Origin of the sequence: Helicobacter pylori (assembly GCF_015904775.1) — a bacterium.
Lineage (GTDB): Bacteria > Campylobacterota > Campylobacteria > Campylobacterales > Helicobacteraceae > Helicobacter > Helicobacter pylori_DM.
Genome location: NZ_JADZNC010000002.1, coordinates 1 through 201,409 on the forward strand (window position 1 = coordinate 1; position 201,409 = coordinate 201,409).

Annotated in this window: 181 protein-coding genes, 2 tRNA genes and 10 pseudogenes; 124 read left to right on the forward strand and 69 right to left on the reverse strand. The window is 39.5% G+C overall.

Translation table 11 applies throughout. The features are described 5' to 3' along the window. Together I6852_RS01455 and ppsA are read right to left on the reverse strand one after the other, a co-directional pair. A partial coding sequence (locus I6852_RS01455) for a DUF874 family protein (RefSeq protein WP_197291515.1) occupies positions 1–782 on the reverse strand: 782 nt, incomplete at its 3' end. A 98-nt stretch (positions 783–880) separates the two neighbouring features. Further along, on the reverse strand, positions 881–3,313 hold the full coding sequence (ppsA, locus tag I6852_RS01460; protein WP_097692544.1) for a pyruvate, water dikinase: 2,433 nt from the start codon (positions 3,311–3,313) through the stop codon (positions 881–883). 361 nt (positions 3,314–3,674) lie between these two features. On the opposite strand from ppsA, the gene thrS reads away from it, so the two are divergent. The 6 genes from thrS to I6852_RS01490 all read left to right on the forward strand — a co-directional run bounded on the left by thrS (position 3,675) and on the right by I6852_RS01490 (position 8,571). Beyond that, entirely contained in the window at positions 3,675–5,513 is a 1,839-nt protein-coding gene (thrS, locus tag I6852_RS01465) for a threonine--tRNA ligase (RefSeq protein WP_197291514.1), read from the forward strand. Then, positions 5,510–6,121 carry a translation initiation factor IF-3 gene (gene infC, locus I6852_RS01470; protein ID WP_079357311.1) on the forward strand — a complete coding sequence of 204 codons (612 nt, stop codon included), beginning with the start codon at positions 5,510–5,512 and terminating at the stop codon, positions 6,119–6,121. The genes thrS and infC overlap by 4 nt, the downstream gene beginning before the upstream one ends. Beyond that, on the forward strand, positions 6,102–6,296 hold the full coding sequence (rpmI, locus tag I6852_RS01475) for a 50S ribosomal protein L35 (protein WP_001125542.1): 195 nt from the start codon (positions 6,102–6,104) through the stop codon (positions 6,294–6,296). Before infC ends, rpmI begins: the two co-directional genes overlap by 20 nt. A 94-nt stretch (positions 6,297–6,390) precedes the next feature. Further along, positions 6,391–6,741, forward strand: coding sequence for a 50S ribosomal protein L20 (gene rplT, locus I6852_RS01480; protein WP_001264175.1), 351 nt, complete (start codon positions 6,391–6,393; stop codon positions 6,739–6,741). A 197-nt stretch (positions 6,742–6,938) separates the two neighbouring features. Beyond that, positions 6,939–7,799 (forward strand): outer membrane protein, encoded by an 861-nt coding sequence (locus I6852_RS01485; protein WP_197291513.1) that lies wholly within the window; start codon positions 6,939–6,941, stop codon positions 7,797–7,799. 346 nt (positions 7,800–8,145) lie between these two features. Next, complete coding sequence (locus tag I6852_RS01490; RefSeq protein WP_197291512.1) at positions 8,146–8,571, forward strand: DUF1104 domain-containing protein; 426 nt, start codon at positions 8,146–8,148, stop codon at positions 8,569–8,571. A gap of 292 nt (positions 8,572–8,863) precedes the next feature. Here I6852_RS01490 and I6852_RS08260 read toward each other — a convergent pair. Beyond that, positions 8,864–9,058: pseudogene (locus I6852_RS08260) on the reverse strand (hypothetical protein). On the opposite strand from I6852_RS08260, the gene I6852_RS01495 reads away from it, so the two are divergent. After that, positions 8,982–9,842 (forward strand): hypothetical protein, encoded by an 861-nt coding sequence (locus I6852_RS01495; RefSeq protein ID WP_197291511.1) that lies wholly within the window; start codon positions 8,982–8,984, stop codon positions 9,840–9,842. The pseudogene I6852_RS08260 and the gene I6852_RS01495 overlap by 77 nt on opposite strands. Positions 9,843–10,481: 639 nt before the next feature. On the opposite strand, the gene I6852_RS01500 is transcribed toward I6852_RS01495, so the two are convergent. Together I6852_RS01500 and I6852_RS01505 are read right to left on the reverse strand one after the other, a co-directional pair. Then, positions 10,482–11,849, reverse strand: coding sequence for an L-serine ammonia-lyase (locus tag I6852_RS01500; protein WP_197291510.1), 1,368 nt, complete (start codon positions 11,847–11,849; stop codon positions 10,482–10,484). Beyond that, positions 11,849–13,090 carry a serine/threonine transporter gene (locus tag I6852_RS01505; protein WP_197291509.1) on the reverse strand — a complete coding sequence of 414 codons (1,242 nt, stop codon included), beginning with the start codon at positions 13,088–13,090 and terminating at the stop codon, positions 11,849–11,851. Before I6852_RS01505 ends, I6852_RS01500 begins: the two co-directional genes overlap by 1 nt. A 181-nt stretch (positions 13,091–13,271) precedes the next feature. Here I6852_RS01505 and I6852_RS01510 point away from each other — a divergent pair, with 181 nt between their 5' ends. Then, positions 13,272–14,621, forward strand: a complete 1,350-nt coding sequence (locus I6852_RS01510) for a class II 3-deoxy-7-phosphoheptulonate synthase (RefSeq protein WP_197291508.1) — start codon at positions 13,272–13,274, stop codon at positions 14,619–14,621. A gap of 289 nt (positions 14,622–14,910) precedes the next feature. Beyond that, positions 14,911–15,045, forward strand: coding sequence for an HP0135 family lipoprotein (locus I6852_RS08090; RefSeq protein WP_001222899.1), 135 nt, complete (start codon positions 14,911–14,913; stop codon positions 15,043–15,045). 230 nt (positions 15,046–15,275) lie between these two features. Here I6852_RS08090 and I6852_RS01515 read toward each other — a convergent pair whose 3' ends face one another. Genes I6852_RS01515 through I6852_RS01530 form a run of 4 tightly spaced genes read right to left on the reverse strand, consistent with a single transcriptional unit; the run spans position 15,276 to position 18,574 of the window. Continuing rightward, the gene (locus tag I6852_RS01515; RefSeq protein WP_197291507.1) at positions 15,276–15,734 is read right to left on the reverse strand and encodes a peroxiredoxin; all 459 of its coding nucleotides are present in this window, start codon (positions 15,732–15,734) and stop codon (positions 15,276–15,278) included. Positions 15,735–15,743: 9 nt separating this feature from the next. Beyond that, positions 15,744–16,379 (reverse strand): LutC/YkgG family protein, encoded by a 636-nt coding sequence (locus tag I6852_RS01520; protein ID WP_197291506.1) that lies wholly within the window; start codon positions 16,377–16,379, stop codon positions 15,744–15,746. Continuing rightward, positions 16,372–17,817 (reverse strand): LutB/LldF family L-lactate oxidation iron-sulfur protein, encoded by a 1,446-nt coding sequence (locus tag I6852_RS01525; protein ID WP_078291507.1) that lies wholly within the window; start codon positions 17,815–17,817, stop codon positions 16,372–16,374. Before I6852_RS01525 ends, I6852_RS01520 begins: the two co-directional genes overlap by 8 nt. Before the next feature lie 28 nt (positions 17,818–17,845). Beyond that, complete coding sequence (locus tag I6852_RS01530; RefSeq protein ID WP_000867258.1) at positions 17,846–18,574, reverse strand: (Fe-S)-binding protein; 729 nt, start codon at positions 18,572–18,574, stop codon at positions 17,846–17,848. 219 nt (positions 18,575–18,793) lie between these two features. Between I6852_RS01530 and I6852_RS01535 the strand changes: the two genes are divergently transcribed. Together I6852_RS01535 and I6852_RS01540 are read left to right on the forward strand one after the other, a co-directional pair. Further along, the gene (locus tag I6852_RS01535; RefSeq protein WP_197291505.1) at positions 18,794–20,443 is read left to right on the forward strand and encodes an L-lactate permease; all 1,650 of its coding nucleotides are present in this window, start codon (positions 18,794–18,796) and stop codon (positions 20,441–20,443) included. A gap of 48 nt (positions 20,444–20,491) precedes the next feature. Beyond that, a complete protein-coding gene (locus I6852_RS01540) occupies positions 20,492–22,147 on the forward strand; it encodes an L-lactate permease (RefSeq protein ID WP_197291504.1) in 1,656 nt (551 codons plus the stop codon). A gap of 23 nt (positions 22,148–22,170) precedes the next feature. On the opposite strand, the gene I6852_RS01545 is transcribed toward I6852_RS01540, so the two are convergent. Both I6852_RS01545 and I6852_RS01550 read right to left on the reverse strand, forming a co-directional pair. After that, positions 22,171–23,157, reverse strand: a complete 987-nt coding sequence (locus tag I6852_RS01545) for an adenine-specific DNA glycosylase (protein ID WP_079363516.1) — start codon at positions 23,155–23,157, stop codon at positions 22,171–22,173. Beyond that, positions 23,158–24,606 carry a DASS family sodium-coupled anion symporter gene (locus tag I6852_RS01550; protein WP_197291503.1) on the reverse strand — a complete coding sequence of 483 codons (1,449 nt, stop codon included), beginning with the start codon at positions 24,604–24,606 and terminating at the stop codon, positions 23,158–23,160. It lies immediately after the preceding gene. 169 nt (positions 24,607–24,775) lie between these two features. On the opposite strand from I6852_RS01550, the gene ccoN reads away from it, so the two are divergent. From ccoN to I6852_RS01590, 8 genes are all read left to right on the forward strand, one after another. Further along, complete coding sequence (ccoN, locus tag I6852_RS01555) at positions 24,776–26,242, forward strand: cytochrome-c oxidase, cbb3-type subunit I (RefSeq protein ID WP_197291502.1); 1,467 nt, start codon at positions 24,776–24,778, stop codon at positions 26,240–26,242. 12 nt (positions 26,243–26,254) lie between these two features. Beyond that, positions 26,255–26,953, forward strand: a complete 699-nt coding sequence (gene ccoO / locus I6852_RS01560; protein ID WP_000490782.1) for a cytochrome-c oxidase, cbb3-type subunit II — start codon at positions 26,255–26,257, stop codon at positions 26,951–26,953. 10 nt (positions 26,954–26,963) lie between these two features. Beyond that, a complete protein-coding gene (locus I6852_RS01565; RefSeq protein ID WP_001879413.1) occupies positions 26,964–27,182 on the forward strand; it encodes a cytochrome c oxidase, cbb3-type, CcoQ subunit in 219 nt (72 codons plus the stop codon). A 1-nt stretch (position 27,183) separates the two neighbouring features. Continuing rightward, positions 27,184–28,062: a cytochrome-c oxidase, cbb3-type subunit III gene (ccoP, locus tag I6852_RS01570; RefSeq protein ID WP_197291501.1), complete on the forward strand. Its 879-nt coding sequence runs from the start codon at positions 27,184–27,186 to the stop codon at positions 28,060–28,062. Positions 28,063–28,072: 10 nt separating this feature from the next. Continuing rightward, a complete protein-coding gene (locus tag I6852_RS01575) occupies positions 28,073–28,279 on the forward strand; it encodes a DUF4006 family protein (protein ID WP_000670500.1) in 207 nt (68 codons plus the stop codon). Positions 28,280–28,379: 100 nt separating this feature from the next. After that, positions 28,380–28,967 (forward strand): hypothetical protein, encoded by a 588-nt coding sequence (locus I6852_RS01580; protein WP_197291500.1) that lies wholly within the window; start codon positions 28,380–28,382, stop codon positions 28,965–28,967. Between the two features lie 12 nt (positions 28,968–28,979). Beyond that, the gene (locus tag I6852_RS01585; protein ID WP_197291499.1) at positions 28,980–29,570 is read left to right on the forward strand and encodes a hypothetical protein; all 591 of its coding nucleotides are present in this window, start codon (positions 28,980–28,982) and stop codon (positions 29,568–29,570) included. A 79-nt stretch (positions 29,571–29,649) separates the two neighbouring features. Further along, positions 29,650–30,417: a hypothetical protein gene (locus I6852_RS01590; protein ID WP_197291498.1), complete on the forward strand. Its 768-nt coding sequence runs from the start codon at positions 29,650–29,652 to the stop codon at positions 30,415–30,417. Here the strand turns inward: I6852_RS01590 and I6852_RS01595 are convergent. After that, positions 30,414–31,277: a menaquinone biosynthesis family protein gene (locus tag I6852_RS01595; protein ID WP_197291497.1), complete on the reverse strand. Its 864-nt coding sequence runs from the start codon at positions 31,275–31,277 to the stop codon at positions 30,414–30,416. The two genes, I6852_RS01590 and I6852_RS01595, sit on opposite strands and share 4 nt — an antisense overlap. Positions 31,278–31,376: 99 nt before the next feature. Here I6852_RS01595 and recA point away from each other — a divergent pair, with 99 nt between their 5' ends. The 6 genes from recA to I6852_RS01625 are packed head-to-tail and all read left to right on the forward strand — an operon-like array spanning position 31,377 to position 36,065. Continuing rightward, entirely contained in the window at positions 31,377–32,420 is a 1,044-nt protein-coding gene (gene recA, locus I6852_RS01600) for a recombinase RecA (RefSeq protein ID WP_000952109.1), read from the forward strand. An 11-nt stretch (positions 32,421–32,431) separates the two neighbouring features. After that, positions 32,432–33,712 carry a phosphopyruvate hydratase gene (gene eno / locus I6852_RS01605; protein WP_197291496.1) on the forward strand — a complete coding sequence of 427 codons (1,281 nt, stop codon included), beginning with the start codon at positions 32,432–32,434 and terminating at the stop codon, positions 33,710–33,712. After that, on the forward strand, positions 33,705–33,980 hold the full coding sequence (locus I6852_RS01610) for a hypothetical protein (protein ID WP_187842192.1): 276 nt from the start codon (positions 33,705–33,707) through the stop codon (positions 33,978–33,980). Before eno ends, I6852_RS01610 begins: the two co-directional genes overlap by 8 nt. Before the next feature lie 17 nt (positions 33,981–33,997). After that, complete coding sequence (locus I6852_RS01615; RefSeq protein WP_181371395.1) at positions 33,998–34,594, forward strand: AMIN domain-containing protein; 597 nt, start codon at positions 33,998–34,000, stop codon at positions 34,592–34,594. 4 nt (positions 34,595–34,598) lie between these two features. Further along, the gene (locus I6852_RS01620) at positions 34,599–35,087 is read left to right on the forward strand and encodes a shikimate kinase (protein ID WP_001164298.1); all 489 of its coding nucleotides are present in this window, start codon (positions 34,599–34,601) and stop codon (positions 35,085–35,087) included. A 21-nt stretch (positions 35,088–35,108) separates the two neighbouring features. Next, positions 35,109–36,065, forward strand: a complete 957-nt coding sequence (locus I6852_RS01625; protein ID WP_000952271.1) for a PDC sensor domain-containing protein — start codon at positions 35,109–35,111, stop codon at positions 36,063–36,065. Here the strand turns inward: I6852_RS01625 and rfaJ are convergent. Further along, a complete protein-coding gene (rfaJ, locus tag I6852_RS01630; RefSeq protein WP_197291495.1) occupies positions 36,062–37,168 on the reverse strand; it encodes an HP0159 family lipopolysaccharide 1,6-glucosyltransferase in 1,107 nt (368 codons plus the stop codon). The two genes, I6852_RS01625 and rfaJ, sit on opposite strands and share 4 nt — an antisense overlap. A gap of 151 nt (positions 37,169–37,319) precedes the next feature. On the opposite strand from rfaJ, the gene I6852_RS01635 reads away from it, so the two are divergent. Together I6852_RS01635 and I6852_RS08160 are read left to right on the forward strand one after the other, a co-directional pair. Continuing rightward, complete coding sequence (locus tag I6852_RS01635) at positions 37,320–38,237, forward strand: tetratricopeptide repeat protein (RefSeq protein WP_197291494.1); 918 nt, start codon at positions 37,320–37,322, stop codon at positions 38,235–38,237. 95 nt (positions 38,238–38,332) lie between these two features. Next, a pseudogene (locus I6852_RS08160) lies at positions 38,333–38,513 on the forward strand (hypothetical protein). A 248-nt stretch (positions 38,514–38,761) separates the two neighbouring features. On the opposite strand, the gene I6852_RS01640 reads toward I6852_RS08160, so the two are convergent. The 13 genes and pseudogenes from I6852_RS01640 to I6852_RS07935 all read right to left on the reverse strand — a co-directional run bounded on the left by I6852_RS01640 (position 38,762) and on the right by I6852_RS07935 (position 49,737). Further along, a complete protein-coding gene (locus I6852_RS01640; protein ID WP_000532128.1) occupies positions 38,762–39,484 on the reverse strand; it encodes a YebC/PmpR family DNA-binding transcriptional regulator in 723 nt (240 codons plus the stop codon). Then, positions 39,485–40,456, reverse strand: a complete 972-nt coding sequence (gene hemB / locus I6852_RS01645; RefSeq protein WP_197291493.1) for a porphobilinogen synthase — start codon at positions 40,454–40,456, stop codon at positions 39,485–39,487. Positions 40,457–40,465: 9 nt separating this feature from the next. Further along, positions 40,466–41,803 (reverse strand): acid-sensing histidine kinase ArsS, encoded by a 1,338-nt coding sequence (gene arsS, locus I6852_RS01650; protein ID WP_231626090.1) that lies wholly within the window; start codon positions 41,801–41,803, stop codon positions 40,466–40,468. 25 nt (positions 41,804–41,828) lie between these two features. Next, entirely contained in the window at positions 41,829–42,506 is a 678-nt protein-coding gene (gene arsR / locus I6852_RS01655) for an acid response regulator transcription factor ArsR (RefSeq protein WP_000573732.1), read from the reverse strand. A gap of 234 nt (positions 42,507–42,740) precedes the next feature. Beyond that, positions 42,741–43,217, reverse strand: a complete 477-nt coding sequence (locus tag I6852_RS01660) for a CiaD-like domain-containing protein (RefSeq protein WP_197291519.1) — start codon at positions 43,215–43,217, stop codon at positions 42,741–42,743. Next, positions 43,208–43,471, reverse strand: coding sequence for a tetratricopeptide repeat protein (locus I6852_RS01665; protein ID WP_024117500.1), 264 nt, complete (start codon positions 43,469–43,471; stop codon positions 43,208–43,210). The genes I6852_RS01660 and I6852_RS01665 overlap by 10 nt, the downstream gene beginning before the upstream one ends. Before the next feature lie 43 nt (positions 43,472–43,514). Continuing rightward, positions 43,515–44,795, reverse strand: a complete 1,281-nt coding sequence (locus I6852_RS01670) for a peptidase U32 family protein (RefSeq protein WP_197291492.1) — start codon at positions 44,793–44,795, stop codon at positions 43,515–43,517. 2 nt (positions 44,796–44,797) lie between these two features. Further along, positions 44,798–45,529 carry a protein phosphatase CheZ gene (gene cheZ / locus I6852_RS01675; RefSeq protein WP_197291491.1) on the reverse strand — a complete coding sequence of 244 codons (732 nt, stop codon included), beginning with the start codon at positions 45,527–45,529 and terminating at the stop codon, positions 44,798–44,800. 69 nt (positions 45,530–45,598) lie between these two features. Next, complete coding sequence (gene prfB / locus I6852_RS01680) at positions 45,599–46,690, reverse strand: peptide chain release factor 2 (protein WP_000371103.1); 1,092 nt, start codon at positions 46,688–46,690, stop codon at positions 45,599–45,601. 60 nt (positions 46,691–46,750) lie between these two features. Then, positions 46,751–47,926 carry a molybdopterin molybdotransferase MoeA gene (locus I6852_RS01685; protein ID WP_197291490.1) on the reverse strand — a complete coding sequence of 392 codons (1,176 nt, stop codon included), beginning with the start codon at positions 47,924–47,926 and terminating at the stop codon, positions 46,751–46,753. A 9-nt stretch (positions 47,927–47,935) separates the two neighbouring features. After that, positions 47,936–48,703, reverse strand: coding sequence for a flagellar biosynthetic protein FliR (gene fliR, locus I6852_RS01690; protein WP_197291489.1), 768 nt, complete (start codon positions 48,701–48,703; stop codon positions 47,936–47,938). Then, a complete protein-coding gene (locus I6852_RS01695; protein ID WP_197291488.1) occupies positions 48,697–49,425 on the reverse strand; it encodes an EI24 domain-containing protein in 729 nt (242 codons plus the stop codon). The genes fliR and I6852_RS01695 overlap by 7 nt, the downstream gene beginning before the upstream one ends. A 113-nt stretch (positions 49,426–49,538) precedes the next feature. Continuing rightward, positions 49,539–49,737, reverse strand: a pseudogene (locus I6852_RS07935) (hypothetical protein). Positions 49,738–49,899: 162 nt separating this feature from the next. Here I6852_RS07935 and cbf2 point away from each other — a divergent pair. From cbf2 to efp, 3 genes are read left to right on the forward strand one after another with little or no spacing between them, the layout of a single operon-like run. Next, a complete protein-coding gene (gene cbf2, locus I6852_RS01700) occupies positions 49,900–50,799 on the forward strand; it encodes a peptidylprolyl isomerase CBF2 (RefSeq protein ID WP_097568568.1) in 900 nt (299 codons plus the stop codon). A gap of 13 nt (positions 50,800–50,812) precedes the next feature. Next, entirely contained in the window at positions 50,813–51,736 is a 924-nt protein-coding gene (locus I6852_RS01705) for a class II fructose-bisphosphate aldolase (protein ID WP_197291487.1), read from the forward strand. A gap of 21 nt (positions 51,737–51,757) precedes the next feature. Continuing rightward, a complete protein-coding gene (gene efp, locus I6852_RS01710; protein WP_000974267.1) occupies positions 51,758–52,321 on the forward strand; it encodes an elongation factor P in 564 nt (187 codons plus the stop codon). Between the two features lie 518 nt (positions 52,322–52,839). On the opposite strand, the gene pseI is transcribed toward efp, so the two are convergent. The 3 genes from pseI to I6852_RS01725 are packed head-to-tail and all read right to left on the reverse strand — an operon-like array spanning position 52,840 to position 55,780. Then, a complete protein-coding gene (gene pseI / locus I6852_RS01715) occupies positions 52,840–53,862 on the reverse strand; it encodes a pseudaminic acid synthase (RefSeq protein WP_197291486.1) in 1,023 nt (340 codons plus the stop codon). 2 nt (positions 53,863–53,864) lie between these two features. After that, a complete protein-coding gene (locus I6852_RS01720) occupies positions 53,865–54,506 on the reverse strand; it encodes an ABC transporter ATP-binding protein (RefSeq protein WP_197291485.1) in 642 nt (213 codons plus the stop codon). After that, positions 54,503–55,780: an apolipoprotein N-acyltransferase gene (locus I6852_RS01725; protein WP_197291484.1), complete on the reverse strand. Its 1,278-nt coding sequence runs from the start codon at positions 55,778–55,780 to the stop codon at positions 54,503–54,505. The genes I6852_RS01720 and I6852_RS01725 overlap by 4 nt, the downstream gene beginning before the upstream one ends. Positions 55,781–56,003: 223 nt before the next feature. Between I6852_RS01725 and I6852_RS01730 the strand changes: the two genes are divergently transcribed. From I6852_RS01730 to I6852_RS01750, 5 genes are read left to right on the forward strand one after another with little or no spacing between them, the layout of a single operon-like run. After that, positions 56,004–56,705: a CvpA family protein gene (locus I6852_RS01730; RefSeq protein ID WP_197291483.1), complete on the forward strand. Its 702-nt coding sequence runs from the start codon at positions 56,004–56,006 to the stop codon at positions 56,703–56,705. Between the two features lie 9 nt (positions 56,706–56,714). Continuing rightward, positions 56,715–58,220, forward strand: a complete 1,506-nt coding sequence (gene lysS / locus I6852_RS01735) for a lysine--tRNA ligase (protein WP_197291482.1) — start codon at positions 56,715–56,717, stop codon at positions 58,218–58,220. Then, entirely contained in the window at positions 58,220–59,470 is a 1,251-nt protein-coding gene (locus I6852_RS01740) for a serine hydroxymethyltransferase (protein WP_197291481.1), read from the forward strand. The genes lysS and I6852_RS01740 overlap by 1 nt, the downstream gene beginning before the upstream one ends. Positions 59,471–59,480: 10 nt before the next feature. Continuing rightward, the gene (locus tag I6852_RS01745; RefSeq protein ID WP_000138093.1) at positions 59,481–60,023 is read left to right on the forward strand and encodes a DUF1882 domain-containing protein; all 543 of its coding nucleotides are present in this window, start codon (positions 59,481–59,483) and stop codon (positions 60,021–60,023) included. A 21-nt stretch (positions 60,024–60,044) separates the two neighbouring features. Continuing rightward, positions 60,045–60,857: an SPOR domain-containing protein gene (locus tag I6852_RS01750; protein ID WP_197291480.1), complete on the forward strand. Its 813-nt coding sequence runs from the start codon at positions 60,045–60,047 to the stop codon at positions 60,855–60,857. Between the two features lie 395 nt (positions 60,858–61,252). Here I6852_RS01750 and I6852_RS01755 read toward each other — a convergent pair. After that, positions 61,253–62,947: pseudogene (locus tag I6852_RS01755) on the reverse strand (DUF262 domain-containing protein). Between the two features lie 158 nt (positions 62,948–63,105). On the opposite strand from I6852_RS01755, the gene I6852_RS01765 reads away from it, so the two are divergent. Continuing rightward, positions 63,106–63,639: a TIGR00645 family protein gene (locus tag I6852_RS01765; protein WP_000890444.1), complete on the forward strand. Its 534-nt coding sequence runs from the start codon at positions 63,106–63,108 to the stop codon at positions 63,637–63,639. Positions 63,640–63,644: 5 nt separating this feature from the next. Here the strand turns inward: I6852_RS01765 and clsC are convergent, their stop codons facing one another. Genes clsC through I6852_RS01785 form a run of 4 tightly spaced genes read right to left on the reverse strand, consistent with a single transcriptional unit; the run spans position 63,645 to position 68,826 of the window. Then, entirely contained in the window at positions 63,645–65,153 is a 1,509-nt protein-coding gene (gene clsC, locus I6852_RS01770) for a cardiolipin synthase ClsC (protein ID WP_197291479.1), read from the reverse strand. A 21-nt stretch (positions 65,154–65,174) separates the two neighbouring features. Further along, on the reverse strand, positions 65,175–65,912 hold the full coding sequence (locus I6852_RS01775; RefSeq protein WP_001282399.1) for a fumarate reductase iron-sulfur subunit: 738 nt from the start codon (positions 65,910–65,912) through the stop codon (positions 65,175–65,177). Beyond that, on the reverse strand, positions 65,905–68,049 hold the full coding sequence (locus tag I6852_RS01780; RefSeq protein ID WP_197291478.1) for a fumarate reductase flavoprotein subunit: 2,145 nt from the start codon (positions 68,047–68,049) through the stop codon (positions 65,905–65,907). The genes I6852_RS01775 and I6852_RS01780 overlap by 8 nt, the downstream gene beginning before the upstream one ends. A 9-nt stretch (positions 68,050–68,058) precedes the next feature. Beyond that, positions 68,059–68,826 (reverse strand): fumarate reductase cytochrome b subunit, encoded by a 768-nt coding sequence (locus I6852_RS01785; protein ID WP_002208167.1) that lies wholly within the window; start codon positions 68,824–68,826, stop codon positions 68,059–68,061. 218 nt (positions 68,827–69,044) lie between these two features. Between I6852_RS01785 and I6852_RS01790 the strand changes: the two genes are divergently transcribed. From I6852_RS01790 to I6852_RS01835, 10 genes are all read left to right on the forward strand, one after another. Next, on the forward strand, positions 69,045–69,749 hold the full coding sequence (locus I6852_RS01790; protein ID WP_197291477.1) for a triose-phosphate isomerase: 705 nt from the start codon (positions 69,045–69,047) through the stop codon (positions 69,747–69,749). A gap of 9 nt (positions 69,750–69,758) precedes the next feature. Continuing rightward, complete coding sequence (gene fabI, locus I6852_RS01795; protein ID WP_197291476.1) at positions 69,759–70,586, forward strand: enoyl-ACP reductase FabI; 828 nt, start codon at positions 69,759–69,761, stop codon at positions 70,584–70,586. 9 nt (positions 70,587–70,595) lie between these two features. Beyond that, complete coding sequence (lpxD, locus tag I6852_RS01800) at positions 70,596–71,606, forward strand: UDP-3-O-(3-hydroxymyristoyl)glucosamine N-acyltransferase (protein ID WP_197291475.1); 1,011 nt, start codon at positions 70,596–70,598, stop codon at positions 71,604–71,606. 64 nt (positions 71,607–71,670) lie between these two features. Beyond that, a complete protein-coding gene (gene metK, locus I6852_RS01805; RefSeq protein WP_197291474.1) occupies positions 71,671–72,828 on the forward strand; it encodes a methionine adenosyltransferase in 1,158 nt (385 codons plus the stop codon). Positions 72,829–72,894: 66 nt separating this feature from the next. After that, entirely contained in the window at positions 72,895–73,308 is a 414-nt protein-coding gene (gene ndk, locus I6852_RS01810) for a nucleoside-diphosphate kinase (protein WP_079356933.1), read from the forward strand. Positions 73,309–73,332: 24 nt separating this feature from the next. After that, on the forward strand, positions 73,333–73,689 hold the full coding sequence (locus tag I6852_RS01815) for a hypothetical protein (RefSeq protein ID WP_001159178.1): 357 nt from the start codon (positions 73,333–73,335) through the stop codon (positions 73,687–73,689). Between the two features lie 15 nt (positions 73,690–73,704). Then, positions 73,705–73,851 carry a 50S ribosomal protein L32 gene (rpmF, locus tag I6852_RS01820; RefSeq protein ID WP_000290431.1) on the forward strand — a complete coding sequence of 49 codons (147 nt, stop codon included), beginning with the start codon at positions 73,705–73,707 and terminating at the stop codon, positions 73,849–73,851. Between the two features lie 67 nt (positions 73,852–73,918). Then, on the forward strand, positions 73,919–74,938 hold the full coding sequence (plsX, locus tag I6852_RS01825; RefSeq protein ID WP_001958687.1) for a phosphate acyltransferase PlsX: 1,020 nt from the start codon (positions 73,919–73,921) through the stop codon (positions 74,936–74,938). A 23-nt stretch (positions 74,939–74,961) separates the two neighbouring features. Next, the gene (gene fabH / locus I6852_RS01830) at positions 74,962–75,957 is read left to right on the forward strand and encodes a ketoacyl-ACP synthase III (protein WP_079295048.1); all 996 of its coding nucleotides are present in this window, start codon (positions 74,962–74,964) and stop codon (positions 75,955–75,957) included. Between the two features lie 21 nt (positions 75,958–75,978). Next, a complete protein-coding gene (locus I6852_RS01835; protein ID WP_079295046.1) occupies positions 75,979–76,281 on the forward strand; it encodes a hypothetical protein in 303 nt (100 codons plus the stop codon). Positions 76,282–76,994: 713 nt separating this feature from the next. Here the strand turns inward: I6852_RS01835 and I6852_RS01840 are convergent. Both I6852_RS01840 and I6852_RS01845 read right to left on the reverse strand, forming a co-directional pair. After that, on the reverse strand, positions 76,995–77,378 hold the full coding sequence (locus I6852_RS01840; protein WP_197291473.1) for a hypothetical protein: 384 nt from the start codon (positions 77,376–77,378) through the stop codon (positions 76,995–76,997). Between the two features lie 10 nt (positions 77,379–77,388). Beyond that, positions 77,389–80,572 (reverse strand): annotated as a pseudogene (locus tag I6852_RS01845) (AAA family ATPase). Here I6852_RS01845 and I6852_RS01850 point away from each other — a divergent pair. Beyond that, positions 80,561–81,775 (forward strand): Mrp/NBP35 family ATP-binding protein, encoded by a 1,215-nt coding sequence (locus I6852_RS01850; RefSeq protein ID WP_197291472.1) that lies wholly within the window; start codon positions 80,561–80,563, stop codon positions 81,773–81,775. The pseudogene I6852_RS01845 and the gene I6852_RS01850 overlap by 12 nt on opposite strands. 14 nt (positions 81,776–81,789) lie before the next feature. Here the strand turns inward: I6852_RS01850 and I6852_RS01855 are convergent, their stop codons facing one another. Both I6852_RS01855 and I6852_RS07940 read right to left on the reverse strand, forming a co-directional pair. Next, entirely contained in the window at positions 81,790–82,818 is a 1,029-nt protein-coding gene (locus tag I6852_RS01855) for a glycosyltransferase family 8 protein (RefSeq protein WP_331458747.1), read from the reverse strand. Positions 82,819–82,831: 13 nt separating this feature from the next. Further along, positions 82,832–82,954 carry a glycosyltransferase family 8 protein gene (locus tag I6852_RS07940; RefSeq protein WP_231626092.1) on the reverse strand — a complete coding sequence of 41 codons (123 nt, stop codon included), beginning with the start codon at positions 82,952–82,954 and terminating at the stop codon, positions 82,832–82,834. A 149-nt stretch (positions 82,955–83,103) separates the two neighbouring features. Here I6852_RS07940 and hofA point away from each other — a divergent pair, with 149 nt between their 5' ends. Next, complete coding sequence (gene hofA / locus I6852_RS01860) at positions 83,104–84,456, forward strand: outer membrane beta-barrel protein HofA (protein WP_197291518.1); 1,353 nt, start codon at positions 83,104–83,106, stop codon at positions 84,454–84,456. Between the two features lie 102 nt (positions 84,457–84,558). Next, positions 84,559–86,424, forward strand: a complete 1,866-nt coding sequence (htpG, locus tag I6852_RS01865) for a molecular chaperone HtpG (RefSeq protein WP_197291471.1) — start codon at positions 84,559–84,561, stop codon at positions 86,422–86,424. A 193-nt stretch (positions 86,425–86,617) separates the two neighbouring features. Here htpG and hcpA read toward each other — a convergent pair whose 3' ends face one another. The 3 genes from hcpA to mnmG all read right to left on the reverse strand — a co-directional run bounded on the left by hcpA (position 86,618) and on the right by mnmG (position 90,869). Beyond that, positions 86,618–87,370 (reverse strand): Sel1-like repeat protein HcpA, encoded by a 753-nt coding sequence (gene hcpA / locus I6852_RS01870; protein WP_197291470.1) that lies wholly within the window; start codon positions 87,368–87,370, stop codon positions 86,618–86,620. A 456-nt stretch (positions 87,371–87,826) separates the two neighbouring features. Beyond that, complete coding sequence (gene dapE / locus I6852_RS01875) at positions 87,827–88,993, reverse strand: succinyl-diaminopimelate desuccinylase (RefSeq protein WP_197291469.1); 1,167 nt, start codon at positions 88,991–88,993, stop codon at positions 87,827–87,829. A gap of 10 nt (positions 88,994–89,003) precedes the next feature. Next, positions 89,004–90,869, reverse strand: coding sequence for a tRNA uridine-5-carboxymethylaminomethyl(34) synthesis enzyme MnmG (mnmG, locus tag I6852_RS01880; RefSeq protein WP_197291468.1), 1,866 nt, complete (start codon positions 90,867–90,869; stop codon positions 89,004–89,006). Positions 90,870–90,964: 95 nt separating this feature from the next. On the opposite strand from mnmG, the gene I6852_RS01885 reads away from it, so the two are divergent. From I6852_RS01885 to dxr, 3 genes are read left to right on the forward strand one after another with little or no spacing between them, the layout of a single operon-like run. After that, the gene (locus I6852_RS01885; protein ID WP_197291467.1) at positions 90,965–92,611 is read left to right on the forward strand and encodes an SLC13 family permease; all 1,647 of its coding nucleotides are present in this window, start codon (positions 90,965–90,967) and stop codon (positions 92,609–92,611) included. A 12-nt stretch (positions 92,612–92,623) separates the two neighbouring features. Next, complete coding sequence (locus tag I6852_RS01890; protein WP_197291466.1) at positions 92,624–93,424, forward strand: phosphatidate cytidylyltransferase; 801 nt, start codon at positions 92,624–92,626, stop codon at positions 93,422–93,424. Next, positions 93,425–94,525: a 1-deoxy-D-xylulose-5-phosphate reductoisomerase gene (gene dxr / locus I6852_RS01895; RefSeq protein WP_197291465.1), complete on the forward strand. Its 1,101-nt coding sequence runs from the start codon at positions 93,425–93,427 to the stop codon at positions 94,523–94,525. 181 nt (positions 94,526–94,706) lie between these two features. Here dxr and I6852_RS01900 read toward each other — a convergent pair whose 3' ends face one another. Next, positions 94,707–95,258: a YbhB/YbcL family Raf kinase inhibitor-like protein gene (locus I6852_RS01900; RefSeq protein ID WP_000846505.1), complete on the reverse strand. Its 552-nt coding sequence runs from the start codon at positions 95,256–95,258 to the stop codon at positions 94,707–94,709. Between the two features lie 145 nt (positions 95,259–95,403). Between I6852_RS01900 and I6852_RS01905 the strand changes: the two genes are divergently transcribed. From I6852_RS01905 to msrB, 6 genes are all read left to right on the forward strand, one after another. Next, positions 95,404–95,865: a helix-turn-helix domain-containing protein gene (locus tag I6852_RS01905; protein ID WP_079334446.1), complete on the forward strand. Its 462-nt coding sequence runs from the start codon at positions 95,404–95,406 to the stop codon at positions 95,863–95,865. 170 nt (positions 95,866–96,035) lie between these two features. Next, positions 96,036–97,199 (forward strand): NifS family cysteine desulfurase, encoded by a 1,164-nt coding sequence (locus I6852_RS01910; RefSeq protein WP_078248365.1) that lies wholly within the window; start codon positions 96,036–96,038, stop codon positions 97,197–97,199. A 21-nt stretch (positions 97,200–97,220) separates the two neighbouring features. Then, positions 97,221–98,201: an iron-sulfur cluster assembly scaffold protein NifU gene (locus I6852_RS01915; RefSeq protein ID WP_001052012.1), complete on the forward strand. Its 981-nt coding sequence runs from the start codon at positions 97,221–97,223 to the stop codon at positions 98,199–98,201. Positions 98,202–98,354: 153 nt separating this feature from the next. Continuing rightward, entirely contained in the window at positions 98,355–98,588 is a 234-nt protein-coding gene (locus tag I6852_RS01920; protein WP_000858680.1) for a ribbon-helix-helix domain-containing protein, read from the forward strand. Between the two features lie 111 nt (positions 98,589–98,699). After that, positions 98,700–100,046, forward strand: coding sequence for a DNA repair protein RadA (gene radA, locus I6852_RS01925; RefSeq protein WP_197291464.1), 1,347 nt, complete (start codon positions 98,700–98,702; stop codon positions 100,044–100,046). A 123-nt stretch (positions 100,047–100,169) separates the two neighbouring features. Then, positions 100,170–101,249 carry a peptide-methionine (R)-S-oxide reductase MsrB gene (gene msrB / locus I6852_RS01930; RefSeq protein WP_197291463.1) on the forward strand — a complete coding sequence of 360 codons (1,080 nt, stop codon included), beginning with the start codon at positions 100,170–100,172 and terminating at the stop codon, positions 101,247–101,249. A 303-nt stretch (positions 101,250–101,552) separates the two neighbouring features. Here msrB and I6852_RS01935 read toward each other — a convergent pair whose 3' ends face one another. Together I6852_RS01935 and sabA are read right to left on the reverse strand one after the other, a co-directional pair. Then, complete coding sequence (locus tag I6852_RS01935; protein WP_033763776.1) at positions 101,553–102,386, reverse strand: sulfite exporter TauE/SafE family protein; 834 nt, start codon at positions 102,384–102,386, stop codon at positions 101,553–101,555. Between the two features lie 213 nt (positions 102,387–102,599). Further along, the gene (gene sabA / locus I6852_RS01940; RefSeq protein ID WP_231626093.1) at positions 102,600–104,696 is read right to left on the reverse strand and encodes a Hop family adhesin SabA/HopD; all 2,097 of its coding nucleotides are present in this window, start codon (positions 104,694–104,696) and stop codon (positions 102,600–102,602) included. A gap of 256 nt (positions 104,697–104,952) precedes the next feature. On the opposite strand from sabA, the gene I6852_RS01945 reads away from it, so the two are divergent. Continuing rightward, positions 104,953–106,110 carry a SulP family inorganic anion transporter gene (locus tag I6852_RS01945; RefSeq protein WP_197291462.1) on the forward strand — a complete coding sequence of 386 codons (1,158 nt, stop codon included), beginning with the start codon at positions 104,953–104,955 and terminating at the stop codon, positions 106,108–106,110. Positions 106,111–106,142: 32 nt separating this feature from the next. Here the strand turns inward: I6852_RS01945 and I6852_RS01950 are convergent. The 3 genes from I6852_RS01950 to kdsB all read right to left on the reverse strand — a co-directional run bounded on the left by I6852_RS01950 (position 106,143) and on the right by kdsB (position 108,736). Further along, positions 106,143–106,217: transfer RNA gene (locus tag I6852_RS01950), tRNA-Asn, on the reverse strand. A gap of 143 nt (positions 106,218–106,360) precedes the next feature. Further along, on the reverse strand, positions 106,361–107,812 hold the full coding sequence (gene hopA, locus I6852_RS01955) for a porin HopA (RefSeq protein ID WP_197291461.1): 1,452 nt from the start codon (positions 107,810–107,812) through the stop codon (positions 106,361–106,363). 192 nt (positions 107,813–108,004) lie between these two features. After that, a complete protein-coding gene (gene kdsB / locus I6852_RS01960) occupies positions 108,005–108,736 on the reverse strand; it encodes a 3-deoxy-manno-octulosonate cytidylyltransferase (RefSeq protein WP_197291460.1) in 732 nt (243 codons plus the stop codon). A gap of 112 nt (positions 108,737–108,848) precedes the next feature. Between kdsB and dsbK the strand changes: the two genes are divergently transcribed. Genes dsbK through I6852_RS01980 form a run of 4 tightly spaced genes read left to right on the forward strand, consistent with a single transcriptional unit; the run spans position 108,849 to position 112,035 of the window. Further along, a complete protein-coding gene (gene dsbK, locus I6852_RS01965; protein WP_197291459.1) occupies positions 108,849–109,646 on the forward strand; it encodes a protein disulfide-isomerase DsbK in 798 nt (265 codons plus the stop codon). 15 nt (positions 109,647–109,661) lie between these two features. Further along, complete coding sequence (locus I6852_RS01970) at positions 109,662–110,309, forward strand: UPF0323 family lipoprotein (RefSeq protein ID WP_050834060.1); 648 nt, start codon at positions 109,662–109,664, stop codon at positions 110,307–110,309. Between the two features lie 23 nt (positions 110,310–110,332). Then, entirely contained in the window at positions 110,333–111,505 is a 1,173-nt protein-coding gene (locus tag I6852_RS01975) for a glutathionylspermidine synthase family protein (RefSeq protein WP_197291458.1), read from the forward strand. After that, the gene (locus tag I6852_RS01980; protein ID WP_197291457.1) at positions 111,505–112,035 is read left to right on the forward strand and encodes a hypothetical protein; all 531 of its coding nucleotides are present in this window, start codon (positions 111,505–111,507) and stop codon (positions 112,033–112,035) included. The genes I6852_RS01975 and I6852_RS01980 overlap by 1 nt, the downstream gene beginning before the upstream one ends. A 759-nt stretch (positions 112,036–112,794) precedes the next feature. Here I6852_RS01980 and hcpE read toward each other — a convergent pair. The 12 genes from hcpE to I6852_RS02040 form a co-directional block, all read right to left on the reverse strand. Then, the gene (gene hcpE, locus I6852_RS01985) at positions 112,795–113,856 is read right to left on the reverse strand and encodes a Sel1-like repeat protein HcpE (protein ID WP_197291456.1); all 1,062 of its coding nucleotides are present in this window, start codon (positions 113,854–113,856) and stop codon (positions 112,795–112,797) included. 94 nt (positions 113,857–113,950) lie between these two features. Next, the gene (locus tag I6852_RS01990; protein ID WP_197291455.1) at positions 113,951–114,322 is read right to left on the reverse strand and encodes a c-type cytochrome; all 372 of its coding nucleotides are present in this window, start codon (positions 114,320–114,322) and stop codon (positions 113,951–113,953) included. Continuing rightward, a complete protein-coding gene (hemC, locus tag I6852_RS01995; protein WP_197291454.1) occupies positions 114,322–115,242 on the reverse strand; it encodes a hydroxymethylbilane synthase in 921 nt (306 codons plus the stop codon). The genes I6852_RS01990 and hemC overlap by 1 nt, the downstream gene beginning before the upstream one ends. A gap of 10 nt (positions 115,243–115,252) precedes the next feature. Further along, positions 115,253–116,986, reverse strand: coding sequence for a proline--tRNA ligase (gene proS / locus I6852_RS02000; RefSeq protein ID WP_197291453.1), 1,734 nt, complete (start codon positions 116,984–116,986; stop codon positions 115,253–115,255). A 3-nt stretch (positions 116,987–116,989) separates the two neighbouring features. Further along, a complete protein-coding gene (hemA, locus tag I6852_RS02005) occupies positions 116,990–118,339 on the reverse strand; it encodes a glutamyl-tRNA reductase (protein ID WP_197291452.1) in 1,350 nt (449 codons plus the stop codon). Further along, positions 118,339–119,262 carry a polyprenyl synthetase family protein gene (locus I6852_RS02010; RefSeq protein ID WP_197291451.1) on the reverse strand — a complete coding sequence of 308 codons (924 nt, stop codon included), beginning with the start codon at positions 119,260–119,262 and terminating at the stop codon, positions 118,339–118,341. The genes hemA and I6852_RS02010 overlap by 1 nt, the downstream gene beginning before the upstream one ends. 9 nt (positions 119,263–119,271) lie before the next feature. Further along, complete coding sequence (locus I6852_RS02015; RefSeq protein WP_197291450.1) at positions 119,272–119,667, reverse strand: hypothetical protein; 396 nt, start codon at positions 119,665–119,667, stop codon at positions 119,272–119,274. Then, positions 119,660–119,944, reverse strand: a complete 285-nt coding sequence (locus tag I6852_RS02020) for a DUF2018 family protein (RefSeq protein WP_127971825.1) — start codon at positions 119,942–119,944, stop codon at positions 119,660–119,662. Before I6852_RS02020 ends, I6852_RS02015 begins: the two co-directional genes overlap by 8 nt. Before the next feature lie 20 nt (positions 119,945–119,964). Continuing rightward, positions 119,965–120,399 (reverse strand): DNA starvation/stationary phase protection protein, encoded by a 435-nt coding sequence (gene dps / locus I6852_RS02025; protein WP_000846455.1) that lies wholly within the window; start codon positions 120,397–120,399, stop codon positions 119,965–119,967. 210 nt (positions 120,400–120,609) lie between these two features. Then, the gene (flgS, locus tag I6852_RS02030; RefSeq protein WP_197291449.1) at positions 120,610–121,755 is read right to left on the reverse strand and encodes an acid survival sensor histidine kinase; all 1,146 of its coding nucleotides are present in this window, start codon (positions 121,753–121,755) and stop codon (positions 120,610–120,612) included. Then, a complete protein-coding gene (locus I6852_RS02035; RefSeq protein ID WP_000609410.1) occupies positions 121,752–122,069 on the reverse strand; it encodes a hypothetical protein in 318 nt (105 codons plus the stop codon). Before I6852_RS02035 ends, flgS begins: the two co-directional genes overlap by 4 nt. Then, a complete protein-coding gene (locus tag I6852_RS02040; RefSeq protein ID WP_078264082.1) occupies positions 122,066–123,094 on the reverse strand; it encodes a flagellar basal body P-ring protein FlgI in 1,029 nt (342 codons plus the stop codon). The genes I6852_RS02035 and I6852_RS02040 overlap by 4 nt, the downstream gene beginning before the upstream one ends. Before the next feature lie 184 nt (positions 123,095–123,278). Between I6852_RS02040 and I6852_RS02045 the strand changes: the two genes are divergently transcribed. From I6852_RS02045 to I6852_RS02055, 3 genes are read left to right on the forward strand one after another with little or no spacing between them, the layout of a single operon-like run. Beyond that, the gene (locus I6852_RS02045) at positions 123,279–124,757 is read left to right on the forward strand and encodes a DEAD/DEAH box helicase (RefSeq protein ID WP_197291516.1); all 1,479 of its coding nucleotides are present in this window, start codon (positions 123,279–123,281) and stop codon (positions 124,755–124,757) included. 20 nt (positions 124,758–124,777) lie between these two features. Next, positions 124,778–125,866, forward strand: a complete 1,089-nt coding sequence (locus I6852_RS02050; RefSeq protein ID WP_001121052.1) for a prohibitin family protein — start codon at positions 124,778–124,780, stop codon at positions 125,864–125,866. A gap of 6 nt (positions 125,867–125,872) precedes the next feature. Further along, on the forward strand, positions 125,873–126,412 hold the full coding sequence (locus tag I6852_RS02055) for a DUF2393 domain-containing protein (RefSeq protein ID WP_197291448.1): 540 nt from the start codon (positions 125,873–125,875) through the stop codon (positions 126,410–126,412). An 83-nt stretch (positions 126,413–126,495) separates the two neighbouring features. Here the strand turns inward: I6852_RS02055 and nikE are convergent, their stop codons facing one another. The 3 genes from nikE to I6852_RS02070 form a co-directional block, all read right to left on the reverse strand. After that, positions 126,496–128,046 carry a nickel ABC transporter ATP-binding protein NikE gene (gene nikE / locus I6852_RS02060; RefSeq protein WP_197291447.1) on the reverse strand — a complete coding sequence of 517 codons (1,551 nt, stop codon included), beginning with the start codon at positions 128,044–128,046 and terminating at the stop codon, positions 126,496–126,498. Between the two features lie 9 nt (positions 128,047–128,055). Beyond that, the gene (locus I6852_RS02065; protein WP_197291446.1) at positions 128,056–129,078 is read right to left on the reverse strand and encodes an ABC transporter permease; all 1,023 of its coding nucleotides are present in this window, start codon (positions 129,076–129,078) and stop codon (positions 128,056–128,058) included. A gap of 145 nt (positions 129,079–129,223) precedes the next feature. Then, positions 129,224–129,299: transfer RNA gene (locus I6852_RS02070), tRNA-Ala, on the reverse strand. 158 nt (positions 129,300–129,457) lie between these two features. On the opposite strand from I6852_RS02070, the gene hopF reads away from it, so the two are divergent. The 7 genes from hopF (at position 129,458) to xseA (ending at position 137,091) form a co-directional block, all read left to right on the forward strand. Next, a complete protein-coding gene (gene hopF, locus I6852_RS02075; RefSeq protein ID WP_197291445.1) occupies positions 129,458–130,915 on the forward strand; it encodes a Hop family outer membrane protein HopF in 1,458 nt (485 codons plus the stop codon). Between the two features lie 12 nt (positions 130,916–130,927). After that, complete coding sequence (gene hopG, locus I6852_RS02080) at positions 130,928–132,340, forward strand: Hop family outer membrane protein HopG (protein WP_197292968.1); 1,413 nt, start codon at positions 130,928–130,930, stop codon at positions 132,338–132,340. Between the two features lie 99 nt (positions 132,341–132,439). Continuing rightward, positions 132,440–133,675 carry an adenylosuccinate synthase gene (purA, locus tag I6852_RS02085; RefSeq protein WP_197291704.1) on the forward strand — a complete coding sequence of 412 codons (1,236 nt, stop codon included), beginning with the start codon at positions 132,440–132,442 and terminating at the stop codon, positions 133,673–133,675. Beyond that, positions 133,672–134,100: a flagellar export protein FliJ gene (locus tag I6852_RS02090; RefSeq protein WP_000712827.1), complete on the forward strand. Its 429-nt coding sequence runs from the start codon at positions 133,672–133,674 to the stop codon at positions 134,098–134,100. Before purA ends, I6852_RS02090 begins: the two co-directional genes overlap by 4 nt. After that, positions 134,093–134,764, forward strand: coding sequence for a MotE family protein (locus tag I6852_RS02095; RefSeq protein WP_197291703.1), 672 nt, complete (start codon positions 134,093–134,095; stop codon positions 134,762–134,764). The genes I6852_RS02090 and I6852_RS02095 overlap by 8 nt, the downstream gene beginning before the upstream one ends. Then, entirely contained in the window at positions 134,761–135,816 is a 1,056-nt protein-coding gene (rseP, locus tag I6852_RS02100) for an RIP metalloprotease RseP (protein WP_197291702.1), read from the forward strand. Before I6852_RS02095 ends, rseP begins: the two co-directional genes overlap by 4 nt. A gap of 12 nt (positions 135,817–135,828) precedes the next feature. Further along, positions 135,829–137,091 (forward strand): exodeoxyribonuclease VII large subunit, encoded by a 1,263-nt coding sequence (gene xseA / locus I6852_RS02105; RefSeq protein ID WP_197291701.1) that lies wholly within the window; start codon positions 135,829–135,831, stop codon positions 137,089–137,091. Between the two features lie 18 nt (positions 137,092–137,109). Here the strand turns inward: xseA and I6852_RS02110 are convergent. Beyond that, a pseudogene (locus I6852_RS02110) lies at positions 137,110–138,263 on the reverse strand (DNA methyltransferase). A 10-nt stretch (positions 138,264–138,273) separates the two neighbouring features. Next, positions 138,274–138,889 (reverse strand): annotated as a pseudogene (locus tag I6852_RS02115) (hypothetical protein). A gap of 189 nt (positions 138,890–139,078) precedes the next feature. Here I6852_RS02115 and I6852_RS02120 point away from each other — a divergent pair. The 19 genes and pseudogenes from I6852_RS02120 (at position 139,079) to I6852_RS02210 (ending at position 156,726) form a co-directional block, all read left to right on the forward strand. Beyond that, a pseudogene (locus I6852_RS02120) lies at positions 139,079–139,768 on the forward strand (BsaWI family type II restriction enzyme). Beyond that, a complete protein-coding gene (locus I6852_RS02125; protein ID WP_197291700.1) occupies positions 139,765–140,523 on the forward strand; it encodes a DNA-methyltransferase in 759 nt (252 codons plus the stop codon). The pseudogene I6852_RS02120 and the gene I6852_RS02125 overlap by 4 nt, the downstream one beginning before the upstream one ends. Positions 140,524–140,595: 72 nt before the next feature. After that, entirely contained in the window at positions 140,596–143,166 is a 2,571-nt protein-coding gene (locus tag I6852_RS02130) for an ATP-dependent Clp protease ATP-binding subunit (RefSeq protein ID WP_197291699.1), read from the forward strand. A gap of 56 nt (positions 143,167–143,222) precedes the next feature. Next, positions 143,223–143,942, forward strand: a complete 720-nt coding sequence (locus I6852_RS02135) for a cytochrome c biogenesis protein CcdA (protein WP_197291698.1) — start codon at positions 143,223–143,225, stop codon at positions 143,940–143,942. A 9-nt stretch (positions 143,943–143,951) separates the two neighbouring features. Further along, positions 143,952–145,085, forward strand: coding sequence for an amidohydrolase family protein (locus I6852_RS02140; protein WP_197291697.1), 1,134 nt, complete (start codon positions 143,952–143,954; stop codon positions 145,083–145,085). Continuing rightward, positions 145,073–146,299: an aminofutalosine deaminase family hydrolase gene (gene mqnF / locus I6852_RS02145; protein ID WP_197291696.1), complete on the forward strand. Its 1,227-nt coding sequence runs from the start codon at positions 145,073–145,075 to the stop codon at positions 146,297–146,299. The genes I6852_RS02140 and mqnF overlap by 13 nt, the downstream gene beginning before the upstream one ends. A 59-nt stretch (positions 146,300–146,358) precedes the next feature. Next, on the forward strand, positions 146,359–146,601 hold the full coding sequence (locus I6852_RS02150) for a nuclease (protein WP_000780044.1): 243 nt from the start codon (positions 146,359–146,361) through the stop codon (positions 146,599–146,601). Between the two features lie 9 nt (positions 146,602–146,610). Continuing rightward, positions 146,611–147,924 carry a tRNA (N6-isopentenyl adenosine(37)-C2)-methylthiotransferase MiaB gene (miaB, locus tag I6852_RS02155; protein WP_197291695.1) on the forward strand — a complete coding sequence of 438 codons (1,314 nt, stop codon included), beginning with the start codon at positions 146,611–146,613 and terminating at the stop codon, positions 147,922–147,924. A 38-nt stretch (positions 147,925–147,962) separates the two neighbouring features. After that, on the forward strand, positions 147,963–148,616 hold the full coding sequence (locus I6852_RS02160) for a lysophospholipid acyltransferase family protein (RefSeq protein ID WP_042629948.1): 654 nt from the start codon (positions 147,963–147,965) through the stop codon (positions 148,614–148,616). Then, a complete protein-coding gene (locus I6852_RS02165; RefSeq protein WP_197291694.1) occupies positions 148,609–149,589 on the forward strand; it encodes a hypothetical protein in 981 nt (326 codons plus the stop codon). The genes I6852_RS02160 and I6852_RS02165 overlap by 8 nt, the downstream gene beginning before the upstream one ends. Then, positions 149,579–150,112 carry a hypothetical protein gene (locus I6852_RS02170; RefSeq protein WP_001212809.1) on the forward strand — a complete coding sequence of 178 codons (534 nt, stop codon included), beginning with the start codon at positions 149,579–149,581 and terminating at the stop codon, positions 150,110–150,112. The genes I6852_RS02165 and I6852_RS02170 overlap by 11 nt, the downstream gene beginning before the upstream one ends. Then, a complete protein-coding gene (locus I6852_RS02175; protein ID WP_197291693.1) occupies positions 150,109–150,648 on the forward strand; it encodes a hypothetical protein in 540 nt (179 codons plus the stop codon). The genes I6852_RS02170 and I6852_RS02175 overlap by 4 nt, the downstream gene beginning before the upstream one ends. Before the next feature lie 15 nt (positions 150,649–150,663). Beyond that, complete coding sequence (locus tag I6852_RS02180; protein WP_001150531.1) at positions 150,664–151,062, forward strand: YkgJ family cysteine cluster protein; 399 nt, start codon at positions 150,664–150,666, stop codon at positions 151,060–151,062. Between the two features lie 35 nt (positions 151,063–151,097). Continuing rightward, on the forward strand, positions 151,098–152,402 hold the full coding sequence (locus I6852_RS02185) for a tetratricopeptide repeat protein (RefSeq protein WP_197291692.1): 1,305 nt from the start codon (positions 151,098–151,100) through the stop codon (positions 152,400–152,402). Beyond that, positions 152,390–152,949 (forward strand): annotated as a pseudogene (locus I6852_RS02190) (beta/alpha barrel domain-containing protein). The gene I6852_RS02185 and the pseudogene I6852_RS02190 overlap by 13 nt, the downstream one beginning before the upstream one ends. A 56-nt stretch (positions 152,950–153,005) precedes the next feature. After that, a complete protein-coding gene (locus I6852_RS02195) occupies positions 153,006–153,260 on the forward strand; it encodes a YfhL family 4Fe-4S dicluster ferredoxin (RefSeq protein WP_000055466.1) in 255 nt (84 codons plus the stop codon). Positions 153,261–153,269: 9 nt separating this feature from the next. Then, the gene (locus tag I6852_RS02200; protein WP_197291690.1) at positions 153,270–154,724 is read left to right on the forward strand and encodes a Ppx/GppA family phosphatase; all 1,455 of its coding nucleotides are present in this window, start codon (positions 153,270–153,272) and stop codon (positions 154,722–154,724) included. Next, on the forward strand, positions 154,721–155,743 hold the full coding sequence (gene waaC, locus I6852_RS02205; RefSeq protein ID WP_197291689.1) for a lipopolysaccharide heptosyltransferase I: 1,023 nt from the start codon (positions 154,721–154,723) through the stop codon (positions 155,741–155,743). Before I6852_RS02200 ends, waaC begins: the two co-directional genes overlap by 4 nt. Continuing rightward, positions 155,740–156,726, forward strand: a complete 987-nt coding sequence (locus tag I6852_RS02210) for a lipid A biosynthesis lauroyl acyltransferase (protein WP_197291688.1) — start codon at positions 155,740–155,742, stop codon at positions 156,724–156,726. Before waaC ends, I6852_RS02210 begins: the two co-directional genes overlap by 4 nt. 331 nt (positions 156,727–157,057) lie before the next feature. Here I6852_RS02210 and tgt read toward each other — a convergent pair whose 3' ends face one another. Beyond that, entirely contained in the window at positions 157,058–158,173 is a 1,116-nt protein-coding gene (tgt, locus tag I6852_RS02215; RefSeq protein WP_197291687.1) for a tRNA guanosine(34) transglycosylase Tgt, read from the reverse strand. Between the two features lie 56 nt (positions 158,174–158,229). Between tgt and I6852_RS02220 the strand changes: the two genes are divergently transcribed. From I6852_RS02220 to I6852_RS02280, 13 genes are all read left to right on the forward strand, one after another. Continuing rightward, positions 158,230–159,666, forward strand: coding sequence for a COG3400 family protein (locus I6852_RS02220; protein ID WP_197291686.1), 1,437 nt, complete (start codon positions 158,230–158,232; stop codon positions 159,664–159,666). A gap of 4 nt (positions 159,667–159,670) precedes the next feature. Further along, positions 159,671–160,702 carry a 3-dehydroquinate synthase gene (aroB, locus tag I6852_RS02225; protein WP_197291685.1) on the forward strand — a complete coding sequence of 344 codons (1,032 nt, stop codon included), beginning with the start codon at positions 159,671–159,673 and terminating at the stop codon, positions 160,700–160,702. After that, complete coding sequence (locus I6852_RS02230) at positions 160,693–162,264, forward strand: mechanosensitive ion channel family protein (protein ID WP_197291684.1); 1,572 nt, start codon at positions 160,693–160,695, stop codon at positions 162,262–162,264. The genes aroB and I6852_RS02230 overlap by 10 nt, the downstream gene beginning before the upstream one ends. Then, on the forward strand, positions 162,261–163,517 hold the full coding sequence (gene mtaB, locus I6852_RS02235) for a tRNA (N(6)-L-threonylcarbamoyladenosine(37)-C(2))-methylthiotransferase MtaB (RefSeq protein WP_197291683.1): 1,257 nt from the start codon (positions 162,261–162,263) through the stop codon (positions 163,515–163,517). The genes I6852_RS02230 and mtaB overlap by 4 nt, the downstream gene beginning before the upstream one ends. Beyond that, positions 163,504–165,156 carry an AAA family ATPase gene (locus tag I6852_RS02240; RefSeq protein ID WP_197291682.1) on the forward strand — a complete coding sequence of 551 codons (1,653 nt, stop codon included), beginning with the start codon at positions 163,504–163,506 and terminating at the stop codon, positions 165,154–165,156. Before mtaB ends, I6852_RS02240 begins: the two co-directional genes overlap by 14 nt. A 2-nt stretch (positions 165,157–165,158) precedes the next feature. Next, positions 165,159–165,677 (forward strand): pimelyl-ACP methyl ester esterase BioV, encoded by a 519-nt coding sequence (gene bioV, locus I6852_RS02245; RefSeq protein WP_197291681.1) that lies wholly within the window; start codon positions 165,159–165,161, stop codon positions 165,675–165,677. A gap of 12 nt (positions 165,678–165,689) precedes the next feature. Beyond that, the gene (locus tag I6852_RS02250; protein ID WP_197291680.1) at positions 165,690–166,163 is read left to right on the forward strand and encodes a DUF4149 domain-containing protein; all 474 of its coding nucleotides are present in this window, start codon (positions 165,690–165,692) and stop codon (positions 166,161–166,163) included. Positions 166,164–166,230: 67 nt separating this feature from the next. After that, the gene (gene imaA / locus I6852_RS02255; protein WP_197291679.1) at positions 166,231–174,936 is read left to right on the forward strand and encodes an immunomodulatory autotransporter protein ImaA; all 8,706 of its coding nucleotides are present in this window, start codon (positions 166,231–166,233) and stop codon (positions 174,934–174,936) included. 47 nt (positions 174,937–174,983) lie between these two features. Then, entirely contained in the window at positions 174,984–176,201 is a 1,218-nt protein-coding gene (gene lysA, locus I6852_RS02260) for a diaminopimelate decarboxylase (protein ID WP_197291678.1), read from the forward strand. Positions 176,202–176,205: 4 nt separating this feature from the next. Then, positions 176,206–176,496 (forward strand): chorismate mutase, encoded by a 291-nt coding sequence (locus I6852_RS02265; RefSeq protein ID WP_001171375.1) that lies wholly within the window; start codon positions 176,206–176,208, stop codon positions 176,494–176,496. A gap of 12 nt (positions 176,497–176,508) precedes the next feature. Next, positions 176,509–177,381, forward strand: a complete 873-nt coding sequence (locus tag I6852_RS02270; protein ID WP_197291677.1) for a DUF2156 domain-containing protein — start codon at positions 176,509–176,511, stop codon at positions 177,379–177,381. Next, positions 177,382–179,061, forward strand: a complete 1,680-nt coding sequence (locus I6852_RS02275; protein ID WP_197291676.1) for a bifunctional chorismate-binding protein/class IV aminotransferase — start codon at positions 177,382–177,384, stop codon at positions 179,059–179,061. Between the two features lie 194 nt (positions 179,062–179,255). After that, the gene (locus tag I6852_RS02280; RefSeq protein ID WP_001215701.1) at positions 179,256–180,275 is read left to right on the forward strand and encodes an aliphatic amidase; all 1,020 of its coding nucleotides are present in this window, start codon (positions 179,256–179,258) and stop codon (positions 180,273–180,275) included. Positions 180,276–180,351: 76 nt separating this feature from the next. On the opposite strand, the gene flgL is transcribed toward I6852_RS02280, so the two are convergent. Continuing rightward, positions 180,352–182,838: a flagellar hook-associated protein FlgL gene (gene flgL, locus I6852_RS02285; RefSeq protein WP_197291675.1), complete on the reverse strand. Its 2,487-nt coding sequence runs from the start codon at positions 182,836–182,838 to the stop codon at positions 180,352–180,354. A 242-nt stretch (positions 182,839–183,080) separates the two neighbouring features. On the opposite strand from flgL, the gene rplU reads away from it, so the two are divergent. The 17 genes from rplU to I6852_RS02370 all read left to right on the forward strand — a co-directional run bounded on the left by rplU (position 183,081) and on the right by I6852_RS02370 (position 197,159). Continuing rightward, positions 183,081–183,395, forward strand: coding sequence for a 50S ribosomal protein L21 (gene rplU / locus I6852_RS02290; RefSeq protein WP_000119333.1), 315 nt, complete (start codon positions 183,081–183,083; stop codon positions 183,393–183,395). 14 nt (positions 183,396–183,409) lie between these two features. Beyond that, complete coding sequence (gene rpmA / locus I6852_RS02295) at positions 183,410–183,676, forward strand: 50S ribosomal protein L27 (protein ID WP_079306329.1); 267 nt, start codon at positions 183,410–183,412, stop codon at positions 183,674–183,676. A gap of 116 nt (positions 183,677–183,792) precedes the next feature. After that, on the forward strand, positions 183,793–185,442 hold the full coding sequence (locus I6852_RS02300; RefSeq protein WP_197291674.1) for an ABC transporter substrate-binding protein: 1,650 nt from the start codon (positions 183,793–183,795) through the stop codon (positions 185,440–185,442). Between the two features lie 10 nt (positions 185,443–185,452). Further along, on the forward strand, positions 185,453–186,457 hold the full coding sequence (locus I6852_RS02305; RefSeq protein ID WP_000947978.1) for an ABC transporter permease: 1,005 nt from the start codon (positions 185,453–185,455) through the stop codon (positions 186,455–186,457). Continuing rightward, positions 186,457–187,314, forward strand: coding sequence for an ABC transporter permease (locus tag I6852_RS02310; RefSeq protein WP_197291673.1), 858 nt, complete (start codon positions 186,457–186,459; stop codon positions 187,312–187,314). Before I6852_RS02305 ends, I6852_RS02310 begins: the two co-directional genes overlap by 1 nt. Before the next feature lie 11 nt (positions 187,315–187,325). Beyond that, positions 187,326–188,189 carry an ABC transporter ATP-binding protein gene (locus I6852_RS02315; protein ID WP_121079216.1) on the forward strand — a complete coding sequence of 288 codons (864 nt, stop codon included), beginning with the start codon at positions 187,326–187,328 and terminating at the stop codon, positions 188,187–188,189. Next, the gene (locus I6852_RS02320) at positions 188,186–188,992 is read left to right on the forward strand and encodes an ABC transporter ATP-binding protein (protein WP_000770472.1); all 807 of its coding nucleotides are present in this window, start codon (positions 188,186–188,188) and stop codon (positions 188,990–188,992) included. Before I6852_RS02315 ends, I6852_RS02320 begins: the two co-directional genes overlap by 4 nt. Positions 188,993–189,011: 19 nt before the next feature. Then, a complete protein-coding gene (gene obgE / locus I6852_RS02325) occupies positions 189,012–190,094 on the forward strand; it encodes a GTPase ObgE (protein WP_197291672.1) in 1,083 nt (360 codons plus the stop codon). Positions 190,095–190,130: 36 nt separating this feature from the next. Further along, positions 190,131–191,126 carry an alginate lyase family protein gene (locus I6852_RS02330; RefSeq protein WP_197291671.1) on the forward strand — a complete coding sequence of 332 codons (996 nt, stop codon included), beginning with the start codon at positions 190,131–190,133 and terminating at the stop codon, positions 191,124–191,126. A 244-nt stretch (positions 191,127–191,370) separates the two neighbouring features. After that, positions 191,371–191,925, forward strand: coding sequence for a YceI family protein (locus tag I6852_RS02335; RefSeq protein ID WP_197291670.1), 555 nt, complete (start codon positions 191,371–191,373; stop codon positions 191,923–191,925). A gap of 9 nt (positions 191,926–191,934) precedes the next feature. Then, a complete protein-coding gene (gene hemL, locus I6852_RS02340; protein ID WP_197291669.1) occupies positions 191,935–193,227 on the forward strand; it encodes a glutamate-1-semialdehyde 2,1-aminomutase in 1,293 nt (430 codons plus the stop codon). 4 nt (positions 193,228–193,231) lie between these two features. Then, on the forward strand, positions 193,232–193,495 hold the full coding sequence (locus I6852_RS02345; RefSeq protein WP_000743087.1) for an AtpZ/AtpI family protein: 264 nt from the start codon (positions 193,232–193,234) through the stop codon (positions 193,493–193,495). A 15-nt stretch (positions 193,496–193,510) separates the two neighbouring features. Then, positions 193,511–193,912, forward strand: a complete 402-nt coding sequence (locus I6852_RS02350) for a hypothetical protein (protein WP_039092974.1) — start codon at positions 193,511–193,513, stop codon at positions 193,910–193,912. 83 nt (positions 193,913–193,995) lie between these two features. Continuing rightward, entirely contained in the window at positions 193,996–194,880 is an 885-nt protein-coding gene (locus tag I6852_RS02355; protein WP_197291668.1) for a carbon-nitrogen hydrolase family protein, read from the forward strand. A gap of 12 nt (positions 194,881–194,892) precedes the next feature. Then, positions 194,893–195,774, forward strand: a complete 882-nt coding sequence (locus tag I6852_RS02360) for a polysaccharide deacetylase family protein (protein ID WP_197291667.1) — start codon at positions 194,893–194,895, stop codon at positions 195,772–195,774. A 45-nt stretch (positions 195,775–195,819) separates the two neighbouring features. After that, positions 195,820–196,197 carry a hypothetical protein gene (locus tag I6852_RS02365; protein WP_197291666.1) on the forward strand — a complete coding sequence of 126 codons (378 nt, stop codon included), beginning with the start codon at positions 195,820–195,822 and terminating at the stop codon, positions 196,195–196,197. Beyond that, entirely contained in the window at positions 196,197–197,159 is a 963-nt protein-coding gene (locus tag I6852_RS02370) for a CobW family GTP-binding protein (protein ID WP_197291665.1), read from the forward strand. Before I6852_RS02365 ends, I6852_RS02370 begins: the two co-directional genes overlap by 1 nt. Before the next feature lie 5 nt (positions 197,160–197,164). Here I6852_RS02370 and I6852_RS02375 read toward each other — a convergent pair whose 3' ends face one another. After that, positions 197,165–198,310, reverse strand: coding sequence for a YbfB/YjiJ family MFS transporter (locus I6852_RS02375; protein ID WP_097558762.1), 1,146 nt, complete (start codon positions 198,308–198,310; stop codon positions 197,165–197,167). Positions 198,311–198,635: 325 nt separating this feature from the next. On the opposite strand from I6852_RS02375, the pseudogene I6852_RS02380 reads away from it, so the two are divergent. Beyond that, positions 198,636–198,962: pseudogene (locus tag I6852_RS02380) on the forward strand (IS607 family transposase); the annotation flags it as partial. Next, positions 198,959–200,077: a transposase gene (locus tag I6852_RS02385; RefSeq protein WP_231626095.1), complete on the forward strand. Its 1,119-nt coding sequence runs from the start codon at positions 198,959–198,961 to the stop codon at positions 200,075–200,077. The pseudogene I6852_RS02380 and the gene I6852_RS02385, both read left to right, overlap by 4 nt. Positions 200,078–200,420: 343 nt before the next feature. Here the strand turns inward: I6852_RS02385 and I6852_RS02390 are convergent, their stop codons facing one another. Then, on the reverse strand, positions 200,421–200,732 hold the full coding sequence (locus I6852_RS02390; RefSeq protein WP_197291664.1) for a type II toxin-antitoxin system RelE/ParE family toxin: 312 nt from the start codon (positions 200,730–200,732) through the stop codon (positions 200,421–200,423). Continuing rightward, on the reverse strand, positions 200,713–201,087 hold the full coding sequence (locus I6852_RS02395; protein ID WP_197291663.1) for a type II toxin-antitoxin system HP0895 family antitoxin: 375 nt from the start codon (positions 201,085–201,087) through the stop codon (positions 200,713–200,715). The genes I6852_RS02390 and I6852_RS02395 overlap by 20 nt, the downstream gene beginning before the upstream one ends. Positions 201,088–201,409 lie beyond the last annotated feature (322 nt).

Sequence of the window (201,409 nt, forward strand, 5' to 3'; positions counted from 1 at the left end):
GGGGTTTTGCATTCAGCTTCTACTTCTATAGCAATACCACCCTTAATTCCCACTTTTTTAATAAAGAATTGATTATGATTTTCTTGGCAATTTTGTTCTGCTTTTGTAACCAAATCTTTTTGCGTATTATTTGTCTTTTGTTTTTCTTGTTCTGTCTTTTGTTGTTCTTGTTCTACTTTTATTTGATTGTTAGTCTCTATATTGCTTGTCTTTTGTTTTTCTTGTTCTACTTTTATTTGACTATTAGCGAGTTCTATCTCACTCTTATTTGTATTCTGTCTTTCTTGTTCTGTTTTCTGTCTTTCTTGTTCTAACTCTATCCCACTCCTATTTGCTTTTTGTCTTTCTTGTTCTGTTTTCTGTTGTTCTTGTTCTGTCTTTTGCTTTTCTTGTTCCAACTCTATTTGTTTATCAGTATCACCAACGCTACAAGCGGCTAATAATAAACTTGTCGCTATTGTTAATCCTGAATATTTCCACCAATTGATTTGATTCTCTTTTTCAGCTTGTTTGGATTTATCCTGGACTTTATCGTCTAATTCTTTCGCTTTCTTGCATGCAACATGGGTCAATACTACTAATGCTGCATTGCTTTTCTTGGGGTGTTTTTTTACAAGTTCTCTAACTTTCTTTGCGATTTTTGTAAAAAACCCACTAATTGATCTGAGTGTATTTGTAATGGCGCTCGCTTGTTTGAAATGAGTCTCTTTATTTGCCTTTGTGTTAGCTGTCTCTGCGTTTTTGCCAACTTTATTTGTTTTTCCTGTTTTTACTGATTCCATTACCAACCTTTTTTTCAAAAAACAATCTTACCCATCAAAACTAAATCAATGGAAACTAATACGAAAAACCCACTCAAGTTAGATCAACCCATTTATTATCAAGTTAAGCCATGCTCTTTCAATTCTTTTTCTAACTTGGCTACAGCGTTCCAAGTGGGGATCACGCTATCAGGGTTTAAAGAAATGGAAGTGATGCCCTCTTTGACTAAAAACTCTGTTACTTCAGGGTAATCGCTTGGGGCTTGCCCGCAAATCCCGCAATATTTGTTGTGCCTTTTACAAGCTTCAATCGCTTTTTTAAACATTTTTAGCATCGCTTCATTCCTTTCATCAAAGACATGGCTGACTAATTCGCTGTCTCTATCCACGCCTAAAGTGAGCTGGGTTAAATCATTAGAGCCAATAGAAAAGCCATCAAACAAGCTTAAGAAATCATCAGCCAAAATGACATTCACCGGTAATTCGCACATGATATAAATTTCAAGCCCGTTTTTACCGGACTCTAAATTGTTTTTTCTTAAGATTTCTAGGACTTTTTTACCCTCCTCAATGGTTCGCAAAAAGGGGATCATCACTTTCATGTTCGTTAAGCCCATTTCTTCCCTCACTAACGCTAAGGCTTCACACTCCCACGAAAACGCTTCATTATAGCTCTCTGAATAATACCGACTAGCCCCCCTATAGCCAAGCATGGGGTTTTCTTCATTAGGCTCATAGCTAGAGCCGCCAAGCATGCGCATGTATTCATTGGATTTGAAATCGCTAGTCCTTACAATGACAGGTTTAGGGTAAAACGCTGCGCTGATCATGCCAATGCCTTCAGCGATTTTTTTCACAAAAAAATCTTTAGGGTTAGCATAGCCTGCCATAAGGTTTTCAATTTCATTTTTTTCTTTCACGCTTTTTTTGTGGTGCAAATCCACTAAAGCTAAGGGGTGGGCTTTGATTTGATTTAAAATAATCATTTCCATTCTGGCTAACCCTACGCCGTGATTAGGGAGCTGAGAAAAGCTGAAAGCTTTTTCAGGGTTTCCAATATTGATGTAAATTTTTGTTTGAGTTTCTTGCATGTTAGAAAGCTCCACCCTTTCAATTTCATGTTCATAAATGCCCGCATACACATAGCCCTCTTCGCCCTCAGCGCAAGAAACCGTGATTTCCATGCCGGTATAAAGGCTATCAGTCGCCCCACTCACCCCAACAATAGCTGGCACGCCAATTTCTCTAGCCACAATAGCGGCATGGCAAGTGCGCCCCCCACGATTGGTGATAACCGCGCTCGCTTTTTTCATGCAAGGCTCCCAGTCTGGGTCGGTGTTATCGGTAACTAAAATTTCGCCCTCTTTAAAAGAATTCATATGCTCCAAATCATTGATGATGCGCACTTTCCCTGATCCGATTTTACTCCCAATCGCTCTGCCTTGCAAGATAATCTCTTTTTTTTCGTTAGGGTTTTTGAATTTGAATTTTTCAAAAACTTGATTTTCTTCTTTACTTTTTTGGCTTTGAACGGTTTCAGGGCGCGCTTGAACGATAAAGATTTCCCCGCTATCGCCATCTTTGGCCCATTCTATATCCATAGGGCGGTATTGTTTGGCTTCTTTAGAGTAATGTTTTTCAATTTCAATGGCGTATTTGGCTAAAATCAGCACGTCTTCATCGCTCAATGAAAAGGATTGCCATTCTTTTTTGGTGGTTTTAATGTTTCTGGTAGGGTGTTCGCTGCCTCTTGGGGCATAGACCATTTTTTGCGTTTTATTGCCGAGCTGCCGTTTGATAATGGGGCGTTTGTTTTGCTCTAAAGTGGGCTTAAACACATAAAATTCATCAGGGTTTATCGTGCCGCCCACCACATTTTCGCCTAACCCCCACGCTGAAGTGATAAACACCGCGTCTTTAAAACCGGTTTCAGTGTCAATAGAAAACATCACGCCCGCGCTGCCTTTATCCGCTCGCACCATTTTTTGCACCCCCACGCTCAGCGCAACTTTTAGATGATCAAACCCACGACTCGCTCTATAGCTAATCGCTCTATCGGTAAAAAGCGACGCTAAACAGGATTTGATATAGTGGATCAATTCTGTTTTACCCTTAATGTTTAAATAAGTGTCTTGCTGCCCGGCAAAAGAAGCGTCCGGCAAATCTTCTGCGGTAGCGGAGCTCCTTACAGCCACATCGGCTTCTTTCATGTGGTATTGCTGGCTTAAAATTTCATAAGCTTGAAAAATCTCATCTCTTAAATCGCTAGGAAAAGGCGTGCCAAAAATAAGCTCTCTGATTTGTTTGGAGCGGATTTTTAACACATCAATTTCCGTGGCATCAACATTTTCTAAAAGCTCTATGATTTTTTGTTTAGCCCCCCCTTGCTCTAAAAGATACCAATACGCTTCGCTTGTGATCGCAAAGCCATCAGGCACTTTAATGCCAATAGGCACTAATTCTTGAAACATTTCACCAATGCTAGCGTTCTTGCCCCCAACCAGATTTACGTTCTTATTGTTCAACTCTTTGAAAAACTTGATATATCGCACAAAACTCCCTTAAAATTATCATTAAGTCTCTTAAAACAAAAATATAATAATGATAGCATGATAGAGCTTTAGTTTAAGCTAGTTTGTATTACTAAGCTTTTTAATTAAGAGGGTGTATTCTTTTTGGTTTATGATTTTATTGTATAATGGGCGGTTAGTTAGGTATTTTTGAATATAGGAAGGGTGGTTTTGTATAGGCGGTTATTGTTGAATTTGCTTTGTATGGTGTTTTTACAAGCGTGTTTAAAGCCTATGAGCGACCCTAAAGCTGAGAAAGTGGATTCGCAAGTGCAATGCGGGTTTGGCTCAAAAGATTGCTAAATTTTAAGGTTTATAAGAAAGGAAACATAAGTTTTAAAGAATGAGTGCGGAACTGATTGCTGTTTATAAAGACGAGCAAATAATAGATTTAGAGAGTGCGAAAGTCTTAGGACTGAGCGATGGGATTGAAGCGTTAAAAGGGAGCGAGCCGGTATTTTTTGATGATTCGCCTTTGGCTTTAGAAGTGATCAGGCATTCATGCGCGCATTTGCTCGCGCAAAGCTTGAAAGCCCTTTATCCGGACGCGAAATTTTTTGTAGGCCCTGTGGTAGAAGAGGGGTTTTATTACGATTTTAAGACTTCTTCAAAAATCAGCGAAGAGGATTTGCCTAAAATTGAAGCGAAAATGAAAGAATTTGCGAAATTAAAGCTCGCTATCACTAAAGAAGTTTTAACCAGAGAGCAAGCCTTGGAGCGTTTTAAGGGCGATGAATTAAAGCATGCGGTGATGAGTAAAATCAGTGGCGATGCATTTGGCGTGTACCAACAAGGCGAGTTTGAAGATTTGTGTAAGGGGCCGCATCTCCCAAACACTCGTTTTTTAAACCATTTCAAGCTCACTAAATTGGCTGGGGCTTATTTGGGCGGCGATGAAAACAATGAAATGCTCATTAGAATCTATGGCATCGCTTTTGCCACCAAAGAGGGCTTAAAAGACTATCTTTTCCAAATAGAAGAAGCGAAAAAACGAGATCACAGAAAGCTAGGCGTGGAGCTAGGGCTTTTTAGTTTTGATGATGAGATAGGGGCGGGCTTACCCTTATGGTTGCCTAAAGGGGCAAGACTCAGAAAACGCATTGAAGATTTATTGAGTAAGGCGTTACTTTTAAGAGGCTATGAGCCGGTTAAAGGCCCTGAGATTTTAAAGAGCGATGTGTGGAAAATCAGTGGGCATTATGACAATTATAAAGAAAACATGTATTTCACCACGATTGATGAGCAAGAATACGGCATAAAGCCTATGAATTGCGTGGGGCATATTAAAGTCTATCAAAGCGCTTTACACAGCTACAGAGATTTGCCTTTAAGGTTTTATGAATACGGCGTGGTGCATCGGCACGAAAAAAGCGGCGTGTTGCATGGGCTTTTAAGGGTTAGGGAATTTACCCAAGATGATGCGCATATTTTTTGCTCTTTTGAACAGATCCAAAGCGAAGTGAGTGCGATTTTAGATTTCACGCATAAAATCATGAAAGCGTTTGGTTTTAGCTATGAAATGGAATTATCCACTAGACCAACTAAATCCATAGGCGATGATGAAGTTTGGGAAAAGGCCACTGACGCTTTAAAAGAAGCCCTAAAAGAGCACCGCATTGATTATAAGATTGATGAAGGGGGAGGGGCTTTCTATGGGCCTAAGATTGACATTAAAATCACTGACGCTTTAAGGCGTAAATGGCAGTGCGGCACGATTCAAGTGGATATGAATCTGCCTGAACGCTTCAAGCTCGCTTTCACGAATGAGCGTAATCACGCTGAACAGCCGGTGATGATCCACAGGGCGATTTTAGGCTCGTTTGAAAGGTTTATTGCGATTTTGAGCGAACATTTTGGGGGGAATTTCCCTTTCTTTGTTGCGCCCACTCAAATCGCTCTCATTCCTATTAATGAAGAGCATCATGTTTTTGCTTTGAAATTAAAAGAGGAATTAAAAAAGCGCGATATTTTTGTAGAAGTGTTGGATAAAAACGACAGCTTGAATAAAAAAGTGCGCTTAGCCGAAAAGCAAAAAATCCCTATGATTTTAGTTTTAGGGAATGAGGAAATGGAGACCGAAATTCTATCCATTAGAGACAGAGAAAAACAAGCTCAATATAAAATGCCCTTAAAGGAGTTTTTAAACATGGTTGAATCTAAGATGCAAGAGGTTAGTTTTTGAGTAGGAACGAAGTGTTGTTAAACGAAGACATTAATTTTAAAGAAGTGCGTTGCGTGGGCGATGATGGCGAAGTGTATGGGATCATTTCTTCCAAAGAAGCACTAAAAATCGCTCAAAATTTAGGTTTGGATTTGGTTTTGATTTCAGCGAGCGCGAAACCCCCTGTGTGTAAGGTGATGGATTATAATAAATTCCGCTATCAAAATGAAAAGAAAATCAAGGAAGCCAAGAAAAAGCAAAAGCAAATTGAAATTAAAGAGATCAAGCTTTCCACTCAAATCGCACAAAACGATATTAACTACAAAGTCAAGCATGCGAGAGAATTTATTGAAGCCAATAAGCATGTCAAATTCAAAGTGGTTTTAAAGGGTAGGGAGAGTCAAAACTCAAAAGCTGGGCTTGATGTGCTTTTAAGAATCCAAACAATGATGGAGGATTTAGCTAACCCTGAAAAGGAGCCAAAAACTGAGGGGCGTTTTGTTTCATGGATGTTTGTGCCTAAGGCTAAAGAAGCCCCCAAAAACGAAAAGAAAACCAAAGAAAATAACCCGCCTTTTAATCGTATTAACCTTATGAAAGGAGAAAATCATGCCAAAAATGAAGACTAATCGCGGCGCGTCTAAGCGTTTTAAAGTCAAAAAAAACTTGATTAAGCGTGGCAGCGCTTTTAAAAGCCATATTTTGACTAAAAAAAGCCCTAAGCGTAAAGCCAATCTAAACGCGCCAAAACATGTGCATCACACTAACGCGCATTCTGTCATGTCGCTGCTTTGCAGGGCTTAGGAATGCTCATTAGAAAGTGGAGTTAATCCCCTTATTTAAGGGAAAGTCGTTTGAAAAACGCACCTAAAAATATTTTAAAAAGAAAGGTAAAGAAATGAGAGTTAAAACAGGCGTTGTGCGCAGAAGACGCCATAAAAAAGTCTTAAAACTCGCTAGAGGGTTTTATAGTGGCAGAAGAAAGCATTTTAGAAAGGCTAAAGAACAGCTTGAAAGGAGCATGTATTACGCCTTTAGGGATCGCAAACAAAAGAAAAGAGAGTTCAGGAGTTTGTGGGTGGTAAGGATTAATGCAGCTTGCAGAATGCACAATACAAGCTATTCGCGCTTCATGCATGCCCTAAAAGTGGCTAACATTGAATTAGACCGCAAGGTTTTAGCAGACATGGCGATGAATGACATGCAAGCCTTTAAGAGCGTATTAGAGAGCGTGAAAGAGCATCTTTAATCTCTATTGGCTGTTAGGTTTTAGTTTTAGCCTAAAAAGGTGAGAGGATTTAGGAATTTTTACTAAAAAGTTCCTAAAATTGATTTTTATTTCAATTTATTCTCATTCAATCCTATATTTAATCAAAAAGAAAGCAATTTTATAGTAGAATGTAGCATTTAGAACTCAAATAGAGAAAATGTAGAAGGAAGGAATACATGAAGAAATCTGTTATAGTAGGTGCTATCTCTCTAGCAATGACAAGCTTGTTGTCAGCAGAGACCCCTAAGCAAGAAAAAGCTATTAAGACTAGCCCTACCAAAAAAGGTGAAAGAAATGCTGCTTTTATAGGGATTGATTACCAGTTGGGTATGCTTAGCACTACCGCTCAAAATTGTTCCAATGGCAATTGTAATGGTAATCAAAGTGGGGCTTATGGCTCTAACACGCCCAACATGCCCACAGCGTCAAACCCCACAGGAGGGCTTACCCATGGTGCTCTAGGGACTCGTGGGTATAAGGGCTTGAGCAACCAACAATACGCTATCAATGGTTTTGGGTTTGTTGTAGGGTATAAGCATTTTTTTAAGAAATCCCCGCAATTTGGAATGCGTTATTACGGATTCTTTGATTTTGCAAGCTCTTATTATAAGTATTACACTTATAATGATTATGGCATGAGAGACGCTCGCAAGGGTTCTCAAAGTTTCATGTTTGGCTATGGGGCTGGCACGGATGTGTTGTTTAACCCGGCTATTTTCAATCGTGAGAACTTGCATTTTGGGTTTTTCTTGGGCGTTGCGATTGGTGGCACCTCTTGGGGTCCAACAAACTATTATTTTAAGGACTTGGCTGATGAATACCAAGGGAGTTTCCACCCATCAAATTTCCAGGTCTTAGTGAATGGCGGGATCCGCTTAGGCACTAAACACCAAGGTTTTGAAATTGGCTTGAAAATCCAAACCATCCGCAACAATTACTATACCGCTAGTGCGGATAATGTGCCTGAAGGGACTACTTATAGATTCACCTTTCACCGCCCCTATGCCTTTTATTGGCGTTACATTGTAAGCTTTTAAGGTGTTTTAGGGCTAATCTTATGGGGGCATAGAAAAGGGCTTTTGCTCTTTATAGCCTTTTATGATTTTCTTGTATCAAAGGCTTTAAAAAATCAATACGGCACAAAAATTAAAGCACAATCCTTACAAGCAATTGAACTTACCAACAACAGCACACAAACAATTCTTTGAAAAATCAAAAATGGATTAATTGTTTTTGAAATAATAATAGGGAATATAGGTTAGCTGTTTTAATGGAGCGCTGATCATAAAATCTAAAAATCAATTGGCTATTAAAGCGCTGTAAGTTATCTTTAATCAATCAGATGATAGAATTTGTCTTTTATTTTTGAATTGGGAGCATTTGATGAAAAAATTGGCGTTTTCTTTATTATTTACAGGGACTTTTTTTGGGCTTTTTTTGAATGCGAGTGATTTTAAGAGCATGGATGATAAGCAACTATTAGAGCAAGCAGGGAAAGTTGCTCCTAGCGAAGTTCCGGAGTTTCGCGCGGAAGTCAATAAGCGATTAGCAGTGATGAAAGAAGAAGATCGTAAAAGTTATAAAGCGGATTTTAAGAAAGCGATGGATAAGAATTTAGCTTCTTTAAGCCAAGAAGATCGCAACAAGCGTAAAAAAGAAATTCTTGAAGTGATTGCCAACAAAAAGAAAACAATGACCATGAAAGAGTATCGTGAAGAAGGGTTGGATTTGCATGATTGCGCATGCGAAGGCCCTTTTCATGATCATGAGAGAAAAAAAGGGAAAAAACCAAGCCATCATAAGCATTAACGCTTAAGGTGTGCTAACTTTTTTGATTTTTGTGAAACCACGCCGTAAGCCCCTAGCTTTTGGCTATGGGGGTATAAGGCGTTTTTTTTGTTATAATTCTGTCATAGCGTTTGGGCACTTAAAATAGGGGCTACTTGCTTGGTGGGTGGGCTTTGCTACTCTTAAAACCCTTTAGCTGTGAAAGGCATGCCAATTTTTAGAGTTAAAGTTTTTGGAGTGTTTGTATTTTTTGGATATTTATAGTATCATACCCAATAGTAAAGACCCTTTGAAAGTCTGTATTTTAAGACGGCTAAAACAGCTTGAATTCTAGGTGGTTTTTTTATCAATAGAAGAATATTTCAAAAGAGAGCTTTTATGAAGAACAGTATCTATTTTTGTTGCGGTTATATATTAATTAGGAGTTTGGTGTGAAACGGATTTTATTTTTTTTAGCGGCTACGACTTTTTTGTTGAGAGCAGAAACGGATTCTGCCACTATTAACACTACAGTTGATCCCAATGTTATGTTTTCTGAAAGCTCCACAGGGAATGTGAAAAAAGACCGCAAGAGAGTTTTAAAGAGCATGGTTGATTTAGAAAAAGAGCGCGTGAAGAATTTTAACCAGTATTCTGAAACCAAGATGAGTAAGGGCGACTTATCTGCTTTTGGAGCTTTCTTTAAGGGGAGTTTGGAAAGTTGTGTGGATCAAAAGATTTGTTATTATGAGCATAGGAATGGTAAGGTTTCTTTTGTGGTGAATGACAGAGAAAAGTTTTATAAGCATGTGCTTAAAGACTTAGGGACAGAGCTTTCACTCCCTTTGTTCAACTGGCTTTACAAAGGCTCGGATTTTGGGGCTTTGCATGAGCAGTTTGGGGATATGTATGATGGGTATATCAAATACTTGATCAGCATGGTTAGGGTGAGCCAAAAAGAAAAGGCTAGAAAAGTGGATGCAATCGTTCTTAAAAAAATGGAAGAACAAGCTGAGAAAGACACCAAAGCAGCGTTTCAAAAGAGGGGCAGTGGGGAGCTTCAAAACCATACTGATAGCCCTGAATTTATAAGTTCTTCTAAGAGGACACAGAACGCTTCTAATTCGGATCTAGATTCTACGACCAATGCTAACGCACTCAAAGAAACAGCTTCAAAAGAGCCAGAGGCTTCTTCAAAAAAGGAAAAAAAGCCCAAGAAAAAACGCCACCTTTCAAAGAAAGAAAGGCAACAACAGGCCTTGCAACAAGAGTTTGAAAAACAAATTAGCGACTCTAGTAAGTCTGAAAAATAGCAAAATAGTTAGCCTACTTTTTTAGGGGGCTTTCAACAAATCTCTTAAGCACTCCTTTTTAGGCTTTATGGCTCTCTATCGCTAAGCTCTGTGTCCTACTGGTTAGGACTATCTCTTTTAAAAACCACTGCTTTTTTAAAGTTTTTAAACTTTTCAGCTCTTTTTACGCTTAATGATTAGCTCTTTTGTTACGCAAAAATCTTTGAAACATAATGACGGATAGAGCCATGATAAAATAACTTTAAGACATTCCAACGCATTTCATATAAAAGCATGTGAAAATTTTTGGTTTTATTTTAGTGGGGTATTGGTAATCAAATTGATTTCTTTGAGTATTTTTCACATTTAAAAAAAGCTTGCGAAAAGCGAGTGATAGTTCCTCATAACGCGCTCTTAGGGGGTTAGGAGGGATTTTTAAAAGGGGGGTTAGGGGAATGATTTCAAAAGGCCTCCTATCCCCTTATGAGCTTGAATAAACTTTTTACTACAAAATGGAATCCAAAACGATGTAATAACGCTTTAAAACCCTATGTTTAAAAATTTTTGAAGAATATTAAAGTTGGACAAGGCTATTGGTATTTGATAAAAAACAAAGCCTTTTATTTTGAACTTAAAACCCCTAAAGGTTTATTTTAACCCTTAGCATTTTAAGGTTTTGGCTAACCCCCCTAACGAAGTTTCTTTGTATTTTTCATTCATGTCTTTTCCGGTTGCATACATCGTAGCGATCACTTCATCTAGGCTCACTTTAGGCTTGTATTCATCTTCTAAAGCCAGTTTAGAAGCGCTAATCGCTTTGATCGCCCCTAAAACATTGCGTTCAATGCAAGGGATTTGCACCAAGCCCCCCACCGGATCGCATGTCAATCCTAAATGGTGCTCCATAGCGATTTCGCTAGCGATTAAAACCTGTTGCGTGGTCGCTTGGCACAAATGGGCTAACCCCCCCGCAGCCATAGAGCTTGCCACACCAATTTCAGCCTGACACCCCGCTTCTGCGCCGCTCAAGGAAGCGTTTTTCTTGTAAAGATAGCCAATCGCCGCGCTGGTGAGTAAAAAATCATTGATAGCCTTTTGCGATAAATTTTCAAACAAATGGTTTTTAGCGTATAAAAGCACGCTTGGCACCACCGCGCACGCTCCATTAGTAGGGGCGGTTACCACCTTGCCTCCGCTGGCGTTTTCTTCAGCAATGGCGCGAGCGTAAAGCGAAATGTAATCAATCAACGCTAAGGGATCTTTCCCGCTTGTGGGGTGTTTTTCTAAACGCGTTTTAATGCTTGGGGCTAATCGTGTTACTTTCAAAGAACCAGGCAGATACCTTTCTTTAGAATTAGCCCCATTATGATAACACTCAAGCATCGCATGATAGATTTTAGTCATCGTTGCATCAGGGTGGTTTTTGAGGGCGTTTTCTCTCAAACGCACGATTTCAGCGATGCTTTTTTGGTGTTTTTGGCATAATTCTAGCAACTCTTTAGCGCTTGAAAAATCATAGGCAATGCTTTCATTTTCACCCTCTTTAGATAAGTTGTCTAATTCTTTTTCAGTATAAACAAACCCTCCGCCAACAGAATAATAAGTCTCTTCTTTTAAAACCTCATTTTTAGCGTTAAAAGCTTTTAGAATGAGAGCGTTTTGGTGCCTGGCTAAAGGTTTGTTGTCAAAAATCAAATCTTTAGAATAATCAAATTGAATGTTGCGTTGGTTAGCGAGTTTTAAAACTTTGTTCTCAAGCGCTTCATGCAATAAGGCTTTTTTGGTTGTTACCTCCAATTCGTTAGCATAAATGCCATGCAAGCCAATTAAAACCGCCTCATCGCTCAAATGCCCTTTACCGGTTAAAGCTAATGAGCCATGCAAGGTGATTTGAACGCGTTCAACCTGCTCTAAAACGCCTTTTAACAACCCGCAAAATCTCGCTCCAGCTTCCATAGGCCCTATAGTGTGTGAAGAGCTAGGGCCCACGCCGATTTTAAAAATGGATAAAATAGAAAAACTAGCCATTAAAATAGTCCTAAAAACACGCTCAAAGCCGTCAAGCTCCCAAAAACAAACACAAAAATATCCACTTTAAAGTTTCTAAAACGCTTCAAACTAGAAATGCTATAAAAAGCTATCATAGGCATCACAAACAGAATGAGCGCAATAATGGGGCCACCTAAATTTTCAATAAAATCCAAGATATTAGGGTTAATATAAGCCACCAGCGTGATAGTCAGCCATAAAAAAATCGTTACGCTAACGCTCAAGGTTTTAGAAGCTTTTTTCAATTTTAAACTTTGAATAATAATGCCTTCTAAACCCTCCTTAGCCCCATAATAATGCCCAAAAAAAGATGAAAAAATCGCTAGAAAAGCCACCACAGGCCCCGCATAGTTGATTAAAGGGTTGTTTAAAGTGTTAGCAAAATAGCTTAAAATGGGGATATTTTGCTCCCTTGCTTTCACAAAATCATCAGTATTCAAGCACATGACGCACGAAAACACAAAAAACATCACAAACCCTAAAAGCATCAGCGATGTCCCTAATTCAATTTGATTGAGTTTATACTCTTTGAAAGCGCCGTATTCTTTTCCCACGTTTTGGGTGAAGGTTGAAATAATGGGGCTATGGTTGAACGAAAACACAAGCACCGGTAAGGTTAGCCAAATCGCTAGCACAAATTCTTTAAAACTCGGCACCACAAAAAGGTTAGCGCCTTGCCAATAAGGGATAAGATACAAAGAAAAAAGCAATAAAATCAAGCATAAAGGATACACCAAAGCGTTGCAAATGCGCGTCACAATCGTAGCGTTAAAAACCATCACTAACATCATTAAAGAGACTAACGCTACAGCCAGTAAGCCCCGATGAAAAGACGCTAAATGCAACTGGTTAGTGAAAAAATGATCAAACACATTAGTGATACCCACCCCATAAGCCAAGCAAATAGGATAAATCGCAAAGAAATAAAGCAAAGTGATAAGAAAACCCCATTGAGCGCCAAAATGAGAGCGAACGACCATGGTAATGTCTTCTTGATCTTTAGATCCTATGAAATAAGCTAAAGCTCTATGCCCTAGATAAGTTAAAGGGAAGATGATCGCGCTCATCACCACAATAGCCCATACCCCATGCCCACCGGCTCTAATAGGCAAAAATAAAATCCCAGCCCCAACCGCCGTGCCAAATAAAGACGCTATCCAACGCAAATCAAACGCGTTGAGTTTTTTAGGATCTCTTATAACCGCTTTTTCTTGTGTCATGCTATTAAACCGCCCTTTTAATCGTGTTAAAGAGTTTTCATTGTAGCATAAAGCTTTTTATGATTGGGGTTTTTTGAGATTAAGGGGTGGTTTTGGGCGCGCATTTATTTTCTAAAATCCACGATTTAACCCGCACAAGCTATAATAACGCTTAAAAAAAGATTAATAAAGGATTATAGAAATGTCAAACACAAATTGGTCGCCCACTTCATGGCATTCTTTTAAGATAGAGCAACACCCCACTTATAAAGATAAGCAAGAATTAGAAAGGGTCAAAAAAGAATTGCACTCCTACCCTCCCTTAGTGTTTGCTGGCGAAGCGAGGAATTTGCAAGAGCGATTAGCCCAAGTCATTGACAATAAAGCGTTTTTGTTGCAAGGGGGCGATTGCGCGGAGTCGTTTTCTCAATTTAGCGCTAACCGAATTAGGGACATGTTTAAAGTGATGATGCAAATGGCGATCGTTCTCACTTTTGCTGGCTCTATACCGATCGTGAAAGTGGGGCGCATTGCCGGGCAATTTGCCAAGCCTCGCTCCAATGCGACTGAAATACTGGATGATGAAGAAGTGCTAAGCTATAGGGGGGATATTATCAATGGGATTTCCAAAAAAGAAAGAGAGCCAAAGCCTGAAAGGATGCTTAAAGCTTACCATCAAAGCGTAGCGACTTTAAACCTTATCAGAGCTTTTGCTCAAGGCGGGTTAGCGGATTTGGAACAAGTGCATCGTTTCAATTTGGATTTTGTCAAAAATAACGATTTCGCACAGAAATACCAGCAAATCGCTGATCGGATCACGCAAGCTTTAGGGTTCATGCGAGCATGCGGGGTGGAGATAGAGCGAACGCCTATCCTTAGGGAAGTGGAATTTTACACCAGCCACGAAGCGTTACTGCTCCATTATGAAGAGCCGTTGGTGCGTAAGGATAGTTTGACTAACCAGTTTTATGATTGCTCCGCGCACATGCTATGGATTGGCGAAAGGACAAGAGACCCTAAAGGCGCGCATGTGGAGTTTTTAAGGGGGGTTTGTAACCCTATTGGCGTGAAAATCGGGCCTAATGCGAGCGTGAGCGAAGTGTTAGAATTGTGCGATGTTTTAAACCCGCATAACATTAAGGGGCGTTTGAATTTGATCGTGCGCATGGGTTCTAAAATGATTAAAGAGCGTTTGCCTAAGCTTTTACAAGGGGTGTTGAAAGAAAAACGCCATATTTTATGGAGCATTGATCCCATGCATGGCAACACGGTTAAAACCAGTTTGGGGGTTAAAACAAGGGCTTTTGATAGCGTATTAGATGAAGTGAAAAGCTTTTTTGAAATCCATAGGGCTGAAGGGAGTTTAGCTTCAGGGGTTCATTTGGAAATGACAGGAGAAAATGTTACAGAATGTATCGGTGGCTCGCAAGCGATCACCGAAGAGGGTTTGAGCTGCCATTACTATACGCAATGCGATCCAAGACTAAACGCCACCCAAGCCCTAGAGCTCGCTTTCTTAATCGCTGACATGCTCAAAAAACAACGCGCTTGATTGAAATCAAAATAATAAGAGGCTTTAGTCAAGCGATCGTTTCTTCTAATGCGTTTTATAGGGGGATTTAGTTGGGGGTTGTAGGGGGAGAGTTATTTCAAAATACCCCAGTTATCCCCTTAAGAGAATGAGTTTTACATAAAATAAAGTTTTAAAAATTAAAGAATAATAAGGTTAAATAAGGTTTTGAGTGCCGACATTTGATGAAAACAGAGCTAAATATTAATCTATCTTTAACTCTTTTTCTTTATAATTATCGTAAGCATTTTAATATTCAAAGGAGCTTAGAATGAGAATTTCTCTTTTAGCTGTAATTTTAGCGTTATTGTTTGTGGCTTGCCATGAAACTAAAAAACAAATTTTGCAAAACGAAGCCGATAGCACCCCCTCAGAAAAGACCATTTGGCAACCTGAACAAAAATAAAAATTTAAAAAAGCTAAAAAGCGTTTTTTACCATCAAATTAAAAGGGCTTGATTTTATTAAATAGTGTTTTAAAAAGCGTTTTTGTGGGGTTATTGTCGCAAAATAACCCTATTTTTTATGAGTTTTAGCGTAAACATAAAAAATAAAAGTTTTTGTTAAATAAGACTCAACCAATGTTTGAAAAGAGTAGAGCCTTAGAGTTTGAGGATTAAAAGGCTTGAGAGCGAAATTACAAACTCTCTAAAACCTTTTGAGCATGCCCTTTCGCTTTGACATTGTAGAAGCATTTTTCTAAAACGCCTTGCGTGTTGATAATGAAAGTGGAGCGGATAATCCCCAAATGCTCCTTCCCATAAAGCATGCGTTTGCCATAAGCTTTGTAAAAATTGGCCACTTTTTTATCTTCATCGCAGAGCAAGATCACATTCAAAGAGCATTGGCTGATAAATTTTTGATGCGATTGAGAATTATCAGGGCTTACGCCCACGACAACAGCGTTTTTCTTTTCAAATTCGCTAAACAGAGCGCTAAAGTCTTTGGCTTCTAAGGTGCATCCGGGGGTGTTGTCTTTAGGGTAGAAATACAACACCACTTTTTTATGGAGCAAATCTTTTAAAGAAATCTCTACGCCATCGCTGTTTTTCAATCTAAAATCAGGGGCTAATTGCCCCACTTCTAATTTTTCCATTCTTATCCTTTAATAGAGAATGACAGCGACTTTTTGAGGCCCATGCACCCCAAAAACGGTTTTCAATTCAATGTCGGCTGTCCGGCTAGGCCCGCCAATAAGGAGCATGTTTGTGGGTAATGCGCCGTTTTGGCTTTGATTTTTTAAAGCTTGCACGCCTTCACTCAAGTTGCGCACAATGGATTCTTTCTTCAATAAAATAATGCAATTAAGGGTGATGAGCGAAAGCAATCGCGGGCTTGCATGCGAAGAAACCGCCCCAATCATGCCCAAGCTTGAAATCCCACAAACCCCATGCAATAAAGCCGTATCAATCTCAAACAATTCTTCACGCATCGCTTCAATTTCTTTGTCATAGGGCTGTAAAGTGAAATCCTTAAACGCTTCAAAATTCAAATTTAAATCCGTAGAGTGTAAGACTTTTTTGCTTTGAAAATTTTCTAAAGCCTTTAAAATGGCTTGCTCTAAATTCTCTTTAGTGCTTTCAATGACTTCGGCTTTATTCAATATTTGAAAATGCTTGTATTCTTCCACCAAGTCTTCAAACTCCACTTTAATGATATTTCTATAAATAGGGTTTGCTCCCTTAATGGCATGCTTGGCTTTGGCTTCTTTAATGCGCTTTAAAATAAGCTCTTTACTCATAAATCACCCCTTCTAAGTGCTGGACTTTGGCATGCAAACTCGTGTCCATATTGGGTAAGGTTCTCACGCTCGCCCACTCTTTGACTAAAGGCAGTATGGGGGCTAAAAGCTTGCCTAAAGGCGAGAAAAATTGAGCCATTTTCAATTGGAAACGCCACTTGGCCCCATCGCTTGCCATTTTGGCAAACATTTTCATAGAGAATTTTTCCATCCCGCTGTGTTGGGTGCTTTTAGCCCCCTTGACCACGCCCCTGCCCTCGCCCACTTTATCCGATCGTAAATCTCTGATGAGTTCCGCTAAAGGGATTTCTACAGGGCATACTTCAGTGCAACGCCCACAAAGGCTGCACAAATTAGGGATATGCCCGTAATTATTCAAGCCAAAGAGTTGGGGGGATACCACCACGCCTATAGGGCCAGGATAAGTAGAAAGATAGGCATGCCCACCGATTTTATCATACACAGGGCAGTGGTTCAAACAAGTCCCGCAACGGATGCATGAAAGAGCGCGGTAATACTTTTCATCAGCCAAAATATTAGAGCGGTTGTTGTCTAATAAAATGATGTGGGCTTCTTTAGGGCCGTCTAAATCGCCCTCTTTTCTGGGGCCTGTGATGATGTTTTGATAGCAAGTGATAGGCACACCCACCGCGCTTGGGGCGAGTAAATTGTTTAAAATCGCCGCATCATCAAAGCTTTCTACTAATTTTTCAATCCCACAAATTGCGACATGCACATCGCATGCGGTGGTGCTCATTCTGCCATTGCCTTCATTTTCCACTAACCAGATCGCTCCCTCATTAGCGATAGCGAAATTAACCCCACTAATCCCCATTTTAAAGCTTTCAAATTCTTTGCGCATGTGCTTTCTGGCGATCGCATTAAGCTTTTCAGGCTCTTCTTCATAAGCGGCGTTGAGTTTTTCTTCAAAAATCTTACCGATTTGCTTGCGGTTTTTATGGATAGCTGGCACGACAATATGCACAGGGTGTTCATTGATGAGTTGGATAATCAATTCGCCCAAATCCGTTTCTTGCGCTTGAATGCCCTTTTCTTTCAAGTAATGGTTCAAGCCAATTTCTTCGCTCGCCATGGATTTTTGCTTCAAAATGCGCTTGATATTTTTTTCTTTAGCGAGGTTGTAAATGATTTCATTAGCTTCATCGCCGTCTTTAGCGTAATGGATTTTAAAGCCGTTTTGAGTGGCGTTTTTTTCAAACAATTCCAAATACTCATCAAGCCTGGATAAAATCTTAAGCTTGACTTCTTTGCCTAATTCCCTTAAATTTTCCCATTCGCTGTAACGATTTTTAAGGAGATTCTTACGATTAGCCCGTAAGGTATCCATGGCAGAACGCAAATTTTCTCTTAATTGCATATCGCCTAATTGGTCGGTGATGATTTCTTCGTATTCTTGGTCGCTATGATATTTTTCCATGATTATTCCTTAAAACAATTCTTTAATGTTAAAGCCCAAGCCTTGAGGCTAAAAAGTCATAAAAATGCATGGGTTTTGTCAAAGAGCCCATTTTTTGCATAGCGGTGCTGATATTCATCAAACACCCCGCATCCGCTGAAACGATCACATCCACCTGACGGCTTTCTATGTCTTTAATCTTTTCTTTAACCATAACCGCTGAAATTTCAGGCTCTTTAACTGAAAAAGTCCCCCCAAACCCGCAGCATTCTTCTTCTTTTTCCAATTCAATGAGTTCCACGTTTTTAAGCTGTCTGATGAGGTTTTTCGCCGAGTCAATCACTTTAGCCACCCTTAAGGCATGGCAATTAGAATGCCATGTGATTTTAAGGGGTTCGCCCTTATCTTCATATTTGACTTGCAATTTTTTATCCAAAAACTCGCTCAATTCATACACCCTAGAGCAAAAATCTTTAACCATGTTAAATTCCGCATGCCCTTCAAACAATTCCAAATAATCATGCCGCATCATTCCTGTGCATGAACCACTAGGCAAAATAATAGGGTAGTCGTTATTGGAATAAAGTTTGATATTGTATAAAACGACTTTTTTTGTCTCTTCATAGTATCCTGAGTTGTAGCTTGGCTGGCCGCAACATGTCTGGTCTTTTTTAAAAACCACTTCCAAATTTTCCTTACGGAGTAATTTGATAGCGTTAAGCGATGCGTTGCTGTATATGGCTGCTCCTAGACAAGTAGCAAAGAAATTGACTTTCAAAGAAGGCTCCTTAAATTCCAAATTAAGAGTTTCAAACACAATATAATACTCAAAATTAGTAAGATTGTAACCACAAGTTGATAAACCCACTCGCTCAAACATTGTTACTAAAATAAACCACAAACCCATTAAATTTGACTTAATATTAAATGCTACTTAAAATTAGTTTTTTCTTTTAAGTAAGATAGAAAAATACTTTTAATTATTCAAGGAAAATTGATGGAATTTTATCAAGTCTATGACCCATTAGGCCATATTTGGCTGAGCGCTTTAGTCGCACTTTCGCCTATTGCGCTCTTTTTTATCTCTCTTATTGTCTTTAAACTTAAAGGGTATAGCGCTGGGTTTTTAAGCTTAGCGCTTTCAATCCTTATTGCGTTATTTGTGTATAAAATGCCTGTTCAAATGGTGAGCGCGAGTTTTTTCTACGGCTTTCTTTATGGCTTGTGGCCGATCGCATGGATTGTGATCGCTGCGATTTTTCTTTACAACCTTTCAGTGAAATCCGGGTATTTTGAAATTTTAAAAGAAAGCATTTTAAGCTTGACGCCAGATCACCGGATTTTAGTGATTTTGATTGGCTTTTGTTTTGGCTCGTTTTTAGAAGGAGCGATCGGTTTTGGAGGCCCGGTAGCGATCACAGCGGCGATTTTAGTCGGCCTTGGGCTAAACCCCTTATACGCTGCCGGATTATGCCTGATCGCTAACACCGCTCCTGTAGCTTTTGGCGCGGTGGGCATTCCTATTACGGCAATGGCTAGCGTGGTGGGTATCCCTGAATTGGAGATTTCTCAAATGGTGGGTAGGGTGTTACCCATTTTTTCCATTGGTATTCCTTTTTTCATCGTGTTTTTAATGGATGGTTTTAGAGGGATTAGAGAGACTTTTCCTGCAGTGGCCGTTACGGGCTTTAGCTTCGCTATCGCGCAATTTTTAAGCTCTAATTATTTGGGGCCACAGCTTCCGGATATTATTTCAGCTTTAGTGTCATTGATTGCTACCACTTTATTTTTAAAATTCTGGCAGCCCAAACGCATTTTTACCAGCAACGGCAAAGAACCCACGATGAACACAGAAAAACACCATATTTGTAAGGTGGTTGTGGCGTGGATGCCTTTTGTGTTGCTCACGATTACGATTATTATATGGACGCAACCCTGGTTTAAAGCGCTCTTTAAAGAAGGTGGGGCTTTGGCGTTTTCTAGCTTTGCGTTTGAATTCAATTCTATCAGTCAAAAGATTTTTAAAACCGCTCCCATTGTCACTGAAGCGAAAAGCTTTCCTGTCGTGTTTAAATTCCCTTTGATTCTAACGACAGGCACTTCCATTTTTTTAGCCGCCCTTTTAAGCGTGTTTTTGTTGCGCGTGAAAATCAGCGATGCGATAGGGGTGTTTGGGGCCACTTTAAAAGAAATGCGTTTGCCGATTTTAACCATTGGCGTGGTTTTAGCGTTCGCGTATGTGGCTAATTATAGCGGCATGAGCGCTACGCTCGCTTTAGCGTTAGCGGATACCGGGCATGTTTTCACTTTCTTTTCGCCTGTGGTAGGCTGGCTTGGGGTGTTTTTAACCGGAAGCGATACGAGTTCTAATCTTTTATTTGGATCTTTACAAATGCTCATCGCTACACAGCTTGGCTTGCCTGAAGTGCTTTTTTTAGCGGCCAACACTTCAGGGGGCGTTGTGGGCAAAATGATAAGCCCTCAAAGTATCGCTATCGCTTGCGCAGCGGTGGGGTTAGTGGGGAAAGAGAGCGAATTGTTCAGATTTACAGTAAAATACTCTATCGCTTTGGCAATCATTATGGGGATTGTCTTCACTCTTATTGCTTATGTCTTCCCCTTTATTATTCCAGTTACTCCTACTTAATGGAGGGGGTTTAGGGGAGTAAGAGAATATTTTTTAAGGGGATTTTTAGTGTCAGAATTTCATCAAGTTTATGACCCTTTAGGTAATATTTGGCTGAGCGCTCTTGTGGCCTTATTGCCGATTTTATTATTTTTCTTATCTTTAATGGTTTTTAAACTCAAAGGTTATGCGGCGGCCTTTTTGAGCGTGGCTCTGTCAGCCGTTATTGCGGTTTTAGTGTATAAAATGCCTGTTAGCATGGTGGGTTCAAGCTTTCTTTATGGCTTTCTCTATGGCTTATGGCCGATCGCTTGGATCATTATTGCGGCGATTTTTTTATACAAACTCAGCGTTAAATCCGGCTATTTTGAAATTTTAAAAGAAAGCGTCCAGTCCATCACTTTAGATCATAGGATTTTAGTGATTTTGATTGGCTTTTGCTTTGGCTCGTTTTTAGAAGGAGCGATCGGGTTTGGAGGGCCTATTGCTATAACAGCAGCGATTTTAGTGGGGTTAGGGTTAAGCCCTTTATACGCTGCTGGGTTATGCCTAATCGCTAACACCGCTCCTGTGGCTTTTGGCGCGGTGGGTATCCCTATAAGCGCTATGGCGAGCGCGGTAGGGGTGCCAGCGATCTTAATTTCAGCCATGACGGGTAAAATCCTCTTTTTTGTGAGCTTGTTAGTGCCGTTTTTCATTGTGTTTTTAATGGATGGCTTTAAGGGGATTAAAGAGACTTTTCCGGCCGTTTTTATCGCGGCTTTTTCTTTCGCTGGCGCGCAATTTTTAAGCTCTAATTATTTAGGGCCAGAATTGCCTGGTATTATTTCAGCCCTTGTTTCACTGGTTGTAACGGCGCTCTTTTTGAAATTTTGGCAGCCTAAAGTCATTTTTAGAAGCGACGGCAAAGCGGCTTCATTCACTAAGAGTAACCATCATATTTGTAAGGTTTATGTCGCTTGGTCTCCTTTTGTGATTTTGGTTTTAGTGATTGTGCTATGGATACAGCCTTTTTTTAAAGCTTTATTTGAAAAAGACGGCTTGTTAGCTTTTTCTAATTTTTATTTTGAGTTCAATAACATCAGTAACCACATCTTTAAAAGCCCGCCTTTTGTAGAAGCCAATCAAAGCGTGAGTTTTCCGGTGGTGTTTAAACTCCTCTTAATCAACACGGTTGGCACTTCCATTTTTTTAGCCGCTCTTATTAGCATGCTCGTTTTAAGGGTGCGAGTGAGCGATGCGCTGAGCGTCTTTGGCGAGACTTTGAAAGAAATGCGCTACCCCATTCTCACCATTGGTTTAGTCTTAAGCTTTGCTTATGTGTCTAATTACAGCGGGATTTCTTCCACTCTAGCCTTAGCGCTCACGCATACGGGTTTGGCTTTTACTTTTTTCTCGCCTTTGATCGGGTGGGTGGGCGTGTTTTTAACCGGGAGCGATACGAGTTCTAATCTTTTATTTGGCTCTTTACAGCAACTCACCGCCCAACGATTGCACCTCCCTGAGGTTTTAACCCTAACGGCTAATACCGTGGGTGGCACTTTGGGCAAGATGATAAGCCCTCAAAGCATCGCTATCGCTTGTGCGGCAGTGGGATTAGCCGGGAAAGAGAGCGATTTATTCAAATTCACGGTTAAATACTCCCTTATTTTTGTAGCGATCATGGGAGTCGTGATTAGCGCGATTGCGTATTTGATCCCTGAAGTGGTGCCTGCGATAAAGTAGAGCCATTTTAGATTTGGTAGGGTTTAACCCCCAAATAAATTTTTTTGTTTTAAAAAATGCAAGATTTTAAGCGTCATAGAGCTTATGGGTAAGGTTTCTAAGTCTTTAAGGCTATAAAAACGAACGGGGTTTTTTAGATCCTTTATTGCAGCTGAATAGAGGTTTAAATTGAGCTTGAATTTAGTGTGGCTGTGCTTGATGGTGCCTAAAAAGGGGAGTTTGCATTCTAAATTTTCTTTGAGATTAGGGAAATGGTGCATGCCAAAATAGAGTTTTTGCTCTATTTTTTCTAAAGCGATTTGGTTATTTTGGATCACAACGCCCAAGTAACGCTCTTCTTGAATGATCTCTTGTTTTTTCTTAAGCGTGTGTTTTTCTAGGTGGTTTTTACCTAAACAATAAGGATTGAAAGGGCAAATCGCGCATTTGGGTTTAGGGGAGCAGATTAAAGCCCCTAGATCAATTAGGGCTTGGTTATGATTAAAGCTTTCATTAAGATTGAGAAAGTCATTCGCTTTAATTTGTAAGTCTTTAGCGTGGATATTAGGATCCAAACCAAAAAGCCTTAAAAGCACGCGTTTGATATTAGCGTCCACGCATGCTCTCTTTTCTCTAAAGCCAAAACACAAGATCGCATTAGCCGTGTATGTGCCAATCCCAGGGAGTTTTAACAGGCTTTGATAGTCATTGGGTAATTGTGAGTTATGTTCTTTCACGCAAATTTCAGCGCTTTTTTTTAAATTTTTAGCCCTTGAATAATAACCAAGCCCTCGCCACAACAATAAAACCTCTTCTAATTGAGCGTTCGCCAAGTCTTTTAAAGTGGGGAAAGCTTCTAAAAAAGGGGAATAAAAACGCTCAACCACCGTGCTGATTTGGGTTTGTTGGCTCATCACTTCACTGATATAGACTTCATAAGGGGCGTTAATGCCCTTTAAATTCCTAAAGGGTAAATCCTTTCGCCCAAATTCTTCATACCATTTTAAAAGGGCGTTGTGTAAAGTTTCCAGCTACAACCACCTGTAAGCGATGAATTTGACCCAAGGTGTGCACACGCTTAAAAACACGATTAAATACAAAAAGCCAAAAATAAACCCCCATTTCCAAAAATCCTTGCTTGGAATATACCCGCTCCCGTAATAAATGGTGGATGGGCCTGTGCCATAGGGGGTTAAAATCCCCATAATCCCTAAAGAAAGCATTAAAAACAAGCTCAATTCTTGCAAATTGACCCCTTGAAGGTGCGAACCAATCCCTACAAAAAGCGCGAATAACGCGCTCACATGGGCGGTGATGCTAGCGAAAAAATAGTGCGACAGATAGAATAAGGCTACAATAAACAATACTGCTATTAACGGATTCAAGTTAGCATGCTCTAAAAAATTTTGAGCCGCATTGCCGATAAAATTTAAAAACCCTACATTTTTAAGCCCACCAGCCATCGTGAGCAGCGATCCAAGCAATAAAAAAATGTTAAACGCGCTCTTGTTTTTAATGATGTCTTCATAGCTTACAATCTTACAAAACACCATTAAAACCATGACAATCAAAGCCGTCGCGCTCGCATGCAAGCCTAAGGGTTTGCCAAAAATCCAACCCAATAAAGCCAATAAAGTGAGGCTGAGCATTAAAATTTCTTTTAAAGAAAACCTCCCCATGCTCTCCAATTCTTTTTTAGCCCACAAACTCACTTCCTTTGAACCTTTTAAGGTGGGTTTGCAGGTTTTATACGCTAATAAAGGCACAAGCAAGATCAAAACCACCCCACAAGGCAAGAACGCTAAAAACCACGAAAACCATGAGATTTCATTCACCCCCATTTTGGCAGCGATTTCCATTGCTAGGGGGTTAGGAGCGAGCGCGGTTAAAAACATGGACGAAGTGATGCAAGTTGAAGCCAAAGCGACCCACATCAAATACGCACCGATTTTGTCAGGGTTATTATTGGGAGTCGAACCCATTAAAGGCGGGATAGATGAAACGATGGGATAGAGTATGCCCCCACTTCTAGCGGAATTGCTAGGGATAAAGGGGGCTAAACACAATTCGCTCAAACTGATCGCATAGCCCAAACCTAAAGGGGTTTGACCTAAAAACCTAATCAATAAAAGAGCGATCCGTTTCCCTAACAAGCTTTTTTCATACCCTAAACCCAAAATAAAAGCGACAAACACAAGCCACACCGTTTTATTCGCATACCCGCTCAAACCCCACGAAATGGCCTTATTAGCGCTCGCTACTCCACTGCTCGCTCCAATTTTTAACGCTATACACAGCACTAACGCGCTCAACGCTATCAAACCTGATGGCACCGGCTCTAAAACTAGCCCTATAATCATGCCCATGAAAATACAAAAATAAAGCCATGCGTTAGGGCTTAACCCATCCGGTGCGCCTAAAAAATACAATAGCGTTGCGATAAAGAAAGGGGCAAGAATGGTGAGGGTTTGTTTAATCATGTTTAACCTTTAGCCAAAGATAGTAATAATTTGGCTTAAAAATGTCATTCAAATGGGATTGAGTTATTACAATGTTACAGAAAAAGATTAAAAATTAAGCTTTTTGAAAAAGATAAAACTTTATAATTACATTTATCTTTGTTGAATTTACTACAAATAGGAGTATTGCATGCAAGAAAATGTGCCTTTGAGTTATGATTATTCCATTAGCAAACTATTTCTTTATGCGATGGTTGCCTTTGGGATAATAGGCATGTTGATAGGGATCGTGTTAGCCTTTGAGTTATCTTTCCCTAGTTTGAACTACATTGTAGGGGAGTATGGCGTTTTTGGCCGCTTACGCCCCTTACACACGAATGCGGTGATCTATGGTTTCACTCTTGGGGGGATTTGGGCGAGTTGGTATTATATCGGTCAGAGGGTGCTTAAAATCACTTATTACCAACACCCCTTTTTGAAAATTGTAGGGCTATTGCATTTTTGGCTTTGGATTATTCTTTTAATTCTAGGGGTTATTAGCCTGTTTGCTGGTCTTACTCAATCTAAAGAATACGCTGAATTGATGTGGCCTTTAGATATTATCGTGGTTGTGGCATGGGTGCTATGGGGGGTTAATATGTTTGGGAGCATGAGCGTTAGGAGGGAAAATACCATTTATGTGTCTTTATGGTATTACATCGCTACTTATGTGGGTATAGCGGTGATGTATATCTTCAATAACCTTTCTATCCCCACCTATTTTGTCGCTGATATGGGGAGTGTTTGGCATTCTATTTCTATGTATTCAGGCAGTAATGATGCGCTCATTCAATGGTGGTGGGGGCATAATGCGGTCGCTTTTGTCTTTACGAGTGGGGTGATTGGCACGATTTATTATTTCTTGCCTAAAGAGAGCGGTCAGCCTATCTTTTCTTACAAACTCACTTTGTTTTCTTTTTGGAGCTTGATGTTTGTTTATATTTGGGCGGGCGGGCACCACTTGATTTATTCCACCGTGCCTGATTGGGTGCAAACCCTTTCTAGCGTGTTTTCAGTGGTGTTGATCTTGCCTTCGTGGGGGACAGCCATTAACATGCTTTTAACGATGAGGGGGCAATGGCACCAGCTCAAAGAAAGCCCTTTGATTAAATTCTTAGTTTTAGCTTCAACTTTCTACATGCTTTCCACTTTAGAAGGATCCATTCAAGCCATTAAGAGCGTGAACGCCTTAGCGCATTTTACCGATTGGATCATAGGGCATGTGCATGACGGCGTGCTTGGGTGGGTAGGCTTCACTTTGATTGCGAGCATGTATCACATGACGCCTAGGCTTTTCAAAAGAGAGATTTATTCAGGCAGGCTTGTGGATTTCCAATTTTGGATCATGACTTTAGGGATTGTGCTTTACTTTTCGTCCATGTGGATTGCAGGGATCACGCAAGGGATGATGTGGAGGGATGTGGATCAGTATGGGAATCTCACTTACCAGTTCATTGACACGGTTAAGGTGCTAATCCCTTATTACAATATTAGAGGCGTTGGGGGTCTTATGTATTTTATTGGATTTATTATTTTTGCTTACAATATTTTTATGACCATCACGGCAGGCAAAAAATTAGAGCGTGAGCCCAATTACGCCACGCCTATGTCTAGATAGGGGAGGTTGGAAATGTTTAGTTTTTTAGAGAAGAATCCGTTCTTTTTCACTCTTGCGTTTATTTTTGTGTTTGCGATCGCAGGCTTGGTGGAGATTTTGCCCAATTTCTTTAAATCCGCTCGCCCGATTGAAGGCTTACGGCCTTATACGGTTTTAGAGACAGCAGGGAGGCAAATTTATATCCAAGAAGGTTGCTATCATTGCCATTCCCAGCTTATTCGCCCTTTCCAAGCTGAGGTGGATCGATATGGCGCATATAGTTTGAGTGGGGAATATGCGTATGACAGGCCATTTTTGTGGGGTTCTAAAAGGATTGGCCCTGATTTGCACAGGGTGGGGGATTATCGCACAACCGATTGGCATGAAAAGCACATGTTTGATCCTAAAAGCGTTGTGCCGCACAGCATCATGCCTGCCTATAAGCATTTATTCATAAAAAAGAGCGATTTTGACACCGCTTATGCGGAAGCTTTGACGCAAAAAAAGGTTTTTGGCGTGCCTTATGACACCGAAAACGGCGTGAAATTAGGGAGCGTAGAAGAAGCGAAAAAAGCCTATTTAGAAGAAGCGAAAAAAATCACAGCCGACATGAAAGACAAGAGAGTGCTAGAAGCGATTGAGAGAGGTGAAGTGTTAGAAATCGTGGCTTTGATCGCTTATTTGAATAGCTTGGGTAATTCCAGGATCAACGCTAATCAAAACGCTAAATAAGGGGTGAATGATGGATTTAGAAAGTTTGAGAGGTTTTGCGTATGCGTTTTTTACCATTCTTTTTACGCTCTTTTTGTATGCTTATATTTTTAGCATGTATAGAAAGCAAAAAAAGGGCGTCGTGGATTATGAGCGATACGGGTATTTAGCGTTAAATGACGCTTTAGAAGATGAGTTGATTGAACCACGCCATAAAAAAGTTCATGATAAGGGCATAAAGGAAAGTTGAAATGGATTTTTTAAACGACCATATAAATGTTTTTGGCTTGATTGCAGCGCTTGTGATCTTAGTTTTAACCATCTATGAATCCAGCTCGCTCATTAAAGAAATGCGCGACAGCAAATCTCAAGGTGAGCTCCTGGAAAATGGGCATTTGATTGATGGGATAGGGGAGTTTGCCAATAATGTGCCAGTAGGCTGGATCGCAAGCTTTATGTGCACGATTGTGTGGGCTTTTTGGTATTTCTTCTTTGGGTATCCGCTGAATAGCTTTTCTCAAATCGGGCAATACAATGAAGAAGTTAAAGCGCACAACCAAAAATTTGAAGCCAAGTGGAAGCATTTGGGTCAAAAGGAATTGGTGGATATGGGTCAAGGCATCTTTTTAGTCCATTGTTCGCAATGCCATGGCATCACCGCTGAGGGCTTGCATGGGAGCGCTCAAAATCTGGTGCGTTGGGGTAAAGAAGAGGGCATTATGGACACCATTAAGCATGGCTCTAAAGGCATGGATTATCTCGCTGGGGAAATGCCCGCTATGGAATTGGACGAAAAAGACGCTAAAGCGATCGCAAGCTATGTGATGGCAGAACTTTCTAGCGTTAAAAAGACGAAAAACCCTCAACTCATTGATAAGGGCAAGGAATTGTTTGAAAGCATGGGCTGCACAGGTTGTCATGGCAATGATGGTAAGGGCTTGCAAGAAAATCAAGTGTTTGCGGCCGATTTGACCGCTTACGGCACAGAGAATTTTTTAAGAAATATCTTAACGCATGGCAAAAAGGGCAACATAGGGCATATGCCATCATTCAAGTATAAAAACTTTAGCGATTTGCAAGTTAAAGCGTTAGCTGAATTTATCCAATCGCTAAAACCCTTAGAAGATTAAAGGAAAAGAGATGAAATTTTTAAACGGATTAGCAGGGAATTTACTGATTGTGGTTATTTTATTGTGTGTGGCCGTTTTTTTTACATTCAAAGCGATCCATATCCAAAAAGAGCAAGCCACCAATTATTACCGCTATAAGGATATTAACGCTTTAGAGACAAAAAGCACCCAAAACCACGCTAATTATGAATTAGTCAATCAAGGGAGTAAAAAATGAAATTCACCACTTTAGAAAAAATCTTAGCCTTAATGGTAGTAGCGACCATTTTAATGACGATTGTTATTTCTTTTGTGCCTAACTTGTTTTTGTTTAGCACATGAAAGGCTTATGGCTTGTAATAGCCTTTGTTTGTTGTTTAGGGGCTGATGAGTCCTATGTTTTTAATAACGCTAAAGGGCGTTTGGTAGAAAAAAGCGTTGTGTTTGTGGAGGGCGTTTCTAAAGAGCTTTATCTTAAAACAGGCGTGCGTTTTGTGATTGATATGACGGATTTTGAAAAAAATCCTATCGCTTTGGCGGATAAAAAGGAACGCCAAAAGTATCAAGAGGGCTTTTTAAAGCAGCTCAACCCCCCTTTTGTGGTATTCTTTTTTTACCATGACGCTCAAAAAATAGAATTAGTGGCTAACCCTAGAGATTTGTTAGACACTGATAAAATCTTTTTTGAAAAAATCGCTCCCTTACTCCCCACAAACGCTAAAGAATACACGCCCCAAAGGATTTCAGCCATGCTTATTAATGGCTATTCGGTCGCAGTAGACGCTTTAGCGGAAAAATATCATGTGAATATCACGCAAAATTTTAACGCTCCTAAGGGAGTAACTTTTGTAAAGGTGGTTATTTATATTTTATTATTGACGCTTTTAGGCGCGTTTTTAGGGCTTTATTTTTTTAAAAAATCTTAAGAGGGAAAATCAATGAAAGAAAAAAACTTTTGGCCTTTAGGGATCATGAGCGTGCTTATTTTTGGGCTTGGGATCGTGGTGTTTTTAGTGGTGTTTGCCCTAAAAAATTCGCCTAAAAACGATTTAGTGTATTTCAAGGGTCATAACGAAGTGGATTTAAACTTTAACGCCATGCTTAAAACCTATGAAAACTTTAAATCCAATTATCGTTTTTTAGTGGGTTTAAAACCCCTTACTAAAAGCCCTAAAACCCCCATTTTGCCCTATTTTTCTAAAGGCACGCATGGGGATAAAAAACTCCAAGAAACCCTTTTAAACAACGCTTTGATTTTGGAAAAATCCAACACGCTTTATGCACAATTGCAACCGCTCAAACCCGCTTTAGATTCGCCAAATATTCAAGTGTATTTAGCGTTTTACCCCAGCCCATCACAGCCCAGATTATTAGGGACGCTTGATTGTAGAAGCGCATGCGAACCTTTAAAATTTGATTTGTTAGAGAGCGATAAAATGGGGCGCTATAAGATCCTTTTTAAATTTGTTTTTAAAAATAAAGAAGAATTGATTTTAGAGCAACTGGCTTTTTTCAAGCAGCACGTTTAAAAAATGCCTTTAGCGTTTTTTATTAACACTCAATCATTAAAAAGCCTGAATTTTCTATCCAAATGGGTATAATAATCGCATGGGTTTTTTAAAAGTTTTGAAACATGACGCTTTAGGGCAAGTAGGGAATATTGTTATAGGGAATTTCTTAATAACGCTCACTGTTTTAGCGGTTTGTTTTTCCTCTCAAAGCGCTGAAGAAACGACCATGCTCACCCTAAGCTACACGCTCTTTTTTGTCTTGGGGGCGTTTTTACTGATTGCAATCAGTGTGGGAGCGATCAAAAGTCTCAACGCGCTTTTTTCTAAAAGAGGGGTTTTAAGCTTTTCCTTACCCATTAGTTTGGAATCTTTATTGCTCCCTAAAATCTTGCTCCCCATGGTGTTTTTTATCTTCAGTTTGTTCTGGTTTGTGGTGAGCGTTCGTTTGGGTTATTACCTTTTTAACGCGCAATCCAGCGTGCTGTTTATCTTGCACACCGCTTTAAAAACCTTTGTGTTAAAACCCACTAAAACCCTAGGTATCGCGCTGTTTTTAGGGCTTGTTTTAATGAAATTTTTATTTGTTTTGAGCGTTTTAAACGCTGCTAGGATCAAAAAAGCGCGTTTTTTACTCGGGGGGTTGTTGTTCATTCTGGTGGGGGTTGTTTTGGAATTAGCGTTTAATTCGCTACTACCCTTAATGAGCTCTAGTTTAAGCATCAATGAGGGGTTTTATTATTTCTTGCAACAACAAGAATTGCAAGAAAACAAATACTACCTTTTATGGGGGGTGGATTTTTTAAAAATCCTTTTATTGTATGGGATGATCCGTTACTTGCTTATGCATAAATTAGAATTGGATTAAGAAAAGCGGTATTGCAAATATTCATCAGTGAGCAAGCAGTCTTTAGTCTTTAACAAACTAGCATAAAACCCATGCTGATAGCCTAATTCAAAAAGCTTGTCTATGGCGAGAATTTGAATCTCACTTAAGCACGTTGAAGTTTCATTCGCATACAAGCTTAAATAAGTTCGTAAGCGCTCTTTATTGACACGAATGAGCGAACGCTCTAACAGCATTTCAGAGAGCAAATTTTGGTGTTTTAGCGCGGCTTCAACCGCTTTAATCAAAGCCTTTTTAATCAAAATCGCGCGATACAAGGGGATAGAGCGCCTAATCGCCATGCCCCCTAAAGGCAAAGGTAAATCCATTTCAATGAGTTCTTTCCAAACATCCCACAATTCTTTTTCCACTTCTAATTCGTTATGAAAATCCAAGATATTTTCATGGATGAGCACACCCGCATGCACTTTTTCTTCCAAAACCGCTTTTTCAATGTCTAAAAAATTCATGTAAGTGATGCGCGCATGTTTGTAATAGATCTTAAACAAGAGGGCGTTGGTGGTATGCTCCCCACTGAGTGCGACTCTAAAATCTTTTTTCAATTTCACGCCCTTTTTTTTCACTAATTTAGGCCCATAGCCATTCCCAAAGCTTGTCGCTGTAGGGAGCAAGGCGTAATCGTTTGCAATTTTAGGGTATAGCCCAAAGCTTATCGCGCTCACATCATAAGTGTTTTTTAGGGCTTCTTGGTTTAGGGTTTCAATATCAAGGGCAATGTTTTTGAATGTTTTGTTTTTAATGGGGCAATCTATCCAGCCAAACTTAATCGCATAATACATGAAAATATCATCAGCATCAGGGCTATGAGCGACACTAATCAAAGTAAAATCCTTTTGTAAATAGGGTAAGTCCTTTTATTATAATAGATTTTAGGCTAGGATTTGATAGAATAAACAAATCAAATTCAATAAGGTAATTTAATGGCAATAGATGAAGACAAACAAAAAGCGATTTCTTTAGCGATCAAACAAATTGATAAGGTTTTTGGTAAGGGGGCGTTGGTGCGCCTTGGGGATAAGCAAGTAGAAAAGATTGACGCTATTTCTACAGGCTCGTTAGGATTGGATCTGGCTTTAGGGATTGGGGGCGTTCCAAAGGGTAGGATCATTGAAATTTATGGGCCAGAGTCAAGTGGGAAGACCACTTTAAGCTTGCATATTATTGCAGAATGCCAAAAAAATGGCGGCGTGTGCGCGTTCATTGACGCTGAGCATGCCCTAGATGTGTATTATGCTAAGAGGCTGGGCGTGGATACGGAAAATTTACTCGTTTCCCAACCAAGCACAGGCGAAGAAGCTTTAGAGATTTTAGAAACGATCACCAGAAGCGGAGGGATTGATTTAGTGGTGGTGGATTCGGTGGCGGCTCTTACGCCTAAAGCGGAGATTGATGGGGATATGGGCGATCAGCATGTGGGCTTGCAAGCAAGGCTTATGAGCCATGCGTTAAGGAAAATCACCGGTGTTTTGCACAAGATGAACACTACTCTCATTTTTATCAATCAAATCAGGATGAAGATTGGCATGATGGGTTATGGGAGTCCAGAGACCACAACCGGAGGTAACGCTTTAAAATTCTATGCGAGCGTTAGGATTGATATTAGAAGAATCGCCGCTTTAAAACAAAACGAACAGCATATCGGTAACAGGGCTAAAGCTAAAGTGGTTAAAAATAAAGTCGCTCCGCCCTTTAGAGAAGCGGAATTTGACATCATGTTTGGGGAAGGGATTTCTAAAGAGGGCGAAATCATTGATTATGGCGTGAAATTAGACATTGTGGATAAGAGCGGGGCATGGCTTAGCTACCAGGATAAAAAGCTAGGGCAAGGTCGAGAAAACGCTAAAGCCCTACTGAAAGAAGATAAAGCCCTAGCGAATGAAATCACTCTTAAGATTAAAGAGAGCATCGGCTCTAATGAAGAGATCATGCCCTTACCCGATGAGCCTTTAGAAGAAATGGAATAAAAAGGATTTTGATGCTAACTATTAAAGATATTCATGCTTTAGAAGTGATGGATAGTAGGGGCAATCCTACCATTCAAGCCAGCGTGATTTTGAGCGATAACACTAAGGCGAGCGCGATTGTGCCTAGCGGGGCGAGCACCGGTAAAAGAGAAGCGTTAGAATTAAGGGATAATGACAAAACCCGTTTTTTGGGTAAAGGGGTCTTAAGGACATGCGAAAATGTCAATAGCGCGATCAAACACCATTTAATAGGGCTTGAAGCGATCAATCAAGCCTTTGTGGATGAGAGATTAAGGGCTTTAGACGGCACGCCTAATTACGCTAATTTAGGGGCGAACGCTGTTTTGGGCGTTTCTATGGCGTTAGCAAGGGCTAGCGCGAAGGCTTTAAATCTGCCATTATACCGCTATTTAGGGGGGGCTAACGCTCTGACTTTGCCGGTGCCGATGCTCAATATCATCAACGGCGGAACGCATGCGAATAATTCCATAGACTTTCAAGAATACATGATCATGCCTTTAGGGTTTGAGAGTTTTAAAGAAGCCTTAAGAGCGAGTGCGGAAGTCTATCACACGCTTAAAAAACTTTTAGATGGAAAGAATCAGCTCACAAGCGTGGGCGATGAGGGGGGTTTTGCGCCTAATTTTAACAACAATGTAGAACCCCTTGAAGCCATTTCTCAAGCCATTGAAAAAGCCGGCTATAAATTAGGCGAAGAAATAGCGCTCGCTTTAGATGTAGCGAGCAGTGAGTTAGTGGATGAACATTTCAATTACCATTTAAAGGGTGAAAATAAGATTCTAGATTCGCATGAATTAGTGGCTTATTATAAAGAGTTGGTGGCAAAATACCCGATCGTGTCCATTGAAGATGGTTTGAGCGAAGACGATTGGGAGGGTTGGGCGTTTTTGAGCAAGGAATTAGGGCGTCAAATCCAGTTAGTGGGCGATGATTTGTTTGTAACGAACGCAAGCATTTTGCAAAAAGGCATTGAAAAAAACATTGCGAACGCCATTTTGATCAAACCCAATCAAATCGGCACCATTAGTGAGACTTTGGAGACCATAAGATTAGCCAAACACCATGCCTATCAATGCGTGATGAGCCATAGAAGCGGGGAGAGTGAGGACAGCTTTATCGCTGATTTTGCGGTCGCATTGAATACGGGAGAGATTAAAACCGGATCCACCGCAAGGAGTGAAAGGATCGCTAAATACAACCGCCTTTTAGAGATTGAGCATGAATTAAAAGGGGGGATTTATATCGGTAAAGAGTTGTTTAAGCATGGCTAGTGGCCTTTTTGAAAACGATGAAATCAAAGACAATAGAGCACGAGATTTTTTCTATAGCCATAGCTCCCTTATTGTCTTTTTCCTTTTGCTGCTTGGGTTTGGGTATTATTTAGGGAAGTTGCTTTTTGGGGGTTCTTCTTTAGAGGTTTATTTGGATTTAAGAGACAAGCATGAACGATTGCAACAAGAAATCACCGAATTGCAAAGCAAGAATGTGCGTTTGCAAAAGCGTTTGTTTGAGTTGAAGGAATTACGGCCTAGAGGTTAGATTTAAGGAAAATGGTAGTGTTAAAAAAGATGATAGGTTTGGTGGTGGTTTTAAGCGTTTTATTGGCTAGAGACAACCCTTTTGAGTCTGAAATCAATTCCAAGAATTTGCAAGGGGGCTTTAATGGGATCTATGATAGTTATTTTAAAGAAATCCATGTGGATTTGCCCACGAGTGCTAGGATTTTAAAACAGATCACGCTCACTTACCAGGATATTGATGGCTCTATCCATTCTAAAGTCGTGGGCATTGATAAAAGCATTGATTGGCACTACCCCTTAAAACTTTCCCAACACACCCTTAATCAAACCCCCTTTGAAAAACGCTATCAGATCCAAGATTTTGATTTTTTAATGGCAAACAACACGATGATTTTGCGTTCCCCTTATAAAATTTTACGCTCCTTTGTGCTAGTCAATCCTTATAGAATCGTATTAGACACGCAAAAAGGCCCTTTGGATATTTATCAAAACATGGATTTAAACCAGAAGTTTTTTTCTCACATTAAAGTCGGCACGCACAAAGATTATTACCGCATCACGCTCATTTTAGATGGGAAATACCGCTATCTTTTGGAAGAAAAAAACGGGGCGTATGAATTAAAATTGAAATAAAAGCATGCAGCATTTAGTTTTAATCGGTTTTATGGGGAGCGGTAAAAGCTCTTTAGCGCAAGAATTGGGGTTGGCTTTGAAATTAGAAGTGCTGGATACGGATATGATCATTAGCGAGAGGGTGGGCTTGAGTGTGAGAGGGATTTTTGAAGAGCTTGGCGAAGACAATTTCAGGATGTTTGAAAAAAATTTGATTGATGAATTAAAAACGCTCAAAACCCCCCATATCATTTCTACCGGTGGGGGCATTGTGATGCATGAAAATCTTAAGGGTTTAGGCACAACTTTTTATCTCAAGATTGATTTTGAGACCTTGATTAAGCGTTTGAACCAAAAAGAAAGGGAAAAACGCCCCCTTTTGAATGATCTCACTCAAGCCAAAGAACTTTTTGAAAAACGCCAAGCCCTCTATGAAAAAAACGCCTCCTTTATCATTGATGCAAGGGGTGGTTTAAATAATTCTTTAAAACAAGTGCTACAATTCATCGCATAAATTTTTTTTAAAGGCCTTTTGATGTTAAGTAGAGACATTGTCCAATATTCCAAGATCCGCACCGAGTTATACGCTTATCTTACCTATTTGTTTTCGCACAATATCCGCAACCATCTCCCTGAAATCACTTTGGATTATTTAAACAAACAGATCAGAAAAATGCACGCTGAAATCAAAATGGCAAAAAGTTTTTTTGTGTTAGACGCTAAGGGCATGCTAATTCTTAAGCCAAGCCAACTTAAAGAGGAAGGGCATAAGGAAGGGATATTAGAGCATGATTTAACAGAAGGGATTGAACTAGAATCGCATGCCAGTTTTAGCGATAAATATTATTTTTATCAAGCCGTGAGTGAAAAGCGTTGCATTTTAACCGACCCCTATCCTTCTAAAAAAGGAAACCATTTGGTAGTGAGCGCATCTTACCCGGTGTATGATCAGAATAACGATCTAGCGTTTGTGGTGTGCTTGCAAATCCCTTTGAGGGTGGCGATTGAAATCAGCTCGCCTTCAAAGTATTTCAGGACCTTTAGCGAAGGGAGCATGGTCATGTATTTTATGATTTCTATTATGCTCACTTTAGTGTCGTTGCTCTTATTTGTGAAATGCATTTCTAGCTTTTGGACAGCGATTGTCAATTTTAGCAGTTTTGACATTAAAGAAGTGTTCCACCCCATTGTGCTTTTAACCCTAGCCTTAGCCACCTTTGATCTAGTCAAGGCGATTTTTGAAGAAGAAGTTTTGGGTAAAAATAGCGGGGATAACCACCATGCAATTCATCGCACGATGATTAGGTTTTTAGGCTCTATCATTATCGCATTAGCCATTGAAGCGTTAATGTTAGTGTTTAAATTCAGCGTGAGCGAACCGGATAAGATCACTTATGCGGTGTATTTGGCTGTTGGTGTGGCAGTGCTTTTGATCAGTTTAGCGATTTATGTTAAATTCGCTTATAGCGTGTTGCCCAAACGAGAACGCTAAGAGTTTAAAAGTTTTTCTTTTAAGCGTTTGAAAATCCTCTTCAATCTAAAAAAAACATATTCTAAAAGGGTTTTTTTATTGAGTAGGGGGGCAAGAAATTCAAAGGTTTTTTGTTTGTCTTTAAGGCTTAAACATTCTGTCATTTGTTTAAGGAATTTCACGGAATATTCAGCGTAAAAAGGGGTTTTTAAAAGAATCTCATGCCATTCTTTAGAATATAAAGCAGTGGGTGAAATCCAAGGTTTTCCTACAAAATAAAAATGCAGCATGACGATTTCTTGTTGGCTAGGAATGAAGCGTTTTTGATTGACCATGAAAGGGTGGGCGTTGTAAATATAAGGTAAGATTAAAACTTTTTGATAGCATGCGAGCGTTAAAAGATCCTGTTCAGGGCAAAACACGCACTGGCCTTTTTGATGGGTTAGATTGAGTAGGCGTTCTTCTAAATGATCAGCACGCCACAGCTTTAAATTCACGATTAAAAACCCAACATTATAGTGGTTTTCACAAATGATTTTCATGTCTTTTTCTTTAAGGTAATGCTCATAGAGAGAAAATTTTTGGCGAGGCTCTCTCTCCCTTTCTGTTTGAAAGCGTTTAAGGTTTTTAGGAGAAGAAAAATCTTTAGCCGCTCCAAAATAATAGCCATCTAGCGGGATAAAAAAACTTTCGCTCACATCGTTTAAAAATAAAGTGTCCGCATCAAACATGATGATTTTGTCGTATTGTGGGAATAAAGAAGCCAAAAACAAGCGGCACATGACCATTTTAGAAAAGCGCGTTTTAGCGTAAATGTTGAGCTGTGAAAAAGCTTCATGGATTTTATCAATGACAGAAGGTTCTGCTAGGGTAGTAGTAGGGTTATTAGGATCTGAAATGTCTAAAAAATCCACGCTCGCAAAAGCGCTAAAGGGGGCTAGAGTTTCTTTTAATTTTTGTTGGTTTTCAAGGCTTAAATTATCCACTAGGCAGTGGATTTTATAAAAAAGTTTTTTATCATGGTGTTCTGTTTTAGCGCAAGCTAGCATGGAATACAAGCTCACGCCAGCCGGCATGGCATAATGATTATCAAAAGCGATGGCAATTGGAATAATAATACTCATTTTAAGTGGTTTCTCTAAAATAGGTTTTTAATCAATTTAATCCAAAAGTTGAATTTATTTTTTGACAATATTATACTATAATAACCAATTAGATTGGGGTTTTACTGATTTTTCTTTGTGTGAGCTTTGGCTTAGTTTTGTAAGGAATGAGATGATAAAGAGTTGGAACAAAAAATGGGTTTTGATTTTATTTTTAATGGCAAGCTGTTTTGGTCATTTGGTGGCTACAACCGGTGAGAAATATTTTAAGATGGCTAATCAAGCCCTTAAGAGAGGGGATTACCATAGAGCGGTGGCTTTTTATAAGAGGAGCTGTAATTTAAGGGTGGGGGTTGGTTGCACGAGTCTAGGCTCTATGTATGAAGATGGCGATGGCGTGGATCAGAATATTCCAAAAGCCGTTTTTTATTACAGAAGAGGGTGCAATTTAAGGAATCATTTGGCTTGCACGAGTTTGGGCTCTATGTATGAAGATGGCGATAGCGTTCAAAAAAACCTTCCAAAGGCTATCTATTATTATAGGAGAGGGTGCCACTTAAAGGGTGGGGTGAGTTGCGGGAGTTTAGGTTTTATGTATTTTAATGGCACGGGCGTTAAGCAAAATTATGCCAAAGCCTTTTCTCTTTCTAAATACGCTTGCAGTTTGAATTATGGCATTAGTTGTAACTTTGTAGGGTATATGTATAGGAACGCCAAAGGCGTACAGAAGGATTTGAAAAAAGCCTTTACGAATTTTAAAAGAGGGTGTCATTTAAAAGACGGAGCGAGCTGTGTGAGTTTAGGCTATATGTATGAAGCCGGTCTTTATGTCAGACAAAATGAAGAGCAGGCCTTGAATCTTTATAAAAAGAGTTGTTCTTTAAAAGAAGGGAGCGGTTGTCATAATGTGGCGGTGATGTATTACATGGGTAAGGGCGCTCCAAAGGATTTTGATAAAGCCACTTCATATTATAAGAAAGGTTGCACTTTAGACTTTAGTGGTAGTTGTAAAGTATTAGAAGTGGTTGGCAAGAATTCTGATAATTTGCAAGATGATGCGCAAAACGACACGCAAGATGATACGCAATAAGCCAGAGTTTAGGGGCTATGATTAAAACTCATCTTGTAGAAATCTTTCCGCTTTCGCGCTATCAAATGGGGATTGAGCACCTCTATTGATGAGTATTGAGATTAAAAATCCACAAATCTAGGGTTTGGATTCGCTCTTATATTGATAATAAAAACACTCAAAGGCGTTTTAAAATAAATGTAAAAGAGCTTACAACACAAGCGATAATTTTTTAAAGCGCTCGGATTTAATGGGGTTAAAGGGGGCGTTATTCTAAAATCCCCCTATCCGCTTTAAAAAATAACTTCACCACAAAATAAAATTTAACTATAAGAAAGCTTAAAAACAAGTTTTTTAAAAAAGAATATTGAATAAAGCTTTCATGTTTGAACAAATTTGAACAAAACAAAAACCTTTATTCAATCAAAATAAAATTAAAAATCCAATCAAAAAGGAGTTTTATAACTCTTTATAGGATTTTACAAGCTTATAACAACAAAACTTTTTGTTGGTTTTGTTAAAAATCCTTTGAGCCTTTTTGCATTTCACTCAATATTGGTATAAAGCGCGACCACATCATCATCGTCTTCAATCCTGTCCAGTAATTTTTCGGTAAGCTCCATTTGTTCGTCATTCAATTCAATGGGCGTTGTGGCGATGCGTTGCAAACTCGCTTTTAAAATGGGCAATCTCAAGCTTTCAAACCCCTCATTTAAAAGCTTAAAGCTGTTATAATCCCCCCTAATAATGATCTTGTCTCCCACTTCTTCTAATTCTTCCAAACCATAATCAATGAGAGCGAACTCTAAATCTTCTAGGCTGAGTTTTAAATTTTCCACTTCATTTTTCAAGCATTCAAACACGCTTTTTCTATTAAACATAAACTCTAAAGAGCCATTAGGCACGATGCTTGCCCCTTGCGTTTTATTGAAATAGCTTTTAAGGTTAGCAATGGTTCTAGTGGGGTTATCAGTCATGCATTCTATAATGATTAGCACGCCAAAATTCGCCTTACCCTCATAAGTGATTTCACTCAAATTCCCCTCTTTACTGCTCGCTCTTTTAATCGCTGCGTCAATATTGTCTTTAGGCATGTTTTGCGCTTTAGCGTTTAAAATCGCCGTTCGTAGTTTGGCGTTCGTGTCCGGCTCGCTCCCGCCCTCTTTTGCCGCTAGAGTGATCGCTTTAGCGAGCTTGGGGAAAACCTTACTCATCTTATCCCATCGTTTTTCTTTAGCCGCTCTTCTGTATTCAAACGCTCGTCCCATTCAATTCCTTTGTAATAAGTTAGCCACTTCTTTAGCATGATAGCTAATAATCATATCCGCTCCCGCTCTTTTAAAACAAGTCATCGTTTCTAATAAAACGCTTTCATAGTTGATCAGGTTGTGCTTTTGAGCGAGTTTGAGCATGGCGTATTCCCCGCTCACGTTATAGAGCGCTAAAGGGAGCAAAGTGTGATCTCTGATTTCTTTAACAATATCCAAATACGCCAAAGCCGGTTTCACCATTAAAATATCCGCGCCCTGTTTTTCATCTTCTAAGCTTTCTAAAAGCGCTTCTTTTTTATTAGCGTAATCCATTTGATAGCTTTTGCGATCGCCAAAACTCGGTGCAGAGTTTGCCACATCTCTAAAAGGCCCATAGTAACTGCTCGCAAATTTAGTGGAATAGCTCATGATGGGCGTGTGAAAATACCCGGCGTTATTTAGCGTTTTTCTCAAGCTCAAAACATTCCCATCCATCATGTTGCTTGGGGCTAGAATATCCACACCGCTTTCAGCCAAAATAAGCCCTTGAAGGTTTAAAATCTCTAGCGTTTTATCGTTAGACACAGAATCGTTTTCTAAAATCCCGCAATGCCCATGGTCGGTGTATTCACAAAAACACAAATCCGCTATAACGATTAAATCCTTGAATCGTTTTTTAACCTCTCTAGCGGCTTTTGCGACAATGTGATCCTTATTTAACGCATGGCTTCCTGTAGTGTCCTTATGTTTAGGAATGCCAAACAATAAAACGGCTTTGATGCCTAAACCCACTAATTCTTCGCATTCTTTTAAAAGAGGCTCTACACTCATTTGATAAACGCCAGGCATGGAGCTGATTTCATTTTTAATATAACTATCGCTTTCTATGACAAATAAGGGAGCGATGAAATCATCAATATTCAGGCGCGTTTCTCTTATCATCGCTCTTAAGTTTTCGCTGCTTCGTAATCTTCTCAATCGTTTGAACATGTTCTCTCTTTATTGTTTTTCTTTAACCCCACAATTGGCTTTTTCTACTCCCTTCATTCCGCTCACCTCTTTCAAATTTTCGGGGGGTAGCTCTTCATCATCTTCTTCTAAATCGTAAAAACTATTAAAAACGCAATCATGGATAGTGAAACAAATTCTTCCATTGCTGTAATGATAGCTCAAATTCAATCCCATAGCCTCTAAAGCGTTTTTAATGATATACATGCCTAACCCAAAACCATGGGCTTGGCTGGGGTTAGAAGATTTGAAGTAGGGTTGCAAATATTTTTCAAAATCTTCTTTTAAAGGTTTGCTTTTATTGGACACCACTAAATCATTCCCTATGAAATCCAAAAACACCTGTTTGTCATCGCTGTATTTGATCGCATTATCTACCATGTTTTTTAACGCTATAGAAAACAATTCAAAATCCGCTTCAATGATGTAATTTGAAGAGGATACATGGATAGGGCTTTTTTTATCCTCATCAATTAAAAGCATTTTTTCAACCTTGTCTATCAAATCGCTCATTAAAAATTTTTCTTTATTGCTCCCGTAATTTTTGGAAGCGAGCTGCTCAATGCGGGCAAATTGCTCAATCAACATGTTCAAGTGATCAAATATAGATGAAAAGCGTTTGTAAGACAATTCTTCTTTGAGCATAGAACTTAGTATCTTGCCCTTAGTGATAGGGGTGCGTAATTCATGCATGATAGAGCGCAAAAATAAAACCCGAGATTCATTCATCGCATTGATTTTTTGGATGCAATTGTCAAATTCGTTAGCCAGATCCCCTATTTCATCTTTTTGCTTGCTTTTACAGCTCACGCTTTTATCCCCTTGAGCGAATCGTTTCACTTGAGATCTTAACTCTCTTAAGGGCAATAAACTCTGCAAAACAAATAAAAAGAGGAATAAAATCAATAATAAACCCACCGTAATAGCTAAGAAATAATTCCTGTAAGAAACCGAATGCAAATCTTTATAAAGCACAAAATGCTCATCCTTTTTTATAAGGATAAAAACCATGTCGCTGAATTTAAACACTTCAGCATACCCAATATTCCTATGGTGCAACTGGTGGCGTCTTTTGGCTAAAACCTTTTCTAAATTTTCTATCGTGGTTTCTCTAAAACCGATTTTATAGAGGTAATCTTCTATGGCTCTATAATCGGAGTAGTTGTTTAAAATTTCATTGATAGTGGTAACAAACTGATAATGGCGCATTTCGTTTTGATAGTTTTCGTGACTGATTTGAGAAGACACGAAATAGTAAGCGAACGCTCCAAAACTAAAGAGCGTTATCATAAACAAAGCGACAACCTTAAAAAAGATAGAGAAACGCAAAACCCCTTAACTCCTTATTAGAATATCAGTATTCTAATTTATAACCAATCCCTCTAACAGAGATGATATATTGCGGTTGTTTAGGATTTTTTTCAATCTTAGATCGCAAACGGCCAATGATCACATCAATGCTTTTATTAGAGCTTTCAGGGTTGATGCTCTCGCTCTCAATCGCAATGCTTTCACGGCTAAACACATAACCTTTTTTGCTAATGAGAAGCGAAAGGATTTCATATTCAGCCCTAGTTAAGTCTAGCTTTTTTTCATGCATATACACTTCTCGGCTATCCTTATCCACCCTAAAGATATTCGCATCGCCTGGCTCACTCACTTCTTCTTTTTTATGAGAACGCCTGAGTAAGGATTGGATGCGAGCTAACAATTCCTTAGGATCATAGGGTTTAGGGAGATAATCATCAGCCCCGTAATCTAGCGCTTTAATCTTATCTTCCACATCGCTTCTTGCTGAAGAAATAATAATAGGGATATGTTTTTGTTTGGAGATGCGCCTACACACTTCAAGCCCGTCTAAATTAGGCAAAGTCAAATCCAACAACAACAAATCATAATTTTGTGTGTTAGCCGCACTAAGACCGGTATATGGCTCATCGTAATTGGTTACATGAATGCCATGTTGGAGCAAAAACTCGCTCAAAAACTCGGCTAATTCTATATCATCTTCTATCATTAAAACTTCTATCATACTTCAATTAACTCCTTCAATGATTTCTGCAACTTTAAAAACATTAACTCTGTTAATGTTTTAAGGGCTTGATTTTAGCATTTTATTACTAAAGATACCTTAAAGATGTCTTAAAAATAAAAATTCAAAACATTATCATAGTTATTAATGGAAATTTAAGACTTTGTTTTCATGGAATATTGAAAATGAAAGTCTTATTTTTTAATGTTTTTAAAAAATTCCTTTGCTCATTTTTCACTCTGTGTTTTCTCGCTCCAAAGATTCTAATCGTTTTTCAAGCGCGCTCAATTGGTATTGCAAGAAACGCGCCACTAAATCCAAACGCTTCAGCGCTTCTTTTTCTTCTAAAGCTTGCATGCCTTTAAATAACACTAAGGTTCTCTCTAATAAGCCTTTTAAAAAAACCCTCTCGTTTGGAATTAACGCTTGCGTGGGGTTTTCTTGTGCGATTTCTTCTGTAATGATTTCTGGTGCCTCTTCTTCTTTTTCTTCTGTATTTTCTTCTGTGATTTTTTCTTGCGTTTCTATTTTAGCAGCGTTTTTTGACTCTAAAGGGGTGTTAGCATTTTTAGGGTTTGGGGTGTTTTGCAAATGAGAGGGCGTTTTGAAAAAAGAGAGCGTTTTTTGCGCTGTATTAAAACCATCATCAATGGTTTTAGCCATTTTTTCAATTTCATTAAGGGTTTCTGAAATAATGTTTTTCAATTCCATTCTACCAGCCATTGTTCTAAATTTTCAACGCTCAAACGATCCCCTTTGATAAAATTCAAATAGTGCCGCTCTAGTATTGCATCGTGTTTGAAAGGAGCGCCATTTTTTTGGATTTTTTCCAAACGCTTCATTTGCTTTAACGCCTCTGCATGGTCAGGGGTTTTTTTTAAAATATTAATATAAATTTGCAACGCTTCTTCAAAAAACCCTTGTTCTTCGTAAATATGAGCGAGCGTGATAGTTTCTAAGGGCATGCGTTTCTCTTAATTGTTTTTAATAATACATCTTTAGCACTAATCAAACGCCATTTTTAGACTCTACTTGGGTGCGTAAAAAACTAAAAGCCGGTAAAGGTGCGGGCAGCCGCACTAAATTCACATTCCCGCTATGGATAGTTTCTAACTCGGTGTTATTTTCTAAAAGGATTTTATACAGCACTAAATAAGAGCGTTTTTCAAAGGTGTAAATCTTGCCAATTTCATTGACTATGGTCGTGATAGCCGCATTTTTGGGAGCGATAATTTCATAAGCTATGTTAGTGGTAGTGGTGAATTTGCATGCAAAAAAACGCCCGTCTTCAGTTATTTCGCCATTGACTTGAAAATCCCCTTCGCTAATGGCTGTTTGGTGGTTTTGAGTGTCCAACCTTTCAAAAGGTCTTCGCATCAAATAGCCGTCCGTAAAACCCCTGTTTTTAAGCGTGTTCAATTCGCTAGCATAAAAACTCGGTTTTAAGGTGTTATGGTAAAAATCATCAACCGCCAAACGATAGATGCGCGTGGTTTGCGCGGCGTAGTAACTGGACTTGGTACGCCCTTCAATCTTGAGTGCGCTAATGGCGTTGGAGCTTAAAATTTCAGCGATATGACTAGAGAGGTTCAAATCTTTAGCGTTAAAAATATGCGTGCCTACGCCCTCTTCTTCAACTAATCTCATCATCACGCCGTTATCAGGGTTTTTCACATAATATTCATAATCAAACCGGCAATCATTCGCGCAACTCCCTCTATTAGGCACGCGCCCCTTTTGTAAAGCCGAAATCAAGCAACGCCCTGAAAAGGCAAAGCACATGCTCCCATGCACAAAGATTTCTAATTCCAAATCGGGTAAGGCTTTTTTAATTTCAATCGCATCATTCAGGCTCAATTCCCTAGCACACACAATGCGTTTGACTCCTAAATCATAAAACACTTGTGCATCGAGCAAATTTAAGACATTCGCTTGCGTGGACAAATGGATGGGAATATGCGGGGCGATTTTTAAAGCGAGTTTCACCACACCAGGTGCAGCGATAATGAAAGCGTCTGGTTTTAGCTCTGCCATTTTATAAATATGCTCTTCTAAAAGTTTGAGCTGTGAATTGAAAGGGAAACCATTGATCGTGGCATAGACTTTTTTATTCAAGGCATGGGCGTAGTCAATCCCTTCTTTAAAGGTCTCTAAAGTGAATTCCTTACTCGCACGATTGCGTAAAGAAAAATGGCTCACTCCCCCATAAACCGCATCAGCCCCATAGTTGAGAGCGATTTTAAGTTTTTTTAAATTACCGGCTGGAGAGAGTAATTCAACTTGGTTCAAAACTACTTGGCTCCAAAAGAAGCGATCAAGGCTTCAATATCATCAGCGCTGGCTAAATCTTTATCGTCATCGCCGGTGATAAAAGTCGCTGAACTCACGCGCTTAGAATCATCAATTTTGCCTTCAAAAAGCGAATTCATGTATTGGCTGAGCGCTCGCATGACATTGACCACTCGTTCAATTTTTTGGCGGTGAATATCTTGAAACTGCATAATATCCATCGCTTGCATGGAGCTATCAGAGCAATTGGTGGCTTCTTCTTCAATGCTTTTAAGGGTGTTTAGGATTTCTTGTTGCTCATTGAGCGCGGTTTTAAAAGATTCAACATGGGGGAAATGGCCATGCAAATTGTCAAAAATTTCTTGGTGTTTTTTTAGGGGTTCTTGGATTTTTTTAACCATTTTAGCGATCTTTTCAGCGCTAGATCCGATCAAATCCAATTGATCAAAAATTTGCGTGGCTTTCACTTCAGAATCTCTTGTAACATCGTCTAATTGATGCACGACTTTATGCTCTTCAGTGGGGGGAGGGGGAGGCCATTCATTAGGGCTAATCTTGCCGTATTTTTCAGCGTCTTCTTTTTTGACGGTCATTTTTTGGCTAGAGCTTTCTTTGGATTCTTTAACCTCTTCTTTCTCTTTAGTTGGCTCTTTAGCCTCTTCTTTAGCCTCTAGGGCTTCCAAGTTTTCTAAATCGCCACCATTCATCAAAGCGTCTAATTCTTCTTGTGTCATTGTTGTTCCTTGCCAATTGGTTTTAAAAAGCGTTTTTAACCATAATTCCTAGCTGTCATTTTAGCGCACTTAAGCTTTAGCAATCAAAACGCCCTCTAAAATCGCATCAATATCGCCGTCTAATATCGCTTCCACATTGCTATAAGCAATATTGGAGCGCGCGTCTTTGACTTGCTGGTAGGGGGCTAGGACATAGCTTCTTATTTGATGCCCCCAACCAATTTCGCTTTTTTCTTCATTTTTGGCGCTGCTTTGCTGCTTTTCTAATTCCAATTCATAGAGCTTGGATTTAAGCATTTTTAACGCGCTCGCTTTGTTTTTATGCTGGCTCCTATCGTTTTGGCATTGCACCACAATACCGGTAGGGAAATGCGTGATCCTAACCGCGCTTTCTGTTTTATTGACATGCTGACCGCCTGCCCCACTGGCTCTATAATAATCATAACGGACATCTTTTTCATCAATTTCTATATCAATATCATCGTCTAATTCAGGGCTAATTTGCACGCTCGCAAAACTCGTGTGCCGTTTGGCGTTCGCATCAAAGGGCGAAATCCTTACAAGCCTATGCACCCCGTTTTCATTTTTCAAATAGCCATAAGCGTTTTCACCCTTAATGATAAAGGCGACTCCTTTAATGCCCGCTTCTTCGCCATCTTGATAGTCTAAAATCTCGCTTTTAAAGCCTCTTCTTTCCGCCCACCTCAAATACATGCGATACAAAATACTCGCCCAATCTTGGCTTTCAGTCCCCCCCGCTCCAGGCTGAATGGTAATAATAGCGTTTGAAGCGTCGTTTTCACCGCTTAGCATGATTTCAATTTCCACTTTTTGGACGCTGTGTTCTAAAGTAGGAGCCTCTTCATAGAGCAAGGATAAAGTAATCTCATCGTTATCGTTTTGAGCGAGTTCAAACAATTCTACGCTTTCATCTAAAGAATTTTTCGTTTTTTGATAGGTTTCTAGCAAGCGGTTCAGGCGCACTTTTTCTTTATTGGTGTCTCTGGCTTTTAAGACATCTTGCCAAAAATTAGGGTCTTCTTGCTCTTTTTCAATGCGTTCTAATTCTTGTTTGATCTTTTCAGGCTTGATGATTAAAGCGATATTATCGCATTTGTTTTGCAAGCTTTTTAACAATTCGCTATAGGTGTAGTTATCCACAAACAGAACCTTTATGAGTGGGGTTTTAAACTCACCATTATAGCATTGTTAAAAGCTAATTTAATTTTCAAACCTTAAAATTTCAATTTCGCCCTGAACCAATCCCACTCCTTCATCAATTAAAGCGATAGAATCCACTTGCGCAAGGGCTTCTATCGCTCCTGATTCATAGCGGTTGTTGTTGTAAGGAATGAATTGGTGGTTTGAATAGTTGCCTAAAATTAAATGCGCGCGTTCGCCTTTAAGCTTTAAAGGGGCATTGATTTGAGCCTTAAAGGGTTTTAGTTTAAAATCTTTATTTAAAGATAAGCGCTCCAATAAGGGTAGAATCAAAACTCGTAAAACCAATAAGCAACTTAAAGGATTACCCGGTAAGCCTATAATGATACTTTGATTGAGTCGGGCTAAAGTTACCGGTTTTCCCGGTTTGAGATTGACTTTTTCATAATAAAAAAGGGCGTTTTTTTCTTTCAAAGCGTCTTTAAAAAAGTCTTTATCCCCTACGCTCACCCCCGCGCTTGAAAGGATGACATCATAGTCTTGCAATTCAAGTATTTTAAGCTGTAAATTTTTATCATCTTTTAAAACCCCTAGAAAATGCGTGTTGTAGTTTTTAAGCATGTTGAAAATACCCACTGAATTCACATCATAAACTTGGCATTCTGGGGCGTTCTGCCCTAAAGGCACTAATTCATCGCCGCTGCTAAAGAGAGCGATTTTTAATTTTCTAAACGCTTTGATTTCTTTTAACCCTTGAGAGGCAATGAGCGCGATATGCCCATAATTCAAACGGGTATTTTTAGGGACTAAAACGCTGTTTAAAGAAGCGTTCTCGCCCTTTTGACGGATATTGGCGTGAATTTTAAAATCTTTAGGAGCTAGGGCGGAATTTTTATGGCTTTCTAGCATGCATTCTATGGGAACGATCGTTTCTATTCCCTTTGGCACCATCGCTCCAGTCATGATTTTAACGCATTCATTTTCTTTGACTTCTAAAGCGCTCACATCATCCCCGGCAAAGATGTGTTGGATAACTTGAGTTTTTTGGCCCAAATCTTGCATTTTAAACCCATAGCCATCCATTGTGCTTTGATTGAATTTAGGCAAGGCGTGAGCGCAAATAATATCCTCTGCTAAAATGCGCCCTGTGCTTTCAAACAAAGAGACAACCTCTACTTCTAAGGGTTTTAAGGGAATGTTAGAATGGATTTTTAGAGCTTCTTTAAAACTAATCATGTTTATCCTTTAAAAGATTTTACTAATAACGCTAAAGGCCAGGCTGATTTCATCTTTAAAACGCCCCATGATAGCCGAAGCGATTAAAATAATGCCCACAAACCCGATCGCAATTTTAACCGGAAACCCGATAGCGAGCAGGTTGAATTGAGGATGGGTTTTCATGATCATGCCAAAAATAATATCGCTCAATAACACCAAGCATAAAATAGGGAACGCCATAGAAAACCCTATGACAAACAAGTGTGAAAAGGCTTTGACAATGTTTTTAGCTAATTCTGGCTCAAAGACAAATTGCCCTAAAGGGACGGCTCTTAAGCTGTGATCCACAAACAAAATGATTTGATGGTGGAACGATAAATCCAATAAAATTAAAATCGCTAACAATAAAAGGGCTTGCCCCACAATGGGTTTTTGCGATCCTGAAATGGGATCATAAGCGCTCGCCATGGTAAGCCCCATAGAAAAGCTGATGCTGTCAGTGGCAAACACCAAGCTTGCAAAGACGATTTGTAAAAAAACAGACGCGCACACCCCTAAAAACAGCTCGCATAAACAAGCAATGATAAAACCCTCTGGCGTGTAAATAGCGTTTGAAAACTCTAAAGTGGGGTAAAAAATCGCGCTCACATACAAGCTCAAAGCCCCACGCACCGACAAAGGCACTAAATGGTTTTCAAAAAAAGGGAAAAAAGACAGCACACCGCTAACCCTTAAAAACAACAAGAAAAAATCCCTAACATGGGGGGTGCTAAGCTCTTGAATAAAATCTAGCATTCTTTTTCTTTAAGGATAAAAAAGTAGTGCACTAGCATTAGGGTTTGCAACAAGGTGGCAAAAAAATTAAAAAAAGGGATTAAGGAAAAAAGATAGCAAAAAAACGAGAAACGATAATGCTTTAACCGGTGCTGTTTGAGTAAATTTTGATAGCTTTGATGATTAAAAATCATGCTGGCTATATCCCAACTCATGGTGTTTTTGAAAAAAAGGAAATGCGGGACTATAGAAAAAAAGACCCCAAAGACCCCTATAAAGGGAATGAAATAAAGGGGCGTTAAAACCGCTAAGAATAAAAGCATAAAAGCGAGCGATTTTAAAAAATATTTAATAGAAAAAAGGATAGAGCCAAATTCTTCTAAAACGACATGGGGATAATATTTTTGGTGCAAATAAGAGACCACTAAAGGGGTGTAAAAAATAGACGCAAAAATATTGATGACTAAACTCAAAAGAATCACGATCCAAAAAACAAGAAAATACACTAACGCTTTAAAAACCCATGCGAACATGCCAGCAAAAAAGCCTTGAGAATGGGAATAGCCATTCAAAGATTGCGGTAATAAGGTTTGGCAATAACCCACAATATTTGCACCATTGTAGTAAAAAACAGCTCCAAAAAACGCCAAACTCAAAAGGATAGGGCCAAGATTGATTAAAAGTATTCTAGCGCTTAAAAAATCATTAAAGCTTTTTTTAAGGATAGATAAAGACAAAACCATAACTTGAAATCCTTCTTCACTCACTTTGCTAGGGTAATTTAAGCGCAAAGTCCCTTAATCTTACATAGCAAGCTTATTAAATATGAGATTGACTAAAAGAATATAGAAGTTATTTAATATGGAATAACATATAGTAGTAAATACATTATGGGGTAAAACAATACCATCAGTATCCAAGGACACAAAATGATTGCAGCAACAAATATAACATTCATCATTGTCTTATAAAATTTTGAATCTTCTTTAACACCCTTTTTCTTCCCAAAAAGAACATAACTAACACCAATAAATACAAATAAATATTATTAGAATATCTGCGGCGAACCTTTTTACCCACTTTGAACGGAATGAATAACTTTAAGCATTTCTTACCCCTTAATGTGAGTTTTCTATAATTATGATAGCTGATTTTGTTTTAAATTTGCTATAATGTAAATTTAATGATGAAAATTAGTTTAGAGTGGAGAACACACAATGAAAAAAAATATCTTAAATTTAGCGTTAGTGGGCGCGTTGAGCGCGTCGTTTTTGGTGGCTAAGCCGGCCCATAACGCGAATAACGCTGCACATAACACGAAAAAAACGACTGATTCTTCAGCAGGCGTGTTAGCGACAGTGGATGGCAGGCCTATCACCAAAAGCGATTTTGACATGATTAAGCAACGAAATCCTAATTTTGATTTTGACAAGCTTAAAGAGAAAGAAAAAGAAGCCTTGATTGAGCAAGCTATTCGCACCGCGCTTGTAGAAAATGAGGCTAAGGCAGAAAAGCTTAATCAGACTCCAGAATTTAAAGCGATGATGGAAGCGGTTAAAAAACAGGCTTTAGTGGAATTTTGGGCTAAAAAACAGGCTGAAGAAGTGAAAAAGATCCAAATCCCAGAAAAAGAAATGCAAGATTTTTACAACGCTAATAAAGATCAGCTTTTTGTCAAGCAAGAAGCCCATGCTAGGCATATTTTAGTGAAAACCGAAGATGAGGCTAAACGGATTATTTCTGAGATTGACAAACAGCCAAAGGCTAAAAAAGAAGCCAAATTCATTGAGTTAGCCAATCGCGATACGATTGATCCTAACAGCAAGAACGCGCAAAATGGTGGCGATTTAGGGAAATTCCAAAAAAACCAAATGGCTCCGGATTTTTCTAAAGCCGCTTTCGCTTTAACTCCTGGGGATTACACTAAAACCCCTGTTAAAACAGAGTTTGGTTATCATATTATCTATTTGATTTCTAAAGATAGCCCTGTAACTTATACTTATGAGCAAGCCAAACCCACCATTAAGGGGATGTTACAAGAAAAGCTTTTCCAAGAACGCATGAATCAACGAATCGAGGAACTAAGGAAGCACGCTAAAATTGTTATCAACAAGTAGATGAGGTGTTATCATGTTAGTTAAAGGCAATGAAATCTTATTGAAAGCCCATAAAGAAGGTTATGGGGTAGGGGCATTTAATTTCGTGAATTTTGAAATGCTAAACGCTATTTTTGAAGCAGGAAACGAGGAAAATTCCCCGCTTTTCATTCAAGCGAGTGAAGGAGCGATCAAATACATGGGGATTGATATGGCGGTGGGCATGGTGAAAATCATGTGCGAACGCTACCCGCACATTCCTGTAGCCTTACACCTAGATCATGGAACGACTTTTGAAAGCTGTGAAAAAGCCGTGAGAGCGGGTTTCACTTCTGTGATGATTGATGCGTCTCATCATGCTTTTGAAGAAAATTTGGAATTGACTTCTAAAGTGGTCAAAATGGCGCATAACGCTGGAGTGAGCGTGGAAGCGGAGTTGGGGCGTTTAATGGGGATTGAAGACAATATTTCAGTAGATGAAAAGGACGCGGTGTTAGTGAATCCTAAAGAAGCGGAGCGGTTTGTCAAAGAATCTCAAGTGGATTACTTAGCCCCAGCCATTGGGACAAGCCATGGAGCGTTTAAGTTTAAGGGCGAGCCCAAATTGGATTTTGAACGCTTGCAAGAAGTCAAAAGGCTCACTAATATCCCTTTAGTTTTGCATGGAGCGAGTGCGATACCAGATGATGTGAGGAAATCTTATTTGGACGCTGGAGGCGATTTGAAAGGCTCTAAGGGCGTGCCTTTTGAATTTTTACAAGAATCTATAAAAGGGGGGATCAATAAGGTCAATACCGATACGGATTTAAGGATCGCTTTCATCGCAGAAGTGCGCAAGGTGGCTAATGAAGATAAGAGTCAATTTGATTTGAGGAAGTTTTTTTCTCCGGCTCAATTAGCGCTTAAAAATGTGGTCAAAGAGCGCATGAAACTTTTGGGCAGCGCTAATAAAATTTAATCAACAAGGAAAGAGTGTAACATGGCAATTGGGATGAGTGAGCTCAAAAAGGGTTTAAAAATTGAATTGGGCGGTGTGCCTTATAGGATTGTAGAATACCAGCATGTCAAGCCTGGCAAGGGTGCGGCTTTCGTGCGCGCGAAAATCAAGTCGTTTTTAGATGGCAAGGTGATTGAAAAGACTTTCCATGCGGGGGATAAGTGCGAAGAGCCTAATTTGGTTGAAAAAACGATGCAATACCTTTATCATGATGGCGATACATACCAATTCATGGACATAGAGAGCTATGAGCAAATCGCTTTGAACGACTCTCAAGTGGGTGAGGCTTCTAAATGGATGCTAGACGGCATGCAAGTGCAGGTTTTATTGCATAATGACAAGGCGATTTCAGTGGATGTGCCGCAAGTTGTGGCTTTAAAGATTGTAGAAACGGCTCCTAATTTTAAGGGCGATACTTCAAGCGCGAGCAAAAAACCAGCGACTTTAGAAACCGGTGCGGTCGTGCAAGTGCCTTTCCATGTTTTAGAGGGTGAAGTGATTAAAGTCAATACGGAAACAGAAGAGTATCTTGAAAAGGTGAAATGAGATTATCTTTTTTTATTGAGCTAGTGCTTTAGACACAGCCTTTTTGTCATAAGGGGTGTTTCAGCCCCTTTTTGGGCTTTGTTTAATGAGCTTTATTTAGAGCGTGTGTGGAATCTATGATTAAAAATTATTTAAAATGGATTGACTTTTTTATTGAGTGCCAATAAAAATATTCAAAGGCATTTTTTAAGATTAAATAAGAGATTGATTTAATCAAACGGATAATCTCTTAAAAAACATTCTTAGGGGATTAGGGGGATTTGATTGGAGGTTAGGGATTAAACGCAAAATATTCCCTTAAAAAATGGGTTTTATGATAAAGTTTAAAACGATAGCAACAAAGTAATCCTGTTTTTATTAAAAATTAAAGTTAATTGAGATTCAAATAAGGCTCTAGGCAACATTTGATGAGAGCGATGCCCCTATTCCCTTAAGATTTAAAATAGAAAATGAGTTTAAAATCAAATCTAAAACCATAAAATAAAATTTAAAAATCCCATTATTCACTCAAAACAAACCTACAATGAGCGTTCTATATCATCAGCGCTTAAAGGGGTGTTGGCTTTTAAAAATTTTGATGCCTTTTGGCCTAAAATTTCTTTATAAAATTTAGGGTGTAAGCCAAGGTTGGGGCGTAAGGCTTTGATATTGCCGCTAGTCAATGCTTCGCCTTTTTGAATATCCTTAATGACAAATAAAGAGCGCACGAAGAATCTTCGCTTTTCTAAAGTCTTTGGATTGATTCTTGGCTCTTCTTCGCCTAAGGCTAAAACGCTTTGCTTGATGGCTTCAACCATGCTTTTAAATTCGTTAAAATCCATGCTAAAAGCACTGTCTGGGGTTTGTAAGGATTTGTTTAAAATGAAATGCTTTTCTATCATGCTCGCTCCTAAAGTGGTGGCTAAAATGGGGCAAAGAGAGCCAATCGTGTGATCGCTCAAGCCAAATTTAACACCAAAGGTTTCGCCTAATTTAACCATGCTCAACAAGTTAGCGTCTTCTATTTTACTGGGATAAGCGCTCACGCATTTTAAAAGGGTGATGTCAAAATTATTCACGCCTTTGCACAATGAGATAGCGTCTTGCAATTCGGTGTGTGTAGCGATACCGCTAGAAAGGATAATGGGCTTTTGTGTGCAAGCGGCCTTTTCAATTAAATCCAAATCAACGATTTCAAAACTAGCGATTTTATACATGGGGCAATTCAAGCTCTCTAAAAGCTCTAAAGCTTGTGAGCTAAAGGGCGAGCTAAAAATGCCTAAATCAAGCTTTCTAGCCAACTCAAACAATTCAGCATGCCACTCTAGGGGGGTAGAAGCCTTTTGATACAATTCATACAGATTTTCTTTATCCCATAAAGTGCCTTGAATGATGAAAGGATCTTCTTTGGAGTTTAAAGTCATGCAGCTTGGCGTGTAGGTTTGGAGTTTGACAAAATCCGCCCCGCTTTCCTTAATGGCATGAAGGCTTTCTTTGGCTAGGTTTAGATCCTGGTTATGGTTAGCGCTCAATTCAGCGACAATTTTAGGGCGTTGTAACATTTTTATTTTTCCTTAATCAAAATTTCTTTTTCTAGGCGATAGACTTGAGAGCAAGTGAAGGCTAAATGCTCATCATGCGTGGCTAAAACTAACGCCCCTTCGTTTTCTGTAATGTAATTTTGCAACATGCTGATGACTTGATTAGCGCTAATGGTGTCTAAATTCCCGGTGGGTTCATCAGCGATAATGATTTGGGGTTTTTTAGAAAGCACTCTGGCGATGCTTAAGCGTTGTTGCTGGCCGCCGCTCAATTCACCCACGCCTTGTTTTAGGGTGTGGGCTATGCCTAATTGTTCTAAAAGGGAATGATTTATTTCTTGCTTGGCTAGGATTGAAGCGACTTGCAAGTTTTCTAAAGCGCTAAAACCCTTAAAAAGGTAATGCGATTGAAAGATTATGCCCACTTTTAAGCGCCGCAATTCCAAAAGCTTTTTGGAGTTTAAGGCATAAATATCCTGGTGTTCTAACAAACTGACTGTTCCGCTATCCGGTTTTAGCATGGTGGCTAGATGGCTTAAAAGCGTGCTTTTACCGCTCCCGCTCACGCCTAAAATCGCTAGGCTTTCTTTGGGTTTAATGTGCAAATTCACGCCATTATAAAGAGGTTTTTCAAAAGCATGAGAAATACCAGTCGCTTTAATCATGATCGTTTCCTAAAAAGAATATCGCCCAATAAGCTAGGGCTTAAAATGTAAGAAGTTGAAAAATTCGCGCTGTGCAAGATGATCTTATCATAACGCCTTGCGTAGTATTTTAAAAGCGTTCTTTGTAAGGTGGGTTCAATGCTTGGGCTAAACCATGCGTTATTGCTCATTACGATAAAAATTTTTGAAGGGCTGTTTGAATAAGCGGCTTTGGAAGTGCCTTCATAGCAAATCAGAGGGCGGAAAGTAAAATCGTCTAATGTAAAATCGCTGAAACTAGAAGCGTTGCGGTATAAATAAGCGCTCTCGCCAAAAAAGAGCTTTTCAAGGGGTTTTTGAAGAAACTTGGGTAAAGGCATGGTCTCGCCAAAGGGGGCTAGGATCACTTTATCAGCGATCTGAACGCCCTCTTTAGAAAATAAAAACGAGCTGTTATAAAGGCTATAGCCTTGGGTGCGTAATGTCCCTATTAAAATAGCAATATTATCGCTCAAATCTTCTAGCTTAGCTTTAAAAGGGGAGTTTTCTAAAGCGATGGGGTAGGCGGTTTCTGGAAAAACAATCAAGGTTTTTTGCTTGCTTTGAGCGAGCTTGATTTCTTTAAGGATGTTGTTTTCAATATTATTAAGGTAATTTGAGTCAAATTTCAAATCTTGGGGCGTTTTTGTAGAGACTAATTCAATATTTCCAACCTTTTTTAAATCGCTTGTTTTAAAACCATTAAAATCCAACGCGCCAAGCAACAATAAAACCCCTATGATCCTATATTTTTTAAAGGGTTTAGCACTCAAAAAAATGCAAGCCAAAAAAACAAGCCCTAGCGATAATTTATCCACTCTAAACACGCTATAAGAAAAAAAGCTATCTGGGACTAACCAATCAAATCCAAAAGGGTGGATAAAACTAGAGCCTAAAAAACTCAAAAGTCTGAAATAGGGGTTTTCAAAATAGAGCAACAAATAAAATAAAACCCCATAAACTAACGCTATTAAAACAATAATTAAGGGCAATAAATAAGTGAAATCCGAGTAGCGAAAGCTTAAAGCGCACCAGTAAAACAATAACGCTCCCACAAAAAACCCCAAAGCAAAAGCGCTGTTTCTAGGGGTTTTTAAAAACGCCAGCATGCTTAAAGGGGCTAATAGGCTTGTGAGTGTGATAGGAATATAGGGGTTTTCAATTGCATAAGCGTCTAAAACAGCGTTCACATACACGCTTGAAACAAACATGCACGCTAATAAAAAAGCGTTTTGATTGAACAGAATAAGACGCATGGCTAAATTTTGAAACCTTGAGATTGTTTTAGTGTATTATAGCTATATTTTAATTTAAGAATTTTAGATTGATTTTTTAAGGGTAGTTTTTTTTAAGTTGTGTTATTATTTTCAAATTTCAAGTCTAAAGAGTGTGAATTGGCATGATTTAAGAGTAATGGGCGTTTTTGAGCACTCACTATCTTTATGTGAGATATATGAGAGAAAGGTTTGGGTTTAGGGTTTGAACTATATTGATTTGGCGTTACTTGTGGTAGTGGTAGCCTTTGGGATTAGAGGATTTTATCATGGCTTCGTGAGTGAAGTGGCGGGGACTTTAGGGATTGTGCTTGGCGTGTATTTGGCGTCTCGCTATTCTGTGGCTGTTGGGAATTTATTTTCAGAGCATTTGTATGATTTAAGAAATGAAACCATGACGAATCTCATCGGTTTTTTATTGGTGTTAGCGTCTATTTGGGTGTTTTTTTTAGCTTTTGGAGTGTTGCTAGGCAAGGTGTTAGTCTTTAGCGGGTTAGGCATTATAGACAAAGCGTTAGGGTTTATTTTTTCATGTTTGAAGACTTTTTTAGTGCTTTCTTTCATCCTTTATGCGCTCTCTAAAATGGAAGTGATGAAAGACGCTAACGCCTATTTGCAAGAAAAGAGCGCTATTTTCCCCACCATGAAAAGCATCGCCAGTAAGATCATGCGCCTTGATGGCGTCAAACATGTGGAGAAAAACCTTAAAGACAACCTTGAAGAAATGAGCGATGAAGTCAAAAATAAAGAATCTTTTAACAACAATAAAGAATCTTTTAATAAAGCGATGGATAAGGGCGTGGAATCTTTAAAAGAAAAGGCTAAAGATTTGCCTAAAAACATGTTAGATCCAAAAGCTAACCAAACCCCACCAAACCCCACCCCATCTAATAAAGAACCCCTATAAAGGCATCACATGTTTTCTAACCAATACATCCAACAACGCATCCATAAAGCCAATAGCTTGAGAGAAGAAGGGAAAAACCCTTATCAAAATGGCTTGAAACGAAGCCTCACAAACGCCGCTTTTTTAGAAAAATACGCTTATGTTAAGGATTTAGAAGAGCCTAAAGACAAAGAAAAATGCGAGAGTATTGTAGGGAGGGTCAAGCTTTTGCGTTTAATGGGTAAGGCATGTTTTATTAAAATTGAAGATGAAAGCGCGATTTTGCAAGCTTATGTTTCACAAAATGAATTGAACGATGAGTTTAAAAGCCTGAAAAAACATTTGGAAGTGGGCGATATTGTGTTGGTGAAAGGTTTCCCTTTTGCTACCAAAACCGGTGAATTAAGCATTCATGCCCTAGAATTTCATATTTTAAGCAAAACCATTGTGCCTTTACCTGAAAAGTTTCATGGACTGAGCGATATAGAATTGCGTTACCGCCAGCGCTACTTGGATTTGATCGTCAATCCTAGCGTTAAAGATGTGTTTAAAAAACGCAGTTTGATTGTTTCTAGCGTGCGGAAATTTTTTGAAATGGAAGGGTTTTTAGAAGTGGAAACCCCTATGATGCACCCCATTCCTGGCGGGGCGAACGCAAGGCCTTTTACCACTTATCATAACGCTTTAGAAGTTGAAAGGTATTTGAGAATCGCTCCAGAATTATACCTCAAACGCTTGATTGTGGGGGGGTTTGAAGCGGTGTTTGAAATCAATCGTAATTTCAGAAATGAGGGCATGGATCACAGCCATAACCCCGAATTTACGATGATTGAATTTTATTGGGCGTATCACACTTATGAAGATTTGATTGAACTCAGTAAGAGGCTATTTGACTACTTGCTAAAGACTTTGAACTTACCTTCAAAAATTATCTATAACGATATGGAAGTGGATTTCAACCAAACGAGCGTGATTTCCTATTTGGACGCTTTAGAAATGATAGGGGGCATTAGCAAGGGTATTTTAGAAAAAGAAGACAGGCTTTTGGCTTATTTGTTAGAGCAGGGCATTAAAGTAGAGCCCAATCTCACTCATGGCAAGTTGCTCGCTGAAGCGTTTGATCATTTTGTAGAGCATAAGCTCATTAACCCCACTTTTGTAACCGAATATCCCATTGAAATTAGCCCTTTAGCCAGACGCAACGATAGTAACCCTAATATTGCTGACAGGTTTGAATTGTTCATTGCAGGAAAAGAAATCGCTAACGGCTTTAGCGAGCTGAATGATCCTTTAGATCAATTAGAACGCTTTAAAAATCAAGTGGCTGAGAAAGAAAAAGGCGATGAAGAAGCCCAATACATGGATGAAGATTACGTGTGGGCCCTAGCCCATGGAATGCCCCCAACCGCAGGGCAAGGCATAGGCATTGACCGATTAGTGATGCTACTCACTGGAGCTAAAAGCATTAAAGATGTGATTTTATTCCCAGCGATGCGTCCTGTTAAAAACGATTTTAATATTGAGAGTGGAGAATAATGGCGTATTTTTTAGAACAAACGGATAGTGAAATTTTTGAATTGATCTTTGAAGAATATAAGCGGCAAAATGAGCATTTAGAAATGATAGCGAGCGAGAATTACACTTTCCCTAGTGTTATGGAAGCTATGGGGAGTATTTTAACGAATAAATACGCTGAGGGCTATCCTAACAAGCGCTATTATGGAGGCTGTGAAGTGGTGGATAAAATAGAAAGCCTAGCTATAGAAAGGGCTAAAAAGCTTTTTAATTGCCAGTTCGCTAACGTGCAAGCGCATTCAGGCTCACAAGCCAATAACGCTGTCTATCACGCCCTTTTAAAGCCTTATGATAAGATTTTAGGCATGGATTTAAGCTGTGGAGGGCATTTAACGCATGGTGCTAAGGTGAGTTTAACCGGCAAGCATTATCAGAGCTTTTCTTATGGCGTGAATTTGGATGGCTATATTGATTATGAAGAAGCGCTAAAAATCGCTCAGAGCGTTAAGCCAGAAATCATTGTGTGCGGGTTTTCAGCCTATCCAAGGGAAATTGATTTTAAGAAATTTAGAGAAATCGCTGATGAAGTGGGGGCGTTACTACTAGGCGATATAGCCCATGTGGCAGGGCTTGTGGTCGCTGATGAGCATGCCCATCCTTTCCCGCATTGCCATGTGGTTTCAAGCACCACTCATAAGACCTTAAGAGGGCCTAGAGGGGGGCTTATTTTAACTAATGACGAAGAGATAGCGGCTAAGATTGACAAAGCGATTTTTCCAGGGACTCAAGGCGGGCCTTTGATGCATGTAATTGCTGCTAAAGCGGTGGGGTTTAAAGAGAATCTAAAACCAGAATTTAAAGCTTATGTAAAATTAGTGAAATCTAACATGCAAGTTCTCGCTAAAACATTAAAAGAAAAAAACCATAAGTTAGTGAGCGGTGGCACTTCTAACCATTTGCTTTTAATGGATTTCTTAGATAAGCCTTATAGCGGGAAAGACGCTGATATTGCATTAGGGAATGCTGGAATCACTGTGAATAAAAACACCATTCCTGGCGAAACGCGCAGCCCTTTTGTAACGAGCGGGATAAGGATTGGCTCAGCGGCATTGAGCGCAAGGGGCATGGGAGCTAAAGAATTTGAAATCATAGGGAATAAAATATCAGATATTTTGAATGATATTAATAATGTTAGTTTGCAATTGCATGTGAAAGAAGAATTGAAGGCGATGGCTAATCAATTCCCTGTGTACCACCAACCCATTTTTTAAGGGAGTCAAGATGACAGAAATGGAATTAAAGCTCATTAAGATAGACACAAGCCATTATTTTGAAAAAAAACCAGGATTGGGGGAGAGGGTGGATTATGCGGGGCGTTGCTACTATAATAAATTCCAGAGAGTGAATGCCATGCTCACAAGCTCGCTCATTCAAAAGCATTTGAAAAAAGAAATAGAAATCGCGCACAACCTCATCTTGCGTAACGATAAGGTGGAAAACATTGTGTTTGATTATAACGGGAGGAACCCAGAGCGTTTTTACCATAAGGCGCAGTTATTGCTTCGTGAGGAAGGTTTTATGAATTTTACCGCTTATAACACCAAAACGCCAGGGCATTTGCATTTGTATGTGCATAAGGGGCATACGGAATTAGGCGAGGGTGAAAGGTTGGTTAAAACTTTGTCCATGAAATTAGCGCAAGGGTTGCCTAAAGAATGGAAGGTCTTCCCTAGCAATGAATGGCCTAAGGAATTTAATATTTTAGCTTTACCTTATGAAGTGTTTGCAAAAGAGCGCGGGAGCTCTTGGGCGAAGCATTTATAACCATTTTTGAAAGGATTTTTGATGTCAGAAAAAGAAAGACTGAATGAAGTGATTTTAGAAGAAGAGAATAATGGGGGCGGCACTAAAAAGGTGTTTTTGATCGTGGCTATAGCCATTATCATTTTAGCGGTGCTTTTAATGGTGTTTTGGAAAAGCACGAGAGTCGCTCCTAAAGAGACTTTTTTACAGACCGATAGCGGGATGCAAAAAATAGGCAACACTAAAGATGAGAAAAAAGACGATGAGTTTGAAAGCTTGAACATGGATTCTCCCAAACAAGAAGACAAGCTAGACAAAGTGGCGGATAATGTTAAAAAACAAGAAAATGATGCGTTTAACATGCCCGTTCAAACCGATCAAACTCAAACGGAGATGAAAACGCCTGAAGAGGTTAAAAAAGGATTGGGTTTTGTTGAACACGCTCCCATGAACGCTCAAAAAGAATCTCAGGCTGTAGCTAAAAAAGAAACCCCCCATAAAAAGCCTAAAGTAGCACCAAAAGATAAAGCTAATAGGGATAAAGCGAATAAAGACAAAGCTAGGCATGCGGCCAAAGAGCCAAAAACTAAAAAAGAAGCTCATAAAGAAGTTCCTAAAAAAGCCAATTCTAAAACCACTCTTACTAAAGGGCATTATTTGCAAGTGGGGGTTTTTGCACACACGCCCAATAAAGCCTTTTTGCAAGCGTTTAACCAATTCCCCCATAAGATTGAAGATAGGGGAGCGACGAAGCGTTACCTCATAGGCCCTTATAAGAGCAAGCAAGAAGCCTTAATGCATGCTGATGAAGTCAGCAAAAAAATGACTAAACCGGTTGTCATAGAAGCGCGGTAGGGGTTTTGAGCTAAAAATTCTTATTTTTTTCTTGGGCGTTTTTAGTGGATCGCCCAAGCTCTAAAACGATGGGGTAGTTTACTCCATCGGCTCGGATAATTTTAACAGAGAATGAAGATAATCAGATTTTTTTGATCAATATACCTATTTGGTCTTTGAGGAATTCAGATAATTCTTGCGTTTGAATTCAGCCTTAAAGAGCATTCATTCGTTAAAAGTATTTGTTTGTTGTTTGAAAACTACGGAGCGTTTAAATCTTATGAAATTATTGTTTGTTGTTTGATAACCCCTAACCCTCCAAAGAAGAGAGCGGTTTGGAACTAGTTTTATGGGTGCGATGGTGGGGCTAGAAGCAAGAGAGCGAGCGCGATCACTCTTTTTTAACCTCACTCTCTTTAGTGGGTGGCGAAATCCTTAAAAAAGGTGTCGATCAGCCATTCTCGCATTTCATCATTCCTTTTTATTAAGACCTTTTTGTTGAAACCTTTTACATTAAAGCGCCTGTTGAAAGGGATTCTGCTCTCCTTATAGATTTCATCTTTTCCATACAGATCCTTATCGCTTGCCTTACGATTGAGCGAACTTTCTAAGGAGATGAGGTTGCCGTATATGTAAATATAAGCTTCAAGATCTTTCTTGTCTTCAAAACCAAGTTTTTGGATCTCAATTTCATTATCCAATTCTAATAAATTGATGGGGATGATGTGCTCTTTTTCTTGGGAGAATTGCTTCTCAGGGATCAATTTTTTGAGATCGGCAAGACCCATCTCCTGGCAGTTCTTTTCAAAGAAGACATAGTGGAAGCATGATGGGTTGGGTGCGTTGTTTACAAGCTTCAAAGAAGCCATCCCTATATCATTTCTGCATTGATCGATCATCTTGCTCTTCAATCCCTCTTTGCCCTTTTCAAGATACTCATCAATCAGGTTGTGGGCCGTTGTTTGCATCTTTTTACCAGATTTGAAAAACACAATATCGGTTTTGGCAAAGAGTTTCAGCGTTTCATCGTCTAGTTCGTTATTGATTTTTAGGCGGATGATCGAATTGAAAAAAGCGGGTTGATTCTGTTGATGAGCATGACCTTAAGGGTGGTTGGGTTGGTGTCAATCTCGCTCAATAGATCAAGGAAAGCCTGATAGAAATTTTTCAAATCGCTGACATAGGATTGGATGAAACTTTCCAATTTGCTTTTTTTGATTTCTTTTAGTTCAGCTTTGAGTTTCTCGTAGGTGTTGTCCGTGCTTGTTCTGTAGTGCCCTAAAAACTCGATTCCATCAAATCTTTGGCTCCCTGCGTGGTAGCGGAAGATATCGCCTTCATCAAAGCCTCCAACGCTGGAGATATGGTCGCTCTTTTTGATCTTGGCAAAGATCTTAAAGATCTCCCCAAAATGATCGTTGATGAATTGGTCTAGCCCCCTTTTCCCATCGCAAAAAGTGTTGGAGTAATAAATTAAAAGGGATTTTAGTTTGTCCAGCAAGAGGAGAGGCACGCCTCTGTCATTCACGCTTTGAAAGGTTCTGATGGCTCTTCCAGGATCGGGCTCTTCAAGCCGCATCAAAACCATTTTCAACAGCGCCTCCAAACGCTCATTCGCTTCTTCTTCACTCAACTTGCTGACCTTATCCAAGATGGCCTTCAAAACCTCAAAGAGGTTTTGTTTGCCCTCGGTGTCTGCATCTTTTTCGCAATGGCTAATACTCCCTTTTTCTGCCGCTTCCAAGAGCGTTTTGAAGAAGCTTTGGTTTTGAGGGGCGACTTCATTTTAATTCCCCCTTTTGGTATAGATATTTTCTTGTCTCTTGCTTGTCTTCCTCATTTTGTTTGTTCGCCAAGACATGCAAAAGCATGAAGATGGTAGTCGTTCGTTGCTGACCGTCAATGATGTCATACAAATTTTTGTTGTCTTCATTTTTAGAAACAACCATGGTGCCTATAAAATGCCTATGACCCTTTTTGTTGTATTCTATCGCTTCTTCTAGATCTTCCCACAGATCCCTAAAATTCTTGTCCTTCCAAGCGTAATCCCTTTGACAATTAGGGATGCTGTATCCTTCCTCTTGAAAGATCTCTTTTATAGTGGTTTTCACTCAGTTCTCCTTTGTTGCATGCAGTAGTCAAATTTATACCATAAATATCATAAGAATGGTTTGAGATTCCACTCCATCAAGGCGTTCTGTTAGCCACTCGGGGCGTTTTATTAGCTATAATCAAGGGTTTAAAAATAATCCTAAAAAAGAGTTTGAACATGCTAGAAAAGTTGATTGAAAGAGTGTTGTTTGCCACTCGTTGGTTGCTAGCCCCTTTATGCATTGCCATGTCGTTAGTGTTGGTGGTTTTAGGCTATGTGTTCATGAAAGAGTTGTGGCACATGCTCAGCCATTTAGACACCATTAGTGAAACGGATTTAGTCTTATCGGCATTAGGCTTGGTGGATTTGTTGTTTATGGCCGGGCTTGTTTTAATGGTGCTGCTCGCCAGTTATGAAAGCTTTGTTTCTAAATTAGACAAGGTGGATGCTAGTGAAATCACTTGGCTAAAACACACGGATTTTAATGCTTTAAAATTAAAGGTTTCGCTCTCCATTGTAGCCATTTCGGCGATTTTCTTGCTCAAACGCTACATGAGTTTAGAAGATGTGTTATCCAGTATTCCTAAGGACACGCCCCTATCGCATAACCCCATTTTTTGGCAAGTGGTGATCCATTTGGTGTTTGTGTGTTCAGCGCTTTTAGCCGCCGTTACCAATAACATCGCTTTTTCGCAAAATAAAGCACATTAAAAGTTTTAAAGCTCTCTTTCAGGAAGGACTTTAGACCATTCTTTAATCAAGCGTAAAAAGAAGGAAGTGTTAGGCGAAGTTTTTTCATGGATTAAAATGCCTTCTTCCACCGCTTCCCAAATCACTCTATGCCGATACACCACCAAATGCCATGATTGTTGGGCATGATCTTTAAGCGACAAACGCACCCTTTTAGCAAAAGACGGGTTGTCAAACAAAACCGTGCTTTCAGTGTTGATGTATGCAGAGCGCGGATCAATATTAAAACTCCCTAGAAGCGTTAAATTGTCATCAAAAACAATCGTTTTGCCATGTAAGGAATGTTTGGTGCTAAAGCGCCCTTTAATCTGGCGGTTGAAAAAATCGTTTCGTATTTCATAGACATTCGCGCCCATTCGCACTAATTGGTTGCGATACCTTTCCCACGCCCCATAGACCACTATCGCATCAGTAGATGAAAGGGAATTGGTAAGGATATTCAATTCAATCCCCTTAGAAATTTGTTTTTTAAAGATTTTCATCATCTTTTTGCCTGGAATAAAATACGATGAAGCGATAAAAACGGAGTCCTTAGCGTTTTTAAGGGCTTTCTCAAAAGCGATTTTGATAGGTGAATACAAGGGCGTGTCAATTTTTTGGGGTGAATCAGCTAAAAAAACTGCATTCCCATAATAAATAGGGTATTGGTATTTTTGGAAACGATCTATAAAATCATTGACTTTTTTTTCAAACTGGTTTTTGTCTTCAGCGCTGATAGGGATTTTTTCATGGAGTTTAGCGATTTCTTTAGCGTTGTTTTTGAGTCTTTTATGGGTTCTCAGTAATGAAACAGGGATAGAGCGGTGGAACCTCCAATAGCGTTCAAAGCTCTCTTTGGCTTTTGAAGCAACCCCCCCAAAAAACAAAGCGTCTAAATCTAAAAAATTCGTGTCTAAATCGTTATCAAAATAATTGTCCCCAATGTTGCGCCCCCCTATAATGACAGCGAAATTATCCACGATGAAAAGCTTGTTGTGCATGCGTTTTTTAATGCGCTCATAATCCGCAAGCATTTCAAAATAACGCAAGCCTTTATTGCGGATATAGTAGGGGTTAAAAATTTTCACTTCAATGTTTTTATGGAAATTTAAGAGCATGATATCTGAAAAATCTGAATCCAACCCGTTATCGTCTAAAAGGATGCGCACTTTCACCCCACGATTGGCCGCATTTAAAAGTTCTTTAGCGATCACTTGAGAGGAAAGATCGTTCTTATAAATATAAGTTTGCATGTCAATGCTTTTTTGGCTCATTCTAATAAGTCCCACTCTATGCAACAAGGCGTCAAAGCCGTCTTCTAAAAGAATGGTCGCGCTATGGTTAGGGTTTTCTTTTAATTTTTCAGCATACAAGCTCCCAATGGTGGTAGTGTAGGGATCATAAGAGATAGGGGGGCTTGAAATGGGAGTCTTATAGACTAACCCAAAGCACCCATTAAAAAAAAAGACGCTTAAAAGGACTAAAAAGATTTTCAAAAACGACCCACTAAAAAGAAATTAGCGGCTTTTACCCACTTTCAACATCCTATTACGCAAAGTGGCGATACTGCTTTGCAAGGGTAATTCTTTAGGGCAAGTGTCATGGCAAGCGATCAAGCTCATGCACCCAAAAACGCCATCATCATCGCCGACTAATTCATAAAAATCGTCATCGCTTCTTTCATCGTGGCTGTCAATCATGAAACGCATGGCTCTGTTCATGCCAGCAGCTCCAATGAAATTAGGGCGCATGAGTTTAGTCCCGCAAGAAGCGATACAGCACCCGCATTCAATACACCTGTCTAGTTCAAAGACTTCTTGGGCTTCATCAGGCTCAATCCTTTTTTCCGGCTTAGTAATATCCACTTCTTCTTTAGAATGCACCCAACTCTCCACCCTTTTAGTCATATCGCCAAACCAATCGCCTGTATTCACGCTCAAATCTTTAATGAGCGTAAAACTGGGCATGGGCATGAGCGTGATCACCCCGCTTTCAAAGCTAGAAGTTAGGGTTTTACAAGCCAATCTCGGTCTCCCATTAACCATCATCGCGCAAGAGCCGCAAATCCCAGCGCGGCACACAAAATCAAAGCTCAAATCCGGATCTTGATGCTCTCTAATAAGGTTTAAAGCGATAAAGAGCGTCATGGATGGGGTTTCTTTCAGTTGATACTCTTTAAAATGCGGCTTACTCACCGCGCTTTGAGGGTCAAATTTTAGCACTCTGATTACAATCGTTCGTTCATTATCACTCATGGTGTTCTCCTTTTAGGTTAGCGTTGTGTTTGTCTAATAAATCATGGACATTGAAAGAATACAAATGTTCCCCCCTAGCTCTCACTTCTTCGTCTTCTAAACGCATGTTCCTAGCCTTGTATTTTTCTTGCAATTCAAAAGGCATGAGCGCGTGTTGGACTTCTACCCTATCTTTCCCAAGCTTTTCTAATTCTAGAATCGTTTTCAAAATCTCAGCGTCGCGCTCTTCTTTTTTGGGGTGGGGAATGAAATTGCCCTTTTTGCCATAGCCCCTAAAATCAGGGCTGATTTCCATTTTCATCACATCTAATTCTTCGTATTCAATCGTGGGCATGTCTTGTTCAGCGCTAGGCCAGCTCGCTAAAGTCCGATTAAGCCATTTTTCATCGTCTCTTTTAGGGTAGTCAATCCTTGTGTGAGCCCCTCTGCTTTCAGTGCGCAGTAACGCTCCTTGAGTGATGCAAAGCGCGAGTTTGAGCATTTTTTTGGTGCGGTAAGCGTCTTCTAATTCAGGGTTATTGTGCAAAACCTTGTTTTTCACGCAAATGTTTTTGGAGCGTGCATAAAGCTCTTGCAATTCCTTAAGGGCTTCTTCTAGCCTTTTACCTTCTCTAAAAACGCCCACTTTTTCATCCATGACTTCTTTCATGCGTTCTCTAATTTCATACACATCTTCCTTGCCTTCATTATGCAATAAAAAATGCATATAATCTTGGCTTTCTTTAATGAAAGCTTCAACTTTTTGTGTGTTGATTTCAATTTGCGCTTCTAAACAATGCGAAGCGAAATAATCCCCTATAATCATGCCAGCGACCACCGCTTCACTCACAGAATTTCCCCCCAAGCGGTTAAACCCATGCAAATCCCAGCATGCCGCTTCACCCGCGCAAAACAAGCCTTTTAAATGGGTTTCGCCTTTAGGGTTTGTCCTAACCCCACCCATAGAATAGTGTTGCATGGGTTTTATGGGGATCCAGCCTTTTTGCTTAGCCATCGCTTGCCCGTATTCAGGCTCATTTGCGGGCATTCCTTGCATGTTGTCTTTGGTTTGTTCCTCGCTATCAGCCGGATCAATGCCCGCAAAAGTCATGGCAATATCGCGCACATCCCTTAAATTTTTTTCCACATGGTTACGCCCTAAAATAGCAATATCCAACCACACATGATCCCCATAAGGCGATTTGGCTCCATAGCCTTTTTGGATATGCTCTAAAATCCGCCTTGAGACCACATCCCTACTCGCAAGCTCTTTTTTCTCCGGCTCATAAGCGGGCATGAAGCGTCTGCCAAACTTGTCTCTTAAAACGCCGCCATCGCCCCTACAACCTTCGGTCATTAAAATCCCGCTTGGCACTAAAGCGGTAGGGTGGAATTGCACCGCTTCCATGTTGCCTAATTTAGCCACGCCGGTTTCTAAAGCGCTCGCCGCCCCGGCTCCGTCGCAAATCACGGCGTTAGTGGTGTGTTTATACACGCGCCCATAACCTCCGGTAGCTAAAAGCGTGCCTTTAGAAACATACGCTGAAATTTCGCCGGTGATTAAATCCCTTACCACTGCCCCGTAGCATTGATTATCATGATGAATGAAAGCGAGCATGTCCTTTCTGTCTTGAATATCCACCTTGTGGTGTAAGGCTTCATTAGCGACCGCATAGAGCATGGTATGCCCTGTAGCATCAGCCGTAAAACATGTGCGCCATTTTTTAGTGCCGCCAAAATCACGGCTTAGAATGTAACCATGCCTGTCGTCTCTTTCGGTAATCGTAACATGCTCACCATTGACGACCGCAGGCCTATCGCCCTTTTTAATCCTAGTCCAAGGCACCCCCCAACTGGCCAATTCCCTAATAGCTTTAGGGGCAGTGGTTACAAACATTCTAGCCACTTGCTGATCACACCCCCAATCGCTCCCCTTAACCGTGTCTAAAAAGTGCAAATCTTCATTATCGCCCTCGCTTTTTTTAGCGTTCGCAAGGCTCGCTTGCATGCCCCCTTGAGCGGCTGCAGAGTGCGAACGCCTGACAGGCACTAGGCTTAAAACGATGGTGTTTAAACCCTTTTGTTTGCATGCGATACTAGCCCTTAACCCGGCCAATCCGCCTCCAATAATTAGCGCATCACAATATGTTATTTTCATTTTCTACCCTTATTCTTTGTGGAATTTCCCATCAGCTTCTATGGCTTCTTGCATGGTTTTAATGCCATTGTCCTTATTTTCTAAACCTTTTTTAATGTAAGCCCCATAGGTGCAAAGCCCTAAAACAATGAAAAACACGCTCATCGCCCACTTGACTTTCCTCAAACCTTGAATGCTCATGTTCTTAAACCACCCCCATTTGATCGCTAAGCGATACAACCCGATAGAGCCATGCAATTCTACGGCAAACAATAAGAAAATATACAAAAGCCAAAAGTTTTGCGTTACAAAACGATAGCTTGAACCATGAGGCCCGATGCTTTCAGGCTCTGTGAGCATGACAAACAGGTGGATACTCGCTAAGAAAAACATCGCAAACCCGGTTAAGGCTTGGATAAACCACAAACTCGTATCGCCATGCTTCATCAAATGCTTATGGGTTTTAAAAACCTTGTATTGCCTATAATTGATAGGGAATTTTCTCAAGGCTAAAAAAGCATGCGCGACCAAAATAAGAATAACCCCTGCTGCAACCACGCTCACAATAGCCGGCTCGCCCGCTTTTAAAAACAAGCTCCCTTCAAAAAATTTCGCCACTTTATACATGGCTTCATCGCTAATTAAGATACTAGAGACCAAAAACATGTGCGCTATCATAAAGAGCGCTAAAATCAAGCCCGTAGCACTCTGTAAAAAGTCTAGCTTAGCGTAAATACCGCTCTTTTTAAGCCCCTTACTAGCGCCATAATAACCCTCTATAATCTCTTCTTGTTGCATAAAAACTGCTCCTAAAAACTCAAATTTAACCTGAATCGCTTGACGCAAAAACACTGCCTTAATTTTACTACATTTGAAATAATTTTTCTTAATAAACCGATCTTAAATTGGGAAAAAAATTCAATTCAAGGGGGCTATTGTTTAAAATTTACATTTTTTAAACGCTATATTAGGTATAATAAGGGATAGTTACCACCTAATAAAATAAGGATCATTCAATGACAAAAATTGCCATGGCTAATTTCAAATCCGCTATGCCTGTTTTTAAAAGCCATGCGTATTTAAAAGAATTGGAAAAAACTTTAAAGCCGCAGCATTTTGATAGGGTGTTTGTATTCCCTGATTTTTTGGGGTTATTGCCTAATTCGTTTTTGCATTTCACTTTAGGAGCGCAAAACGCTTACCCTAAGGATTTGGGGGCTTTTACCGGTGAAATCACTTCAAAGCATTTAGAAGAACTCAAAATCCACACGCTTTTAATAGGGCATAGCGAGAGGAGAGCACTTTTAAAGGAAAGCCCTAGCTTTTTGAAAGAAAAGTTTGATTTTTTTAAAGATAAAAATTTTAAAATTGTCTATTGTATTGGCGAAGATTTAAAAACCAGAGAAAAGGGTTTTAAGGCTGTAAAGGAATTTTTAAGCGAGCAATTAGAAACTATCGATCTCAATTATTCCAATTTGATTGTGGCGTATGAGCCTATTTGGGCGATTGGCACCAAAAAAAGCGCTTCTTTAGAAGATATTTACCTCACGCATGGTTTTTTAAAGCAAATCTTAAATCAAAAAACGCCCTTATTGTATGGGGGGAGCGTGAATATACAAAACGCTAAAGAAATTTTAGGGATTGATAGCGTGGATGGCTTATTGATTGGGAGCACGTCTTGGGAATTAGAAAATTTTAAAACAATCATTTCATTTTTATAAAGGAAAATCATGGGATTTTTAAAAGGTAAAAAAGGGCTTATTGTAGGGGTGGCAAACAATAAATCCATCGCTTATGGGATCGCTCAATCTTGCTTCAATCAAGGGGCTACTCTGGCTTTCACTTATTTGAATGAGAGCTTAGAAAAGCGTGTGAGGCCTATCGCTCAGGAATTGAATAGCCCCTATGTGTATGAATTGGATGTGAGCAAAGAAGAGCATTTCAAGTCGCTATACAATAGCGTTAAAAAGGATTTAGGCTCATTGGATTTTATCGTTCATAGCGTGGCCTTTGCCCCAAAAGAGGCTTTAGAAGGGAGCTTGTTAGAAACTTCTAAAAGCGCGTTTAACACCGCTATGGAAATTTCTGTTTATTCTTTAATAGAGCTGACAAACACTCTAAAACCTTTATTAAATAACGGGGCGTCTGTTTTGACTTTAAGCTATTTAGGCAGCACCAAATACATGGCGCATTACAATGTGATGGGGTTGGCTAAAGCGGCCCTAGAGAGTGCGGTGCGTTATTTAGCGGTGGATTTAGGCAAACATAATATTAGAGTGAATGCCCTATCAGCTGGGCCTATTAGGACGCTCGCTTCTAGTGGGATCGCTGATTTTAGGATGATTTTAAAATGGAATGAAATCAACGCCCCTTTAAGAAAAAATGTGAGTTTAGAGGAAGTGGGCAATGCCGGGATGTATTTGCTTTCTAGCTTGTCTAATGGGGTGAGTGGGGAAGTGCATTTTGTGGATGCTGGCTATCATGTCATGGGCATGGGGGCTGTGGAAGAAAAAGATAATAAAGCTACGCTATTGTGGGATTTGCATAAAGAACCATAAGGGGTATTGATGAGATTAAGCGAATTGTTAAACGCCTATTCTATTGAAACGGAATTTTCAAACGATTTTGAAGTGCATGCTTTAGCGGAATTAGACAAGGCTACGCCTAATGATATTAGCTATATTGACCAAGCGCGTTACCTTAAACTTTTAAAAGATTCCAAAGCCGGGGCGGTATTTATCCGTAAAAAAGAATCTTCTAAAGTGCCAAAACACATGCAAGCTTTAATCGTGGATAACCCGCATCTAGCCTTTGCCAAAGCTTCGCATGCCTTTAAAATCCCTTTTTTTAAAAACCCAGAAAGCGTTAGCGAGCCTAAACATTTTGAAAAAGTAACGATCATGCCTAATGTGATGATTGGAGAGGGCGTAGAAATTGGCGAAAATTCTTTGATTTATCCGGGCGTGGTGATCGCTGATGGGGTCAAAATCGGTAAAAATTGCGTTTTGTATCCTCGTGTCATTTTGTATCAAAACACGATTTTAGAAGACAATATTACTATCCATGCAGGCAGTGTGATCGGAGGCGATGGCTTTGGTTATGCACACACCGCTTTAGGAGAGCATGTCAAAATTGAGCATGTGGGGATTGTTAGGATCCAAAAAAATGTAGAAATTGGCGCTAACACGGCGATTGATAGGGCGGTGTTTGGCGAGACTTTGATTAAAGAGGGCGTTAAGATTGATAACCTGGTTCAAATTGGGCATAATTGCGTTTTAGGCGAACACAGCATCGTTGTCTCTCAAGTGGGCTTGAGCGGCTCTACAACCACTGGCCGTAATGTGGTTTTTGGCGGTCAAGTGGGCATTGGGGGGCATTTGCATGTGGGCGAATTCACTCAAATTGGGGGTAAAAGCGCGGTGGGTAAAGACTTGCCCCCTAACACTAATTTTGCCGGAGCGATCCCTGCTATGGAAATCCATGAATGGCACCATTTCCTGGCTCATTTACGAACGAATTTTAGAAAACAGCAAAAAACGAGTTTGTTGCAAAAAGCTAAAGGGTTTTTTAAGTCTTAAAGAATGAAATAAGCTATAATAAGCCCATTTTGAATACGAATGATTATTTTAATAAGGACAATCAATGAAAGATAGTTTTCTTTTCACTTCTGAATCAGTAACCGAGGGGCATCCTGACAAAATGGCTGATCAAATCAGCGATGCGGTTTTAGATTACATTATTGAGCGCGATCAAAAAGCCAAAGTCGCATGCGAGACTTTAGTTTCTAACGGGTTTTGCATGATCACTGGCGAGTTAAAAACTTCTGTTTATGCCCCTATGCAAGAGATTGCAAGAGAAGTGGTTAAAAAGATTGGCTATACAGACGCTCTTTATGGCTTTGATTACAGGAGCGCGGCGGTTTTGAATGGCGTTGGCGAGCAAAGCCCTGATATTAATCAAGGCGTGGATAGAGAAGATGGCGAGATTGGGGCAGGGGATCAAGGGCTTATGTTTGGTTATGCGTGCAAAGAGACTGAGACGCTCATGCCCTTACCCATTCATTTAGCGCACCATCTCACTTTCGCTCTGGCTCAAAAAAGAAAAGACAACACTCTGCCTTTTTTAAGGCCTGATGGCAAGTCTCAAGTGAGCGTGCGTTATGAAAACAACAAGCCTGTAAGCATTGATACGATTGTCATTTCCACCCAACATTCCCCAGAAGTTTCGCAAAAACATTTAAAAGAGGCCGTGATTGAAGAGATCGTGTATAAGGTTTTACCCAAAGAATATTTGCATGACAATATCAAGTTTTTTGTCAATCCTACAGGAAAATTCGTTATCGGTGGGCCGCAAGGCGATGCGGGCTTAACGGGCAGAAAAATCATCGTGGATACTTATGGGGGGAGTTGCCCGCATGGCGGGGGAGCGTTTAGCGGGAAAGACCCCAGTAAAGTGGATAGGAGTGCGGCTTATGCGGCCCGCTATGTGGCTAAGAATTTGGTAGCGAGTGGAGTTTGCGATAAAGCGACCGTGCAGCTTGCTTATGCGATTGGGGTGATAGAGCCGGTGTCTATTTATGTGAACACGCATAACACGAGCAAGTATTCAAGCACGGAGTTGGAAAAATGCGTGAAAGCGGTTTTCAAACTCACGCCAAAAGGCATTATTGAAAGCTTGGATTTATTAAGACCCATTTATTCGCTCACTTCAGCTTATGGGCATTTTGGGCGCGAATTAGAGGAATTCACTTGGGAAAAAACCAACAAAGCTGAGGAGATTAAAGCGTTCTTTAAGCGTTAAAAAAATATTTTAAGGGTAATATTTTAAAAAATTTTTGTATAATCAACAATTCACAAGGAGTTTAAATTGAAACAAAGAACGCTGTCTATTATTAAACCGGATGCACTTAAGAAAAAAGTGGTAGGCAAAATCATTGATCGCTTTGAGAGTAACGGCTTGGAAGTGATTGCTATGAAACGCTTGCATTTAAGCGTTAAAGACGCTGAAAACTTTTATGCGATCCACAGAGAGAGACCCTTTTTTAAAGATTTAATAGAATTTATGGTCAGTGGTCCGGTGGTGGTTATGGTTTTAGAGGGCGAAGATGCGGTGGCTAAAAACAGAGATCTTATGGGAGCGACTGATCCCAAACTCGCCCAAAAAGGCACTATCAGAGCGGATTTTGCTGAAAGCATTGACGCTAATGCGGTGCATGGGAGCGATAGCTTGGAAAACGCACACAATGAAATCGCTTTCTTTTTTGCTGCTAGAGAACTTTAAGATTTAAGGGCGTTTTAAGTAAGCATGCAATTTGAAATGCGTAAAATCGCTTTTAATGCGCCTAAAGCGTTTTCTTTAGAGCATGAGGGAGTAGTTTTAGAGGGCGAAGTTGTGCGGGTGGGGGCGAAATTGTTTCGTTTGGAAGCGTGCCTTAAGGGTGAATTGATGCTTATTTGTGATACAAGCGGTAAAGAGTTTAAAAAAAGCCTTGATGAGTCGTTGGTTTTGCATATTTCAGACGGGTTGTGGGATACGCAAAGCCAAAGTTTGGATTTTGATAATTTAGATGTTATTGAATCTTTCAATGGTTTTATTGATTTGAGCGAAATTTTACGCTCTGAAGTGGAATCTATTAAATTAGACTACCATTATGCAGATTGATATTAAGGAGAATTTATGGCAGTACCTGATAGAAGAGTGAGTAAAACAAGAGCGGCAAAAAGACGCACGCATTATAGCGTTAAGTTGGCTAAACCTGTGAAAGCCAAAGATGGCACTTGGAAGCTCCCCCATCATATTAACAAATTTACTAAAGAATACTAAGATAAAAGCTATCTTTAGTGATAGAAAGTATTTTAAAGGATTGCAACAAGCCTTTTAAGGACGCATGATGAAAATTGTAATAGACTTAATGGGGGCTGATCATGGGGTTTTACCCATTATTGAGGGAGTCTCAAGGGCTTTAGAGAATAAGAGTTTTAGCGTGGTTTTAGTGGGGGATAAAGACAAAGCGACCCCTTTTATTTCTAAAGAGTTAGCCAGCAAAGTGGAAATGATCCACACGCAAGATTACATTAAAATGGAAGAAGCCGCCACTGAGGCGATTAAGCGTAAGGAATCTTCCATTTACTTGGGCATGGATATTTTAAAAAATGGGGCTGACGCTTTGATTTCAGCGGGGCATAGTGGGGCGACTATGGGTTTAGCGACCTTGCGTTTAGGGCGTATTAAGGGGGTTGAAAGGCCTGCTATTTGCACTTTAATGCCTAGCGTTGGCAAACGCCCTAGCGTGCTGTTAGACGCAGGAGCGAATACGGATTGCAAGCCTGAATATTTGATTGATTTTGCTCTCATGGGGTATGAATACGCTAAAAGCGTGTTGCATTATGATAGCCCTAAAGTGGGTCTTTTGAGTAATGGCGAAGAAGATATTAAAGGGAATACGCTCGTTAAAGAAACGCATAAAATGTTGAAAGCTTATGACTTCTTTTATGGCAATGTGGAGGGGAGCGATATTTTCAAAGGGGTTGTGGATGTAGTGGTTTGCGATGGCTTTATGGGGAATGTGGTCTTAAAGACAACTGAAGGGGTCGCTAGCGCGATAGGCTCTATTTTTAAAGATGAAATTAAAAGCTCTTTTAAATCTAAAATGGGGGCTTTGATGCTTAAGAACGCGTTTGGTATTTTAAAACAAAAAACCGATTACGCTGAATATGGAGGAGCGCCGCTTTTGGGCGTGAATAAAAGCGTGATCATCAGCCATGGCAAGAGCAACGCTAGAGCGATTGAATGCGCGATTTATCAAGCTATTAGCGCTGTTGAAAGTCAGGTTTGTTTGAGGATCACTAATGCGTTTGAGAGCTTGAAATCTCAATCTTTTGAGAGCCAAAGCGATCAGCAAGACTCTTAAAAATAACTATGTAAAGGGATTGAATGGAATTTTACGCCTCTCTTAAATCCATTGCGATGCATGTTCCAAGCGAGCGTGTGAAAAATGCAGAGTTCCAACAATTTTTGGATACCAGCGATGAATGGATAGAAAAAAGGACCGGTATCAAAGAGCGCCGTTTCGCTAACAATGAAGAAAAAAGCAGCGATTTAGGGGTAATAGCGGCTAAGCAGGCCATAGAGAGAGCGCGTTTGACTCCAAAAGACATTGATTTGGTGGTTGTGGCCACTTTAAGCCCTGATTTTTTAGCCATGCCTTCAACCGCTTGCGTGCTGAGCGCGAAATTAGGCATTGAAAACAAGCCGGCTTTTGATATTTCAGCCGCTTGTACGGGTTTTATTTACCTCTTATCGGTGGCTAAGGCGTATATTGAGAGCGGGATGTATGAAAATGTGCTGATTGTGGGGGCAGAAAAAACGAGTAGCGTGTTGGATTTTAAGGATAGGGGGACTTGTATTTTATTTGGCGATGGGGCTGGAGCGTGCGTGATAGGCAGGACCAAGCGTTTAAAAGAAAGCGTTTTAGATGTGCAGATTTCAGCGAATGGGAATTTTTCTAATTATCTCTATACGCCAAGGACTCTAAAACCCACGCCCTTTAACGCTAAAGAAGAAGCTTTAGAGCCTTTTTTGTGCATGAAAGGCAATGAAGTGTTCAAACTAGCGGTAAAAACGCTTTTAAAAGATGTGGAAACGATCTTAGAAAAAAACGCTCTCAAACCTGAAGATGTGCGTTTGTTCATCCCGCATCAAGCTAATTTTAGGATCATTCAAGCGGTGCGAGAGCATTTGGATTTTAAAGATGAGCAAGTGGTTTTAACCGTGCATAAATACGGCAACACTTCAGCAGCCAGTATCCCTATGGCCATGTGTGAAGCTTATGAAGAGGGGCGTTTGAAAAAGGGCGATTTAATGCTTTTAGACGCTTTTGGTGGGGGATTGACTTGGGGTTCAGCGTTGGTGTATTTTGGAGGGAGTTAAGAAAAGATTGAAGGAGTATTGATGAAAAAGATATTTTTTTTATTTTTAGTGGTGTTGGGGGGGTTGAAGGCGCAAAGTGATTATTGTAGCGATCATTGTGAAGGCACGCCAGATAGCCGTATCCCTCCTATGGGGTTTCATTTCAGTTTTGTGCATTCAGTGAAATATTATTTGCAAGACCCACAAGAGCGCGATCACAAGCTTAAAAAATGCCACAAAGCCTTTGATTCGACGCTTAAGGTTAATTTTATCACGAAGTCTTTTAAAAAGGATTGTAAGCATGCACAAATGGCTTTAGATCAAGCTCAAAAAGAAACTCCATAAAAGGGGTTTCTTTAGGGATTTTATTTCTTATAGCAGAAATTATTTTTAAAGTAAAAGACGAATAATGTTTAAAGGCATTCTAGTCTTTTTAATACCTATTGTTCTTATTGGGTTAGTATTAACAGCTATTAGAGCTACTATAATGGCATTTAGAGGCGATACTGATGGTTTTTTAGTAGAATATGGGATAAATTTGTTGAATATTTCGGCTATATTCTAGTTACTATAATAATGTTTTTTCCTTATATAATTGGACCAGTTATCGCTTTAATATTTATCTTATCTGAGCTAGGTTATATAACTTTCTTTAATTTTATAAGATAAATAACTGACTATTATAATAGTCGGTTATACTCATCCTTTTGTTATTTTTTATATTTTTTTTAAACACAATTCTTCCAATGACTAGTAGCGTCTCAACCAAAAATTCAACCAACAACCAATTGAGAACCCAATATAGAAATTAATATTCTTTAGTCTGTTTTTTTAAAAAAGGGGGCTTTGGTTGCTTTATTTTATGGCAAACTCTTAAGGGGATAGGGGGATATTTTGCACTTTAATATCCCTTTAACCCCCCAACTAAATCCCCCCTAACCCCATAATACCGCATTACAAGAAATTACCGTTTGCTAAACAAACTTTTTGATATTAAAAAAGTTTTTAGCGTTTTTAAATTTTATCACCAACACCCCATTAGAACAAAAACCAAATTTTTATTGGGAAAACTTGTGGTAATACTCGCCCTTGTCCGTGATGATTTTAACTTCTAACAATTGGTTAGGCTTGCAATCTAGGCGGTAAAATATCTGTTGCGAGTATTTTAATTCATGATCAAAGAGCTTTTCTTTTTTAAACTTATCGCCCAATTTGGGTTCTACTTTTTTAGTCGCTTCGCATGAATTTCCCCTATTGACAATAAGATTTTTAATCACTACCGGTTCATCGTTCATAGAAGTGATGCTTAAAAGACTAGAGTCCGTCATTTTCCCCATGAATTTCCCCCCAGTCGCGCGATAATCCAGCTTGAAATCCAAATCTTTTGCCCCCACACAAACACCGCTTATAACTAGCAAGCTCAAACACATTTTTTTAAACATCAAAATCCTTTCAATAATAATTTTGTGGGGTATTATAATCAAATTTGATATACCCTTTTTTAATTGTTAGGTTATTGCACTCTTTTTTTATCCACTCAAACAATTTTAGAAAATTCTTTTTTGTTTCTTCGCTCACCGCATCGTCTTTTTCGCCATACAAAAGCCTTGTTTTGAACGCCATGCTCAATTCCATTCGCTTATTTCCAGCGTATTTGTTTCTATCGTTTGCGCTGAAACAATCTTCAATTTGTTTGAAATGCCTGTCGCAGTCTGAGAGTTGTAAGATGGTGATAGGATTACCCAAATACTTATTAGCTTTTTTTAAATCGTTCGCTCGTTGCTTGTTGGTTAAAAACGCATTTTCTGTCATCGTCTGTCAAAACAATGGGGTTATTGTCTAACTCGCAAAGTTTTTTAATGGTTTCTTTCATCTTGTTTGGATTGTTTTTAAGCCCTGAAATGGGTAAGAAAGTGAAAGGAATGGGGTTGTCTTTGAATTGTGGATTATGCTTATTGAAATACAATTTGAAAGCGCTCAAATAACAATAATCGGTGATGCCTTCTACAAAGATGATTCGGTGTTTTTGGGGGTTGTGGAAAACATGCTGACCCACCCCTAAAGAGCGTTTGATTTTATCCAAAGCGTCAGAGTCTTTGATCGCATTATTTAGGGGATAGTTAAAGCGATTCTTAATCATAGAGCCTTCTTTTTCTACAATTTCTACAATCCTTATTTCATCTAAATGATCCGTATCCACTAAAAAGGGGTCATGGGTGGCTAAAACAAAGCTAACATGATTTTTATGAGCGTATTCTTTTAAAAATCTCCTGAATTCCTTTCTGGTTGGCACGCTCAAGTGAGTGGCTGGATCGTCCATGACATAGATAATATTCTTGTTAAGGCTAAAATGTGATCCCCAATTATAGAGAAAACCAAACATGAAATTAAACGCCCATTGAAAGCCGGTGCTTTGCTGGCTTAAGATGATTGGCTCATTTTGATTATCAGATTTTCTGCAATCATAAACTTCAAGTTTTATTTCATATGCCGTAGATTCCTTTGAATAATCATAAAATTTATTGTTGTGTCGGACACGAATTTTCAATTGGTAACTATCTTGAGAACTATCTTCAGCGATCGCTAAAAGCTCATTAAATTCTTTTGCGATTGAAGAATCTATTTTTGATTGCATGTTGTGTTCTAAAATTTCTACAAGACTTACTTCAACCATCAAAGGAGATGCATCATCTTTAGAAAATGTGAGTTGCACCATATCGTTATCGCTATGATACTCACACTTTGGAAAAGGATAATCTGATCGCCTGATCTCTTTTAACAATTCCTGGTTGATTTCTTGCAAGTATTTTTTAGGGATAATAAACGATTTATCAAAACCAAAATAAACTTCTAGATCATTATTTTTATCAAATTTTATTTGTAATGCTCGCTTAGTTTCTAAACTATGCCAAATTATAGTGGGATTAAAATCTATTTTATTAAATAATGATTGAAAGAAGCAATGTGCAAAAAATTGAGAATGAAAATCCTCAAGTGGTTTGATCTTAAGATCACTATCTGTGATTTTTAACTCTTTGTATTCTCTCATGTTTGGCACAAATTCATCCAATGAATGATCCTTCAAGGGGAAATTAACTCTGTTTCTTAAACCCTGAAACGCTGTATAGGGATTACACTCTCTGCAATGCCTTATGATCTCTGAAACGCTCTCACTTTGTTTGAATTTTCCCTTGTTGTCCTCAAATTTTTCTTTGATTCCTTTAGGATTTTTGGGGAACAAACGAGTGCCACTCTCATTGTCTAAAATTTTTATACTCTCCCACAGAGATATTCTTGCTGATTTCAAAAGATCATCGTATTGGTATTGCCTAATTTTTGAATTTGATAACAATTCCATTTTTTCCAAATAAAACTGACACATCATGTATTTCATATCTTTAGACGCATCATTAACAACATGACTTGCTATATATTTTTTGCATATTTGTTGGATATTTTTGAGTAGATCATTAATCTTATACTCCGGCTCTTCTTCGCTATTGCATTCATTTTTGCAGTGATTTTCAATTTCTCGGATCAGCGACTCTTTGTTTCGCTCAAAATCCTCTCTTGTTTTTTCAAGGTTTTTTAAAGAATTTTTAATTTTCTTTTTAAGGTTGCCTATATTTAATCGGAATGTTCTAAATTGCTGTTTAAATTTTTCATTGATGGGGTATTTTTCGTCTATTTTTTCAATCATCTCTTTGACAAACTCTGATAATTTTTCTTGAGATTGTTCATTTAATAGAGCTTCAGTTTTTGGTGTGAATTTTGTATTAGAGTCAGTAGTCTTAAAAATTTCATCTAAAGCTTCTAGCTTTTTTAAGATATATTCCACATCTTTTGGTTTGATTTCTTTTTCACTAAGTTTTTTAAAACAAGAATAAATTTTTTCTAATTGGTTTTGTTTGTGTTTCCCCATGATAAAAAATTCATCTGAGTTGTGTTTTTTATTAGGCGTATTGCACTTTTTGATTTCTTTGATGCACTGACAAAAAGTTTTAATCCCTTCGCTATTACCGCTTACATATTTGATTAATTCTTTGAAAAGCAGATTGTTGGTTGAATCGGCATATTTGGTTACAAGCTCGCTCAATTTTAATTTTTCTTTGTAAAAATGTAAAAATAATCCTAATGAATTGTAAGAAGTTATAAGATTTATAAAATTACTCACAAGAGTGCAAATATTTGAATAGTCGTTATTGTTAGTGGGAATATAAACGCTGTTGCTACATTGTTCCCCTAAAGCTTCTACATGTTTTTCAAAAGGGTAGCTGATTAGCGTTTTTGATAATTCCTTTAATCCTTTATTAACTTCCTTAGATTGAATTTTTAAATCCACGCAAGAAAAACCTGTGATTTTGTGATCAAGGATTGTTTCTTCTTCTAAACTTAAAAGGGTGTCTTTTTCATGGGTTTTGAAATAATCTTCTTCACTACAAAGTTTGACATCCACATCATTAAAGATTTTTAAAGCTTCTAAAACATTGCTTTTACCGACATTATTTTCCCCCACTAAAACCACCAACCCCCCATGTTTTTCATCAAAACTTGAATTTAAAAGCAATTCTGTGGGCGAGTTTCTACCCAAATTCCTAAAATGGTGTAATTTCAAAACATGCTTATGAAGTTTCATGTCTTACCCTTTCAAAACGCAAATTTAATTGATGATGCAAAATTAAACAAAACATGCTATAAAGAAAATTCAAATACTATCATTTTAAGGATTAAAATGCTCACCCAAGAAGACATCTTGAACGCGTTAAAAACGATCATCTACCCTAATTTTGAAAAGGATATTGTCAGCTTTGGTTTTGTTAAAAACATCACCTTGCATGACAACCAATTAGGGCTTTTAATAGAAATCCCCTCAAGCTCTGAAGAAACGAGCACGATTTTAAGGGAAAATATCTCCAAAGCGATGCAAGAAAAAGGCGTGAAGGCTTTGAATTTGGATATTAAAACCCCGCCTAAACCGCAAGCCCCAAAGCCCGCCACTAAAAATCTGGCTAAAAACATCAAGCATGTGGTCATGATAAGCTCAGGCAAGGGCGGTGTGGGTAAAAGCACCACTAGCGTGAATTTAAGCATCGCTTTAGCGAATTTAAACCAAAAAGTGGGGTTACTAGACGCTGATGTGTATGGCCCTAATATCCCCAGAATGATGGGTTTGCAAAACGCTGATGTGATCATGGATCCTAGCGGTAAAAAACTCATTCCTTTAAAGGCTTTTGGCGTTTCTGTGATGAGCATGGGGCTTTTGTATGATGAAGGGCAGAGTCTCATTTGGAGAGGACCCATGCTTATGCGAGCGATTGAGCAGATGCTAAGCGATATTATTTGGGGGGATTTAGACGTGTTGGTGGTGGATATGCCCCCAGGAACAGGCGATGCGCAGCTCACGCTAGCCCAAGCCGTGCCACTCAGCGCAGGAATCACCGTTACTACGCCTCAAATCGTGAGTTTGGATGACGCTAAACGGAGTTTGGACATGTTTAAGAAACTACACATTCCTATTGCCGGCATTGTAGAAAATATGGGGAGTTTTGTGTGCGAGCATTGCAAGAAAGAAAGCGAGATTTTTGGCTCAAATTCCATGAATGAGTTGCTAGAAGCTTACCACACGCAGATTTTAGCCAAGCTCCCTTTAGAGCCTAAAGTGCGTTTAGGGGGGGATAGGGGCGAACCGATTGTGATTTCTCACCCTAATAGCGTGAGCGCTAAGATTTTTGAAAAAATGGCGCAAGATTTGAGCGCTTTTTTAGAGAGAGTAAAAAAGGAAAAACTAGCCGATAATAAGGACATCCAGCCCACACAAACCCATGCTTGCTCGCATTAATTTTGAAAGGGGGTTTAAAAAACCCTTTTAACCAACCGCTTCACTTTTTGTTTGATCTTAAAAAGCAAAAATTCTATAAGGAATTTAGAAGAAAGCCTGGGCAGAAGAAATTCAAAAGAATACCGCTTGTCTGAAAAGGATAAGGCTTTATTGAAAGCGTGGATTTCTTGGGTTTCTTTATCCCTATTTTGAAGGGATTCAAAGAGGCGATCTAAAAAGGGAGCGTTAAAATAGGCGTCTTTAAAAGGCGTTTGAATCAACGCTTCATGCCATTTTTTCGCGCCAATGACGCTTAAGAGTTTCCAGGGTTTATCGCCCCAAAAATGCAGCATGCGCGCTTCTTTGATGCTAGGGAATGATGGCATATCAAGGAAACTGGGGTGGGCGTTGTAGGAATAAGGCAGTTCTAAAATCCTACCACGGCACACAAAACACAAAGCGTCTTGATCGCTAAATAAAAGTTTTTCGTTTTTCACAATGAAAAAGGTAATCAATTGGTTTTCTAGATTTTCTTCACGCCACAATTTTAAATTTAAGGCTAAAAACCCGGCGTTAAAGTAGTTGTCAAAAAGGATTTGAGCTTCTTTTAAATCAGGGAAAGCGTCAGCAACGCCGATAGATTTTGCGTGCATTTGGCGTAATTCGTATAAATCCTTAGCCGAATTCCTGTCCATAGCGATCAAATCTTTTTCCCTCACAGCCCCAAAATAATGCGTTTCAAGGGGGATAAAAAAGCTCTCGCTAATATCACCCACAAACAAAGTGTCCACATCAAATGCGATCATCTTGTCGTATTGGGGGAAAAGGGAGGCAAAAAAGAAACGGCACATGATCATTTTAGAAAAGCGTTTTTGCGAAAAAGCATTGAGTTTTAAATACAATTTTTTAATTTCACTCGCTATTAAAGCATCAAGTTTGCGGTAATTATGGCGTGGTTCTAATTCTTCATTAGAAATATCCAAAAACTCTATACTGGAAAAAGCGCTAAAAGGAGCGATCGTTTCTTCTAATTTGGCTATATTTTCTAGGCTTAAACTCTCCACCAAACAATGGATTTTATAAAAGAGTTTTACTCTCTCTCTCTCGTTTGGCGTTTGCTAGCATGGAATACAAACTCACGCCAGCAGGGATACAATAATTATTGTCAAAAGCCACCACAACAGGGATAATCTCTTGCATGCATAGTCCTTAAATCTTTAAATTGGGCCTGCTAAAAAGGGGGTGATTTGTAATCTTATCGTTTTTTTTTTTTTTTTTCAAAACCAAAATGGCGAGTTTGTTTTATGGCATAATATCAGACTTCAATAAAAAAGGTGTTTGATAAAAGGGTGCTTAATCAAAAAGTTTGGCTAGGGTTTTTGGCTTTGCATGGGGTTTTTCTCAGCGCTTTTGAGTATCAAATCAGCGCGAGAGTGGGATCGTTTTCGCGCATCGCTTTCAATCAGTCGGTTATCAACTCCAAAAAAGGGATTTACCCTACAGGGAGTTATGTAACCACTACCGGGGCCTTACAAATTGATGTTAGTTTGCTCCCTAAAGGGATTGAAAACCACAAATTGGGTTTTGGGGTGGGGGGCGAAATAGGAGCGTTAGCTTATGATTCCACGAAGTTTTTGATTGATGAAGCCAACCCTAAGGCAGGGTTTCAGCCGGCGAACTGGTATTACATGGGGCGATGGGAGGGCTATTTGATGCAATACAGCCAAAATTGGACCAGAGAGCAAAAGGCTCAAAACGCCAGGCCTTATGTGTTATACAATTTGTATTTAGATTATCAATATAAGGACATTTTTGGGATTAAATTAGGGCGTTACCCTTCTAAGGCTTTGTTTTTGAGCGGGTTTAATCAAGGGTTTGAGCTTTTTTACCGGTGGAAAAAGTTTAAGATAGTGTGGTTTAGCACCTTTGGAAGGGCTTTAGCCAATGAACAATACATTAGAGATTTTTACGCTCCTGTCAATTACAAGCAAAAAATCAACTACGGCATGCACAATTTCAATCTCATTTATGAAAATAAATACATTAGGGTCGCGCCTTTTATTTGGTTTTACCCTAAGAATTTTAACGCTCCTGGATTTGAAATCACCCATGACACAAAGTCTTATTGGAAATCTCTTTGGCGCATCCAAACGACTTTTTACGCATGGTTTCCTCTTTATAGCGATTATTTGTCTAAAGATTATTACAGAGCCGCTTTAGTGGGTAAAAAAAGCGCGAGTTTGTTTGTGTTTCAAAGGATCAATTTTCGCTCTTATCGTTTTGGCTGGAGCGTGTATAAGAATTTTTGGAACGCGAGCGTTCAATTAGGCTGGAATGGTTCACCCATTGATCCTTTTTATGACACGAAAGATGACACCCCTTATGAAGACGCTTATTCCAATTTTTACAACGCTAATTCCATGACCATTAACGCTTTTGTAGGGAAGAGTATTAAGAATCTTTTGGTGCAATTGTATGGGAAATTGACCTATTCCCCAAGGGCTGATTCGCAAAGCTTAGGGGTTACTTTTAAATATAACCTTAAAAAACATATCTATTTAATGCTAATGTTTAATGGCTATCAAATCACGATGCATAAGGGTTATAAGGTAGGGTTTTTCACAAGCGGTTACAACCCTGATTTCGCTCAAACCATTCAAAATAGAAGCTATTTGATGAGCTATATGAGTTATCATTTTTAAGAAATTAAACGTTCTTTCATGTGATTTTTAAGCCATAGCATGCCCCTTTTAAGCGCGCTTTTATTGTATAATCTTAAAAATTTTATTAAAGGAAAAAGTTCAATGTCTAACCAAGAATACACCTTCCAAACTGAAATCAACCAGCTTTTGGATTTGATGATCCACTCTTTGTATTCTAATAAAGAGATTTTTTTAAGGGAGTTGATTTCTAACGCGAGCGACGCTTTGGATAAGCTGAATTATTTGATGCTAACCGATGAGAAATTAAAAGGGCTCAATACCACGCCTAGCATTCATTTGAGTTTTGATAGCCAGAAAAAGACCTTAACGATTAAAGACAATGGTATAGGCATGGATAAAAGCGATCTCATCGAGCATTTAGGCACGATCGCTAAATCAGGCACGAAGAGTTTTTTAAGCGCTTTGAGTGGGGATAAGAAAAAAGATAGCGCTTTAATTGGCCAGTTTGGCGTGGGCTTTTATTCGGCGTTCATGGTAGCGAGTAAGATTGTCGTTCAAACCAAAAAAGTTACTAGCGAGCAAGCTTATGCATGGGTGAGCGATGGTAAGGGCAAGTTTGAAATCAGCGAATGCGTTAAAGAGGAGCAAGGCACAGAAATCACCCTCTTTTTAAAAGAAGAAGATTCTCATTTTGCGAGCCGTTGGGAGATTGATGGCGTTGTTAAAAAGTATTCTGAGCATATCCCTTTCCCTATTTTTTTAACTTACACCGATACGAAATTTGAGGGCGAAGGGGATAATAAAAAAGAAGTTAAAGAAGAAAAATGCGAGCAAATCAATCAAGCGAGCGCTTTATGGAAAATGAATAAGAGCGAGTTAAAAGACAAGGATTACAAAGATTTCTACCAATCGTTTGCGCATGACAACAGCGAGCCTTTGAGCTATATCCATAATAAAGTGGAAGGCTCTTTAGAATACACAACGCTTTTTTACATCCCTAGCAAGGCACCCTTTGATTTGTTTAGGGTGGATTATAAAAGCGGGGTCAAACTTTATGTTAAAAGGGTGTTTATCACTGATGATGACAAAGAATTGTTGCCGTCTTATTTGAGGTTTGTTAAAGGCGTGATTGACAGCGAAGATTTACCCTTGAACGTGAGCCGTGAAATCTTACAGCAAAACAAGATTTTAGCCAATATCCGTTCGGCTTCAGTGAAAAAGATTTTAAGCGAAATTGAGCGCTTGAGCAAGGATGAAAAAAATTACCATAAATTCTATGAGCCTTTCGGGAAAGTGTTAAAAGAAGGCTTGTATGGGGATTTTGAAAACAAAGAAAAACTTTTAGAATTGTTAAGATTCTATTCTAAAGACAAAGGAGAATTGATTTCTTTAAAAGAATACAAAGAAAATTTAAAAGAAAATCAAAAGAGCATTTATTACCTTTTAGGCGAAAATTTAGACTTACTAAAAGCGTCCCCCATTTTGGAAAAATACGCTCAAAAAGGCTATGATGTTTTGTTATTGAGCGATGAAATTGATGCGTTTGTGATGCCAGGCGTGAATGAATACGATAAAACGCCCTTTAAAGACGCTAGTCATAGCGAGAGTTTGAAAGAGCTTGGTTTGGAAGAAATCCATGATGAGGTAAAAGATCAGTTTAAAGATTTGATGAAAGCGTTTGAAGAAAATCTTAAAGATGAGATTAAAGGCGTAGAGCTTTCTAATCATCTCACTTCAGCGGTGGCTTTAATAGGCGATGAACAAAATGCGATGATGGCTAATTTTATGCGTCAAATGGGGCAAAGCGTGCCTGAAAGCAAGAAAACTTTAGAATTAAACCCTAACCATGCGATTTTACAAAAACTCTTAAAATGCGAAGATAAAGAGCAGTTGAGCGCTTTTATCTGGTTGCTTTATGATGGGGCGAAGCTTTTAGAAAAAGGGGCTCTAAAAGACGCTAAAAGCTTTAATGAGCGCCTAAATAGCGTGTTATTAAAGGCGTTGTAGGGGGTAAAACCTTTTTTAAGGGTTTGAAAACTGCTTTAAACCCTTCAAACACCAATCTAAAAACGGCAATGAATGGGTGCGATAAAAGCCTTATTATGATTAAAAGATTAGTTTGTAGGGTTTATGCTTCCATTAAAACATTAAAAAGCGTAAAAGCCAGCTAAACACGGCGTTTAGCTTAACTTTATTGAAACTAAAGTTCTATTTTCAGTTCCTTGAGAGCGTCGCATGCTTCTTTAACGCCTGATTTGCAACCTTTTTTAAAGTTTTCTACCGCTTGCTTTTCGTCCTTTGCTGTGCCTTGAGCGTTGTATTGCATAACCCCTAAATTATAACACCCCCTACCATCATTCAACTCGCATGCTTTAGAATAACGAACGATAGCCTCCTTAAAATTCTTTGTTACACTATATATGTATCCTGCATTAATACACCCTGGGCTGTCTTTTAAATCGCAAGCTTTTTCATACAAATCAAGAGCCTTTCTTAAATCCTTAGGCGTGCCTACGCCATAATGGTGTAAGCTTCCTAATACCATACACCCTTCAGCATGGTTTAAGTCGCAAGCTTTAGAGTAGTATTGTGAGGCTTTTTTAGAGTCTTTAGACACGCCTTGTCCGTTATAGTATAAATTTCCTAGCAGGTTGCACCCATAACCATCATTTAATTCACAACCTTTAGTGTAAAATTGGATGGCTTTTTTCAAGTCTTTTCCCACTCCTTTCCCTTCTTCATAGAACGCCCCTAAAAAAACACACCCAAAGCCATTTTTTAACTCACAAGCTTTTTCAAAATGCGTTTTAGCTTGAGCGAAATCTTGCTTCTTCGCGCTCTCTATGCCTAAATTCACAAGCTCTTTAGCGTCTGGCTCTGCCATTAACCCTCTCAAACACAATGCGCCAAAACACAAGACCCTAAAAAGGGTTTTTTGAACACTTCCTGGCATGATATATCTCCTATTATAAAAAATGTGATCCCTTATAATTGTAACCAAATATTGATGACTAAAGCCTTATTGAACCTTTATTGATGAGATGAAGAAAAAAATTATTTTTCTTTTAACTGCGTGTTGTTTGAGCCTAATTGCTATGCTAAAAGGGATACTTCTAAAGATAGGGCTTAAAAGAGTTTGTTTTAAAAAGTTGATTGAGCCACCCCTTTAAGAGTGGCTTGGTAAAAGCCCTTAAGAATTTAATTTTTGGAAAGGTTTCTTTATTACAAATGGAACAAAAAGGGGCAAAAAGACTATAGCAAGCTTTGATTACTTTGTCAAGCATGACCCCACTCTTATAGGCTATGATAAATGGATATTGGCATGTAAAGCTTGAGTTGGTTTGGTGGTTTTTGCCAGCGAAAAAGGCGTTGGTATTAAAAATAAAACCCTTACACCAAAACTCCCCATTCATTTCTCGCTCAAATCCTCTAAAACCCCCAAAAACACTTTTTCTAAAAGCTCTAATTCCTTCAAGCTCACCCTTTCATCAATGGCATGGATCCTGTCATTAATAACGCCAAACTCCACCACTTCTATGCCGTGAGCGCTAAAAAATCGCGCATCGCTCGTGCCGCCTTTGGTGTTTAAAAGGGGGGTGGTGCGGCATGTTTTTAAAATATTTTCTTTTAAAACGCTGGTGAGTTTTGAATGAGAAGCCGTGATGAAAGGCGAACTGCTTGATTCTAATTCTAAAGTATAAGGCAAATCTTTTAAAACCTTTTCTAAATATTCTTTCAAACTCTCTTTAGTGGTTTTTAAAGAATGGCGCGCATTAAAGGTAATTTCTACGCTTGCTGGAGTCACATTATTAGCCCCTAACCCTGCGTGCAAGTTGGTGATGACTAATTTTGAAGGGTCAAAACACTCATCGCCATTGTCTAAATCAACTCCTGAAATCAAAGGCAAAACCGAAGCGAGCGCATCAATAGGGTTTTGGCATTTTTGCGGGTAAGCCACATGCCCTTGAACGCCTTTTAAAATGAGTTTGCCATTAATAGAGCCTCTTCGGCCAATTTTGATGCTATCGCCTAAGACTTTTTCGCAAGTGGGTTCAGCCACAATCGCCATATGGGGCAGCAAATCTTTTTCTTTGAGCTTTTCTAACATGAGTTTTGTGCCAAAAAACCCTGGCCCTTCTTCATCGCTCGTGAGTAAAATAGAAAGCAAAAAAGGGGTTTTAGGGTTAAAATTTAAACTCGCGCTCAAAAACGCCCCCACGCCCCCCTTCATGTCTTGCGCCCCACGGCCGTATAAAAACCCCTCTTTAATAATGGGTTTAAAGGGATCGCTTTGCCAATTGTTTCCAGGAGGCACGACATCAATATGCCCTGCAAAGCAAAAATGCAAGGGCTTAACATTTTCTTTTGCATGCTTTTCTTCTGCATGCTTTTCTTCTGCATGCTCTTTGGGGGGGTTAAAAATGCGGTATAAAAAAAGGTTTTTCACGCCATTTTCTCCACACTCTAGGGTTTTAAAAGCAGGAAAAAGCGATTTAATGTATTCAAAAATACCGCATTCTTTGGGCGTAATGGTGGGGTAGCTGATGAGCTTTTGGGTGATTTCTAAAGCGTTCATTAAAAATCCTTTAAGAGTTTTTTCGCAAATGGATATACAAATGCAAAACGTCTAAATTCGCCGGGGTGATCCCGCTGATTTCTGAAGCTTCAAAAAGGCTTTTGGGGCGGAATTTTTCTAACTTTTCTACCGCTTCTAGGCTTAAGCCTGGAATGCCTTTAAACACAAAACCTTTAGGGATAGAAACTTTGAGCATGCTATCCATTTTAGCGATATTTTCGTGTTGCTTTTCAATATAAATATTATACTTACATTCAATTTTGATTTGCTCTAAAACCCGCTCATTCAAGGGCGTTAAAAAGCTGAAAAAGGAGCGCATTTTTTCTAAATTAAAACTATCGCGCGCTAAAAGACTGACGCCATCCATTTTGTCATTGATAGGGTTTTCATCCAATTCGTTTAGGCGTTTTAATACTTCTTTACTAGGGGTAAGCACGCATTCTTTAAGGCGTTTGAGATTGTCTTGTATTGCTTGTTGGTCTTTTTTTAATTCCTTATAAAAATCCTCTTCCATAAGCCCTAAACGATAGGCATGCTCGCCTAACCTGAAAAGCGTGTTGTCTTCTCTTAAAAGCAAGCGGTATTCGGCCCGGCTAGTAAACATTCTGTAAGGCTCATTCGTGCCTTTAGTAACCAAATCATCAATCAAAACGCCGATATAAGCTTCATTGCGCTTTAAAATAAAGGGGGCTTGATTCTTTAAGGCCAATACCGCATTAATCCCAGCCATAAGCCCTTGAGCCGCCGCTTCTTCATAGCCGGTAGTCCCATTGATTTGCCCGGCCAAATAAAGCCCTTTGATTTTTTTGGTTTCTAAAGTGTGGGTCAATTCTGTAGGCTGGATAAAATCATACTCTATCGCATAGCCATAACGCGTGATGAGGGCGTTTTCTAAGCCTTTGATAGAATGAATGACCTTTTCTTGCACATCTAGGGGTAAAGAGGTGCTTAAGCCGTTGATATAATATTCGCTTTTATGGATGGTTTGAGGCTCTAAAAACAGCTGGTGGCGTTCTTTCTCGCTAAAGCGGTTGATTTTATCTTCAATGCTAGGGCAATACCTTGGGCCTATGCCTTCAATTTGACCGCTAAATAGGGGGGCTCGGTGGAAATTATCCCTAATGATTTGGTGGGTAATGGGGTTAGTGTAAGTGATAAAACATGAGAGTTGGGTGGGGTTAAAATCTTTGGTTTTATAGCTGAAATAGGGAGGGTTTGCATCCCCAAAATGCTCTTCTAAGCCTTCAAAATCAATGCTATTACCGGCCACTCTTGGGCAAGTGCCGGTTTTTAACCTTTCCACCTTAAAGCCAAGCTCCCTTAAATTCAAGGCTAAAGAATTGGAAGCGTTTTCCCCAAAGCGCCCGTTTTGGTTTTGGTGTTCGCCAATATGCACCACCCCTTTTAAAAAAGTGCCTGTGGTGATGATCACTTTTTTAGCTCTGTAAGTGTTATTAATGTTCGTGGTTACGCCCACTACCTCATCGTTTTCAAGGATTAAACTTTCGGTCATTTCTTGAGAGACGCTCAAATTAGGGGTGTTTAAAACAAGATTTCTTGCAAAAATGCGGTAAGTATCCATATCAATTTGCGCCCTAGTCCCCCTAACCGCCGGCCCTTTAGAAGCGTTTAACACACGATATTGCAAACCGCTATGATCCGTAATAATCCCCATAGCCCCTCCTAAAACATCCACTTCTTTAGTCAAATGCCCTTTACCCAAGCCCCCAATCGCCGGGTTACAGCTCGCCAAACCGATCGTGTCTATGAGCATGGTGATTAAATGCACTCTAACCCCCATTTTGGCTGCAATCAAGCTCGCTTCAATGCCTGCATGCCCCCCACCAATCACTAAAATATCACTTTCTTTTACCACTCTTTTTCCTATTTTGATTTTATTTTTCTAAAACCCTAGTTTTAAAAAAGTTTTATTGTAGCATGGAGGTTAGTAATTTTAAAGGGTAAAACACCATGGAAAATCATTCGCATGCCGATACGAACACTGATGACAAAAGCACCAAGATCGTGCGCTTGTTGGGGTTAATAGGAGGGGCGTTAATCGCGCTCATTATCTATTACGCTTTAGACGCTCAAATGCCTCACATTGTAGAAGAAATCCCCAAGCTTAGTTCCTTAAATTATAAGGCGATGCCTGTTGTGGCTGGGGTGGCTGTTTTAATGGGGATATGGTGGATGACTGAAGCCATTGACCTGCCTGCAACCGCGCTTTTACCTTTGGTGCTTTTTAGCGTCTTTAGCGTGGATCAATTCGCTAGCGTCAGCTCTTCTTACGCATCGCCGATCATCTTTCTTTTTATGGGAGGGTTTATTTTGGCTTTAAGCATGCAAAAATGGAACTTGCACACGCGCATCGCTTTAAGCATTATTTTATTGGTAGGCACAAGCCCTAGGAGGTTGATTTTAGGTTTCATGATAGCTACAGGCTTTCTGTCTATGTGGGTGAGCAATACCGCAACGGCGGTGATGATGTTTCCTGTTGGCATGAGCGTTTTGCAATTAGTCGCTAAACTGGTGGGTAAAGAAAACGCCTCTCATTCATGGTATCAAAAAGAAGAAATCACCAAAGTGCATGGGGGTATTATGGGCAATATCGTGCATAAGGGTAAGGACATCGCTCAAGTGATTCAAGAAAAGACGACTATCTATCGCACGAATTTCAGTATTTGCTTGATGCTTGGCATCGCTTATGCGGCTTCTATTGGCTCTTTAGGCACTCTGATTGGCACGCCGCCTAACGCTTTATTGGCCGGCTATATGAAAACCGCTTTCAATATTGAAATTGGTTTCGCTCAGTGGATGGTGTTTGGGACGCCGTTAGCCTTTATCATGCTCATTTTAGCGTGGCTCTTGCTCACTTATGTGATTTTCCCTTTAAAGATTAAAGAAATCCCAGGGGGTAAGGAAGTCGTTAGATTAGAGTTAAACAAACTAGGCCGTTTGAGTCAGGCGGAAATCTCGGTGGGGATTCTTTTTATTCTGGCGTCTTTAGGGTGGATTTTTTTAGACACGATTTTAAAATCTTGGGGCATTAAGATAGATAAAATTGATTCCGTGATCGCTATGGGGGTTTCTGCGCTTTTATTCATTTTGCCCGCTAACAATCAGGGCGATAGGCTCATTGATTGGGGTGTTGCCAAAAAACTCCCTTGGGATGTGTTGCTTTTATTTGGCGGCGGGTTAGCCTTGAGCGCGCAATTTTCTAAAACCGGGTTGAGTTTGTGGATTGGGCATTTAGTCTCTGGCTTTTCGCATTTACCGATTTTATTCATCATTGTCATGGTCACTTTAATGGTCATTTTCTTAACCGAAATCACTTCTAACACCGCCACCGCTGCCGCATTTTTACCGGTGATTGGAGGGGTTGCGATGGGCATGGGTTATGAAAACCATCAGAGCTTGTTATTGACCATTCCTGTAGCCTTGAGCGCGACTTGCGCGTTCATGCTCCCTGTAGCCACCCCACCCAATGCGATAGCTTATGGCTCTGGGTATGTTAAAATAACGGACATGATTAAAGCCGGTTTGTGGCTTAATTTAGTGGGAGTCGTTTTGATTAGCGCGTTTAGCTATTTTTTGGTTTCGCTGATATTTAATTGATTAAGGAAAAAAGTGAAAGAAGAGTTATTTAAAGAAAAGTCTCGTTACATTACAGGGGTTGTTTTAATCATTGTAGCAGGCTTGATTTTGTATGCGGACAATTTGTTGTTGTTTTGGGCTGTTTTAGGGGGGATTTATGCGGTAGGGTTTTTTGAAGCGTTAAGGTTGTTCCAGGTCAAAGCGGGCTTTAGCTTGTATCTCATTCTAGTGTTGTCATGGGTGGCGGCGTATTTTAACGGGCATCCTGTAGAATGCGCTCTTATCAGCGCGATGGTCATGGCTAGCGTCATCGCTTATCAAAAAGCGCACCACAGCGAAGCCATTTTACCCTTTTTGTATCCGGGCGTTGGGTTTTTTGCGCTTTTTGGGGTTTATAAGGATTTTGGCGCAGTGGCGATCATTTGGCTTTTAGTGGTGGTGGTCGCAAGCGATGTGGGGGCGTTTTTTGGAGGCAAGCTTTTAGGCAAAACCCCTTTCACAGCCACTTCACCGAATAAAACCTTAGAGGGTGCATTGATTGGTGTTGTTTTGGCGAGCGTTTTGGGATCGTTTGTGGGCATGGGGAAATTGAGCGGAGGCTTTCTTATGGCGCTTCTATTTAGTTTTTTAATCGCTTTTGCAGCGGTGTTTGGGGATTTGTATGAAAGCTATTTGAAAAGAAAGGCTGGGATCAAAGATAGCGGTAAGATTTTACCCGGGCATGGGGGCGTTTTAGACCGATTGGATTCCATGCTTTTTGGGGCTTTAGGCTTGCATGCGTTGTTGTATTTTTTAGAAGTTTGGAAAGAGACGGCGGTGTTTTTAGGGGACTGAATGGTTGTTTTAGGAAGCACCGGCTCTATCGGGAAAAACGCCCTTAAAATCGCAAAAAAATTCAAGGTAGAAATAGAAGCCTTAAGCTGTGGGAAAAATATCGCTTTAATCAATGAGCAAATCCAAATTTTCAAACCCAAAAAAGTAGCGATTTTAGATCCTAACGATTTGAATAATTTAGAGCCTTTGGGAGCGAAAGTGTTTGTAGGGTTAGAGGGCATTGATGCGATGATAGAGGAGTGCGTTTCAAATTTAGTTCTTAACGCCATTGTGGGCGTAGCCGGATTGAAAGCGAGCTTTAAAAGCTTACAAACTAATAAAAAACTGGCCCTAGCGAATAAAGAAAGTTTGGTGAGCGCGGGGCATTTATTAGACATTTCACAAATCACGCCCGTTGATAGCGAGCATTTTGGTTTGTGGGCGTTGTTGCAAAACAAGACTTTAAAGCCTAAATCTTTAATCATTAGCGCGAGTGGGGGGGCTTTTAGGGACACGCCTTTAGAATTTATTCCTATTCAAAACGCGCAAAATGCGCTCAAGCACCCTAATTGGAGCATGGGATCTAAAATCACCATTGATTCAGCGAGCATGGTCAATAAGCTTTTTGAAATTTTAGAAACCTATTGGCTTTTTGGCGCGTCTTTAAAGATTGATGCGCTCATTGAAAGGAGTTCTATCGTGCATGCTTTGGTGGAGTTTGAAGACAACTCTGTCATCGCACATTTAGCGAGCGCGGACATGAAATTACCCATAAGCTACGCCATTAACCCTAAATTAGCTTCTTTGAGTGCTTCCATCAAGCCCTTAGACTTATACGCTTTAAGCACGATTAAATTCGAACCCATTAGCGTGGAGCGCTACACTTTGTGGCGTTATAAAGATTTGTTGTTGGAAAATCCCAAGCTTGGCGTGGTGTTGAATGCGAGCAATGAAGTGGCGATGGAGAAGTTTTTAAATCAAGAAATCGCTTTTGGAGGCTTTATCCAAATCATCTCTCAAGCCTTAGAATCATACGCTAAAATGCCTTTCAAGCTCTCTAGTTTAGATGAAGTGCTAGAATTAGACAGAGAAGTTAGGGAGCGTTTTAAAAATTATAGGTAGTGTTGAATGAATGGTTTGATAAGGAGTTGATGCGTGTTTAAATCAGCTTTTGGTGCTTTTAGCTCTAATTTCTAGCGTTATAATCCATCTCGTTAGGGTTGCGTAAAACCCCACTTTTTAAAAAAATGAAAGAATATTAAGGTTAAACAAGCTCATTGAACTAAACCTACAAGCTTATAGCCTATTTCCTCACAAACTGCTTGTATAAAAATTCCTTTCTCCCTATGGCGATGATATGGTTGCGCATTTTGTCATGCAAATCGCCTAAGAAAAAAGGGGCTTTTAAGGCGAGTTTAGGAATGTCTAGGGCATACACTTGAATTAAGTAATGGTGATCGCCATTAGGGGGCATGGGGCCGATATAGACGCTGTTATTGAGATTGGAGCGTTGTTTTTCGCTTTCATTGAGCGGTGAACGGATAAAGCCTTGAGTGAGCGAATTGACCCCTTGAGTAATCCTTTTATCCATCATGGAAGCGTTTTCTTCTAAAACATTATAAGAAATATTGCCCACGACCCAATGGACAAACGGCATGCCGCACACTTTTTGCGCGTCATGATCTATTAATTCTAAAGCGTAGCTTTTAGCGCCTTCCACTTTTTGCCATGAGATTTTAGGCGAATAAGTGGGTAAGCCGTTTGGGTTAAGAAACCCTCTAGGGGCGTTACCGCCAAATTTAGCGTCCAAATACCCTTCTGAATCGGTTTGAATCATCACTTCAAAAGTTTTCATTTTAAGCCCTTTTTCTTTGAAATCGTTTTGTGTTTTCTTATTGTAGCATGATCATAAAAATACATCTTAATTTGGAGCATGGTATTAGAATAATCATTTTTAATGATTAAATAGTTATTTATTTTTACTAGTTACCATTGAACGCATGGAAAGTAAAATAAATCGTTTGAGTGCCAAAATAGACGCACTATTGGAACAGCAAAAAAGAGTGATTTCTTTACTAGAAACTTATTTGAGCGTTTATCCCGCCCAAGAGGCTTCAAATAAGTTTTTTAAAGGCGTTAGTCAAGGGATGGAGTTAGCCCCAGAAATCGTGCAAGAAGATGAAGAAAAACGCCTTTACGTGTTGCAATATTTAAGCCATGTGGATATTACTAAAAACAAGCAAGACTCCCAGCTCAAAAAAGATTGTTTGGAATTTATCCAAAGGTTTAATGTCCCAAAGCCCATTATCATTACCGCTCTTTATAACCTTAGGGGCATTAAACCCACTAAAAAAGAAGTCGCAAAACAATTGCAAAAACTCTATGTGTGGGAGAAGCGTTACCAACAAGGGGGGATAGACGCTTTAAAAGACAGGCGTGGGAGACCCCTTAAAAAACCTTAAGCGGGTTGGTAGCGGCTATGTTGGTTTTTAATGGGGGTATTCGCATTTCTCAAAATGTTTTCAAAAATTCATCTTATTTTAAGTTAAAATTAAGAAAATATCTTGTATTTAATCATAATTTAGACTTAGATAAGAAAATCTATGTAAAATTTTTGAGGAGAATATTAACCTTGTTACAACGAATTTATTTAGACAATAACGCTACAACTAGGATTGACCCTAAAGTCAAAGAGATCATGGATCCTTTTTTAAGGGATCATTACGGGAACCCTAGCTCGTTGCACCAATTTGGCACAGAAACCCACCCAGCCATTGCAGAAGCGCTAGATAAGCTTTATAAAGGCATTAACGCTAGGGATATAGATGATGTGATCATCACTTCTTGCGCGACAGAAAGCAATAATTGGGTTTTAAAGGGCGTGTATTTTGATGAATGCTTGAAAAAGGGCAAAAACCATATTGTAACCACGGTTGCAGAGCATCCGGCGGTGCGATCCACTTGTAATTTTTTAGAAAGCTTGGGGGTGGAGGTTACTTACTTGCCCATTAATGAGCATGGGAGCATCACCGCAGAGCAAGTTAAAGAAGCGATCACAGAAAAAACCGCTCTAGTGAGCGTGATGTGGGCGAATAATGAAACCGGTCTCATTTTCCCTATTGAAGAAATTGGGGCTATCTGTAAAGAAAAGGGCGTGTTGTTCCATACCGATGCGGTGCAAGCGATTGGTAAAATCCCTGTAGATGTGTTGAAAGCGAATGCGGATTTCCTTTCTTTTAGCGCACACAAGTTTCATGGGCCTAAAGGCATTGGGGGGTTGTATATTAGAAGTGGGGTGGGATTGACCCCTCTTTTTCATGGCGGGGAGCATATGAATGGTAGGCGCAGCGGGACTTTGAATGTGCCTTATATTGTGGGCATGGGCGAAGCGATGAGATTAGCCGTAGAGCATTTAGATTATGAAAAAGAAGTGGTAGGGAAATTGCGCGACAAATTAGAAGAAGCGCTTTTGAAAATCCCTGATGTGATGGTGGTAGGGGATCGAGTCCATCGTGTGCCTAACACGACTTTAATCAGCGTGAGAGGGATTGAAGGAGAGGCCATGCTGTGGGATTTGAATCGCTCTAATATCGCCGCTTCCACAGGGAGCGCGTGCGCGAGTGAGGATTTAGAGGCTAATCCTGTCATGGTAGCGATTGGAGCGAGCAAGGAATTGGCTCATACCGCTATCAGGCTTTCATTGAGCCGTTTTAACACGGAAGCTGAAATTGATAAAACGATTGAAGTTTTCTCTCAAGCGGCTATAAGATTGAGAAACATTTCAAGCTCTTATTAAAAAGAATATAAAGGAATCAAAATGGCAAAACATGATTTAGTGGGTTCGGTTCTCTGGGACGCGTATTCTAAAGAAGTTCAAAGGCGCATGGATAACCCTACGCATTTAGGGGTCATCACCGAAGAGCAGGCTAAAGCCAAAAACGCTAAGCTCATTGTGGCGGATTATGGCGCAGAAGCATGCGGTGATGCGGTGAGGTTGTATTGGCTTGTAGATGAAAGCACGGATACGATTGTTGACGCGAAGTTTAAAAGCTTTGGTTGCGGGACAGCGATCGCAAGCTCAGACATGATGGTAGAGTTGTGTTTGAATAAAAGAGTCCAAGATGCGGTAAAAATCACGAATTTAGACGTGGAAAGAGGCTTGAGAGACGATCCGGACACACCGGCGGTGCCTGGGCAAAAAATGCACTGCTCGGTGATGGCGTATGATGTGATCAAAAAAGCTGCCGGCATGTATTTGGGGAAAAACGCTGAAGATTTTGAAGAAGAAATCATCGTGTGCGAGTGCGCTAGGGTGAGTTTAGGCACGATTAAGGAAGTGATTAGGCTCAATGATTTAAAAAGCGTTGAAGAAATCACTAACTACACCAAAGCCGGCGCGTTTTGTAAAAGCTGCGTGAGACCGGGAGGGCATGAAAAAAGGGATTATTACCTGGTGGATATTCTTAAAGAAGTGCGCGAAGAAATGGAAGCTGAAAAGCTTAAAGCGACCGCTAATAAATCCCAAAATGGGGAATTAGCTTTCAGGGAAATGACTATGGTTCAAAAGATTAAAGCGGTGGATAAAGTCATTGATGAGAATATCCGCGCTATGCTTATGATGGACGGAGGGGATTTAGAGATTTTAGACATTAAAGAAAGCGATGATTACATTGATGTGTATATCCGCTACATGGGGGCATGCGATGGGTGCATGAGCGCGACTACCGGGACTTTATTTGCCATTGAAAACGCCTTACAGGAATTATTGGATCGCAGTATTAGGGTGTTACCGATTTGATTTGTTCTTTTTAGGGGGTGAAGCCTTTTTCAAGCGAGTGCTAATAAACTTAAAATGAGGAATGATTAGCGCTTGCGACATTATTCATTATACGCTACTTTTATGCTAACATGCTATTTTGAAGCGATTTGCGATGATGATTGAAGGAACTTGATGAAAACGACAGAAAACACAGATGAAACTCACTTAAGGGGAACTAAAAATAAACTAGGACGCAAACCAAAAGCAGACGCTAATAAAAAAACTCGTGCGGTAAGTTTGTATTTTTCTGATGAGCAATACCAAAAACTAGAGAAAATGGCTAACGAAGAAGAAGAAAGCGTGGGATCTTATATCAAACGCTATATTTTGAAGGCTTTAAGAAAAATAGAGCAAAATGGCGCTTGATAATTTTTTAACTTGTTTTGAGTTTAGTTCTACGAGTTTTGCTATAAAACAAAACCAAAACCCCATTTTTATCTAGTATTTAGCTGTGTGGTTTTAAAAAAGAGAAATATTTTGGCTAAAAAAACTTCTTTATTTGAGTGTCAGCATTGCGGTTTTACAAGCCCTAAGTGGCTGGGCAAGTGCGTTCAATGCAACGCATGGGAAAGTTTTATAGAATTGAACCAAACCCAAAAGGAGGTTTTAAACACGCTTAAAAACCCGATCCCAAAAGCGCAAAAAAGCGTTTCTATCGCTGAAATTGAGCATGAAGAAGTGATCAAGTTTTCTTCCACTCAAAGCGAATTGGATATTGTCTTAGGTGGGGGGATTGCTAAAGGGGGATTGTATTTGGTGGGGGGGAGTCCTGGGGTGGGGAAATCCACTCTGCTTTTAAAAGTGGCTTCTGGCTTAGCCAAAAACCAGCAAAAGGTTTTGTATGTGAGTGGGGAAGAGAGCTTGAGTCAGATTAAAATGCGCGCCACTAGATTGGATTGCATAGAAAAAGAATTGTATCTGCTCAATGAAATCAATTGGCCTGTGATTAAGGCGAATATTGAAAGCGAAAATTATTTTGCTTGCGTGATTGATTCCATTCAAACGCTTTATTCGCCAGAGATTTCTTCAGCGCCCGGCTCTATTTCGCAAGTGCGAGAGATCACTTTTGAGCTCATGCGTTTAGCCAAAACAAGAAATATTGCTGTTTTTATCATCGGTCATATCACTAAAGAAGGGAGCATTGCAGGGCCTAGAGTGCTAGAGCATATGGTGGATAGCGTGCTGTATTTTGAAGGCGATCCTAGTAGGGAATTAAGGATTTTAAGGAGTTTTAAAAACCGCTTTGGCCCTACGAGTGAAATCGGCTTGTTTGAAATGAAAGAGCAGGGTTTGGTGAGCGCTAAAGAAGCTTCAAGCTTGTTTTTTTCCAAAGAAGAGCCTATGGAGGGGAGTGCCATTACCATTACTTTAGAAGGCTCAAGAGCGTTGATTTTAGAGATTCAGGCGTTGGTGAGCGAGTGCAGTTTTGGAGTGCCCAAACGATTAGCGAACGGGTTTGACACCAACCGCCTTAACATGCTCATCGCTTTGTTAGAAAAAAAGCTAGAAATCCCCTTAAACCGCCATGATGTGTTTATTAATGTGAGCGGAGGCATTAAGATTAGCGAGCCGGCTTGCGATTTAGCGGTCATTGCCAGTATCCTTTCAAGCTTTAAAAACAGAAAAATTGACAATAAAACGGCGTTTTTGGGCGAAGTGAGTTTGAATGGCAGGATTTTAGAAGCCCCTAATTTGAACGCTAGATTGAAAGAAATGGAAAATTACGGCTTTTTAAAAGCCATTTTGCCTAAAAAACCCAGTCAAAAAACCTCTATCAAATGCTATGAAGCCAATGCGGTGGGTAAGATTGTTGAATGGATGTGATTTTAACTTTTGTTACCTAATAGAACAGAGTCTTATTAAAATTTAAACTCAATTTAAAGAACAATTACCATCTTTTTTAGTTATAATGGCGGACACCATTAAAATTAAAACAAAGGTTATTCAATGAAGGTATTATCTTATTTGAAAATTTTTTATCTTTTTTTACTAATAGGAGCGATCATGCAAGCGAATGAAAACATGGGGGCTAAACACCCTAAAACCGATGAAAGAGTGATTTACTTGGCTGGGGGGTGCTTTTGGGGGTTAGAGGCGTATATGGAGAGGATTTATGGCGTCATAGACGCAAGCTCTGGTTACGCTAACGGCAAGACTTCAAGCACGAATTATGAAAAATTGCATGAGAGCGATCATGCTGAAAGCGTGAAGGTGGTTTATGATCCTAAAAAGATCAGTTTGGACAAGTTGCTACGCTATTATTTTAAGGTGATTGATCCGGTGAGCGTGAACAAGCAGGGTAATGATGTGGGCAGGCAGTATCGCACAGGGATTTATTATACCAATAGCGCGGATAAAGAAGTGATAGATCACGCCTTAAAAGCGTTGCAAAAAGAAGTGAAAGGCAAAATCGCCATTGAGGTAGAGCCTTTAAAAAATTATGTGAGGGCTGAAGAATACCACCAGGATTATTTGAAAAAACACCCCGGTGGTTATTGCCATATTGATTTGAAAAAGGCGGATGAAGTGATTGTGGATGACGATAAATACACCAAACCCAGCGATGAAGTTTTAAAGAAAAAACTCACCAAACTCCAGTATGAAGTAACGCAAAACAAACACACTGAGAGACCCTTTGAAAACGAGTATTACAACAAAGAAGAAGAGGGCATTTATGTGGATATTACCACAGGCGAGCCGTTATTTTCTTCAGCGGATAAATACGACTCCGGTTGTGGGTGGCCAAGCTTTTCTAAGCCCATCAATAAAGATGTGGTGAAATACGAAGACGATGAGAGCCTTAACAGGAAACGCATTGAAGTATTGAGCCGTATTGGTAAGGCGCATTTAGGGCATGTGTTTAACGATGGGCCCAAAGAATTAGGGGGCTTAAGGTATTGTATCAACAGCGCGGCTTTAAGGTTTATCCCCTTAAAAGACATGGAAAAAGAGGGCTATGGCGAGTTTATCCCTTATATCAAAAGGGGTGAATTGAAAAAATACATCCAGGATAAAAAAACGCACTAAGGGGTAATGACTAAGCTCTCTTAAGGGGGGGTTTAAAATAGAGGGTTCAAGCGTTTGGGTTATCTTATGGGTTATTTTAAAAACGCTAAAAATCACCTTAACTGATTGTTTTTTAACTATTCTTATTCAAAAAAAAACAACCCCTATAAAATATTTTATTTCTTAAAAGAAGTCATTTAAAAAATGTATTTTTTTGTTTTCATTAAATAGGGATAATTAAAACTTTTTTAAAAAGCTATCCTTTATTAAAATCAAGCTCTTTTGCTGTTTGATCTTTAAAAATGCCCTTGAGCGTTTTTAGATTTAACCCATAATGAGCTTGTGTAAGGTCGCTAAAATGCTTAAGGCATAAATGAGGAGCAATAAGATTTTATGCACCTTTTCATTAGCCAAAGCAATGAGCTTGATGCCAATGCCCACCCCTAAAAACGCTCCAATGCCGGTAATCACCCCCGCTTGAACGCTTATATTATCAAGAACCTTCCCGTTATAAAGAGAGATGACCCCAGATAAAGAAGCGAACACCACAAAAAATAGCCCCAAAGGCACGATTTTTTTAGAATCGTATTTCAAAAAATAGCCCAAAAACGGCACCATTAAAATCCCCCCACCCATGCCTAGCGGGATAGAAAAGATGCCGGTAACAAAACCAGCGAGCATCAAAACCCCATGCGTTCTATCCATAGACACAAAGGGGATTGCGCGCTTTTTTTCTGGCGTTTTGTTATTCGCATGCAAATCAAAATGCATTTCTTCAAAATGCTCTGGCTTCTTGTTGCTAGAAAAAGCGTATTTGATAAAGGTGTAGCACACCACCACCACAAACACGCTCATTAAAATTTTATCGTTAATGATCTTTAAGATAAAGCTCCCTAAAATCGCCCCCATTAGCCCTCCAAGCGCGGCAAATGAGCCTTCTCTCAAATCCAATAAGCCCTTTTTGTAATTGATGATAGAGCCGACCACTGAAGAAAAAAGCATTTGCATGAGCGAAATACCCACCGCATGGCTATAACTAAAATGGGCAAAAATCGCGCTAGGGACGACAATTTCCCCCCCACCAATACCAAAAAACCCAGCGGTAATGCCGGTGAATAGCCCCACAAGAGCCAAAATGAACGCTGTTGATTCTTCCATGAAAAACTCCCTAAATTCTAAATTATTACTTTATCAAAAAAGAGTGATAATCTTTAAAAATTTTTCTTTAATGATTGCAAAAATAGGGTTTTGATTGCTTTAATTTTATCGCTTGAGAGCGGTTGTAAGAGATTATCCAAGCTCTCTTTACTTGATTAATTTTAAAAAGGCCTTCAAGCGTTTTTAAACAAGCCCCCCTTTTTAAAGAGAGTTTTAGTAAGCAAACACATAATTGAGATACACGCTATAGAGCCTTCTGTATTTGAGTTCAGCCCCCATGAAAGAATAATAATCCGTGTTAATGGTGGGGATTTTCACGCCCAATTCCATGCCATGCTGAGCGGCATGATCGCTGTCTTTGTTCTTAGGCCTAGCGAGATTCATCCTCAAGCCTAGATTGAATAAAAATTGGAAATTAGCCACATTCATCTTAGCGCTATAGATATTACCCACCATGTTCAAATTCACAAATTCAGAATTAAGCCACGAAGTCCCGGCTAACGCAAAGCCACCAAAAAGCCCCACAGAGAGTTTGTTGTTTTTGCCTAAGAAATTGGTGTTTTTATCATTGATGAAGTTATAGAGAGCGTCCATACCCACCCCATAAGTCCAAACATCAGAAGCCGAGTTGAAAAAGTTGGATTTAATGAACGCATGGTTATAGTCAAAAAAGCCGTAATACCTTAACCCCCAATTCCTTTTTTTACCAAAGAATTGCTTATAGCCCACTTGCACGCCGATCCCATTCATCGCGCCGTTATTGGTTTGAGAACTGATCATGCCAAAGCGCCTGAAAGGGTTTTTGCCTAGTTCTTGCGTGGTGGTTTGGAGCTGGCTGTATTTGTTGGTATCCAAAGAATAAGTGAGCAAACCTTCTGGGGAATTAGGGTTTTGAGTGGAATGCGTCATGTTTTGAAGAGATTTAGCGTTAGGCAAGCTAGAGATAGCGCTATTGATCGCTGTTGAGTCTTTGTTTAGAGTGTTAAGGGCTTCTTTAAAATTCAAAATGGTTTGAGCCAAAGCTTTTTCTTGATTGACCTGGTTGCCATAATAAGCGGTGTGTTGCACCAAAGAGTTTAAAGTTTCCTTCACAAACGCACAGCCTGAACCATAAGTGTTGTCGTTAATCACACCAGCCGATCCTGCGGTGCATTCTTTTAGATCTTGTTGGATAGGCCCTTGAATGCTGTGGAAATTATTCGCAACTTGTTGGGCTAAGCTTAAAATCTCTGCTTGAGCGTTAGCTCTATTGAGCATTTCTTTTGCGAACCCTTTGCCTTCAGAAGTGTAGGGGTTGAAATTGTCTGGTTGCGTGATTTGGGTGTTTTCATTAGCGTTAAGCTGTTGAGTTTTTGCTAGGGCTGTTTGAGCGTTTTTAATCATCTCGTTAATAGCGTTAAAGCTATCGCCAAAAATATCCATCACAGTCCCGGTCTTGCCGCTAAACCCCCATGCCCCACCGCCACCATTCACATGCGGGTTTTGAGTGGTAAGGACATTGATGATAGTAGCGGCTTGTTGCAAAAGGTTTTCAGCGTCATTGACGCTGCTAATCCTTAGCTGGATTGACACTGGAGATCCGCCTGAATAATAATTGCCATTCCCATTGTGGTAAGTGTATTCTGTGGTAGGGTTTCTTGTGAAAGTTTGATTGATATTGACTACCATATTTTTAGAGCTATTCAAGGCAGGCATTCCGCCTCCTTGGTTTTGGTTTAAAGCGGTTTGGATAGTTTGATAAGCGGTATTGAGAACCTGGTATTCACTACTAGACAGAATGCCATTTGGCCCTACATTACTAGCTCCATTACAAGTGGTGGTGGTCGTTCCGCTACCGGTGTTGTAGCTGTAGTTTGGCGTGTTGTCAAACGATCGAACGCCCCCATTTTCTAAATGTTCTTGGCCAAGATTGGGGCCAGGGCCGCAGCTGATGCCAAAGGCTATGACTTGCCACATGCCCACAGCGGCATTGAGCGCTAAAGCCACAGCTTGATAGGCCGGAGAAGTGGTGGTAGCGCTAGTGAGGTTGATCGCGCTTGAGCTTAAATTGTCAATCGCGCTGGTGATCGCGCTGGGCGTGCTGGCTAGATTGACTAAAGAGTTAAGGTAGTTGTATTGGTTTAAAAGGTTGCTCAAGTTATCGTATCGGTCCGCAAGATTTTGCAATGCTCCAGTGTTTTTCACTTGTTGGACCGCTTCACCGATCTGATAGCCCACGCTCATGTAAAATCCATCGTCTTCAGCGTTTAAGAGTGGTGCAGTAAGAGCGAGAGAGAGGGTTAAAAGGGTTTTTTTCACTTTCTTTTTCATGTTTTCCTTCCTTTTCTTTGCCTTTTGTTGATTTCACATTCCCATGATAGTCATGTTTATGAGATTTCGCCATTTTACCATAAAATGCTTATTCTTAACTTAAAATTTATATTTTGAAAAAAAAAAAAAACAATTTTAAGTATTTTTTACAATAAAATATCATAGAGCTTGATTTAAGAAAAGGGATTTTATCCGGTTTGAAATTGGTTTTTAAATCTTTGGTTACAATCAAGCCATTCTAATGAGAAAGAAAGGCATGTTGGAAAAGATACAAAAAGAATGGTTGAGCAACATTCAAAAAGATTTGCTGTCTGGTTTTGTGGTGGGGCTTTCTGTGATCCCAGAGACCGCTGGCTTTGCGATCATGGTGGGTTTAGATGTGGGCGTGGCGTTTTATACGACCTTTTACATGGCTTTTGTGTTGTCTCTTTTTGGGGCTAGAAAGGCGATGATTAGCGCAGCGGCCGGTTCAGTAGCACTCATTTTGGTGGGCGTGGTTAAAAACTATGGGCTTGAATACGCGGGCGTGGCGACTCTTATGGCAGGAATGTTGCAAATTCTTTTAGGCTATTTGAAAATAGGGAATCTTTTGAGGTTTATCCCCCAATCGGTGATGTATGGCTTTGTGAACGCGCTAGGCATTTTGCTTTTAACAGAGCAATTCAAATTCCTTCAAAACCAAAATTTAGGGGTGTTTGTCTTGCTCGCTATTGGGATACTCATCATTTACCTCTTCCCCTTAATCACTAAAAAAATCCCCTCTAATCTGATTTGTATCCTTGCAGTGAGCGCGATCGCTTTAATTTTTGATACGCATGCGCCGAATTTGGGGAGCATTGAGCAAGGGGTTTCAGGCTTTCATTTCATCATTATCCCCAAAAATTTGGATTTTAAAATGGTGGTAGGATTGTTGCCTTACGCTCTTTCTTTAGCGCTAGTGGGAACGATAGAAAGCTTATTGACCGCTAAAACTTTAGACATGATTTTAAAAGACGGCGTGAGCGATAAAAATAAAGAAACTAAAGCGCAAGGCTTGGGGAATATCATCTCAGGGCTTTTAGGGGGAATGACAGGGTGCGCTTTAGTGGGGCAGTCTATCATTAACGCAAAATCCGGGGCTAAAACAAGGCTTTCTACTTTTTTTACCGGCTTTTCTTTAATGGTGCTGATATTAGTGTTTAATGAATATGTGGTTAAGATCCCCATTGTGGCGGTTGTGGCGGTGATGGTGATGATTTCTTTCACCACTTTTAATTTCCAATCCATTATTAACGTTAAAAAAATCAAGCTCTATGACACGCTGAACATGCTCTTAGTCGTGGCGGTGGTTTTATACACGCATAATTTAGCGATAGGGGTTGTGGTGGGGGTTTTAGTCAATGCGTTATGGATTAAATCTAAAGGGATTGCGTGAAATTTTGCTATAAAAAAGATGAGTTAAAAATATGGCTCCAGATGTAGGATTCGAACCTACGACCAAGCGGTTAACAGCCGCCTACTCTACCGCTGAGCTAATCTGGAATTTCGCTCACAAAATAAAGAGAAATTTTAGTGTGTTTTTTGTAAAAAGTCAAGTAAAATGATGCCATTATGCATTGAGAGCCAAAAATTGGAGAGCCAAAAAGTTGGCTTTGTCCTCATTGATAATGAGAACAAATTCAATATCAATAAGCCAAAACATAATTGAAATACACGCTATAAAGCCTGCGGTATGCTAATTTAGCGCCCATGAAAGAATAGTAATTCGTGTTGATGGTGGGGATTTTCACGCCTAATTCCACGCCATGGTGAATCCCTTGAAGCCTTAAACCGGTATTGAACAAGAATTGGAAATTGGTGTTGTTGATCTTAGCGCTGTAGGCGCTATTGGTGATTTTTAAATTCGCAGATTGGTTATTAAGCCATGTCGTTCCAGCTAGAGCGATGCCTCCAAAAATACCAAAAGAGATTTTGCGGTTTTGATTGGATCCGCCATTGATGAAATTCAATAAAAGATCGCTGCCGGCGCCATAAGTGAAAACATTAGAAGCGGAGTTGAAAAAGTTGGATTTGATATACGCATAGTTGTAATCAAAAAAGCCATAATATCGGATCCCAAAAAATTTATTTTTCCCAAAAAATTGCTTATAGCCTAGCTGCACGCCCACGCCATTCATCGCCCCGTTATCGCTTTGAGAGTTGATTAAACCCACGCTTCTAAAAGGGTTATGGCCAAACTCTTTGGTGGTGGTTTGGAATTGAGAATATTGGGTTTCGTTGAGAGAATAACTATAGCTAGATCGGCTCACCAAACTTTGAAACCCTTTAGAATCGGGCGTTTTTTGAAGGGTGTTATAGATGGTTGCTAAATTGTCCCCTTTGAGGTAAGAGATAGTGTCATTAATAACGCCTGAGACTTGATTGAGGTTTTTATTGAAATCAGCGTTGTTAAACGCGTTTTGTTGGTTTGGACCTTCTGGAGCAGTTCTTCGGGCGTCTGCGGCGGCTTTTTTAGCGCTACCAATCATGCTATTAATGGCGTTAAAGGTATTGCCAAAAATAGCGCATGCGTTCCCGCTTGCATTAATGCCCCATGGTTTGCCATTGCCCCCGTCTATTCCTGGGCATTGGCTTTGAAGGGTGCTAATAATGGTGCTAGCTTGCCCTAAAAGATGTTCATAGTCATTTTCAATGGTGAGATTATTGTTTTTATTTTCTAGGGTATTTTGGAGCAATTGAGAAGTTGCTTTGAGTTTTTCGTATTCACTAGCTGATAGCGTGCCATTGGCTAAATTAGAGGCTATCACTTGCCACATGGCTACCGCAGAGCTGAGCGCTGAGGACACGGCTTGATTGGCGGTATTAGGGGTTGTTTTCAATCTACTAGCGCTCTCTTTTAGATTGTCAATCGCTTGAGCGGTGCTTGAATCGGTGTTAGAGGCCGTTTGTTTGAGCTCGTTATAGCGGGTTAAAAGATTGTTTAAATTTTCGTAAGCGTTGGAGACTTTTTGGATTTCGCCGGTGTTTTTCACTTGTTGAACCGCCTCGCCGATTTGATAGCCCACGCTCATAAAAACGCCGTCATCTTCAGCAAGGAGCGATGACGCCATGAGAGAAAGTAAAATCGTTTTTTTCATAAAATGTTCCTTAAAGTAATGTTTTATTTGTAAAATCGTATCAAATTGAAACTTTATTTACAATTAGTTTAAAGTATGCCATAAATTTATTGAATTTTTAATAAAATTGAGCAAAAATTAAGAAATTTTGCTTTGTTTTGGATTTAAAAAAAGGTTTTTGATAGTGAAAAATGTTTTGAGTATTTTTAAATTTCACCGCTTAAGGAGATTGGGGCTAAAAATTTTCAAAGCGTTTTGCAAATCTTCTTTGGTGTCAATGCCCACGCTTTGGCTTTGAACGATTTTCACTGCAATCTTTTTTTGGTAATACAAAGCCCTTAATTGCTCTAATTTTTCTATTTCCTCTAAAACGCATGGTTTTAAAGCGCATAATTCTTCTAAGATTTCTTTATTGTGGAAGCCATAAATACCGATATGCCCTAAAAGGGGGGTTTGGCGTTTCGCATCAAAATCTCGTAAAAAAGGGATAAGGGAGCGCGAAAAATACAAGGCGTTATTTTGATTGTCTAAAACCACCTTGACTAAATTAGGGCTCTTGGCTTGTTCTTCATCAATGATTTTGGCGCAAGTCGCCATGAAAGGGGCGTTTTGGGTGGCTTCTAGTAACGCTAAAATGACTTCTTTTTCTAAAAAAGGCTCATCGCCTTGCAAGTTTAAAACCCTTTCATCGCTTTTTAACCCTAAAATTCGCGCCGCTTCCAAACAGCGTTCCGTGCCGCTATTGTGGTGTTTGGAGGTTAGCACCGCTTTAATGCGGAATTTTTGGCACGCTTTCATGATGCTTTCATCATCGCAAGCGACTACGCATTCATCTACTAGATTCGCATTTTTAGCGCAACGCACTACCATAGGCAAGCCAAAAATGTCTTCTAGCACTTTATTTTCAAAACGACTGGATTTTAATCTAGCAGGAATGATAATCATCTTTAAACCTTTTTAAGCCAAAATAGGGGATTTTTATGGTATTATACCCATTTGAAACGCTTATTTCTTTTATTGTTGTAAGGATTTAGGCTATTGAACTTTAGGAGTTTTAATGATATTAAGAGCGAGTGTGTTGAGCGCATTACTTCTTGTAGGCTTAGGGGCAGCCCCTAAACATTCAGTTTCAGCTAATGACAAACGGATGCAGGATAATTTAGTGAGCGTGATTGAAAAACAAACCAATAAAAAGGTGCGTATTTTAGAAGTCAAACCTTTAAAATCCAGCCAGGATTTAAAAATGGTTGTTATTGAAGATCCGGACACTAAATACAATATCCCGCTTGTAGTGAGTAAGGATGGTAATTTAGTCATAGGGCTTGGCGGTATCTTTTTTAGCAATAATAGTGAAGATGTGAAGTTGCTTACAGAGACCAATCAAAAAATCCTAGCCCTTAATACCACCCAACAAAATAGCGCGAAATTGAACGCTATTTTTAATGAAATACCGGCTGATTATGCGATAGAGTTGCCCTCTACTAACGCTGAAAATAAGGATAAAATCCTTTATATTGTTTCTGATCCCATGTGCCCTCATTGCCAAAAAGAGCTCACTAAGCTCAGGGATCACTTGAAAGAAAACACCGTGAGAATGGTTGTAGTGGGGTGGCTTGGGGTCAATTCAGCTAAAAAAGCGGCTTTGATCCAAGAAGAAATGGCGAAAGCTAGGGCTAGGGGAGCGAGCGTGGAAGATAAAATCTCTATTCTTGAAAAGATTTATTCCACCCAATACGATATTAACGCTCAAAAAGAGCCTGAAGATTTACGCACTAAAGTGGAAAATACCACTAAGAAGATTTTTGAATCTGGCGTGATTAAGGGCGTGCCTTTCTTATACCATTATAAGGCATGATATAAGGCTACTCTCATGAAAAAACCCTACAGAAAGATTTCTGATTATGCGATCGTGGGTGGTTTGAGCGCGTTGGTGATGGTGAGCATTGTGGGGTGTAAGAGCAATGCTGATGACAAACCCAAAGAGCAAAGCTCTTTAAGTCAAAGCGTTCAAAAAGGCGCGTTCGTGATTTTAGAAGAGCAAAAGGATAAATCTTACAAGGTTGTTGAAGAATACCCCAGTTCAAGAACCCATATTATAGTGCGCGATTTGCAAGGCAATGAACGGGTGCTCAGCAATGAAGAGATTCAAAAGCTCATCAAAGAAGAAGAAGCCAAAATTGATAACGGCACGAGCAAGCTTATCCAGCCTAATAATGGAGGGAGTAATGAAAGCTCAGGCTTTGGATTGGGGAGTGCGATTTTAGGGAGCGCGGCGGGGGCGATTTTGGGGAGTTATATTGGCAATAAGCTTTTCAATAACCCTAATTACCAGCAAAACGCCCAACGGACCTACAAATCCCCGCAAGCTTACCAACGCTCTCAAAATTCCTTTTCTAAAAGCGCACCTAGTGCTTCAAGCATGGGCGGTGCGAGTAAGGGACAGAGCGGGTTTTTTGGCTCTAGTAGGCCTACTAGCTCGCCGGCGGTAAGCTCTGGGACAAGGGGCTTTAACTCATAATTTAATTGATTCAAGGCTAAAAAATGCAAGTGATTCCTTTAAAACCTTTAGACAATAAGACCTTAGAAGAAATCGGCTTAGATTGGCACACGAATGACGACATGTCATCTTATATCGCTGATGAAATGGTGGTTGTTTCTCAAAAAGAAGCGGACGCTTATTATGACGCTTGTAATGAGCTTTATGACATGTTTGTAGAGACAGCTGAAGAGGCCATTAAAAACGATCGCTTTTTTGAATTGGATATTCCTAACGCGCTCATTCCTATGATCAAACAGAGTTTTGAAGAAGAAGTGCATTGGCATATTTACGGGCGTTTTGATTTAGCCGGGGGGCTTGATGGCAAACCCATTAAATTACTGGAATTTAACGCTGATACCCCTACCATGCTCTATGAAACCGCAGTGATCCAATGGGCGTTACTCAAAGCGAATGGCTATGATGAAAACAAGCAATTCAATAACCTTTATGAAGCACTTGGCGAGAATTTTAAACGCCTGGTTACTTTGGGTGAAGACACGAGCCGTTTTGAGGAAATGTATGAGGGGTGGAAAATCCTTTTTTCAAGCGTTAGGGGGAATATTGAAGAAGAGCGCACCATGCGTTTTTTGCAAGACGTTGCTCAAAGCGTGGGGTTTGAAACGGATTTTTCTTACATTGATGAGGTGGAATTCAATATAGAAGAGGGCGTGTTTAAAAACGGCTTGAATTATGAGTTTTTATTCAAACTAATCCCATGGGAAAACATCGCTATTGATGAGCCAGAATTAGCCCTTTTGATGCAAGGCATGATGGAAAATAAAAACACGATTTTTTTAAACCCGGCTTATACGATCCTTTTCCAATCCAAGCGTTTTTTAAAACTTTTATGGGACAGATACCCCAACCACCCTTTATTGTTAGAAACGAGCTATGAGCCTTTAACCCATAAAAAGCAAATCAAAAAAGTGGCTTTTGGTAGGGAAGGGGCGAATAGTGAAATCTTTGAAGCTTCCATGCAATCGCTTTTGAAAACGGACGGCGTTTATTCTAACCACAAACCCGTTTATCAGGAGTTTTACGAGCTTAATTCGCATAACGGGTTGTATTATCAGCCTAATGTGTTTTTTGCTTATGAATCTTGCGCGCTAGGGTTTAGAAAAGGGGGGTTAATTTTGGATAATTTTTCTAAATTCGTGAGCCATAGGTTGCAGTAATGACTGCAATGATGCGTTATTTCCACATCTATGCGACCACTTTTTTCTTCCCTTTGGCGCTTCTTTTTGCGGTTAGCGGGCTTTCATTGCTCTTTGGGGTGCGCCAAGACACTGGTGCTACTATCAAAGAGTGGGTTTTAGAAAAATCCTTAAAAAAAGAAGAACGATTGGATTTTTTAAAAGACTTCATAAAAGAAAACCATATCGCTATGCCTAAAAAGATAGAGCCTAGAGAGCATAGGGGAGCGTTAATCATTGGCACGCCTTTGTATGAAATCAACCTTGAAACTAAAGGCGACCAAACCAAAATCAAAACCATTGAAAGGGGCTTTTTAGGCGCACTCATCATGCTGCATAAGGCTAAAGTGGGCGTTGTGTTTAAGGCACTTTTGGGGATTTTTTGCGTGTTTTTATTGTTGTTTTATTTGAGCGCGTTTTTAATGGTGGCTTTTAAGGACACTAAACGCATGTTTATAAGCGTTTTGATAGGGAGTGTGGTGTTCTTTGGAGCGATCTATTGGTCTTTGTAGGGTTTAAAATATCAGCTTTGTTTTGGATATTGGTTATGAAATCTAAAAAATGCCTTTTGGGTGTTTTGACAACCAAAATAAAAAAGCTTGCGTAAGCGATAATTTCTCATAATGCGCTCTTAGGGGTTAGGGAGATTTTAAAAAAGGGGGTTGTAGGGGAATGATTTCAAAAAACCCCTTATCCCCTTATGAGCTTTTTAAAAGTCCTATTTTTTTAAAAAATTAAAGAATAACTAAACCAACAAACCCCTAAAACTCTATCTTTAAACTAAAAGCGTTTTTATCTGCCTCATCTAACAACAATTTTTAAAAGAACGCTTGAAATTTAACTATTTTTCATTATTTTTATCAAGTCTTTTTATAGCGTGTGCAATATCGCTCTGTTATCGTGTGATTCGCATTTATAGCGTGCTTATAATAATAACACGCAAAGCCATAAATTAAAACCATTGAAAAACACAACCAAACGCATATCTATCCATAGCGTAAAAACACGCTAAAACATTTTTATAGGACTTTTAAACCTAAAACCCACTTCAAGCTAACCTAACAAAAATTTACACCATAAAAACACGCTAACAAACACAACCAAACAACCGCAAAAAACATTCAAAAAGTTTTCTTTTTGAAAATAGACAAATCCCTAAAAACACTAAAGACTAAAAAATCAATAGGGGGATTTCTGCTTTAGCTCTTAAAACAGAGCCAAATCTTTGAAAAGTTTTAAGTTAAACATAATTTAGGGGATTGGTTAAATTTTCAATACCCCCTGAGTTTAGTGAGGTTTTCGCATGCCTGTTTCATGCCCAATTTACAGCCCTTGTCATAAATCATTATGGCGTTTTCTTTATCTTTCATGTTGTAATACATGCCCGCTAGAGCGAAACAACCCACTTCATCGCCCATATCGCAACCCCTTTCATAATTATCAAGGGCTTTCCTCAAATCTTTTGGAACAGCGTCCCCTTGGGAATACATAAAGCCCATCCTAGAGCAACTCACCGCGCTCCCCATATCGCATGCTTGTTTGAAATAATCAAAAGCCTTTTGGGGATCTTTTTTGACATACCTGCCTAACATATACATAGAGCCTAAACTCGCACAACCACCAGAATTGTTTAAAGCACAAGCTTTTTGCAAATAATCAAACGCCACTTCAAAATCTTCATCAAGCCCTGCATCGCCATTTTCAAACAAACTCCCTAACGCGCGACAAGCCTGCCCATCGTATAATCGGCACGCTTTCAAATAATAAATCACGGCTTTATGGTTGCTTTGTTTGACTTCTAAAAAGCCTTTTTCATAAGCCACGCCCAAAACATAACACCCCTTAGCCATATCAAAATTGCAACTTTTTTGATAGTAGGTAACCGCTTGAGCGGCATTGCCTTTGATTTTTCGGTCATAAATAATGCCTAAATTGTAGCAACTCTCAGGGTGTTTTAAAACGCACGCCTTAGCATAAGCGTCAATGGCCTCTTGATAATTTTGAGTCGTGCCTAACCCCTCATCATAAAGCCCCCCTAAACCAAAACACCCTTCCCTATCATCAGCCTGGCATGCGGTTTTATAATATTCTAGGGCTTTTTTATAATCTATTCTAGTGCCTTGCCCGTTTTCATAAATGATTCCTAATTGCGTGCAACCTTCACTCACCCCATCGTTGCATGCTTTTTTAAAATAAGATGTGGCTTTAGAATAATTCCCGCTTTTATAGGCTCTTTCAGCAACCCCTAAAAAGCTATTGTCTTTTTTCCCCCATAAATGGGCATTCAAGCACCAAAAAAATAACCCACAAACTAATATTTTTAAAATTTTCATTCTTACCTTCTTTATAAATTCTGATTTTTAGAACCCTCTTCAATCAAAACAAAAAAATGCAACACTCCATTTTAACATAAATCAAGCGCTTTGATTAAGGCTTGGAAGAATCCTTACGCTCTTCTTTATGCTCTAAAGAGGTGATGTAAAGGTAAATCGCTTGGATTTCTTCTAAATTGAGATTGTATTTAGGCATCATGCCTTTGCCTAAACTCAAGGCGTCTTTAAAGGTTTTAAAATCTAAATGGTTGATTTTAGGGGCGTAGAGGATTTTTTTCTCGCCTTTTTCATAATAAAAAGTGATTTCTTGTTTTTCGCCTTTAATGCCATGGCATTTCGCGCACGCAACACCCCTAGGGTTTTTATAAAGAGCCATCCCGTATTCTAAATCAGAGATGAAATCCGCTTCTTTAGCGTTCAAACTTAACCACCACCAAAACAAAACTAGCGCGATAAACAAACGCATTAAAACAACTGCGCCTTTTCTAAAATCTCTTTCGCCCCGCTTTGCAAAAATTCTTCTAAAAGCTCTTGCACTAAATCAAACGCCCTAGTTTTATCCCCTCGCTTTTCTTTAGTGATGACTTCTTTCCCATTAGGCAAGCCCAAAACCGCCTGGATTTTAACCCTATCGCCCATTAAACTCGCATGCACGCCTATAGGAATCTGACACCCCCCATTAAGCCCTTTGATAAACTCCCTTTCTAAACGGCAGCAAAACGCGCTTTCTTCATCGTTGAGTTTTTGAAGCGTAATAAAATGCTTGTGTTTTTTGAGCATTTCTACCCCTAAAGCCCCCTGACCCATGCTAGGAATCATTTCTTCTACGCTAAAAGCCTTGCGGTATTTCGCCCCTTGAATGTTTAAGCGTTGCAGTCCGGCTTCAGCTAAAATGATAGCGTCAAATTCTCCGCATTCAAGCTTTTTCAAACGGGTTTGGACATTTCCCCTTAAGCTTTCTGTATCTAAATCCTGGCGTTTCAGTTTGAGCTGCATGGAGCGTCTTAAAGAAGTCGTGCCAACCTTGGCTCCTTTAGGCAAGCTCATCAAATCAGGGAATTTCACGCTCAAAAAAGTGTCTCTCACATCAGCCCTTTTAATGATGCATGCCAAGTCTAACCCCTTTTCAAACACGACCGGCACATCTTTTAAAGAATGCACCGCCAAATCAATTGCACCTTTTAAAAGCAATTCTTCTAGTTCTTTAGTGAATAGCCCCTTACCGCCGATCTTATTTAAAGGGGTGTCTAAGATTTTATCGCCTTTAGTCTTAACGATTTGAATCTCGCTTTCTATAAAGCATTCTTTTTTCAGGCGTTCTTTAATGTGATTCGCTTGCCATAAGGCCAATTCGCTCCCCCTAGAGCCAATCACTAATTTTTCCATTCCCTCCCCCTTATTCGCTTTCTAGCATTTCTAAAATTTTTTCTTCTAATTCGGTGTCTTTGATCGTTTGTTTTTCTAAATTAGCGCGTTTGATGCATTCAAATTCTTTACTTTCTAAAGTTTGCTTCCCAACAATCAAGGCTAATCGTTCCCCAATCAATTCAAAATCCCTCATCTTCGCCCCAAAACGAGCGTCTCTGTCATCTAACAGCGCATCAACGCCCTTTTGGAGCAGCCTTTCATACACTTCAAAAGCGAGTTTTTTTTGCGCTTCATCTTTCCAATTAGAAACCACGATCACCACATCAAAGGGAGCGGTATTTTTCGTCCACACACAGCCTAGATCATCGCTTTTTTGCTCTAAAATCGCGCTGAGCAATCGGCTAATGCCTATCCCATAGCACCCCATTTCAAAAAATTGCTCCTTACCATTCTTATCCAAGAAACTCGCCTTCAAGCTTTTAGCATAGCCTTGGTTGAGTTTGAAAATATGCCCCACTTCCAAACTCTTATGGTATTTCAACGCTCCTTGACAATTAGGGCAACAATCGCTCTCTTTAACCTGGACAATATCCGCATAAACAAGGTTTTCAAACCCTTTTAAATCCACGCCCACCGCATGAAAATCCTTTTCATTAGCCCCAACGATCAAACAATCGCCCTCTTTTAAATCTTCATCAAAAATGATATAAGAAACATGCTTTTTCAAGCCATAAGGCCCTATAAAGCCCGCTATTAACCCTGCGTGGTTTAAATCTTCTTTGCTGGCCTCTCTTAATTCTAAAGCGTTCGCTCCTATAATGTTCAAAGCGTTTAGGGCTTTAGTCTCTTCTAAATTGTCATCGCCTCTAACAAAAAAGCACGCTAGGGTTTCTTTATCTTTATGGATCACTTTTCTAACAAGCGCTTTTAAGACAAAATAAGGCTCTGTTTTAAAAAACTCCGCCACGCTTTGCGCGCTAGTGGTATTAGGGGTAGGGAATTTCGCTAACTGCGCTTTGGGGACATTCAAAGGCTCAGGCCTTTTAGAGCGTTTAGCGATTTCAATATTGGCGGCATAATCGCAATTTTGACACACCACGATCGTGTCTTCCCCGCATTCTGTTAAAACGACAAATTCCCTGCTTTTACTCCCTCCAATCGCCCCGCTATCCGCTTCCACAATGCGAAAATCCAAACCCAAATCGCTTAAAATCTCTTTATAAGCGTTTTGCGTGTTTAAAAATTCCTTATCCAAGCTCTCAGCATCTTCATGAAAGCTATAACCATCTTTCATGATAAATTCCCTCGCTCTCACTAACCCGAATCGTGGGCGGATTTCATCACGGAATTTCGTGTGGATTTGATAGAGATGGACGGGTAATTGCTTGTAGCTTTTAATGAAATTAGCGGCAATTTCGGTGATATTTTCTTCTAAAGTGGGGCTTAAAACAAAATCATTGTCTTTTCGGTCTTTAAAAACCAATAATTCCTTGCCGTATTTATCCAAACGGCCTGATTTTTCCCACAAACTTGCCAAAACCACAAAACTCATTAAAATATTTTGCGCCCCATGCTCTTGCATGCGTTTGTGCGTGATGTTTTCTATTTTGTCTAGCACTTTTTTAGCTAAGGGCAGGAAATTATAAATCCCGCTGCCTACTTGATAAATGTATCCTGCTTGAGCTAAGTGTTTATGGCTTTTTAACACGGCATCTTTAGGGGGTTCTTTGAGGGTGGGGGCAAAGAGTTTTGAAAATAGCATGCATTATTCCTCGTAATATTCGCATTTATAGAGATTCAAATTCTGGGCATGATTAGCGTTAGATTTGTCTAAATTAAACAAGTTTTTAATCGCACCCACAAGCACATCGGATTCTTCTTTTTGAGCGTTCTTTTTTAAAGCGATGGTGGGGTGGTGCAAAAAGGTGTTGAAAGCGTTGTGCAAGATCTTTTCAATATTGCTTTCGTATTCTTTAGGCACATAGCGTTTTTTGAGCGCTTTTTGCAATTCCTTTTGGGCTGAAATCCTAGCCAATTCCCTTAAATCCTTAATCACAGGCTCTACTTCTAAACTCTGGATCCATTGGTAAAATTCCATTGTGGCAAGCCCTACAATCTCATAAGCTTTTGTTCTGCTTTCTTGCCTGTTTCCCACATTTTCCTTAACCATAGGCTCTAAATCATCCACGCTGTATAAGAAAATATGATTTAGCGTCGGCTTTTCAATATTCCGTGGCACGGCTAAATCAAACCAAAAACGCCTGAAAATCGTTTCTTTTAACATGGAATTTTGCACGATAAAATGCGGCGAAGAAGTGGCGCAAAAAAGCAATTCGTATTCATTGATATAAGCGTTTAAATTTTCTATATTTTGAAAGCTTACTTTTTTAGGCTCTTCTAATTCCTTGACAAAATCTTCAAATTTAGCCGCATTACGCCCTAAAATAAGCACTTCAAATTGCTTGTTTAAAAGGTGTTTGATGACCAATTGAGCCATCTCGCCAAGCCCTATCACAAGGGCTTTTTTATCCTTAATTCTTTCTTTTTCAAAAATATTAAGCGCTTCTTTGACCGCCACTGAAGAGATGGAGACCCCTTGCTTGGAAATGCCGGTTAGATTGCGCACTTTAGCGGCGCATTTGAAAGCAAAATGGAGCAATCGGGTTAAATCTTTAGAGCAAAATTTCTCTTCAAAAGCGAATTTATAGGCGTTTTTCATCTGCCCTGTGATTTGAGTTTCCCCCACCACTAGGCTATCCAAACTGCTGCACACGCTAAAGACATGATGGACTGCGCTTTCATCAGTGCTCATTAAAACGCATTTTTCTAAATCAGACACGCTCATTTTTTTATTTTGAGCCAAGATTTTTAATAACGCGCTTTTTTGTTCATTAGCATGAGCACCATGCTTTAGGCTCGCATAGATTTCAAAGCGATTGCATGTGGATAACACCATGCACTCTTTGATGTTAGGGCAGTGGGTTTTAATGGTTTGTAAAAATTCTTTAAGCGTTGCGTTCGAATTAATAGCGAGTTTTTCGCGCATTTCTAAGCTCATGCTTTTATGCGTAAAGGCTAGGGTGAAATATTTTGACAAATGAGTTTCTAACTCCATTAAAAAGTCCTATAAATGACATCTTGCGCTAGTTTTTCTAAAATCAAATTGTTTTCCCCTTTAATGGCTTCAAGGGCCTTTTTAGAATAAACTTGAGCGATCTTAAGGGTTTCTTCTATGATACCATGTTGCTTGAATTTTTCCTTAGTCCATTCTATGATTTCATGACTATCTTGTTTAAAATAAGAAATTAAAAGCCCTTGTTCATGCTGATTCAATTTTTCATATAAAAGCAAGTAGGGTAAAGTGGTTTTGCCCTCTTTAAAATCGCTAAAATTGGGCTTACCTAGAGTTTTGGTGTCTTGAGTGATGTCTAATAAATCGTCAATGATTTGAAACGCCATGCCAAAATGCAATCCAAAATCCGCATACATTTTTGCGTTTTTATCCAAAAGAATCGCCATGCTCTTTAAACTCGCTTCTATGAAATGAGCGGTCTTGTCTTCTAAAATGCGCCAGTATTTTTGTTTGTCGCTATTAAAACTTCCCCCCACAAACACGTCTTCAATCTCGCCTCTAGAGAGCCTTAAAACCGCATTAGAGAGGATTTGAGCGATTGCTTCGCCCATTTTAGACAATTCAAAAAAGGCTTTAGAATAAAACACATCCCCAAGCATCACGGCGTTAAAATTCCCAAAAAGAGCGTTAATGCTGGGGAGTTTTCGGCGCATGGTCGCTTTGTCAATCACATCATCATGCAATAAAGAAGCGGTCTGTATCATTTCCACAATCGCGCACAAATTGAAGGCTTTATCCAATAAAATAGCGTCTGTTTTTTCGTCTAACAAAGCGAGCATGAGTTTGGAGCGCAGCATTTTTGAAGGGCCAATCTTAGAAAACAATTCATCGATAAAGCCGCTTTCAATTTCTTTGATCCAAGAAGCGATTTTATTTTGAATAGCTTGAAGTTGTTTTTCTTGCATGCAAATTCCTTAAGGCTCTTTAGGAGAAAAAACAAGGGGCATAAGGGCTAAAAGCTTTAAAGTAGCCTTATCTTCTTTAAAATCTTTAAACACAAGCGACAGAGTGCTGTTAGAAGAAAAGTTTTTTTCAAAAACTTTAAGGTTATAGGTGTTTCTCGCATGATCGGTGTATAAAATAAACTGGTAAGGGAAATGGTTAAAACGCATGTTGATGACTAAACCTTTATTTGCATATAGCGTCCAATAGAGCGTGATTTCTTTGGTTTGTTCATTTGAAGTGTCTTTGATGATCGCTTTAAAGACTTCATCTTTTTTTAATTCTAGCGTTTTATCTATCCCATAATCAAGCCCAAACGCTTCTAAAAAAAAGAGGAATATCAAGCCATAGCGGATAAGCTCATTCATTCCCGCTAAGAATATTCGCCATGGATTGGATCACAATGTCTGTTTTTCTACTCTCTATTTTTTGCTGCAACTCTTCATCCATTCTTAAAGTTTTAGCGAAAGATTCAAACTTTTCTTCCAAGTCTTCTTTTTCTATAAAAGTTTCCAAAAGAGCCAAAAGCTCTAAAAGCCTTTCTAGCTCTTTTTTAGAAAGCTTTTTACTCGCATGAAAAATAATGTCATTCCACTTGTCTAAGGGGTTTCCCTCAAAAATTTCAAGCTCGCTGTAATCCCTCATGCTGGCTTCTTTTTGGTAGCTTAAGCCAAATGGGCTTCTAGCATCCAAATGGATTTTTGCAACTTGGCTAATTGATCGTCCGCATAAGTTACGGTTACTTTATCGCCTTCTTTTTCAGCGGTGTTAGAAAGCTCTTTAAATTCTTTTTCTAGGTGTTTGTAATCGCCTAGAATTTCTTTAAAGATGTCTTTAGAGTGGAAGCTTGTTTTAGTTTCTTCTTTAACGCGAGTGAGTTTGAGCGCTTCGGATAAAGTGACTAAGGGGTGGTGTCCTAATTGAGCGATCCTTTCAGCGAGATCATCAAACATGTCCGCAAATTCTTCATAAATTTCTTCAGTGGCTTTATGCACATTGAAAAAATCGGTGCCTTTCACATTCCAATGGAAGTTATGCACTTTCATAAATAACACGATCGCATCCGCTTGCAAATGTTTTAAAATTTCAAATGTTTTCATCAAAAGTCCTTTTTTTTTAAAATTGTTTTTAGGCTTTTATTTTCATAAAAACCTTGATCGCTATCCTACACCAAAAGAGTTAATGAAAAATTTTTTTGATCTTATTTTTGTCAAATATTGATAAACTCTATTCAATTTAATATTCTTTAATCTTTTTAAAATTTTGTTTTATCGTAAAACTCATTTTTTAAGGGGGGATAATTATCCAAATTAAGAAGCGTTAAGAATTTTAATTTCAAAGGTTTTTTCTTGATTTTCTAATAGTGCAATGCTCCCTTCATGGGCTTTAACCACTTGTAAAGACAGGGCTAACCCTAGGCCGTTACCCTTTAATTTGGTGGTTTCAAAAGGCTCAAATAAAGCGCTTTTGTTTTCCACTTCCTTGCCATTATCAATAATGGTGAAGACAATAAATTCATTTTGAATGAACGCTTCAATCTTCACCTGCCCCTGTTCGCTCTCTTCTAAGGCTTCAATCGCATCAATAGCGTTATACAAGAAATTTTGCAACACAATCCCCATTAAATCAAAGTCAAAAAACCCTTCTTCGTCGCTAAAATTAAAAAGAAAATCAATGTCTTTAGAGTAAGTGTAGCAATTTAGGGCTTCTTTGAGATCGCTCTCTAGCGTTTTCAAACTTTGCTTGGTGCGGTTGGCTTGAATGCCTTTAGAAAAAAGCAAGGTGGCTTTAATGATTCTTTCTACGCGCCATAAAGCTTTTTGCAATTCTACAACAATGGGTTTAGTCTTTTCGTTCGCATGCTTTAATAACACTGAAGCTAAAAGAGAGATAGAGCCTATAGGGTTTCTGATCTCATGGGCTAAATGCGCTGAGATTTTCCCCATAGAAGCGAGCCGCTCTTGGCGTTTTTGAGCGCTAATATCGGTTGCGGTGATGATTTGCTTGCCTTGAATGCTGTTTTGCTGGACTAAATAGCTTTTATTTTCATGTTCAATTTCAGTGTTAAAATTTTCTAATTTAGCCTTATTGAACACCTCATGGCTTTGATTGGCTAAAGAATTTTTATAAAAAAAGCTCCCGTTTTCATTCATTACCCAAATGGCTTGCGGTAAAATCTCTATGACCCATTCATAAAGGGCTTTATAATCCTTAAACTCCTTTTCTACTTTGTAGCTTTGTAAAATGAATTGGTTTAAAAGCTCTAATAACTCTTGCATGTCTTTTTTATTGGAAAAATTTTCTAATAGATCTTCGCTCTCTTTGGGTTTAAAATTCTCTAATGAAATCACATTGTTTTCGTTTTCCAACAACCCCTTGAAAGAAGAAGCCTTATAAGAGCGTTTCAAGGGGGAGTTTTTTAAATAAGGGCGTTTTAAACGCTTGGATTTTTTCATGGTTTTTGTTTTTCTTGCTCTTTTAAGAAATTAAACAGCATTTCGCTATAACCAAAATTCCCGCTCAATTCTTTAGAAAGCGTGTCCTTATACATGGACGCATAAATTTCATCGCCCGGGGCTTTAGGATACAAGGGGTTATCCATTTTCATAGCAGTATCTAGCATGAATTTTAAAAGCAGTGCTTCAAAAGAATCGGTTTGTTCTTTGAGGAGCTTGTCGTTTTTATTTTGAGCTAGCGCTTTTAATTTCTCTTCGCTCGCTAATTTAGAAACATTGTATTGCTCTAACATGGCTTTATTGTTGTTTATCATAATATCTCCATTTCAGCGCTAATCGCACCGCTTTTTTTTAGGGCTTGCAAGATTGAAACCATCCCCTTAGCGCTCACGCCAATTTTTTGTAAGGCTTTTACCACCCCGGCAATGGTAATGCTTTTCCCGTTAGAACTCAGCGTGTTGTGAGCGGTGTCTAAGGACATGTTATTGTCTAAATCCTGCGTGTTTTTAGAATCATTTAAAGGCTCTTTAGTGATTTTAAGCGTGATGTCTTGGCTTGTAACCACTATAGGATGCACTATTATATCCACTCCTGAAACGATCGTGCCTGATTTTTCATCTACAATGATCTTATTTTTCGCGCTGTAATTAATGGGGATTTCTTGCACTAAGGCTAAAAACTCCACCATAGAAAGACGCTCTGGGCGAGTGATTTGAATGGTTTTAGGATCTAGCGCTATGGCTACTTTATTGCCAAATACCTTATTTAAAGTGTTTTGCACTTGGATAGCGTTTTTAAAATTGGGGTTTTTCAGGCTTAAAGTCATGGCGTTTTTGTGGAACAAATCATACGAAACTTCTCTTTCAATAGTCGCCCCATTGATGATATTGGCTGAGAGCAAGTTACTAGAATTACCCGAAATAATAGCCCCTTGAGCGAGGGCGTAAATATTCCCATCCACCGCATTTAAAGGGGTCATCACCAAAGTCCCTCCTTGAATGGATTTCGCATCGCCAATAGAAGAAATGTGAATATCAATTTTATCGCCCTGTCTTGCAAAGGGGGGCAAGGAGGCTGTAATCATCACGGCAGCGACATTTTTAGATTTAATATCATCTGCAGAGATCTTAACATTCACGCTCTCTAGCATGTTAGAAATGGATTGCATGGTGAATTTTGAGCCGGATTTATCCCCTGTGCCATTTAAGCCAATCACAAGCCCATAGCCAATCAGCTGGTTATCCCTTACGCCCACCACGCTCGCTATATCGCCTATTTTTTCGGCCAAAAGCTTGTGGAAGGCTAATACAAAAATAAGCCACAAAAACACCCGTTTCAATCAAACCCTTTCTTTATTCCTTAAATTCTAATTATTTTAGCATAAGCCTTTTATAGAAACTTTAAACTTAATTGAGCGCATTTTTATGCTATACTCAAAAATCTTATAAACTTTAAATCAAAGATTTTAATTTTAGCCTTTTATTAGCTTAAAGTTTCAAATTAAATTGAGGTATGAATCTCCCATGGAATTGAATCAACCACCACTCCCTACAGAAATTGATGATGACTCTTATCATAAGCCTAGTTTTAATGACTTGGGCTTAAAAGAATCGGTTTTAAAATCCGTTTATGAAGCCGGCTTCACTTCCCCAAGCCCCATTCAAGAAAAGGCCATTCCGGCTGTTTTGCAAGGCCGAGACGTCATCGCGCAAGCCCAAACAGGCACAGGAAAAACCGCCGCTTTCGCTCTGCCCATTATCAACAACCTTAAAAACAACCACACCATAGAGGCCTTAGTGATCACGCCCACCAGAGAATTAGCCATGCAAATTAGCGATGAGATTTTTAAATTGGGCAAACACACCAGGACTAAAACCGTGTGCGTGTATGGAGGCCAGAGCGTTAAAAAACAATGCGAATTTATTAAGAAAAACCCCCAAGTGATGATCGCCACACCAGGAAGGCTGTTGGATCACTTAAAGAACGAGCGCATCCATAAATTTGTGCCTAAAGTGGTCGTGTTAGATGAAAGCGATGAAATGCTGGATATGGGGTTTTTAGACGATATTGAAGAGATTTTTGACTACCTCCCTAGCGAAGCGCAGATTTTGCTTTTTTCAGCCACGATGCCAGAGCCGATTAAAAGGCTAGCGGATAAGATTTTAGAAAACCCTATTAAAATCCATATCGCTCCTTCTAATATCACTAACACCGACATCACCCAACGCTTTTATGTGATCAACGAACATGAAAGATCTGAAGCGATCATGCGCCTTTTAGACACCCAAGCGCCCAAAAAGAGCATTGTTTTCACGCGCACTAAAAAAGAAGCCGATGAATTGCACCAATTCCTTGCTTCTAAAAATTACAAAAGCACCGCCTTGCATGGGGATATGGATCAAAGGGATCGCCGCTCTTCTATCATGGCGTTTAAAAAAAATGACGCTGACGTGTTGGTGGCTACGGATGTGGCGAGCCGTGGGCTAGATATTAGCGGTGTAAGCCATGTGTTTAACTACCACTTGCCCCTAAACACCGAGAGCTATATCCATCGCATTGGGAGAACCGGGCGAGCGGGCAAAAAAGGCATGGCGATCACTTTAGTAACCCCTTTAGAATACAAAGAGCTTTTACGCATGCAAAAAGAAATTGATTCAGAGATTGAACTTTTTGAGATCCCCACCATTAACGAAAATCAGATCATCAAAACCTTGCATGACGCTAAAGTGTCTGAAGGAATCATCAGCCTTTATGAACAGCTTACCGAAATTTTTGAGCCGTCTCAATTGGTTTTAAAACTTTTGAGTTTGCAGTTTGAAACCAGCAAAATCGGCTTGAACCAGCAAGAAATTGATGCGATTCAAAACCCTAAAGAGAAAACGCCAAAACCCTCTAACAAAAAAACGCACCAACATGAGCCAGTGCGTTCTTTCAAAAAGGGCCAGCACAGAGACAGACATCCTAAAACAAACCACCATTCTAAAAAACCCAAACGCCGTTAAAATATTTAAAAAGGAAATTCATGCCCATTGATTTGAACGAACATTTAAAAAAGAAAAATCCTCAAAGAGAAACCCCCACGCCTAATACGCCCAATAATGGAGGGCGTTTCATCCCGCCGTCTAATTCTTTTAATTCTAAAAAACTATCGGTTTTAATCGTCATTGTCCTTTTGGGCGTTATCGCTTTTTTGGCCAAGCCTTTTGAAGTGATCAGCTCAGGAGAAATTGGCATTAAGATCACCGCCGGGAAATACGAACCCACCCCCTTACAGCCAGGAATCCACTTTTTTGTGCCTATCATTCAAGACATTCTCATTGTGGATACAAGGATCAGGAATATCAATTTTTCACGCACCGAAGACATGGGCGTGGCGGGTAAAAACCAAGGGATTTTTAGAAACGACGCTATTAATGTGATGGATAGCAGGGGTTTGACCGTTTCTATTGAACTCACCGTGCAATACCGCTTAAACCCTCAAACCACCCCTCAAACGATCGCTACTTATGGCTTGTCTTGGGAGCAAAAAATCATCAACCCTGTGGTGCGCGATGTGGTGCGATCTGTCGTGGGGCGCTATCCGGCTGAAGATTTACCCATTAAGCGCAATGAAATCGCCGCTCTTATCAATAGCGGTATCAATAAAGAAGTTTCTAAGCTCCCCAACACCCCTGTGGAATTAAGCTCTATCCAATTGAGAGAAATCGTCTTGCCCGCTAAGATTAAAGAGCAAATTGAAAAAGTCCAAATCGCGCGCCAAGAATCAGAAAGGGTGAAATACGAGGTGGAGCGCTCCAAACAAGAAGCTCAAAAACAAGCCGCTTTAGCTAAAGGGGAAGCGGACGCTAACAGGATTAAGGCTCAGGGCGTGGCTGATGCGATAGTGATTGAGGCTAAGGCGAAATCTCAAGCTAATTTAAGCATTTCACAAAGCTTGAGCGACAAGCTTTTAAGACTGCGCCAAATTGAAGTTCAAGGCCAGTTTAATGAAGCGTTAAAAACGAACAATAACGCTCAAATCATGCTCACTCCAGGTGGGGCTGTGCCTAATATTTGGATTGACACTAAAAGTAAGGTTAAATCTAGTATTGCCGAGACTAAAGAGCCTTAAAAACGCATGGCATCTCTTGCCTTTATCCAAGCTTTTTTGGAGTCTTTTAAGGGCTTTTTAAGCCAAGCGACTTTAATTAGCGTTTTAATAGCGAGCGTTTTAATCCTTTTTTGTGCGATTTTGCTCCTTTTGGCTCTGCTTCTAAGAAACCGCTGGGCTAGTTATATAACAACAGTAGCTTTTTTGGGCGCGTTTTTAAGCATGCCTTTTGTTTTGAACGTTTTACTCACTCAAGCGATTTACCCCATAGAAACGCGCATCTTGCACGCTAATCCCTTAAGTTATAGCAACGCCTTTTCTTTGCAAGTGGGAGTCAAAAACCATTCCAAATTTACTTTAAACAAATGCGTTTTACGCCTAGAAGTGCTTAAAAACCCTCACAATTTTGTAGAAGAACATGCGTTTAAATGGTTTGTCAAAAAAAGCTATGAAAAAATTTTTAAAGAAAAGATTTTGCCTGAAGAATCCAAAGTCTTTTCATTTTTTATTGACGACTACCCTTATTCAAAAACAGCCCCTTATCAAGTTTCTTTGTTTTGTTTATAGAAAACTAAAAGATAACGCCCATTAAAAAGCGATTAAAAATATTAAAGGCATATACTAAAGGCATAAATTTTAAAATAAAGCTTTTAAAGCCTAGATTCTAACAAACGCTTCGTATAAGCGTGCTTAGGGTTGTCAAACACTTCTTTGATAGCGCCTGTTTCCACGATTTTCCCCTCACTCACCACTAACACCCTATCGCAAAAAGCTTTGATCACATCTAAATCATGGCTGATAAACAAATAGCTCAAATCCTGCTTTTCTTGTAAATTCAACAACAATTCCAACACGCTTTTTTGAATGCTTTTGTCTAAAGCAGAGGTTGGCTCATCTAAAAGAATGATTCTAGGTTTTAAAGCGATTGCCCTAGCGATTGCTACTCTTTGGCGTTCCCCTCCGCTGAGTTCATAAGCGTAAAAGTTAAGCAATTCAGAATTCAAGCGCACTTCTTCTAAACAAAGTTCAGCTAAATGATGCCATTCTTCTTTGGAAGCTTTAGGGTAAGCAAAGCGCAAAGCCTCTGTTAAAATGCTTTGAATGCTTAAGCGAGGGTTTAATGAGGCGTAAGGGTCTTGAAACACCATTTGCAAGATCTTGCGGTATGGTTTGAACGCCTTAGAATTTAAAAGCCCCACGCTTTGACCTAAAATCTTTTCTTCCCCGCTATTTAAAGCGAGTTTTAAAAGCCCTAACGCTAAAGAGCTTTTCCCGCTCCCGCTTTCGCCAATGATGCCGATGTTTTCTTTAGCTTTGAGGGAAAAATTGACTGATGCGATAAGGGGTTTTTTTAAAGAAGGCCTAAAAAAGCGTTTTTGCAAGTAATAAACGCTAAAATCCTTCACTTCTAAAAGCGTTTCATCTAGCGCTTTTAAATTTTTAGCGGGCAAGTTTGAAGCCTGAATCAAGAGTTTTGAATATTCGTGCTTGGGGTCATTAAAAAGCTCTTTAGTCAAATTGGTTTCTACTATTTCGCCTTTTTTTAGCACATAAACCCTATCAGCCAAGCGTTTGACCGCTTTTAAATCATGGCTAATGAACAAAAGGGCGATGTTTTTTTCCACGCTCAATTGCTTGAGCAAGTCTAAAATCTGGTTTTGGATTTGCGCATCTAGCGCGGTGGTAGGCTCATCGCAAATGAGCAGTTTGGGTGCATTAATAATGCCCATAGCGATACACACCCTTTGGCGTTGCCCTCCGCTCAACTCATAAGGGTAACGATCCAAAAATTTTTCATCTAATTGGACTTGTTTCATGGCGTTTAAAACTTGTTCTTTAAGGAGCGTTTGAGAAGCGTTTTTATGGTGTAAAAAATAGGCTTCACTCATTTGCTTGCCGATTTTATGCAAGGGGTTTAGGCTGGATAGGGGGTCTTGAGCGATGTAAGCGATAATATTCCCCCTTAAATGCTGCATAAATTCTTCGCTTTCCTTTAAAAGATTGGTTGTTTCAAACAACACTTCGCCATTATGGGGTTTGAATCTAGGGTTTAAACGCATGATGAGATTAGCGATAGAGCTTTTCCCGCTCCCGCTCTCGCCCACGATCGCCACCCTTTCACCATAACTTAAAGAAATATTAATATTTTGGAGCGAAAAATGCGCATTTAAAACGCAGTTCAAATTTTTGATTTCTAGCATGTAACCCCCTTATTTGAGCATGTTAGCGTTGAAAGCATCGCGCACTCCTTCGCCAATGAACACCAAAACAGAAAGCAACAAGCTAATGGCTACAAACGCAACGATGGCTAAATGGGGCGTGGTGAGATTATCCTTGCCTTGATTGACCAATTCGCCCAAACTCGCACTCCCTATGGGCATGCCAAAACCCAAGAAATCCAAAGACACTAAAGTAGAAATACTAGCCGCCATTAAAAACGGCACATAAGTGATCGTCGCCACTAAAGCGTTGGGTAACACATGGTAGAAAATGATTTTTAAATCATTCACCCCAAGCGCTCTAGCGGCTTTGGTGTAGTCCATATTCCTTGCTTTTAAAAATTCCGTGCGCACGACTTGAGAAAGCCCCATCCAGCTAAAGAGCAAGACTAAAAACAAGATGATCCAAAAATTAGAATTGAACGCGCTAGAAATCACAATGAGTAAAAAAAGCATGGGAATCGCGCTCCAAATCTCGCTCAACCTTTGCCCCAATAAATCCACTAACCCTCCATAATACCCCTGAAACGCTCCTAAACTCACGCCAATAAGAACGCTAAAAAGGGTGAGTAAAATCCCAAACACTAACGAAACACGATAGCCATAAACAAGCCTGGCTAACACGTCTCTGGCTTGATCGTCTGTGCCTAAAAGGTGTTTGAAGCTTGGGGGGGTGGGGGCAGGCGAGTCTAAATCCATAATGATCGTATCGTAGCTATAAGGAATGAGCGCATGAATAATGAAAGCGTCTTTTAAAAGTGTGTTTTGCACATAAGGATCGTTATAATCCGTAGGGGTGAAAAAATCGCCTCCAAACTCCACTTCCGCATAATTTTTAAACATAGGGAAATACGCCTTATTATCTTTATAGATGAATAAAGGGCGATCATTCACCCACAAGGGGGCTAAAAGAGAAAGTGCTAATAAAGCGGTAAAAAGATAGAGTGAAAACACCGCCCGCTTATTCTTTTTAAAACTCAGAATGCGCATTTTAAACAAACTGCTCACGCTCAAACTCCCTTGATGAAAAACAATTCCTAAGATTATAATTAATTATGGGTAATACTAGCAAGAAAACGGGTTTGATCAATAAAGAATTATGGGTAATACTAGCAAGAAAACGGGTTTGATCAATAAAGAAAAAGGATAAGCGTAATAATGGTGGAGTGTAGGGGGTTCGAACCCCTGACCTCAACGCTGCCAGCGTTGCGCTCTCCCAGCTGAGCTAACACCCCAAATAAAATTAAGCGAGCATTATAACATTTTGCTTAAAAGATGTCAATTTGATGCTTTTTTGAAACACTTAATAGCAAATTAAGAATGATTATCTTAAAATTAGAGAGTTTCTTTTATGGATTAAGTAAAATCACTTATCAAAGCAAAAAGGATATTTTTGAAAAACCACTCCTTTAAAAAAACGATCGCTCTTTCCTTACTAGCGAGCATGTCTTTATGTAACGCTGAAGAAGATGGGGCGTTTTTTGTCATAGATTATCAAACGAGTTTGGCCAGACAGGAATTGAAAAATCCAGGCTTCACTCAAGCGCAAGAATTAAAGCAGTTAATCAGAGATGGGGCTGTGAGGTTGCAAACTTCTGCCATTCCCTTATCCTACTACTTGGATATTTTAGGGAATAAAACAAAAACTCTTTTGAGTGAAAGCGTGAAAAACAATGTGCAACCATCGCAACCAAACGGGCAACCAAACCAAGCACAACCAAACCAAGCCTTAGTCAATTTAGAGCAATCTCTAGGGATTTTAGGAAAACTATTGGATCTATCCCAACAATACGCTTCAGAAGGTGTCATTAAGCCTTTGGTGGTGGATGTAGGGAACAAACAGATCGGTATCACTGATAGCATGCTCTTAGTGGCTCAAAACATCGTTTTAGCTTTAGGGCAAGTGGATTTGAGCAAAATCCAACAAAACAATAACGAACAGCTATACGAAAACATCATGAAAGTCATGCTTTTAGGTGCGGACGGGACTAATGGAGCGTATAACGGCATGAGTGTGGGCGATATTGCCACAGGCATGCAAAATTTTTCTTCGCAAACGGGCTTGATAGGGGCTAATTCTACGGTTAGCGAGCTCAACGCTTTGATTAAGAGCGGGATTTCTTTGGATCGTGAGACTTTGAGGTTAGGGAGTTTTATTGAAAAAAATATCTGCAGCAGTGCATCGTCTTGTTTTAGTGGGAGTCAGCTTATTTATAGGAAAGGGTTAGATAGAGTCATAAACATCATTAACGCGAGCTTAGGTCAGTTTGAATCTTCGGCTAGTTCTCTTTATAAGATTTCTTATATCCCTAACCTCTTTTCGCTCAAAGATTATCAGTCAGCGAGCATGAACGGCTTTGGAGCTAAGATGGGTTATAAACAATTTTTCACCCATAAGAAGAATATTGGCTTAAGGTATTACGGGTTTTTGGATTATGGCTATGCGAACTTTGGCGATACGAATTTAAAAGTGGGAGCGAATCTTGTTACTTATGGGGTAGGAACGGATTTTTTATACAATGTGTATGAACGCTCTAGAAGGAGGGAAAGGACTACAATCGGTCTTTTCTTTGGCGCTCAAATTGCAGGGCAAACTTGGAGCACGAATGTAACGAACCTATTGAGCGGGCAAAGGCCTGATGTCAAGTCCAGTTCGTTCCAATTCTTGTTTGATTTGGGCGTGCGCACCAACTTTGCAAAAACCAATTTCAATAAGCACAAGCTGGACCAAGGGATAGAATTTGGGGTGAAAATCCCTGTTATCGCTCATAAATATTTTGCAACCCAAGGCTCAAGCGCGAGCTATATGAGGAATTTTAGCTTCTATGTGGGCTATTCAGTCGGTTTTTAAGGAAGGCTCTTGATGAAAAACACCAATACAAAAGAGATAAAAAATACAAGAATGAAAAAAGGTCAATACCACGCGCTCAAAAAGGGGCTTTTGAAAACCGCTCTGCTTTTTAGCCTTCCTTTAAGCATGGCGTTAGCCGAAGACGATGGCTTTTATATGGGAGTGGGCTATCAAATCGGTGGTGCGCAACAAAATATCAATAACAAAGGCAGCACCCTAAGGAATAATGTCATTGATGATTTCCGCCAAGTGGGCGTGGGTATGGCAGGGGGTAACGGGCTTTTAGCATTAGCGACAAACACGACCATGGACGCTCTTTTAGGGATAGGCAACCAAATTGTCAATACTAATACAACTGTTGGCAACAACAACGCAGAGTTAACCCAGTTTAAAAAAATACTCCCCCAAATTGAGCAACGCTTTGAAGCGAATAAAAACGCTTATAGCGTTCAAGCCTTGCAAGTGTATTTGAGTAATGTGCTGTATAACTTGGTTAATAATAGTAATAATGGCAGCAATAATGGAGTCGTTCCTGAATATGTGGGGATTATAAAAGTTCTCTATGGTTCTCAAAGTGAATTCAGTCTCTTAGCCACGGAAAGCGTGGCGCTTTTAAACGCGCTTACAAGGGTGAATCTGGATAGTAATTCGGTGTTTTTAAAAGGGCTTTTAGCCCAAATGCAGCTTTTTAATGACACTTCTTCAGCAAAGCTGGGCCAGATCGCAGAAAACTTGAATAAGAGCGGTGGTGCAGGGGCCATGCTCCAAAAGGATGTGAAAACCATCTCGGATCGAATCGCTACTTATCAAGAGAATCTAAAACAGCTAGGAGGGATGCTAAAGAATTACGATGAGCCATACCTACCCCAATTTGGGCCAGGCACAAGCTCTCAGCATGGGGTTATTAATGGCTTTGGCGTTCAAGTGGGCTATAAGCAATTTTTTGGGAGCAAGAAGAATATAGGCTTACGATACTACGCTTTCTTTGATTACGGCTTTACGCAATTAGGTAGTCTCAGCAGCGCTGTTAAGGCGAACATCTTTACTTATGGCGCTGGCACGGACTTTTTATGGAATATCTTTAGAAGGGTTTTTAGCGATCAGTCCTTGAATGTGGGGGTGTTTGGGGGCATTCAAATAGCGGGTAACACTTGGGATAGCTTTTTAAGAGGTCAAATTGAAAACTCGTTTAAAGAATACCCCACTCCCACGAATTTCCAATTTTTATTCAATTTGGGCTTAAGGGCTCATTTTGCCAGCACCATGCACCGCCGGTTTTTGAGTGCGTCTCAAAGCATCCAGCATGGGATGGAATTTGGCGTGAAAATCCCAGCTATCAATCAAAGGTATTTGAGGGCCAATGGGGCTGATGTGGATTACAGGCGTTTGTATGCGTTCTATATCAATTACACGATAGGGTTTTAAGCTCTTTTTAGGGCTTATAAAGAGGCTTTTTACTTTTTTTTTGGTATTCTAACAAGCTTTTAAACAATCCAATCTACTTTGTTTTAAGGATAATATTTTATGGCAGATGTCGTTGTGGGGATCCAGTGGGGAGATGAGGGGAAGGGAAAAATTGTTGATAGGATCGCTAGGGATTATGACTTTGTGGTGCGCTATCAAGGCGGGCATAATGCGGGGCATACTATTGTGCATAAGGGGGTTAAGCATTCTTTGCATTTAATGCCCTCAGGGGTTTTATACCCCAAATGCAAGAACATCATTTCTAGCGCGGTGGTCGTGAGCGTTAAGGATTTGTGCGAAGAAATCAGCGCGTTTGAGGATTTAGAAAATCGTTTGTTTATCAGCGACAGAGCCCATGTGATCTTGCCCTATCATGCCAAAAAAGACGCTTTTAAAGAAAAATCTCAAAACATCGGCACGACTAAAAAAGGCATAGGCCCTTGCTATGAGGATAAAATGGCCAGAAGCGGGATAAGAATGGGGGATTTATTAGACGATACCATATTAGAAGAGAAACTAAAAGCGCATTTCAAAGCCATTGAGCCTTTTAAAGAAGCGTATGATTTGGGCGAGGATTACGAAAAAGATTTGAGGGAATATTTTAAGACTTATGTTCCCAAAATTTGCCCCTTTATCAAAGACACGACAAGCATGCTGATAGAAGCGAACCAAAAGGGTGAAAAAATCCTACTAGAAGGGGCGCAAGGCACGCTTTTAGACATTGATTTAGGGACTTACCCTTTTGTAACAAGCTCCAACACCACGAGCGCTAGCGCATGCGTTAGCACCGGCTTGAACCCTAAAGCGATCAATGAAGTCATAGGCATCACAAAAGCGTATTCTACTCGTGTGGGTAACGGGCCTTTCCCTAGCGAAGACACTACACCCATGGGCGATCATTTAAGGGCTAAGGGCACGGAGTTTGGCACGACAACCAAGCGCCCAAGGCGTTGCGGGTGGCTGGATTTGGTGGCTTTAAAATACGCTTGCGCTTTGAATGGTTGCACGCAATTAGCCTTAATGAAATTAGATGTTTTGGACGGGATTGATGCGATTAAAGTGTGCGTGGCTTATGAAAGAAAGGGCGAAAGATTAGAGGCTTTCCCTAGCGATTTGAAAGATTGCATGCCGATTTATCAAACTTTTAAGGGCTGGGAAAAAAGCGTGGGCGTGAGAAAATTAGACGATTTAGAGCCAAACGCCAGAGAGTATATCCGTTTTATTGAAAAAGAAGTGGGGGTAAAAATTGGCCTTATTTCTACAAGCCCTGAAAGAGAAGACACGATTTTTCTATGAAAAAATTCGCTTCTGTATTGGTGCAATTAAAAACCCTTGCGTTAGAAAAAATAGAGCAAAAGCTTGAAAGCAAGCGCTTAAAATTGCAACAAAATGAGCGAGAAATTTTGGACAAACAAGCCCAATTGAGCGCGTTTAAAAACCCTGAATTGGGGGGAATGAGCCTTTTTTTACAAACCCAGCAATTAAAAAGCGCTTTAAGATTGGAGATAGAACATTACCAACAAGAGGGCGAGAATTTAAACAAGGATTTAAAAATTTTAGAAAAAGATTATCTTTTGGCTAACCAGGAATTAGAAAAAGCTAAAATCATTTTAGAAAACGAAAAGCAAAAAGAAAAGGAAATTTTGGAAAAAAAAGAGCAGGCCCTTTTAGATGAAAACGCCATGATTTTGCACTGGCAAAAAGGGGGCTTGCATGCGTAAAATCTTGTTAATGGGCTTGATTTTACAAGCGCTCTTTAGCGAAGAAGCCGCGCAAGAATTGTTGCAATGCTCTGCGATTTTTGAATCTAAAAAAGCCGAATTGAAAGACGATTTGCGCCGATTGAGCGAAAAAGAGCAGTCTTTAAGGATCTTGCAAACCGAAAACGCCCGCCTTTTAGATGAAAAAAGCGATCTGTTAAACAAGAAAGAAAAAGAAATAGACGAAAAACTGAAAAATTTAGCGGCTAAAGAAGAAGCCTTTAAAACCTTACAAACGGAAGAAAAAAAACGCCTTAAAAATTTGATAGAAGAAAACGAAGGCATTTTAAGAGAAATCAAGCAGGCTAAAGACAGCAAGATTGGCGAGACTTATTCTAAAATGAAAGATTCTAAATCGGCTCTGATTTTAGAAAATCTACCCACTCAAAACGCCTTAGAAATTTTAATGGCGCTAAAACCCCAAGAACTCGGTAAAATTTTAGCCAAAATGGATCCTAAAAAAGCGGCGGCTTTGACAGAGTTGTGGCAAAAACCCCCACGAGAAAATAAAGAAAATCAAAAAACCACAGAGCCTACACCAGCATCCGCGCCCCCTATAGCGCCCACGCCTTTAAAAGAGCCGATGATAAAAGATCCTAACACCAAAGAGTCTGCAGGGGTATGATGTTCATTGTAGCGGTTTTAATGCTGGCGTTTTTAATCTTTGTCCATGAATTAGGGCATTTCACGATCGCTAGGATTTGTGGGGTGAAAGTGGAAGTGTTTAGCATTGGTTTTGGTAAAAAACTCTGTTTTTTTAAGCTTTTTGGCACGCAATTCGCTTTGTCTTTGATCCCGCTTGGGGGCTATGTGAAATTAAAGGGCATGGATAAAGAAGAAAATGAAGAAAATGAAATTAATCAAGCAAATGACAGCTACGCGCAAAAAAGCCCTTTTCAAAAGCTATGGATACTATTTGGAGGGGCGTTTTTCAATTTTCTTTTTGCGATTTTAGTGTATTTTGTTCTGGCATTGAGCGGGGAAAAAGTCTTACTGCCTATCATTGGCGATTTAGAGAGTAACGCGCTAGAAGCCGGGCTATTAAAGGGGGATAAAATCCTTTCTATCAACCATCAAAAAATAGCGAGTTTTGGAGAGATTAGAGGGATAGTGGCGCATGCTAGAGGCGAGTTGGTTTTAGAAATAGAGCGCAACCATCAGATTTTAGAAAAACGACTGACCCCCAAAATCGTGGCGGTGATAAGCGATTCTAACGATCCTAATGAAATCATCAAATATAAAGTAATAGGCATCAAGCCGGACATGCAAAAAACAGGCGTTGTCTCTTATTCCTTGTTTCAAGCGTTTGAAAAGGCCTTGAGTCGGTTTAAAGAGGGCGTTGTTTTGATTGTGGATTCTTTAAGGCGTTTGATTATGGGGAGCGCTTCAGTTAAAGAATTGAGTGGGGTGGTAGGCATTGTGGGGGCGTTAAGCCATGCCAATAGCGTGAGCATGCTTTTGTTGTTTGGGGCGTTTTTGTCTATCAATTTAGGGATTTTAAATTTATTACCCATTCCAGCCTTAGATGGGGCGCAAATGCTAGGGGTCGTTTTTAAAAATATTTTTCATATTGCTTTGCCAACGCCCATACAAAATGCGTTGTGGCTAGCGGGGGTGGGGTTTTTGGTTTTTGTCATGTTTTTAGGGCTTTTTAATGATATTACTCGTTTGCTATAAAAGGGGGAGTTAGTGAATGTATTGAGCGTGAGCGAAATCAACGCGCAAATCAAAGCCCTTTTAGAAGCGACTTTTTTGCACATTAGGGTTCAAGGGGAAGTGAGTAATTTGACTATCCATAAGGTGAGCGGCCATGCGTATTTTTCGCTCAAAGACAGCCAGTCGGTTATTAAATGCGTGCTGTTTAAAGGGAACGCTAACAGGCTCAAATTCGCTTTAGAAGAAGGGCAGGAAGTGGTTGTTTTTGGGGGCATTAGCGTGTATGTTCCAAGGGGGGATTATCAAATCAATTGCTTTGAAATAGAGCCTAAAGATATAGGTTCATTAACTTTAGCTTTAGAGCAATTGAAAGAAAAATTACGCCTTAAAGGCTATTTTGATGAAGCGAATAAATTACCCAAACCGCATTTTCCTAAACGAGTGGCAGTCATCACTTCTCAAAATTCAGCCGCTTGGGCGGACATGCAAAAGATCGCTTCCAAACGATGGCCGATGTGTGAATTAGTCTGCATCAATACCTTAATGCAAGGGGAGGGGTGCGTTCAAAGCGTGGTGGAGAGCATCGCTTATGCGGATAGTTTTCATGACACAAAAAACGCTTTTGATGCGATTGTAATGGCTAGGGGTGGGGGGAGCATGGAGGATTTGTATTCTTTCAATGATGAGAAAATCGCTGACGCACTGTATTTGGCTAAAACCTTCAGCATGTCAGCTATTGGGCATGAGAGCGATTTTTTATTGAGCGATTTAGTAGCGGATTTAAGGGCTTCTACGCCTTCAAACGCGATGGAGATTTTGCTCCCTAATAGCGATGAATGGTTGCAAAGACTTGATGGGTTTAATGTGAAATTGCACCGCTCTTTTAAAACTTTGCTCCATCAAAAAAAGGTGCATTTAGAGCATTTAGCGGCTTCTTTAAAACGATTGAGTTTTGAAAACAAGCACCATTTAAACACCTTAAAACTAGAGAAACTAAAAATCGCTTTAGAAAATAAAACATTAGAATTTTTACGCTTTAAAAAAACGCTTTTAGAAAAAATCTCTATTCAAGCATTGACAAGCCCTTTTTTACAAACTAAAACAGAACGCTTAAACAGGCTAGAAAACGCCCTCAAACTCGCTCATGCCAATTTGAAATTGCCCCAATTCGGGGCGTTGGTGAGCAAGAATAATCAAGCGATAGAATTAGAGGCATTAAAAAGGGGCGATAAAATTGAATTAAACAATGAAAAAGCCAGAGCGAGCGCTGAAATTTTGAGCGTGGATAGGGTATAGGGGTTTGAAAAATAATATTTAAAATAAAATAGATTTTGTTTTTAAAATCTCGTATTCACTTCTTTTAATGATCTTTTCTAAACGCAATAGCATGATGTTTGAAATCGTGTTTTGATACCCCTTGTTCTTTAAAATGCTAGCAGCTTGCGGGTTATTTTTAATTTTTTCTTCTTTTTGGCACAAATAAAAAGACCAATTCAAATAATAATCCTTATTAACTTCTATAACCGCTTGCGCTGTTGTCCCGCTGCCTGCAAAAAAATCTAAAATAATAGAATCTTTAGGGGTGGAGCATAACAATAAATATTTAATCAATCCTACAGGTTTTGGCGTCTTAAAAAGCCCCTTTAAGCCTAATTTTTCTAAATCTTTTGTGCCTTGTCGGCTATAAAAATCCAACACGCTCAAACAATTATCTTGCGATTCTTTTAGGTAATATTTTTCATAAGGGCGATTATTCTTAAAAATAAGTCTGTTTTGATAATATAAATCCTTAAGCTTTTCATCGCTGCTCCACCCTCTGCTTTTTAAGGGTTCTAAAAAAAGATTGATTTCTTCTATCGCTACACTGCGTGGGTTTGAAGGCGTGGATAAATCTTTAGCGAAATAAATTTCACCTTTTTCATCCACTAAATTATAATTTTTTAAAAAATTAAAATGTTCTTTTTTAGATAACTCTTTGATTTGTTCTTTTAAGACAAGTTGGGCTTGAGCTTGTCCTTTTTGTCTAAAAACATTTTTAATCGTTCGCATTAAATCTTTTAATGCTTTAGCATAAATGGGCAAAAGCGTTCGTAAGATTTTAAAACCAGGAGCGAACGCTTTATTTTTAGCGTAGCTTAAAACATATTCATGGGTAATATTGATATGTTTAGCGTTAGATCTTGTGGCTTGTTTAGTGATAAAAGTGCCTAAAAATTGCGCGTTCCAAAAATTTCATTGGCAATGATTTTAACTTCAGCCATTTTATTATCATCTATAGAAATAAAAAGACAACCACTTTGTTTTAACACAGACTTTGCTAAAATCAAATGTTCTTTAATCCATTTTTCATAGTCAGCATGATCGTCTTCATATTCAAAATTAGAACTCTTGGTGTTATAAGGGGGGTCTATATAGATCGTTTGGATGCTTTCTTTTTCTATTCCTTTCAAACACTCCAAAGCTTCCATGATAAAAACTTTATGCAAGATAATTTTCCCAAGAAAAACGACCAAACTTGAGATTAAAAAGATTGATAAGCTCTTGTTCTTTTGAATCAATGGGTTTCATTTTAAAATCAAATTCTTTGATTAACTTACTAATTCCTATCGTTTGAGTTGAATGCCTCCTTTCGTTATGACACTCTTTCACTTTTTGTTCTAAATACAATCCCATTTCATGGTGCTTCCCATAAACAATGAATAAAAGATTAGAAATATTATTCCACACGCCCACGGCTAAAGTCGTTTTAATATCGCAAAAAACTTTGGCTTTTTCTAAAGTGGTGTCATTAAAAGTTGCGCTCCAAGTTTTACTTTGAAAGGATACTTGTTTGATTTCTAAAAATTCATCGCTTGAACTTCTTTTAGCATCAAGGCCATGCTTTTGGGTATTGATGAGATCATAATCTAAATATAGAGCCACCATGCTATCTCTCAATTCATTCAAAAATGAATCGTTGTCATGTTTATTGTATTTATTTTGAATTTCTTCAATCGGCTTTAATGCCTGATAGCTTTCTGTAATGAAGTTTCTGTACAATAGGTTCAAAGCAACCTTTATTAAAAAATCCCAAAGATTGATTTAAAAATTGCATATCTAGCCCCTTGATTAAATTCTTTCAATATTATTTTAGTGAAAATATATGATTCATTAGCAATACTTTTAAGCAGAATATCTAAAATTTAAATTTCATTTTTATTATAATCTTGTTTCAAACACCAGCCATTATCAAAAAGTTTTGTATTATAATTTGATGGATTCCTATGGATTAAAGGTGTTTGGATTGAGTTTAGCCGATATTATTTTAGAGCGTTTTAAAGATTTTATGAGAGGACAACCTGAGCCTTACAAGTTTTTACAGGTTTTTTACGCGCAAGAAAAAGAACGCTTTTTAAATCATAAAATGAACGATTATATCAAGCAAAATAAAAGCAAAGAAGAGGCTAGTATTTTGGCCAGACAAGGCTTTGTCAGCGTAATTGGAAGGGTGTTAGAAAAAATCATAGAACTTTTATTAAAAGATTTCTGTATTAAAAATAATGTCAAAATGACGAACGATAAAATCTTAAGGGCTAAGCGCATTAATGGCGAGCTGGATAGAGTCAAACGGGCTTTATTGGTGCATTTTGGAGAATATAGCGTGTTGCCAGATATTATTCTTTATCAAACCAACAAGGATAATGTCAAAATTCTAGCGGTTTTATCGGTAAAAAATTCGTTTAGAGAGCGTTTCACAGAAACGCCTTATTGGAAATTAAAACTCTTACAATCGCCCATAACTTCTCACATTAAAGTTTTCATGATAACGCCGGATAACGATAATGAGATCAGTTTTAAAGACAGGCCTAAAAAGGCTAGGATTGTCATGGAGCATGAATGAGATGGCCTTTATTTAGCCAAAAGCCATTTTGATCAAAGCCCTAAAATTAAGGGCATAGAAAATTTATTAGAAGATTTAAAAAGGCTTTTATGAAACCTTATTTCAGTTTGGAAAAATTGGATTTATACCATGGCGATGCAAGCGTTTTAGAGACTTTTGAAAAAGGTTTTTATGATTTGTGCGTTACTTCACCGCCCTATAATTTGAGCATTGAATATCAAGGGAGCAACGATTTTAGGGCTTATGATGATTATTTGAATTGGTGTAAAAATTGGCTTAAAAATTGTTATTTTTTGGGTAAGGAACAGGCGAGATTGTGCTTGAATGTCCCTTTAGATACGAATAAACACGGCAAGCAAAGTTTGGGGGCAGATATGATTGCCATAGCTAAAGAATGCGGTTGGAAATACCAAAATACGATCATTTGGAATGAAAGCAATATCTCAAGACGCACCGCTTGGGGGAGTTGGCTGCAAGCTAGCGCGCCTTATGCTATCGCTCCTGTGGAGTTGATCGTTGTTTTTTATAAAAACGAATACAAACGAAAAAAACAAACTTCTACAATCAGTAAAGAGGAATTTTTGCTCTACACGAACGGGCTATGGAGTTTTAGCGGAGAGTCTAAAAAGCGCTTAAAACACCCAGCCCCATTCCCAAGGGAATTGCCCAGGCGTTGCATCCAATTGTTTTCTTTTTTGGAAGACACGATTTTTGATCCTTTTAGCGGATCTGGCACGACTATTTTAGAGGCGAACGCTTTAGGGCGTTTTAGCGTGGGTTTAGAGATTGAAAAAGAATATTGCGAGTTGTCTAAAAAGCGTATTTTGGAGAGTTTGTCATTAGTGTGAGCGTTTTAAAAACCTTTGAGGGTTAAAATAGTGTAAAATAGTAAAGATTTTAAAACTCAAAAAGGATTGATAATGAATTTATTTGAAAAAATGACTGACCAATTGCATGAGACTTTAGACAGTGCGATCGCTTTAGCCTTACACCATAAAAACGCTGAAGTAACGCCCATGCACATGCTTTTTGCCATGCTTAATAATTCCCAAGGCATTCTCATTCAGGCCTTACAAAAAATGCCTGTGGATATTGAAGCTTTAAGGCTTAGCGTTCAAAGCGAGTTGAATAAGTTCGCTAAAGTTTCACAAATCAGCAAGCAAAATATCCAATTAAACCAAGCTCTAATCCAAAGTTTAGAAAACGCTCAAGGCTTGATGGCTAAAACGGGCGATTCTTTCATCGCTACCGATGTGTATCTTTTGGCGAACATGAGCCTTTTTGAAAGCGTTTTAAAGCCTTATTTAGACACTAAGGAATTGCAAAAAACTTTAGAATCTTTAAGAAAAGGCAGGACTATTCAGGATAAAAACGATGATTCCAATTTGGAAAGTTTAGAAAAATTTGGCATTGATTTGACGCAAAAAGCCCTAGAAAATAAGCTAGATCCCGTGATCGGAAGAGATGAAGAAATCATTCGCATGATGCAAATTTTGATCAGAAAAACAAAAAATAACCCTATTTTACTAGGTGAGCCTGGAGTGGGGAAAACGGCGGTTGTGGAAGGGTTAGCCCAACGCATTGTGAATAAGGAAGTGCCTAAAACGCTTTTAAACAAACGAGTCATCGCTTTAGATTTAAGCTTATTGGTGGCTGGGGCGAAATACAGAGGCGAGTTTGAAGAGCGCCTGAAAAAGGTGATTGAAGAAGTTAAAAAAAGCGCGAATGTGATTTTATTCATTGATGAAATCCACACGATTGTGGGGGCTGGGGCTAGTGAGGGGGGCATGGATGCGGCTAATATTTTAAAGCCTGCGCTCGCTAGGGGGGAATTGCACACGATTGGAGCGACCACTTTAAAAGAATACCGCAAGTATTTTGAAAAAGACATGGCATTGCAAAGGCGTTTCCAACCCATTTTACTCAATGAGCCTAGCATCAATGAAGCTTTACAGATTTTAAGGGGGTTGAAAGAAACTTTAGAAACGCACCATAATATCACTATCAATGACTCCGCGCTCATAGCGAGCGCTAAACTCTCTAGCCGTTATATCACCGATAGGTTTTTACCCGATAAAGCGATTGATTTGATTGATGAGGGGGCGGCTCAATTAAAAATGCAAATGGAATCAGAGCCGGCCAAACTCTCTAGCGTTAAACGCTCCATCCAAAGACTGGAAATGGAAAAACAAGCCCTTGAAATGGAAAACAAAGAGAGCAATGCCAAACGCATGCAAGAAATCCTTAAAGAATTGAGCGATTTGAAAGAAGAAAAAATCCAATTAGAAGCGCAATTTGAAAACGAAAAAGAAGTGTTCAAAGAAATTTCACGCTTGAAAATGGAAATGGAAAGTTTGAAAAAAGAGGCTGAGAGGTTTAAGCGCAATGGGGATTACCAGCAAGCGGGTGAAATTGAATACTCTAAAATCCCTGAAAACAAAAAGAAAGAAGAAGAGTTGCAGCATAAATGGGAAGCGATGCAACAAAACGGGGCGTTGTTGCAAAACGCTTTAACCGAAAACAACATCGCTGAGATCGTGAGCCAATGGACGCATATCCCAGTCCAAAAAATGCTCCAAAGCGAAAAAAATAGGGTTTTAAACATTGAAAGCGAATTGCAAAAAAGAGTGGTGGGGCAAGAAAAAGCGCTCAAAGCGATCGCTAAAGCGATTAAAAGGAATAAGGCCGGGCTTAGCGATAGCAACAAACCCATAGGGAGTTTCCTCTTTTTAGGGCCAACAGGGGTGGGTAAAACCGAGAGCGCTAAAGCTTTGGCGCAATTCTTGTTTGATAGCGATAAAAACCTTATAAGGATTGACATGAGCGAATACATGGAAAAGCATGCCATAAGCCGTCTTATTGGGGCCGCTCCTGGGTATGTGGGCTATGAAGAAGGCGGGCAATTGACCGAAGCGGTGCGCAGAAAGCCTTATAGCGTGGTGCTGTTAGATGAAGTGGAAAAAGCCCATCCGGATGTGTTTAACCTCTTGTTGCAGGTTTTAGATGAAGGGCATTTAACTGATAGTAAGGGCGTGAGGGTGGATTTCAAAAACACGATTTTGATTTTAACTAGCAATGTGGCTAGCGGCGCGCTTTTGGAAGAAAATTTGAGTGAAGCCGATAAGCAAAAAGCGATTAAAGAGAGCCTGAGGCAATTCTTCAAGCCGGAATTTTTAAACCGCTTAGATGAAATCATCTCCTTTAACGCCCTAGATAGTCATGCTATCATTAATATCGTGGGGATTCTCTTTGAAAACATTCAAAAAAAAGCGCTTGAAAGGGGCATTAATATAACCTTAGACGAAAAGGCAAAAGAATTGATCGCTGAAGCGGGATTTGACAGATTTTATGGCGCTAGACCCCTAAAGCGCGCGCTCTATGAAATGGTAGAAGACAAGCTCGCTGAACTCATTTTGGAAGATAAAATTAAAGAGAATGACAGCGTGGCGTTTGTGGTAGAAAATAACGAGATTGTGCCTAAGATTAAGTGAAGTTTGGTTATCCTAAAAAAGACAAGAAATGGTTATTTTGAAAAAAGGATTGGATGATGTTTGATAACACGCTTGTTAATCTCTTTGACACAGCGCCTCTTTTAACTTCGCTTTTAGCTGGGATTTTAACTTTTTTAAGCCCTTGCGTGTTGCCTTTGATCCCGGCGTATATGTCTTATATTTCTCAAATTTCTTTAGAGGATATTAAAGATGGTAAGGCTAAAAGGGTTTCGGTTTTTTTAAAATCCTTGATGTTTGTGGTGGGGTTTTCGCTCGTGTTTTTGGGCGTGGGCATGTCTATGGCCAAGCTTATCCATAGCTTTTCGTTTTCCTGGGTGAATTATATCGCTGGGGGGATTGTGATCCTTTTTGGTTTGCATTTTTTAGGCGTGTTTCGTTTTGCATTTTTGTATAAGACTCAAAGCGTTCGTTTGGCGAGCAAATCTAATAGCATGCAACGCTTTTACCCCTTTCTTTTGGGCATGAGTTTCGCTTTGGGCTGGACGCCATGCATCGGGCCGATATTCACTTCCATAGTGATCATGAGCGCGAGTAAGGACGCTTATGGTTTAATCCTTATGGTAGTGTTTGTAATGGGCTTGGCGATCCCTTTTTTATTGGTGGCTTTAATGCTAGAAAGAGCGCTTTTGTTTTTAAAATCCTTAAAAAAATACAACCGCGCGATTGAGATTGTTTCAGGGTTGGTGCTTATTTTAATGGGAGTGTTGATCATGACAAATTCTTTAGAAAGCCTGACTAACTTTTTACAAAATTAGGAGGGTTTGATGCTGTTAAAAAACGCTTCGTTTTATGATGATGAAGTTTTAAAAAGAGCGGACATCCGCTTAAAAGATTCCCTCATTACAGAGATTGAAGAAAACTTAAGCCCTACCAAAAATGAAGAAGTGATTGAGTGCAGGGATTTATTCGTGCTGCCAAGCTTCATTGATTTGAGCGTTACTTGTTTGGAGGGTTATGAAAATTTAAAACAAAAGGCTTTTAAAGGGGGGGTAGGGTTACTCAATGTTTTCAATTGCGATCAAAGCGGCATTAAAAACATCATGGCGCTCAAAAACAACCAACTAGCCGACATCGCCACGCTTAAAAATAAAGGGGGGGAAATTTTAATCGCGCCATCTGATGCTTTTTTAGAACTCATCAGCCACTACGCCAAATCCTACAACTTGCCTTTTTTAGTCTCTTTAGAAAATTCTTTTGAAGCCCTAAATAGTGGGGCATTAGCCTATGAATTGGGGCAGAATTTTGTGGAAAATGCGTTTGAAAACACGCGCTTGGTGCGTTTTATGGAAGTTTCTAGAGCGTTACAAATCCCCATGCTTTTAGATAAAGTCAATAGCACCGCCACGCTCAAACTCATCAAAGCCTTTAACAATTTAGGAGCGCGTTTGCAAGCCCAAACGCCCTTAAGCCATTTGATCTTAGATGAGAGCGTGTATGAAGATTATGAGCCACGATTTAAAATCGCCCCTCCTTTAAGGGATAAGGAAGGTCAAAACGCCCTAAAAGAAGCCTTAAAAAATAACGAAATCGCCATGCTCACAAGCCTTCATGCTTCTAAAAATTCTAACGCACAGCTTTTTGAAGAAAGTGCTTTTGGGTGTGAGAGCATAGAGGACGCTTTTAGCGTGGCTTACACTTTTTTAGTTCAAAAAAAGGTTATCAGCTTCCAACAGCTCATTAAAGTCATGGCGATCAATCAAGCGAGGTTTTTAAAACTCAATGCAGGCGAGGTTAAAGAAAATCAATTAGCCAATTTGATGATCGTGGATTTAAACGCTCAAACAAGAGTGAATAATCAAAATTCGCCCTTTTATGGTTTGGAATTGCATGGCGAAGTGCAAAGAATGATCTTAAAAGGGCAAACCACATTTATTAAGGAGAATGCATGCAAATCATAGGAGCGTCTTTAGTTTTTTTATGCAATGAAAAATGCGAAGTGTTAGAAGATTGTGGCGTGGTCTTTGATGAAAAGATTGTTGAAATAGGCGATTATCAAAGTTTAACGCTTAAATACCCTCACTTAAAGGCGCAGTTTTTTGAAAATTCCGTTCTGTTGCCCGCTTTTATCAACGCGCACACCCATTTTGAATTTTCCAACAACAAGGCGAGTTTTGATTACGGGAGTTTTTCTGGTTGGTTAGGGAGCGTGTTGAACAATGGAGGGGCGATTTTAGAAAATTGCCAAGGGGCTATTCAAAACGCCATCAGCACGCAATTAAAAAGCGGGGTGGGGAGCGTGGGAGCGATTTCTAACCACCTGATAGAAGTTAATTTATTGAAAGAAAGCCCCTTGAGCTCTGTCGTGTTTTTAGAGTTTTTAGGGAGCAGCTATTCTTTAGAAAAATTAAAGGCGTTTGAGACCAAATTTAAGGAATTAAAAGATTTAGAAGATAAAAAACTTAAAGCGGCTCTCGCTGTGCATGCCCCTTATTCGGTCCAAAAAGACATGGCTTTGAGCGTCATCCAATTGGCCAAAGATTCACAAAGCCTGCTTTCTACGCATTTTTTAGAATCGTTTGAAGAGTTAGAATGGGTAGAAAATTCTAAAGGGTGGTTTGAAAATTTTTACCAGCATTTTTTAAAAGAGTCTAATTTCAAATCGCTCTATGAGGGCGCGAACGATTACATTGACATGTTTAAAGACACGCACACTTTATTCGTGCATAACCAGTTCGCTTCTTTAGAAGCGTTAAAAAGGATTAAATCTCAAGTCAAAAACGCTTTTTTAATCACATGCCCCTTTTCCAACCGCTTGTTGAGTGGGAAAGCGTTGGATTTAGAGAGAGCTAAAGAAGCCGGTTTGAGCGTGAGCGTCGCCACTGATGGCTTGAGTTCTAACATTTCTTTGAGCCTTTTAGACGAATTAAGGGCGTTCTTGCTCACCCATAACATGCCGTTATTAGAATTAGCTAAAATAGCTCTTTTAGGGGCGACTAGGCATGGGGCTAAAGCTTTAGCTTTGAATAATGGCGAGATAGAAGCCAACAAAAGGGCGGATTTGAGCGTGTTTGATTTCAATGAAAAATTCACTAAAGAGCAGGCGATTTTGCAATTTTTATTGCATGCCAAAGAAGTGGAGCGCTTGTTTTTAGGGGGGAAAAGGGTGATCTAATTTGTTTTAAAGACAGAATGCGTTAAAATGAGAGATCTAAATCAATTAAGGAAAGGTCAATGAAATTAGTTTTAGCCAAGAATACGAGAAAATCAGACGCTAAGAGCGTGGAATTAGAGGATTTGTATCACAAATTCAGTGAAGACAAGCGTTCTATTTTCTATTTTGCCCCCACAAACGCCCATAAAGACATGCTCAAAGCGGTGGATTTTTTCAAAGAAAAAGGCCATACGGCTTATTTAGATGAGGTGAGGGTCAGCACTGATGAAAAAGATTTTCTTTATGAATTGCACATTATTTAAAGGCTTGTATTGAAAGTTTATATTGAAACCATGGGTTGTGCCATGAATTCTAGGGATAGCGAGCATCTACTAAGCGAACTGTCCAAACTAGACTATAAAGAGACCAATGACCCTAAAACAGCGGATTTGATTTTAATCAACACTTGCAGCGTGCGCGAAAAGCCTGAACGGAAATTGTTTTCAGAAATCGGTCAATTCGCTAAAATCAAAAAACCCAACGCCAAAATCGGGGTTTGCGGGTGCACCGCAAGCCACATGGGAGCGGATATACTCAAAAAAGCCCCGAGCGTGAGCTTTGTGTTAGGGGCTAGGAATGTGTCTAAAATCTCTCAAGTGATCCATAAAGAAAAAGCGGTTGAAGTGGCGATTGATTATGATGAAAGCGCGTATGCGTTTGAATTTTTTGAAAAAAAGGCTCAAATCCGATCGTTATTAAACATCTCTATAGGGTGCGATAAAAAATGCGCTTATTGCATTGTCCCGCACACTAGGGGCAAAGAAATTTCTATCCCTATGGATTTGATTTTAAAAGAAGCTGAGAAATTGGCGAATAACGGCACTAAAGAGCTCATGCTTTTAGGGCAGAACGTGAATAATTATGGCGTTCGTTTCAGCAGCGAGCATGCGAAAGTGGGTTTTAGCGATTTGTTGGATAAATTGAGCGAAATTCCAGGCATTGAAAGGATACGATTCACTTCGCCTCACCCCTTGCACATGAATGATGCATTTTTAGAACGCTTTGCCAAAAACCCTAAAGTGTGCAAGAGTATCCACATGCCCTTACAGAGCGGATCTAGCGCGGTGTTAAAGATGATGCGAAGGGGTTATAGTAAAGAGTGGTTTTTAAATAGGGTGGAGAGGTTAAAAGCTTTAGTGCCTGAAGTGGGCATTAGCACGGATATTATCGTGGGCTTTCCTAATGAGAGCGATAAGGATTTTGAAGACACGATGGAGGTGCTAGAAAAAGTGCGCTTTGACACGCTCTATAGTTTCATTTATTCCCCACGCCCTTTCACTGAAGCGGGAGCTTGGAAGGAAAGAGTGCCATTAGAGGTTTCATCTTCAAGGTTAGAGAGGTTGCAAAACAGGCACAAAGAAATTTTAGAAGAAAAAGCCAAGTTGGAAGTGGGTAAAACGCATGTGGTGTTGGTGGAAAACAGGCGTGAAATGGATGATCAAATCGTGGGTTTTGAAGGGCGTAGCGATACGGGGAAATTCATTGAAGTAACTTGTAAGGAAAAAAGAAATCCGGGCGAGCTTGTAAAAGTGGAGATTATCTCTCATTCCAAAGGGCGCTTGATAGCGGCCATTAAAGGCAACTAATCAAAATAACCAATGAAGAGCGGGTTTAAAGGCGAGAATTGAGCTTAAAATTTTTCAGGAAAAATATCGTTTTAAAGGTTGTCCCACGCTTGGCGTTTGGAGTCCTTTGGTTGTTGCATAAAACTTGTAAAAACCGCTATTTTTTAGCTCAAAATTTAAAAGAAAAACCCTTTATTGTAAGCTGTTGGCATGGGGAGCTTGGCATGATCGGGTTTGCGTATTTAAGGCTTGAAAAACCTTCTGTTTATGTGATCGCAAGCCAGCATTTTGACGGCTCTATTGCGGCGGGTTTGTTTGAAAGCTTTGGTTTTAAAAACATTAGAGGATCTAGCAAAAAAGGGGGGGTTAAGGTTTTGATAGAGGGGCTTAAACGATTGAAAGAAGGTTGCGATGTCGCTATCACTCCTGATGGCCCTAAAGGCCCACGACACAGCATAGCGGATGGGGTGATCGCTTTAGCTCAAAAATCAGGCGTGGGGATTAGCGCTTGTCGGGTGGTTTGTAAAAACGCATGGCGGTTGAACACTTGGGATCAATTTGAAATCCCTAAGCCTTTTAGCGAAGTGCATTATTACATGCTAGAATCGGTAATCATCCCTAAAGAATGGGAGCTTTCAAAGGCTAAAGAATATTTAAAGACGCGCATGGATTCTGTTGGATTTGAAGAATCTCAAAGGGGTTTGGGTGTTTAAGGGGTTAAAAAAAGCGCTTAAAGAGAGGTTTTGCTCTCAAGTGTATATCTCTTTTAATGTGGATCACAATCTTTTATCCGCTCAAGTCATAAGGATCAAAAACGATCGCATTAAAGAGAAATTTTTTAAAACTTTTGAAACTAAAGTGGAAACTAAAAATGGTGAAGTCCCCATTCAAGCCTTAAAAATCGCCAGAACTTATAGCCAAAAATACCCCTACACTTATTTTAGCGCGATGAGTAAAGCTAAAGAGGTTTTATGCGAAAAGCAGGCGTTTGAACAAATCAAACGAGAAAATCAAGATTATCAGGCTTGCGAAGTCAATCAAAAGTATTGCGTTTATGTGGAATCTAAGGATTTTTTAAAGGATTTCAAGCGTTTTAAAATCCAAGATGTGGATTTTTTGTTTTCGCCTTTTAGCCTTATTTATGATTTTGTGCGCGATCATTTAGAAAATAAGCCGTTGTTGTATTTGCTTTTGGAGCGTTCAAGATTTTATTTTTTGATTGCGGATAAAAAAGAGATTTTTTTAGCCAAATCCGTGTTTTTAGAAGAACAACCTGAAGAGTTTATAGAGAGCAAAGAAGAAGATTCTATGGGAATGGATAATGAGGCTGTGGATTTGTTTTTGAGTGAAATCCAAGAAGATATTGACAGCCTTGAAGAAGCGATAGGCCTAGACAGCAGTAAGGATAATAGCGAAAAAAATAAGGACGCTTATAGTTTGATTGAAGGCATGACAAATATCCCTTTGATTGCAAACGCCTTGCAAGAGGGATTGCGCAGCGTCTATCATTCTAGAGATATTGATTTTGTAGAAAAAGTGGTTGTTTTAGACAGCTGCCAAATCCACCAAAAAGCGTTAATGCATTTGCAAGAAACTTTGATGATAGAAGTGGATAGGCTTGATTTTTCTTTGGTGGAGCGCTTGAATATTTTAGCGCGCATGGAGAATGAAAAATATGCGTTTTAGCTACATTGAACCAAGAGCGAAATACCTTATCAGCAAGCTTTCTAAAATTTGGGTTTTTTACATTTTTTTATCTTTTGTGGTAATAGGGGGGTTAGTGTGGTTTATGCACAACGCTATTAAAAACACTCAAAACAATGCGTCTGATTTGACGATCCAAGAAAGGCTTTATCGCCATGAAATCAGCCGCTTGCAGGTTAAGACTGATGAAACCTTAAAACTCATTAAAGAAGCCAAAAAGCGTTTGAATTATAACGATGATATACGAGATGTTTTGCAAGGGCTTTTGAATATTGTGCCGGATCTTATCACTATTAATAGCATTGAAATAGACCAGCAAAGCGTGGTGGTTAGTGGTAAAACCCCTTCTAAAGAAGCTTTTTATTTTTTGTTTCAAAACAAACTAAACCCCATGTTTGATTATTCTAGGGCGGAATTTTTCCCCTTAAGCGATGGGTGGTTTAATTTTGTCTCCACCAACTTTTCTAATTCCTTACTGATAAAAAACCCGGAGTCTATTAAATGAAACCATTGCATTTTTCACACCTAGACAGAGAGCAATCAGGCGATGTGGGGTTTATCATTAAAAACCTCGTTTTTTTAGGGGTTTTTTCCTTATTTGGTTGGTTGAATACCGAGTATTTTCTATGGCCTAACATGTTAGAATTAAAAAAAATCCTTTTAGAAGAAAATCGTAAAAAAAGCGTTTTAGAATACGCGCAAAGGCATTTTGAAACAGCTTTAACAAGCTATCGTAATCAAAAAGAAACCAGCGAATCCTTATTAAAGATTTTTAATGATGAAGAGTCTAGGCGGATCTTAGAAAAGATTTTAAAAAAATGTTTTGATGCCTATAAAATCAAACCCTTGCTCTCTCAAAACCCCCTTCAAAAAACCCAATTTTTTATCATGGCCAGAGCGAGCGAATTGGAAAAAACCTATCTTTTTTTCACCCTAATCAACAAATATTTACCGAGCGCTCAAAGCCAATTGCCCTTAAAAATTTCTAAAGATAATGAAGGGTTGTTGGTGCAATTTAGCGTGAGTATTGATCTCCAATAGGATAGGGGTGGTTTAATGCAAGATTTTGATTTTAGTTTTAATCCTAAGGCATGCGAGGGTTGTGGGGCAAAGTGTTGCGTGGGGGAAAGCGGGTATATTTTTTTGAATATCCAAGAAATGCAACAAATTAGCGCTTTTTTAAAATTAGAATTAGAAGAATTCAGTCAAAAATACGTTAAAAAGGTAGGGTATAAGTTCTCTTTATTAGAAAAAGACGCTAAAGAGTTGGGTTTGGCGTGCGTGTTTTTGGATTTAGAAACCAAAAAATGCCAGATTTATAGCGTGCGCCCTAAACAATGCCAAACTTTTCCTTTTTGGGAGGGCGTGAAAACTTTCTCTAAAGAGCAAAAAAAAGCTTTTTGTCAAAGCTGTCCGGGCATCACACAAAAAACCAAAGAAACTAAAGTGCGCTAAAATTCATTATAGTGACACAAAAAGGAAATAAAATAATGGATATTCCAATAAAGAAAAGATTTTTAGCAAATATATTGCTTTTTAGTCTGTTTTCTTGCCTTAAGGCTGAAACCCTTTCAGAAGATCATCAAATCCTGTTGAGTTCAGACGCTTTCCATAGAGGGGATTTTGCTGCCGCTCAAAAAGGCTATATGAATCTTTACAAGCAAACCAATAAGGTGGTGTATGCTAAAGAAGCGGCCATTTCAGCGGCGAGCTTAGGGGATATTAAAACCGCTATGCATTTAGCCATGCTCTATCAAAAAATCACCAATAATCGTAACGATGTTTCTATCAATAAGATTTTAGTGGATGGCTATGCGCAAATGGGGCAGATTGATAAAGCGATTGAATTATTACACAAAATCCGTAAAGAAGAAAAGACCATAGCCACAGATAATGTGTTAGGGACTTTGTATTTGACTCAAAAGCGTTTGGATAAGGCTTTCCCGTTGTTGAATAAGTTTTATAACCAAGTGCATGATGAAGACAGCCTAGAAAAACTCATTACAATCTATTTTTTGCAAAACCGCAAAAAAGAAGGCTTAGACTTGTTGCAATCTCATATAGACAGGTATGGTTGCTCAGAGCAATTGTGCCAAAAAGCGCTCAACACTTTCACGCAATTTAACGAGCTTGATTTGGCTAAAACGACTTTTGCTCGTTTGTATGAAAAAAACCCTATTGTTCAAAACGCCCAATTTTACATAGGGGTATTAATCTTGTTAAAAGAGTTTGATAAGGCCCAGCAAATCGCAGAATTATTCCCTTTTGACAGGCGTTTGTTGTTGGATTTATACACCGCGCAAAAAAAATTCGCTCAAGCTTCCAAACAAGCTTCTTTGATCTATCAAGAAAAAAAAGACCCTAAATTCTTAGGATTAGAGGCTATTTATCATTATGAAAGCTTGAGCGCGAATAAGAAAAAGCTCACCAAAGAAGAGATGTTGCCCATCATTCAAAAATTAGAGCAAGCCACCAAAGAGCGCCAAGCATGGCTTGCTAAAACTAAAGATAAAGAAGACGCGCAAGACGCTTTCTTTTATAATTTTTTAGGGTATTCCTTAATAGATTATGACATGGATGTTAAAAGAGGTATAGATTTGGTTAAAAAAGCTTTAGCCCTAGACACTAGCGACTACAATTCAGCGATCTATTTAGACTCTTTGGCGTGGGGTTATTACAAATTAGGGAATTGTTTGGAGGCTAAAAAAATCTTTTCTAGCATCGCTAAAGAGTTTATCCAAACTGAACCCGAATTGAAAGAACACAATAAGATCATTCAAGAATGCAAGAAATAGGGATTTTAGAAAATTTACAAAAAAGCTTAGCCTTAAAAGAGGGCATGCTTTCTTATGAAATGTTAGGTAAAAGCCTGTCGTATAACCCTTACTTGCCTAGAATCATTCCTCAAACCAAAGACTATGTTTTTGTAACCCCTGATGAGGTTTTAGAAAAGCTTTTGAAAGAAAACACCCACACCGATTGCGTCATTGTCAATTTCAAAGGATTATACGAAATAGGCACGCCAAGCGTGTTTGATTTAGAAGTTTTAGGGTTGTTGCGCCGCCATGCGAGTTCTTTGATTATCCATCAGGATTTTTTCATCAGCCATTACCAGCTTTTAGAATCGCTTGTTCAAGGCTCTGATGGGGTCATTTTAGATGAAGAGCTTTTAAAAGAAGATCTAAAAGGCATGGTAGAATTCGCTTGGCGTTTGGGCTTGAGCGTGTTTGTAGAAACCCACAAACAAGACTACACCCATTTAAAAGATTTAGGGGTTTTAGGCGTGCTAGAAATTAGCCCCCATTCTTATAATCAAAAAAAAAAATAGTCTTTTTAGATTGAATTTTAAGCTAATTTAGAGTAAAAATCGTATTCAAACTTTTTAAAAGGAGTTAGTCATGTCATTATTGGTGAATGATGAATGCATTGCGTGCGATGCTTGCAGGGAAGAATGCCCTAGTGAGGCGATTGAAGAGGGCGATCCCATTTATAATATTGATCCAGACAGATGCACGGAGTGTTACGGGTATGATGATGATGAGCCTCGTTGCGTGAGCGTATGCCCTGTAGATGCGATTTTACCGGATCCTAACAATGCTGAGAGCAGAGAGGAATTGAAATACAAATACGAAAGCTTAAAAGAGCAAGATTAAAGGCTAGCAATGGCTAAAATCACAACCGTGATTGATATAGGCTCTAATTCAGTGCGTTTGGCAGTCTTTAAAAAGACGAGCCAGTTTGGGTTTTACTTGCTTTTTGAGACTAAGTCTAAGGTTAGGATTTCAGAGGGTTGTTATGCGTTTAATGGAATCTTACAAGAAATCCCCATGCAAAGAGCCACTAAAGCCTTGAGCGAATTTAAAGAAATCGCCCTCAAATACAAAAGCAAAAAAATCTTGTGCGTAGCGACCTCAGCGGTGCGCGATGCCCCTAATCGGTTAGAGTTTGTAGCGAGGGTGAAAAAGGCTTGTGGTTTGCAAATCAAAATCATTGATGGGCAAAAAGAAGCGCTCTATGGCGGGATCGCGTGCGCGAATTTGTTGCATAAAAATTCAGGGATCACGATAGATATTGGAGGGGGTAGCACCGAGTGCGCGTTGATTGAAAAAGGCAAGATTAAGGATTTAATCTCGCTTGATGTTGGGACGATCCGCATTAAAGAAATGTTTTTAGACAAAGCCTTAGATGTCAAATTGGCTAAAGCCTTTATCCAAAAAGAAGTCTCTAAACTGCCCTTTAAGCACAAAAATGCCTTTGGGGTGGGGGGGACGATTAGGGCGTTGAGTAAGGTATTGATGAAACGCTTTGATTACCCTATTGATTCTTTGCATGGCTATGAAATAGATGTGCATAAAAATTTAGCGTTCATTGAAAAAATCGTCATGCTCAAAGAAGATCAATTACGGCTTTTAGGGGTGAATGAAGAGCGTTTGGATAGTATCAGGAGCGGGGCGTTGATTTTATCAGTCGTTTTGGAGCATTTAAAAACTTCTTTAATGATCACTAGTGGGGTAGGGGTGAGAGAAGGCGTGTTTTTGAGCGATTTATTGCGCCACCATTACTATAAATTCCCCCCCAATATCAACCCCTCTCTCATCTCTTTAAAAGATCGCTTTTTGCCCCATGAAAAGCACAGCCAAAAGGTCAAAAAAGAATGCGTGAAATTGTTTGAAGCCTTATCGCCCTTGCATAAAATAGATGAAAAATATCTCTTCCATTTAAAGATTGCGGGGGAATTGGCGAGCATGGGTAAGATTTTAAGCGTCTATTTAGCCCACAAGCACAGCGCGTATTTCATTTTAAACGCTTTGAGTTATGGCTTTAGCCACCAGGATAGGGCGATCATTTGCTTATTAGCGCAATTCAGCCATAAAAAAATCCCTAAAGACAACGCTATCGCCCACATGAGCGCGATGATGCCAAGCCTTTTGACCTTGCAATGGCTGAGTTTTATCCTTTCTTTAGCCGAAAATTTGTGTTTGACAGACAGCCATCATTTAAAATACACGCTAGAAAAAAACAAGCTTGTGATCCATTCTAATGACGCGCTTTATTTGGCTAAAGAAATGCTCCCCAAACTCATTAAGCCCATTCCTTTGACGATAGAGTTTGCTTGAAAATAGCGATCGTCAGGCTTTCAGCGCTTGGGGATATTATCGTGAGCGCGGTGTTTTTAGCACTGATTAAAGAGCGTTTCGCTGACGCTCAAATAGAATGGTTCGTGGATGAAAGATTTGGCGCGATTTTAGAGCATTCCCCTTATATTGATAAATTACACCCCATTCCTTTAAAAAGCACGCTTACAACCTTTAACCCTTTGAAGATTTTCAAACTTTTTAAAAATTTAAGGGCTTATGAATACGATATAATCATTGACATGCAAGGCTTGATCAAATCCGCTCTCATCACTCAAATGTTAAAAGCCCCTAAAAAGGTCGGCTTTGATTACGCTTCAGCTAGAGAGGGTTTGAGCGCGTTTTTTTACTCGCAAAAAGTCTCTATCGCTTATGATGAGCCTATTTTAAAGCGCAATTTCACGCTCCTTTCTCAAGCCCTAAACTTGCCCAAAAAAGAAATTTCAAAAGAAATTTCACAGAGTTTAAGCTCTAGGGCTAAAGCGTTTTCTTACCAAGATTCTCCAAAAATCAATGCGTTGAATTTGAATGAGAATAAGCCTAAAATCCTTTTTGTTTTAGAAACTTCTAAAATCAATAAAACTTACCCCACAGAGCACTTTAAAGAATTAGCGTTAATTTTAGAAAATTTTCAAATTTGCTTGTTATGGCATGCTGATGAAGAGAAAGCCGCTGCACTTTATCACGCTTTAAAACACCAGCGCGATGTGTTATTGCTCCCCAAACTCACTTTAAACGAGGTTAAGGCGTTGCTCTTTAAAATGGATTTGATTATTGGGGGCGATACGGGTATCACGCATTTAGCATGGGCGTTGCAAAAACCCAGCATCACCCTTTATGGCAACACGCCCATGGAGCGTTTTAAATTAGAAAGCCCGATCAATGTTTCGCTCACCGGTAATTCAAACGCCAACTACCATAAAAAGGATTTTTCTATCCAAAACATAGATCCTAAAAAAATTAAAGAATGCGTTTTAAACGTTTTAAAGGAAAAAGAATGACTTATAAAGAACGACTCATACACGAAAAAATATTGAACCAAAACGATAAGGGTTTTAAAACAGAACTGCGCATTTTGAGCATTTTTATCGTGGAATCTTTAGTGAATATTCTAGGGTTTATTTTAGCTAAAATGCCCCATTCGTGGTTTTTAAGGTGCATTAAAGCTGTAGCGTGGCTGATGAGAACCTTTGATAGACGCCGTTATTTTGACGCTAAAGCCAATTTGGATTTTGTGTTTGGAGATTCTAAAAGCGAAGAAGAGAAAAAAAGGATCATTAAAAAGGGTTATGAAAATTTTGCTTTCATTATTTTAGAAACCATTAGAGTGATCTTTATCCCTAAAGATGAATACGACGCTCGTTTCACGCTCATCAATGAAGAAAACGTGTGGAAGTCTTTAAACAAGGAAGGCCAAGCGATCACTTTATGCATGCATTTTGGCTATTGGGAAGCGGTAGGCACGACTTTAGCGCAATATTATGAGGACTATGGTAGGGGGTGCTTGGGGCGTTTGACTAAATTTGCCCCCATCAATCACATGATTATGAGCAGGCGAGAGGCGTTTGGGGTGCGTTTTGTCAATAAAATAGGGGCGATGAAAGAACTCATTAAAATGTATAATCAAGGCAATGGCCTTGTGGGGATTTTAGTGGATCAAAATGTCGTGCCTAAAGATGGGGTGGTGGTGAAATTCTTTAATAAAGACGCTACGCACACCACGATCGCTTCTATTTTATCGCGCCGTTACAATATAGACATCCAGCCGGTATTCATTGATTTTAATGACGACTATTCGCATTACACAGCGACTTATTACGAAAGTATCCGCTCTCAAATCACTGACAACGCTGAAAACGATATTTTAGAATGCACGCAAGCCCAAGCGAGTTTGTGCGAAGAAGTGATTAGAAACCACCCAGAAAGTTATTTTTGGTTCCACAGGCGTTTTAAAAGCACCCACCCTGAGATTTATCAAAGATAGGGTTTTGAGTGGAATGATAAAAATTAAAAAATGTTAAAAGGCATTTTTTAAAAATAAATAGTAAAGAGCTTGATTTTAATCAAGCGATAATTTCTTAAGGCGGTCTTCTTGGGTTAGGGGGATTTAGTTGGGGGGTTAAGGGGGAGAGTTATTTCAAAATACCCCCTATCCCATTAAGAAAATGAGTTTTACTATAAAAATAAAGTTAAAAATCCTATTTTTTAAAAAAGTTAAAAAGTTTTAGTTATTACCACTCAATGCGAACAAGAGTGGTATTTTTCTAAAAACTCTTTTTTTTTTAAAAAAGTTAAAAAGTTTTAGTTATTACCACTCAATGCGAACAAGAGTGGTATTTTTCTAAAAATTCTTTTTTAAAACTCAAAAACCGCTTTTCTAAAATAGCGTTTCTGGCGTTTTTAACCAGCTCTAAATAAAAATGCAAATTGTGCAAGCTGGCTAAACGAGCGTAAGTGAGTTCTTTAGCCCTAAAGAGATGGTGCAAATAGGCTTTAGAGTAGCGTTTGCAAGCATAACAAGCGCAATTTTCTTCAATAGGGGTATCATCCAATTTATAGGGCGCGTTTTTGATAGAAATTTTGCCAAAATGCGTGAAAAGGGTGGCGTTTCTGGCGTTTCTAGTGGGTATCACGCAATCAAACATATCCACCCCTAAACTGATAGCGTCTAGGATATTTTCAGGCGTGCCTACGCCCATTAAGTAGCGAGGCTTGTCTTTGGGGAGCAAGGGGGCGGTGTGTGCGATCGTTTCTAGCATTTCATCTACGCTTTCCCCCACCGCTAAACCGCCTATAGCATAGCCATCAAAACCCTCATGCGTTAATCCCACGCTAAGACTGCGCATTTTCAAATGCGTGCCGCCCTGGATAATGGCAAAAAGGTTGTTGTTGGGGCGGTTTTTTTCTTTGTGGTATTCTAGGCTAAGATTCGCCCATTTAGCGCTTCTTTTAATGGATTCTTCAAGGCGTTTTAAGGGAGCGGGCAAGCCCACTAAATCGTCTAAAACCATCATAATATCGCTATTCAAAGAATATTGAATGTCTAAAACTTTAGCGGGCGTGAATAAATGCTTGCTCCCATCAATATGGGATTTAAAAACAATCCCGTCTTCTTGCAATTTAACATTATCGCTCAAACTAAAGGCTTGAAACCCTCCGCTATCGGTTAAAAAACTCCCCTGAAATTGAGCGAAACGATGCAAGCCTCCTAATTGTCCAACCACTTTCTCACCCGGCCTTAAATACATGTGATAGGTGTTGGCTAGAATGAGTTTAGCGCCTAAAATTTCTTGCATATCCATAGCGTCTAAAGATTTGATGCAGCCTTGCGTGCCTACGGGCATAAAAACAGGCGTTGCCACTTGAGAATGGGCTAAATTTAAAACGCCAGCTCGCGCGTGTTTGTCAGTCGCTTGGAGTTGAAAATCCATCGTTTAAGCCTTAATCTTGGATATAATGGCGTAATCATTTTTTAGGAAGTTTGGAATTGAAAAAAATCGCCCTTATTTTAGATGGCATTGTAGCAAAAAATTTTTTAGACTTGGTGCTAAGGCATTATTCTAATCATAATTTTTATATAGTGGTTGTCAAAGATGAGAGCCTTATCCCTAAAAACTACCCGAGCACTTTCGCTTTTTATTGTTTTGATGCGACTTCTAGTTTCAGGCTTTTGCAGGTGTTAAACGATGAGGTGAGCGATGCGTTTTTAATCATACAAGATTTTAAAGAACAGCGCATCATTCATAAAATCATTCAAACCCATTTCAAACGCATGCGCGTGGTTTTGAGCGTGAAAAGAGATGGTGAAAAGACTTTAGAAAATAATGAAGAAAATAAAGATGAAAAGCTTATTTTGATTGATGAATTTGAAGTTTTAGCCAATAAATTCATTTCTCGTTTGCCCAATATCCCTAGCACTCCTAGAGAGTTTGGGTTAGGCAAGGGCGAGATCATGGAGATTGATGTGCCTTTTGGGAGCATTTTTGCTTACAGACACATTGGCTCTATCAGGCAAAAAGAATACAGGATTGTAGGGCTTTATCGCAACGATGTTTTGTTGCTCTCCACTAAATCTTTGGTTATCCAGCCGCGAGACATTCTTTTAGTGGCGGGCAATCCTGAAATTTTGAATGCGGTGTATCATCAAGTCAAAAGCAATGTCGGGCAGTTCCCAGCCCCCTTTGGTAAGAGCATTTATTTATACATTGATATGCGTTTGCAGAACAGAAAAGCGATGATGCGCGATGTGTATCAAGCCTTGTTTTTGCACAAACGTTTAAAGAGCTACAAGCTCTACATTCAGGTTTTACACCCCACTAGCCCTAAGTTTTACCATAAATTTTTATCGCTAGAAACCGAAAGCATTGAAGTGAATTTTGATTTTTATGGGAAAAGTTTTATCCAAAAACTTCATGAAGACCACCAGAAAAAAATGGGCCTAATCGTGGTAGGCAGAGAGCTTTTTTTATCTAAAAAACACCGAAAAGCCTTGTATAAAACAGCCACCCCAGTTTATAAAACCAACACTTCCGGCTTGTTTAAAACCTCTCAAAGCGTGGTGGTTTTGAATGAAAGCTTGGATATTAATGAGGACATGTCTTCAGTGATTTTTGATGTGTCTATGCAAATGGATTTGGGCTTGTTGCTCTATGATTTTGACCCTAACAAGCGCTATAAAAACGAGATTGTCAATCATTATGAAAATTTAGCCAACACGCTCAACCGCAAGATTGAGATTTTCCAAACCGATATTAGAAATCCTATCATGTATCTCAATTCTTTAAGAAATCCCATTTTGCATTTCATGCCTTTTGAAGAGTGCATCACACACACGCGCTTTTGGTGGTTTTTATCCACTAAAGTGGAAAAATTAGCGTTTTTAAACGACGATAACCCTCAAATTTTTATCCCTGTAGCGGAGTGAAAGAATGCAAGAAATCTTAATCCCTTTAAAAGAAAAAAGCTATAAAGTGTTTTTGGGGGAACTGCCTGAAATAGAATTGAAACAAAAAGCACTCATTATTAGCGATAGCATCGTGGCCGGGTTGCATTTATCGTATTTATTGGAGCACTTGAAAGCCTTAGAAGTCAGAGTGTGCGTGATAGAGTCCGGAGAAAAATACAAAAATTTCCATTCATTAGAGCGCATTTTAAACAACGCCTTTGAAATGCAATTAAACCGCCATTCTTTAATGATAGCCCTTGGTGGGGGAGTGATAAGCGATATGGTGGGGTTTGCGAGCAGTATTTATTTTAGGGGGATTGATTTTATTAATATCCCTACGACTTTACTTTCTCAAGTGGATGCGAGCGTGGGGGGGAAAACAGGGATCAATACGCCTTATGGCAAGAATTTAATCGGATCGTTCCACCAGCCTAGAGCGGTTTATATTGATTTGTCTTTTTTAAAAACCCTTGAAAAAAGGGAATTTCAAGCAGGGGTGGCTGAAATCATTAAAATGGCGGTGTGTTTTGATAAAAACTTGGTAGAAACATTGGAAACAAAGGATTTAAAAGATTGTTTAGAAGAAGTGGTTTTCCAAAGCGTCAGTATCAAAGCTCAAGTCGTTGTTCAAGATGAAAAAGAGCAAAACATCAGGGCTGGGTTGAACTATGGGCATACCTTTGGGCATGCGATAGAAAAAGAGACTGATTACGAGCAATTTTTGCATGGCGAAGCGATCGCTATCGGCATGCGCATGGCTAATGATTTAGCCCTTTCTTTAGGCATGCTCACTTTAAAAGAATACGAACGCATAGAAAATTTATTGAAAAAATTTGATTTGGTATTCCATTACAAAATCACCGATATTCAAAAATTTTACGAACGCTTGTTTTTAGACAAAAAAAGCGAAAATAAGACAATCAAATTCATTCTGCCTAAAGGCATTGGAGCGTTTGAGATTGCCTCTCATATCCCTAAAGAAACGATTTTAAAGGTGTTAGAAAAATGGCATTAAGGGTATTGTTATTCTTTTGTTTTTTGTTTTTACAAGCAGAAGATAAAAGCCAAGAGCTATTGTCCATACAAAAACAAATGGTTTTGGTGGATAAAAAACTCGCCAAAGACGATAACGTGTGGTTGAAAAAATTTGAAAACTATAAGATCTACAACCAAATTTATACCGAAAAAGAGAGCGTGAGGCAGGAGTTAAGGCGCTTAAAAAACAAAAAAAGCAAGGATTTATTAAAGATTAGCACCTTAGAGCATACCTTAAAGGCTTTAGAATCCCAACAAAAAATGTTTGAAAGCTATGGGGTCAATCCTTTTAAGGATTTGATAGAGCGCCCCAATATCCCCAATATCCCTAATATCGCTAACCCTATTGCGATCATTGATGGCATTTCTTTCATTAAAAGCATGCGTTTAAAGCATGAAAGTCTCAAAAGCAACCAGGCCGCTTTAGAAGAAGTTTTAAAGCTTTTAGATCAAAAACACCAACTTTTAAGTCAGTGGCATGCTTTGGATAAAAGCGCGAAACTAAGCGATGAGATTTATCAAACTCAAGCCAAACGCTTGGAATTGCAAGGGGCTCAAAACATTTTAAAAACCACGATCGGGATTTTCCAAAAAGACAGCGATGAAGCTATAAGCATTGTCAAATCTCAAGTTAAAAACCAGCTTTTTAAACTGGTTTATGTGTTTTTAGCGGCCCTTTTGAGCGTGGTGTTTGCTTGGATTTTAAAAATCATTTCCAGTAAATACATTGAAAATAATGAGCGCGTCTATACCGTGAATAAAGCCATTAACTTCGTGAATGTGAGCGTGATCATTTTAATTTTTCTTTTTTCTTATTTAGAAAACGTTACTTACTTGGTAACGGTTTTAGGCTTTGCGAGCGCGGGCTTAGCGATTGCGATGAAAGATTTGTTCATGAGCTTGCTCGGGTGGTTTATTATTTTGATTGGGGGGAGCGTGCATGTGGGCGATAGGGTGCGTATCGCTAAGGGGACGGATATTTTTATTGGCGATGTGTTAGATATTTCTATGTTGCACATTACGATTTTAGAAGACGTAACCTTTACCACTTACACGAACAACAGGAGAGCGGGCCGAATTATCTTTGTGCCTAATAATTATATTTTCACCACCATGTTCGCTAATTACAGCCATTTTGGGATGAAAACGGTTTGGGATGGCGTGGATTTTTGCGTTACATTTGATTCTGATTTTAAAAAAGCATCTAAAATTGCGCTCAACATCGCTACAGAATTGTCTAAAGAATACACGGATATTACCTACAAACAGCTCAATAAAATGCGCGACCGGTATTCTTTAAGGAGTTTGAGTGTGAAGCCTCGATGCTTTTTGATGCCTGAAAGTAACGGGATAAAAATCTCGGTGTGGTATCAAACCAATTCGTATGCGACCATGTCTTTAAGGAGCAAGATTGTGGCTGAAATTGTTGAAGCTTTTTTGAAAGAAGAAAATATCCATATCGCTTATACGACCAGCAAGCTGCTTAAAGTGGATGCTGATGCTCTAGGCGATGGTTTTGGGAATAAAAGGGAACAAAAATGAAAAAAGTTTATTTCAAAACTTTTGGGTGCAGGACGAATCTTTTTGACACGCAAGTGATGGGCGAGAATTTGAAGGATTTTAGCGCGACCTTAGAAGAACAAGAAGCCGATATTATTGTGATCAATTCTTGCACCGTGACCAATGGGGCCGATAGCGCGGTAAGGAGTTACGCTAAAAAAATGGCACGATTAAATAAAGAAGTGCTATTTACCGGCTGCGGGGTGAAAACTCAAGGCAAAGAACTTTTTGAAAAAGGGTTTTTAAAGGGCGTTTTTGGGCATGACAATAAAGAAAAGATTAATGCGCTTTTACAAGAAAAAAAGCGTTTTTTTATAGATGACAATTTAGAAAACAAGCACTTAGACACCACGATGGTGAGCGAGTTTGTGGGAAAAACTAGGGCGTTTATCAAGATCCAAGAGGGCTGTGATTTTGATTGCAATTATTGCATTATCCCAAGCGTGAGAGGGAGGGCTAGGAGCTTTGAAGAGAGGAAAATTTTAGAGCAAGTGGGCCTTTTATGCTCTAAAGGGATTCAAGAAGTGGTTTTAACCGGCACCAATGTGGGGAGCTATGGGAAAGATAGAGGAAGCAATATCGCAAGATTGATTAAAAAATTAAGCCAGATTGTTGGATTAAAACGCATAAGGATTGGAAGCTTAGAACCTAATCAAATCAACGATGAATTTTTAGAGCTTTTAGAAGAGGATTTTTTAGAAAAACATTTGCATATCGCTTTACAGCACAGCCATGATTTCATGCTAGAGAGGATGAATAGAAGAAACCGCACCAAAAGCGATAGGGAATTATTAGAAACAATCGCTTCTAAGAATTTTGCTATCGGCACGGATTTTATTGTGGGGCATCCGGGCGAGAGCGAAAGCGTTTTTGAAAAAGCGTTTAAAAATTTAGAAAGCTTGCCTTTAACGCACATCCACCCTTTTATTTACAGCAAACGAAAAGACACCCCCTCTAGCTTGATGCATGGTAGCGTGAGTTTGGAAGATTCTAAAAAGCGTTTGAATGCGATTAAGGATTTGATTTTGCATAAAAATAAGGCGTTCAGGCAATTGCAACTCAATCTCAACACGCCCCTAAAAGCCTTAGTGGAAGCGCAAAAAGACGGCGAATTTAAAGCCCTAGATCAATTCTTTAACCCCATTAAAATCAAAAGCGATAAGCCTTTAAGGGCTAGTTTTTTAGAAATCAAAGAGTATGAAATTAAGGAGAGGGAAAATCATGCCGTTTTCTAAATTTTTAGAAAACCTCACCGCTCCCTTTAAACGCATCAAAAACCGCTCGCTTGTTTTGGCGTTAGGGTTTTTGATCCTTACTTTTTGCTTGTTGCTTTTTTTAATCTTAAGCGATGTTTCTAGGCTCATATCCAGTAAGGATTTTTTTTATGTGATCCAGTCTAACCCTAAACAAACTCTAATTGAAGATGAAAATTATTTTTATGCTAACAAGGGTCTTTATAAAACCAACAAAGAAGCCTTTTTAAGGGTTTATAAAATCCCAGAGAGCATGCCCATAGAAAAACGAGAAAATTTAAACAAGGTTTCTAAAATCTTTTTAGCGTTGCTTTTTTTCATTTCTAGCATGCTTTTTGGGATTTTTTGGCGTTTGCCTAAACGATTGGACACTAAAATGAGTTTAGAAAGCGCGCACAAAAACGAATTAGAAAATGCATTCCAGCGATACGATGCATTAGGGGTGCGTTTTGAAGATATTGCAGGGGTGGATGAAGTTAAAGAAGAATTATTAGAAGTGATAGATTATTTAAAAAACCCTAAAAAATACCAGGATTTAGGGATTTTCCTCCCTAAAGGCGTGCTTTTAATCGGGCCTCCTGGAGTGGGGAAAACCATGATCGCTAAAGCCTTAGCGAGTGAAGCTAAAGTGCCGTTTTTTTATGAAAGCGGGAGCGCGTTTTCTCAAATTTATGTGGGGGCTGGGGCTAAAAAAGTGCATGAACTTTTCATGCACGCTAAAAAGCATGCCCCCTCTATTATTTTTATTGATGAAATTGACGCTTTGGGTAAGGCTAGGGGAGGGCATAGGAGCGATGAGAGAGAGGCCACGCTTAATCAGCTTTTAACCGAAATGGATGGGTTTTTGCAAAACGATGAGGTGGTGGTGATAGGAGCGACTAACCAAATGGAAGTGATGGATGAAGCGCTATTAAGGAGCAAGCGTTTTGATCGGCGCATTTTCATTTCTTTACCGGATTTACTAGAAAGGCAGAGCATTTTAGAAAAGCTGTTAGAAAACAAAAAGCACACGCTAGATTATCTTAAGATCGCTAAAATTTGCGTGGGTTTTAGCGGGGCGATGTTGGCGACTTTGATCAATGAAAGCGCTTTAAACGCCCTCAAACACCAACGAGAAGAAATCACTGAGAGCGACATTTTAGAAGTGAAAGACAAGATCGCTTACGGCAAGAAAAAGCCCCAAACCTTAGATGAAAACCAAAAAGAATTAGTCGCTTTGTATCAAAGCGCGAAAGCCTTGAGCGCGTATTGGCTAGAAATTGAATTTGATAAAGCGCCAATATTAGGGGAATTTATCGCTTTTAATGAAAATAAAATCCATAGCGAGAGTGAGATTAAAAATTACATTAAAGTGTATTTGAGCGGGACGATTGTTTTAGAGTTGCTCTATAAGGAGCGTTATAGTTTATCCAAACAAGACTTGCAAAAAGCGAAATTTTTGAATGAATTTATGGCTAGCGAGCTTCTTTTAGCCCCTACAAAAGAGTCTTTAAGCGTTCTTTATGAAGAGCAACTGGAGTTTTTAAAGCCACAAATTGCAGCTTGCAAGCGCTTGAGCGCTCTATTATTAGAGCAAGAATGTTTAGAGCATGCAAACTTCTATGATTTGTTGAACGGGTGAAAATGCGTTTTTTTAGTGGTTTTGGGTTCGTTAATGAAAGCGTTTTGTTTGAAGAGTGGCTTTTAAAAGGGGCTTATGATGTGTCAGGCTTTTCTATGGGAGCGATTAAGGCGATAGAATACGCTTATAATGAAATCTTGCAACAGCGGCGCATCCATTCCTTGTTATTGTTTTCGCCTTGCATGTTAGCGCATAAGAGTTTGGCGTTCAAACGCTTGCAACTTTCTTCGTTTCAAAAAGATCCGCAAAACTACATGGACAACTTTTATCAAGAAGTGGGCTTGAGTGCTCAATTGGAGCGTTTTAAAAAAGAGGGTTCTTTAGAAGAATTAGAATTTTTATTGAATTACAAGTATAGTGATTCTACAATTAGATTTTTATTAGAAAAAGGCGTGAAGATTGAAGTGTTTATCGGGTTAAAAGACAGGATCACTGACATTCAAGCCCTTTTAGAATTTTTTATGCCTTTAGTTCAAGTGTGGCAGTTTAAGGATTGTAACCATTTGTTGCAAAAATCTTAAAAAAGGTGGAAGATGAAAAAATTTGGTTTAGGGGTGTATTTGCTTCTTTTGGGCATTTTGGGCGGCTCTTTGATTATTTTAGGAGCGATAGTCGTGCCCATTGTTTTCAAAGCTTCAAGCATTTTGCCTGAATTGAATCTAACTCCCTTTGAAAGTGGGAAACTCATGGTGCAAATCTTTGTGCGTTTCAATTATGTTTTAGGCGCGATCGGTTTTGTAGTGTTACTTTATGAAATCATTTCGTTTATTTACTATAAAAGATCGTTAGTGTATTTGATCCTTGGCGTGGCGATAGGGGCGTTGTGCTTGCTCTTTGTTTTTTATTACACGCCTTATATTTTAAACGCTCAAAAAATAGGCGAAGTTGCGCTTCAAAGCGCTGAATTTGCCCGCTCGCACGCTCAAAGCGAATGGCTGTTTAAGGAATTGTTTGTGCTGGTGTGTGCTTTGTTTTTTTGTCGTTTGCTTGGAAAAAATGCGCTTTAGTCCCTTTGATTTAATCAAATGATGGAGTTTTTGGCTACTATCTAGGAAATGAGAAAGTAGCGTTTAAATGAAAAAGTTTAAAAAGAAACTAAAAAAGATAAAACGATCGCAAAAAACAATTTTAAAGCGTCCTTTATGGCTTATGCCTTTACTGATTGGCGGGTTTGCTAGTGGGGTGTATGCGGATGGAACGGATATTTTGGGGCTTAGTTGGGGGGAAAAAAGCCAAAAGGTATGCGTGCATCATCCATGGTATGCTATATGGAGTTGCGACAAATGGGAGGAAAAAACCCAACAATACACAGGAAACCAACTCATCACAAAAACTTGGGTAGGGGGTAATGCGGCTAATTACTACCACACTCAAAACAACCAAAATATTACAGCCAATTTAAAAAATGATAACGGCACTTATTTTTTAAGCGGTCTGTATAACTACACCGGAGGGGAATATAATGGGGGGAATTTAGACATTGAATTAGGCAGTAACGCTACTTTTAATCTAGGTGCGAGTAGTGGGAATAGCTTCACTTCTTGGTATCCTAATGGGCATACTAATGTTACTTTTAGCGCTGGGACTATCAATGTGAATAACAGCGTAGAAGTGGGCAATCGTGTGGGATCGGGAGCTGGCACGCACACGGGAATAGCCACTTTAAACTTGAACGCTAATAAGGTTACTATCAATTCCAATATTAGCGCGTATAAAACTTCGCAAGTGAATGTGGGCAATGCTAACAGCACTATTACCATTGGTTCGGTTTCTTTAAATGGGGATACTTGCAGTTCTTTAGCTAAAGTTGGCAGTGGGGCTAATTGTTCTAGTTCTGGGCCTAGCTATTCTTTTAAAGGCACGACTAACGCTACTAATACGACCTTTAGTAACGCAAACGGCAGTTTCACTTTTGAAGAGAACGCCACTTTTAGCGGGGCGAAATGGAATGGAGGGGCATTCACTTTCAATAAAGGATTTAACGCTACCAATAACACCGCTTTTAATAGCGGTAGCTTCACTTTTAAAGACACAAGCTCTTTTAATAACGCTACTTTTAGTAACGCTACATACACTTTCAACAATCAAGCCACCTTTCAAAACAGCTCCTTTAATGGGGGGACTTTTACTTTTAATAACCAAACCAATCAAAGCGCTCAGCACCCCCAAATTCAAAACAGCTCTTTTAGTGGTAACGCTACCACTCTTAAGGGCTTTGTGAACTTTCAACAAGCCTTTAACAATTCAAACCACCAACTAACGATCCAAAACGCTTCGTTTAATAATGCCACTTTCAACAATACCGGTAAAATCACTATAGAAAAAGAGGCGAGTTTTAACAACACGACATTCAACACTTCTATTAATACAAACAACATGAGTGTTACCGGTAGCGTTACTTTAAGCGGTAAAAATGACTTGAACAATGGCTCAACCCTTGATTTTGGGAGTTCTAAAATCACTCTCGCTCAAGGGGCGACTTTCAATCTTACAAGTTTAGGGAGTGAAAAGAGCGTAACGATTTTAAATTCTAGCGGTGGGATCACTTATAATCATCTTTTAAACCATGCGCTCAATAGCCTGACAAACGCTTTAAAAACAACTGAAAGCCCTTCAAAGCCGCAAAGTTTCGCTCAAGGCTTGTGGGATATGATCACTTACAATGGGGTTACCGGACAGCTTTTGAACGAAAGTGCTGCAACATCTAAAAACACTGACTCTTCGCCCTCTGCACCCACTAAAGACTCCCCACAAGTCTATCAAGTGGGCTATAAAATAGGGGATACTATCTACAAACTGCAAGAAACTTTCAGCCACAATTCCATTATTATCCAGGCTTTAGAGAGCGGGACTTACACGCCACCCCCTACAATCAGCGGATCACAATTTGACTTATCCGCTTCAAATTATATTAATGCTGACATGCCTTGGTATGATCATAAATATTACATCCCCAAATCCCAAAATTTTACAGAGAGCGGGACTTATTACTTGCCGAGCGTTCAAATATGGGGGAGTTACGCTAACTCGTTTAAACAGACCTTTAGCGCGAATGGCAGTAATCTGGTGATCGGGTATAACTCAACATGGACTGGAAATAGCGTTTCTTCTAGCGGCACGGTGTCTTTTGGGGACACTTCAGGGAGCGCTCTTAATGGGCATTGCGGGCCTTGGCCCTATTACCAATGCACAGGCACGACTAACGGTGCTTATAGCGCTTATCATGTCTATATCACAGCGAATCTGCGTTCTGGCAATCGTATAGGCACCGGTGGGGCAGCCAATCTAACCTTTAATGGGGTAGATAGTGTCAATATCGCTAACGCTACTATCACGCAGCATAACGCCGGGATTTATTCAAGCTCCATGACTTTTTCCACGCAAAACATGGACAATTCGCAGAATTTGAGTGGCCTAAACGCTAACGGCAAACTTTCAGTGTATGGCGCAACTTTCACTAACCAAGCCAAAGACGGGAAATTCATTTTCAATGCAGGGCAAGCGGTTTTTGAAAACACCAACTTTAATGGAGGGAGCTACCAATTCAGCGGTGATAGCTTGAATTTTTCAAATAACAACCAGTTCAATAGCGGTTCGTTTGAAATTAGCACAAAAAACGCTTCGTTCAATAACGCTAACTTTAACAACAGCGCTTCTTTTAATTTCAATAACTCTAACGCAACCACTTCGTTTGTGGGGGATTTCACTAACGCTAATTCAAATTTGCAAATCGCCGGGAACGCTGTTTTTGGGAACTCTACTAATGGCTCTCAAAATAACGCTAATTTTAATAATACCGGCTCTGTGAATATCTCAGGGAATGCAACTTTTGATAACGTGGTATTTAACAGCCCTACGAACACGAGCGTGAAAGGGCAAGTTATCCTCAATAACATCACTTTAAAAAACCTGAACGCCCCTTTGTCTTTTGGCGATGGAACGATTACTTTTAACGCTCATTCGGTGATTAATATTGGTGAAGCTATCACTAATGGCAACCCTATCACCCTTGTAAGCTCTTCTAAAGAGATTGATTACAACAACGCTTTCAGTAAAAATCTATGGCAGCTCATCAACTACCAAGGGCATGGGGCAAGCAGTGAAAAGCTCGTCTCTAGTGCGGGTAATGGCGTTTATGATGTGGTGTATTCTTTCAATAACCAAACCTACAATTTCCAAGAGATTTTTTCACCCAACAGCATTTCTATCCGGCGTTTGGGCGTTAGCATGGTGTTTGATTATGTGGATATGGAAAAATCGGATCATTTATATTATCAAAACGCTCTCGGTTTTATGACCTACATGCCTAATAGCTATAACAATAATTTAGGGAATGCAAACAACACCATTTACTATTACGACAACAGCATTGATTTTTATGCGAGCGGGAAAACTTTATTCACTAAAGCGGAATTTTCTCAAACGTTCACCGGGCAAAACAGCGCGATCGTTTTTGGGGCTAAAAGCATATGGACGAGTGCGAGCGATGCGCCGCAATCTAATGCAATCATTCGCTTTGGGGACAATAAGGGAGCAGGGAGTAATGATGCGAGCGGGCATTGCTGGAACTTGCAATGCATAGGCTTTATCACAGGGCATTATGAAGCGCAAAAGATTTACATCACCGGTAGCATTGAAAGCGGGAATCGCATTTCTAGCGGTGGGGGCGCGAGTCTTAATTTTAACGGGCTTCAAGGCATTCTTTTAACGAACGCAACTCTGTATAACCGTGCCGCTGGCACGCAAAGCTCTTCTATGAATTTTATCTCTAACAGCGCGAACATTCAGGCTCAAAACTCCTATTTTATAGACGATACCGCGCAAAATGGCGGCAACCCTAATTTCAGTTTCAACGCTTTGAATCTGGATTTTTCTAACAGCTCTTTTAGGGGCTATGTGGGGACAACGCAATCTGTTTTTAAATTCAATGCCGCCAATGCGATCAGTTTCACCAACAGCTCTAATTTAAGCTCTGGTTTGTATCAAATGCAAGCTAAAAGCGTGTTGTTTGATAATTCCAATTTAAGCGTTTCAGTGGGGACAAGCAGTATTAAAGCTAGTGCGATCAATCTTTCTCAAAATGCCTCTATCAATGCGAGCAACCATTCAACCTTAGAACTTCAGGGCGATTTGAATTTAAACGACACCAGCTCGCTCAACCTCAACCAAAGCACGATTAATGTTTCCAATAACGCCACGATCAACGATTATGCGAGCTTGATTGCGAGTAATAACGCTCATATCAATTTTAACGGAGCGGTCAATTTCAATTCAGCGAATATTACTACGAGTTTGAGTAATTCCTCTATCGTGTTTAAGGGAGCGAGCTCTTTAGGAGGGCAGTTTAATTTAAGCAATAACTCTTCTTTAGATTTTCAAGGCTCTAGCGCTATCACCTCTAACACGGCGTTTAATTTCTATGATAACGCTTTTTCTCAAAGCCCCATCACTTTCCATCAAGCCCTTGATATTAAAGCACCCTTGAGTTTGGGAGGCAATCTCTTAAACCCTAACAGCAGTAGCGTGTTGAATTTGAAAAACAGCCAGCTTGTTTTTGGTGATCAAGGGAGTTTGAATATCGCTAACATTGATTTACTAAGCGATCTAAACGATAATAAAAATCGTGTGTATAACATCATTCAAGCGGACATGAATAGTAATTGGTATGAGCGTATCAGCTTCTTTGGCATGCGCATCAATGACGGGATTTATGATGCTAAAAACCAAACTTATAGTTTCACTAACCCCCTTAATAACGCCCTAAAAATCACCGAGAGCTTTAAAGACAACCAACTAAGCGTTACGCTCTCTCAAATCCCGGGTATTAAAAACACGCTCTATAACATTGGCTCTGAAGTCTTTAACTACCAAAAAGTTTATAACAACGCTAATGGCATGTATTCTTATATCGATGACGCAGAAGGCGTGTTTTATCTCACTAGCAATGTGAAAGGCTATTACAACCCCAACCAATCCTATCAAGCTAACGGCAGTAACAACACTACGAAAAATAACAATCTAACCTCTGAGTCTTCTATCATCTCGCAAACCTATAACGCGCAAGGCAACCCTATTAGCGCGTTACACATCTATAACAAGGGCTATAATTTTAATAATATCAAAGCACTAGGGCAAATGGTGCTCAAACTCTACCCTGAAATCAAAAAGATATTAGGGGATGATTTTTCGCTTTCAAGTTTGAGCGATTTAAAAGGCGATGCGCTAAACCAGCTTACCAAACTCATCACGCCTAGCGATTGGAAAAACATTAACGAGTTGATTGATAATGCAAACAATTCGGTGGTGCAAAATTTCAATAACGGTGCTTTGATTATAGGAGCGACTAAAATAGGGCAAACAGACACCAATAGCGCGGTTGTTTTTGGGGGATTAGGTTATCAAAAACCTTGCGATTACACCGACATTGTGTGCCAAAAATTTAGAGGCACTTATTTGGGGCAACTTTTAGAGTCCAGCTCGGCTGATTTGGGCTATATTGACACGACTTTTAACGCTAAAGAAATTTATCTTACCGGCACTTTAGGGAGCGGGAACGCATGGGGGACTGGGGGGAGCGCTAGCGTAACTTTTAACAGCCAAACTTCGCTCATTCTCAACCAAGCCAATATCGTAAGCTCGCAAACCGATGGGATTTTTAGCATGCTAGGCCAAGAGGGCATCAATAAGGTTTTCAACCAGGCCGGGCTCGCTAATATTTTGGGCGAAGTGGCAATGCAATCCATTAATAAAGCCGGGGGATTAGGGAATTTGATAGTAAATACGCTAGGGAGTGATAGCGTGATTGGGGGGTATTTAACGCCTGAACAAAAAAATCAAACCCTAAGCCAGCTTTTGGGGCAGAATAACTTTGATAATCTCATGAACGATAGCGGTTTGAACACGGCGATTAAGGATTTGATCAGACAAAAATTAGGCTTTTGGACCGGGCTAGTGGGGGGATTAGCCGGACTAGGGGGCATTGATTTGCAAAACCCTGAAAAGCTTATAGGGAGCATGTCCATCAATGATTTATTGAGTAAAAAAGGGTTGTTCAATCAGATCACTGGCTTTATTTCCGCTAACGATATAGGGCAAGTCATAAGCGTAATGTTGCAAGATATTGTCAAACCGAGCAACGCTTTAAAAAACGATGTAGCGGCTTTAGGCAAGCAAATGATTGGCGAATTTTTAGGCCAAGACACGCTCAATTCTTTAGAAAGCTTGCTGCAAAACCAGCAGATTAAAAGCGTTTTAGACAAAGTCCTAGCGGCTAAAGGCTTAGGGCCTATTTATGAACAAGGTTTGGGAGATTTGATCCCTAGTCTTGGTAAAAAGGGGCTTTTCGCTCCCTATGGCTTGAGTCAAGTGTGGCAAAAAGGGGATTTTAGTTTCAACGCGCAAGGCAATGTTTTTGTGCAAAATTCCACTTTCTCTAACGCTAATGGAGGCACGCTTAGTTTTAACGCAGGAAATTCGCTCATTTTTGCCGGAAACAATCGTATCGCTTTCACTAACCATTTTGGAACGCTCAATTTATTGTCTAATCAAGTTTCTAACATTAATATCACCACGCTTGATGCCAGCAACGGCCTTAAGATTAACGCCGCTAATAACAATGTTTCTGTGTCTCAAGGCGATCTGTTTATCAACGCTAGTTGCACACAACAAAGCGATCCAACTGCAGCTAGCGCCACAAACCCTTGCACGCTTAGCGCCCAAAGCGCGAATGGCGCTTCTTCTAATAACGCGTCAAATAACGCGCCAATCGCCTTGAATAATAACGATGAAAGCTTGATGGTTACGGCGAATGGTTTCAATTTTTCAGGCAATATTTACGCTAATGGGGTGGTTGATTTTTCAAAGATTAAAGGCTCTGCAAACATTAAAAACCTGTATCTTTACAATAACGCTCAATTCCAAGCCAACAACCTTATTATTTCCAATCAAGCGGTGTTAGAGAACAACGCTAGCTTTGTAACGAATAACTTAAACATTCAAGGGGCGTTTAACAACAACGCCACGCAAAAAATAGAGGTGCTTCAAAATTTAGTGATCGCTTCAAACGCTTCTTTAAGCACTGGGATTTATGGGTTAGAAGTAGGGGGGGCTTTGAATCATTTGGGAACGATCCATTTTAATTTAGAAAATTCTCAAACGCCTGTAAATCCGCTCATTCAAGCAGAGGGGATCATTAATCTCAACACTACCCAAACGCCTTTTATCAATGTCAATAACAGCATGGCCAATAACACGACTTACACTTTATTAAAAAGCAGCCGTTACATTGATTACAATATCAACCCTAACAGCTTGCAATCGTATTTGAAGCTCTATACCTTAATCAATATCAACGGAAACCACATAGAGGAAAAAAACGGCGTGTTGACTTATTTGGGCCAACGGGTTTTATTACAAGATAAGGGGTTATTATTAAGCGTAGCACTGCCTGACTCAAACAATGCTTCTCAAAACCATATTTTAAGCCTTTCTGTTCTTCATGATCAGATAAAAATGTCTTATGGCAACAAGATCATGGACTTTACCCCCCCTACCTTACAAGATTACATTACGGGCATTCAAGGGCAAAGCGCGCTCAATCAAATTGAAGCTATAGGAGGGAACGCTATCAAGTGGCTTTCAACATTGATGATGGACACTAAAGAAAACCCGCTTTTTGCACCGATTTATTTAAAAAACCACTCTTTGAATGAAATCTTAGGCGTAACAAAAGATCTTCAAAACACCGCAAGCTTGATTTCTAACCCTAATTTTAGAAATAACGCTACCAACCTTTTAGAATTGGCGAGTTACACCCAACAAACCAGCCGTTTAACCAAACTCTCTGATTTTAGGGCTAGAGAGGGAGAGTCTGATTTTTCTTTGTTAGAGCTTAAAAACAAGCGTTTTAGCGATCCTAACCCTGGAGAGGTTTTTGTCAAATATTCTCAACTTAGCAAACACCCAAATAACCTTTGGGTTCAAGGGGTGGGAGGAGCGAGCTTTATTTCTGGGGGCAATGGCACGCTTTATGGCTTGAATGTGGGCTATGACAAGTTGGTTAAAAATGTGATCCTTGGGGGTTATGTGGCTTATGGCTATAGCGACTTTAATGGGAACATCATGCATTCTTTGGGTAATAATGTGGATGTGGGGATGTATGCTAGGGCTTTTTTAAAAAGGAACGAATTCACTTTGAGCGCGAATGAAACTTATGGAGGCAATGCAAGTAATATCAATTCTTCTAATCCCTTGCTTTCTGTGTTGAACCAACGCTATAGTTATAACACCTGGACAACGAGCGTGAATGGGAATTACGGCTATGATTTCATGTTCAAACAAAAAAGCGTGGTGTTAAAACCTCAAGTGGGCGTGAGCTATCATTTCATAGGCTTGAGCGGGATGAAAGGCAAAATGAATGATGCCGCTTACAAACAATTTCTCATGCATTCAAACCCCTCTAACGAATCGGTTTTAACGCTCAACATGGGGCTAGAGAGCCGTAAATATTTTGGCAAAAATTCCTATTATTTTGTAACGGCGAGACTAGGTAGGGATCTTTTGATCAAATCTAAAGGCGGCAATACGGTGCGTTTTGTGGGCGAAAACACTTTATTGTATCGCAAGGGGGAAGTTTTCAACACTTTTGCGAGCGTGATCACAGGGGGTGAGATGCATTTGTGGCGTTTGATGTATGTGAATGCGGGGGTGGGGCTTAAGATGGGCTTGCAATACCAAGACATTAATATAACCGGGAATGTGGGCATGCGAGTGGCGTTTTAGCTTTTTTGCTATAATGCTTCGTTCAAATTTTATGGTTAGGTTTTTCCATGTTTAATTATGAAGAGCTGTTTCAAACTTATAAAACCCCTTTTTATCTCTATGATTTTGACAAAATCAAACAGGCTTTTTTGAATTATAAAGAAGCGTTTAAGGGGCGTAAATCTTTGATTTGCTACGCTTTAAAGGCGAATTCCAATTTGAGTATCCTCTCTTTATTAGCCCATTTAGAGAGTGGGGCGGATTGCGTTTCCATAGGTGAGATATATAGGGCTTTAAAAGCTGGGATCAAGCCTTATAGGATCGTGTTTAGCGGGGTGGGTAAGAGCGGATTTGAAATAGAGCAAGCCCTAAAACTCAACATTTTATTTTTGAATGTAGAAAGTTTTATGGAATTAAAAGCGATTGAAACAATCGCTCAATCTTTAGGGATAAAGGCTAGGATTTCCATTAGAATCAACCCTAACATTGACGCTAAAACGCACCCCTATATTTCTACCGGTTTGAAAGAAAATAAGTTTGGCGTGGGAGAAAAAGAAGCTTTAGAAATGTTTCTTTGGGCTAAAAAAAGCGCGTTTTTAGAGCCTGTTAGCGTGCATTTTCATATCGGCTCACAGCTCTTAGATTTAGAGCCGATTATAGAAGCGAGCCAAAAGGTGGCTAAAATTGCTAAATCTTTGATCGCGCTAGGGATAGATTTGCGTTTTTTTGATGTGGGTGGAGGCATTGGCGTGAGCTATGAAAATGAAGAAACGATTAAGCTTTATGATTACGCGCAAGGGATTTTAAACGCGCTTCAAGGCTTGGATTTGACCATTATTTGTGAGCCGGGCCGATCCATCGTGGCTGAGAGTGGGGAATTGATCACGCAGGTTTTGTATGAAAAAAAGGCTCAAAACAAGCGCTTTGTAATCGTGGATGCGGGCATGAATGATTTTTTACGCCCCAGTTTGTATCATGCTAAGCATGCCATAAGGGTTATAACGCCCTCTAAAGGGCGTGAGATCTCGCCTTGCGATGTGGTAGGGCCTGTGTGTGAGAGCAGCGACACTTTTTTAAAAGACGCCCATTTGCCAGAATTAGAGCCAGGCGATAAAATAGCGATTGAGAAGGTTGGGGCTTATGGCTCTAGCATGGCCAGTCAATACAATTCACGCCCCAAACTCTTAGAATTAGCCCTAGAAGATCACAAAATCAGAGTGATTAGAAAAAGAGAGGCTTTAGAAGATTTGTGGCGGTTAGAAGAAGAAGGCTTAAAAGGGGTTTGATTAGATGCAAAAGAATTTGGATAGTCTTTTAGAAAATTTAAGGGCTGAAATTGATGCGTTGGATAATGAATTGAGCGATCTTTTAGACAAACGCTTAGAAATCGCTTTAAAAATCGCTCTCATCAAACAAGAAAGCCCCATTTATTGCCCTAAAAGAGAGCAAGAAATTTTAAAACGACTCAGCCAAAGGGATTTCAAGCATTTGAATGGAGAAATTCTTACGGGTTTTTATGCAGAGGTTTTTAAGATTTCTAGAAAATTTCAAGAAAACGCCCTAAAAGAATTAAAAAAATAAAAGAGAGTTGTTATGTTTGAAAAAATTACCCTAGCGCATAAGGACTTGTTTTCAAGGTTTTTACAAACTCAAAAAATCGTTTTATCGGATGTGAGTTTTACGAATTGCTTTTTATGGCAGCACGCAAGGCTCATTCAAGTGGCGGTGATTAGGGATTGTTTGGTGATTCAAACCACTTATGAAAATCAAAAACCCTTTTATTTCTATCCTATCGGTAAGAATGCGCATGAATGCGTAAAAGAGCTTTTGAAATTAGAAAAAAACTTAAGATTCCACTCCCTGACTTTAGAGCAAAAAGACGATTTGAAAGACAATTTTGTAGGGGTGTTTGATTTCACTTACAACCGAGACAGGAGCGATTATGTTTATTCTATTGAAGAATTGATCGCTTTAAAAGGGAAAAAATACCATAAGAAAAAAAACCACCTAAACCAGTTTTTAACCAATTACGCGAATTTTGTTTATGAGAAAATTTCTCCTCAAAATAAAAAGGAAGTTTTGGAGGCCTTTCAAGCGTGGTTTTTAGAAAGCCAAACCGATGATATAGGGTTAATCAACGAAAATAAGGGCATTCAAAGCGTGTTAGAAAATTATGAAAGCTTGGATGTGAAAGGGGGGTTGGTTAGAGTTAATGGGGAAATAGTCTCGTTTAGTTTTGGAGAAGTTTTAAACGAAGAAACCGCGCTCATCCACATTGAAAAAGCCCGCGCAGATATTGCAGGCGCGTATCAAATCATCAACCAGCAATTGCTTTTGAATGAATTTAGCCATTTGACTTACGCTAACAGAGAAGAAGATCTGGGATTAGAGGGTTTGAGAAGGTCTAAAATGAGCTATAACCCGGTGTTTTTGATAGACAAATACGAAGCGGTTGCTAGAAATTAAATGATTTTTGGGGATTTTAAATATCAAAAAAGCGTTAAAAAACTCACAGCCACTAATCTTAATGAGCTTAAAAGTGCCCTGGATTTCATCTCTCAAAATAGGGGAAAGGGGTATTTTGTGGGGTATCTTTTATATGAAGCGCATTTAGCGTTTTTAGATGAAAATTTTCAAAGCCAAACCCCTTTTTTGTATTTTGAACAATTTTTAGAAAGAAAAAAATACTCTTTAGAGCCTTTAAAAGAGCATGCGTTTTACCCTAAAATCCACAGCTCTTTAGATCAAAAAACTTATTTCAAGCAGTTTAAGGCCGTTAAAGAGCATCTCAAAAACGGCGATACCTATCAAGTGAATTTGACAATGGATTTATTTTTAGACACTAAAGCCAAACTGAAGCATGTTTTTTGCGAGGTAGCGCACAACCAAAACACGCCTTTTAAGGCTTTGATAGAAAATGAGTTTGGGAGTATTTTAAGCTTTTCGCCGGAATTGTTTTTTGAATTAGAGTTTTTGGACACAGCGATTAAGATTATTACAAAACCCATGAAAGGCACGATCGCACGCTCAAAAAACCCCTTGATAGATGAAAAAAACCGATTGTTTTTGCAAAATGATGGCAAAAACAGAAGTGAAAATGTGATGATCGTGGATTTATTGCGTAACGATTTGAGCCGCTTGGCCTTAAAAAATAGCGTGAAAGTCAATCAATTGTTTGAAATCATCAGCTTGCCGAGCGTGTATCAAATGATAAGCGAGATTGAAGCTCAATTGCCCCTAAAAACCAGCTTGTTTGAGATTTTTAAGGCGTTGTTCCCTTGCGGATCGGTTACCGGATGCCCTAAAATCAAAACCATGCAAATCATTGAATATTTAGAAAAACGCCCTAGGGGGGTGTATTGTGGGGCGATAGGCATGATTGAAGAAAAAAAAGCCCTTTTTAGCGTGCCTATCCGCACTTTAGAAAAAAGAGCGCGCGAAGATTTTTTGCATTTAGGGGTAGGGAGTGGGGTAACTTATAAAAGTAAAGCTTCAAAGGAATATGAAGAGAGCTTTTTAAAATCCTTTTTTGTGATGCCCAAAATAGAATTTGAGATTGTAGAGACGATGAAAGTTATCAAAAGGGATCAAAAATTAGAGATCAACAATAAAAACGCCCATAAAGAACGCCTTATTAGTAGCGCCCAATACTTTAACTTCAAATACGATGACAATCTTTTAGACTTTGAATTGGAAAAAGAAGGGGTTTTAAGGGTTTTACTCAACAAAAAGGGCAAGCTCATTAAAGAATACAAAACTTTAGAGCCTTTAAAAAGTCTAGAAATTCGTTTGAGTGAAGCCCCCATTGATAAGTGCAATGATTTTTTATACCATAAGACCACCTATGCCCCTTTTTATCAAAACGCCCGAGCGCTCATTAAAAAAGGCGTTATTTTTGATGAAATCTTTTATAACCAGGATCTGGAACTCACTGAGGGCGCTAGGAGCAATCTCATTTTAGAAATCCATAACAGGCTTTTAACCCCTTATTTTAGCGCGGGCGCGTTAAACGGGACGGGTGTGATGGGATTGTTAAAAAAGGGTCTTGTTGAGCATGCCCCTTTAAAATTGCAAGACTTGCAAAGAGCGGATAAAATCTATTGTATTAACGCGCTATATGGCTTAGTGGAAGTGAAAATCAAATAACCATAAAAATAGAAGCGGCTAAAACCTCATTTTTTAAAAATAGGCTACTAAATAGAGTAAAAAAGTTAAAACTCGCCCACAATAATCATAATAATTAAAGTTTTCATATTCATTACAGATCCATTTACACAACTATTTTATAAATTCAAGTAGAGGGTTTGTAGGAACTCTCATCAAAAAACAAGGAGTATAACTTGAGACATGGAGATATTAGTAGCAGCCCAGATACTGTGGGTGTAGCGGTAGTTAATTATAAGATGCCTAGACTCCACACTAAAGAAGAGGTGTTGGAAAATTGTCGCAATATCGCTAAGGTGATTGGCGGGGTCAAACAAGGTCTGCCCGGGTTGGATCTGATTATTTTCCCCGAATACAGCACGCATGGGATTATGTATGACAGACAAGAAATGTTTGACACAGCCGCAAGCGTTCCTGGAGAAGAAACCGCAATCCTTGCTGAGGCTTGTAAGAAAAACAAGGTTTGGGGAGTGTTCTCTTTGACGGGGGAAAAACACGAGCAAGCTAAAAAGAATCCCTATAATACTTTGATTCTTGTCAATGATAAGGGTGAGATCGTGCAAAAATACCGCAAAATCTTGCCTTGGTGCCCTATTGAATGCTGGTATCCTGGGGATAAAACTTATGTGGTTGATGGGCCTAAGGGATTGAAAGTTTCTTTGATTATTTGCGATGATGGTAACTACCCTGAAATTTGGCGCGATTGTGCGATGCGTGGGGCAGAACTCATTGTGCGCTGTCAAGGTTACATGTATCCGGCTAAGGAGCAACAAATTGCGATCGTGAAAGCTATGGCGTGGGCTAATCAATGTTATGTAGCGGTAGCGAATGCGACCGGCTTTGATGGGGTGTATTCCTATTTTGGGCATTCTAGCATTATTGGTTTTGACGGGCATACTTTGGGCGAATGCGGGGAAGAAGAAAATGGTCTTCAATACGCTCAACTTTCTGTGCAACAAATCCGTGATGCGAGGAAATACGACCAAAGCCAAAACCAACTCTTCAAACTCTTACACAGAGGTTATAGTGGGGTTTTTGCTAGTGGCGATGGGGATAAGGGTGTGGCGGAGTGCCCTTTTGAGTTCTATAAAACTTGGGTGAATGACCCCAAAAAAGCTCAAGAAAATGTAGAAAAATTCACTCGCCCAAGCGTGGGTGTGGCCGCTTGTCCTGTAGGCGATTTGCCCACGAAATAAAGGGCAAAAGGAGGGGGCTTAGAAGCCTAAAGAGTATTAATACCTCTTTTTAGAACGCTTAAAAACCACCAAAAGACTACAAATATTTCGTTAAAGACAGATTATTGATTTTGTTCGTGGAAGCCAAAACGGCGTTATAGTTGTTAGTGAGATTGGAAAATTTATTGTAAGTTTCTGCCATATCCGTGCCGGTCGTTTCCCCACGAATGCTTTGAACTTGCGTTTTTAAAACTTCATTACGCCTGATAATGTTTTCAAACGCCTTACCATGAGCGCCGTTTTTAGCGATCATTTTTTCTATGTGATCGCTCAAGTGATCTACAAGGGTGATGCCGTTTTGAATGCCTAAATTACGCATGTCGCTAGAATAAGTATCCCCTAAAGCGTCCGGACGATAAATCCCTTTTCTTACCGAAGTGATGGTATTTTCTAATTGATCAAAAAAATTCACGCTTGGCTTGTCAATAATTAAAGCGTTATTAGCGTTTAATTTAAGGCTTGGTTTGTCGCTGTGCAAGGCGTTTTGAGAAAAATCATTCGCGTCTTTATCAAAAAGCATGAACTGCATTTTGGTGTTTGAATGCATGTTATCTTGGATAATGACTTTTCCTTCTTCATTCAAATTGACAGAAAGGTTGCCTTTAGCTTGTTTTAACAATCCAATAAAGTGCTCCTTGCTTTCTTTTGAAGTAGGGTTATCGCTGATTTGTTGGTAGATGGCGGGGTCAGTATTGCTGTAATTGAGCGCGATACTCATCGCATCCATAAGTTGCCTGTAAGTTACTTCATTGGGTTTAGAAGCTTGAATATCAGCGCTTGTGGGGTCATAAAGCGGGATTTTAATGCCATTAGGCAAACTTAAAAAAGCCCCATTATCATCCAAGATCATTTGCGCTTCTAAAAACGAACCATTCACATCGTTTAATTTCATGTTAAAAACGCTATTTTCTAAACTCCCATTAGCCACTTCACTCAATTTAGTAGAGCCATTAGCTGCGCCATTTTGAGCGATTTGAGCCACATTGCTTTCTAATTTTGCCCCTTCTTTATTGAAATAGGTTTTTTGGTATTCGCTCGCGTTATTAGTAGGGATACCAGCCACTTCTAGCCCTTTTTGATCTAGGGTGCTTAAAGCAAAAGAAATAGGCGATTGGTTAGAAGAATTGTCAATGATTCTCAAACGCCCGTTTGTTTCAATTTCCACATCCACTTCATTATTAAAGCGTTCTTTAATTGCGTCTTTCAAATCTTTAATCGTAGAATTTTTCACATCTAAAAGAATGGGAATATCCAAATAAACAGGGAGGTTTGGGATTTTAATAGCGCTTGTATCGTCCAAACGGCTGGCATTGATTTTTAAAGTTTCCACGCTATCGCCAAAAATCTCGCTCAATTTAGTGTTTTTGTTGGCTAAAACATTGTCTTTAGTTACAAACACGCTAGGGATTTCAAGCACCCTAGGGTTATACATGTTGGGCACCGCTTTAACTTGGCTCAAACTCCTATCCGTTACAAACGCGCTTTTGACATATTCAGTAACCCTTTTGCCGCTCGATCGCAAGGCGTCTAAATCATCAAAATCCCCATCGCTAGAAATCAAATGAAAATCCAAATTTTCACTGCCGGGGGTTAGGTTTTTGATCTCAATTTGCCCCCAATTGTTCAAACTCACATCCACGACTTTATTTTGCGAAGTGTTCCCGTAAGCATGACCGATTTTATCCAACAAATCGCTCACTTTAGTCGCGCTTTCTTTGTTTTGGTAGGCCTTAGAGAGCGCGAATTTTTCTTTAAAACTAGAGCCATCAGGCCTAACGCCTTGCAAATAAAAAAACTCTTTAGGGTCGTTGGTGGGGTCTTTATCGTTATCGCCGATGAGTTCTCGCAAGGTATCATCGGGTTTAATAAAAACTTCTTCAGGCAATGAAGAATGCTCTAAAGCGTCCATCACATCAGGGTGGAGCTTGTTTTGATTGAGTAATTTAATGTTGGTGGTGATGAGTTTGTGTTTGTCTTTATCGGTGCCTAAAAACAAATCTTGCCCACTGATATTATAAGGCACAAGGTTATCAGAGCTAATAAGCGCGTTTAAATCTTCGCCATTGCCATGGTATTTCCCATTACTATCAATGGGAGGTCTATCCACCTTACTGCCCCCAAATAAAAATTCCCCCCCTATAGAAGTGTTAGCGACATTCATCATATGCTCCCTCAAGCGTTCTAAATCGTTAGCGATAGCGGCGCGAGAAGTTTCTGAATGCACATCGTTAGCGGATTGGATGAGTTTGGTTTTAAACGCCTCCATCGTTTTAGAAAATTCTTGCAAGGCTTTGTCGGTATTGAGCGTTGAAGTGTAAGCGTTTTGGGCCACATCAATGCCTTGATCCAAGGTGTTTTCTTCGTATTGGAATTTTAAATTCTGGTTGTTAATGTCGCTGTTTTGATAACCATAACGGATTTTTAGCCCTGAAGCGATCTGCGTGTTAGCGTCGTTGATTTTATTTTGTAAAGCGTTTTGATAATTATTCATTTGGTTGTATTTTGAGCCAAAGGTAACGCGCATGATCAAATCCTTATTGGTTTTTTAACAAACAAGCTAAAAGTATTCCAAAATAAGCTTAATAACAATTGCGAGTGGTTTGAGTGGGACAATGCGGAGGAATAATGGCGGGTTAAATGGGGTGTTTTTGAGTAAAAAAATTCTTTTAATATGGATTTAATCTCAATTTAAAGTTAAATTTTAGCAAATACTCACTATAATAAGCGTTTATTTTAAAAAGAGCGTTCAATTTTTAAGGAATAGAAATGTCATACGCAATATTCAAACATGGCGGTAAGCAATATAAAGTCGTTGAAGGCGATATTGTTTTACTAGATAAAATGAATAAAGAGCCTAAGGCTTTAGTGGAATTAGTGGAAGTGTTAGCCGTATCCAAAGAGGGCAAGCTTTCTTTTGGGAAACCCTTTGTGAATGGGGCTAAAATTGAAGCGGAAGTGATCAATGAAGGGCGCGGCAAAAAAGTCATCACTTTCAAAAAACGCCGCCGAAAAGACAGCAAAACCAAGCGTGGTTTTAGAAGAGATTTCACTCGCGTGAGAATCACTAAAATTGTAGCATAAAGGAGTATTAAACAATGGCACACAAAAAAGGTCAAGGGAGCACGCAGAATAACAGAGATTCTGCAGGAAGACGCTTAGGCGTGAAAAAATTTGGCTCAGAATTTGTGAGAGCAGGGAATATTATCGTGCGTCAAAGAGGCACTAAAATGCACCCCGGTAATAATGTGGGCATTGGGAAAGACCATACCTTATACGCGCTCATAGATGGCGTTGTGAAGTTTGAGCATAAAGACAGAAACCGCAAGAAGGTTTCTGTGGTTAGTCAAAATTTTGGGGAATAGGGTAACCTTTAAAGGTCAATTAAACCTTTGGGTGTTTGTTAAACGCCTATAAACGCAATAAAATATTTATAATTTAGATCTCTATCCTTTATAGAATTTGTTGTGGAGACTGGCTTATGAATAATGTTTTTGTTAAGGGTTTGTTTTTTTTTCTTTTATTGTTTGGGGTTTTTTTGAAAGCTTCAGAAAGCCCAAACGTTGCTCTTAATCCATCTAAAGAAAATATTTCTGTTGAAGAGCAAAAGCGTTTTGGAGGCGTTTTGGTTTTTGCAAGAGGCGCTGATGGCTCGAGCATGGATCCGGCTTTAGTAACTGATGGCGAAAGCTATGTGGCGACGGGCAATATTTATGACACGCTCGTGCAATTCAAATACGGCACCACAGAAATTGAACCCGCCTTAGCGACAAGCTGGGACATATCCCCAGATGGTCTTGTATATACCTTTCATTTACGCAAAGGGGTTTATTTCCACCAGACGAAGTATTGGAATAAAAAAGTAGAGTTTAGCGCTAAAGACGTGCTGTTTTCGTTTGAACGCCAGATGGATAAGGCTAAACGATACTACAGCCCAGGGGCTAAAAGCTATAAGTATTGGGAAGGCATGGGCATGTCTCATATTATTAAGAGCATTGAAGCTTTAGATGATTACACGATTAAATTCACGCTTAATGGGCCAGAAGCTCCGTTTTTAGCTAATTTAGGCATGGACTTTTTAAGCATTTTGAGTAAGGATTACGCTGATTATTTAGAACAAAATAATAAAAAAGACGAGTTGGCTAAAAAGCCTGTTGGGACAGGGCCTTTCAAATTCTTTTTATGGAATAAAGATGAAAAAATCATCCTTTTAAAAAATCAAGATTATTGGGGGCCTAAAGCTTATTTGGATAAGGTGGTGGTGCGCACCATTCCTAATTCTTCCACTCGCGCTTTAGCGTTAAGAACCGGTGAAATCATGCTAATGACCGGGCCTAACCTTAATGAAGTGGAGCAATTAGAAAAACTTCCTAATATCGTGGTGGATAAAAGCCCTGGGTTGATCGCTAATTGGCTTTCATTAAACACCCAAAAAAAGTATTTTAATAACCCTTTGGTGCGTTTGGCTATCAACCATGCGATTAATGTTGATGATTACATTAAGGTGATTTATGAAGGCTTTGCCCAAAAAATGGTCAATCCTTTCCCGCCCACTATATGGGGTTATAACTACAACATCAAACCCTATGAATACGATTTGAAAAAGGCTAAAGAGTTACTGAAAGAAGCGGGCTATCCTAACGGCTTTAAAACCACCATTTTTACCACTTCCACTCGTAACCCAAAAGGAGCGGTGTTCATACAAGCGAGCCTGGCTAAAATTGGCATTGATGTGAAAATTGAAGTGTATGAGTGGGGGGCTTATTTGAAAAGAACGGGCCTGGGCGAACATGAAATGGCGTTTGCAGGCTGGATGGCAGACATTGCGGATCCGGATAATTTCTTATACACCTTATGGAGCAAGCAAGCCGCTTCAGCCATACCCACTCAAAATGGTTCTTTTTATAAGAGCGACGCCTTTTCCGATCTGCTCATAAAGGCTAAACGGGTTTCGGATCAAAAAGAGAGGGAAGCCCTTTATTTAAAGGCTCAAGAAATTATCCATAAAGACGCGCCCTATGTGCCTTTAGCTTATCCTTATTCAGTGGTGCCGCATTTGTCTAAAGTCAAAGGCTATAAAACGACCGGAGTGAGCGTGAATCGCTTCTTTAAGGTGTATTTAGAAAAATGAAAGGGGTTGTATGCTGAGTTTTATCATTAAGCGTATTTTGTGGGCGATCCCCACGCTGTTTGGAGTGAGCATTATCGTGTTTATGATGGTGCATTTAGTGCCAGGAGATCCGGCATTAGTGATTTTAGGCGAAAAGGCCAATCAAGCCGCTATTGACGCTTTAAGGGAGCAATTTGGCTTGAATAAGCCCTTGATAGAGCAGTATTTTTTCTTTATCAATAATGTGTTGCATGGCAATTTTGGCGCTTCTATCATGACTGGTGAGCCTGTGATGCATGAGTTTTGGCAACGCTTCCCGGCTACGGTGGAATTGGCTTTGATCGCTTTGTTTATGGCTCTTGTTTTGGGTATTAGCGTTGGCGTGTTAGCGGCGATCAAACGCTATAGCGTGTTTGATTATTCCAGCATGACTTTCGCTTTAGCTGGGATTTCTATGCCGGTGTTTTGGCTAGGGCTCATGCTGATTTATATCTTTAGCGTGCAATTGGGGTGGTTGCCTGTTTTTGGGCGTTTGAGCGATGTGTATTATTTAGATGGCCCCACAGGTCTTTATTTGATAGACAGCCTGATCGCAAGGGATTATGGGGCGTTTGTGGATACGATCAAGCACTTGATTTTGCCTAGCATTGTGTTAGCCACGGTTTCTACCGCTGTTATTGCGAGGATGACTCGCGCGAGCATGGCAGAAGTGTCTAAAGAAGATTATGTGCGCACCGCTAAAGCTAAAGGGTGCAGCTCCTTTAGGGTGATTTTTGTGCACACTTTGCGTAATGCGTTAATCCCTGTAACGACTATCGCAGGCTTGATGTTGGCCGGGCTTTTAGGGGGAAGCATGATAACTGAAACGGTTTTCTCATGGCCTGGGATTGGTAAGTGGATCGTTAATGCGCTCAACCAACGCGATTTCCCGATTATCCAGTCCATGTCTTTGATTATCGCCATGATGTATATTGGGGCTAATCTCTTGGTGGATATTTTATACGCTTTTATTGATCCTAGAATAAGGTTGTCATAATGGAGTCTTTTAGAGAGTTTATCCAACAATTCAAAAAAAATAAGGCGGCAGTAGTTGGTGCATGGATTGTGCTTTTATTGGTGGTTTGCGCGATTTTTGCGCCCCTTTTAGCCCCGCATGATCCTTATGCACAAAACGCGCAAGATCGCCTTTTAAAACCCATATGGGAGCATGGGGGGAATGCTAAATACCTTTTAGGCACCGATGATTTGGGGCGCGATATTTTGAGCCGCTTGATCTATGGGGCCAGGATTTCTTTAACCATAGGGATTGTTTCTATGGGGATTGCGGTGTTTTTTGGCACGATACTAGGGCTAATAGCGGGGTATTTTGGAGGGAAAACAGATGCGGTTATCATGCGTATCATGGACATCATGTTCGCTTTACCCTCTATTTTATTGATCGTGATTGTGGTCGCGGTGTTAGGGCCTTCACTCACTAACGCCATGCTCGCTATTGGGTTTGTAGGAATCCCTGGGTTTGCACGATTGGTGCGCAGTTCTGTGCTAGGCGAAAAAGAAAAAGAATACGTGATCGCTTCTAAAATCAATGGCTCTTCGCATCTTCGTTTGATGTGCAAGGTGATTTTCCCTAATTGCATCATCCCTTTAATCGTGCAAACGACAATGGGTTTTGCTTCCACGGTTTTAGAAGCGGCCGCGCTGAGCTTCTTAGGTCTTGGGGCCCAACCTCCCAAACCTGAATGGGGAGCGATGCTGATGAATTCCATGCAATACATCGCTACCGCTCCTTGGATGCTTGTTTTCCCTGGGGTGATGATTTTTTTAACGGTCATGAGTTTTAATCTGGTAGGCGATGGCATCATGGACGCTTTAGATCCTAAACGCGCCTCTTAAAAGGAGCTTGCATGATTTTAGAAGTTAAAGATTTAAAAACTTATTTTTTCACCGATAAGGGCGTGAATAAAGCAGTAGATGGCGTGAGTTTTGGCTTAAAAAAGTCTCAAACGCTTTGCATTGTAGGGGAGAGCGGGAGCGGGAAAAGCATCACTTCGCTTTCTATTTTGGGGTTGATTGAAAAACCGGGTCAAATTGTGGGGGGGAGCATTCAATTTTTAGGGCAGGATTTGTTGCAGCTCAAAGAAAAACAAATGCAAAAAGAAATCAGAGGTAAAAAAATTGGCATGATCTTTCAAGAGCCTATGACGAGCCTAAACCCTTCCTACACGGTGGGGTTTCAAATCAATGAAGTGTTGAAAATCCACCACCCTAATCTCAATAAAAAAGAACGCTTAGAAAGGGTGGTTTATGAATTAGAGCGTGTGGGCATTCCCCATGCAGGGGATAAATACCATGAATACCCTTTCAATCTTAGCGGAGGGCAACGCCAAAGGGTGATGATCGCTATGGCTATGGTGTGTGAGCCTGAAATCTTGATCGCTGATGAGCCGACGACAGCGTTAGATGTAACCATTCAAGCGCAGATTTTAGAATTGATGAAAGAGTTGCAGCAAAAAAAAGGCACTTCTATTTTGTTTATCACCCATGATTTAGGCGTGGTGGCGCAGATCGCTGATGAAGTGGTGGTGATGTATAAAGGGCATGTGGTGGAGCAAGCGAATGCGAAAGAGCTTTTCGCTGATCCAAGACACCCTTATACCAAAGCTCTTTTAAGCGCGATCCCTAAACCGGGCAAAGAATACCGCAAAAAACGCTTAGAAACCGTGGATGAAAATATAGATTATTTGAGTTTTCAAAAGGAGTTGCGATGAAGCTCTTAGAAATTAAAGAATTGAAAAAATCCTATGCGATAGACAGGGGGTTATTCAAGCCTAAAAGAGTGATTCATGCACTCAATGGGATCAGTTTTGAAGTGGAACAAAATGAAGTTTTAAGCATTGTGGGGGAGAGCGGTTGCGGGAAAAGCACGACAGCCAAAATTTTAGCTGGGATTGAAAGGCAAGATAGCGGGGCGATTTATTTCAATGGCAAGCGCCATTTGCATTTTAGCAAACAGGATTGGTTTGATTACCGCAAAAAGGTGCAAATGATTTTTCAAGACCCTTATTCTAGCCTAAACCCTCGCTGGAAAGTGGGCGAGATTATCGCTGAACCCTTGCTGTTAAATTCTCATTTTTCAAAAAAAGAAATCAAAACAAAAGTGCTAGAGATCATGCAAAAAGTGGGCTTGAAATTAGAATGGATCGATCGTTACCCCCACCAATTTTCAGGCGGTCAAAGGCAACGAATCGGCATTGCTAGGGCGCTCATTTTGCATCCTAGCGTGGTGATTTGCGATGAGCCTGTGTCTGCGTTAGACGTGTCCATTCAAGCGCAAGTGTTGAATTTACTCTTGGATTTGCAAAAAGAAATGGGGCTGACTTATATTTTTATCAGCCATGATTTAGGGGTGGTGGAGCATATTAGCGATAAAATCATCGTGATGAATCAAGGGCAAATCGTAGAAACCGGGGATGTGGATAGCGTGATAAGCGCTCCAAAGCACCCTTATACGCAGAAATTACTCAATGCGGTGCCGCATTTGGAAAAATCCATGCAAAGATTTGCCAAATAAAAGAAAGGATTTTTAAGCTGTGTTTGTAGATAGCGTGGAAATCATCATCGCTTCGGGTAAGGGGGGGCCTGGAATGGTGAGTTTTAGGCGAGAAAAGTTTGTCATCAAAGGAGGCCCTAACGGAGGCGATGGGGGCGATGGGGGCGATGTGTATTTTGAAGTGGATAACAATACCGACACTCTAGCGAGTTTTAGAGGCACCAAACACCATAAGGCTAAAAACGGGGCTCCAGGAGGTACACGAAATTGCGCGGGCAAAAAGGGCGAAGACAAGATCATTGTTGTGCCGCCAGGAACGCAAGTTTTTGTAGGTGATGAGTTGTGGCTTGATTTAGTGGAACCTAAAGAAAGGGTGTTAGCCTTAAAAGGAGGCAAGGGGGGGTTGGGGAATGCGCATTTTAAAAGCGCGACTAAACAGCAACCCACTTACGCACAAAAAGGCTTAGAGGGGGTTGAAAAATGCGTGCGTTTGGAATTAAAACTCATCGCTGATATAGGGTTAGTGGGCTTCCCTAATGCGGGTAAATCCACGCTCATTTCCACCATCTCTAACGCTAAACCTAAAATCGCTAACTATGAATTCACGACTCTAGTGCCTAATTTAGGGGTTGTGAGCGTGGATGAAAAAAGCGAATTTCTAATGGCGGATATTCCTGGCATTATTGAAGGGGCTAGTCAGGGAAAAGGCTTAGGGATTAGCTTTTTAAAGCATATTGAACGCACCAAAGTTCTAGCCTTTGTTTTAGACGCTTCTAGGTTAGATTTGGGCATTAAAGAGCAATACAAACGCTTGAGATTGGAGTTGGAAAAATTTTCACCCGCTTTGGCCAATAAGCCTTTTGGGGTGTTGCTCAATAAATGCGATGTTGTAGAAAACATTGATAAGATGACTAAGGATTTTTGCGCCTTTTTAAATTTAGAAGTGCAAAAATTAGAGGCGTTTGATTTAGAGCCGTATTTAGGGTTTTTGCACCCCCATTTAACCAATGATTTTGAAAATGACCCTAATGAAAAATCAGCGCTCTTTGTCTTGCCCCTTTCAGCGGTTAGCGCTCTTAATACGCATGCGCTTAAATTTGTGTTGTTAAAAGCGTTACCCTAAAACGCTATTTTTAAACCATTCAAATAAAGGCGTGGAATGAAAAGATTTGTTTTATTTTTATCACTCGTGGGTGTTTGCGTTTGCGTTCAAGCTTACGCCAAGCAAGATTACTTTTTTAGGGATTTTAAATCTAGAGATTTGCCCCAAAAACTCCATCTTGATAAAAAGCTCTCCCAAACAATACAGCCATGCGTGCAACTTAACGCATCAAAACACTACACTTCTACCGGGGTTAGAGAGCCTGATTCTTGCACCAAGAGTTTTAAAAAATCCGCTCTCATGTCTTATGACTTAGCCCTAGGCTATTGGGTGAGCCAAAACAAACAATACGGCTTAAAAGCTATAGAAATTTTAAACGCTTGGGCTAAAGAGCTTCAAAGCGTAGACACTTATCAGAGCGAGGATAATATCAATTTTTACATGCCTTATATGAACATGGCTTATTGGTTTGTCAAAAAGGCGTTTCCTAGCCCAGAATACGAAGATTTCATTAAGCGGATGCGCCAATATTCGCAATCAGCTCTTAACACTAACCATGGGGCGTGGGGCATTCTTTTTGATGTGAGCTCTGCGTTAGCGTTAGATGATCATGCCCTTTTGCACAATAGCGCTAATCGGTGGCAGGAGTGGGTGTTTAAAGCCATAGATGAGAATGGGGTTATTGCTAGCGCGATCACTAGGAGCGATACGAGCGATTATCATGGCGGCCCTACAAAGGGCATTAAGGGGATAGCTTATACCAATTTCGCGCTTCTTGCGCTAACCATATCAGGCGAATTGCTTTTTGAGAACGGGTATGATTTGTGGGGTAGTGAGGCCGGGAAAAGGCTCTCTGTGGCGTATAACAAGGCCGCAACATGGATTTTAAACCCTGAAACTTTCCCTTATTTCCAGCCTAACCTCATCGGGGTGCATAACAACGCCTATTTCATTATTTTAGCCAAACATTATTCTAGCCCTAGCGCAAATGAGCTGTTAGAGCAAGGCGATTTGCATGAAGATGGCTTCAGGTTGAAACTCCGATCGCCATGAGTTTTTTTGTATTCAAGATGATAGCAATAGCCATGCGCTCCAATAAAAATATTTTTTTACTGATTGAGAAAGTTTGGTTCAGTCAGCATTATTTACAAAAAGAGTTTAAAATAAACGCAATTGTATCTCTTGAGTTGTCTTTAGAGTGCAAATGATTATCAAAATGAATCGTTTTAGTTGTAAGCGTGCTTGTTTACACTAAAATAATAAGCGTTATTGATAAGACCACATTAAAGGATAATGAATGAAAAAAATGGTTTTGGTATCGGTTTTACTAGCAGGGTTTTTGCAAGCGGTGAATTTGGATTTATCTTCGGCTAAGCTAACATGGACAGCCTTTAAAACTAAGGCTAAAACACCAGTAAATGGGAGCTTTGAAAGCATCACTTATAAACTGGGTAAATCTCAAGATAGTTTAAAAACCCTTTTAGAGGGAGCGAGCGCGAGCATGGATAGCTTGAAAGTCAATTTAGGCGATGACACTAAAAACAAAAACGTTAAAGAAGCTTTTTTCGCTCTTTTTAAAAACACTAACATCAAAGTAACTTTTAGAAATGTGATAGAAGGCGATCATGAAGGTTCTCTTACAGCTTATGTGAGGATGAATGAAAAGCTGGTGAAAGTGCCTATGCAATACACGATTGCTGATGATAAGCTCGTGGTTAAAGGGGTTTTAGATTTATTGAGTTTTGGCTTGAAAAACGAATTAGCGAGCTTGGCTAAACGATGCGAAAGCTTTCATGAGGGCTTGACTTGGTCGCAAGTGGAAATCCAATTTGAAAGCATGATCAAGGGATAATTTAAAATCATGGAGTTGTTGCACAGCATTAATGATTTTAATGAAGCCAAGCAGGTGATCGCTGGGGGAGTCAATTCGCCAGTTAGGGCGTTTAAGAGCGTTAAAGGCACTCCGCCCTTTATTTTAAAAGGTAAAGGGGCGTATCTTTATGATGTGGATAACAATCATTATATAGATTTTGTGCAAAGTTGGGGGCCTTTGATTTTTGGGCATGCTGATGAAGAAATTGAAGAAAATATTATTAATGCATTAAAAAAAGGCACTTCTTTTGGCGCTCCCACAGAGTTAGAAACCACTTTAGCTAAGGAAATCATTTCTTGTTATGAAGGCTTAGATAAGGTGCGTTTAGTCAGTAGTGGCACGGAAGCGACCATGAGTGCGATACGACTCGCTAGAGCTTATAGCCAAAAAGACGATTTGATCAAGTTTGAGGGGTGTTATCATGGGCATAGCGATTCGTTATTAGTGAAAGCGGGTAGCGGGTGCGCCACTTTTGGATCGCCTTCTTCTTTAGGCGTGCCGAACGATTTTAGCAAACACACTCTAGTGGCTCGTTATAACGATTTAAACTCCACAGAAGAATGCTTTAAAAAAGGCAATGTGGGTTGCGTCATCATTGAACCCATTGCCGGGAATATGGGGTTAGTGCCGGCTCAAAAAGAGTTTTTACTGGGCTTAAAGGCCTTGTGTGAAAAATACCAAGCGGTGCTGATTTTAGATGAAGTGATGAGCGGGTTTAGAGCGAGTTTGAGCGGTTCGCAAGAATTTTATGGCGTGGTGCCGGATTTAGTAACCTTTGGTAAGGTGATAGGCGCTGGGCTTCCTTTGGCGTGTTTTGGGGGGCGTGCGGAAATTATGGACTTGCTCTCGCCCATTGGAGGCGTGTATCAAGCAGGCACTTTGAGCGGTAACCCCCTAGCGGTGTGCGCGGGGTTGAGCACACTTTATAAAATCAAAAGAGACAAAACCCTTTATACTCGCTTAAACGCTTTAGCTATTCGTTTGACTCAAGGCTTAAAAAAGAGCGCTCAAAGCTATAATATCGCTTTAGAGACGCTCAATATGGGGAGCATGTTTGGCTTTTTCTTTAACGAAAATGCGGTGCGTGATTTTGATGACGCCTTAAAAAGCGATACCGAAATGTTTGCAAAATTCCACCAAAAAATGCTCTTTAAGGGCGTGTATTTGGCATGTTCAAGCTTTGAAACCGGCTTTATTTGTGAGCCTATGACTGAAGAGATGATTGATTTAGCGATCGCAAAAGCCGATGAAAGTTTTGATGAAATCATAAAGGGCGTGTGAATTTTTGAAAAAGCCAAAGTATTATAAATTCATAGAGGGGGCGAATTATTTGAGCTTGGGGCTTTCTATGGTGGTAGCGATCCTTATGGGCGTGGCTATAGGCTATGGGCTTAAAAAACTCACTCATATTTCGTGGCTTTTTTGGCTTGGGGTTATTTGGGGCGTGTTAGCGAGCTTTCTCAATGTCTATAAAGCTTATAAAAACATGCAAAAAGATTATGAAGAATTAGCCAAAGACCCTAAATACACACAAAACAAAACAAAATAAATCCAATAAAATCCCATGTGCCAAATCCAATGCTTGCTTATTTTACTTTTTATCAATATAGTTAGCGCGATTATCGTTTATTTTTTCCAAGCATTTCAAGGGGTTTTGAATTTTGAAGGGGGGTTTTTAGGATTTTTTATCGTGGCGTTGTCTTCGTATTACGGCGTTAAAAAGCGTTTGGATTTAAGGAAACAAAATGGAGAAAAAGAAGAAAAGCAAAAATTCCAAAAATTCGCCCTGGGTTTGGAAATGTCTTTCAATGTGTGGCGTTTAGGGGGGTATGGGGTTTTACTAGGCATTTTAGGAGTGCTTTTATTCTTGCATCTTTTTAACGGGTTAATCTTTCTTATCGGCGTGTTTGTGAGCTCACTCTCTAGCGCGTTATTACGATTTTTGAATAATAATGGTAAGTTTTGACACAAACTCCTATGGATTTTAACCCCTTTAATCCTCTTTTAATTTTTAATCCTATACAATAAAAACAAAAATGGGAGTGGATCTTGAAAACAAAAAATCCCGCCAAAAGAATCCTAAAAACCGCCGTGATTCAAATGCAATCCAAACCCTACGCCTTAAATGAAAACTTGCAATTAGCGCTCAATCTGGCCAAAGAAGCCCACAACAAAGGCGCAAATCTCATTGTTTTACCGGAATTGTTTGATAGCGGTTATTGCGTGAATGATAAAGATGCGGATTTTGGGTTGGATTTTAAAGCGATAGAGCATGGAAAGGAAACGCTAAAAAGCGAGACTTTGAGAGCGTTAAGCGATTTTGCAAAATCTAGCGATACGCATATCGTGGCATGTAGCATTGAAAAAAATAATAAAAAACTTTACGACAGCGCTTATATCATTCCACCAAAAGGCGGGATCGTTGGCAAGCATCGTAAAATCTATTTGTGGGGCGATGAAAAATCGCGCTTCAAAAGGGGCAAAAAATACGAGGTTTTTACGCTGGATTTTGGGGATTTTAGCGCGAAAGTGGGTTTGCAAATTTGCTATGAAATCGGCTTTGGTGTGGGCGCGAATTTGCTTGCGTTACAAGGAGCGGAAGTTTTAATTTATCCTAGTGCGTTTGGCAAAGCTAGGGCTTATAATTGGGATTTATTGAGCAGGGCTAGAGCGTTAGAAAATGGCTGTTTTGTGTGCGCTTGCAATCATAGTGGGGAAGAAACTAACGCCAAATTAAAACAAACGCTAGAATTTGCCGGCGATTCAAGAATCATCGCACCCAATGGGAAAATCATCGCGCAAGCCACCAAGCTTAATGAGGTCATTATCGCTGAAATGGATTTAAACGAAGTGGCGTTGCAACGCCAAAAAATCCCTTATTTACAAGATTCTGACACCAAACTCACCAAAAAGGGGTTTGGAAAACTCACTTAAAAAGGAGCGATTATGGCAAAAGAAATTTTAGTGGCTTATGGCGTGGATATTGATGCGGTGGCTGGTTGGTTGGGGAGCTATGGTGGGGAGGATTCGCCTGATGATATTTCGCGTGGGCTTTTTGCGGGTGAAGTGGGGATCCCACGGCTTTTAAAATTGTTTAAAAAATACCATCTCCCGGCGACTTGGTTTGCACCGGGGCATTCTATTGAAACTTTTCCTGAACAAATGAAAATGATCGTGGATGCAGGGCATGAAGTGGGTGCACATGGGTATTCGCACGAAAACCCTATCGTTATGAGTGCTAAGCAAGAAGAAGATGTTTTGTTAAAAAGTATTGAATTGATTAAAGATCTCACCGGCAAAGCCCCCACAGGCTATGTGGCGCCGTGGTGGGAGTTTTCTAATATCACTAATGAATTGCTTTTAAAACACGGCTTCAAATACGACCACTCGCTCATGCACAATGATTTCACGCCCTATTATGTGCGCGTGGGGGATAGCTGGAGCAAGATTGATTATAGTTTGGAAGCCAAGGATTGGATGAAGCCTTTAGTCCGTGGGGTGGAAACAAATTTAGTGGAAATCCCTGCGAACTGGTATTTGGACGATTTACCGCCGATGATGTTTATCAAAAAATCCCCCAATAGTTTTGGTTTTGTAAGCCCGCACGATATAGGGCAAATGTGGATCGATCAATTTGATTGGGTTTATCGTGAGATGGATTATGCGGTATTTAGCATGACAATCCACCCTGATGTGAGCGCCCGTCCGCAAGTGTTGCTCATGCATGAAAGAATCATTGAGCATATCAACAAGCACGAGGGCGTGCGTTGGGTAACATTCAATGAAATCGCTGATGATTTCTTAAAACGAAACCCTAGAAAAAAATAGCGATAACGCCAAAAGATTTTTGGCGTTTGATTAAGAGGTTGAAAGATGTGCGTTTTATGCGGGGAGCTTATCAGTTCTTTTCATTGGACCGATAGAACTTATGGGACCGATAGTTGTGAGATTGATGAAAATTTGAGAGAGCCAAATGCGGTTATTAGCACTAATGAAAATGCTAGAGAACGCAAAAGAGCACGGCTCAAACGAGTAAGATTACTCAATCAAATCCTAGCGTTTTATGGGCTAAAAATTAATGATTGGCAAGGTGCGAAGTTTGTGCTGTGCGATAAAAAAGGGCAGAGCGTGATCGTGAATGATTTGGGCGATTTGTGGGGTAAGGCGCAAAAATTAGCCAAAAAAGAAATGGACGCGCTAGATTCTCATCTGTTAGCGTTTTTAAATCAAAATGCAAATACCACTCACTGATGCCCAAAATCCCTATCACGCTCATCACCGGTTTTTTAGGCAGCGGTAAAACGAGTTTTTTAAGCGAATATTTAAACCAAATAGATCACCAAGGCGTTGCCCTTATCATCAATGAAATCGGGCAAGCCGCTTTGGATCAGCGCATCTTAAGCGTTCAATATTGCGGTGAAAAAATGCTCTATCTTAACGCAGGGTGCGTGTGTTGCAACAAACGCTTAGATTTAGTGGAGTCTCTAAAAGCCACGCTCAATAACTATGAATGGTGCGGCGAAATTTTAAAGCGCGTCATCATTGAAACCACCGGTTTAGCCAACCCGGCACCGATTTTATGGACGATTTTGAGCGATGTTTTTTTAGGGGTGCATTTTGAGATTCAAAGCGTGGTGGCTTGTGTGGATGTTTTGAATGCTAAAACGCATTTAACCAACAACGAAGCTAAAGAGCAAATCGTTTTTGCTGATAGCGTTTTATTGACCAAAACGGATTTGCAAAACGACAGCAGGGCTTTAATAAAATTAAAAGAGCGGATACAATCCCTTAACCCTAGCGCAGAAATTTTTGACAAGAAAAATATAGATTACGAAAGCTTTTTTTCACGCAAAAATAGAGTGCATCGTGCGATCTTGCCAGCAAAAGATTCGCACTCGCAAGGTTTTGAGACTTTAAGCATCAGGTTTGAAGGCACGATGGAGTGGAGCGCGTTTGGGATTTGGCTGAGTTTGTTGTTGCATCAATACGGCACACAGATTTTACGCATAAAGGGGATTATTGACATTGGAAGCGATCTTTTAGTGAGCATTAACGGCGTGATGCATGTCATTTACCCGCCTAAGCATATTTTAAAGGATCAAAACGGCTCTAATCTCGTTTTTATCATGCGTCATTTAGAGCGTGAAAAAATCTTAAATTCCTTAAAGGGTTTTAAGGATTTTCTCGGCATCAAGGGTTTTGAAACCCCATGATTTTTCTATTTATTGGTAGCTGTTTGCATTTTAATGGGGAAAAGAACGATGAAGCTTAAAACCAAACACACCCCACAAATAACAAAAATCAAAACATAGCCCAAATCCCCTAAAAAGATCGTAAAAAGATACGAGAAAAGCGCTTGGAAAATGCCAAAAGAAAACACCACCCACGAAGACGCTTTAGCGAAATGCTTGGCGCCTGCAATTTTTAAAGCCATCATGCTGAATAAATTGATATTGGCGGTTGTGGCCGCTCCCATTATGAAGATGCTTAAATTGAGTAAAGAGATCTGGTGGAAAAAAATGGGTAAAAAGCATGCGATAGATTTTAAAATGAGGATAAAGATATTGGCGTTTTTAGCCCCTAGTTTTTGAGCCATGGGGCCGCTGATTAAAGAGCCAAGCGTGGCTCCAAAACCAAAAAACGCCCATGAAGTTCCAGCGATAGTGGGGGAGATATTTAAATGGCGGATCAAATAATCCACCCAAAAAAGCGTGTGCGGTAAAAAACCAATCGCATTGAGCGCGCAAGAAACGAGCAATAACCACAAATGAAAGGGGATTTTAAACGCGCTTTCTTCTTTTTTAACGGATTTTTTCCTTAAAGAGCGGGTTTTTAACCCCACTAAGGAAAGGATAAAGGCTATCAAACAACTGCCCCCTAAAAAAATCCATGCCCATTTGATGTTATAAGAGCTGATCCAAGGCAGAACAAACCCGCTAAAGACAGATCCAATGCCTACAGCGCTAAAAATAAGTCCCCCCACTAAGGCTTTTTTATGTTCTTTGACATAAGGTAAAGAGAGAGGGGCGACTAAAATCATTAACGCGCTGCTAGCCACACCAGCAATAAAACGCCAGATCCAAAGCCAAAAGAAAGGGATACTATCAAAATAACAGACTAAAAAACTCAAAGCGATTAAGCCAAAACTGATTTTAGCGATGCTTTCTAATGACATTAACGGGCTTAAAAATTGGATTAAAAAACTCCCAAAAACATAGCCCATTAGCACCGCAATACCTAATTGGAAGCTTTGGTGTGGGGTTAAACTCCCTGATAAAATGAGTAGGGGGATTAAAACCACATAGCCAAAACGAGCCAAGCCGTTAGACACAAAAACCCCTAAAAAGCAAACAAACACGCGCATTTTAATCCTTAACAAACGATAAATTATAAAAAAACAAGATCTTATATTATATTGAAACTTGTTAATTGATAGCGCATAATGGGAGCGAGATGAGAATAAATTTAAGGAGCGTTCATGCTATTTAGTGAGCGCGTGTATCATTAAAGAGACTCCACGATTGAATGAAAAAGTTGGTTATTAGCGTTATAGAGCTTGTGTCCAAAGCGCTTCATAAAAACAAAGACTTCTACTAGAATAAGGCTTCTTTGCGGTGGTTTTCATTGCTGAAACAGACGCTAATAACTATGGGCTAGGCTTAAAAAGAGCATCACTGAGAAAAAATAGAGTCAGTGAATGGTGTAATGAGATAGGGAGTGGGTTAAACTATAAAAGAAAGATTTTTAACCGCATTTTGGAAGAAATTGAAATGGGAAAAATCTCTAGATTGGTTATCGCTCATAAAGACAGGTTTGTGCGTTTTGGTTTTGAATATTTTGAAAGCTTTGCTCAAACTCATGGCTGCGAAATTATTATAATGAATCAGATCTCTTTAAGCCCTGAAGCTGAGATGACACAAGATTTATTGAGCATTATCCATTGTTTTAGTTCTAGGCTTTATGGCTTAAGAAAATACAACAAAGAAATTAAAGAACATCTTAAAAATCAAGAATGATGCTAGTTACAAGAATACTCTATGCCAAAAATATCAATAAAGGTAAGTTAAAAGCGTTAAACGAACAAGCCCAAATTTTAGGAAAATTGCGTTCTCAAATATGGCAAGAATATGGAGCTTTAAAATGTTTGAATACGAGCGATAGAAAAATTAGAGATTTATGGGTTAAGGAAAAAAGGGAATTTAAAGTTTTAGCTAACGCTTGGAAAGAGACTTTAAGAGATAGCTTCAATAATATCAAGCTCTATTTGGAAGCGGCTAAAACTTCTATTAAAAAAGACATCTTCAAACACTATAAAACCAAAGAAGAGCAAAAAGAAGCCTTTATCCAATTAAAAAAAGATGAATGGCTAAAAGATCATTTTTTACACAGAAAAATGAGAAAAGCTTTTAAACATGGTAAAAATTCTGTTTTCAATCAAATCATTGTTCGCAGCGATGACTACAAAGTCTTTGAATTAAACAATCAATGTTGGATTTCTATACCCTCTTTAATCAAAAACAAAAGGATTAAAATCCCTTTAAATACCACAATGGAATACAAACCTAGTGGCACTTTAAGACTGATTATAAAAAACAAGGTAGTGGAAGTTCATAGTTCTTATGAAAAAACAGATAATCGCGCTTGTGGGAATGAAATAATAGGCATTGATAAGGGTTATAGTGAAGTCTTTGCAACAAGCACTAACGAATTTTTAGGGAAGGATTTAGGTAAAATCCTCACCCAATACAGCGACAAACTAAAAGTCAAATACCAACGAAGAAACAAGTTATTGGCACTGATGAAAAAAGCTCAAAAAAACAATCAACTTGAAAAAGCTAATCGTATTTTTAAAAACAATCTAGGCAAAATTAAACAAAACAAAGAAGATCATAAAGTCAAACAAAGATTAAAAACCCTTATTTACAACGCTTGCCATCAAGTAGTGGATAAGGCAAAGGTGGTTGTGTGTGAAGATTTAAAAGAAAACTTTTCAAAAAACACAAGCTATGGCAAAAACACTAACAGAAGACTCAATTCTTGGGTTAAAGGTTTAATAGCAGACGCTTTAAAAAATGTAATAACGTGCAGAGGTTCTGCATTGCATTTAGTCAATCCTGCATACACTTCGTAATGCGATAGCTTTTGTAACAACCTTTTATTAGGGCGTCGCAAAGGCAATACTTTTTACCTATTTAATGGGGGAACTATTCAGGCTGACTATAATGCTGCTAGAAACATTTTAGCGAGATACTTTGACAAAGAAATTAAAAGGAATACACCTTTTAATGCGGTTAAAGAAATCTTACTAAAACGGACTGATAGCTATCGCTTGACTACTGTGCAAGCAAGGCTTTAGTTGCAAATGAAAAACTTCATTTATCAACAAAGTGCGAATTACCTTAATGTGTGGGCATTTGTCTATGTTTTAAGGAACAGTTGAACGCTTAAGTTATTTTTTAATAGGGGTTAGAGGGTTAGCATGCGATTGTTGCGTTCTTTTTAAGCGTTATGGGTAGTTTATAAAACAACTCGCTATGACTGCCTAACCTTAACAAAATCAGTTCATCATCTTTCACTAAATACACAAGCAAAACATCAGCTTTGATATGGCATTCCCTAAAAGGTTTCCACTTTCCCTTTAAGGCATGATCTTGAAATTGTGGGGATAATGGTTCTTTCTTTCTTAAGGTTAGAATGACCTCTTTCAAAACGCTATCATCAAACCCATTCAAAAGTAATTTATCAAAATCTTTTTGAAAAGATTTTTTAAGGTTGAGTTTCAACACCCAAAGCCCTTTTTCTTTCATCGCTGTAACTAGAAAAATCCTCAACAATCAAATCGGTTTCTTTGTTGAGCGCATCTCTCATGGCTTGTTGCGTTTGAATGTTTGGGATCTCATGCCCCAAACAGCAATCTCTTTTATCATCAAAAGCTTGGCTGATTTTTTGCAAGAGTTCATTTAATGTGTCTATTTTATCCTTAAAGTTTTGATCCCTTTTTTCCAATTCCTTAGCCATTTTTTCTTTAAAAGAAACTCTATCATTTTGCATCTTTTTGATTTTTCGCTCTAATTGATGGATTAAATTAAAAAGCTGTCTTTGGCTGTATTTTGTGTAATCTTTGTTGGTGGTGTTTGGCATATTTATTCCTTTTAAAATATAAGATCAGTTCATTATAGCGCAAGCGATAGAGTGGGATTAAAAAGGTTAGAAAACTAAAGATTAAAAAGCGAAAGCAGTGGGGATTGGCAAAAAAGATCAAACCCCTACAAAAAAAGAATTTAAAACAAAGAATTTAAAACAAAGAATTTAAAAACAAAGAATTTAAGAAAGAGAGTTCAAAACAAAGAGAGTTTAAAACAAAGGGTTCAAAAATGAAACCCCCCAAAAAAGAAGTTTCACAAAGAGCTAAACGTCAATAAGCGAACACGTAATTCAAATACACGCTATAAAGCCTGCGGTA

Excerpts from the sequence above, each read along its gene's own strand:
- I6852_RS01945 (WP_197291462.1), top strand. The coding sequence starts at position 104,953 with ATGTTGGAAAAGATACAAAAAGAATGGTTGAGCAACATTCAAAAAGAT.
- cheZ (WP_197291491.1), bottom strand. The coding sequence starts at position 45,529 with ATGACACAAGAAGAATTAGACGCTTTGATGAATGGTGGCGATTTAGAA.
- I6852_RS02320 (WP_000770472.1), top strand. The coding sequence starts at position 188,186 with ATGAAGCTCTTAGAAATTAAAGAATTGAAAAAATCCTATGCGATAGAC.
- I6852_RS02300 (WP_197291674.1), top strand. The coding sequence starts at position 183,793 with ATGAATAATGTTTTTGTTAAGGGTTTGTTTTTTTTTCTTTTATTGTTT.
- I6852_RS02275 (WP_197291676.1), top strand. The coding sequence starts at position 177,382 with ATGATTTTTGGGGATTTTAAATATCAAAAAAGCGTTAAAAAACTCACA.
- I6852_RS01660 (WP_197291519.1), bottom strand. The coding sequence starts at position 43,217 with ATGGAATTGAAAAACATTATTTCAGAAACCCTTAATGAAATTGAAAAA.
- imaA (WP_197291679.1), top strand. The coding sequence starts at position 166,231 with ATGAAAAAGTTTAAAAAGAAACTAAAAAAGATAAAACGATCGCAAAAA.
- I6852_RS01500 (WP_197291510.1), bottom strand. The coding sequence starts at position 11,849 with ATGGCTAGTTTTTCTATTTTATCCATTTTTAAAATCGGCGTGGGCCCT.
- I6852_RS02200 (WP_197291690.1), top strand. The coding sequence starts at position 153,270 with ATGGCTAAAATCACAACCGTGATTGATATAGGCTCTAATTCAGTGCGT.
- I6852_RS01900 (WP_000846505.1), bottom strand. The coding sequence starts at position 95,258 with ATGAAAACTTTTGAAGTGATGATTCAAACCGATTCAGAAGGGTATTTG.
- I6852_RS02050 (WP_001121052.1), top strand. The coding sequence starts at position 124,778 with ATGCCCATTGATTTGAACGAACATTTAAAAAAGAAAAATCCTCAAAGA.
- I6852_RS02360 (WP_197291667.1), top strand. The coding sequence starts at position 194,893 with ATGGCAAAAGAAATTTTAGTGGCTTATGGCGTGGATATTGATGCGGTG.
- I6852_RS02055 (WP_197291448.1), top strand. The coding sequence starts at position 125,873 with ATGGCATCTCTTGCCTTTATCCAAGCTTTTTTGGAGTCTTTTAAGGGC.
- I6852_RS02385 (WP_231626095.1), top strand. The coding sequence starts at position 198,959 with ATGATGCTAGTTACAAGAATACTCTATGCCAAAAATATCAATAAAGGT.
- plsX (WP_001958687.1), top strand. The coding sequence starts at position 73,919 with ATGAAAATTGTAATAGACTTAATGGGGGCTGATCATGGGGTTTTACCC.
- I6852_RS01745 (WP_000138093.1), top strand. The coding sequence starts at position 59,481 with ATGACAGAAATGGAATTAAAGCTCATTAAGATAGACACAAGCCATTAT.
- I6852_RS01775 (WP_001282399.1), bottom strand. The coding sequence starts at position 65,912 with ATGAGTGATAATGAACGAACGATTGTAATCAGAGTGCTAAAATTTGAC.
- rpmF (WP_000290431.1), top strand. The coding sequence starts at position 73,705 with ATGGCAGTACCTGATAGAAGAGTGAGTAAAACAAGAGCGGCAAAAAGA.
- I6852_RS01575 (WP_000670500.1), top strand. The coding sequence starts at position 28,073 with ATGAAATTTTTAAACGGATTAGCAGGGAATTTACTGATTGTGGTTATT.
- I6852_RS02185 (WP_197291692.1), top strand. The coding sequence starts at position 151,098 with ATGGATATTCCAATAAAGAAAAGATTTTTAGCAAATATATTGCTTTTT.
- purA (WP_197291704.1), top strand. The coding sequence starts at position 132,440 with ATGGCAGATGTCGTTGTGGGGATCCAGTGGGGAGATGAGGGGAAGGGA.
- I6852_RS01970 (WP_050834060.1), top strand. The coding sequence starts at position 109,662 with ATGAAAAAACCCTACAGAAAGATTTCTGATTATGCGATCGTGGGTGGT.
- thrS (WP_197291514.1), top strand. The coding sequence starts at position 3,675 with ATGAGTGCGGAACTGATTGCTGTTTATAAAGACGAGCAAATAATAGAT.
- I6852_RS01485 (WP_197291513.1), top strand. The coding sequence starts at position 6,939 with ATGAAGAAATCTGTTATAGTAGGTGCTATCTCTCTAGCAATGACAAGC.
- I6852_RS01705 (WP_197291487.1), top strand. The coding sequence starts at position 50,813 with ATGTTAGTTAAAGGCAATGAAATCTTATTGAAAGCCCATAAAGAAGGT.
- I6852_RS02020 (WP_127971825.1), bottom strand. The coding sequence starts at position 119,944 with ATGAGGGATTACAGCGAGCTTGAAATTTTTGAGGGAAACCCCTTAGAC.
- I6852_RS02170 (WP_001212809.1), top strand. The coding sequence starts at position 149,579 with ATGCGTTTTAGCTACATTGAACCAAGAGCGAAATACCTTATCAGCAAG.
- I6852_RS01720 (WP_197291485.1), bottom strand. The coding sequence starts at position 54,506 with ATGATTAAAGCGACTGGTATTTCTCATGCTTTTGAAAAACCTCTTTAT.
- I6852_RS02270 (WP_197291677.1), top strand. The coding sequence starts at position 176,509 with ATGTTTGAAAAAATTACCCTAGCGCATAAGGACTTGTTTTCAAGGTTT.
- I6852_RS01790 (WP_197291477.1), top strand. The coding sequence starts at position 69,045 with ATGACAAAAATTGCCATGGCTAATTTCAAATCCGCTATGCCTGTTTTT.
- I6852_RS01850 (WP_197291472.1), top strand. The coding sequence starts at position 80,561 with ATGAAGTTTCATGTCTTACCCTTTCAAAACGCAAATTTAATTGATGAT.
- I6852_RS01840 (WP_197291473.1), bottom strand. The coding sequence starts at position 77,378 with ATGTTTAAAAAAATGTGTTTGAGCTTGCTAGTTATAAGCGGTGTTTGT.
- I6852_RS01975 (WP_197291458.1), top strand. The coding sequence starts at position 110,333 with ATGCAAGTGATTCCTTTAAAACCTTTAGACAATAAGACCTTAGAAGAA.
- rfaJ (WP_197291495.1), bottom strand. The coding sequence starts at position 37,168 with ATGAGTATTATTATTCCAATTGCCATCGCTTTTGATAATCATTATGCC.
- aroB (WP_197291685.1), top strand. The coding sequence starts at position 159,671 with ATGCAAGAAATCTTAATCCCTTTAAAAGAAAAAAGCTATAAAGTGTTT.
- I6852_RS01515 (WP_197291507.1), bottom strand. The coding sequence starts at position 15,734 with ATGGAAAAATTAGAAGTGGGGCAATTAGCCCCTGATTTTAGATTGAAA.
- mqnF (WP_197291696.1), top strand. The coding sequence starts at position 145,073 with ATGCAAATCATAGGAGCGTCTTTAGTTTTTTTATGCAATGAAAAATGC.
- I6852_RS02330 (WP_197291671.1), top strand. The coding sequence starts at position 190,131 with ATGAAAAGATTTGTTTTATTTTTATCACTCGTGGGTGTTTGCGTTTGC.
- dxr (WP_197291465.1), top strand. The coding sequence starts at position 93,425 with ATGGTTGTTTTAGGAAGCACCGGCTCTATCGGGAAAAACGCCCTTAAA.
- hopG (WP_197292968.1), top strand. The coding sequence starts at position 130,928 with ATGAAAAACACCAATACAAAAGAGATAAAAAATACAAGAATGAAAAAA.
- bioV (WP_197291681.1), top strand. The coding sequence starts at position 165,159 with ATGCGTTTTTTTAGTGGTTTTGGGTTCGTTAATGAAAGCGTTTTGTTT.
- I6852_RS01610 (WP_187842192.1), top strand. The coding sequence starts at position 33,705 with ATGGCTAGTGGCCTTTTTGAAAACGATGAAATCAAAGACAATAGAGCA.
- I6852_RS02095 (WP_197291703.1), top strand. The coding sequence starts at position 134,093 with ATGCGTAAAATCTTGTTAATGGGCTTGATTTTACAAGCGCTCTTTAGC.
- I6852_RS02370 (WP_197291665.1), top strand. The coding sequence starts at position 196,197 with ATGCCCAAAATCCCTATCACGCTCATCACCGGTTTTTTAGGCAGCGGT.
- nikE (WP_197291447.1), bottom strand. The coding sequence starts at position 128,046 with ATGCTAGAAATCAAAAATTTGAACTGCGTTTTAAATGCGCATTTTTCG.
- hemA (WP_197291452.1), bottom strand. The coding sequence starts at position 118,339 with ATGGAGTTAGAAACTCATTTGTCAAAATATTTCACCCTAGCCTTTACG.
- I6852_RS01620 (WP_001164298.1), top strand. The coding sequence starts at position 34,599 with ATGCAGCATTTAGTTTTAATCGGTTTTATGGGGAGCGGTAAAAGCTCT.
- ccoP (WP_197291501.1), top strand. The coding sequence starts at position 27,184 with ATGGATTTTTTAAACGACCATATAAATGTTTTTGGCTTGATTGCAGCG.
- I6852_RS02150 (WP_000780044.1), top strand. The coding sequence starts at position 146,359 with ATGAAATTAGTTTTAGCCAAGAATACGAGAAAATCAGACGCTAAGAGC.
- dapE (WP_197291469.1), bottom strand. The coding sequence starts at position 88,993 with ATGAACGCTTTAGAAATCACCCAAAAGCTCATCAGCTACCCCACCATT.
- rplU (WP_000119333.1), top strand. The coding sequence starts at position 183,081 with ATGTCATACGCAATATTCAAACATGGCGGTAAGCAATATAAAGTCGTT.
- I6852_RS02315 (WP_121079216.1), top strand. The coding sequence starts at position 187,326 with ATGATTTTAGAAGTTAAAGATTTAAAAACTTATTTTTTCACCGATAAG.
- I6852_RS02010 (WP_197291451.1), bottom strand. The coding sequence starts at position 119,262 with ATGCAAGAAAAACAACTTCAAGCTATTCAAAATAAAATCGCTTCTTGG.
- hcpE (WP_197291456.1), bottom strand. The coding sequence starts at position 113,856 with ATGAAAATTTTAAAAATATTAGTTTGTGGGTTATTTTTTTGGTGCTTG.
- rpmA (WP_079306329.1), top strand. The coding sequence starts at position 183,410 with ATGGCACACAAAAAAGGTCAAGGGAGCACGCAGAATAACAGAGATTCT.
- cbf2 (WP_097568568.1), top strand. The coding sequence starts at position 49,900 with ATGAAAAAAAATATCTTAAATTTAGCGTTAGTGGGCGCGTTGAGCGCG.
- I6852_RS02265 (WP_001171375.1), top strand. The coding sequence starts at position 176,206 with ATGCAAAAGAATTTGGATAGTCTTTTAGAAAATTTAAGGGCTGAAATT.
- I6852_RS01565 (WP_001879413.1), top strand. The coding sequence starts at position 26,964 with ATGGATTTAGAAAGTTTGAGAGGTTTTGCGTATGCGTTTTTTACCATT.
- htpG (WP_197291471.1), top strand. The coding sequence starts at position 84,559 with ATGTCTAACCAAGAATACACCTTCCAAACTGAAATCAACCAGCTTTTG.
- lysA (WP_197291678.1), top strand. The coding sequence starts at position 174,984 with ATGTTTAATTATGAAGAGCTGTTTCAAACTTATAAAACCCCTTTTTAT.
- I6852_RS01535 (WP_197291505.1), top strand. The coding sequence starts at position 18,794 with ATGGAATTTTATCAAGTCTATGACCCATTAGGCCATATTTGGCTGAGC.
- ccoN (WP_197291502.1), top strand. The coding sequence starts at position 24,776 with ATGCAAGAAAATGTGCCTTTGAGTTATGATTATTCCATTAGCAAACTA.
- I6852_RS02015 (WP_197291450.1), bottom strand. The coding sequence starts at position 119,667 with ATGAATGAGCTTATCCGCTATGGCTTGATATTCCTCTTTTTTTTAGAA.
- I6852_RS01765 (WP_000890444.1), top strand. The coding sequence starts at position 63,106 with ATGCTAGAAAAGTTGATTGAAAGAGTGTTGTTTGCCACTCGTTGGTTG.
- hemL (WP_197291669.1), top strand. The coding sequence starts at position 191,935 with ATGGAGTTGTTGCACAGCATTAATGATTTTAATGAAGCCAAGCAGGTG.
- recA (WP_000952109.1), top strand. The coding sequence starts at position 31,377 with ATGGCAATAGATGAAGACAAACAAAAAGCGATTTCTTTAGCGATCAAA.
- rseP (WP_197291702.1), top strand. The coding sequence starts at position 134,761 with ATGATGTTCATTGTAGCGGTTTTAATGCTGGCGTTTTTAATCTTTGTC.
- I6852_RS01580 (WP_197291500.1), top strand. The coding sequence starts at position 28,380 with ATGAAAGGCTTATGGCTTGTAATAGCCTTTGTTTGTTGTTTAGGGGCT.
- I6852_RS01550 (WP_197291503.1), bottom strand. The coding sequence starts at position 24,606 with ATGATTAAACAAACCCTCACCATTCTTGCCCCTTTCTTTATCGCAACG.
- I6852_RS01750 (WP_197291480.1), top strand. The coding sequence starts at position 60,045 with ATGTCAGAAAAAGAAAGACTGAATGAAGTGATTTTAGAAGAAGAGAAT.
- I6852_RS01980 (WP_197291457.1), top strand. The coding sequence starts at position 111,505 with ATGACTGCAATGATGCGTTATTTCCACATCTATGCGACCACTTTTTTC.
- I6852_RS01725 (WP_197291484.1), bottom strand. The coding sequence starts at position 55,780 with ATGCGTCTTATTCTGTTCAATCAAAACGCTTTTTTATTAGCGTGCATG.
- hemC (WP_197291454.1), bottom strand. The coding sequence starts at position 115,242 with ATGGAAAAATTAGTGATTGGCTCTAGGGGGAGCGAATTGGCCTTATGG.
- I6852_RS02035 (WP_000609410.1), bottom strand. The coding sequence starts at position 122,069 with ATGATAAACAACAATAAAGCCATGTTAGAGCAATACAATGTTTCTAAA.
- I6852_RS01585 (WP_197291499.1), top strand. The coding sequence starts at position 28,980 with ATGAAAGAAAAAAACTTTTGGCCTTTAGGGATCATGAGCGTGCTTATT.
- I6852_RS02195 (WP_000055466.1), top strand. The coding sequence starts at position 153,006 with ATGTCATTATTGGTGAATGATGAATGCATTGCGTGCGATGCTTGCAGG.
- I6852_RS01905 (WP_079334446.1), top strand. The coding sequence starts at position 95,404 with ATGGAAAGTAAAATAAATCGTTTGAGTGCCAAAATAGACGCACTATTG.
- efp (WP_000974267.1), top strand. The coding sequence starts at position 51,758 with ATGGCAATTGGGATGAGTGAGCTCAAAAAGGGTTTAAAAATTGAATTG.
- I6852_RS02140 (WP_197291697.1), top strand. The coding sequence starts at position 143,952 with ATGCTGTTAAAAAACGCTTCGTTTTATGATGATGAAGTTTTAAAAAGA.
- I6852_RS01525 (WP_078291507.1), bottom strand. The coding sequence starts at position 17,817 with ATGGAAAAATATCATAGCGACCAAGAATACGAAGAAATCATCACCGAC.
- I6852_RS01935 (WP_033763776.1), bottom strand. The coding sequence starts at position 102,386 with ATGGAAGAATCAACAGCGTTCATTTTGGCTCTTGTGGGGCTATTCACC.
- flgS (WP_197291449.1), bottom strand. The coding sequence starts at position 121,755 with ATGAAAAAATCCAAGCGTTTAAAACGCCCTTATTTAAAAAACTCCCCC.
- dps (WP_000846455.1), bottom strand. The coding sequence starts at position 120,399 with ATGAAAACATTTGAAATTTTAAAACATTTGCAAGCGGATGCGATCGTG.
- lpxD (WP_197291475.1), top strand. The coding sequence starts at position 70,596 with ATGAGATTAAGCGAATTGTTAAACGCCTATTCTATTGAAACGGAATTT.
- I6852_RS02230 (WP_197291684.1), top strand. The coding sequence starts at position 160,693 with ATGGCATTAAGGGTATTGTTATTCTTTTGTTTTTTGTTTTTACAAGCA.
- I6852_RS01920 (WP_000858680.1), top strand. The coding sequence starts at position 98,355 with ATGAAAACGACAGAAAACACAGATGAAACTCACTTAAGGGGAACTAAA.
- rplT (WP_001264175.1), top strand. The coding sequence starts at position 6,391 with ATGAGAGTTAAAACAGGCGTTGTGCGCAGAAGACGCCATAAAAAAGTC.
- I6852_RS02240 (WP_197291682.1), top strand. The coding sequence starts at position 163,504 with ATGCCGTTTTCTAAATTTTTAGAAAACCTCACCGCTCCCTTTAAACGC.
- lysS (WP_197291482.1), top strand. The coding sequence starts at position 56,715 with ATGTTTTCTAACCAATACATCCAACAACGCATCCATAAAGCCAATAGC.
- sabA (WP_231626093.1), bottom strand. The coding sequence starts at position 104,696 with ATGAAAAAGAAAGTGAAAAAAACCCTTTTAACCCTCTCTCTCGCTCTT.
- I6852_RS01780 (WP_197291478.1), bottom strand. The coding sequence starts at position 68,049 with ATGAAAATAACATATTGTGATGCGCTAATTATTGGAGGCGGATTGGCC.
- I6852_RS02335 (WP_197291670.1), top strand. The coding sequence starts at position 191,371 with ATGAAAAAAATGGTTTTGGTATCGGTTTTACTAGCAGGGTTTTTGCAA.
- I6852_RS02395 (WP_197291663.1), bottom strand. The coding sequence starts at position 201,087 with ATGCCAAACACCACCAACAAAGATTACACAAAATACAGCCAAAGACAG.
- I6852_RS02045 (WP_197291516.1), top strand. The coding sequence starts at position 123,279 with ATGGAATTGAATCAACCACCACTCCCTACAGAAATTGATGATGACTCT.
- I6852_RS07940 (WP_231626092.1), bottom strand. The coding sequence starts at position 82,954 with ATGCAAGAGATTATCCCTGTTGTGGTGGCTTTTGACAATAATTATTGT.
- I6852_RS08090 (WP_001222899.1), top strand. The coding sequence starts at position 14,911 with ATGAGAATTTCTCTTTTAGCTGTAATTTTAGCGTTATTGTTTGTGGCT.
- I6852_RS01590 (WP_197291498.1), top strand. The coding sequence starts at position 29,650 with ATGGGTTTTTTAAAAGTTTTGAAACATGACGCTTTAGGGCAAGTAGGG.
- arsR (WP_000573732.1), bottom strand. The coding sequence starts at position 42,506 with ATGATAGAAGTTTTAATGATAGAAGATGATATAGAATTAGCCGAGTTT.
- I6852_RS01510 (WP_197291508.1), top strand. The coding sequence starts at position 13,272 with ATGTCAAACACAAATTGGTCGCCCACTTCATGGCATTCTTTTAAGATA.
- kdsB (WP_197291460.1), bottom strand. The coding sequence starts at position 108,736 with ATGATTATCATTCCTGCTAGATTAAAATCCAGTCGTTTTGAAAATAAA.
- I6852_RS02090 (WP_000712827.1), top strand. The coding sequence starts at position 133,672 with ATGAAAAAATTCGCTTCTGTATTGGTGCAATTAAAAACCCTTGCGTTA.
- I6852_RS01505 (WP_197291509.1), bottom strand. The coding sequence starts at position 13,090 with ATGACACAAGAAAAAGCGGTTATAAGAGATCCTAAAAAACTCAACGCG.
- I6852_RS01520 (WP_197291506.1), bottom strand. The coding sequence starts at position 16,379 with ATGAGTAAAGAGCTTATTTTAAAGCGCATTAAAGAAGCCAAAGCCAAG.
- I6852_RS02175 (WP_197291693.1), top strand. The coding sequence starts at position 150,109 with ATGAAACCATTGCATTTTTCACACCTAGACAGAGAGCAATCAGGCGAT.
- I6852_RS02310 (WP_197291673.1), top strand. The coding sequence starts at position 186,457 with ATGGAGTCTTTTAGAGAGTTTATCCAACAATTCAAAAAAAATAAGGCG.
- eno (WP_197291496.1), top strand. The coding sequence starts at position 32,432 with ATGCTAACTATTAAAGATATTCATGCTTTAGAAGTGATGGATAGTAGG.
- fabH (WP_079295048.1), top strand. The coding sequence starts at position 74,962 with ATGGAATTTTACGCCTCTCTTAAATCCATTGCGATGCATGTTCCAAGC.
- I6852_RS01815 (WP_001159178.1), top strand. The coding sequence starts at position 73,333 with ATGCAATTTGAAATGCGTAAAATCGCTTTTAATGCGCCTAAAGCGTTT.
- I6852_RS01635 (WP_197291494.1), top strand. The coding sequence starts at position 37,320 with ATGATAAAGAGTTGGAACAAAAAATGGGTTTTGATTTTATTTTTAATG.
- ccoO (WP_000490782.1), top strand. The coding sequence starts at position 26,255 with ATGTTTAGTTTTTTAGAGAAGAATCCGTTCTTTTTCACTCTTGCGTTT.
- I6852_RS01835 (WP_079295046.1), top strand. The coding sequence starts at position 75,979 with ATGAAAAAGATATTTTTTTTATTTTTAGTGGTGTTGGGGGGGTTGAAG.
- I6852_RS01640 (WP_000532128.1), bottom strand. The coding sequence starts at position 39,484 with ATGGGACGAGCGTTTGAATACAGAAGAGCGGCTAAAGAAAAACGATGG.
- dsbK (WP_197291459.1), top strand. The coding sequence starts at position 108,849 with ATGATATTAAGAGCGAGTGTGTTGAGCGCATTACTTCTTGTAGGCTTA.
- I6852_RS01915 (WP_001052012.1), top strand. The coding sequence starts at position 97,221 with ATGGCAAAACATGATTTAGTGGGTTCGGTTCTCTGGGACGCGTATTCT.
- I6852_RS01490 (WP_197291512.1), top strand. The coding sequence starts at position 8,146 with ATGAAAAAATTGGCGTTTTCTTTATTATTTACAGGGACTTTTTTTGGG.
- I6852_RS02135 (WP_197291698.1), top strand. The coding sequence starts at position 143,223 with ATGTTTGATAACACGCTTGTTAATCTCTTTGACACAGCGCCTCTTTTA.
- I6852_RS02350 (WP_039092974.1), top strand. The coding sequence starts at position 193,511 with ATGTGCCAAATCCAATGCTTGCTTATTTTACTTTTTATCAATATAGTT.
- rpmI (WP_001125542.1), top strand. The coding sequence starts at position 6,102 with ATGCCAAAAATGAAGACTAATCGCGGCGCGTCTAAGCGTTTTAAAGTC.
- I6852_RS01785 (WP_002208167.1), bottom strand. The coding sequence starts at position 68,826 with ATGCAACAAGAAGAGATTATAGAGGGTTATTATGGCGCTAGTAAGGGG.
- I6852_RS02305 (WP_000947978.1), top strand. The coding sequence starts at position 185,453 with ATGCTGAGTTTTATCATTAAGCGTATTTTGTGGGCGATCCCCACGCTG.
- I6852_RS02210 (WP_197291688.1), top strand. The coding sequence starts at position 155,740 with ATGACTTATAAAGAACGACTCATACACGAAAAAATATTGAACCAAAAC.
- I6852_RS01685 (WP_197291490.1), bottom strand. The coding sequence starts at position 47,926 with ATGATTAGTTTTAAAGAAGCTCTAAAAATCCATTCTAACATTCCCTTA.
- pseI (WP_197291486.1), bottom strand. The coding sequence starts at position 53,862 with ATGTTACAACGCCCTAAAATTGTCGCTGAATTGAGCGCTAACCATAAC.
- I6852_RS01885 (WP_197291467.1), top strand. The coding sequence starts at position 90,965 with ATGGAAAATCATTCGCATGCCGATACGAACACTGATGACAAAAGCACC.
- hcpA (WP_197291470.1), bottom strand. The coding sequence starts at position 87,370 with ATGCCAGGAAGTGTTCAAAAAACCCTTTTTAGGGTCTTGTGTTTTGGC.
- proS (WP_197291453.1), bottom strand. The coding sequence starts at position 116,986 with ATGCTATTTTCAAAACTCTTTGCCCCCACCCTCAAAGAACCCCCTAAA.
- I6852_RS01625 (WP_000952271.1), top strand. The coding sequence starts at position 35,109 with ATGTTAAGTAGAGACATTGTCCAATATTCCAAGATCCGCACCGAGTTA.
- I6852_RS02375 (WP_097558762.1), bottom strand. The coding sequence starts at position 198,310 with ATGCGCGTGTTTGTTTGCTTTTTAGGGGTTTTTGTGTCTAACGGCTTG.
- tgt (WP_197291687.1), bottom strand. The coding sequence starts at position 158,173 with ATGGATTTTCAACTCCAAGCGACTGACAAACACGCGCGAGCTGGCGTT.
- I6852_RS02365 (WP_197291666.1), top strand. The coding sequence starts at position 195,820 with ATGTGCGTTTTATGCGGGGAGCTTATCAGTTCTTTTCATTGGACCGAT.
- mtaB (WP_197291683.1), top strand. The coding sequence starts at position 162,261 with ATGAAAAAAGTTTATTTCAAAACTTTTGGGTGCAGGACGAATCTTTTT.
- fabI (WP_197291476.1), top strand. The coding sequence starts at position 69,759 with ATGGGATTTTTAAAAGGTAAAAAAGGGCTTATTGTAGGGGTGGCAAAC.
- I6852_RS01695 (WP_197291488.1), bottom strand. The coding sequence starts at position 49,425 with ATGGTTTTGTCTTTATCTATCCTTAAAAAAAGCTTTAATGATTTTTTA.
- I6852_RS02125 (WP_197291700.1), top strand. The coding sequence starts at position 139,765 with ATGAAACCTTATTTCAGTTTGGAAAAATTGGATTTATACCATGGCGAT.
- I6852_RS02130 (WP_197291699.1), top strand. The coding sequence starts at position 140,596 with ATGAATTTATTTGAAAAAATGACTGACCAATTGCATGAGACTTTAGAC.
- I6852_RS01740 (WP_197291481.1), top strand. The coding sequence starts at position 58,220 with ATGGCGTATTTTTTAGAACAAACGGATAGTGAAATTTTTGAATTGATC.
- metK (WP_197291474.1), top strand. The coding sequence starts at position 71,671 with ATGAAAGATAGTTTTCTTTTCACTTCTGAATCAGTAACCGAGGGGCAT.
- fliR (WP_197291489.1), bottom strand. The coding sequence starts at position 48,703 with ATGCTAGATTTTATTCAAGAGCTTAGCACCCCCCATGTTAGGGATTTT.
- I6852_RS01665 (WP_024117500.1), bottom strand. The coding sequence starts at position 43,471 with ATGCCCTTAGAAACTATCACGCTCGCTCATATTTACGAAGAACAAGGG.
- flgL (WP_197291675.1), bottom strand. The coding sequence starts at position 182,838 with ATGCGCGTTACCTTTGGCTCAAAATACAACCAAATGAATAATTATCAA.
- I6852_RS02180 (WP_001150531.1), top strand. The coding sequence starts at position 150,664 with ATGCAAGATTTTGATTTTAGTTTTAATCCTAAGGCATGCGAGGGTTGT.
- msrB (WP_197291463.1), top strand. The coding sequence starts at position 100,170 with ATGAAGGTATTATCTTATTTGAAAATTTTTTATCTTTTTTTACTAATA.
- I6852_RS01990 (WP_197291455.1), bottom strand. The coding sequence starts at position 114,322 with ATGCGTTTGTTTATCGCGCTAGTTTTGTTTTGGTGGTGGTTAAGTTTG.
- hopA (WP_197291461.1), bottom strand. The coding sequence starts at position 107,812 with ATGAAAAAAACGATTTTACTTTCTCTCATGGCGTCATCGCTCCTTGCT.
- hemB (WP_197291493.1), bottom strand. The coding sequence starts at position 40,456 with ATGTTCAAACGATTGAGAAGATTACGAAGCAGCGAAAACTTAAGAGCG.
- I6852_RS02250 (WP_197291680.1), top strand. The coding sequence starts at position 165,690 with ATGAAAAAATTTGGTTTAGGGGTGTATTTGCTTCTTTTGGGCATTTTG.